Raw genomic sequence first — 221,055 nt, 5'->3', positions numbered from 1 at the left:
GATGACCACGAGCAGTTCAGCATCACCCACAGCCGCGACAGCCTCCGGCAGGACACCCGACGCCGCGGCGGCAGAAGTCACGGTGCCAGGAGGGGACGTGCCGGGGCGCTCCCCGCAGGGCGCCGAACGCAACAAGCCCGAAGGAACAACGCAGTACCCGAACGTTCGGCGTCCGAGGAGACGCCACGGCGCGGCACCGACCCCAGAGCCCCGGGAGCCCCATCCGCCGAAGCTGGGCCGGTTTCTGGCGCGGGCCGCTGCCGTCACCGCCGGCCTGACCGCGGCAGGGGCGCTGCTGGGGCTGGTACGGGACCAGGCCATCGCCCACCTCTTCGGCGCGAGCGTCGACAGCGACGCCTTCCTGATCGCCTGGACCGTGCCCGAGATGGCGTCAACCCTCCTCATCGAGGACGCGATGGCGCTGCTGCTGGTCCCCGCCTTCAGCCACGCCATCGCCCGCCGCGCCGCCCAGCGCGACGCCGTAAGGGCGCTGGTCCTGGCCACCCTGCCCCGGCTGTTCGCCCTGCTCTCCTGCGTAGCCGGAGCCCTGATCCTGGGCGCACCCTGGATCGTCAAGGTCCTCGCACCGGGCTTCAGCAACCCCCAACTGGCCACCGACTGCACCCGCCTCACAGCGGTGACCGTACTGACCTTCGGCGTCACCGGATACTTCAGCGCCGCCCTGCGCGCACACGGCAGGTTCTGGCAACCGGCCGGCGTCTACGCCGCGTACAACCTCGGCATCATCGTCACGATGCTCACGCTGCATTCCCTCTGGGGCGTACGAGCAGCCGCAGCCGGGGTGGCCGCGGGCAGCCTCCTGATGATCCTGACCCAACTCCCCACTTTCCTCAGCCTGGTAAAACCCCACTGGCCCGGCCGCCCCCACCTGCGCCGGCACCCCCACCCCCGCACCACAATCCCCCCACTCCTGGGCACAGCCGTCCTGGCCCCCGTAGTCCTCTTCGCGGTGAGCCGCCAGGCCCAGGTCCTGGTAGAGCGCTTCCTCGCGTCGCCCCTCCCCGGCGGCGCCATCTCGCACCTGAACTACGCGCAGAAGGTCGCGCAGATGCCGATGGTGCTGTCGCTCATGATCTGCACGGTGACGTATCCCGTCGTAGCAAGAGCCATGGCCGAAGGAGACCAACAAGGAGCCCGACGCAGGGTGGAACGAGACCTGGCCCTGGCCGCAATGGTCGTCCTCCTGGGGACAGCGCTGGTCCTCGGCTACGCGCCGCAGATCATCGAAGTGCTCTTCGAACGCGGCGCGTTCGACGCCCAGGACACAGCCACCACGGCAACCGTCATGCGGGTGTACGCGGTCGGCCTCCTGGGCCACTGCCTGGTAGGCGCCCTGAGCAGGCCGTTCTTCTCCACCAGCCGCCCCACCTGGTACCCGGCCGCCGCCATGGCCGCGGGCCTGGTCGTCACCACCGCCACAGGCGCCGCAGCGGTCGGCAGCTTCGGCGTACACGGCATCGCGGCGGCGAACGCCGTCGGCATCAGCACGACGGCGCTGCTCCTGCTCACCGGCCTCGGCTCGCGTGTCGTCCCCGTACGGGTAAAGACCATCACCGCCTCCCTCGGCCGCCTGATGCTCGCGGCGGCAGCGGCGGCCACGGCGGGCGCGGCGGCCGCACCGAGGGTGTCGGACCCGCTCCTGAGCCTGGCCGTCGGCTGCGTCCTCGTCCCGACCGTATTCGTCCTCTGCGGACTCGCGGTAAGAGCTCCGGAGGCCGTTCACCTGCTGACCCAAACCCGACAGAGGTTCCGCCATGGCCACTGACACGTCGACCCACAGCGCCGAACACCGGGCACTGATCCCCCACCCCCACCCATGGATCTGGATGTACCACTCGGTGGCCGACCCGGCGGACGACCCGTACGGCATCACCGTCGCCCGCGACCGCCTCGACCGGCACCTGACCTGGCTGCGCCGCCGAAGACTCAGCGGAGTCGACGTAGGCACACTCCTGCGAGCCCACGCGGCGGGCCGCGCCGGCCGCCTGGTCGGACTGACCTTCGACGACGGATACGCCGACTTCCTGCACGAGGCGCTGCCGGTGCTGCGCCGGCACGAGTTCACGGCGACGGTGTTCGTCCTGCCCCGCCTCTGCGGCGGCTCCAACGAGTGGGACGCGCTGGGCCCGCGCACGCGGCTGCTCACGGCGGAGGAGATCCGGACGGCCGCGGCAGCCGGCATGCGGATCGGCTCGCACGGCCTCTACCACCAGAACCTCACCGCACTGTCCGACACCGACCTGCGCCAGGAAACTCTCCACAGCCGGGAGTTGCTCCGCGAAATCACCGGCACCGCCCCGGACAGCTTCTGCTACCCGTACGGCATCGTCGACGACCGGGTGGCCGACGCGGTACGCGCCGCCGGCTACACCTACGGCTTCGCGATCGCCGCCGACCCACTGCTCGGCCCGTACGCCCTGCCCAGAACGCACATCAGCCACGCCGACCGCGGCCTGCGCCTCCGGGCGAAGCGCCTGCGCCACCGTTTCGCCGTACGGGGTCTCGGCCGATGAAGGCACTGCACATCATCACCGGACTGGGCACCGGAGGCGCCGAACAGCAACTGCGCCTGCTGCTACGGCACCTGCCCGTACCCTGCGACGTCGTTACGCTGACGAACCCGGGCCCGGTGGCCGACGGGCTGCGCGCCGACGGCGTCCGGGTCGCCCACCTGGGGATAAAGGGCAACCGGGACCTCAAGGCCCTGCCCGCGCTGACGAACCTGATCCGACGCGGGAAGTACGACCTGGTCCACACGCACCTGTACCGCGCCTGCGTCTACGGGCGGATCGCCGCACGGCTGGCCCGGGTCAAGGCCACGGTCGCCACGGAACACTCCCTCGGGCAGACGGAGATCGAGGGCCGCCCGCTCACGCGCGGCGCCCGCGCGCTGTACCTCGGCACCGAACGCCTGGGCTCCGCCACCGTAGCCGTCTCCGCCACCGTCGCCGGGCGCCTGCGCGACTGGGGCGTACCGGCCGCGCGCATCCACGTAGTGCCCAACGGCATCGAAGCCGCACACTTCCGCTTCGACGCCGCGCGCCGCCTCGCCACCCGCGCGCAACTGGGCGTCCCCGCAGACGCGTTCGTCGTGGGCGGGGTGGGCAGGTTCGTCCCCGGCAAGCGGTTCGACGTGCTGGTCCGTGCGGTCGCGGCCCTGCCCGGCGCGTGGCTCCTGCTGGCCGGTGACGGCCCCGAGACAGGCGCACTGCGCACGCTGACCGCGCGCCTGGGAGCCACGGACCGCATCCGCTTCCTGGGCGACTGCTCCGGCGACACCGGCGGCGTCGCGAAGACCCGCAGCCGTACGCCCGGCGTTCGAGTCCCCGCGATGCTCTGCGCAGTCGACGTCTTCGTCTCGACGTCGCGCGAGGAGGCCTTCGGCCTGGCCGTGGTGGAGGCCCTGGCCGCAGGCCTGCCCGTACTCCACCGGGCCTGCCCCGCCATCGACGACCTGCCCCCGGGCCACGCACCCGGCGCCCGGCGCATCAGCGGCGACGTCGGCGAGCTGACGGCGGCTCTGCGCCGGCAGCTGGAGGGCGGTGCACGGCGCCTGGTTCCGCCGCCGGCCGTCGGCCACTACGACATCACGCGCAGCAGCGCACGCCTCATGGACGTATACGAACACGCCCTCACCTCCGCTTCCTCCGCCCCCTCAACTCCCTCGACCAGGAGAGAAACACACCAATGACCGAGTCGCCCGACCAGCCGCAGCAGCAGCCGCAGCCCGCCGCCCCCGGACGGATCAGCCGGCTCCTCACGAAGACCGGACAACAAATCAAAGCGCGCTCCCTCCCCGTCTGGTGGCCCGTCCCCGTCTGCGCCCTCCTCGGCACGATGTGCGGAGTGTCGTACGGCGTCCTCAAGACCCCGCAGTACGCCGCCACCAGCTATGCGGTAGCCGTCCCCGCCAAGGGCACCGAGCCCAACGCGGCCCTCGGCTACGCCCAGGCGTACGGCCGGATCACCACCAGCGACTCCACCCTCGCGTACGCGCGCGTGGCCGCCGGAGTGCCGCCGAAGGCCCTGCGTACACAGGTCAGTACCCAGACCTCCCCCGACTCGCCGATGATCGCGATCACCGGCACCGCCGCCAAGCCGGCGGCGGCGGCGGACATCGCCAACGCCGTGGCCGAAGCCGTCCTGGTCAGCAGCAACCACATCTCCAAGAACACCGGCGTGAAGCTGCTCGTCTTCTCCCGGGCGATCGCGCCGGCCGAGCCGGTCTCCCCCTCGGTCCCGCTCAGCGCGGCCGTCGGCGGGAGCACCGGCGGCCTGATCGGCGGACTGGCGCTCCTCGTACGGCCCAGGCGCCCCCGCAGGACGGCATCGGTGCCCGCACCCTCCACGGCCAACGCCAACGCCAACGCCAACGCCAACGCCAACGCCGAGCGGGAGCTGGTGTGATGGCGCCCGGCGACCAGCGGGACAGGGGCCTCACCGTCACGCTGTGCCGCGACCCCGCCCGGTTCGCCGCGCTCCAGCAGGCGTGGGACGGGCTCCACCGCCGCTGCGCCGCCGCCACGCCGTTCCAGAGCCACGCCTGGCTCCATTCGTGGTGGCTCTCGTACGGCACGAACGGCCGGCTCCGCGTCGTACTGGCCCGCCGCGACGGCCGGCTGATCGGCGCGGCGCCGCTGATGCTCGTGCACCGCCCGATGCCGCTGCTCGTCCCCATCGGCGGCGCGATCTCGGACTTCTCCGACGTACTCGTCGACGACAACGAGACAAAGAACGCCATCACCGCACTGGAACGCGGACTCGACCGCGCGGCCCGCCAGGCCGTGATCGACCTCCGGGAGGTACGCCCCGGGGCGGCGGCCGAGCTGCTGTACGAGCGATGGACCGGCGCCCGGGCCCACCTCACGGACTCGACGTGCATGGAGCTGCCCGCCGAGCCGATCGACGACCTCCTCAAGCGGATGCAGACCAGCCGGGCCCAGCGCGTACGGGCAAAGCTGCGCAAGATCGACGCGCTGAAGATCGAGGAGCGCGAGGTACCCGAGCCCGACGTACCTGGAGCCATCGGCCGCCTCCTTCACCTGCACGAACTCCAGTGGCGGGGCCGCGGCGTCAACGTGGAACACCTCAGACCGCGATTCGCCGAGCATCTGGTGCGCGCCTCGCGGCGGATGCTGCGGGACGGTGACGCGGCGGTCACGGAGTTCCGGCTGGACGGCGAGGTGGTGGCGGTGAGCATGACGCTCCAGTCGGGCCTCCTGTCCGGCGGCTACCTGTACGGCGCCGATCCGGCACTCCGGGACAAGAAGGTGGACGTGACGACGATGCTGCTGCGCCACGAGGCGCACCTGGCCTCGGGCCGCGGCGTGCTGAGCCTGCTGCGCGGGTCGGAACCGTACAAGAACCACTGGCGGCCGACGACGGTCACCAACCAGCGGCTGCTGCTGGCCCGGCCCGCCCTGGAACCCCTGCTGCGCGTGCGTGAGTCGCAGGTGACCATGCGGGACCGGGCCGCCGAGACCGTGACCACACGTTTTCCGGCGGCGCGTGACTGGCGTGACCGGGTGAACAGCTGGCGGGCGGACGGGGCCGTCAGGGGTTCCGGTGCTTCCAGTGCTCCGGGGTCCCGGGCTTCACACAGACCGTGAAGTCCTGCACCCACCGGTTGATCCATTCGCCCATTTCGATGGGCACGCACCATTCCTTGTCGGAGTCCGGCTTTCCCGGAGGGTCGGTCGGCGTGGGCCTGACCGGCTTGGTCTCCGCGGGCTTCGGCAGGGGCGGAGTGGGGGCCTGGGGCGGGGTGGGCGCGGGCGTTGGCGTGCCGGGCGTCTCGGTGTCAGGCTGCCTCACGGGCGGCTGCCACCCGAACAGCTTCGAGCGGAAGACTTCCGACGACTGCGGGTTCTCGGCGCACTGCCAGACGCCGTGCGGGCAGTAGTCGGTGATGGTCTGGTACAGCGGTTTGTGCTCGTCCATCCAGTCGAGCATCCGCCTCATGTACTCCGGATTGTCGCCGTTGCGGAAGAGTCCCCACTCCGGATAGGAGATCGCCTTCTTGTGCTCGGCGGCGAAGTCGACCTGCTTCTGCAGCCCGTACGGATCCGACACCTGCTGGTCGAAGGTGTCGCCGGGAGGCTGGTCGTACGCGTCCATGCCGATGATGTCCACGACATCGTCGCCCGGATAGCACTCGGTCCACGGGATCGCGTCGAGGCCGCGGTTCGGGGCGAAGTCGAAGCGGAACTTCTGGCCCGGAACGGACCGCATGGCCGCGACGATCCGATTCCAGTACGTCTTCCAGGCCTCGGGGTCCGGTCCGCAGCGATGCGCGTACGTCGTGCCGTTCATCTCCCAGCCGAGGACGATCACCGTGTCCGGTACGCCCAGTTCCACCAGGCGTGTGGCCAGCTTCTGGTAGTGGTGGTCGAAGCCGCCCCCGGCGCCCTCCTGAAGGAGCTCGCGGACCTCGTCGTCGGAGGGGCGCTCCTCGTTCCGCTCCAGCATGGGCACGTTGAGGACGAATATGCGGTCGTCCGCACCGCGCCGCCAGTCCGCCCAGGAGCGCAGGAAGCCGGGGCGGCCTTCGATGTTCTCCCAGACATCGCCCGGCAGGTAGGTGTGCCCGACCGAGAGTTCCGCACCGCCCAGCCACTGGGACAGTTCAGCCATCCGTGTCACGCCGTCCGGCCCGTAGTCCAGATACGCACCAATGGCGGGCGGGGGATTCTCCGGATTCTCAGAGGTGCTTTCGGTGGGCGGCGCTGCTTCAGCCGCCTTTCCTCCGAGAACGCCACCGGCAACGACGAGACCTATGGCAACCGTCCCGATGCAGGTGCCGGTGAGACGGCGCCTCTTGGACATGACTCCTCCTACGATCGGTCGTTCTTACCGACGCGTCCGACAGTAGGCAGAAAGTTTTACTAATGGGCTGTTTGCATGCCGGTCAGTAGGCCATTGGCGATACGGATTCCCTCGAAGTCGGCCACTCGGGTGAAATTCCTCAGGACAGGTCGAAGGCGAAACGCAGGGCGCGGACCCGGTTGTCGAAATTCGAGTCGACGAGTTCCGGCATTCCCACCGCCCGCAGATCCCGCGGCCGGGTGAGCAACTCGTGGAACAGGGCCTTCATCTCCTGCCGGGCCAGATGTGACCCCAGGCAGTAATGTGGCCCGCCGCCGCCGTATCCCAGATGCGGATTCGGGTCGCGTGTGATGTCGAAGACATCGGGATGTGTGAACACCGCTTCGTCGCGATTGGCCGAAGCGTAGAAGAGCACCACCTTCTCGCCTGGGTGGAATTCCCGTCCACCCAGGGCACATTCAGCAACGACCGTCCGGCGGAACTGGATGATCGGCGTCGAGTGGCGGACGATCTCGTCCACCGCCCCGTCGGCGTACCGGTCGAAGTCGGACACCAACAGGTCGCGCTGCTCGGGGTGTTCGGTCAGCAGCGCCAGCCCGTGGGCGATCGCGTTACGGGTGGTTTCCACCCCGGCGACAAGCAGCAGGGAGAAGAAGGCGCCGAGCTGACGGGAGGAGAGCGACTGGCCGGCCCCGTCGACGTCTGCGCGTACCAGCGCCGAGATCAGGTCGTCCGTGGGCCGGCGGCGGCGCTCACGGGCGAGCTTCGCCATGACGAGCTGCATATGGGCCAGGGCCCGCAGACCGCGCCCCGGCACCCGCAGCCTGGCCCGCAGGCCACGCTTCACGCCGACATTCTCGGACGCGTGGTTCACCCGGTCGGCGATCTCCGGGCGGTAGCGTTCCGGGATGCCCATCAGGTTGCAGATGACCTCGAACGGCATACGGGAAGCCACCGACGTGACGAAGTCGTGCGGCCGCCGGTCGATCATCTCGTCCACCACACGTCTGGCGACGGCGCGGATGTCCTCCTCCGCGGCGGCGAGCAGACGCGGCGTGAAGGCGCGGGAGACGATTTTGCGCATCGTGGCGTGCTCGGAGCCGTCCATGTTGACCATGGAGTTCCCGAAGACGGCCTTCGCCCAGGCGGCCGGCTCCGGAGTGGTGACGCCAGGAGCGCTCGCGAACTGCCGCGGCTGCCGGCTTGCCTCCATCACGTCCGCGTGCTTCACCAGCGCATAGAAACCGTTGCCCGGACTCTCCCCGAAACGCACCGGGGCGTCGAGCCCGCGCAGCAGCGCGAAGGCCTTCAGTCGTTCGGAGCGCGGCAGTTGCCAGAACAACGGATCGGCGAGATCGGCGTTGTGCGCCCGCAGCATGTGCTGCGTGGACGCCTGCGTCGGGATGTTCATACCCACACCCTTCGTGAGCTCGGGCGGCTGTTCTGGCCCGAGTCGGTTGCTGCGGACGGGGGAACTATGCACTGGTTCGGGCGTTTGGCTCGTTCTTGCAGAGCAACCGCGTGTCTGCGAATCAGAGGGGACGTACGTATCAATGAAGTTGACCACCCGAGGCTCTGTCACGGCGGCATTCATGGCTTGCATGGCGACCGCGGCGGCGGCTTCTCCCGCCGCCGCCGGCACGTCGGCGCCGGTCGACCTGCCGCTGGAGCGCCTGGAGCGGGTCCTGCCGGTCGAGGCCCCCGAGCTGCGCACCGGAGTGCCGGTGCCCGTGCCCGGCGTACCCGACGGGCCGCGTTACGTCACCGGCCGGCTCCTGCCGGAGAAGACGCTGCCCGCGGTGCCGTTCACGGCCGAGCTGCCGGAGACGGAGGTCGGGCTCCCCGTAAAGGACCCGCTGGGGGAGGGCAACCTGGGCGCGCTGCGCGCCGTTTCCGAAGCCTCTGAGCTGATGCTGAAGGCGCCGGGCGCCACTGTGGGCGCGCCGCTGTCGGCGCCCGGCGAGCACCTCTCGGGGCTGCCCGAGCCGGTACTGCCCGAGCTCGGGGTGGCCCCGCCGATGCTGCGGGGCACGCCTGCCGCCGTACTGATCATGGGCTGAGGCCGCGCGTCCGGTGGCCGGCGTCCCTCACAGGCGCCGGCCGCCCGCCAGCGAGAACTGTTTCGCCGCGGGGTCGTTGTCAACACCGAGGCATGGGCACATCGAAAGAGTGGACCAAGGCGAGGGACAAGGGGTATTCGGCATGGGCCTGATCACGCGCGGAAGCGCAGCGACCTTGCGAGGGGATTCCCTGACCCGCCGCATTCTGCTGCGCGGCGTCTTCGCGATGGGCGTGATCGCGGGCACCGCGGGGGCGCTCGCCCCGATCCTCACCAAGAGGCCGGGAGGCGCGGCAGGACCGGCGCTGGAGCGATTCGCCGAGACGTACCGCGGCCGGCACATCCAGGGGACCGCCAGGGTCACGCTGCCCGCGGGGGCAGCCGGCCGCGTACGCGCCGTCGGTGACGCCATGACCGTCGCCGCCGTACGGGACGCCGAGGTACGCATCGACGGCCGGCCGCTGCACGTCATGCGGCGCGCCGACGGCAGCTACCTGAGCCTGGTGAACCACTATGAGTCGTTCCCCACACTGCTCGACGCGGCACGTGCGGCGGTGGACGAGCTGGGTGACGCCCAGCTGTCGGCGTCCCCCGTGCACAGCCTCTGAACAGGGGAGGGCCAACAGCGGTGTACACCCGGAAGAACCAGCGCGATCTCACCCGTACGGAGAAGAATCGTCTGGTCGGTGCGCTCCTGGAGCTGAAGCGCTCGGGGCGGTACGACGAGTTCGTGACCCTGCACGGCCAGTACTACGTCACCGACGACGAGCCCGGGCCACGTGTCGGCCATATGACCCCCTCCTTCTTCCCGTGGCACCGCCGCTTCCTCCTGGAGTTCGAACGCGCCTTGCAGGCCGTTGATCCGGGGGTGTCGGTTCCGTACTGGGACTGGACGAAGGACAACACTCCCGCCGCGTCGCTGTGGGCGGAGGATTTCCTCGGGGGCAACGGCCGGGCCGGCGACCAGAAGGTGATGACGGGACCGTTCGCCCACGCCACCGGAAACTGGGAAATTCGCGCATCGGTCAGCGACGGCGCCTACCTCACCCGCAATTTCGGCCGGCCCTCCGCCCCCGTCTCGCTGCCCACCAGGCAGGATGTGGCGAAGGCGCTGAGCGACCCGCTCTACGACGCCGCGCCGTGGAACTCCACCGCGACCAAGGGCTTCCGTAACAAGATCGAGGGATGGGGGCGGCCCGGCGGCACCGCCACGGCGTTCAACCACAACCGGGTCCACCGCTGGGTCGGCGGTGTGATGCTGGGCGCCGCCTCGCCCAACGACCCGGTCTTCTGGCTCCACCACGCCTTCATGGACCTGCTCTGGGACCGCTGGCAGCAGGCGCACCCCAGCTCCGGCTATCTGCCGCGCGAGAAGCTGACCGGGTCCGATCCGCAGCGCGGACGGGTCTTCAGCCTCGACGAACCGATGCCTCCATGGAACGTGCCGCCCGCGCAACTCCTCGACCACAGCCGCATCTACCGCTACACCTAGCACCGGCACAACCGCGGCCTCCCCATACCTGAAGGGAATGGGTTCGCGCAGGTCGACCGCAGGTCTTGCGGCCTTTACCTTCCTTCAACGCGGCAATAGGAGGGCAGTAACGGATCGAAAGGTAAATCTTCGGAATGCGGGTGGTCCGAAGTGATTTCTCCCTTGGCCCCGAATACGCACTTCCCGCTCCTACTCCTTTTCGAGGCGCGGCGGCAGATCGAAGAGCGGGAACCAGCGCTTCGTGTCCAGGAAGGACGTGATCCCGCTGACCTTGCCCTCCACGATCTCGATGACCGTGAGCGCCCACGGCTCGAAGCTGCCGTCGCCCGACTGGCTCGGGTGGTAGTGGGCGAAGGCCGGCGTGCCGTTGGCCACGACCGGGACCAGCTTCGAGCCCCGGCAGACCTCGCCGACGCCCAGCATCCAGCCGACGACGTCGTCGTGTCCCCGCAGCCACAGGTCGTACGGCGGCATGGACAGCGTGGCGTCCTCATGGAGCAGCGCCGTGAGGGCGGTCATGTCGTACCCCTCGAAGGCCGCGACGTACCGCTCCAGCAGCTTCTGCTGCTCCTCGTCCAGCGGATTCGCGGTGTCCGTCTCCTGCGAGCCGTGCTCGGCGATCGTCGCGCGGGCCCGCTGGAGCGCGCTGTTCACCGAGGCGACGGTGGTCTCCAGCAGCTCCGCGACCTCGCTCGCCTTCCAGGCCAGCACCTCGCGCAGGATGAGCACCGCCCGCTGCTTCGGCGGCAGGTGCTGGAGCGCGGCGACGAACGCCAGCCGCACGCTCTCCCGCGCCACGGCGGTCTCCGCCGGGTCGGCCACCGAAGGCAGCACCCGCCCGTCCGGCACCGGCTCCAGCCAGGTGACCTCGGGGCGGGAGTTGAGAGCGGCCTGCGCCACCGGCGTCGCGGCCGTCAGATCCATCGGGCGGGCCCTGCGATTGCCCGCGTTGAGCATGTCGAGGCAGACGTTCGTCGCGATGCGGTACAGCCACGAACGCAGCGACGACCGACCCTCGAACTTGTCGAAATTCCGCCAGGCCCGGACCATCGTGTCCTGCACGGCGTCGTCCGCCTCGAAGGCGGATCCCAGCATCCGGTAGCAGTACCCGGTCAGCTCGGTCCGGTGCTTCTCCAGCCGGGAATCCAGGTCCTGCGTCGTCACGACATCACTCATCGGGTCCACCCCACTCGCCGCCTTTGGCACCAGCACTTCGGAAGTTACCGGACGCCACTGACATTCAGGGCCCACCTGGGGAAACCCGCCCCGCCGGACGTATCAGACGCGCGCGACGCCACCCGTGAGACTCGGCCGGCTCGTCCGCAGCGCCACGAGCTGCCGCTGTTCGACCCGGGCGACCCGGGTGCCGTACAGCGTGATCGATACGACCCCGAGCACCGCGACCAGCCCGAGGAGCACGGTCCCCGCCCAGCCCCCGGCGTGGAAGGCCACCGCGCCGAGCGTGCCGCCGACGCTGCTGCCCAGGTAGTACGCCGACTGGTAGAGCGCGGATGCCTGCGCCCGGCCGGTCTTCGCCGTACGGCTCACCGAGGACGACGCCACCGCGTGCCCCGCGAAGAACCCGGCGGTGATCAGCACCAGGCCCGCCAGGACGGCCGCCAGCGCGTCGGCCACCGACAGCAGCAGACCGGCCGCCGTCGTCGACACCGCCAGGTACAGCGCACCCCGGCGGCCCAGGCGGGCGACCAGCTTTCCGGCCGCCGCAGAGGAGACCGTACCGACGAGATACACCAGGAACACAGACCCGATGACGCCTTGCGGGAGGCTGAAGGGAGCCTCGACCAGCCGGTAGCCGATCACCGTGTAGACCGCGCCGAAGACCGTCATGAAGAGCGCGCCGATCGCGTACAGGCGCAGCAGCAGTGGGTCGGCCAGGTGACCGCGGACCGTCTTCGCCAGCGCCAGGGGGTTCAGCGAACCGGGCGTGAAGTGGCGGGCCTTCGGCAGCATCAGCCAGAACACCACCACGCACACCACGGACATCAGGCCGACGGCGGCCAGCGCCGCGCGCCAGTCCCACAGCTGGGCCGCCCAGCCGGTGACGATGCGGCCGCTCATCCCGCCGATGGAGTTGCCCGCCACGAACAGTCCGATCGCTCCGACCAGCGCCTTCGGCCGTACCTCCTCCGCCAGAAAGGCCATCGCGGAGGCCGGCACACCGGCCAGCGCGGCGCCCTGCACCGCGCGCAGCGCCACCAGCCACTCCAGCGAGGGCGCGAACGGAACCAGCAGGCCGACCGCGACGGCGACCGTCAGCGAGACCGTCATCATCCGGCTGCGCCCGAAGCGCTCCGAGAGCGCGCTCATCGGCAGTACGAACAGGGCCAGCGCACCCGTGGCGGCCGAGACGGTCCAGCTGGCGGCGCTCGCGCTCGCGCCGAAGTCGGCGGAGATCAGCGGCAGCAGCGCCTGGGTGGCGTAGAGGAGGGCGAACGTCGCGACCCCGGCGGCGAAGAGCGCGAAGCTCATCCGGCGGTAGCCGGGCGCGGAGGGGGCGAGACGGGAGTCGGTGTCAATGTCAACAACGGCGTCGGCGTCCACATGGGTGGTGGACGCCTTGGTACTGGCAGGAGGCATGCATCGAACGTAGACACAGCCGCTTCATGCGTCCAATGCACAAACCCGCGATAATCAATCCCATGCTGCATAACCCGAGCTCACGGCCCCGCCTGTCACCCAGCAGTTACGAAGAAGACATTCAGCAGGTACTCGCGCCGCGCCTCGCCCACTTCGCGGCGGTCGCCCGCCACGAGCACGTCACGCGCGCGGCGCACGAGTTGGGCGTCCCGCAGTCGACGCTTTCGCGCGCCATGGTCAGGCTGGAGGAGGACCTGGGCGTCGCCCTGTTCGCCCGCAAGGGCCGCACGGTCGCCCTCACCCCCGCCGGCCGCACCTTCCTCACGACGGTCGAGCGTGCACTGGCGGAGGTCGAGCGGGCGGCGGAGTCGGTACGGGCCGACGCCGACCCCGCGACCGGCAAGGTCGCCTTCGGCTTCCTGCACACCATGGGCTCGGAAACCGTCCCCGGCTTGATCCGCGCCTTCCGCGCCGACCATCCCAAGGTCCGCTTCCAGCTCGTACAGAACTACGGCGAAGCCATGATCGAGCGGCTGCGCGCCGGCGACCTCGACCTCTGCCTGACCTCCCCCGTCCCCGACGCCCCCGACCTGGTCGCCCGCCGCATCGACGAGCAGCGGCTGCGCCTGGTCGTTCCGGACGACCACCGCCTGGCCACACGAAAGCGCGTGCGGCTCGCGGAGGCGGCCGACGAGGCGTTCGTCACGCTTGAACCCGGCTACGGGCTGCGTCGTATCACCGACGACCTGTGTGCCGAGGCGGGCTTCAAGCCGCGGGTCGCCTTCGAGGGCGAGGAGGCGGAGACGCTGCGCGGCCTCGTGGCGGCCGGCCTGGGCGTCGCCCTGCTGCCGCCCCCGGCGGTGGCCCGCCCCGGCGTCAGGGAACTGACGGTGACGGCCCCGCGCGCCGTACGCGAGATCGGAGTCGCGTGGCTGGACGGCCACCCGGACACACCGCCGGTGGCGGCCTTCAAGCACTTCCTGCTGTCGCGCAGGGGCCACTTGCTCCCGGAGTGACGCGTACGGCAGAGGGTCGCGCGGGGCGCGCGTCGTACGGGGCGGACGGCGGGGGGCGGCGCTAGCGTCGACGCCATGCCTACGCCGACCACTCCGCAGCCGCCGTCTCCGCCCGCCCGCTATACGGTCGAGATCAAGCCCCGGGCTGCGGATGCGGACGGTCATCCGGACCATGGGTCCACGTTGCGGACGGCGGTCGTGGAAGCGACTGGCGGTACCGGGGCGTCCGGCTACCCCCGCTACGAGGGCGCCGGCGTCGCGGCCGACATCGATCCGCGCACACGCGCGGTGGAGGCGATCACCCTGGACGGCGCGGAGCTTCCGTACGGGTGGGTCGCGGAGGTGGCCGAGGAAGGGTGACGGGGGTGCCCTGCGGGGCTCTTCCCCACCCGCCCCTTCCCGAACTGGGGCGGGTGCCCCAGGCCCCGGTCCTCAAACGCCGGAGGGGCTGGATGTGAGGGCAGGCGCGGGATTTGCGGCCAGAGCCGCAAGACCGGGCCCTGCGGCAACCCTCCAGCCCGCGTTGCGGTAACCACCCAGCCCCCGTCCGGCGTTTGAGGACACGCCCGCAGGGCGTCCGTGTTGTCTGGGGGCTTGGGGGCTTGCCACCCCACGCGGCGGAGCCGCAAAGTGTCACAGCGGGAAGGGGCGGGGTGGGGGAAAGAGCCCCGCGCAGCGGGAGCCGGTCGGGAGTGCTACCGCCGTAGCGAGTGGCCGAAGCCGGAGGCCAACGGCATGCGCAAGCCCAGCGGTGGCGGTGCGGCCAGGGCGTCGGCTACCGGGCGGGCGAAGCCGCGGCCGAAGAGGGCTCCGAGGACGAAATCCTGCGCCAGCGCCAGGACCTCCGGCCGGTGCTGGCGCAGTGAGTGGCCGTCCGAGTGGACCTCGAAGCGGCACGTGTCGCGGTTGACCTTCTTCGCCCGCTCCGCCAGCCGGTACGACAGCTCCGGATCGGTACGTTCGTCATTCGTGCCGTGCACGATCAGCACATGACGCCCGGCCAGCTGCTTCACCGGCTCCTCCGCCGCCGCCACATCGTCGTCCGGAAGCCACGGCGCGACCGCCAGCACCGAGGTCACGGCCGGGTGGTCCGCCGCGTGCAGCGCCGCCCGCCCGCCCATGTCGATCCCCGCCAGACACACCGGTACGTCGCCGTAGCGCCGTACGACCTCGTCCGCCGCCCACGTCGCATCGGCCGCGAGCCGCGCGTCCGAGCCGTTCCAGCCGCGGCCGCGGTAGCGGACGACGTGGGCGACGAGCCCCTCCGCCCGCCCCGCCGCGGCCAGACTCCGCGCCAGCGGCCGTACGCCGGCGTACGACAGCGGCGACGGTCTGCGCGCCGACATCGGTTCACCGGCGGGGAGGAGCAGGACCACGCCGCCCACCGTGCGGTCACCGCCCCCGGCCACTCGGGCCGCTCCGACCGGCCGGCCCAATCGGGCGGCCCCGGAAACCGGGATTGCTTGCTGTGCCATGACAGAACAGTCTCAGAAGCACAGATGTACTCCACCAGTCCGCACGGTCACTGTTACGTATCGACAGAGGCGATCTACGCGCGTAGGCGCTAGAGTGCGCAGATGACGAGCGAGACCCCCAACACGCCCACCGCGGACCAGATCCGCCGCGCCCCGAAGGTGCTGCTCCACGACCACCTCGACGGTGGTCTGCGGCCCGGCACGATCATCGATCTCGCCCGCGAGGCGGGTTACCAGGCCCTTCCCGAGACGGACGCCGACAAGCTCGGCATCTGGTTCCGCGAGGCCGCCGACTCCGGATCGCTCGAGCGATACCTGGAGACCTTCGCCCACACCTGCGCCGTCATGCAGACGCGTGACGCGCTCTTCCGCGTCGCCGCCGAGTGCGCCGAGGACCTCGCCGAGGACGGCGTCGTCTACGCCGAGGTCCGGTACGCCCCCGAGCAGCACCTGGAGAAGGGGCTGACCCTCGAAGAGGTCGTCGAGGCCGTCACCGACGGCTTCCGCGAGGGCGAGCGCCGTGCGAAGGCGAACGGCCACCGGATCCGCGTCGGCGCCCTGCTGACCGCCATGCGACACGCCGCCCGCGCCCTGGAGATCGCCGAGCTGGCCAACCGCTACCGCGGCAACGGCGTCGTCGGCTTCGACATCGCCGGCGCCGAGGCGGGCTTCCCGCCCACCCGCCACCTCGACGCCTTCGAGTACCTCAAGCGCGAGAACAACCACTTCACGATCCACGCCGGTGAAGCCTTCGGGCTCCCCTCCATCTGGCAGGCGCTCCAGTGGTGCGGCGCCGACCGGCTCGGTCACGGCGTACGCATCATCGACGACATCGAGGTCGCCGCCGACGGCAGCGTCACGCTGGGCCGCCTCGCCGCGTACGTGCGCGACAAGCGCATCCCGCTGGAGATGTGCCCGACGTCCAACCTCCAGACGGGCGCGGCCGACTCGTACGCCGCGCACCCCATCGGCCTGCTGCGCAAGCTGCACTTCCGCACCACGGTCAACACCGACAACAGGCTGATGAGCGGCACCAGCATGAGCCGCGAGTTCGAGCACCTGATCGACGCTTTCGGCTACACGCTCGACGACATGCAGTGGTTCACGGTCAATGCGATGAAATCAGCATTCATTCCTTTCGACGAACGCCTTGCCATGATCAATGACGTGATCAAGCCCGGATACGCCGAGTTGAAATCCGAATGGCTGTTCCGGCAGACCGCCACGACCAGCGGTTCTTCCCCCACCCGAGGTTAAGCGCACCGCACCGAATGCGGCCGGGAACGTCAATTCCCGGCCGCATTCGCGTGTTTGCGGCGGAGTCGGGGCGTGGCTAGCTTGCAGAGCCGCTCCCCATCCCCGTTTGCGAGGACGTTCTCTTCATGAAGCAGTCTGCTGCCAAGACCCTCGGTGTCGCCGCTCTCGGTGCCGCGTTCGCCGCTGCCGCCGCCGGCAGCGCCTCCGCGGCGCCGGCCGTCCCGGCCGTACCCGACCTGGGCGCGCTGAGCTCCGCCACCACGACGCTGCCCGTGCAGGGCGTGGCCACCAAGCTCCCCGGCGGAGCTCCCGAGGCGCTGACCGGTGCGGAGAACGCGCTCACCGGGGCTGCCACCACGGTGCCGAAGACCGCCGGCGACGCCGCGTCCAAGGCCGCGACGGGCGGCGGAAAGGGCGGGGCCCGCAAGGGCGCGGCCCACAAGGGCGCGGCCCACAAGGGCGCGGCCCACAAGGGCGCGGCCCGCAGCGCCGACCCGGTCAAGGGCCTGATCGGCGGGCTGCCGGCGGGCGCGCTGCCCGTCCTCGGCGGCTGACACACCGCATGCGCCAGGGCGCGCACCGGAATCGATTCCGGTGCGCGCCCCTTCGTGGTCGTAAGGTCGTACGCCGAATTACCAGGCGGTCTTCGCGGTGTTCTCGCTGGGCAGGAACACCCACAGCGCCAGGTACACCAGGAACTGCGGCCCGGGCAGCAGACACGAAGCCACGAAGATCACTCGCATCGTGGTCGCCGAGGTACCGAAGCGCCGCGCCAGCGCAGCGCACACTCCGCCGATCACTCGGCCGTTACGGGGGCGGACAAGGGCGGTCATGGCGGGCTCCTCGTGAGCTGGTCCGGGGGTCACTTCCGGTGTGCCTCCCGATACCTCAATACTGCTCGCCGAGACCCGCCCAAAGCGTCGCTCTACGGGGCGATCCCGACCCTGGGAATCGTCGGGGTAGCCCCCTGAGACGCCTCGTCCCGGCGCAGGACACGGTCCGGTACCCGCCGCTGCATGCGGCGCAGCCGAGCCCGCCCCATCGGTACGACCGCCAGATGCGCCAGCGCCACCCCGGCCGTGTTCAGCAGCAGCGAGTCCACATCGACGACCCGGCCCGGCACCCCGGTCTGGAGCAGCTCGATCCCCAGCGAGAACAGTCCCCCGGCCAGGGCCGTACGGGCCAGCGAGGCCACCGGCGACACCTGGAGCCGGCCCCCCGCCATCGGCAGCAGTACGCCCAGCGGCGCCAGCAGCAGAAGTCCCTCGCAGATACGCCGCGCAGCCCGGGCGGGACCGAGTGCCAGGTCCGCCTCGATGCCGGCCAGCGGCTGGAAGTTGGGTGCGGTCACCCAGGGGACGTCCAGGGGGCGCAACGTCAGTAACGCGACGAGCAGCAGATGCGCGGCGAGGAGTAAACCTCCCGCCGCGCGGAAGCGGAGGATGACGGCGCTGCCGTCCGAGCCATGACGCACGCCCCCCAAGACGCGGGGACCGGCAGGATCGGTTCCGCCTGGAGAGACAGTGTGACGAGCCGGGCAGGCGCGCCGACCGGCCCGGTCAGCGTGAAGGACGGATCTCACCCAGCGTAGGCAGCACCGATTCGGGGCGGGCCTTGAGCGCGGCCGTGCACTGGTAACCGCGCACGGCGTCGTCGGAAGGACCGCCGAGCAGCACGGACCGGTCGGGTCCGGCCGCCGCACTGTCCGCGTACGTACAGACGATCTGCGCCAGCGCGTGCGTCGGCAGGTCCTCCGGCTGGCTGCTCAGCCGCAGCGTGTTCCGGGGATCGCCCTTGCGCGCCCCGGAAACGGCCAGTGTCTCCCGTACATCCGTGGAGAAACCTGCCTGCTTCTCCTCGTCCGACGGTTCCTTCTTCAGCTCGTCGAGGAGCGTCTGCGCGACCCGCACCCGGTCGGACAGCTTCTCCTCGGCGATCCGCACCGCCCGGTCCACCGAGACCAGCTGCGCGCCGCAGACCAGATACACCTGGAGCGGTACGCCGGGCGCCGCCTCACCGGCGGAGTCCTGCGGCGGCAGCTCGCACGGCACACGGGACGGCGCGGCGCCCGCGTCGACCGGCACCGAAGTGGTCCTGATCCCGCACCCGGCGAGCGCGACGCACAGCGCGGCGAGGGCCGCGCAACGGGTCAGCCTGCGCTTCACTGGTCCTCGCACTCCTCGCCCTCCCTCAAACCGTCGCCCTCTTGACCTTCGTCGTCCGCCGACCGTGACACGTCGAGCGGCAGCCGCAGTACGAAGACCGCGCCGCCCTCCGGCGAGTTGGCCGCGGTGATGTCCCCGCCGTGAATGTGCGCGTTCTCCATGGCGATGGACAGGCCGAGCCCGCTGCCCTCGGAGCGCGGCCGCGACGCGCTGGCCTTGTAGAAGCGGTCGAAGACATGCGGCAGTACGTCCTCGGGGATGCCGGGGCCGTGGTCCCGTACCTCGATGAGCAGGTCGTGGTCGACGGGCCGCACCGACACCCGCACCGGGGAGCCGCCGTGCTTGAGCGCGTTTCCGATCAGGTTCGCCAGGATGACGTCGAGGCGGCGTGGGTCGAGGCGCGCCATGATGCCGCGCTCGGCGTCGAGATCCACCGCGTCCAGCCACGCGCGGGCGTCGATGCAGGCGGTCACCTGGTCGGCCACGTCGACGTCGTCGAGGACGAGGCGGGCCGTACCCGCGTCAAAGCGGGTCACCTCCATCAGGTTCTCGACGAGGTCGTTGAGCCGGCGCGTCTCGCTCACCACCAGGTGTACGGCGGGCGCGATCATCGGGTCGAGGTTGTCGGCCTCGTCCTCAAGGACCTCCGCCACGGCGGTGATCGCGGTCAGCGGGGTCCGCAGTTCGTGCGACATGTCGGCGACGAAGCGGCGGCTCGACTCCTCCCGCGCGCTCATGTCCGCGACCTTTTTCTCCAGCGACTCCGCGGTCTTGTTGAAGGTCCGTGACAGCTCGGCCAGTTCGTCCGTCCCCGACACTCGCAGCCGGGTGTCGAGCTGGCCCTCGCCGAGACGCCGCGCGGCGTCCCCGAGCCGCTGCACGGGCTTGAGTACGGTCGTCGCCGCCGCCTGCGCGAGCAGCGCCGAGCCCAGCAGGGCGAGCGCGGTGGCGATGGCGAGGGACCAGGCCAGCGAGTTCAGGTCGTCGCGCTCCTGCTCCAGGGAGGTCAGCATGTAACCGGTGGGTCCGCCGCCGATCACCTTCGTGCCCGCGACCAGGGACGGCGGCTTGCCCTTCGGGCTGATGCGCACCCAGTACAGGTGGTACGGAAACTCGTTGGCATCCGTGACCTTCTGCCGCCGGTTCACCGCGTCCTGAAGCTCCTGCGGTACGTCGTCGAGCGTCAGGGCGTCGATGTCCGAAGTGCCCGCGATCGGCTTGCCCGGCTCCCGCTCGTCGACGAGCAGCACGCTGTAGCCGGGGCTGCCGCCGGCCGCCATCTGCGTCGCCGCGGCCTGGAGTTCGGGCTGCGTCGGCCGCAGCGGCAGCGTGGCCGCGCGGTTCTGCATCTCCTGCCGGAAGTTGTTCAGCGCCGCGTCCTGGGTGCGGGTCAGCACCGCCTCGCGGTTGAGCCAGTACGCGATGCCCGACGCGGCGACGGCGGCCGTCAGCGCCACCAGGGCGAAGACGACGACGAGCCGCAGGCGCAGACTGGTCCAGCGTGGCCCCGCCTGCGGGGACTTCTCCCGGGCAGCGCTCACGAAGGCGAGTCCAGGCGGTAGCCGACGCCACGGACCGTACGGATGAGAGTCGGCGACGACGGTACGTCCTCGACCTTGGCCCGCAGCCGCTGCACGCACGCGTCCACCAGCCGGGAGTCACCGAGGTAGTCGTGCTCCCACACCAGCCGCAGCAACTGCTGCCGCGACAGCGCCTGTCCGGGGCGGCGGCTCAGCTCCAGGAGCAGCCGCAGCTCAGTCGGCGTGAGCTGCAGGTCCTCGCCGTTCTTGGTGACCGTCATGGCGGACCGGTCGATGGTCACATTGCCGAAGACGGCGGCGTCGTTGGCCTCCCGCTCGCCCCGCCGCAGTACCGCGCGGATACGGGCGTCAAGGACCCGACCCTGCACCGGCTTGACGACGTAATCGTCGGCGCCCGACTCCAGGCCGACCACCACATCGATGTCGTCGCTGCGCGCGGTCAGCAAAATGATGGGCAGCTGGTCGGTGCGCCTGATGCGCCGGCACACCTCGAATCCGTCGATGCCGGGCAGCATCACGTCCAGCACGATCAGATCCGGCCGCTGCTCGCGCAGCAGTTTCAGGCCGTCCTCTCCCGTCGCCGCGGTGGCCACTCGGTGGCCCTGGCGTGACAGCGAGAGTTCGAGGGCCGTGCGGATGGCGTCGTCGTCCTCGATCAGCAACAGGAAAGGCACAGGGGCCATTCTGGCCCATGGGGGAGGACTAGTTCGACAGTTGGAGCGCTCCCATCCCTGTGACACGCCTGTGACAGTCGGCGGACACCCCGATGAAACAGCCAGGGCAAGCTCAATGGCACACGGACAGCAACGCACCGCAACGCACAGCACCGGACTCCACCGACGGGGGGCGCGAGATGAACGCACTGCACAGCACCACCTCCAGCGCAGTTGTCACGCGGCTCCACGACGTCACGCGGAGCACCGAGTCCGGTGCGGGTGGGCGGGGGTGCGCTCGCACCATCGGGCGTCAGCGCACGCAGACCACCATGCATGTGGCTGCCGTGCCGGCCGCCTCTGCGGGGGGCAACGGGGGATACGGGGGAGCGGCGTACCGGGAGGCCACGGGGGACGGGGCTTCGGCGTCGGAGGCGGAATTCACCGCCTACGTCCAGGAGCGCCGCGCCTCCCTGTACGCGACCGCCTACCACCTGACCGGCGACCGGTACGAGGCCGAGGACCTGCTGCAGAGCGCCCTCTTCTCGACGTACCGCGCCTGGGACCGCATCAGCGACAAGGCGGCGGTCGGCGGCTATCTGCGCCGCACCATGACGAACCTGCACATCAGCGCCTGGCGCAGGCGCAAGCTCAACGAATACCCGACCGAGGAACTGCCGGAGACGGCGAACGACACGGACGCGATGCGCGGCACCGAACTGCGCGCCGTGCTCTGGCAGGCGCTCGCCCGGCTGCCCGAACTCCAGCGGACGATGCTGGTCCTGCGGTACTACGAGGGCCGCACCGACCCGGAGATCGCGGACATCCTCGACATCAGTGTCGGCACGGTCAAGAGCAGCATCTGGCGCTCCCTGCGCCGGCTGCGCGAGGACGAGGTCCTCAGCTTCGGCCGTGACGAGGAAGAGTCCTTCGGCGAGCTGGTGGCCTGAAGGTACGGGGGGTACGGGGGCCGCTGTTTCGGGGGAGACGGCGGAACGTACGGGGGAAAGTGCGGCGGGGTCGTACAGGCGGGGGAGCCTGTACGACCCCGCCGCACTGTGCGTTCTTCAGCCCCTCCGGCGTTTGAGGAGCGGGCTCTGGGGCGGAAGCCCCGGTAAGCCCCGGCAGCGGCTAGCGTGCGGCCGGGGTGCGGTGGCGGCCCGCTGCGGCGGCGGCGAGGCGGCCCAGGGCCTCGCCCTTCGCGCAGGGGTGCGCACCGAGAGCCGTCTGGCGGCCGACGATCGCCCGCTCGGCCCGCATCAGCCGCCACCCCCTGCGCAGCAGGAAGGGAACGGACTTCCGCCCCTCCCGCAAATCCCGCAGCAGCCGCCGCCGGAACGTCGTCCCCGGCCGCCCGCACAGGCAGAGCGCGTCAGCCAGTACGCCCAGCTCCTCGCAGCGCGCCACGATGTCCGCCGCGAAGATCCCCTCGGCCACGAACAAGGGCGTGCGCTCGATGTCCAGCGCTTCCTTGTCCACGATCGAACTGGTGGCGATGGAGTACACCGGGGCCGTCGTACGCCCCGTACGGCACAGCTCCTCGATCGCCGCGACGGCGGCGTCCGCGTCCCAGGACAGCGGCGAGTCCCAGTCGATGTCCGTACTCCCCGTGACCCGCGGAAGCGTGGGGTCGTCGCCCTCTTTGTAGAAGTCGTCGAGGCGCAGCACGGGCAGACCCGTACGGGCGGCGAGCGACGACTTTCCGGAACCGGAGGGGCCGGTCAGCAGGACGACGCGCGTGGGAAGGGGGGATGAACTCACGGGGAACCATTCTGCGGCATTGAGCCGGTCGGGGGACCCCACCGCGGAGTGGTTGGTATCGAGCGTCACACCTCAACTACTCTGCGTGCGCTCACGATTACTCACTCAGGCGGGAATCCCATGGCACGTGAAGCAGGTCCCAAGTCCCAGCGGAGCGCGCTGCTGCGCGCAGGTCTGGCCGTCGCCGCGGCCGGTACGGCCCTTGCCGCCGGCGGTGGTGCGGCGCACGCGGCCCCGCCTCCCGCCCCGCAGCAGGCCGGGATCGACGTACCGCTGGAGAACCTCGATCCGGCGGCCATGCCCGGCGCGCTCGACGCCGCGAGCGCCGGTGCGCTCGCCCCGGTCAAGGACTTCCATCTGAACCCGCTGGCGGGGACGGGCGTGGACCCGCTGGACAACGGACTGGGCACACAGGTCGCCGACTTCCAGCCGCTCAGCACGAAGCCGCTCACCGCCCCGCTCACGCAGGGCAACGCGGTGCGGGAAATGCCGCTGGTGGGTCAGGCGGCGGGGATGCTGCCGGGCTGAACCAGGTGGGCATGCATTAGTGCGGGCATGCGGATGGCCCCGTACCGCCGAAAGCGGGACGGGGCCATCCGCATGGGGATCAGTAGGCGGAGCCGGACGCGCCCAAGGAGCCCGTCGGGTGCCAGACCGTCTTCATTTCGAGGAACGCCGTCAGGCGGTGCGTGCCCTGGTCGGCCGACCAGTCGCCGTCCACAGGCTGTGGACGCAGAACCCGCTTGAGGTTGTCCGCCGCGGCGATCTCCAGATCGCGCGCCAGGTCGGCGTCCGCGCCAGAGAGGTCGATCGCGTTGACGTCCTGGTGCGCGGCGAGCGGCGCCGCGATCTCGCGCGTACGCCCGGTGAGGATGTTGACCACACCGCCCGGCAGGTCGGACGTGGCCAGGACCTCGCCGAGGGAGAGCGCGGGCAGCGGAGACTTCTCCGAGGCGATGACGACGGCCGTGTTGCCCGTCGCGATCACCGGGGCGATCACCGAGACCAGGCCCAGGAAAGACGACTCCTGGGGGGCGACGACGGTGACGACGCCGGTGGGCTCGGGAGTGGAGAGGTTGAAGAACGGGCCCGCTACCGGGTTCGCGCCGCCGACGATCTGGGCGATCTTGTCGGTCCAGCCCGCGTACCAGACCCAGCGGTCGATCGCCGCGTCGACGACCACGGCCGCCTTCGACTTCGACAGGCCCTCCGCGTCCGCCACTTCGCGTACGAACTGGTCCCTGCGGCCCTCCAGCATCTCGGCGATGCGGTAGAGGATCTGGCCCCGGTTGTACGCCGTCGCGCCCGACCAGCCGCCGAACGCCTTGCGCGCCGCGACGACCGCGTCACGGGCGTCCTTGCGGGAGGCCAGAGGGGCGTTCGCCAGCCAGTGGCTCTTGGAGTCCGTCACTTCGTACACCCGGCCGCTCTCGCTCCGGGGGAACTTGCCCCCGACGTACAGCTTGTAGGTCTTGAGGACAGTCAAGCGGTCAGACATCGAGGTACGCCTCCAGGCCGTGACGGCCGCCTTCACGGCCGAAGCCCGACTCCTTGTAGCCGCCGAAGGGCGAGGTCGGGTCGAACTTGTTGAACGTGTTGGCCCAGACCACACCCGCGCGGAGCTTGTTCGCGACCGCGAGGATCCGCGAGCCCTTCTCCGTCCAGATGCCTGCCGACAGGCCGTACTGGCTGTTGTTGGCCTTGGCGACGGCCTCGTCGGGCGTACGGAACGACAGCACCGACAGCACCGGGCCGAAGATCTCGTCGCGCGCGACGGTGTGCGCCTGCGTGACATTCGTGAAGAGCGTCGGCGCGAACCAGTAGCCGGAGGACGGGAGATCGCAGGGCGCGGACCAGCGCTCGGCGCCCTCCGCCTCGCCGGTCTCGGTGAGTGTGGTGATACGGGCGAGCTGTTCGGCGGAGTTGATGGCGCCGATGTCGGTGTTCTTGTCCAGCGGGTCGCCCAGGCGGAGCGTGGAGAGCCTGCGCTTCAGGGAGTCGAGGAGTTCGTCCTGGATCGACTCCTGGACCAGGAGGCGCGAGCCCGCGCAGCAGACCTGGCCCTGGTTGAAGAAGATGCCGGTGACGATGCCCTCGACGGCCTGGTCGATGGGGGCGTCGTCGAAGACGATGTTCGCGCCCTTGCCGCCCAGCTCGAGGGTGACCTTCTTCTTCGTACCCGCGACCTGGCGGGCGATCGCCTTGCCTACGGCCGTGGAGCCCGTGAAGGCGACCTTGTTGACGTCCGGGTGCTCGACGAGCGCGGCGCCCGCCTCCCCGTAACCGGGAAGGATGTTGACGACGCCCCTGGGCAGGCCCGCCTGGCGGCAGATGTCCGCGAAGAAGAGAGCGGAGAGGGGGGTCGTCTCGGCGGGCTTCAGGACGACCGTGTTGCCCGTCGCGAGCGCCGGGGCGATCTTCCACGCCAGCATGAGGAGCGGGAAGTTCCAGGGGATGACCTGGCCCGCCACGCCCAGGGGGCGCGGGTTGGCGCCGTACCCCGCGTGGTCGAGCTTGTCGGCCCAGCCCGCGTAGTAGAAGAAGTGCGCGGCGACCAGGGGGAGGTCCGCGTCGCGCGTCTCCTTGATCGGCTTGCCGTTGTCGAGCGTCTCCAGGACGGCCAGCTCGCGCGAGCGCTCCTGGATGATCCGCGCGATACGGAAGAGGTACTTGGCGCGCTCGGAGCCCGGCAGCGCGGACCACTTCTCGAACGCCTTGCGTGCCGCCTTCACTGCGCGGTCGACGTCCTCGGTGCCTGCGCGTGCTACCTCGGAAAGGACTTCCTCGGTGGACGGCGAGATCGTCTTGAAGACCTTGCCGTCGGCCGCGTCGGTGAACTCGCCGTCGATGAACAGGCCGTACGACGGGGCGATGTCGACTACCGAGCGGGACTCGGGAGCGGGTGCGTACTCGAATACAGATGCCATGGTGATCAGTCCACCGTCACGTAGTCGGGACCGGAGTAACGGCCGGTGCTCAGCTTCTGCCGCTGCATCAGCAGGTCGTTCAGCAGCGAGGACGCGCCGAAGCGGAACCATTCGTTGCTGAGCCAGTCCTCGCCGACCGTCTCGTTGACCAGCACCAGGAACTTGACCGCGTCCTTGGTGGTGCGGATGCCGCCGGCCGGCTTCACGCCGATCTGGATTCCAGTCTGCGCCTTGAAGTCGCGTACGGCCTCAAGCATGAGCAGGGTGTTCGGCGGGGTGGCGTTCACGCCGACCTTGCCGGTGGAGGTCTTGATGAAGTCCGAGCCCGCCAGCATCCCGATCCACGAGGCGCGGCGGATGTTGTCGTACGTCGAGAGCTCACCGGTCTCGAAGATGACCTTGAGGCGGGCCTTGTCGCCGCACTCGGCCTTCACGGCCACGATCTCTTCGTAGACCTTCAGGTAATGACCGGACAGGAAGGCTCCCCGGTCGATCACCATGTCGATCTCGTCGGCCCCGGCTGCCACGGCGTCGCGTACGTCCGCGAGCTTCACGGGGAGCGCTGCGCGGCCGGCCGGGAAGGCGGTGGCGACGGACGCGACCTTGATGCCGGTGCCGGCCAGGGCCTCCTTGGCGGTGGCTGCCATGTCCGGGTAGACGCAGATCGCGGCGACGCGCGGCGTCGTGCGGTCGGTCGGGTCGGGATTGGCGCCCTTGGCGCAGAGCGCCCGGACCTTGCCCGGGGTGTCCGCGCCTTCGAGCGTGGTCAGGTCGATCATGGAGATGGCCAGGTCAATGGCGTACGCCTTGGACGTGGTCTTGATCGAACGGGTACCGAGGGACGCGGCGCGCGCTTCGAGGCCGACGGTGTCTACGCCGGGGAGCCCGTGCAGGAAGCGGCGCAGCGCTGCGTCGGACGCGGTCACGTCGGCGAACGCGGATGCGGGTGCAGTGGTGGGCATGGTCACCACTGCAGCATATCTACGCGCGTAGCGACCTGTACAGCCCCTGGGCGGATGAGCGGGACGGCCACCTCCTGGGACCCCCGTCTCCTGGAGCGGCCGTGCGCACTACGGCGGGGGTACGTTCCCGCTGCTCGACGGCAGCACGGGACCCACAGCGCCTGGGCCCGCTGAGGCGCGGGCGCCGGCGAGCGGCTGGGACCTTGCGGCTGGGACGTTGCCGTAACGCAATCTCCCGGCCGCTCCCGGCCGTCGCCGTTCAGGCAGAATCACCCCATGACAAGCAGCCCCAAACCGCCCTCCGAGCCCACGTACGCCGACCGGGTCTTCCGGTCGCCCTCAGCCCTGGCCGGCGGAGTCCTGGTGCTCGCGCTGGCCGCCTGGGTCGGCGGCGACGCGCTGGTGCGCGGGGAGGGCCGTACGCCGTGGGCGGCCGTGGCGGGGCTGCTGTTCGCCGTGCCGCTGGTGGTGGCGTTCACGCTGCGGCCTGCCGTCTTCGCCAATGACGACCGGCTCCGGATCCGCAATCCCTTCCGTACGATCACGCTGCCGTGGGCGTCGGTCGAGGGCGTACGGGCCGGTTACTCCAGCGAGGTGTTCGCGGGCGGCAAGAAGTACCAGCTGTGGGCGATCCCCGTCTCGCTGCGCCAGCGCAAGCGCGTTGCCCGCCGGCAGGCCAGGCAGGCGTCGGACGACCCGTACGGCAGGACGTCCGCGACCGCCGACGTCACCGACACGGGGGCGCGCAGGGCGCCCACCGACCAGACGGTGGACGACCTGCGGGAGCAGGCGGAGCGGTGCGCGGCGCGGCCGGGCGCGCAGGGCAGCCCGTCTGTGCGCTGGGCGTACGAAATCATCGCGCCGTGCGTGGTGGGGGCGATCGCGCTGGCCGTGCTGCTGGCCACTGGGTGAAGCCGGCGCGGGGGTCTTTTTCCCGGGGCGTTGAAGTCGGTGCCGCGCCGGGGCGTCTCCTCGGGCGTCGAACGTTCGGGTACTGCGTTGTTTCGTGTGGGCTCGTTGCGTTCGACGCCCTGCGGGGAGCGCCCCGGCACGTCCCCTCCTGGCACCGTGGACTGCGAGGGGGAGGCGGGGAGCCCTCCCGGCACCCTTGTTTGCTCGGCGGCGTGGTGGCTCATGGCGGGCCCGGCCAGATCAGCTGCATGTACGCGCCGAACCACATTGAGGCGAGCGCCGTTCCGCCCATCACCAGCGCTCCGGTGAGCCGCCTGGCCCGCGCCACCGCCAGCGCGAGCGGCAGCAGCAGCGGGAAGCCCGGGATCAGGAAGCGGGCGCGCGGGAAGTAGACGCCGCCGCTGCCCAGAACGACCAGCAGCAGTACGCCTGTGAACACCAGCAGCGGCAGCGGCAGTCGCTCGGCGGCGCAGAGCAGGAACAGGGCGACGGACAGGAACAGCACCAGCGTCACCACCACCAGGAACAGCTGCGGCTTCGACTGGTAGAGCAGGAAGCGCCGTATCTCGCGCAGCGTGTCGGCCCCGCCGTCCCACTCGTTGAGCCACAGTTTCTGCACGGCGAGGTAGCCGTCCCAGCGGCCGAGGCGCAGGCCCACCCAGGCGACGTAACCGAACCATCCCAGCGGCGCGATCAGCCCGGCGGCGAGCACGGCGGGCCGCAGCCCTCTTCCGCCCCGCCAGGACCGCCACAGCGCCACCGCCGCCGCCACCGAGACGGCCGCGCCGACCGCGATGCCCGTGGGGCGGGTCAGGCCGGCGAGTGTGGCGAGGGGGCCGGCCCACAGCCAGCGGCCGGCGAGGACGGCGTACAGCGACCAGGCCGTCAGCGCTGTGAACAGCGACTCCGTGTAGCCCATCCACTGGACGACCGCGACGGGCATGCAGCCCCACAGGACGGCCAGCAGGGTGCCGACGCGGCGCCCGTACAGCCGGTCGCCGACGGCGAAGATGCCCCAGGCCGCGACGAGTGAGAAGGCGACGGCGAGCAGTACGCCGACGCTGGCGCGCGAGCCGGGGGTGACGCCCGCCACCGCCTTGACGATCACGGGGTAGAGGGGGAAGAAGGCCAGGTTGTTGCTGTTGCGGGCGGTGCCGAGGGTGGAGTCGTACCCGCTGTCGGCGATCTCCAGGTACCAGCGGGAGTCCCAGGAAGTGGCGAGGGCGGGCCACAGGCCGTGGCCCTTCAGATGGGCCCAGTGCCCGAGAACCAGCACGCCCAGGACGCGTACGGCGACGTACCCGGCCAGGGCGGGCGCGGCACGCCGCAGGGACTTCGTGAGCCGGTCCCGCGTCCCGTCGTACGGGCGCCTGGCGGCTGGCCCGGCCCTGCGGGGCCGGCGGGTCACCGGGGGTGCGGTCGGGGGCAAGGCGGCAGCTCCTGGGACTCGGCGGGGATACCGGGTCACCCTTCCTCGTCCGATCAGGAGAGGGCACGGAGGGCTGCGTCACCTGCCGTACGGAAACCACTCGTCCGGGCGGTCGGTCCCGGGCAGGGAACCGACCGCACGGCGCTTGGTGATTCAGATGCCGGCCGCCGCCGACAGGTCGTGCTTGATGGTGGAGAGGATGGCTTCCGCCCGCTCCTTGGCCGCCGGCAGCTCGTTCGCGCCGGCTACCGGGACCACGGCCTCCAGGTAGCACTTGAGCTTCGGTTCGGTGCCGCTCGGGCGGACGATCACTCGGGCCTTCACCTCACCGTCCAGGTAGTAGCGCAGGCCGTCGGTCGGCGGCAGCTTGTCCGTGCCGCGCGTCAGGTCCTCGGCGGAGGTGACGGTCAGGCCCGCGAGCGTGGCGGGCGGCTGGGCGCGCAGCCGCGCCATCGCGTCGGCGATCACTGTCAGGTCCTCGACGCGGACGGAGAGCTGGTCGGTCGCGTGCAGGCCGTGCTCTACGGCGAGGTCGTCGAGGAGGTCGAGCAGCGTGCGGTTCTCGGACTTCAGGACGGAGGCCAGCTCGGTGACGAGGAGGGCCGCCGTGATGCCGTCCTTGTCGCGTACGCCCTCGGGGTCGACGCAGTAGCCGAGCGCCTCTTCGTAGCCGTAGCGCAGGCCGTCGACGCGGGCGATCCACTTGAAGCCGGTCAGGGTCTCCTCGTACGGCAGACCGGCGGCGGCGGCGATCCGGCCGAGGAGCGACGACGACACGATGGACTCGGCGAAAGTGCGGTTGCTCCCCGATACCCCGTTGCGGACCAGGTGCGCGGCGAGCAGCGCGCCGACTTCGTCGCCGCGCAGCATCCGCCAGTCGTCCGTGCCGGGCAGGGGCACGGCGACGGCGCAGCGGTCCGCGTCCGGGTCGTTCGCGACGATCAGGTCGGGCCGCTCGGGCTGCATGCGGCGGGCGGTGGCGAAGGCCAGGTCCATGGCTCCCGGCTCCTCCGGGTTGGGGAAGGCGACCGTGGGGAAGTCCGGGTCCGGCTCGGCCTGCTCGGCGACGAGTACGGGCTCGGGGAATCCGGCGCGGGCGAAGGCGGCCGTCAGGACCTCCTTGCCGACGCCGTGCATGGCCGTGTAGACGACGCGGGCGGTGCGGGGGGACCCGGCGGTCAGGACCTCGTCCGTACGGGCGAGGTAGGCCTCCAGGACCTCCTCGTTGAGGGTGAACCAGCCGTTGTCGGGGCGCGGTACGTCGGCGAGCGACCGTACGGCGTCGATCTCGGCGGCGATCTCGGCGTCGGCGGGCGGCACGATCTGGGATCCGTCGCCGAGGTAGACCTTGTAGCCGTTGTCGCGGGGCGGGTTGTGGCTGGCGGTGACCTCGACGCCGGCGACGGCGCCCAGGTGCCTTATGGCGAAGGCCAGTACGGGGGTGGGCAGCGGGCGGGGCAGGAGGGCGGCGCGCAGACCGGCGCCGGTCATGACGGCGGCGGTGTCGCGGGCGAAGTCGGCGCTCTTGTGGCGGGCGTCGTAGCCGATGACGACGAGGCCGTCGGTCTGGCCGTTGGCCTTCAGGTACGCGGCGAGGCCGGCGGCGGCGCGGATGACTACGGCGCGGTTCATTCGCATGGGGCCCGCGCCGAGTTCTCCGCGGAGGCCGGCCGTGCCGAACTGGAGGGTGCCGGCGAAGCGCGCGGCGATCTCGTCCAGGGCCTCGGCGTCGATGAGCTTGGCGAGCTCGTCGCGGGTCTCGCTGTCCGGGTCCTCGGCCAGCCAGGCCTGCGCCCGGGCGATGAGCTCCTGCTCCTGCTGCACGATGTGGTCCACCTCTCGTGTGTGGTGCGTTGCGATTCGCCTGCGGCGAGCTTGTTCCCCGGCCCGCCCCTTCCCGAACTGGGGCAAGCCCCAGCCCCCGCAAACACGCAGACCCCTACGGGCGTGTCCTCGAACGCCGGACGGGCTGGTTCTGCCGCGTGCGGCAACCCTCGGCGGACGGGCCGAAGGCAGCCGCACGGGCCTTTCGCGTGCCGCAACTCTCGCGGACGGCCTGAGCTCGCGCGCTCAACCTTCCGCTCCCGGCACACTTCAGCCCCTCCGGCGTTTGAGGACATGCCCGGAGGGAGGGCCTCCGGGGTCCCCGCAGGGCCGGGGCCCGGCCGGGCGAGGGTGTCGGCCGGTGTCGGCCGGTGTCGGCCGGTGTCGGCCGGTGTCGGCCGGTGTCGGCCGGTGTCCAGGGGGTTAGATGCGTTCCAGGACCTGGGCCAGGAGTGCGCCCATCCGGGTCGCCGAGTCGCGGCCGGCCTGGAGGACTTCCTCGTGGTTCAGGGGTTCGCCCGTCAGGCCCGCGGCCAGGTTGGTGACCAGCGAGATGCCGAGCACCTCCGCACCCGCCTCACGCGCGGCGATGGCCTCCAGGACCGTGGACATGCCGACGAGGTCGCCGCCCATCACGCGGACCATGTTGATCTCGGCCGGCGTCTCGTAGTGCGGGCCGGGGAACTGGACGTACACGCCCTCCTCAAGGGTGGCGTCCACCTCCTTGCACAGCGCGCGCAGCCGCGGCGAGTACAGGTCCGTCAGGTCCACGAAGTTCGCCCCGATGATCGGCGAGGTGGCCGTCAGGTTGATGTGGTCGCTGATCAGGACCGGCTGGCCGGGGCGCATGCCCGGACGCAGGCCGCCGCAGCCGTTCGTCAGGACGATGGTCTTGCAGCCGGCCGCGACGGCGGTACGGACGCCGTGGGAGACCGCGGCGACACCGCGGCCCTCGTAGTAGTGCGTACGGCCGAGGAAGACCAGTGCGCGCTTGTCGCCGATCTTGTATGAGCGGACCGTGCCCGCGTGTCCGGCGACGGCCGGCGGCGGGAAGCCGGGCAGCTCGGTGACGGCGAACTCGTGCTCGGGCGCGCCCAGCGCCTCGGCGGCCGGCACCCAGCCCGACCCCATCACGAGGGCGACGTCGTGGGTCTCGGCTCCGGTCAGCTCGCGCAGGCGGGCGGCGGCGGCGTCGGCTGCCGCGTGGGGGTCGGCGAAGCCGTCGGTGGGGGCGGGGGTAACAGATGCGTTCACGCCGACGAGGGTAGCCGGTCTCGCCCTACGCGCGTAGATGTCACTGCCGACGGTGTTGCGATCGTTGCTTTGTCGGATCGGACGAAGGCAGGCTCACACCCCTCAGCAGGGGCGCTTGCGCAGCTCCATGACGTAGTCGTGCGGCGCGCCCGCCGACTCCGCCGCGTCGGCGAGTTCTCCCAGGTAGCGGGCGGAGGGAAGCCCGCCCTCGTACCCGTTCAGGACGTACAGCCAGGTCGGCTCCTCGCCCTCCAGCGTGTGTACGCGCACCCGCATCCGGCGGTAGATGTCGAGTCCGACACCCTCCCACCGGTCCATGGAGTCCTCGTCCATCGGAGCGATGTCGTACAGCGCGACGAAGACCTGCGAACGCGGAGCTTCCACGATGGTGGCGAGCGCGCCCTCCCAGCCCATCGACTCCCCGCCGAAGGTCAGCCGCCAGCCGTTGAGCCAGCCGGTCCCGCGCAGCGGTGAGTGCGGTGCGCGGCGCGTCATCAGCCGCGCGTCGAGGTTGCCGGCGTACGCGGCGTAGAGCGACATGTGATCGAGGGTACGGGAGGGGGTGGAGCGGCGGGGGCCGTGGAGCGTTGCGGCCGGATGGAGGCCCCGGGGCGAAGCACCTTGAAGCGTGCGGGACAATGGAGTACGTACTGCATCCCCCCGGGCGATCCCCGGATCCCCGGCCGAGCGGGCAGGCGGGCCGGGATTGACAATGCGAGGCGGACTTTTTCGTGACCCGGATCGTGATCATCGGTGGCGGACCCGGCGGATACGAGGCGGCCCTGGTGGGCGCCCAGCTCGGCGCGGAGGTGACGGTAGTCGACAGCGACGGTCTGGGCGGGGCGTCGGTACTCACCGACTGCGTACCGTCGAAGACTCTGATCGCAACGGCCGAGGTGATGACGACCTTCGACTCTTCGTACGAGGAGTTGGGCATCATCGTCGCCGACGACACGCCGCACGTGGAGCAGGCGGCCCGGGTGGTCGGCGTGGACCTGGGCAAGGTCAACCGCCGTGTGAAGCGCCTCGCGCTCGCGCAGTCCCACGACATCACCGCTTCCGTCACGCGCGCGGGCGCGCGCGTGCTGCGCGGCCGCGGTCGCATCGAGGGCCAGCAGGGCTCGGACGGCTCACGCACGGTCGTCGTGACGTACAGCGACGGCATTGAGGAGCGTCTCACCGCCGACGCCGTACTGATCGCGACGGGCGGGCACCCGCGCGAGATTCCCGACGCGCTCCCGGACGGCGAGCGGATCCTGAACTGGACGCAGGTGTACGACCTGGACGAGCTCCCCGAGGAGCTCATCGTGGTCGGCTCCGGTGTCACGGGCGCGGAGTTCGCCGGCGCGTACCAGGCGCTCGGCTCGCGCGTCACCCTCGTCTCCTCCCGCGACCGCGTGCTGCCCGGCGAGGACCCGGACGCCGCCGCCGTCCTGGAGGACGTCTTCCGGCGGCGCGGCATGAACGTCATGGCCCGCTCGCGCGCCGAGTCCGCCAAGCGCGTCGGCGACCGCGTGGAAGTGACTCTCTCCGACGGGCGTGTCATCAGCGGTACGCACTGCCTGATGGCCGTCGGCGCCATCCCGAACTCCGCGGACATGGGGCTGGAGGAGGCCGGGGTCCGGCTGAAGGACTCGGGCCACATCCTGACCGACCGGGTTTCGCGCACCAGCGCGCCGGGCGTGTACGCGGCCGGTGACGTCACCGGTGTCTTCGCGCTCGCGTCGGTCGCGGCCATGCAGGGCCGGATCGCGATGTACCACTTCCTGGGCGACGCGGTGACTCCGCTCAACCTCAAGACCGTCTCGGCGAACGTCTTCACCGACCCCGAGATCGCGACGGTCGGCTACAGCCAGTCGGACGTGGACTCGGGCAAGATCGAGGCGCGCGTCGTGAAGCTGCCGCTGCTGCGCAACCCGCGCGCGAAGATGCAGGGCATCCGCGACGGCTTCGTCAAGATCTTCTGCCGTCCCGGTACGGGCATCGTGGTCGGCGGCTGCGTCGTCTCACCGCACGCGAGCGAGCTGATCCACCCGATTTCGATCGCGGTCGACAACAACCTGACCGTGGAACAGATCGCGAACGCGTTCACGGTCTACCCGTCCCTGTCGGGTTCGATCGCCGAGGTCGCACGGCAGTTGCACACGCGCAAGACGTCCGCCGAGGCGTAGGGCCGGGGGACGCGCATGGCGTCGCCCCCCGGCATCCCGTGTCCTCGTGCCCGAGCGGTCAGTCGTCGCTGACCACGAAGAGGTGAAGGTCCTTCGACAGCGTCCGGGCGCTCTTCGCGGCCGTCTGCCACTCGTCGCCGTCCAGGGACTGGTACGGGAGATCCATCAGTTCGCGGTAGTCGTCGAAGCCGGCCCGCGCTTCCGCCAGCCCCATGGCCATGCGCTGCCGGGCCGCCTCCGCCTCGGAAGCCGGAGTGCTCGTCGGCTTCATGAGGACGCGCTGGCGCAGCCAGTCGTTGTTGGCCGCCGGCGTATTGGGCGTACCGCTGTCGTCGGCCGTCCGGCCGTCCTCGTCCAGCCGGGGAAACCCGGGCTTCGGCTGCCGGGAGGCCCGGACGGTGGCCATGAGCTGCTTGATCCCCCACGCGTTGGTGATCATTTTGTCGACCACCGTCGACGCGTGCCCGCGGTAGGCCGCCGATCCCCGGTCCACGCCCAGACCGCCGAGCGCCAGCAGTGGTACGACCGCCCTGGCGGCGACCTCGCAGCAGCGCGGGCCGCTCTCACCGCTGTCCACCTCGGCCAGCGCATCCCGTTCCAGTTGGTCCAGATCCTTGTCCTCCGGACGCGGCACCACGTCCCAGTCCTGTCCCACGCGCGTCCACAGTGCGTGCACCGCCGCGTTACGGGCGCCGCTCAGCAGGTGGCTGTCCTGACCGGAGAAGGAGCGCAGGGCGAGTTCGAATACATAGGGTGAACGCCCCTTCGCGGAGAAGGACTTGGCTCCCAGCACTTCATTGATCACTCGCCGCTTCTCCTTCGACGGGGTGGTCATCAGCCGGATCAGCCAGGCGCACCGTTCGTCCCGGTGCGTGCTGAGACCGATTCTCTTCGCGACGTCGGTGAGATCTTCGCGGCCCAGTGCGAAGACGAGGCTGTCCGGCTCCAGCAGGCCGTAGTCGGCCAGCGTGTTCACCGCGCGCTCCGCCAGGAGAGTCCGCTGCGCCTCCTCCGAGAACGCCTTCGGCTCGATGTTCTGCGCTCCCAGTGCCAGGTTCAGCGTGCTGACGTAGGTCGCCTTTCCGGTGCGTTGTTGCGGTGTGGCCTGTTCGCTCCAGCCCCAGCCGACGATCAGGTCGGCTTCGGCGGTAAGGGCGTTGATCTGCCTCTCGGCGTGGAACAGATCGTCCAGCCGCATCTCCTCGTTCTTGGACAGCTTCTCCGCGACCTTGCTCAGGTCGCGCATCAGCTTGCTGAGCCAGCGCCGCTGAGAGGTGGGGTCCATGGTGAGGATCGTGGATTCCGTCAGCCCGAGGATCTTGTGGGCGGACGCGGTGCGCGAGGTGCCGTCGACGACCCCCACGGCCTGGCGCGGCGTACCGTCCGAGAAGCGGAATTCCACGTGCCCGGCGAGCAAGGGCATGAGCACACCATTGGATCCGATGTCGTCCACCCAGCTGTTGTGCCGGAGGACGAACGCAGCGTTGCTGTCCAGCGCGCCGGCGACGGCAGCGCGCGAGCCCCGGTAGACCAGGGAGGGCAGACCGGGAGGTGACTCAGGGGCAGGCAGCGCGAGATGGGGCGAACCCGCCGCGCCGACCTTGGGGTCGGAGAGGTAGGTCTGGCCGACGACGAACCTGCCGTTCGTCGCGTCGACGAGCAGCAGGGGTGTCCAGACGGTCGTACGGAGCAGATGGAGCGTCCGGTTGCCGCGCACGCGCTGCTGCCTGATGTGGGCCGCTCGTACACCGCGCGGATCGACCACGGTGGCGAGCAGCTCGGCCGCGGTCTCCTCCGTATGCCCGATCTCGGCATCGGCGTCCTGTACCAGGCGCTCGGCCGCGCTCTCGACGGACCTGCGGTCGCGGACGACGAGATGCCCGACACGCTCGCGCAGCACCTCCACCCGGTCCCGGTAGTCGCCTTCCGGAATGTCCCTCTCTATTTCCATTTCACCCATAAGTGGTAAGCCTCCCGCTTGACCGTGTGCCCCTGGGCGGGCAGGCTGAATGAGCCGGACCCACGAGGGCCCGGAAGTGGGGCCAGGTCATCCGCCGGACGACGGACACCTGGCCTTCGCGTTGTCTGGGTCGGCTATGAATCGCCGCGGGCGGCGGCGGGCCCGTGGGACAGGGAACACCGGCCGCAGGTCAGTACGGTCGCCTTGGCGGCGGTGGCCAGGTCGTCCCGGTAATCGGCGCTGCCATCGAGCGCGGCGCCGAAGGCTCCCGCGACGACATCGGCGGCCCACAGGGCGTGCTCCGCGGGGCCGGCGGCGTGCTCTACGCGCAGGTCCCCCGGCAGGACTCCCGCGCGGCGCAGCCCGGTCAGCCCCTTGAGGTCTCCCTTGTCCCGTACGGGTCCCCTGGACTCGAAGACCGCCTCGGTGACGCCGCGCTCGGCCAGTGCGGTCAGCAGCGACTGCATCGCCTTGCCGCGGGCGCGCTCCTGGTGGGCGTTGTCCATCCGGCACCACGTGGCGATCACGATCTCGGGCTCGACCGATGACGTGCGGCGGGTGAGCAGCAGTCGCCGCCGGGCGGACTCGTCGCGCCAGTGCAGTTTGCGCTGCCCCCTGAGCAGCAGGGACGCCATGGTGTCCCGGGCGTGCTGCACCCGATGGGGCGGCAGCAGGACGGCCGCCAGCATGTAGATCCCGGCGCCGTCGGCGCGGCAGCGCAGCGACTCGTCACAGAACGCGCGGGAGCCCGGCTCAGTGGCTCGGGAAGGTAAGGCGCCGTGCATGGTGGTGTGACCTTCGGTGGCACGAGAGCGCGCAGCGCCCGTGCCGGGCAGGTCCTGTCCGACTCGGCACCCCCGGGCGGAGCAACGCGGTCCGGAGTGGAACGCCGGAAGCGCGGTGAGCGCGGGGTGAGTTGCTGGGGGGAGGCGGGGAATGCCTCCGACCGGCAACTCTGTGCACTGGAAGTCCAGGATCATATGAAGTTTCAGGTTGGCGAAGACCGTAGACCTTCACCCGCTGTGCTGCAAACGCAGTTTGATGAAGCATCAGCTGTGCGACGGCCTGCCGAAGCGGCAACTATCACAAACTGTCCTCACCTGTGGGCAACTTCTGTTATTCGGCGCAAACTGCTGAAAACTATCGGTCGCTGGGGTTACTGTCAGTTTCGTGTTCGCTGCAGAACGTCGCCAATTGATCCTCGAAATGGTGCGCGCCAACGGGGCTGTATCGCTCCGTGAGCTCGCCCGCGTCGTCCAGACCTCCGAAGTGACCGTACGGCGGGACGTGCGGGCACTGGAGGCAGAAGGACTCCTCGACCGCCGGCACGGCGGTGCGGTACTGCCGGGCGGTTTTACGCGGGAGTCCGGCTTTCCGCAGAAATCCCATCTCGCGACCGCGGAGAAGACGGCCATCGCCGACCTCGCCGCGGGACTCGTCGAAGAGGGCGAAGCCATCGTCGTCGGCGCCGGGACGACCACACAGGAACTGGCCAGACGGCTGGCCCGGGTCCCCGGGCTCACCGTCGTCACCAACTCCCTGCTGGTGGCCCAGGCGCTGGCGCACGCCAACCGTGTCGAGGTCGTCATGACCGGTGGCACGCTGCGCGGCTCGAACTACGCGCTGGTCGGCAGCGGGGCCGAGCAGTCCCTCCAGGGGCTGCGGGTCTCCCGGGCCTTCCTCTCCGGGAGCGGGCTGACCGCGGAACGCGGCCTGTCCACCTCCAACATGCTGTCGGCGAGCGTCGACCGGGCGCTGGTGCAGGCCGCCGCCGAGGTGGTGGTCCTGGCGGACCACACCAAGCTCGGCACCGACACCATGTTCCAGACGGTGCCCACCGACGTGATCACGCGCCTCGTCACCGACGAGCCGCCGCCCCACGACGACCGCGCGGCCACCGAACTGCAGGCCCTGGCCGATCAGGGAGTGCAGATCGCCGTCGCGGGGCCGGGGGTCGCGGGCGCCGGGGGCGACGGCGTCCCGCCGGGGCGCCAGCCCCGCAGGGACATGCCCCTGCCGGGCCAGCGGCGTACGCACCCGGGCGGGCCCGGTGCGCAATTGCGCAGCGCCGGATCTCTGGCAGAGCAGCCGTCGGGCCCCGCCGAGCGTGAACGGGCGCGCGTCGCCGATCTGCGCCGCCGGTGAAGCGCTGAAGCGGCGAGGTTACGTCGCCGCTTCCTTGTCCGCCCGATCCACCTGATCCGCCCGCAGACCCGTCAGCGTCAGCGTCAGCAGACGGTCGGCCAACTCCGGGTCGTCCGGCGCCTGTTCGGCGGACAGTGCGATCGCGTTGGTCAGCTGCATCAGGTCGCCGATCGACACGTTGGGCCTGACGACGCCGCTCTCCTGAGCCCGTACGAGCAGCCGCTCACCGGCCTCGTTCATCGGCGTACTGCATCGGGCCAGTGCCGAACTCTCGTCGCGCGAGGCCGACATGAGCTCGCGGGCGAGACCTCGGTACTCGCCCGCATGAGTGATGATGTCGCGCAGCCAGGTGACGAGCGCCGAGCAGGGCGCCTCGCTGTCGGCGAGCTCACGGGAGTGCGCGATGAGTTCGTCCACGGCGCCCTGGAAGACGGCGCTCATGAGCGCGTGGCGGGTGGGGAAGTGCCGGTAGAGCGTGCCGATGCCCACACCGGCGCGGCGCGCGATGTCTTCGAGCGAGGCGTCGGTGCCGTGCTCGGCGAAGGCGGTACGGGCCTCGGCCAGCACGCGCTCGTAATTCCGGCGGGCATCGGCACGCATGGGCCGCACAGCCGCTGACGCGGGCGCAGGCGCGGACGCGGGCGGCGACTGTGGTCCCGGCTCGGATGCCGACTTGGGCTGGGACCCTGGCCCGGGTGCCGGGTGGGACGCCGAGGGCGGCGCTGACCGGGGCGACGGCGCCGGCTGGGGCTCCGGCTCTGGCGTCGGTGGTTTCAGCGCCTCCGGCCTCTGTGGTCTGCTCGTCGCCATGGGCTTGCCCTTCTCCTGCTCCGGTCTCCAGGATGCCATTGCGCGCTGAGGGCCCCGCCGGTTTCGTCGGTTTCGGCGGGGCCCTCAGTCACGTACGGCTGGGCGTCAGTCCTTGATCTCGCAGATGACGGCGCCCGACGTTACCGACGCGCCGACTTCGGCGGCCAGGCCCTTGACGGTGCCGGAGCGGTGCGCGTTCAGCGGCTGCTCCATCTTCATGGCCTCGAGTACGACGACGAGGTCGCCCTCCTTGACCTCCTGGCCCTCCTCGACCGCGACCTTGACGATCGTGCCCTGCATGGGCGAGGCGAGGGTGTCGCCGGAGGCGGCCGGGCCGGACTTCTTCGCGGCCCGGCGCTTGGGCTTGGCGCCCGCGGCCAGGCCGGTGCGGGCCAGGGTCATGCCCAGCGAGGACGGAAGCGAGACTTCCAGGCGCTTGCCGCCGACCTCGACGACGATGGTCTCGCGACCGGCCTCGTCCTCGTCCGCGTCCGCGCCCGGCACGGTGAAGGCCGGGATCTCGTTGACGAACTCGGTCTCGATCCACCGAGTGTGGACCGTGAAGGGGTTCGACGTGAACGCGGGGTCGGCTACGACCGCGCGGTGGAACGGGATGGCCGTGGCCATGCCCTCCACGTTGAACTCCGCGAGCGCACGGGCGGCACGCTGGAGCGCCTGCTCACGGGTGGCGCCGGTGACGATCAGCTTGGCCAGGAGCGAGTCCCAGGCCGGGCCGATGACCGCCCCGGTCTCGACGCCCGCGTCCAGGCGGACACCGGGGCCGGACGGCGTCGCGAAGGCGGTAACCGTGCCGGGAGCCGGCAGGAAGCCGCGGCCCGGGTCCTCGCCGTTGATGCGGAACTCGATGGAGTGCCCCCGCACGGCAGGGTCGTCGTAACCGAGCTTCTCGCCGTCGGCGATGCGGAACATCTCGCGGACCAGGTCGATCCCGGTGACCTCTTCGGAGACCGGGTGCTCGACCTGGAGGCGGGTGTTGACCTCCAGGAAGGAGATCGTGCCGTCGACACCGACGAGGAACTCGACGGTGCCGGCGCCGACGTAACCGGCCTCCTTGAGGATGGCCTTGGACGCGCGGTACAGCTCGGCGTTCTGGGCGTCGCTCAGGAACGGCGCGGGGGCCTCCTCCACCAGCTTCTGGTGGCGGCGCTGGAGCGAGCAGTCACGGGTGGAGACGACCACGACGTTGCCGTGGGCGTCGGCCAGGCACTGCGTCTCGACGTGGCGCGGCTTGTCGAGGTAGCGCTCGACGAAGCACTCGCCGCGCCCGAAGGCCGCGACGGCCTCGCGAACGGCGGAGTCGTAAAGCTCCGGGACCTCTTCGAGCGTACGGGCGACCTTCAGGCCGCGGCCGCCGCCGCCGAACGCCGCCTTGATGGCGATCGGCAGACCGTTCTGCTCGGCGAACGCGACGACCTCGTCGGCGCCCGAGACCGGGTCCGGCGTACCGGCGACGAGCGGGGCGCCCGCGCGCTGCGCGATGTGCCGGGCCGCCACCTTGTCGCCGAGGTCACGAATGGCCTGCGGCGGCGGGCCGATCCAGGTCAGACCGGCGTCGAGCACGGCCTGGGCGAACTCGGCGTTCTCGGACAGGAAGCCGTAGCCGGGGTGAACGGCATCCGCCCCCGAATCCTTGGCGGCCTGGAGCACCTTGGCCATGTCCAGGTAACTGGCGGCCGGGGTGTCACCGCCCAGAGCGAACGCCTCGTCGGCCGCGCGGACGTGCAGAGCGTCCCGGTCCGGATCGGCGTAGACGGCTACGCTCGCGATTCCGGCATCCCGGCAGGCCCGAGCAACGCGGACAGCGATTTCGCCTCGGTTGGCGATGAGCACCTTGCGCACGATTGGCTCCCTCCTTGAAACAAGCTGAGTTTAGGGACTGCCGACACGGCCCTACGACCCATCCCCAATAGTGAGCTTGCCCACACGGAGCGTGATGCGAGGCTCGCGCGAGTCGCGAATTCCCTTGTCGCACCACGGTACGACGGGTTTCTCCACCGCACAGTAGCCCTCCGGTGTGGCGCAGGTCTCTGTCCGGGCGCCCAGCGGCGGGTGGGCTTTCTTTGTGGACTCTCTACGAACGGGCGATTGATTCTTTGCCGGGCGAACGGCGGTGTCCGACCCCTTGTACAGAGGATTACCCGTTAGTAGCGTTTGAGACGTCGCGTACGTACTAGGGGTAACAGCCGGAAGAGGGTGGGGCGCCGTGGCGCGCAGACCGATAGCTGCCGTGGCTGCGGCCTTGCTGTTCGTCGAAGCCGTCGGAATCGTGTTCGTCCACTGGATCCTCGGCAGGGTCGTCAACAGCCAGTCGATGTCCCTCGCCGGCCTGGACTCCGACGTGATGTCCACGTCGACGTATCTGATGGGCGGCGGCTTCGGCCTCTACCTCGTGACCTGCGGCGTCTTCCTGCTGCGCGCGGCGGTCTCCGACCGGCCGCCGGGCCGGCTCGGCCGGATCCTGCTGATCACGTGTGCGGTGGTGCACGGGGTACTCGGTGCGTTGTGCGTCGGGCTGGTCGGCTGGGCGGCGTTCGTGGCGATGATGGTGACGTTCGGCCTGGTCGTGCTGTCGGTCATCGCGTACGGGAAGCGGGACGAGGGGCAGGCCGACGTTTCCGGGCCCGTGGACGCTCCGCCGGCCGGGCCGCCGGAGAACGGGACTCCGGCGCCGGCCTGACGGATCGGGGCCACCGTCCTCTCAAAACGCGAACCGCGGCGAGGGCCGGCTCAAGACCGCGGACGACACCGAGGTCGCTGCCCACAGGGTGCGCAGCTCCTCGGCGAGCGCGGCGGTGAGGCGCCGGACGTCCGCGGGAGCCGAATCGTGCATCGCCTCCGCGATGATCAGCACGCTGCTCGTCGAGTCGCGGACGGCGGACGTGGGGAGCCGGTTGCCGGCGACGCGGGTGCTGGCCGCTGACCTGCGCGTATCGCGTGGAGTGGTGACGGAGGCGTATCAGCGCCTGACGGAGGACGGGCATGTCGCGGGGCGGGGGAGGGGCGGCACGGTGGTCGTGGCGGCGCCGGTTGCCGCCGTGTCTGGTCCCGCGCCTGCCGGGGGCGGTGGTGCACGGTGCGGCGGCCGGGCTGCACCTGATGATCACCTTCGGCGGTACGCGATTCCCCGACACCGAGTTGGCGGCGGCGGCGCTCGCGCGCAGCGTCAAGGTGCAGCCGCTGTCGTGGCAAGGCAGCGGGTCGGCCGTCCCGGTCTTGTGCTCGGTTACGCCGCGACCTCGCCGGGAGGGATCGGGGAGGGGCTCGCGACGCTGGGGGAGGTCATGCCAGAGGTCATGCCCAGAGGGCGGTGATCGGCGTACCGAGGTCGGCGAGGAGGCGGCGCAACAGGGGCAGCGAGAGGCCGATGACGTTGCCGGGGTCGCCGTCGATGCCGTCGATGAACGGGGCCGAGCGGCCGTCGAGGGTGAAGGCGCCGGCGACGTAGAGGGGTTCGCCGGTAGCGACGTACGCGGAGATCTCGGCGTCCGTCGGCTCGCCGAAGCGGACCGTGGTGGACGCGGTGGCGGAGGCGCGGCGGCCGGTGGCGGTGTCGATCACGCAGTGGCCGGTCTGGAGGATGCCGGAGCGGCCTCGCATGGACTTCCAGCGGGAGGTGGCGTCCTCGGCGTCGGCGGGCTTGCCGAGGGCCTGGCCGTCCAGCTCCAGCACGGAGTCGCAGCCGATGACGAGGGCGTCGGCGGCCTCGGGGCGGGCGGCGACGGACGCGGCCTTCGCTTCGGCCAGTACGAGCGCGAGCTCGCCCGGGGTGGGCGCGGTGATCGCGTCCTCGTCGACGCCACTGACGACCACCTCGGGAGCGAGCCCGGCCTGGCGGAGGAGCGCGAGGCGGGCGGGGGAGGCGGAAGCGAGAACGAGGCGGCGGCGCGGATCAGTCATGCGGCTCATCGTACGAGGCGCGGGCAGGACTCAGGCGTCGAGAGGCAGGATGCGGAAGGCGCTGAAGCCCTTGGTCAGTGGGGTGATGGCCCTGAAGTCGCGCTGGTCGAGGGTGAAAATGCGGTCGGTCCGGTACCGGTCTGCCAGGACCACTCCGACGGCATCCGCGAGATCGAGCCGCAGGCCTTCGTATTTCTGCCGCACTTCGTGCGCTGCTACAAGGTCCACAGGGTGCAGGGGTGGGAGTTTGTACTGGCCGTCCATGAGGCGACCGTTGAGCGCCTCCATGACGAGGAGGGCATGCGGAAAACCGAAGTCGCGGTGAACGAGGTGGTCGAGTTCGGTGACGACCAGCGGCGAGATGGCAAGAGTCTCACCGTTCATGACCTCAAAGGCCGGGGCGTACAGGGGGTGGTCCATGTCGAAGGCCGCGAAGAGGGCAGACGTGTCTGCCACGACGATCATCGGCGGGCGGACCGCTCTTTGATGTGCTCGTAGATGGCGTCGTCCATCTCTTCCGCTGTCACCAGGCGGCCGCTTCTGAATGCGGGGAGGGGGTGCGTGCTCTTGGGCCGGGACGAGTTGTCGAGCAGCTGCGCGATGCCACGGCGGATGAGCTCGGCTTTGCTGACGCCTGTGGCTGCCGACTCGGCGTCCAGCCGGAGCTCAAGCTCTTCGGGAAGGTACACGGTCGTCTTTATCATGCCCCGCATGGTACCACCCGTATGGTACGGGTGGCAGCTCAGTGAATTCCCAGTACGAACATCGCCAGCACCATCGCCAGCGCCAGCAGCACGCCCATGCGCCGGAGCATCGCCTGCGTCTCGCGCAGCTCTTTCGGAGGCTCGTTCTCCGGGTCGGACCACAGCATGCCTTCGATCCTGCGGGCGGAACCGCTGCGGCGCCTGAGTACCTGTACTCAGGCGGACCAGTACCAAAGGACTAATTCCGCGTGAACGATCCCGCCTTCGCCGCGGCCACCGCCACCGCCGCCGCCCGCACCGCGTCCGCCTCCGCCTCCGCCAGCGGTTCCCTGCTCACCGCGAAGCGGTAGTACAGCGGGGCGGACACCGCCCGGATCACCTCGCCCGCGTCCGTCCCGGCCGGGACCTCCCCCCGCCCCGCCGCCCGCTCCACGCACGGCGACCACTCGCGGATGCGCGTCGCGTAGAAGCCGTTCAGCGCACGCGCGCACTCCTCGTCGCACGCCGCCGCCGCGATGACCGCCTGGAAGAGCGGGCCCATGCGCGGATCCGTGAGGGTCTGTCGTACGAGACGGGCGTTGGCCAGCAGATCCCCCTCCAGCGAGCCGGTGTCGGCGGCGGGCACCGACTGCTCGGCCATGTCGCGCAGCAGATCGGCGACGAGGCCGGCCGCCGAGCCCCAGCGGCGGTACACCGTCGTCTTGCCGACGCCCGCGTGCGCGGCGACGCGGTCCAGGTTCAGGCCGTGGAAGCCGGCTTCGACGAGTGCTTCCTGGGTCGCTTCGAGCACGGCGGCGCGGACCTTGGCGGTCCGTCCGCCGGGGCGCACGGTCCCCGGCGTCAGGGAGGATGCGGTCTCCAAACGGGAATTCTGTTCCATTAGGCACTCCGGTGGTGGTACGGTCCTGACATCTTAACGGAACTTGCTTCCCATTAGGGAAAGGTTGGTTGCTGTCATGAACGCCACGCCCGCCCGCCGCCGAATCGCCGCCCCCGTCGTCGCCTCCGCCCTCGCCCTCGGACTTCTCGGCGCCGCGCAGCCGTCGTCCCCCTCCGCACAGCACGCCGCCACCCGCTGGACCGCCGCCTGGGGCGCGTCCCCTCAGCTGCCCAGTACCGGCTTCACACCCAACTGGTCCCAGGAGGGGTTCTCCCGCCAGACCGTCCGTCAAGTCGTCCGCGTCACCGGCGCCGGGGAGCAGGCCCGTATCCGCCTGTCCAATGCCTACGGGACCTCGCCGCTCACGATCACCGGCGCCACCATCGCCCGTACGGCGAACGGCAAGGGCGCCGCAGTCGAGGCCGGCAGCGTCCGCCACCTCACCTTCTCCGGCAAGCAGTCCGTCGAGATCCCCGCCCGTGGCGAGCTGCGCAGTGACGCAGCCCGATTGCCCCTTGACCGGCTGGAGTCCGTCACCGTGACCCTCTATCTCGCCGGTACGACCGGGCCCGCCACCTTCCACTCCCAGGCCTGGGCCGACACCTACCGCGCCGAGGGCGACCACCGCGCCGACTCCTCCGGTGCCGCCTTCACCGACACCACCCAGTCCTGGTACTACCTGACCGGCGTCGAGGTCGGCGGCTCCGCGCCCCGCAGAAACGACGGCGTCGTCCTCTTCGGGGACTCCATCACCGACAGCTTCGGCTCGACCCCCAACACCAACCGCCGCTACTCCGACGCCCTCGCCGAGCGCACGGGCCGCCCGGTCGTCAACCAGGGCATCGGCGGAAACCTCGTCCTCAACGACTCCGCCTGGTACGGCGAACGCGCCACCGCCCGCTTCGGCCGCGACGCCCTCGACCAGCCCGGTGTCTCCACCGTCGTCGTACTCGAAGGCCTCAACGACATCGGTTTCAGCGAGGCGAAGAACCAGCCCACCTACAAGCCGTCGCCCGTCGTCTCGTCCGCCGAGCTCATCACCGGCTACCGGAAGCTGATCCGCGCCGCTCACGCCAAGGGACTGCGGGCCGTCGGTTCGACCCTGCTGCCGCTCAAGGGGTCCGACCACTGGGGCGAGCACGCGGCGCGGGCCGGCGACGAGGTGAATCACTGGATCCGTACGTCGGGTGAGTTCGACGCCTACGCCGACTTCGACAAGGTGCTCGCCGCCCCGGACGACCCCGACCGCCTGAACCCGGCGTACGACTACGGGGACGCCCTGCACCCCAACGACGCGGGCTACCGGCTGATGGCGAAGACCGTCGCCGAAGTCCTTTGACAGCACTTCGCCCCGCCGGATGGATCCGGCGGGGCGAGCAGCTGTGTGCCGGTCAGCCCGGCCAGTACGTCCGGCCCCACGCCGTCGGCCCCGGCTGCGGCAGCCGGTGGCGGGCGACCCTGGCCGGGTCCGACCAGGCGGTCGGCGGTTCCTCCACGCCGGACGGCGCGCCCGCCGCCGCCGCGGCGCGTGCCTGAACCACCGCGAGAGCGGCGGCCAGCTCCTCCGGGGTCGGGTTGCCCCGTATGACCTTGATCATCGCAAGCGGCCCTTCCTAGAGCGGGATGTTGCCGTGCTTCTTCGGGGGGAGAGATTCCCGCTTCGTACGCAGCTGACGCAGCCCGCGCACGATGTGGCGGCGCGTCTCCGACGGCATGATCACCGCGTCCACGTAACCGCGCTCGGCGGCGACGTAAGGATTCAGCAGCGTGTCCTCGTAGTCGGCGATCAGCTCCGCGCGGGTCGCCTCGGCGGCAGCCTCGTCGACGGATGCGGCGATCGTACGGCGGTGCAGGATGTTCACCGCGCCCTGCGCGCCCATCACCGCGATCTGCGCGGTCGGCCACGCCAGGTTGAGGTCCGCGCCCAGGTGCTTGGAGCCCATGACGTCGTACGCGCCGCCGAAGGCCTTCCGCGTGATGACGGTGATCAGCGGGACCGTCGCCTCCGCGTACGCGTAGATCAGCTTGGCGCCGCGCCGGATGATGCCGCCGTACTCCTGGTCCACGCCAGGCAGGAAGCCCGGCACGTCCACGAACGTCAGCACCGGCACATTGAAGGCGTCACAGGTGCGGACGAAGCGCGCGGCCTTCTCCGAGGCGTTGATGTCCAGGCAGCCCGCGAACTGCATCGGCTGGTTGGCGACGATGCCCACCGGGTGGCCCTCGACCCGCCCGAAGCCGGTGACGACGTTCGGCGCGAAGAGCGCCTGCGTCTCCAGGAACTCGCCGTCGTCCAGCACGTGCTCGATGGCCGTGTGCATGTCGTACGGCTGGTTCGCGCTGTCCGGGATGAGGGTGTCGAGCTCGCGGTCCTCGTCCGACACGTCCAGGTCCGCCTCCTCCGGGAAGGCCGGCGGCTCGCTGAGATTGTTCGAAGGGAGGTACGACAGGAGCGACTTCACGTAGTCGATCGCGTCCTTCTCGTCGCCCGCCATGTGGTGCGCGACACCCGACGTGGTGTTGTGCGTGCGCGCGCCGCCGAGCTCCTCGAAGCCGACGTCCTCACCCGTGACCGTCTTGATGACGTCCGGGCCGGTGATGAACATGTGCGAGGTCTGGTCGACCATCACCGTGAAGTCGGTGATCGCGGGCGAGTAGACCGCGCCGCCCGCGCACGGGCCGACGATGAGGGAAATCTGCGGTACGACGCCCGAGGCGTGCACGTTGCGGCGGAAGATCTCCGCGAACAGGCCGAGCGCGACGACACCCTCCTGGATGCGCGCGCCGCCGCCGTCGTTGATGCCGACGACCGGGCAGCCGGTCTTCAGCGCGAAGTCCATGACCTTGACGATCTTCTCGCCGTAGACCTCGCCCAGCGACCCGCCGAAGATGGTGAAGTCCTGCGAGTACACGCAGACTGGGCGTCCGTCGACCGTGCCGTAGCCGGTGACGACTCCGTCGCCGTACGGGCGGTTCTTGTCGATGCCGAAGTTCGTCGAGCGGTGCCGGGCGAATTCGTCGAGCTCGACGAACGAGCCCTCGTCCATGAGCAGGCCGATCCGCTCACGGGCCGTCAGCTTGCCCTTGGCGTGCTGCTTCTCGACCGCGCGCTCGGAGCCGGCGTGCGTTGCTTCGTCAATACGGCGCTGCAAATCCGCGATCTTGCCCGCGGTGGTGTGACTGTGTGCATCGGAGTTGGCAGTCTCGGGCTCGGACATCGGGGTTGCGGCTCCCTGCCTGGTCAGCGGACGGCTACTGGCACGTAGCGTAGCGGCGCGTGTGCCGCTCGGCAGTGCGTCGTTTGCCACACCTACGCTGGGTTGCATGACGCCTCCCGATGCTTCAGACCACCGCTGGTCCGACCTCGACCGGCCGCCGCTCAGCGCCGTGGCGCTGCGCCGCGCACTGGTGCGACCGGGCGGCCTGTGGACGTCCCTGGACGTCGTCCCCTCCATCGGCTCCACCAATACCGACCTCGTCGGGCGGGCCGAAGACCTGCCCGAAGGCGCAGTGCTCGTCGCCGAGGAGCAGACGGAGGGCCGCGGGCGCCTCGACCGGCGCTGGTCGGCGCCCGCACGCTCCGGGCTCTTCTTCTCCGTACTGCTGAAGCCTACCGAGGTGCCGGTCGAGAAGTGGGGCTGGCTGCCGCTGCTCGTCGGCGTCTCGGTGGCCGGCGCGCTGTCCAAGTCCGCCGGCGTCGATACGGCGCTCAAGTGGCCCAACGACCTCCTGGTGACCGTCGGTGGCGAGGAACGCAAGGCCGGCGGCATCCTCGCCGAGCGGGCTGCGGACGGCGTCGTGGTGGGAATCGGCATCAACGTCACCCTGACCGAGAAGGAACTGCCGATCCCCGGCGCCGGGTCGCTCGCCCTCGCGGGAGCGGTCTCGACGGACCGCGATCCGCTGCTGCGGTCGGTGCTGCGTTCGCTCGGTCAGTGGTACGGCGACTGGCGGGCGGCCGGGGGCGATCCGGCGGCCTGCCGCCTCCAGGAGGCGTACGCGGCGGGCTGCGCGACGCTCGGCCGTACGGTACGGGCCGAGCTGCCCGGCGGCCGGTCGGTGACCGGCGAGGCGGTGGCCATCGACGGCCACGGGAGGCTGGTCCTGGCGACGGCCGAGGGGGTTCAGCAGCCGGTGGGAGCAGGTGACGTCGTACACCTCAGGCCGGGGGCGAGTACAGAGCAGACGCGCGGAACGGGGGAGTGAGCTAGGGCACACCTGCCGTATCGTTGAGGCGATCCGCGACGGATCTGTGCGACAGACGATCGGCAGGACACAGGGCAGTGCGCAGGGAACGGGCAGGAGGCGGTAGGTGACCGTCGACGACGCGGGGTCCTCTGCGGGTGCGCGGCCGGACCCGGGTACGAGCCCGGAGCCGGGTGCGAGCCCGGAGCCGGGTGCGGCCGCACCGTCCGGTTCCGGTGCGGGTGAGGAGTCCTCTGTGGGTGCGGCAGCCCCGTCGGGCCGCGGCGCGGACCCGTCCGCCGCCGGGGAAGGCCCCCACGAGAGCGAAAACGAGACCGAGCACGAGACCGAGCACGAGACCGGCCCCGGCGCGGTCGCGAGGCCGTACTCCGGGCCCGGCGAGCGGTCCGGGCGTGAGGGCTCGCGCGAGGCCGTGGGCGGTTCCGGCACGGGCTCCGCTCCGGGTTCTGGTTCGCGCTCCGGTTCGGGTTCCGGGGAGCCCTCCGGCGAGGCCTCACGCTCCGGTCCGCCCGCTTCATCCGGTTCCAGGACCGGAACCGGCCCCGGGCGCGGGGTCCTCCGGGCGGACGGGAGCGAGAGCGGGGTGCCGGCAGCCGTGGAGCCGTCGCCGTACCCCACCCCCCACCACGCCGTGGACCACACCGCCGAGCCCACCGACGATCCGCTCGCCATCCGCCTCGAACAGCTGATCCTCGGCGCCGAGCGCCGCTACACCGCCTTTCAGGCCGCCCGTACAGCCGGGGTCTCCATGGACCTCGCCTCCCGGTTCTGGCGGGCCATGGGCTTTGCCGACATCGGGCAGGCCAAGGCCCTGACCGAGGCCGACGTCCTCGCCCTGCGGCGGCTCGCGGGTCTCGTCGAGGCCGGGCTGCTCAGCGAGCCGATGGCGGTGCAGGTCGCCCGGTCCACCGGGCAGACCACCGCCCGGCTGGCGGAATGGCAGATCGATTCCTTCCTGGAGGGTCTGACCGAGCCGCCCGAGCCCGGCATGACCCGTACCGAAGTCACGTATCCGCTCGTCGAGCTGCTCCTCCCCGAGCTGGAGGAATTCCTGCGTTACGTCTGGCGGCGCCAGCTCGCCGCCGCGACCGGCCGGGTCGTCCAGGCCGCCGACGACGAGGAAATGGTCGACCGGCGGCTCGCGGTCGGCTTCGCGGATCTGGTCGGGTTCACGCGGCTGACGCGGCGCCTGGAGGAGGAGGAGCTGGGCGAGCTGGTCGAGGCGTTCGAGACGACCTGCGCGGACCTTGTCGCGGCTCACGGTGGCCGGCTCATCAAGACCCTCGGCGACGAAGTCCTCTACGCGGCCGACGACGCGGGCACGGCGGCGGAGATCGCGCTGCGGCTCATCGAGACCATGGCCGCGGACCAGACGATGCCGGCCCTGCGCGTGGGCATCGCCTTCGGCACGGTCACCACACGCATGGGCGATGTCTTCGGTACGACCGTGAACCTGGCCAGCAGGCTCACGTCGATAGCGCCGAAGGACGCGCTCCTGGTGGACGGGGCGCTCGCCGAGGAGCTGTCGCGGACCGGTGACGCGCCGGTCTCCGAGGCGCAGGCGGCGGCCGAGGCGGAGATGGCGGAGAAGGAGGGCGTCGCCCCGCCCTCGTACCGCTTCGCGCTCCAGCCGATGTGGCAGCGGCCGGTACGCGGGCTCGGCACGGTCGAGCCATGGCTTCTGACCCGGCGGCCCACCTAGGATCCTCCCGATAACGATCGTTAACCGGGAGGGTGTGCGGCATGAGTGGGGAACAGCAGCGGTTCGGGGAGTTCGTCGGCGTACAGCGGCACGGGTACGTCGCCGAGCTGGTCCTCGACCGGCCCAAGGCGATGAACGCGGTGTCCACGGACATGGCCCGTTCCATCGCGGCGGCGTGCGACTCGCTGGGCGCGGACCCGCAGGTGCGGGTGACGGTGGTGACGTCCAGCAATGAGCGGGCATTCTGCGTCGGCGCGGATCTCAAGGAGCGGAATTCGTTCACGGACGCCGAGCTGGTACGTCAGCGGCCGGTCGCCCGGGGCGCGTACACCGGCGTACTGGAACTGCCCATGCCGACGATCGCCGCCGTACACGGCTTCGCGCTGGGCGGCGGCTTCGAGCTGGCGCTGGCCTGCGACCTGATCGTGGCGGACCGCACGGCGGTGGTCGGGCTGCCCGAGGTGTCGGTGGGCGTCATTCCGGGTGGCGGCGGTACGCAGCTGCTGCCCCGGCGGGTCGGGGCGGCGCGGGCGGCGGAGCTGGTGTTCACGGCGCGGCGGGTGGAGGCGGCGGAGGCGGCCGAGCTGGGGCTGGTCGACCAGCTGGTGGCCGAGGGGCACGACCGGGAACAGGCGCTGGCGCTGGCTGCCCGGATCGCCGGAAACTCGCCGGTGGGGCTGCGGGCCGCGAAGCGGGCGATGCGGCTCGGGCACGGGCTGGATCTGCGGGCCGGTCTTGAGGTCGAGGACGCGGCGTGGCGGTCGGTGGCCTTCTCGGGCGACCGCGCGGAGGGTGTGGCGGCGTTCAACGAGAAGCGCACGCCCCAGTGGCCGGGCGAATAGGCCGAAGGATCACATTGCTACAAAACTCCGCAAACTCCCTAAGCTGGGGGGATGGCTGAGGATGCGCGGCTGCGGGCCGTGGTGACGCTGGCGCAGGAGATGGCGGCGGCGCACACCCCGCGTGAGTCCTGGCGCGCGGCCGCTCTGGGGGCGAAGCAGGCGCTGGGGGGCAGCTTCGCGGCGGTTTCGGTGTGGGAACGCGAGCTGGGGCAGCTGCGGGTGCTGGTGAACGTGGGGGAGCGCGCGGCGGGGGAGGAGGAGTTCCCCGAGGGCGAGACCTATCCCGTACATCAGTTTCCGGAGATCGCGGAGTTCCTGCACGAGGAGTGGGCGGGCGGGGGCGAGCCGAACGCGTGGGTCGAGACGGCGGAGGGGGTCGCCGGTGGGGCCGCGAGTGCGTCCATCGGTGCTTCCGCCGATGCGTCCGCCGCCGGTTACTGCCATCAGCGGGTGGCGGCGCTGCGGCGGCGCGGGCGCGGGTCCTGCGTGGTCGCGCCGATCGTGCTGCGGGGGCAGGCGTGGGGGGAGCTGTATGTGGCGCGGCCGGCCGGGGCGCCGGTCTTCGACCGGTCCGACGCGGACTTCGCCACGGTGCTGGCGTCGGTGGTGGCGGCCGGTATCGCCCAGACGGAATTGCTGGAGGAGGTCCGCAAGCTCGCTTTCACGGATCCGCTGACGGGGCTGGCGAACCGGCGGGCCGTCGACATGGGGCTCGACGAGGCGGTGGAGCGGCACCGGGAGTCGGGGACGGTCGTCAGCCTTGTGGTCTGCGACCTGAACGGGCTGAAGCGGGTGAACGACTCGCTCGGCCATGCGGTGGGCGACCGGCTGCTAGAACGTTTCGGCTCAGTGTTGTCCGTGTGCGGCGCGATGCTGCCGGGGGCGCTGGCGGCGCGGCTCGGGGGAGATGAGTTCTGCCTGCTCGCGGTCGGGCCGTCGTCGGACGCGGTGGTGAAGGTGGCCGAGGATCTGTGCGTACGGGCGGGTGAAATGGACCTGGGAGAGGGCGTCGCGTGCGGAGTCGCTTCGACAGGTGATCCGATCGGGCCGGTCCGTACCGCGCGCCGGCTCTTCCGGCTGGCCGACGCGGCGCAGTACCGGGCGAAGGCGGCGCGCTCTTTGAAGCCGGTGGTGGCGGGGCGGGACGGAGCGGTGGTCCGGCTCGCGGACGCGCCGCCGCCTGCGGCGCACGACCGGCGGGCTTTCCGGGGGCGGGACCCTGGGGCGGACGGGGGGTGAGGGGGGTGCGGGTGCGGGTGGCGGCTGCTGCGGGTGCTGCGGCGGGTGTCTGCGGCGCTTGGGGCTCCATTGGAGCCCGTCCCGCGTCGGAACAGTGCCGCAGGCAGGTGTAAGGGGTACCACCCGCATCCACTAGTGACAGAGATGGATTCAGTCCGTAGGGTTCTGAATATGGATATGCACACAGTGGTGCTGGGGACGTCCGGGACGACCGCAGCGGACGTCATCGCCGTCGCCCGGGACAACGCCAGGGTCGAGCTCTCCGGCGAGGCAGTCGCCGCGCTCGCCGCCTCCCGCGAGATCGTGGACGCGCTCGCTGCCAAGCCCGAGCCCGTCTACGGTGTCTCGACCGGATTCGGCGCCCTCGCCTCCCGGCACATCAGCCAGGACCTGCGCGCCCAGTTGCAGCGCAACATCGTCCGGTCGCACGCCGCCGGCATGGGCCCGCACGTCGAGCGCGAAGTCGTACGCGCCCTGATGTTCCTGCGGCTCAAGACCCTCGCCTCCGGCCACACCGGCGTACGCCCGCACGTCGCCCAGACCATGGCGGACCTGCTCAACGCCGGGATCACGCCCGTCGTCCACGAGTACGGCTCGCTCGGCTGCTCCGGCGACCTCGCTCCCCTCAGCCACTGCGCCCTCGCGCTGATGGGTGAAGGGGACGCGGAAGGCCCCGACGGAGTCGTCCGGCCCGCCGGCGAGCTGCTCGCCGCGCACGGCATTGTCCCCGTCGAGCTGCGCGAGAAGGAAGGCCTGGCCCTCCTCAACGGCACCGACGGCATGCTCGGCATGCTGATCATGGCCATCGGTGACCTCAAGCGGCTCTACACCTCCGCCGACATCACCGCCGCCCTCAGCCTCGAAGGCCTCCTCGGCACCGACAAGGTCCTCGCCCCCGACCTGCACGCCATACGCCCGCACCCCGGCCAGGGTGAATCGGCCGACAACATGCTCCGCGTCCTTGCCGGCTCCGGCCTCACCGGACATCACCAGGACGACGCCCCGCGCGTCCAGGACGCCTACTCCGTGCGCTGCGCCCCGCAGGTCGCCGGCGCCGGGCGCGACACCATCGCGTACGCGCTGACCGTCGCCGAGCGGGAGCTCGCCTCCGCCGTCGACAACCCCGTCGTCCTGCCCGACGGCCGCGTCGAGTCCAACGGCAACTTCCACGGGGCGCCCGTCGCGTACGTACTCGACTTCCTCGCCATCGCCGCCGCAGACCTCGGCTCCATCTGTGAGCGCCGCACCGACCGGCTCCTCGACAAGAACCGGTCGCACGGGCTGCCGCCCTTCCTCGCCGACGACGCCGGCGTCGACTCGGGCCTGATGATCGCCCAGTACACGCAGGCCGCCCTGGTCAGCGAGATGAAGCGGCTCGCGTCGCCCGCCTCCGTCGACTCGATTCCGTCCTCCGCCATGCAGGAGGACCACGTCTCCATGGGCTGGTCGGCGGCGCGCAAGCTCCGCACCACCATCGACAACCTCACCCGGATCGTCGCCGTCGAGCTGTACGCCGCCACGCGCGGCATCGAGCTGCGCGAGGGGCTCACGCCCGCACCCGCCTCGCAGGCCGTCATCAAGGCCGTGCGGGAAGCGGGAGTCGAGGGTCCCGGTCCCGACCGCTACCTCGCGCCGGACCTCGCCGCCGCCGATGCCTTCGTACGGGCAGGCAGGCTCGTCGAGGCCGTCGAGCCGGTGACCGGGCCGCTCGCGTAGTCGCAATCCCAAGGGCCGTGCGTCAGATGATCTGGCGTGCGGCCCTTCGCATCGAGTACGCCATGAAACCGGCGCCCAGGGTCAGGAAGGTCGTGCCGCCGATCAGGTACGGGGTCGTGTCCACGCTGCCCGTGTCGGCGAGCGCGAGATCCTGCGGGGCGCTCTTCGCGGGCGGCAGCTGCGACTGTGGCTGCGTCGCGGGCTGAGGCTTCGCCTCCTTCTCGGCCGTCGCGTTGGCGGACGGGACGAACCACAGAGCACACAGCAGTGTGCCCGCAGCGGTGGCGGTCAGCAGCGGTCGGCGTGCGGACACGTAATCGATCCCCCTTGAGGCAACCGGGAATTGGCCGTGGGCCGTGTACGCCGATGCTAATGAAAGCAGCGGGTCGCAGGAAAGTCGCGGGAGCCCGGAGGCCTACGCTCCGACGCATGAACGCAACCGACACGTCACGCTTTGTCCGGCTCCAGGTCGAATTGGTGCTGGAAATTTCCGAGCCCGAGACGCTCACCGGCGCCGCCGTCGCGCACGTAACGCAGGACACACACGCGGAGGATGTCGAACGTACGCATGCCGAGGCCGCGGTCAGGGAAGACGTCGCGGAGGCCCTCGCCCACCTCGTGGACCCGTTCGACCTGATCAGCGACGTACCCGGGGTGGAGCTCGCGCAGGCCTCGTGGAGCAGCGAGCGGATCGACTACAACCCCGACGCCCTGGAGTGGGACCTTGATGAGGACGACGAGGAGGGACCCGTGTAGCGCATCGCGTAGCTTCTCCGATGAGCCCGGTGGACCCGGCGAACAAAAGCGCGCCGCTGCCGCAACCGGCGGCGGCGTGGCTGCGTCGGTCACTGTGATCAGTGGTGTTCCCCACATTCCCCCAGATGTGGAACGGACGAATCGGTACAGCTGTTTAGAACATTGGCAGGGTGATGCTGCCCAGCGGCCCTGCCCGGGGATTTTGTGGGGAATCGGCAACGATGGAGAAGCGTGTGATGACGGACAGCAAGCGGCGCAGGGTCCTTATGGCCGCGTCCGCACTGCTCGGCGGCGTTCTGGTGCTTTCTGCCTGCAGCGACGGCGGCGACAAGGGCGGTAGCAGCGCCCAGAGCTCGGACAAGTCGCAGGCCGAGGTCGACGAGGCGGCGGCCAAGGACACTTCCAAGGCCCGAATAGTGATCACCCCCAAGGGCGGCGCCGACAACGTCAGCATCAACCGCGGCACCAAGGTCACCGTCACCGACGGCAAGCTGACCGAGGTCACCATGGCCTCGACGGACGGGACGGAGGTCGCGGGCACCATCGCGGCCGACGGCAAGAGCTGGAAGCCGGACGGGCAGCTGAAGCGCTCGACGACGTACAAGATCTCGGCGACGGCGGCAGACTCGGCAGGCCGCGAGGCGCACGAGAACGTTTCCTTCACCACCGTCTCGCCCGACAACAGCTTCATCGGGAACTTCACGCCCGACGACGGCTCCAAGGTCGGCGTGGGCATGCCGGTGTCGATCAACTTCGACAAGCCGATCACGGACAAGGCCGCCGTCCAGAAGGGCATCACGGTCACGTCGAGCAGCGGCCAGGAAGTCGTCGGCCACTGGTTCAGCTCCCAGCGGCTGGACTTCCGCCCCCAGGAGTACTGGAAGGGCGGCTCCACGGTCACGATGAAGCTGGCTCTCGACGGCGTCGAGGGCGCCGAGGGCATCTACGGCGTACAGGACAAGACCGTCACCTTCACGGTCGGCCGCAACCAGGTCAGCACCGTCGACGCCAAGTCCAAGACCATGACGGTCACGCAGGACGGCAAGACGATCAAGACCATCCCGATCTCCGCGGGCGCGCCCGAGAACCCGACGTACAACGGCCAGATGGTGATCTCCGAGAAGTTCAAGGAGACCCGGATGGACGGCTCGACCGTCGGCTTCACGAAGAAGGACGGCAAGGGCGAGTACGACATCAAGGACGTGCCGCACGCCATGCGGCTGTCCACCTCGGGCACGTTCATCCACGGCAACTACTGGGGCGCCGACTCGATCTTCGGCGGCGCCAACACCAGCCACGGCTGCGTGGGCCTGAACGACGCCAAGGGCGCGAACGACCCGAACCAGCCCGGTGCGTGGTTCTTCAACAACTCGATCGTCGGTGACGTGGTCGTCGTCAAGAACTCCCCGGACAAGACCATCAAGCCGGACAACGGCCTCAACGGCTGGAACATGGACTGGGAGCAGTGGAAGGCCGGCTCCGCGGTCTGATCCGAGCTCTCCTCCGCGTCCCTCCCCCGTAAGCAGTACGGCGGCGGGCGCCACCCCGGCTTCGGGGCGGCGCCCGCCGCCGTTCGCGTTCCCGGCGTTCCCGCCTTCTCATGCGGCTCTCAGACCGGCCTTCCGGCCATTACGAGCCGCCCGTACCTTCGCGCCATCCCTGTCTCGGCAGGGAAACCCGGCCTTCAGGCCGGGCAGGAATGCCGTCCTTGGCCCGAGGCGCGGAGCGCACGAGTGCTTTGCGCCTTCGTGGTGAGGGACAGGCTGGCCGCGTGGTCTCTTCGCATGTTGGGAGCGGAGGAGCCGATTGAGCAAGCGTCGATGGTGGCTTGCCTGGCGTACCTGTCCTGCGTCACACGTTCGGGTGAGGGCAGTGGAAGGCCGGGCGGAGGCATAAGCGGCAGGCATATCTTCGGAATGGCCGGGTCGAACTAGACCTTGAGGAGGTGGGCTGGATGATTCGTGCGTACAAATTCCTCATGCGGCCCACCGTGGGCCAGGCTCAAGCTCTGGGCGAGATGCTGCGGGATCACTGCTCCCTCTACAACGGGGCGTTGCAGGAACGACGCGATGCCTACCGGCACGTCTCGAAGACCACCGTCCGGTACGGCACGCAGTCCGGCCAGCTCAAGGAGATTCGGGCGTTCGACCCGGACCGCCAAGGCCGGTGGTCGTTCTCCTCGCAGCAGGCGACGCTTCGCCGTCTCGACAAGGCGTTCGCGGCGTTCTTCCGCCGGGTCAAGTCCGGTGACGCCCCTGGATACCCGCGCTTTCGCGGGGGGAGCTGGTTCGACACGGTGGACTACCCCAAGGACGGGGACGGCTGCCGGTGGAACTCCACCCCGAACGATCCGGGCACCCGCGTCCGTTTCCAGGGCGTCGGGCATGTGAAGGTCAACCAGCACCGGCCGGTGGTCGGCAGAGTCAAGACCGTCAGCGTCAAGCGCGAAGGCCGTAAGTGGTTCGTCGTGCTGACCACCGAACAGGACCAGCCCGAGCCGCTGCCCGCAACCGGGTCCGTGGTCGGCATCGACCTGGGCATAGCGAACTTCCTCGCCGACTCGGGCGGAGAGTTCGTCCCCAACCCGCGCCACGGCCGAACGGCCTCCACGAAGCTCGAAGCTGCTCAGCAGGCCCTGTCAAGGTTCCCGCGCCGCAAGGCCAAGGACCGCACCGCCAACCACCAGCGTGCCGTGGACAAGGTCGCCGAGCTTCACGGCAAGGTCCGCCGCCAGCGGCTCGACCACGCACACAAGACCGCCCTCGACCTGGTCCGCGCGCACGACTTCATCGCCCACGAAGACCTCAAGATCCGCCACATGATCAAGGCCCCCGCTCCGAAGCCCGACCCCGACCAGCCGGGCACCTTCCTCCCCAACGGGGCCGCCGCCAAGGCCGGACTGAACCGCAGCATCGCCGATGCCGGATGGGGGGTGTTCCTGACGATCCTGCACGCCAAGGCTGAAAGCGCCGGACGGGAAGTGATCGCCGTGGACCCCCGCAACACCTCCCGCCAGTGCCCCCAGTGCGGGCACACAGCGAAGGAGAACCGGCCCACACAGGAAAGGTTCCACTGCGTCGCCTGCGGCCACACCGCGCACGCCGACACAGTGGGAGCACTCAACGCTCTACGGGCCGGGCTGGTCCTTCGCAACGCCAACCTGGCTTAGCGAGAAGCCCCGTCCCTTTAGGGCGGGGAGGAGTCACGTTCTTCACCTACCTCCGGGCGAGCTGCGCCGCCGCGGAAAGGCGGCGCTCGCCGTCCCCTCAGACCGTGCCTTGGGCGTCGCGCCGGTCATTGCTGTCAGTTCGGTCTCGGCCAGCATGGGCCGCGCCCAGGATAAGGTCCTGGAACCGGAGCCCCGGCTGACCAAGGTCCGCGCCGAGAGCATCGGCTTCGTCTTCCAGAGCTTCAACCTCATCCCCACCCTCACCGCCCACGAGAACGTCGAGACGGCGCTCGTACCGCTGGGCCTGAAGGCGGCGGCCCGGCGCGAACGAGCGGCGGAGGCACTGGAGTCCGTCGGCCTCGGCGAGCGCCTCACCCACCTGCCCGGCGAGATGTCGGGAGGCCAGCAACAGCGCGTCGCGATCGCCCGCGCGCTCGTCAAACGCCCCAAGGTGCTGCTCGCCGACGAGCCGACCGGCAACCTCGACGAGTCGATGCGCGACGAGATCATGGAGCTGCTGGAAGGGCTGTGGAAGGAACACGGGCTGACCTTCGTGATGGTCACCCACGACAGCGCCATCGCCCGCCGCGCACCGCGCCTCGCCACGATCCGCAAGGGCCGGGTCACGGTGACGGAGAACGCGGCGGCCGCCTAGCGGCGGCGGGAGTGCGGAACTCGCGTGCGGGCCTCCGGGGCCGCGCGTACGTTCCTGTGCATGCCGATCACAGTGCGAACCCTGGACACGCCTCCCGCCGCCGCCGTGGACGCCTGGCACGACGTCGTCACCGCCGCCCACCAACACGACCTGCCCGCCGAGATCCCACCCCCGGGACGAGCCGAGACCGCCGGCAAGCTCCAAGTACCCTCGGCGCGCGGGCGCGTGGTCAGCTTCACCGCCACCGCGCCCGACGGATCGTACGAAGGCGTCGCCTCGCTGCTCCTCCACACGGACCCCGGCAACGAGCACACCGCGTTCCTCAGCACCCTGGCGGTACGCCCCGACGCCCGGCGGCAGGGAGTCGGCGCCGCCCTGTGGGACGCCGTACGCGCCGAACTGGCCGCCGACGGCCGCACTTCCGTCGCCACCGAGCTCGAAGTCGGCGGTGCGGGCGAGAAGTTCGCAGGTGCGCGCGGCTTCGAGAACGTACTGCCGATCACCTGGTACGTACAGGACACGTCCCTGCCGCGCCCGGACGGCGAGCTCCCCGCCGGCTACACCTTCGCCACCTGGGAGGGCGTCGTCCCCGACCACCTCGCCGACGCGTCCGCCACCGCCCACGGCGCCATGGACGACGCCCCCACCGGTGACGTGGATGAGGCGCCACCGGTCTGGAACGCCGACAAGGTGCGCGCCGCAGCCCAGGTCATCCTCGACCGGGGCGGCGTGATGCTCACCGTGGCGGCCGTCGACTCGCGGGGCGGGGACGACACCGTCGCGGCGTACACCGAACTGGTGCTGCGCGACCCGTCGGACGTACGCGCGCTCCAGTACGACACTGTGGTCGTCCCCGCCCACCGGGGCCGGGGGCTCGGCCGCGCGGTCAAGCTGCGGATGCTGGCTCAACAGCAGCCGCATGTACGGTGGATCGGCACCACGGTCGCCGACGAGAACCGGCCGATGCTCGTCGTCAACGAAGCACTCGGTTACGGGCGCGAGCGCGCCAGCGGAATTTTCCAGACGAAGATCTGACGACGCCCGCCGGATCTGAATGTCTTTCAGGGGGGGAAAAGAGCATGACCGTCGAATACATCCGTTACCGCATCCCCGAGGACCGTGCCGCCGACTTCGAGGCGGCGTACGCCCGCGCCGCCGTGCAGCTCGCGCAGTCGCCGCAGTGCGTCGAGTACGAACTCGCGCGCTGCGAGGAGGAGGCCGCGAGCTACATCCTGCGGATCATCTGGACCTCCACCCGCGACCATCTCGAAGGGTTCCGTGGCAGCGAGCAGTTCAAGGCCTTCTTCGCGGAGATCCGTCCGTACGTCGAGCAGATCGAGGAGATGCGGCACTACACCCCGACCGCCGTGCACGGCGCCGGCGGCTCCGTACCGTCCCTCTACTCGTGGGCGGGCGGCGCCCAAGCCCTGGAACGGCTCACCGAGGCCTTCTACGTGCACGTACGCAAGGACGAACTCCTCGCCCCCGTCTTCGAAGGCATGTCGCCCGACCACCCCGCCCATGTCGCGCTCTGGCTCGGCGAGGTCTTCGGCGGCCCCGCCCGCTACACCGGTGAGCACGGCGGTTACCCCGCCATGCTCGCCCACCACCTCGACAAGGCCATCACCGAGCCGCAGCGCCGCCGCTGGGTGTCGCTGCTGCTGGACGCGGCGGACGAGACGGGGCTGCCGGACGACCCCGAATTCCGGTCCGCCTTCGTCGCGTACGTCGAATGGGGCACCCGGATCGCCCTCACCAACTCCCAGCCGGGGGCCACCCCGCCGCGCCGCGCGCCGGTCCCGCGGTGGGGCTGGGGAGTGGCGCCGCCGTACCAGCCCTGACGGCTTCGTCAGCTCCGCCAGTTTCGCCGGTTTCGTATCAGCTCTGCGTTCGTATCAGCTCTGCGGCACCCACACGTAGCGGACGTCCGGCTCGCGCTCCTTGTTGCGCGAGCCGTCCGTCCGCTCGGCCTCGCGGAAGCCGTGCCGTTCGTAGAAGCGGTGGGCGGGGCTGTTGACCTGGAAGGTCCACAACTCCAGGCCGCCGGGCGACCGTTCCTTCGCGAGCTGTACGAAGCGGTCGCCGATCCCGCGCCCCCGGTGCTCCGGCGCCAGGTACAGCTGCTCGATGCGGCCGGGCTCAAGCGCCATCATCCCGACGACGGCGCCGGCGCTCTCGGCCACCCACGTCTCCTGCTCCGGCACCACGACGTACCGGAAGAAGTCCCGCACCCCGTCGTCGCTGTGTGCCCGCTTCACCGTGGGCAGCGCGGCGTCGTACGACCGCAGCCAGACATCCGCAACGGCGGCCGCGTCGTCGGCACCGGCCGCCCGGCGCAGGGTCACTGGCGCGTCACTCATCCACGTACCTCTACATTCACGTCCGTCCCCCAGCTCGCCAGCAGCCGCAGGGACGCCTCCGACGGCGATCCGGGCTCCGCGTGGAAGGTGACCAGGGACTGTTCCGGGTCGTCGGGCAGCCTCAGCGTCTCGTACGCCAGCGTCAGGTCACCCACCAGGGGGTGGTGCAGACGCTTGGTGCCGTGGCCCTTGTCCTTCACGTGGTGCGCGGCCCACAGGCTCCTGAACACCTCGCTCTTCACCGACAGCTCACCGACCAGCGCGGACAGTAGCGGATCGTCCGGATGGCAGCCGGCGTCGAACCGCAGATAGCTGACGACCTCGCACGCTTTGTGATCCCAGTCGGTGTACACACCCCGGAAGTTGTCGTCCAGGAAGAGGAGGCGGGCGAAATTGCGCTCATCGGCGGGGAGCGCGGCGAAGTCGCCGAGCAGCGCACGGGCGAGGCGGTTCCAGCCGAGGACATCGGTACGCCGCCCCACGACGTACGCGGGCACGCCGTCCATCGCGTCCATCAGCTGCTGGATCCCGGGCCGCAGGCGCTGCGGCCGCATGGAAGAACGCTTTCGCTTCTGCGTCGGCTTGGCGAGGTGGGTGAGGTGGTCACGCTCGGCGTCGGAGAGCCGCAGGGCGCGGGCGATCGCGTCCAGAACCTCCATGGACACGTTGCGGCCGTTGCCCTGCTCAAGGCGCGTGTAGTACGCCACCGAGACCCCCGCCAGCTGCGCCAGCTCCTCGCGGCGCAGACCGGGGACGCGGCGGTGCCTGCCGAAGTCGGGCATGCCCACGTCCTCCGGCTTGAGCCGCGCACGGCGGGAGCGGAGGAACTCACTCAGTTCGGCGCGCTGGTCCATAGCAATCAAGTATTACCTGTCGTACGACGGTGATCCTGTCCCCGCCAGTGGTACGCACAGCAGACGTACGCTCAACAGGGGGCTGGGTGGATCTCCGCAGTTCAGGCAGCCTCTAGGCATGACCACTTCCCTTTCGTCCGCGTCTTCTGACTCCTCTGTCTCCTCTGTCGCCGCATACGCCGCCCCTTCCGCGAAGGCACCGCTGGAGAAGATCTCCGTACCGCGCCGCCCGGTCGGCGAGCACGACGTGCTGATCGAGATCAAGTACGCGGGCATCTGCCACTCCGACATCCACCAGGTCCGTGACGGCTGGGGCGAGGGCATCTACCCGATGGTCCCGGGTCACGAGATCGCCGGCATCGTCACGGAGGCCGGCCCCGGCGTCAGCAAGTACGCCGTCGGTGACCGGGTGGGCGTCGGCTGCTTCGTCGACTCCTGCCGCGCGTGCGAGGCGTGCCTGGCGGGCCAGGAGCAGCACTGCACCAAGGGCATGACCGGTACGTACAACGCACTCGACAAGAACGGTGAGCCGACGTACGGCGGCTACTCCACGCACCTCGTCGTCGACGAGGACTACGCGGTCCGCATCCCGGAGGGCCTCTCCCTGGACGTCGCCGCGCCGCTGCTGTGCGCCGGCATCACCCTCTACTCGCCGCTCAGGCACTGGCAGGCGGGCCCCGGCAAGAAGGTCGCGATCCTGGGCCTGGGCGGCCTCGGGCACATGGGCGTCAAGATCGCGGAGGCGCTGGGCGCCGAGGTGACCGTACTGAGCCAGACCCTCCGCAAGAAGGAGGACGGGCTGAAGCTCGGCGCCGACCACTTCTACGCGACCAGCGACCCGAAGACCTTCGAGGAACTGGCAGGCTCCTTCGACCTGATCGTCTCGACGGTCTCCGCGCCGCTGGACATGGACGCCTATCTCAGCCTGCTCAAGGTGGGCGGGGCCTTCGTGAACGTGGGCGCCCCCGAGGAGCCCAACTCGATCAACATGTTCTCGCTGATCGGCGGCAACAAGACGCTGGCCGGGTCGATGATCGGCGGTATCGCCGAGACGCAGGAAATGCTCGACTTCTGTGCGCGGCACGGGCTGGGCGCGGAGATCGAACTGATCCGCGCGGACGAGATCAACGAGGCGTACGAGCGGGTTCTGGCGAGCGATGTGCGCTACCGCTTCGTGATCGACACGGCGACGATCTGAACTGCGATCCGGTCTGCGAAGGGCTGGGCCGGCGCATTACCTGAGCGGTAATCGACGGTGGTGATGCTCCCCGGAAGGATGTGACTCATCAGCGATTCCCCGGGGAGGAACACCATGAGTGCCTACGCCATCGGTCACCTGCGAGCCGCCGCCCAGCACGAGGACATCTTCACGTACATGGAGCGGATCCAGGCCACCCTCGCCCCCTTCGCGGGACACTTCCTGGTCCACGGGACGGAGGTTGAAGTCCTTGAGGGGGAGTGGCCCGGCTACCTGGTCATCATCGGCTTCCCGGACATCGAGAAGGCGCGCGACTGGTACGACTCCGAGGCCTACCAGGAGATCCTGCCGCTGCGTACGAGGCACATCACCGGGGACGTGATCCTGGCTGAGGGCGTCGCTCCAGGTTACGACGCGGCGGACACGGCGGCGAGGATGCGGCAGCAAGCGGGATGACTGCGGGATGACGGGGGGACCGTCCTCGTCTGCCGCTCCTCACGGGCGGCCGGATCCCAGCGCGGCGAGGCCACGGGCGTGATCGAAGGCCGGCGTGGGGTCGTTGGCGTCGGTCCACGGGGCGGCTCCGCACCAGCCGCCGATCAGCCGGAACTGCGCCAGGGCTTCGGCGTAGCGCCCGGTCTTCACGAGGGTCGCGGCGAGGAGGTGTCGTATCGGGGGCAGCCGGGGATCGTCGGGCTCTGCCTGGGCCAGATCGGCCTGGATCCGGGCGAGCATCGGCTTGGTGACCCAGGTGCGGTAGGCCTGGTCGCCCTCCTGGAGCACGGCCTCGTGGACGGCGTGCAGGCAGATGGCGGAGAGCAGGCTGTTGGCGGGCGCCGACGCGGCCGCCTCCTTGGCGAACTTGAACATCAGCTTGTGGGAGCCGTACCACTTCTGGGACCAGTACTGGAGGGCCTGCCAGTGTGCGTCGTAATGCTGCGGCGCGCGAGCGGTGAGTTCGGCCCACAGCTGCCGGAACTCGTCGTGCGAGAGCCCGAGTCCGCGCGCGGCGGCGACCATCGTGATCCACGGGCAGGGGTCGCGCGGCGCCAGCCTGGCGGCCTCCTGGGCGGCGTACATCGCGGTCGGCAGCAGCTCGGCGAAGAGTGCCATCCGGCCGTCCGAGGTCTGCCCGGCGTACTTCGCACCGCGCGCCGCCCAGGCGCGCAGGAGGAGCGCGTGCGCGTGTACGACCACGGCGTCCGCGTCCCGCGGCCGCTCGGCGCGCCAGGTCCGCAGCCAGCGCTCGTCCTCGACGGCGACGTCCGCGAAGACTTCGACGAGCCGCCAGCGCGTCTCCCATGCCTTGTCGTCCGAGGCTGCGGCCAACAGGCCGGAGGCGGGCTCCCAATCGCCCTGGCAGGCGGCGTCGAGGGCGATTCGAAGCGCGGGCTCGTCGCGGGGCGGGCCGGCGCGCCGGTTGTCGAGTTGATCGCGGGGGACGAGGCCGTAGGCGGTGGCGTCGAAGCGCTTGGCCTGCTGGTTGCGGAGGGCGAGGCGGGCGACATGGACGAGCGCCCAGGCGAGAGCGGCCAGGCCGACGGCGGTGACGAGGTTCGTGAACACGGGACGTAATAATCCCTGGTCAGGGTCACGGTACGTACACGGGCTGGAGAATTACCGGACTCGGTAGGTGGGGTGGCGGGTGTGGGTCGGGCCACCCGTCCACTGGCTGCGTTCCAGCGCGTACGCAACGTCCCCTTGCTCCCAGCCGTCGATGCTGTCGGGCCACTCCCCGAACCAGCGGCGTACGAAGAGGAGGCCCGCCTTCTCCATCACGCGCCGGGAACGGGAGTTGACGTACATGGTGTCCGCAGTCACTCTTTGCACGCCGAGGTCGGTGAACCCCTTCTCGATCAGGGCGCGAGCTCCTTCGGTGGCGTAGCCGCGCCCCCAGGCCGCCCGGCCGAGCCGGTACCCGAGCTCGACGACATCGGCGCTGTCGTCGGCGAGCGGCCGGAACTCGAACCAGCCGAGGAACGCTCCCGTCGCTTTTTCCTCGGCGGCCCAGAAGCCGCGGGTTCCGATGCAGGGATAGTCGTGCGTCAGCTGCGGCAGTACGCGCTCGATGACGAATGCGCGGGAGGTGGGCCGCCCTCCGTTGATGAAGCGCATGACTTCGGGATCACTGTCGAGGGCGACGAGCCGATCGATGTCGCTGTCTTGGTCTTCGTCCTCGGCCTCGGCCTCACCGAACGCACGAAGGACGAGCCGCTCGGTCTCGAGAAATATGCTGCGCATCTTCTGATCGTGGTGTGCGGAGCCGCTCGCCACCACCGAATAAGGGGGTGGGGTTTGGCGGTTAGGGGGAGTCAGGCTCTGGACGCCAGGACCGCTCGGACGAATTCGGCCGGTGGTGCGTAGTTGTGGGCTTCGACGTAATGGGCGATCAGCTCCGGCGCGGCATAGACGACGCCCTCACCGATGACTCGTATCTCGGCGCTGCCGCGAGGGCAGTTGTCTCGCGCGCCGAGGAGGCCGAGGAGCCTTGCGGCGCACCAGGGGCAGAAGTGGTAGCCGCGGGTCTGCTGGACGCGGTGAGTGCGTTGCATCTGCTTGAGCGTTTCCACCAGTTGCGGAGAAGGATCACCTTTGGCGTACGGCCTGACACGCGCGAGCCAGCCCACATTGACCTGCGGAAGCCCACGAAAGTCGCGAGAGTCGTGAGAGCCGCCGACTGGCGCGGCTGCTTCTCGCGTCGCGGATTCGTCGGTGTCATAGGTGTAGGGCGTCAAGTCTGCGTAGTAGGTCATTACCGCTGTCTACCAGTCATATCGCTCAGCGGGGCACAGGATCGTGCGGGGGCGTGAGCGGGGAGGGTGGCTTCGAGCGGCCCCGGGGCGTTGATCGCATCTGCGACGGGGCCGCCTTTTCGGAGGGTGGCGCCGGAGGCCCGCCCGCCCCCGGGGGGGAGCCTACGGGGACGGCTCGGGGAGTGGCTGGCGTGTCGCTGCCGGTGGATCGCCGAGCTGGAGAGAGCCCCCCTCGAAGTCGAGGACCTGCTCCGGCATGCGGCCGCCCTTCGAGCCTCGGGTCGCCACCCCTGACCCACCGGCCGCAGCCGCGGCGGCTGGGCGATGAGGAAGACGACCGGGCAGCCGCACACTCCCACAGCCCTACTCAGCCGTACACCCCGTACACACCCCTGCTCAGCCGTTCGCCTTCGCCACGCCGATCGGGCAGGAAACGCCCGTCCCGCCGATACCGCAGTAGCCCGCCGGGTTCTTGTCGAGGTACTGCTGGTGGTACGGCTCCGCCGGCCAGAAGGGGCGGGTGTCCGCCGGGAGGATCTCCGTCGTGATCGTGCCGTGGCCCGTGGCGGTCAGCACCTTCTGGTACGCCTCGCGGGACGCCTCCGCGGCCGCCGCCTGGGCGGGGGAGTGGGTGTAGATCGCCGAGCGGTACTGCGTGCCCACGTCGTTGCCCTGGCGGAAGCCCTGGGTCGGGTTGTGGTTCTCCCAGAAGACCTTCAGCAGCTGCTCGTACGAGACGACGGAAGGGCCGAAGACGACTCGCGCCGCCTCCGTGTGGCCCGTCAGGCCCGAGCATGCCTCCTCGTACGCCGGGTTCTCGGTGTAGCCGCCCTGGTAGCCGACGAGCGTCGTCCAGACGCCCTCCGTCTGCCAGAACTTGCGTTCCGCGCCCCAGAAACAGCCCATGCCGAAGTCGGCGATCTCCAGGCCCTCGGGGTACGGGCCCAGGAGAGGATTGCCCAGGACCGTGTGCCGGGAAGGGACCTCGAACTCCGGGGTCGGGCGGCCCTTCAGGGCCTGCTCCGGGGTGGGGAGCTGGGGGGTACGGCCGAACATCATGCGGATCTCCTCCTGGACGGTCTGCGCCTAGGGTCAACGCGCGGAGGCGGCCGAGGATTCCGCAAAACCGGGCGCGCTGCCTGCCCCCTCGCCCTCCGCCCCCTCTCAGCGCCGCTTCCGCCGTCGTGCCGCCTGCGCCGCGCCCGCCACCGCCGCAGGGGCAGACCGCCGGCGCTCAGCGCGTCACCCCCTCAACGTCGCCGGGCTGCCGCCGTTCGCCTCGTACCCGGCGACCGCCAGCGCCCGGTACACCGCGTAGTCCGCCGCCGGGTCGGGGCTGTGCGTCCAGGGGAGCGCGCCGACGTGACCGTCCACGTGCCGCAGCTGGTCCATGGCCTCCGACCAGCGTTCGGCGCGTACGAGGAAGAGGATCAGCAGGTGCCGTACGTGCGCCAGCATCGGGTCGTCGGGGCGTGCGGCGTGCACCGCGTAGAGCGCGCCCTCCATCGCCCTCGTCACCACGGCGCTCTGGTAGAAACCGCGCACGAGGTTCACCTCGGGCAGGTGCTCGTACACCGCGAACAGGGGCAGCGCCGCGAGCAGAGAGCCCTGCGGCGCGCGGGCGGCGGCCGCGGTCGCGAAGGCGTCGGCGGCCTCGCGCGAGCCGTGCCAGTTCTCGCTGCGGTAGCTCAGCGCGGCGAGATGCGCGCCCATGTGGGTCGGGGCGCGGTCCAGGATCTTCGCCCACAGCTGGTCGAACTCGGCCTCCGGGTAGGCCAGTCCGCGCGCGACAGCCAGTTCGGTGATGTACGGAACGGGGTCGCCCGGCGCGAGAAGCGCCGCCTCGCCGCACACCGTACGGGCCTCCTCCAGGATGATCCGGAAGTCGTCCGTGCCCGGCGTCGACGTACGCCACGCCTGCTGCACCAGGAACTCGGCGTGCACCTGCGCGCCGCCCGCGTCCTTGGGTGCCTCGGCGCGCCACGACCGCAGCCAGCGCCCGCCCTCGCCGGGCTTCTGCGCCAGCTCCAGCGACGCCGCCCCGGCGAACGCCTGCACGCGCTGCCAGCGCACCTCGCCGTCCTTGGGCGTCCCGGCCAGCAGCTGCGCGGCGGCCCGCCAGTCCTCGGAGCGCTGCACCACTTCCAGTACGTCTTCCAGGTCCTGGTCCGGGCCCGGCATCCGGACGTCGAGCAGCTCCTGGCGTACGAAGCCGTAGTCGGCCGGGTCGGCGGCGTCGGGGGAGCCGGGCGCGACCAGGCGGATGCCGCCGGCGCGCCTGCGCAGCACGACAGGGCCGATGACCGCCGCCAGCATGCACAGAGCGATCAGGAACCAGAGAATCTCCATGGCTCCATTGTCCCGGACGGCGGCGGGACGCTCCGAAGGGCCGGGGAGTGACGGGGGCGCCGACGAACTACGCTCGTTTCCCATGAGCGATGACCACAGCTTCGAGACCCTTGCGATCCACGCCGGTAACACCGCGGACCCCCTCACAGGCGCGGTCGTACCGCCGATCTATCAGGTGTCCACGTACAAGCAGGACGGCGTGGGCGGCCTGCGCGGCGGCTACGAGTACAGCCGCAGCGCCAACCCGACCCGCACCGCCCTGGAGGAGAACCTGGCGGCACTGGAAGGCGGCAGCCTCGGGCTGGCCTTCGCGTCGGGCCTCGCGGCGGAGGACTGCCTGCTGAGGACCCTGCTGAGCCCCGGGGACCACGTGGTCATCCCGAACGACGCGTACGGCGGCACCTTCCGGCTCTTCGCCAAGGTCGTCTCGCGGTGGGGCGTGACCTTCTCGGTCGCCGACACCTCCGACCCGGACGCGGTACGCGCGGCCCTCACCCCGCAGACCAAGGTGATCTGGGTCGAGACCCCCTCGAACCCGCTCCTCGGCATCAGCGACATCCAGGCGCTCGCGGGTATCGCGCGGGCGGCCGGCGTCCGGCTGGTCGTCGACAACACCTTCGCGAGCCCCTACCTCCAGCAGCCGCTCGCGCTCGGCGCGGATGTCGTCGTGCACTCGACGACGAAGTACATGGGCGGGCACTCGGACGTCGTCGGCGGCGCGCTGATCGTCAACGACGCGGCGCTGGGTGAGGAGCTGACGTACCACCAGAACGCGATGGGCGCGGTCGCCGGGCCCTTCGACGCGTGGCTCGTGCTGCGCGGCATCAAGACGCTCGCGGTGCGGATGGACCGCCACAGCGAGAACGCCACGCGCGTCGCGGACATGCTGACGCGGCACGCTCGCGTCACTCAGGTCCTGTACCCGGGGCTGCCGGAGCACCCCGGACACGAGACCGCGGCCAAGCAGATGAAGGCGTTCGGCGGGATGGTGTCGTTCCGCGTCGAGGGCGGCGAGGAGGCGGCGGTCGAGGTCTGCAACCGGGCTCAGCTCTTCACGCTGGGTGAGTCGCTGGGTGGTGTGGAGTCGCTGATCGAGCACCCGGGGCGGATGACGCACGCGTCGGCGGCGGGGTCTGCGCTGGAGGTGCCGGGGGATCTGGTGCGGTTGTCGGTGGGCATCGAGTCGGGCGACGACCTGCTGGCCGACCTGAAGCAGATGCTGGGCTGACCCTGGCCCCGCCGGGTGGGTGCGGGTTGCCTGCGGCGCTTTCCCGACCAGCCCCTTCCCGCTGTGACACTGTGCGGCTCCGCCGCGTGAGGGGCGCTGCCCGGACCCCGCTCCTCAAACGCCGGAGGGGCTGGGTGGTGCCCCCAGCTTCGGCAAGGGGCGGGCAGGGGACAGCGCCGCAGGCAACCCGCACTCGCACCGCACCCCCACCCCACGGCCACTACCAGCCCTCCAGCGGCGGTGCTATCTCCGTCGGCGGCGCCACCCACGGTTGCTCCACCGCCGCCCACACCATGAACGCCACCACCGCCAGCGCGAACAGCACCCACATCAGCCGCCGCGCGAGCGTCCGGCGGCGCAGCAGGCGCGCGCCGCGCTCGGCGGCGTGCGGGCCCAGGTCCGCGGGGACCGGCGGGTGCGCTCCCTCCAGCATCCGCCGCACCTCGTCCTGCTTGCGGTCGGGGAGGCTCACCGCGCCGCCACCTCCGGCGGCTTGCTGCGCATCGTGGCCACCGCGCGCGTACAGATCGCCCTGACCCGCTCCGCCGGCAGCCCGATCTGCGCCGCCACCTGCTCCTCGGCCACACCCTCGTACAGGCGCAGCACCAGCACCAGCCGCTCCTGCGGAGTCAGCCGCTCCAGTACGCCGCCCCCGGCAACGTGCTGCCGATAGCGCCACGCGCTACGCGCGAAACGGGCCGCGAGTTCCTGGCGGGTGCGGTCGTACGGGTCCTCGCCGCGCAGCCGCTCCCAGTCCGCGTACGTGCGGGAAAGAGCGGCGGTCAGCAGTTGCCGCGCACGTGCGTTGTCGTCCGGCGGCTCGGCCGTCAGAAGCGTCGCGGCATGCAGCAGCCGCCCTGCCGCGCCCGCGACGAACGCCTCGAACTCCCGGGCTCTGCGGCGATGCCGATTCGCCTGCCGCTCTCGCACGCCCTCATATCAGGCCAGGAACCGGCCCGGGGTCAAGAGGTCGGAGGCACCTCTGCGCCGGTGTCCGTACCTTCCGCTCCCGCCTCCGCCGCAGCCGCACTCTGGCGGGCCGACAGCGCGGAATTGAAGCGCGTCAGGAGCGTGCAGAAGGAATCACGCTCCTCCTGGCTCCAGCCCTCCGTCACCTGCGCCATCAGTTCGCGCCGTGAAGACCGCACCTCGTCGAGCCGCGCCTGGCCGCGCGGTGACAGCTGGAGCACGACCGCGCGGCCGTCCTCCGGGTGCGACGTGCGCTTCACCAGGCCCGTGTCGACGAGCGGCGCGACCTGCCTGGTCACGGTCGAGGAGTCGATCCCCATGCCCGCGGCGAGCGCCTTGACGCCCATCGGGCCTTCCTGGTCGAGCCGGTTGAGCAGCAGATAGGCCGCGCGGTCCATGGAGTTGCGGACCTGGCCCACGCCGCCGAGCCTGGTCTGCTCGGCGCGGCGGGCGAAGATGGCCACCTGGTGCTGGAGGGCATCGAGGAGGCCGGTGTCCGGATCAGTCGTCATGTCCTGGGAAGTGGGCATGGCTGGGGGCTCTCTTCGTGCGGTGGTCGGTTTGGTGGGGGACAGAGTACGCGGGTGGCAGCGGGTGCGTACCGGCGCTGCGATAAACGGATGGACGGCCTTGGGCCCCGGCGGCCGCCCGACCGCTGAGCTGCCAGACTTGCGGTCATGAGCTTCCGTACGTCTGACCCCTTTCGCCACCTCATCCTCGACGACATCCGCGGGGCGCAGAAGATGCTCTCGGGGGTGGCGAGGACCACGGCGATGGAAGGCAGCCGGCATCTGTCGCAGCTGGTCGGATCCCCTGTCCACCTGAAGTGCGAGAACCTCCAGCGGACCGGTTCGTTCAAGCTGCGCGGCGCGTATGTACGGATCGCCGGCCTGTCCCCGGAGCAGCGCGCGGCCGGCGTCGTCGCCGCCAGCGCCGGCAACCATGCCCAGGGCGTCGCGCTGGCCTCCACCCTCCTCGGCGTACGCTCCACGGTCTTCATGCCGGTCGGGGCGCCCCTGCCGAAGGTCGCGGCGACGCGGGAGTACGGCGCCGAGGTGCGGATGCACGGGCAGGTCGTCGACGAGACGCTGGCCGCCGCGCAGGAGTACTCCGACACCACGGGCGCGGCCTTCATCCACCCCTTCGACCACCCCGACATCGTCGCGGGGCAGGGCACGCTCGGCCTGGAGATCCTGGAGCAGTGCCCGGAGGTACGGACGATCGTCGTCGGGGTGGGTGGTGGCGGGCTGGCCGCGGGTATCGCGATCGCGGTCAAGGCGCTGCGGCCCGACGTGCGGATCATCGGCGTACAGGCGGCGAACGCGGCGTGCTATCCGCCGTCGCTGGCGGCCGGGCGGCCGGTGTCGATCGACACACTGCAGACGATGGCGGACGGCATCAAGGTGGGGCGGCCCGGCGACGTACCTTTCGCCGTCATCAATCAGCTGCTCGACGGTGTCGTCACGGTCACCGAGGACGAGCTGTCCAGCGCGCTGCTGCTGTGCCTGGAGCGGGCCAAGATGGTCGTCGAACCGGCCGGCGCGAGCCCGGTCGCGGCGCTGCTGAGCAAGCCGGAGTCGTTCGAGGGGCCGGTGGTCGCGGTGCTGTCGGGCGGCAATGTCGATCCGCTGCTGATGCAGCGCATCCTGCGGCACGGCATGGCGGCGGCGGGCCGTTATCTGTCGCTGCGACTGCGCCTGGCGGACCGTCCGGGCGCCCTGGCCGGGCTCCTCGGGGTGCTGTCGGTGGTCGACGCCAACGTCCTCGATGTGGGTCATGTACGGACCGACCCGCGACTGGGACTCACCGAAGTCGAGGTGGAGCTGCACCTGGAGACGAAGGGCCCGGAGCACTGCGCGGAGGTCAGGTCGGCGCTGCGGGAAGCGGGATACACCGTGATGTCCTGAAAACTTCGCGCTGCTGCTTGGCGCTTCACCGGGCGGGAAAAGCCCCGCAAAACTAAAATGCGCAGAGGAATTTTCGCCCAAGTACTCATGGGGGACCTCTTATGCCAGGCGCCATCTACGCCGAAGGCCTGGTGAAGACCTTCGGCGACGTAAAGGCCCTCGACGGTGTCGATCTCGACGTACCGGAAGGGACAGTCCTGGGCCTCCTCGGCCCGAACGGCGCCGGCAAGACCACCGCCGTGCGCGTGCTGACGACACTGCTCCAGCCGGACAGCGGAAAAGCCGTCGTCGCCGGCATCGACGTGCTGAAACACCCCAACGAAGTGCGCCGCTCCATAGGCCTGTCCGGCCAGTTCGCCGCCGTCGACGAGTACCTCACCGGGCGCGAGAACCTCCAGATGGTCGGCAGGCTCTACCAGATGTCCGCGAAGGCCGCGAAGGTCCGCGCGGACGAACTTCTGGAGCGCTTCAACCTCGCCGACGCCGCCGACCGTACGGCCAAGACCTACTCCGGCGGCATGCGCCGCCGCCTCGACCTCGCCGCCGCGCTTGTCGTCAGCCCGCCCGTGATGTTCATGGACGAGCCGACCACCGGACTCGACCCGCGAAACCGCCAGCAGCTGTGGGAAGTCATCCAGGAACTGGTCTCGGGAGGTACGACGCTCCTGCTCACCACCCAGTACCTCGAAGAGGCCGACCACCTGGCCCACGACATCTGCGCCATCGACCACGGCCGGGTCATCGCGCGCGGTACCTCCGACCAGCTCAAGGCCCGGACCGGCGGCGAGCGCATCGAGGTCGTCGTGCACGATCCCGAGTACCTCTCCGCCGCCGACGAGGTGCTGCGCGCCTTCGGTAAGGGCGCGAGCAAGACCGAGCAGCACACCCGCAAGATCACGGTCCCGGTCGCCGGCGGCGCCAAGCTGCTTGCCGAGGTCATCCGCGAGCTGGACACCCGCGGGGTCGAGATCGACGACATCGGGCTGCGCAGGCCCACCCTTGACGACGTTTTCATCTCGCTGACCGGCCACGCGGCCGAGGTCGCTGAGGAAGAAGCGGAGGCCGCCGAGTGAGCGCCGTAACGGACACCGTCACCTCCGGCAACCGGGCCCCGAAGCCGCGCGGCGGCCTCTCCCAGTCGGTCACCGACTCGCTGGTCATCGCGAAACGGAACCTGATCCGCATGGCGCGGATCCCCGAGATGATCATCTTCGGGCTGATCCAGCCGGTGATGTTCGTCGTCCTCTTCAGCTACGTCTTCGGCGGCTCCATGAGCATCGGCGGCAGCCTCGACCCCGCCAGGTACCGCGAATTCCTGATGGCGGGCATCTTCGCCCAGACCGTCACTTTCGCCACGGCCGGCGCGGGCGCGGGCATCGCGGACGACATGCACAAAGGCCTCGTCGACCGCTTCCGCTCCCTGCCCATGGCCCGCGGCGCGGTCCTCACCGGCCGTACCCTCGCCGACCTGGTGCAGACGGCGCTGACCGTCGTGGTCCTCGCCGTCGTCGGCCTGCTGGTCGGCTGGCGCATCCACGAGGGCATCCTCAAGGCGCTCGGTGCCTTCGGCCTGCTGCTGTTCCTGGGATACGCGTTCTCCTGGATCGGCGCACTGATCGGCCTCTCGGTCCGGACACCGGAGGCAGCCACCTCGGGCGGCCTGATCTGGCTCTTCCCCGTGACGTTCGTCTCCAACGCGTTCGTGGACCCGACAATGATGGCCTCCTGGATCCGCCCGGTGGCCGAGTGGAACCCCTTCAGCGCCACGGTGCAGGCCTGCCGGGAGCTCTTCGGCAACCCGGGCGTCGTACGGTCCGACGCCTGGCCCATGGAGCACCCGGTGCTGGCCTCGCTGCTCTGGTCGGTCCTGATCATCGTGGTCTTCAGGACGCTGGCGGTCCGCAAGTACCGCTCCGCGACGATCTGACCGTACGGACGATCCGACCGTACGGACGGAGGAAGCCCCCGGCCCGGTAATCCGGCCGGGGGCTTCCTCTTTACCGCCCCTGAGCTGCTCAGCCCTGGTACGGCGTGGCTTCGAGGATCTTCACCGAAGCCTTGTTGCCGTTGGGCATCTCGTACTGCGCGTCCTCGCCGACCTTCTTGCCCATCACGCCGGTGCCGAGCGGCGACTGCGGCGAGTAGGTCTCGACGTCGGCGCTCGCGTACTCGCGCGAGGCGAGCAGGAACGTCATCGTGTCGTCCTCGTCGCCGTCGAAGGCGATCGTGACGACCATGCCGGGTGCCACGACACCACTGATCGTCGGGGCCTCGCCGACCTTCGCGTTCTCCAGGAGCTGGGTCAGCTGGCGCACACGGAGCTCCTGCTTGCCCTGCTCCTCCTTGGCCGCGTGGTACCCGCCGTTCTCGCGCAGGTCCCCCTCCTCGCGGGCAGCCGCGATCTTCGTCGCGATCTCCGTGCGTGCGGGACCCGACAGGTACTCCAGCTCGGCCTTGAGCTGGTCGTACGCCTCCTGGGTCAGCCAGGTGACGCTCTCGCTGGTCTGGGTCACAGGTGCTCCTCGTCGGTACTTGGAATACAAAGCAAGCATCGCCCTCCCCAGAAGGATGTGCCTCCAGGGGCGGGCGAAACCACGAGCCTAACAATTCAGGCGGAAAAGGGGGAGGAGGAAAACTACCGGAGCAGCATCTCCGCAGGTCAGCCTGTCGAACCGCCGTCCGCGGTACAGCCTGTCAGTTCGGTGCTCGTCGCCCTGGACGTTGTACGGACCGTATAGATCTCGTCGATGCGCCCGCCGCCCGACGCGTCGATACGGACGTCCCTGCGGCCCACCTCGGCTCCGTCCTCCGCGAGCGAGCGCAGGGTGCAGGTGCCGGCCGCGTCCGCCTTCTTGCGTACTTCGAGGTGGACCTTGACCTCGGAGTCCGAGACGGTGTCGAACTTGATGAGCTCGGCGCTGATCTGCTGTGCGGTGACGTAGTCGTAACCGAACCAGCCCGTCATCGCCAGGAGCCCGGCGCCGAGCACGGCGCCCACGATCTTGAGCTTGCGGTCCGCGCGCTCGTCCGCCGAGCGGCCGTAGCGGCCTTCGGGAAGGTCCTGACGCACCGCGGTCATGATCGTTCCTCCTGGGTCGGGAGCCGGCCGGATGATGGCTGCTGTCTCCGGAATTTTCCGCCCCCTGATTCGGTCACTATAGAAGCCGCTTATTGCGCCGAATCATTGAGGATCGAGTCTTGACTGAGCAGCTGCGACTGATGGCCGTTCACGCACACCCCGACGACGAGTCGAGCAAGGGTGCGGCGACCATGGCGAAGTATGTGTCCGAGGGGGTGGACGTGCTGGTCGTGACCTGCACGGGGGGCGAGCGCGGTTCCATCCTCAATCCGAAGCTCCAGGGCGACAAGTACATCGAGGAGCACATCCACGAGGTCCGCAAGAAAGAGATGGACGAGGCTCGCGAGATCCTCGGCGTCCGGCAGGAGTGGCTCGGCTTCGTCGACTCCGGGCTGCCGGAGGGCGACCCGCTGCCGCCGCTGCCGCAGGGCTGCTTCGCGCTGGAGGACGTCGATGTGGCGGCGGGCCGGCTGGTGAAGTCCATCCGTACGTTCCGTCCGCAGGTCATCACGACGTACGACGAGAACGGCGGCTACCCGCACCCCGACCACATCATGACCCACAAGATCACGATGGTGGCTTTCGAGGGGGCGGCGGACACCGAGAAGTTCCCGGAGGCGGAGTTCGGCCCGGCGTACCAGCCGCAGAAGCTCTACTACAACCAGGGCTTCAACCGGCCGCGCACCGTCGCGCTCCACGAGGCGCTGATCGAGCGCGGCATGGAGTCTCCGTACGGGGAGTGGCTGGAGCGGTGGAAGGAGTTCCAGCGGGCGGAGCGGACGCTGACCACGTACGTTCCGTGCGCGGACTTCTTCGAGATCCGCGACAAGGCGCTCATCGCGCACGCGACGCAGATCGACCCGGACGGCGGCTGGTTCCGCGTCCCGATGGACATCCAGCGGGACGTCTGGCCGACGGAGGAGTACGAGCTGGCGAAGTCCCTCGTCGATACGTCCCTCCCCGAGAGCGACCTGTTCGCGGGCATCCGCGACAATGCCTGATGTGAACGTAACCCTGGCAATGACGCAGTTCGTGCCGCTCGCCGCGGACAAGTTCGACAAGAACAAGGTGACCCCGGGTGTGCTCGGGTTCCTGGTGTTCGCGGCGCTGGCTGTCGGCGTGTGGATGCTGATGAAGTCGATGAACCGCCACATGGGCAAGGTCAACTTCGAAGAGGCGCCGGATCCGGCGGCGGAGAGCGAGAAGACCGCGGTGTCGGCTTCCGCTGCCGGTCCGGGTTCCGCACCGGCTTCCGGGGACCCTGCGGGGGAGCGCCCGAAGGACGCGTAGGGACGCCCTGCGGGCGTGTCCTCAAACGCCGGACGGGCTGGATGTTGCCGCTTGCGGCAGCCTTTCAGCCCCTCCGGCGATTGAGGAGCGGGGTCTGGGGCGGAGCCCCGGTTCGCTCAGCCCCGCGCCACCCCCACCGGCACCCCCATCACCTCCCGCGCATGCCGATTCGGCACCATGCCCAGGCGCCACGCCTGCCAGCCCTCCGCCAGGTCCACGCCCCGCTCCAGCACCAGCGCGTACGCCTCCGCGCAGTCCTCCAGCTTGCCGTCGCGTGTCGGATGGGGGTCCCGGAGCAGCTGGGAGAGCTCTTCCTGGGCCACCGCCGTGCCGATCTCCGAGCCCCCCGGTGAACCGAACGGCAGCAGCGTGCAGCGCAGGAAGCGGGCCCAGTCCGCGCCTCGATGGTCGCCGTACGAATCGAACAATCGCACCGCCTCGTCGCACAGCTCCAGCGCCTGCGCCGGACGGTTGTTGCCCGCGTCGACGATGGCCAGCTCCAGGCACGTCCACGCCTCGCCGTGCGCGACGCCGATGCGGTGGAAGTCCGCCCGCGCGTCGACCAGGAGCTGGCGCGCGAAGCCGGAATTGCGCAGGTTGCCGGTCTGCGCCGCGCGCTGGTCGCGCGTGACGCGGCCCGAGTGGTGACGGGCGCAGGCCAGCCCGTACACATCCCGCATCCGCGAGAACATCCCCCGCGCCCGCTCCAGCTCACGCACCGCCTGATCGGCGTCGCCGCACTCCTCCAGGGCCTGCCCGAGGTAGTAGAGGGTCCAGGCCTCGCCCCGCGCGTCCTCCGCCTCGCGGTGCCTCGACAGTGCCTGGCGGAGCTGGTCGACGGCCGGGGACGGGTCGCCGTCCACCAGACGCGCACGGGCCAGCTGCGTCAGCGCCCACGCCTCGCCGCGGCCGTCGCGCGTGCGCCCGTACAGATCCAGCGCCTCGCGCAGCTGTCCCTCGGCCCGCGGTACGTCGCCCATGCGCAGGAACACCTGGCCGAGCTGGAAATGCGCCCACGCCTGCCCGTGCAGGCTCTCGCTCTCCCGGTGGAGGACGAGGGCGGTGTCGAGGTGGCTGACGGCGTCGGCGAGATTCGCCCGGTCGCGCACCACCGCGGCCAGCGCGTGCAGCGTCCACGCGCGGTCGGCGGCCAGAGTGTCCGACGCCTGGAGCGCGAGTGCCTCGCCCAGTTTCGCCGCGGCTTCCGTCAGGTTGCCCTGGTGATGGAGCGTGATGCCGAGCGAGCACAGCGCACGGGCGGCGCCCGCCTCGTTCTGGGCCTCGAAGTAGAGATCCACCACCGAGGAGAGGGTCGTACGGGCCTTGTCGAGCTCCCCGAGCTGGCGGGCCGCGATGCCCGTACGCCACTGCACGGACCGGCCCAGCAGGCCCTGGTCGACGGCCTGCGTCAGCTCGCTGATCTCGCCCAGGCGGTAGAGGTCACCGCGCAGCAGGCAGTAGTCGCACAGCGCGCCGAGGAGGTTCAGTACGGCCTGCTGGTCGACCCCCTCCGCCTGGCGCAGAGCCGCCGTGATGAAGCTCGACTCGTCGTCCAGCCAGCGCAGGGCGGCGTCGAGCGAAGTGAAGCCGTGGGCCCCGAAGTGGTCGGCGCGGGTCGACGTCTTGCCGTCCACCAGGCGGATCACCGAGTCGGCCAGTTCGCCGTAATTGCGGATCAGGCGCTCCTGCGCCGCCGCCCGGTCCGCCGGCTCCTCCTCGTCGAGCAGCCGCGCCTGCGCGAACGCCCGTACGAGATCGTGCAGGCGGTAGCGACTGCCCCGCACGTGGTCGATGAGCCCGGCCCGCGACAGCTCCGCCAGCAGCCGCTGCGCCTCGTGCTCGTCGGTGGCCAGCAGCGCCGCGGCCGCCGCCGCGCCCAGGCTCGCCCGGCCCGCGAGCGCGAGCCGGCGCAGCAGGCGGCGGGCGGCGTCCGGCTGGTCGGTGTAGCGCAGCCACAGCGCGCGCTCCACCGGGTCGACCGGACCGTACGCGGCAAGATCCGCCGCCAGCGCACGCGGCGTACGCGCGCCCAGCGAGGAACCCGCGACGCGCAGGGCCAGCGGCAGCCCGCCGCACAGCTCGGCGATCCCGTCCGCCGCCTGGGCGTCGTACGGACCCTCCTTCTCCTCCGCCACCTCCCGCAGCAACTCCTCCGCGCCTACGGAATCCAGCGCCTCCACCGGCAACTGGTGCACCCACGCCGGGATGTCGGCGGGCAGATCGAGCGGCTCGCGGGCCGTCACGAGCACCAGGCTGTCCGAGCGCTCGGGCACGAGTGTGCGCACCTGCGCCGCGTCCGACGCGTCGTCGAGCACCACCGTCACCGGCAGCCCCGTCAGATGCTGGTGGTACAGCTCGGTCAGCCTGCGCAACTGCTGCTCCTGCGAGGACCGCTCCCGGAAGAGCAGCTGCTCCCGCGGCGCGCCGAGCCGGTTGAGCAGATGCAGCAGGGCCTCCCGCGTCGACAGCGGCGACTCGCCCGCCGTGTCGCCGCGCAGATCCACCACACACGCGCCCCGGAACTGGTCCCTGAGGTGATGCGCCGCCCGCACCGCCAGCGTCGTACGCCCCGAACCGGGCGCCCCGTGCAGCACCACGACCGTCGGCCGCGTCTCGGTGCTCGCCCGCGCCGCGTGCACCCACTGCGCGATCTGCCCCATCGCCGCCCGCCGCCCCGCGAACGGCCCGTCGGGCTCGGGCAGATGCCCGAAGGACTGCTCCAGTACGGACCGTCTGCGCGCCGCCTGGCTGCGATCGGCGCCGCGCAACTGCCCGGCGACGGCGGCCTTCGTCGCCGTACCCGCACCCGTACGCCCACGGGTCGCGGCCAGCAGGACGTGCTGCTGGTCCAGGAACGGACGTATCCCCCGCACCTCCAGCGCCGTCAGCCACTGCAGCCTCAGCTGCTCGGGCCCGCCGGGCTGCGCCAGCGCGCCGGCCCGCTGGTGCGCGGCGGGCCAGTGCGAGGCGGTGACCTTGACGACGGTGGCGGCGGCCCCGGCGACCGCGACGACGGTGCCGGCGGCGAGCGCGGTGCCGGCGCCCGTACCGAACGCCAGATCCGCACCGAAGGCGGCCAGAGCGGCAACGGCCGCGACCAGCACGGGCGTTGAGAGATCCGCACTGCTGAATCGATCCGCCAGCGACCGCTGCCCGGCCTGCGCCTCGTCCAGCGCCTTGACGTACGCGGCGTACTCCTCGCCCGCGCCGGCCGCCATCGTCTCCAGCGCGGCCCGCCCGCGCACCAGCAGTGCGTTGGCATCGATCCGTCCGCCCGACCGCCGCGCCTGTTCCTCGACGGCCCGTACCAACAGCCGCTCGGCTTCCGCCCGGTGGCTGTCCCGCATGTGCGTCCCCCTCCGAGAGCAACGATTGCGGGACAAGTGTCCTGCTTGACGCGCGTCAGCGCGAGAGTGACCTGCTCCCGGATCGCACGTTGAAGTGGTTGTCGGACGAGCACTCGATTACTGAATGAGGTCGTCATGCATGTCATGGACAACGCGCCGGAGTCCGCAGGACGGGGGCTGATCCCAATCGCCTCCTACGCCCGTACGTCCGAGGACTTCCGCAAGCGCGATGCCCACGGGGTAAACAACCAGCACCGGATCAACGAGCGGTCGGCCCGTGAACAGGGCTGCGTCATCGTCGCCACGTACACCGACAACGGACGCGGTGCCTCCAAGTCGGGCTCCGAACGGCCGGGCTTCGACCAACTGCTCTCGGACCTCAAGAGAGGGGCCGTCTACGACGGTAAGCCGCTTCGAGGCGTCGTCGCTGTGGCGGACGATCGCCTCTACCGCAGAGCGGAGGACTTCGCACGCTTCATCGAGGCGCTAACTTGCCAGCCGGGGCGTGTCCATGTGGACCAGAACGGGATCCGCGATCCCTATTCGAAGGAAGGTCTGCTAAAGGCCGTGCTTTCGCTCGAAGTGGCTACCGCGGAGACCGAGATCCGTGGCCAACGGGTACGGAACTGGCACTGGTCTCGAGCGGTTGACGGGGTGCCACACAGCGGGCCGCGGCCCTTCGGCTGGCAGGAGGACAGAATCGCGCTCCACCCCGTGGAGGCGGAGCTGGTGCGCAAGGCAGTCGAGGATCGCATCGCCGGCAAACCGGTCCGTGCCATCGCGATCGAGTGGTGCGGGCTGGGCGTCAGAGGGACCCGCGGCGGCGTCCCTAACCCACAAACCGTCACCCAGGTCATGACGGCACCACGGGTCTGCGGCTATAGGGCCAACCGTGGCGCTCTGCTGCTCGATCCTGACACCGGGTTGCCTGTGTTGGGCCAGTGGCAAGCCATCGTGACCCCCGAGCAGTGGCAGGCAGTCTGCACCACGTTCGCAGCCGGCAGCCTCTACATGCATCGGGGCAGTGGTGCGCCGAGACTAACCGGGCGAAAGGCCGGACCGCGGTATCTGGCCAGTGCGTTCCTCCGTTGCGGTGCGGAGTTTGGACCTGGGGGTATCTGCAATCACAGGATGGGCGGATGTAAGCGCAGCAACAGCAAGAAAAGCCCGTACGTATACCTGTGTAGTGGCGGCGGTACCCGGGGCTGCGGCCGTTGTGCCATCAGCGGCCCGCTCGTGGACGACGCGATCGAGAAGCTTCTCTTCCCTGAAGGAGGGGAAGGGCCGGTGCGACTTCCGGAGTCGATCCGGGAACGCTGGATGTCGGGTGCGATGGACTTCGATGAGCGACGGAAGGTGATTGCTTCGGTCTTCAAATGCTTCGTGATCCGACCGGGTGTGAAAGGAAACCGGCCATGGGACTACTCGCGCGTAACGCCGGTCTGGAAGTGGGCGGACCGAGTGCCCGTGCACGCCGCCTGAGGGCGGGGTTGTGGGGCTGATCCGACACCGTGAGGCAGGATGGGAGTATGCCGAATCGCCTGGCTCATGAGACGTCTCCGTACCTGCTCCAGCACGCTGACAACCCGGTCAACTGGTGGCCGTGGTCGCCCGAGGCCTTCGAGGAGGCGCGGGCCCTCGGGGTGCCGATTCTGCTCAGTGTTGGGTACAGCAGTTGCCATTGGTGCCATGTTTTGGCAACCGAAAGTTTCGAAGATGAACAAACCGCGGCCTTCATGAACGACCACTTCGTCAACGTCAAGGTCGACCGCGAGGAGCGGCCGGACGTCGACGCCGTGTACATGGAGGCCGTGCAGGCCGCCACCGGGCAGGGCGGCTGGCCCATGACCGTCTTTCTCACCGCCGACGCCGCGCCCTTCTACTTCGGTACGTACTTCCCGCCCGAGCCCCGGCACGGCATGCCCTCCTTCCGCCAGGTGCTGGAAGGTGTCAGCGCCGCCTGGACCGGCCGCCGGGAGGAAGTCACCGAGGTCGCCGGGAAGATCGTCCGGGATCTGGGTGAGCGCTCGCTCTCGTACGGGGCGCCTGAGCTGCCGGGGGAGGAAGAGCTGGCGCAGGCGCTGCTCGCGTTGACGCGCGATTACGACGCCACGCGCGCCGGATTCGGTGGAGCGCCGAAGTTCCCGCCGTCCATGGTGTTGGAGTTCCTGCTGCGGCATTACGCGCGTACCGGGTCCGAGGGGGCCCTGCAAATGGCCTCGGACACCTGTGAAGCGATGGCGCGCGGCGGAATTTACGACCAGCTCGCCGGTGGGTTCGCGCGCTATTCGGTGGACCGCGAATGGGTCGTACCGCACTTCGAGAAGATGTTGTACGACAATGCGCTGCTGTGCCGGGTGTACGCCCATCTGTGGCGGGCCACCGGATCGGAGCTGGCGCGGCGGGTGGCGCTGGAGACCGCGGACTTCCTGGTGAGCGAACTCCGTACGCAGGAGGGCGGATTCGCGTCTGCGCTCGATGCGGACAGTGACGACGGCACCGGCAGGCATGTCGAGGGCGCGTACTACGTATGGACGCCGGAGCAGCTCCGTGAGGTGCTCGGGGAGCAGGACGCGGAATTCGCCGCCGGGCTTTTCGGTGTGACGGAGGAGGGGACGTTCGAGGAAGGGGCGTCCGTTCTTCAGCTCCCGGTGGGCGAGGGCGTGGCTGACGCGGCGCGGGTCGCCGATGTCCGGGCCCGGCTGCTCGCCGCGCGCGGTGGGCGGGAGCGGCCGGGGCGGGACGACAAGATCGTGGCCGCCTGGAACGGGCTCGCGATCGCCGCGCTGGCCGAGACCGGGGCGTACTTCGACCGGCCGGACCTTGTGGAGCAGGCGACCGGGGCCGCCGATCTGCTGGTGCGGGTGCACATGGACGAAGGGGCGCGGCTCGCTCGTACGTCAAAGGACGGGAAGGCCGGGGCGAACGCGGGCGTGCTGGAGGACTACGCCAATGTGGCGGAAGGATTCCTCGCGCTGGCGGCGGTGACGGGCGAAGGCGTGTGGCTGGAGTTCTCGGGGTTCCTGCTGGACATCGTGCTCGACCAGTTCGTGGGCGAGGGCGGGACGCTGTACGACACGGCTCACGACGCCGAGAAGTTGATCCGGCGGCCCCAGGACCCGACGGACAACGCGACGCCTTCGGGATGGACGGCTGCGGCGGGTGCGTTGCTTTCGTACGCCGCGCACACGGGGTCGGAGCCGCACCGGAGTGCGGCGGAGGGGGCGTTGGGTGTCGTGAAGGCGCTCGGGCCGCGTGCGCCGCGTTTCATCGGGTGGGGTCTCGCGGTCGCCGAGGCGGCGCTGGACGGGCCGCGCGAGGTGGCGGTGGTGGGCCCGGCCGACGATCCGCTGACGAAGGAACTGCACCGGGTGGCGCTGCTGAGCGGGGCGCCGGGGGCGGTGGTCGCGGTGGGCGAGGTGGGGAGTGAGGAGTTTCCGCTGCTGGCGGATCGGGGGGCGGGGGCGTATGTGTGCCGGCACTTCGTGTGCGATGCGCCGACGCTGGAACCGCTGGTTCTGCGGGAACGGCTCGGTGGGTCCGGCCACCACTAGCCCCTGGCCTGGGCGGGGTCGGCCCCGGCTGCCCCCGCCGCCGCCCGCTGCGCGGGGCCTTCCCCTACCCGCCCCTTCCCGAAGCTGGGGCAAGCCCCCAGCCCCCAGACAACACAGACGCCCTGCGGGCGTGTCCTCAAACGCCGGACGGGCTGAGTTTTGCGGCCAGGGCCGCAAAACTCAGCCTCTGCCGGGCACTATCCAGCCCGTCCAGCGTTTGAGACGGCCGCCGCGCCTCAGCCGCCCGTCGGGTCCGGGAGCGGGGTCTCTGCCGGCACCGGGGCCGGGACCGGGGCCGGAACCAGGTTCCGGCGGCCCCGTGTCCGGCGGTAGAGCCAGCGGTCCACCAGCAGGAAGCGGCCCGCGAAGACCACCACCATGCTGATCGCCGTCGCCGGGACAGGGGCAAGACCGCCCCAGGCCATGATCAGCGCGGCCAGCGGCAGCCGGGCGATGAGGTCCGCGTTGCCCACCGCCGCGAAGGTGAGCAGACGTACCGATCTCCGGTGGTGGCCGCGTCGCAGGCGGTACAGGAGCGAGTCGACCAGGACGAAGTTCCAGAGGAGCCCGGCCTGGTTGGCGATGATCTCGGCGGGGGCGTAGTGCATGCCCCCCGGCCCGTTGAGCAGCCACAGCAGCGCCAGGTTCGGCACGAACCCGGACAGGCCGATCAGGCCGAAGACCGCCACCCGCGCCCGGGGATCCGACGTACGCAGCGTCACCAGGTGGCGCAGGAAGCGCATGCCCTCCCTCACCGTCGACTTCGACTCGCCCGCGTGACGTTCTCCGAAGGAGTACGGGACTTCGGCGATCCCGGCCGGCCGGCACCGTACCGTCAGCTCCAGAAGGATCTTGTAGCCGAGTGGCTGGAGACCGTCCTCCCCGGTGGCTGCCCGGCCCACCGCCTCCCGGCGGATCGCGAAGAAGCCGCTCATCGGGTCGCTCAGGCCGCGCAGCGCCCGCGGGAAGAGGGACTTCGTGACGATCGTGGACGCGCCGGACACCAGCATCCGGTAGCCGCCCGCGAGCCCGGACCGGCTGCCGCCCGCCGCGTACCGGCTGGCGACGACGAGCTCCGCGCCCGTCGACCTGCCGCGTGCGACCAGCTCGGGCACGAGCTCCGGCGGGTGCTGGAGGTCGGCGTCGATGACGACGATCCAGGGGGCGGTGGAGCGGGCGATGCCCTCGACGACCGCGCCGCCGAGGCCACCCGTCGCCACGGCCCTGTGGTGCAGGACGACGGGGAGCGGGCTTGAGCCGGCCGCCTCCTCGATGACCTCGCAGGTGTGGTCCGTCGAGTCGTCGGCGAAGATCACCTCAGCGGTGAGGCCGGCCGAGGCGACCGCCGCACTGATCCGGTGCAGCAACTCCCGGATGTTGTCCGCCTCATTGAAGGTGGGTACGACGATGGAAACGTCCAGCGCGCTCAGCTTCAGCCGTTCCGCCGTCACCTTGCCTCCTGCTGGGGCTCCAGGTGAGCGCCTATGTGGGAGGTCAGTTCCCAGTCCCTGCGCCCGGTGTATTCGCGCCAGACGGCGCGCAGCGCGGCCGCGGCGAGTACGACGGCGTACACCGGGCCTCCGATCGTCAGCTTCACGTACTGCCAGGGGCCTATCCGGAAGCCGTACTCGCGGCCGAAGTCGTGCAGTGCGACGGCCTCGAAAACCATCATCGCGGCCATCGGGACCATCGGCAGCCAGGCGACGAGCGCGATGGGCAGGGACACGCCGCCGACCCAGGCCAGCAGCAGGCCCAGCGGGATCATGATGCCGGTGGCGGCCTGGAGGAAGGGCGTGGACAGGGTGTAGCGGGCGAGGAGGCGCTGGCGCCAGCCGGGAAGCCTTCGCCACTCGCCCTTGCGCAGGACCTGCAGGAAGCCCTGGTTCCAGCGGGTGCGCTGCTTGTAGAGCGCGATGAGTGTGTCGGGTGTTTCCTCGCGGGTGACGAGCGCGGCGTGGTACGCCACGACGACCTTGGCGCCGCCCGACGAGAGGCGTACGCCCAGGTCGCAGTCCTCGGCGAGGCAGTCGCCGTCCCAGCCGCCGGTCTCGCGCAGCAGCGCGGCCCGGACGAAGACGGTGTTGCCGCCGAGCGGGATGAAGCCCTTGCGGGCGTGCAGGTGCAGGCGGCTGCGGAACCAGAAGAAGTACTCCAGGCAATTGCGCAGGCTGTACCAGCTGGTGTCGAAGTTGACGAGCTGTACGCCGCCCTGCACGACGTCCGCGTCGTCGCGGCGGAAGGCGAAGTCGACGTGGCTGAGCAGCTCGGGGTGGACGATGTCCTCCGCGTCGAATACGCCGATCACGTCCCCGCGCGCGTACGGCAGCGCGGTGTTGAGGGCGCGCGGCTTGTTCTTGGCCTCGTGGTGGTCCACGACCGTCTGGATCATGTGCGGGTGTTCGGCGGCCAGTTGGTGCGCGATGGCCGCGGTGCCCGGGTCGTCGTGGCCGACGATCAGCACGATCTCGAAGGCGGGATGGTCGATCTTCAGCATGTTCTCGACCGTGTGCCGCAGCACGGTCTCCTCGTGCCGGGCCGGCACGAGCAGCGAGAAGGACACGCCGTGGTGTCCGTCGGGTTCGGCGAAGGCGGTCGCTTCCAGCGTCTCGGGCGTGCGCCAGGCGTGGACCATCCACCAGAGCGTGACGCCGGCGGTGGCCATGAGTATGAGTGAGTCCAATAAAAGGACAGCGGAGACCATGAATTCCCCCCTAGGTCTTCCTTGGTGTTCCGTTCCGTTTTTCTCTCCCCGTCCGGGAAGCTAGCAGGTCATTGTTTTGTGCGGCAACGACGCATCCACAACACACCGCCGCCACAAGCGGAATGTCAGATTCTTCTTATGTGGCGTGCCCGGTGTGTGCCATGCTGCTGCGGCATGCCCGGGTCCGGGGGGTCGGATTCCGGGAGCTGCAGGCCAGGGGGGTCTTCAGGGTGGGGGGATCTGCATGAGCAATGCTGTGCTGCGCGCCGGTACGCAGAACGATCAGAAGAGTCCGGAATTACGACCTCGTCACGCCGCGTCCACATCTCGTAAAGCCCCGGAATCACCGGACAGGCCGACGTTTCTCAGAGATTTCATCTGGGTGGCCCCGCTATTGATTCTGATCGTTTCGGTGCGTGCGTGGAACATTGGCAATTTCCCGTTCCCCAATGACGACGAGGGCACTTATCTCGCCCAGGCGTGGGCGGTGCAGAACGGCGACCTCGCCCACTACACCTACTGGTACGACCATCCGCCGTTCGGCTGGATACAGCTCGCGGGCCTCTCCTGGCTGCCCGCCTGGCTCTTCCCCGAGCTGCCGACGTTCGTCCAGGGCCGCATCGCCATGCTGCCCGTCGTCGCCGCCGGCGCCGCACTCGTCTTCGTCGTGGGCCGCCGCATCGGCCTCGGCCGCCCCGCCGCCGCGTTCGCCATGCTGCTGTACGGGCTCTCGCCGCTCGCCGTGACCCTGCACCGGCAGATATACCTCGACAACTTCGCCGTCGTCTGGGCGCTGGCCGCCTTCGCGCTCGCCCTCTCCCCGCGCCGGCATCTGTGGCACCACATCGGCGCGGGCAGCGCCTTCGCCCTCGCGATCCTCTCCAAGGAGACGATCGCGGTCCTGCTGCCCGTCGTCCTGGTGACACTGTGGCACGGCAGCCACCCCAGGACGCGGAAGTTCTCCTTCGCGGGCTTCGGCTCGGGGCTCGTCCTCACCGGCCTCTTCTATCCGCTGTACGCGACGCTCAAGGGCGAGCTCGTGCCGGGCGCCGGCCACGTCTCGCTCATCGGCACACTCAAGTTCCAGCTCGGCGGTCGCGAAGGCAGCGGCTCCGTCTTCGAGGACGGCACCGACGCCAATACCCTGATCCTGGACTGGTTCTCGCGCGACCCCTATCTGCTGGCCGCCGGCTGCGCGGCCGCGGTGATCGGCCTCGCCGTACGCCGCCTGCGGCCCGTCGCCCTCGCCGTCCTCGTGCTGGCGCTGGTCGCGCTGCGCCCCGGCGGCTACCTGCCGCAGATGTACGTCGCCCAGCTGCTGCCGTTCCTCGCGCTCACCGTGACCGGGCTGGGGTGCGCGGTGATCGCCCTGGTCCCGTCCCGCCACCGCGCGCTGCGCCCGGCGGCGGTCACCGCCCTCCTGGCCGTCGCCGCCGTATTCGTGGCCCCGCACTGGTACCGCGAGGACCGCGACACCGTGCTCGGCGACGACAACGGCGTCTACCACGCGGCCGCCCGGTGGCTGCGCGAGGCGCCGGTCGCGGACCGCGAACGTACACGCGTCGTCACCGACGGCGTGCTGTGGCTGGACGCCGTCGAGGCCGGATACCGGCCGGGCACCGGTGCCATCTGGCACTACAAGCTCGACCAGGACCCCGCGGTCGCCAAGACGCTGCCGCGCGGCTGGAAGGACATCGACTACGTCGTGTCCACGCCCGCACTGCGCGGTGAACAGCACAATCTGCCCACGTTGCGCGACCTGTTCACACACAGCGAGCCGGTCGCCAGCTTCGGCGAGGGGGACGGCCGGATCGACATTCTCCAGGTCGACGGGTCCAAGAGGCTCCAGAAGGGGGAGGGATGACCCCGTACAGACGAGATACGACAAGACCCCGGCGCGGCAGGACGCGCCTGTTCCTCACCGCGTTCGCGCTGCTCGCCGCAGGCTTCGGGCTCGCGCCGCTCGACGCCACGCCCGCCAGCGCCGCACCCAACCTGATATCCAATCCCGGTCTCGAAACGCTCGACGCACAGGGCGAGTTCCCCGAGTGCTTCGAGAAGTCCGGGTGGGGCGACAACGACTTCACCTACACGGTTACGGACGACGCACACGCCGGAGCCCGTGCCCTGCGCATCGACCTCACCCGCCGCACCGACGGCGACCGCAAGGCGATGATGCTGGAGAACGAGTGCGCGCCCAAGGTCACCGAGGGCCATCAGTACGACCTGTCCCTCTGGTACAAGTCGACGTCGCCCGACGTGGCCATGACGCTCTTCCGGCACGACAAGACCGCGGGCTGGGTCTTCTGGGCCGACCTCAACACCCTGCCGCAGAGCGGGACGTACGCCCGTACCGAGGTACGCACACCCGTCGTTCCCGCGAACACCGATCAGATCACCTGGGGCGCGGCCCTCTACGGCGTCGGCTCGCTCACCACCGACGACTACGCGATGACCGACGCGACCGTCGTGCCCGAGCCGCCCGTCGACCCCTGCGAGGGCAAGGGCCCGGAGTGCAAGGGCGAGTGGACCGTGCAGACCGCGCCTTCGCCGGTGCGCGCCATCCACTCCGTACTTCTGCACACGGGCAAGGTGCTGCTGATCGCCGGATCGGGGAACGACCGTGACGCATTCGCCGCCGGTACCTTCAAGTCGTCCGTCTTCGACCCGGTGACCGGCAAGTACACGGACATCCCGACGCCCGAGGACTTCTTCTGCGCCGGACACGTCCAGCTCCCGGACGGGCGTGTGCTGGTGGTCGGCGGAAACAAGGACTACGCGTCGGCGGACGGGACGGTCGGCTACAAGGGGCTGAAGACCAGTTACGTCTTCGAACCCAAGCTCAACAAGTACGTCAAGGTCAACGACATGCTCGCGGGGCACTGGTACCCGTCCGCGACCGCGATGGGCAACGGTGACGTCGTCTCGCTCGGCGGGCTCGGCGAGGACGCCGCCGGGACGGTCGTCAACGAGCACTTCAGTTTCGCCCAGAACAAGTGGCTCCCGATGGGCGAGGCCAAGCAGGCCTGGTCGTTCTGGGGCCTGTACCCGGCGATGATCCTGCTCCAGGACGGCCGCCTGTTCTACAGCGGCAGTCACACCTTCGGGATCGGCCTGCCCGGCACCGGGGCATCCGTCTACGACTACGAGAAGGGCACCATCACCGACGTACCCGGGCTGAGGAAGAAGGACGAGCGCGACCAGTCCGCGTCGCTGCTGCTGCCACCCGCCCAGGACCAGAAGGTACTCACGGCCGGCGGCGGCAATCACACCGTCTCGCCGGACGCGCACCGCCTGGTCGACCTGATCGACATGAAGGCCGCTTCGCCGGAGTACGTCGCCGGGCCCGACCTGCCGCAGGGCAAGTACAAGGACGGCACCTTCCAGAAGGGCGCCGAGGGCAAGGTCTACCTGTCCGCGGTGATCCTGCCGGACGGCAAGGTCCTGGAGACGGGCGGCGCGCTGCACACGTACCGCGAGGACCCGGTCTTCGAGGCGTCGATGTACGACCCTGCGACGAACAAGTTCGAGCCGGGCCTCGCCGCCGATCCGGTGCCGCGTACGTACCACTCCTCATCCACGCTGCTGCCCGACGGCCGGGTGCTGAGCGTCGGCGACAACCCGGGTGACGGGTCGTTCGAGCAGCGCGTGTCCATCTACAAGCCGCCGTACTTCTTCAAGGGCGCCCGCCCGAAGATCACTTCGGTGGCTTCGCAGAACTGGGCGTACGGCTCGGCGCAGCGCATCACGGTCGACAAGCCCGTGGTGAAGGCGTCCCTGATCCGCCCGGCTGCCGTCACCCACTCGTCCGATCCGAACCAGCGCCTCGTAGACCTGCCGATGACGGTCGACGGAAACACCATCGACCTCTCCCTCACCAGCAACCCCAATCTGGCGCCGCCCGGCTGGTACATGCTGTCGGTCGTCGACGCGAAGGGCGTGCCGTCGGTGTCGAAGTGGGTGCGGATCGGCCCGCAGGGGCAGGTCGCGGCGGAGCGCGTGCAGAGTTACGCCGATGAACTGGCGGCCCCGCACCCGCCCGGCCACCAGGGCAAGGGCAACGGCAAGAGCAAGAGCGTAAAGATGCCCGAGGGGTACGACGGCTGCGACCACGCGTACGGCAAGGTCAGCACCTGCGTGCCGTGGAAGTTCCCGAAGAAGGTGCCGGCGGCCGACCGGTGCGAGTGGCTGAAGTCCAAGGGGTACGGCGTGCTGGACGTGCGGCGCGACCGGCACCGCCTGGACCGTAACAAGGACGGCAAGGCCTGCGGGAAGGGAGACTTCCGCGAGCGCCGGTCCTGACAGACCCCGGTGGCCCGGACCTCAGGTGGTCCGGGCCACCGGCTTGTCCGCGGTCATGGCGTCACAGCCGGAAGCCGTCGTTGAGGGTGTCCAGGGTGCGGTCGACGAGGGCGACCAGGTCGTCCTGTCTGCCGTGCTCCGCCCAGTACACGGTGGTTTCCACCAGCGCGGCGACGAAGCTCATTGAGACGACCCGCACTTCCAGTTCGTCCGCGCCGCGCCCCGTCCGCTCGGCCACGGCCTCGCACAGCATGCGGCCGGTCACGGACATGCTCTCCATCATGCGGGCGCGTACGGCGGGTACTTCGGTCAGCAGCTTCGAACGCAGCAGCATCTCCTCGGGCTCATGGGTGAGGGAGTGCCGCAGGGCCTGGGTCACCACGGTCCGCAGGGACTCGACGAGCGGCTCGTCGGCCGGGCGGGCGCGCAGAGCCGATTCCATCAGCGCGTCGTACTCGTCGGTGATGACGATGTCTTCCTTGGCCGGGAAGTAACGGAAGACGGTCGACGGCGAGACCTCGGCGGCCTCGGCGATCTGCTCGACGGTGGTGGCTTCGTACCCCTGCTCGGCGATCAGCCGGTAGGTCGCCGTGCGGATCGCGTTCCGTGTCTTGAGCTTCTTGCGCTCGCGCAGGCCCGGGCGGCGGGGCGGTGCGGCGTCGGCGAGTGGATGTGGAATGTCGGCGGCCATGCCCGCCATTGTCGGGCATCGGCCGGTCGTGGCACGGCACGACAAGTGGCCGTGGCTTCGAAGCCACGGCCACTGCGGGAAGGGGAGCGGGCGGTCAGGCCGAGTACGCCACCAGGGAAATACCGACGTAGTGCGCGATGAAGGCGGCCAGCGTCAGCGAGTGGAACACCTCGTGGAACCCGAACCACCGCGGTGACGGGTTGGGGCGCTTGAGGCCGTAGATCACGCCGCCGGCGCTGTAGAGCAGCCCGCCGACGATCACCAGGACCAGTACGGCGATGCCGCCCGCCCGCATGAAGTCGGGGAGGAAGAAGACCGCCGCCCAGCCCATCGCGATGTAGCAGGGGGTGTACAGCCAGCGCGGGGCGCCGACCCAGAACACCCGGAAGGCGATCCCCGCCAGTGCCGCCGCCCATACCGCCCACAGCAGCGTGCGGCCGGTGGAGGCGGGCAGCAGGAGCACGGTGAGAGGGGTGTAGGTGCCCGCGATGATCAGGAAGATGTTGGCGTGGTCGAGTCTGCGCAGGATGGCTTCGCCGCGCGGACCCCACGTGCCGCGGTGGTAGATCGCGCTGATGCCGAAGAGCAGGCACGCCGTCAGGATGTAGATGCCGCAGGCCACCCGGGCGCGGGTGGAGTCGGCGAGGGTGATGAGCACCAGGCCGGCGACGACCACGGCCGGAAACATTCCGGCGTGCAGCCAGCCGCGCAGTTTCGGTTTGACCGGGCTCGGGAGCTCGATCTCGACGGCCCCCTTGCCGGGGCCGTCTGGGTTCGGCAGCTGATCGGACTCGGCGAAGGTCATGCGGAATATCCTACCTACGCCACCGTAGGTTACGACCAGGTAGGGGTGAAATGAGTGGTGATGCTCACGTGAGGGGCCCCCTGGACATATGGGCGCGCGGCGCGGATGATCAGATGAGTGCGGTCGGCACCGGATGAGCGCCAAGGATTCAATGCCGTAAAGCATCCGGGTCGCAGCCCCCACGGGGCATACATCTACAAACACCCTCACTTAGGAGCAATCGTGGCGCGCGACAACGCGGCTCCCACCACCCTTCCGACGAACCACCAGGAGCTGATCTCCTGGGTCGACGAGATCGCAGCCCTCACCGAGCCGGACCAGGTCGTCTGGTGCGACGGCTCGGAGGCCGAGTACCAGCGGCTGGCTGATGAACTCGTCGCCAAGGGCACGTTCAAGAAGCTGGACCCCGTCAAGCGCCCGAACTCCTACTACGCCGCCTCCGACCCCAGCGACGTCGCCCGCGTGGAGGACCGCACCTTCATCTGCTCCGAGAAGGAAGAGGACGCGGGCCCGACGAACCACTGGAAGGCTCCCGCCGAGATGCGAGAGATCTTCGCGGGTGAGAAGAGTGTCTTCCGCGGGTCGATGCGTGGCCGCACCATGTACGTCGTCCCGTTCTGCATGGGCCCGGTCGGCTCGCCGCTCTCCGCCATCGGCGTCGAGATCACCGACTCGGCGTACGTCGCCGTCTCGATGCGCACCATGACCCGGATGGGCCAGGCCGTCCTCGACGAACTCGGCACCGACGGCTTCTTCGTCAAGGCCGTCCACACCCTCGGCGCACCGCTCGCCGAGGGCGAGGCCGATGTCCCGTGGCCGTGCAACTCCACGAAGTACATCTCGCACTTCCCCGAGGACCGCGAGATCTGGTCCTACGGCTCGGGTTACGGCGGCAACGCCCTGCTCGGCAAGAAGTGCTACGCCCTGCGCATCGCGTCCGTCATGGCGCGCGACGAGGGCTGGCTGGCCGAGCACATGCTGATCCTCAAGCTCACCCCGCCGAAGGGCGCATCGAAGTACGTCGCCGCCGCCTTCCCGTCCGCCTGCGGCAAGACCAACCTCGCCATGCTGGAGCCCACGATCTCCGGCTGGACCGTCGAGACCATCGGCGACGACATCGCCTGGATGCGGTTCGGCGAGGACGGCCAGCTGTACGCGATCAACCCCGAGGCCGGCTTCTTCGGTGTCGCGCCCGGCACCGGTGAGCACACCAACGCCAACGCCATGAAGACCATGTGGGGCAACTCCGTCTTCACGAACGTCGCGCTCACGGACGACGGCGACGTGTGGTGGGAGGGCATGACCGAGGAGGCGCCCGCGCACCTCACGGACTGGAAGGGCAACGACTGGACCCCCGAGTCCGGCACCCCCGCAGCCCACCCCAACGCCCGCTTCACCGTCCCGGCCGGGCAGTGCCCGATCATCGCGCCCGAGTGGGAGGACCCCAAGGGCGTACCGATCTCCGCGATCCTCTTCGGCGGCCGCCGCGCCACTGCCGTTCCGCTGGTGACCGAGTCCTTCAACTGGCAGCACGGCGTCTTCCTCGGCGCGAACGTCGCCTCCGAGAAGACCGCCGCCGCCGAGGGCAAGGTCGGCGAGCTGCGCCGCGACCCGTTCGCCATGCTGCCGTTCTGCGGCTACAACATGGGCGACTACATGGGCCACTGGGTCAAGGTGGGTGCCGACAAGGACCAGTCCAAGCTCCCGACGATCTACTACGTCAACTGGTTCCGCAAGAACGACGCGGGCAAGTTCGTGTGGCCGGGCTTCGGCGAGAACAGCCGCGTCCTGAAGTGGATCGTCGAGCGTCTTGAGGGCAAGGCCGAGGGTGTCGAGACCCCCATCGGCATCCTGCCGGCCAAGGGCTCCCTGGACACCGAGGGCCTGGACCTCTCCGAGGAGGAGCTGGACTTCCTGCTCACGGTCGACAAGGAGGTCTGGCGCGAGGAGGCCGCCCTGGTCCCCGAGCACCTCAACACCTTCGGCGACCACACGCCGAAGGAGCTGTGGGACGAGTACCGCGCACTCGTCGAGCGCCTGGGCTGATCGAGCTCCGCTGATCTCCGCGGCCGGGCCTTCCTGACATCCGCCCTGACCTGTGGGGTCACCGGCCCGCCGCGGCACAGCCCCCGAAGCCCCCTCACGGCTTCGGGGGCTGGTCTTTTCCCTCAGGGGCTGTTTCTGCCCTCCAAGTAGTGGGTGTGCGACTGCTGGCGGCGGGCCTCCGATTCGCGGAGGGCCGCCGCCAGTGCTTCGGCCTCCGTGTGGAGGAGGGACAGCTGCCGCTCCAGGTGCCGCTCCGGCGGCTCGGTGCCGGGTGCGAGCCGCGTCCACCAGCGCGTACGGGCGTACGTGTCCACCGACTCCGGGATGTCCTGGCGCACGGCCCGCGACAGCGTGTGGAACGCCTCCGGATCCGTGGTCCAGTCGTCCTGGGCGAGCAGGGCCGCCAGCAACTCGGACAGTTCGGTGAGGCGGCCGGCGGCCGCCGGGGGCAGATCGACCGACTTCAGGTAGTCCCGCAGGGTCGTGAAGTCGGCGCGCAGTACGTCGAGTTGCTCGGCCGGGTCGGGGAAGTCCGGGGCGGCGGGCCGTTCGGGCGGGGCGATGAGCGCGCCCGCGCCGTACAGGCCCGCGACGACGACCGGCCAGTACGCGCCCGCGAGCCCGGTGAAGGTGAGGGCAAGGCCGACGATGCCGCATGCGCTGCCGGTGAGGTTCTTGCGGGACTCCAGGTACCTCAGGGCTTTATTGGTAGCCACGGATCTCCTCGAATGCCCCGTCCAGTGAATCCTTCGTCGCGTCGAAGAGCCGCCCGCCGGTGAGTTCGGCGATGTGCTCCAGCTCGGAGCGGTCCGAGTCGCCGAACACGATGGGGAAGACGGGAGTGGAGTCCCGGTCCTTCGGCAGGCCGGCGTAGAAGGCGTCGAAGTCGGAGGCGTCGTCGCCGGCGGTGTTCTCGCCGTCGGTCATCAGCACGACGGAGGTGAACGCGTCGTCGCCCTTACGCTCGCCGAGGTGCTCGTACGCCTCTCGCAGACTGCTGTAGATCGCCGTGTCGCCGGACGCGGACAGTGACTTGGCGTCGGCGCGGATGGCGTCGAGGCCGGAGCGTGGATCGGCCGGATCGACGGTGTGCGTACGGACCTGCTTCACGTCCGACCCGAACGGCATCAGCGTGACCTCCTCCCGGTCCCGGAAGTCCCCCGTCAGCTCGGCGAGTGCGTCCTTCAGCCGGTCGAGGCGCTCACCCTTCATCGACCCCGACGTGTCGAGTACGTACACCGTGCGCGACGGGCGGCGCAGCTCGTTCTCGTACGAGGAGAGGAGCCCGTCGGCGACGGACCGGCTGCCGGGGAAGGGCAGTTCGCGGCGCGCGTCGGTTGCGAGGGGTGAGGCGGGGCGTACCGAGGTGACGACGGGCCGGCGGAAGGTGCGCTCGGTCAGCGCGCGCTGGGCGTCCGGTCCGCGGAGGTATTCGGTCAGGGCCCGTACGTCGTCGCGGGCGCCGGCGGGGGCGGAGGTGAGGAGGGTCAGCGGGTAGTCGGCGGTGACGACGCCGTCTTTGGGGCGGATCACGGTGAGTCCGCTACGGCTGCCGCTGTCGCGGTTCATGGAGTGCAGTACGGACTCGTAGTTGATCAGCGCGTCGACGGTGCCGCGCCGGGTGTACGCCGACGCGAGCCAGCCGGAGGACCCCGAGGTGAGCTGCTGTCCCGCGAAGAACTCCTTGAGCTTGGGCGAGGCGGTGCGTACGTCGGCGTCGGTGAGGGCGGACTGGGCGCCGGACAGGGCCGATGCGACGGAAATCAGAGCGGCGAAGCCGGAGTTGGAGCGGGTGGGGTCGGTCATGCCGTACGTCAGTTTCCCGTCGGCCACTGCTCGGTGGACCTGGGCCCAGGTCACGTCCTGCGGCTTCCCCCAGCCGAGCCGGCGGACCGTGTCCTCCTTGACGCCGATCGCCACGGGGGACGTCATGACCGAGGTCTCGGAGGTGATCTTGCGGGCGGCGCCGGGGCGCAGGCGGAGGTAGTCGTTGGAGGCCAGCCAGACGGCGTCGTACGCGCCGTCCGCCTTGCCGGATGCGACCTGTTCCACGGCGTCGCGGGTGCCGGCCCAGGTGGGGGTGACGGTGATGCCGGTGGCTTTGCGGGCGGCTTCCAGTACGGGCGCCATGTCGGCGAGTTCGCTGGAGGCGAGGATGCGTACGGTGCCCTTTTGGTACTTCTGGGGCCCCTGCTCCGGGGCCTGGTCGCCACCGCTGCAAGCGGCGCTCCCGAGGAGCAGCACCGCGAGGGCCAGGGCGGTGGCGCCCTGCGGGGCCTTTCCCCTGCCCGCCCCTTCCCGGCTGTGACATTTACGGCCCCGCCGTGTGGGGGCTCCGCCCCAGACCCCGCTCCTCAAACGCCGGAGGGGCTGAAAGTGCGGCCGAATCACGCCCGTCCGGCGCTTGAGGACACGCCCGGAGGGCGTCCGGGGGAACATCCAGAGGTGCCTCACAGCAGACCGTCCCCCTCCAGCGCCGCCGCCGTCCGCGTTCGCTGCAAATAGCCGCTCGCCAGCGCCAGCTCCCCCGCCAGCGACTCCACCGTCGCCGCCATCGACTCCGTCGCCCGGACCTTGTACGTATCGATCGCGTCCAGCGTCCGGTAGATCGACTGGAACGCCGCGCGCAGCGTCTCCGCGCCCACCGCCGCGATGCGCTGGATCTCGCCGCTCTGGGTGGCGAGCATCTCCGCGTTGCCGCGGATCAGCTCCTCCGTGGTACCCCGCAGCGCGTTGACCTGCTCCGTCACCTTGCGCTGGTTTTCGAGGGCAGATGCCAGCATGACCGCGATCCGCAGCGCCGTCACCGTCGTTGTCGCGGCCCGGTCGACGCCCTTGATGAGTTCCTCATTGTTTCGGCGTACGACGTCCATCGCGAGGTACCCCTGAGCGCACACCGCCAGCTGCGTCAACAGATCCTGGTGCTTCTGGCGCACCGGGAACAGGACGTCCGCCCGCAGCGCGTCCGCCTGCGCCGGGTCGCTCGCCTCGACGGCCGTGAGGCGCTGCTCGATGGCCGCGTCGAGGGCCTCCGTCAGGACGGCGTACTCCTGGAGCTTGCCCATGGTCTCCCACAGGCGCGTGCGCTCCGTGTGCAGTGCCGCGTTGTCGCGGCGCAGTTCGTCCTGGCCGCCGCGCAGCGAGCCGACGATCTTGTTCAGGGTGCCCTGCGCGGAGGCGTACTTCGCGACGTGGGCGCGCAGCCGGTTCCCGCCGGGCAGCTTCGCGAGCAGCCGGCGCGCACCGCGACCCGGCGTGTCGCGCGGGTCCAGGTCCTCGACCGTACGGCGGAGTTCGACGAGTGACGCGCCGACGCGCGACTGCGCGTCCTCGCCGCCCCCGGTCGACAGCGCCCGTACCGTCCGGTCCAGCATCCGGTTGGACTGCTGGGCCGCGCCCCGGATCTCGCCCGAGCCGAGGCCGGCGATCTCGCCGATGCGGGTGGCGAATTCGGGGGAGCGGGCGTCGAGTTGGGCGAGCGTACCGACGTATTCGGCGGCCCGGCGGGCCATTTCCTCCCGTACGGAGTCGTCGACCGGGACCAGACCGGCGGCCTGTTCCTTGCGGACTGCGGCGACGGGCTCGGGCGGCGTAAGGACGAGTGGCGTTTCCGCGGATCCGGTCATGGGGTCCCCTGTTCCTGTCCGGCGGCCCGGGTCGCCATCGCGTGCAGCCACTTCGAGGTGGGCGCGGGCGCCTGCCGGACTCCGGTCAGCTTCCGGTTGAGGTAGGCGGTGTGGGCGCCGGTCGCGGCGGTGAACTCCGCCGGCGCGCCCTGCGGGCGAAAGCCGTGCCGTACGGCCAGCTCGCGCAGCCGCTTGTCGGTGGCGAGCAGTTCCCCGACCGCGCGTCCCTGCTGGGTCAGCGGTACGAGCGTGTGGTCGCTGGAGACGGTCGTGTCCGGGTAGAGGACGACCAGGTCGTCACCCACGTCCTGGCCTTGCAGGAGCAGCGAGGCCACCTGTGACTCGTACACGAGCACCAGCGGATTGCCGACACCGCTGATGAAGTCCCTGAAGGGTGCGTCGCTGCTGGTCTGCTGTGCTCCCTGCAGGGAGATCAGCTTCTTCAGCAGCGGCGCCGTACGGTCCACGGCCGCCTGGTCCGCCGCCACCTTTCCGCCCTCGGCGACGTACGAGGCCGCCGCGAGGTAGAGCGCGCCGGAGTTCGACGCCACCGGGTCGGTGCTGCTGACGAAGAGCGTGCCGGTCAGCTTGCTGTGCCGGGACGCCCCCTTGAGCTGCTGCCACGTCCGATCGCGCTTCGCGGCGTCGAGGTACGGGTCCATCAGCAGCGTCCCGGTGTGCTTGCCGGTCAGCCGGGCGAGGCCGTTGTCCGCCAGGACGCGCGCGGCGCCGCTGTGGGCGACGACGACGAGCGGCGAGTAGAAGGGCCGCAGCGGGCCGCCCGTTACGGACGACTTGCGGCGCAGTTCGTCGGCCGGTGCCTTGCTGCCGGGGAAGGCGAAGTCATAACCCCTGAGCGGGAGTTCTTCCATCGCCCAGGAGCCCGACGTCTCCGTCTTCACGGTGTAGCCCTTGGCAGCGAGGGCCTTCTCCACTTTGGGATCGGCGAAGAACTCCGCCTTCTCCGATCCGATCACGCCACGCACGGTCTTCGTTGCCGTGCCCTTGCCCTGGCTTTCCCTGCCCGCGACGACGGCTGCTGCTACTCCGCCGATCAGCAGGACTGCCAGGACGATTCCGAGGATTCGTCTCACGGGTGCAGCGTGCTCGCGGAACTCCACATTCCAGGCGGAGTTGGGTGAACGGACGGTGTACGTACCATCCCAGTACGCAACCGGAATGACGGACCGTCAACCATAAAGTGGCACCCGGCCCGTGCGCCCCGGGGGCACGCGGGCCGGGGCCGTCAGTGGGCTCCGACGAGGCGGAGTTCTTCGAGCGCGGCCGCGTGTGCGTCCATGCGCTCGGCGGCGAGGATCGCGACCGCCGTGTCGGCGCGCGAGGCGGCGACGACCAGCGCGCGGCCCGCGAGCTCGTGGGCGCGGCGGTGCAAGGTCATCGGGGCCGCATGGCTGAGACCGGCGTGCCTGGCCGGCGGGGCGCCGCGCAGCCGGGCGATCTGGGTGGCGATGCGGTCGGCCGCCGCGGCGAGGCCGAGCTCGTCGGTGACCGCGAGGAGCGCCGCCAGGTGTCCGGCGAGCTGGATGTTCAGCTCTTCCTCGCGGGAACGGTGCGGGAAGTCGGCCCGGTCGACGGCCATGCGGTGGACCGACTTGTTGCGGATCGGCTCGTACATGGGGATGGCCTCCTGCCAGGGTCAGGAGACCAGCCTACATTAGATTCTGTCTAAAGTTGAGTCGAGTCGCGGCGGCGCGGGCTGTCGCCTACGGCTGCCCGTATCCGTCCAGGAAGGTCCCGATCCGCGTCACCGCGTCCGCCAGCTCCTCCGCCGCCGGGAGCGTCACGATGCGGAAGTGATCGGGCTCGGGCCAGTTGAAGCCCGTACCCTGCACGACCATGATCTTCTCGGCGCGCAGCAGGTCGAGGACCATCTCCCGGTCGTCCTTGATCTTGTAGACCTTGGGGTCGAGACGCGGGAAGAGGTACAGCGCGCCCTTCGGCTTCACGCAGGTGATGCCCGGGATCTGGGTCAGCAGGTCGTACGCCGTGTTCCGCTGCTCCAGTATCCGGCCGCCCGGCAGCACCAGGTCCTCGATCGACTGCCGTCCGCCGAGCGCCGTCGCCACCGCGTGCTGCGACGGCATATTGGCGCACAGGCGCATGTTGGCGAGGATCGTGAGCCCCTCGATGTACGAGGAGGCGTGCGCCTTCGGGCCGCAGACCGCCAGCCAGCCGCTGCGGTAACCGGCGACGCGGTAGTTCTTCGAGAGGCCGTTGAAGGTGAGGGTGAGCAGGTCGGGCGCGATGGCGGCGGTCGGGGTGTGCGTGGCGCCGTCGTACAGGATCCGGTCGTAGATCTCGTCGGAGCAGACGATCAGGTTGTGGCGGCGGGCGATCTCGGTCAGGCCGCGCAGCATCTCGTCGTCGTACACCGCACCCGTCGGATTGTTCGGGTTGATGATGACGATGGCCTTGGTGCGGTCGGTGATCTTGCGCTCGATGTCGGCGAGGTCCGGCATCCAGTCGGCCTGCTCGTCGCAGCGGTAGTGCACGGCCGTGCCGCCGGCGAGGGAGACGGAGGCGGTCCACAGCGGGTAGTCCGGCGCGGGGACCAGCACCTCGTCGCCGTCGTCGAGCAGCGCCTGCATCGACATCTGGATCAGCTCGGAGACGCCGTTGCCGAGGTAGATGTCCTCTACATCGAGCTCGATGCCCTTGGTCTGGTAGTGCTGCATGACCGCGCGGCGCGCCGCCAGCAGGCCCTTGGCGTCGCCGTAGCCGTGCGCGCCCGCGAGATTACGGAGGATGTCCTCCAGGATCTCGGGCGGGCACTCGAAACCGAACGCCGCCGGGTTGCCGGTGTTGAGCTTGAGGATGCGGTGACCCGCCGCTTCGAGCCGCATCGCCTCCTCGAGCACGGGGCCGCGGATTTCGTAACAGACGTTTGCGAGCTTCGTCGACTGGATCACCTGCATGACGGCAACCTTACGGGCGCATAACGGAAGACGCTTGGTGTTTTTGGCCACGTGGGGGTCGGTCCTTCCGGTGCGGCGTACGCATGCGACGCCGCAACCGCTGGACCGGCGGCCGGTCGGCGGATAAGTATTGCGCGCGGCGCATGGTCCGATTTTCGACCAAGCGGCAGCCATGGCCCCGCAGTTGACATCCAGCCGGACTCTTGAGGAGAGCGCGTGGCCACAGGCAGTGAACGTTCCCGGATGATCGCCGCGGAGGACGGGCACAGGGTGACGCCTGCCGAGCTCTTCTTCGATTTGGTGTTCGTGTACGCGATCACGCAGGTCACCGCACTGATGGCCGCCGACGCGACTGCGCAGCGGGTGCTCGGCGGAATGATCGTGCTCGCTCTCCTGTGGTGGTGCTGGTGCTGCTTCGCCTGGCTGGGCAATGTGGTCCGGGCCGACTCCGGAGCGCTGTTCGCCGTGCTGGTCGCCGTGATGGCGGTGGTGCTGGTGGTCTCGCTCACCGTCCCGGAGGTCTTCTCCGACCGGCCCGGCGGCTTGCCCGGGCCGCTGGTGTTCGTACTCTGCTACGGCATGGTCCGGCTGCTGCACCTCGTCTCGTACCGGATCGCACACCCCGACGACCTGGCACTGCGCGCCACCCTGCGCCGGACCGCGCTGCTGTCGGTGGGGCCGCCGTTCGTGCTGCTGCTGATAGGCAGCGCTCTCACGGGCGTCACGCAGCTACTGGTGTGGCTCGGCGCGGTGGTGATCGACTACGTCGGCATCTATGTCACCGGGGCGTCGGGCTGGCGCGTCACCTCGCCGGGGCATTTCGCCGAGCGGCACGGCCTGATCGTGATCATCGCCCTCGGGGAGTCGATCGTCGCGATCGGCGTAGGGGTGTCCGGCTACCCCGTCACCGCCGTGGTGCTGACCGCCGCCGTCGCCGGCCTGCTGGTCGTCGCCGGGTTGTGGCGTCTGTACTTCCGGCAGGTCAGCGAGGCCGCGGAGCACCGGCTGGCCCCGTTGGAGGGTGATGCCCGCACCCGCCTGGCCCGCGATGTCTACACGTTCCTGCACCTGCCGCTCGTGGCCGGAGTGGTACTGGCCGCGCTGGGCATGAAGAAGGCCCTCCACCAGGTCGCCGACACCAAGCACTACGCCCTCGCCGAGCCCCTGCACGGGGTGGCGGCCTGGGCGCTGACCGGCGGCGTCGGCGTATTCCTGCTCGGGGCCGCGGCGATCCTGCTGCGCACCGGCGGCCGGCGGCCGGTCACCCTGATCGCGGGCGGCCTGGGCTGCCTCCTGGCGGGCGCCGCGGTCGCCCTGATCCCGGCGCTGGTCGCCGTGGCGCTGCTGGCGGCGGCGGTGACGGCACTGGTGGTGCTGCACGGCCGCTCGGCGGACGTGGGCGGACGGCAGGCGGCGCGGCGCACATGACCGGGTCCTGATCGCGCTCTTGTTCGGTGCGTGGAATCCCCCAACAATGCACATGACAAAACCGAGGTGGTCCAGCTTCGGTCACCCATGTCGTTCAAGAGGGGACCCCCCACATGAAGAAGCCTCTCGTCGGCGCGCTCTTCGCCCTGCTGCTCTTCGGAGCGGCAGCGGCGCCGGCGGCCGCGGAGACTCGCGACAGCCAACGGCCGGTCCAACCGGCCGTCAAAGCAGTCGACTTCGCCGGAACGGTGGCGCTCAGCAACTGTTCCGGCTCTGTTGTGCGTACGCCCGACTCGCAGCCGGGCGATCCGGCCCTCGTCCTGTCCAACGGCCACTGCCTGGAGACCGGCTTCCCGGCCCCGGGCCAGGTCATAGTCGACAAGCCGTCCACCCGTACGTTCAGCCTGCTCAACTCCACGGGCGCCAAGGTCGCGACGCTCCGGGCGAGCAAGATCGCGTACGCGACGATGACCGACACCGATGCCTCGCTGTACGAACTCACCAGCACCTACGCCCAGATACAGACCAACTACGGCATCAAGGCCCTGGAGCTCAGCGCCACGCACCCCGTGCAGGGCACGGCCATCAAGGTCGTCTCCGGCTACTGGAAGCGGATCTACAGCTGCAACATCGACGGCTTCGCCTACCGCCTGAAGGAGGGCGCGTGGACCTGGAAGGACTCCGTCCGCTACACCTCCGCGTGCAAGACCATCGGCGGCACTTCGGGCTCGCCCGTGATCGACACGGTCACCGGCAAGGTCGTGGCCGTGAACAACACCGGTAACGAGGACGGCGCTCGCTGCACGGACAACAACCCGTGCGAGGTCGACGAGAGCGGCAACGTGACCGTGCGCAAGGGCATCAACTACGGCCAGCAGACGTACGGCTTCGTCGCCTGCATAGGCATCGGAAACAAGATCGACCTGACCCGCTCCGGCTGCACCCTCCCCAAGCCGTAAGCGTGCGGTACGCCCCGGGGTGGACCGGCCGCCCCGGGGCGGACTTCATGACCGGTTGCCGACGTACCGGTAATGCGTAGTCAGCCGCCCGTCGTCATCCAGGACGTGAAAGGCGAGGGCGGGTGGCTGGTCGAGATGGACATGGCCCTCCGGGTGGGCAGGGTGCTCCCAGGGCAGCCGGAGCGTGGAGACGACGCCGGGAGCCACCAGGAGCGGCCGCCCGGCGAAGGTGGTCGCCGCGGGCGTGTGGGCATGCCCGCACAGGAACGCGGCGAGATGGGGGTGACGGTCCGCGAGCGCGGCAAGCCGCTCCTCGCCGAACTGGCGGATGCCATCGACGTAAGGGGTGTGCAGGGGGACCGGTGGATGGTGGAAGCCGACCAGCACGGGCACCTCGACCGGAGTCAGGACGAGCACATGGTCCAGCCACCCCAGCGTCTCGTCCTCGATGAAGCCCTCGCCCTTGCCCGGAACCGACGAGTCGCACAGCGCGATGACGAACCCGTCGCCGCGGAGCACCTGGTTGACCGGCGTCGTCGTCGTCGCCGTCGCCGGTGCCGTCGCCGGCTTCGGCCGGCCGAGCAGGATCTGGCGGAACGCGGCGCGATCGTCGTGGTTGCCGGGGCATATCAGCACGGGATGCCGGGACTTCAGCAGAGCGCGGGCCTGCTCGTACTCGGACGGCAGGCCGTGGTCGGCGATGTCTCCGGTGACCAGCACGGCGTCGAGGTCGTGCGGGAGGTCTTCGAGATAGTCCATGACGGCCCGGGTGCGCTCGACGCTGCGCTGTCCGCCGTCGATGTGGATGTCACTGAGGTGAGCGATCACGGTCATTGTCGTGGTCCCTTCGTCGTGGACAAGTCGGTCCAGGCTCAAGTGATCTCGAACGTAGAGGGCCACCGGATCAGAAATAAGATCCAGTTGCATGTCAAATGACTGGTCCAGTTCCCGGCTCGACCTGCACATCGACCTCGACACCACAGGTGGGCGGCGCTCCGGCCTGGAGTCCGCGCTCCGTACGGCGATTCGCCAAGGGCGCCTGCCCGCCGGGACCCTCCTGCCGTCCACCCGCGGGCTGGCTCAGGAACTCGGCTTCTCCCGCGGCACCGTCAGCGCCGCCTACGACCAACTGGTAGCGGAGGGCCACCTGTCGACGCGACCGGGATCGGGCACCGTCGTGGCCGAGGTGGCGCAAACCGCCCCGGCCCCCGCATGTGCCGCAAACGCGCCGGCGACTCCGCTCCACGACCTTCGCCCGGGACTGCCCGACATCAGCGCCTTCCCTGCCCGAGCCTGGCTCGCCTCCACCCGCCGCGTACTCACCGGCGCTCGCCCCGAGGTCTTCGGCGCGGGAGAGGCGCAAGGCCGGATCGAGCTGCGCAACGCGCTCGCCGACTACCTGGGCCGCACTCGCGGCGTTGTCACCACGCCCGACCGCATCGTGATCACGTCCGGCTACTACCAGGGCCTGGGTCTGCTCAGCAACGTGCTGGTCGCGGGCGGCACCGGGGTCGCGGCCCTGGAGGACCCGGGACACAACCTCTTCCGGGAAGTCGTCCGGCGTGCCGGGCTCACTGTCCTCGCCCTGCCCGTCGACGCCCGCGGCGCTCGTGTGGAAGCGCTGACGCAGCGCACGGGAGCTGTGTTCCTCACCCCCTCGCACCAGTACCCGACCGGCGTTCCGCTGCATCCCGGCCGCCGCCGGGCCCTGCGCGCATGGGCGCGCCGTACGGGCGGCCTGATCGTCGAGGACGACTACGACGGCGAATACCGCTACGACCGCCAGCCTGTCGGCGCTCTCCAGGGCATCGCTCCCGACCAGGTCGTCTACTGCGGCACCGTGTCCAAGACCCTCGGCCCCGCCGTCCGACTGGCCTGGATGGTCCTACCGCCCCACCTGGTTCAACCGATGGCGCGGGCCAAACAGGAAGCCGACCTGTACACCGAGACCCTGGGCCAACTCGTTCTGGCGGACCTGATCACCACACACGCCTATGACCGCCACATCCGCGCCTCCCGCCTGCGCTACCGCCGCCGCCGCGAACTGCTCCTCGACCGCGTAGCCGCCGTCCCCGGCCTCACCCCGCACGGAGTCCCCGCCGGCCTGCACGCCCTCGTCACTCTCCCTCCGGACGGCCCCACCGAACAGCAGCTTCTGACCAGATGTGCCCGACGCGGCCTGGCCCTGCGCGGCCTCACCGAACTTCATCACCACCCGGCGGACCACCCTCAAGGCCTGCTGATCGGCTTCGGCGCCCCGTCCGATCGCGCTTACCCAGCCGCACTCGACGCCTTGTTCGCAACCCTGGCCCCGCGCTAGTCCGGTGAGCCACCCGACGGTTCGGGCAACTCGGATAAGTTGATCGGTCATGGGGACGCTGAGTGCTGTCGGGTACCGCCGGCTGGGTGCCATCGGGTCGGCCGGGGTGGCCGTGGGCGGCATCGCCGCCGGGCGGCTGCCGGCGCGCGACCCGTGGGGCATCTGGGTCCCGCACGGGTCCGCGACGACCGTGGCGGCCGCCGTCCTGGCCTACCTGGGCCTGACGCTGCTGGTGGTGTCCTGGTGGCGGTACGGGCGTCTCGTCGGCCGGGGAGCGGCGGGCGGGGTGCGTGAAACCGTCGTCACGCTGCTCTGGTGGGCGGCGCCGCTCGTCGTGGCCCCGCCGCTCCACAGCGCCGACGTCTACAGCTACATAGCCCAGGGCGCGATGGTCGTCGAAGGCCACGACGTCTATACGTCCGGCCCTTCGGTGCTCGGCCCGGACGAACTCGGCGCCGACGCCGCGGCGAGCAGCGGCGCGCACTGGACCGACACCCCGGCCCCGTACGGGCCCGTATTCCTCGTCCTGGCGAAGTGGGTCGTGCTGGCCACCGGCGGTCAGATCGTCCCCGCCGTCTTCGGGATGCGGATCGTCGCCCTGGCCGCACTCGCCCTGATCGTCTGGGCGGCACTGCGCATCGCCCGCGCCCGCGGCGCCAATGAGACCGGCGCGCTCTGGCTGGGAGCCCTCAACCCGCTGCTGCTGATCCATGTCGTGGGCGGCATGCACAACGACGGCCTGATGATCGCCCTCATGCTGGCGGGCGTGGTGTGCGCGCTGCACGGCCGCTGGGTGCTCGGCAGCGCGCTCGTCGCACTCGCGATGATGGTCAAATCACCGGCTGCCGTAGCCCTGCTCTTCATCGGCGCGCTTGTCGTACGCCGGACCTCCGGCCCGCTCCCGTGGCGCGTCGTCAAGGCGTTCGCCGTGCCCGGCCTGGTGGCGGGGGCGGTCGCCGTCGTCACCACCCTGCTCAGCGGCACCGGTTTCGGATGGCTGCGGACACAGGGCGTCGCCGGGACCATCCACACCGCCCTGTCCGCCTCCAGCGACATCGGCCTGGGCATCGGCGAGCTGACCCGCCTGCTGTTCGGCTGGGACCCGGACCCGGTCAAGAGCGCGTTCCAGATGCTCGGCCTGGCGCTGGCGCTCGCCGTGATCGGTTACGCCGCGCTGGCGACCTTCCGCAGTGTGCGCCCGTGGCGCGGCGCGGCGCCCCTGCACCCGGTCCACGCCCTGGGCGTGGCCCTGCTGGCCCTGGTCGCGCTCTCGCCCATGGTCCAGCCGTGGTACCTGCTCTGGGGCTTGACGGCGATCTCCGCCACCGCCTGGGACGGCAGGCTCGGCCGCATCGTCACGGTGCTGTCCGCCGCCCTGGTCTACGAGACCCACCCGACGGGCAGCACCCCTGCGTACGGCTTCGCCATCGCGGCCACCGTGTGCGTGCTGGGAGCGGTGCTGCTGCGCAGGCAGCCCGCGAGCACGTCCGTACGCCGCCCTTCCCCGGCACTCAGCCTGCCGTCGATGAGGAGGTACGGGAACGCCGGGGCGAACGACGTGTCGAGCGACGTGTCCAAGACGACCACGTCGGCGCGATAGCTGGTCCGGACTGTCTGCTCAGGCCGTACGCCGTACCGACCGGCCCGCGAGGACGTCCGTCCGCTTTCCGTCCTCGATCACGAACTTGCCGTCGATGAGCACGTGCGGGATGCCGGTCGGGAGCGTGCGCGGCGACTCGAAGGTGGAGCCCGCCGCGACCGTGTCGGGGTCGAAGAGGACGAGGTCGGCGCGGTAGCCCTCCCGTACGAGACCCCGGTCGGGGAGGCGCAGCCGGGCCGCCGGGCGCGACGTGAGGTGCGCGACGCACTCCTCCAGGGCGAGGACGCCCAGGTCGCGGGCGTAGTGGCCCAGGTAGTGGGGGAAGGTGCCGTACGCGCGCGGATGCGGCTTGCAGCCCTGGAGGATGCCGTCGCTGCCACCGGTGTGGACGCGGTGGCGCATGATCGCGCGGACGTTCCCCTCGTGGCCGACGTGCTGGAGGATCGTCGAGCCGAGGCTGTCGTTGATCAGCAGGCGGCGGGCGGTGACCCAGGGAGCCTCGGCGCGCTGCGCGGCGGACTCGGCGATCGTCTTGCCCACGAAGCTCGCCAGGCCGGGGTCACTGACCCCTGAGATTTCGATCGTGTCCCACTCGATGGGGACTCCGTGGCAGCCGTCCGCACCGATGACTTCGAGGTGGTGACGGATCTCCTCGGCGATCTCGTCGTCCCGGAGGCGGGCGAGGATCGCCTCGGGGCCGCCCTCGCTCGCCCAGCTGGGCAGCATCGCGACGAGTGTCGTGCAGCCGGGGGTGTAGGGGTAGGTGTCGAGGGAGATGTCGGCGCCGCCGTCGAGTGCCTTGTCGAGGAGGCTCAGGAGGTCGGGCGCCTTGCCCTTGTTCACACCGAAGTTCATGGTGGCGTGGGCGAGGTGGAGCGCGCAGCCGGCGTTGCGGGTGAGGGTCACCATCTCCTCGTACGCCGCGAGGGCGCCGGCGCCGTACGAGCGGTGGTGGGGGCAGTAGTAGCCGTCGTACCGCGCCACCACGCGGCACAGTTCGGTGAGTTCGGCGTCGTCGGCGTACATGCCGGGGGTGTAGGTCAGCCCCGACGACATGCCGACGGCGCCCTGCTCCATGCCCTCGGCGACGAGCTGCTTCATGCGGGTGAGCTCGGCGGGGGTGGCGGGGCGGTCGTCCCAGCCGGTCGCGTACATGCGGACCGTGCCTTGCGGGACGAGATACGCGGCGTTGACGGCGATGCCCTGGCGGTCGAGCCGGTCGAGGTACTCGCCCACGGTCCGCCAGTCGAAGTCGATGGTCGTGTCCCCGGGCGCACCGCCGTTCCAGCCCGTGATCGCCCTCCGCACCTCGGCGAGCGTGCGGTCGTCGACCGGGGCGTACGACAATCCGTCCTGGCCGAGGACTTCGAGGGTCACGCCCTGCGCGGCCTTCGCGGAGTGGTCCGGGTCGCGGAGCAGCGCGAGGTCGCTGTGCGCGTGCATGTCGATGAAGCCGGGGGAGAGGGCGAGGCCGGTCGCTTGCAGCGTGCGGGGGGCGCCGGGGCGCGGGCCGGCGTCGCCTTCGCGGTGGATCTCGGTGATGCGGCCCTGGTCGAGGCCGACGTCGGCTTGGTAGGAGGCACCGCCGGTGCCGTCGATGACGCGTACGTCACGAATGACGAGGTCCATGGCTGTTCGCCTCTCTGAGTGGCTGATGGCTGGTGGCGGTGGGGGCTGGTGGCGGGTGGGGGTCTGGTGGGCCGCTGCGCGGGGCCTTTCCCCACCCCGCCCCTTCCCGAACTGGGGCAAGCCCCAGCCCCCGGGACGCCCTGCGGGCGTGTCCTCAAACGCCGGACGGGCTGGAGTGCGCTGAACTGGATCTGCCACGCGCGGCACCTTTCCCGCGGTCCGGCACCTTTCGCGCCACGCGGCACCCTCGCGCCACGCGGTACCTCTCAGCCCCTCCGGCGCTTGAAGAGCGGGGTCTGGGGCAGCGCCCCTCACGCGGCGGAGCCGCAGAAAGTCAGGGGGTCAGAAGAACGTCCGGATGTAGTCCGTCACCGTGCCGTCCGCCTCGACCAGAGGGATCAGCTGCCACTTGTCGAACGACGTGCACGGATGGGACAGCCCAAGCCCGAGCCAGTCACCCACCTCCAGGTCCGCCTCCGGGCCAGTACGTACCCAGCCGTGCTGGTCCGACAGCCCGGTGACCGTGATACCGGCCGCCGGGCGGAACTCGCCCGTCCCGGCGTCCCGTACCGCCTGCGCCACCGGCAGGTCGAGGTCGTACGCCGCATCCCGCTTGCCCGCGTTGAGGAAGGCCTGCTCCGGGCTGGGCCGGGAGACGACCTGCGTCCAGAGGCGGAACGCGGGCTGGAGCGTGCCCTCGTCCGGGACCCGGTTGAACGGGGTGAGGTGGCGGTAGTGGCCGTCGTCGTGCGAGACGTACGCACCGGACCGCAGCAGTTTGAGCACCGGCAGCGAAAGCTCGGGGATCTCCGCGAACACCTCCGCCACCGCGTCGAACCACGCGCTGCCACCCGCGCTGATCACGACCTCCGACGAGTCGGAGAACCGGCCCGCCCCGTCGAAGTCCTCGGCCAGGGAAACCAGTTCGCGCAGCCACGCGCGGACCTTGTCGCCGTCCGCCTGCGGGACTTCGCCCTCGTACCCGGCCACGCCGACCAGCCGCAGTGTCCCGCCCGTGGCCGCCACCGCGTCCGCGACGGCCGCGCAGTCGGCGGCCGTCCGGGCGCCGGTACGGGCCCCCTCGCCCGCGCCGAGCTCGACGACCACGTCCAGCGGGCGCGAGACCCCCCGAAGGGCCTCGTCCATCAGCTCTACGCCGCGTACCGAGTCGACGTAACAGATGAAGCGGAAGTGAGGGTCGGCGTCCAGTTCGGCGGCCAGCCAGCGCAGTGCGGCCGCGTCGACGACCTCGTTGGCGAGGAAGATCCGCTGGATGCCGTGCGCCCGGTACACGCGCGCCTGGTGCGGCATGGCGGCGGTGATGCCCCATGCCCCGCGCTCAAGCTGGCGTGCGAAGAGCTGGGGCGACATGGACGTCTTGCCGTGCGGGGCGAACGCGAGGCCGTGGCGCTCGGCGTACGTCTCCAGGAGCGTGAGGTTGTGCTCCACCGACTCGGCGGAGAGCGCGAGCACGGGGGTGGTGAACCCGCCCGTGAAGAGATTGCGGCGCTCGGCCGCGAGCTCGCCGACCGTCAGGCCTTCGGCGTCCGGCGGGAGCGCCTTGAAGCGGTGGTCCACGCGCTCGTCCGCGAGTGCCGCGAGTGCCGCGAGTCGTCCGACCGGGTTGCCTGCGGCCATGGGAGCCTCCTCTTAAATCCTGTTGCAGCATATGCAACGTGCATTGCGCATATCGCTGAACGCTGTCTAACATCCGAGCCGATGCAGGGTCAATGGTGAGTCAGTGTGAGTCAGTGGTGAGGAGCCCGATCGTGACCGCGCCCCCGGACGAAGCAGCAGCAGTGGTGGATGTGGTCTGCCTCGGTGAGTCCATGGTGACGTTCCTGCCCTCCCGGCCCGGCCGCCTCGCCGACGTACCCTCCTTCGGCCGCGGCATCGGCGGCGCCGAGTCCAACGTCGCCTGCGCCCTCGCCGCCGCCGGGCACCGCGCGCGGTGGGTCGGCAGGGTCGGCGCCGACGGTTTCGGGGACCACCTCGTCGAGGCCGTCGCCGCGTACGGCGTCGACACCTCCGCCGTCCAGCGCGACCCGCACCGCCCCACCGGCATCTACTTCCGTACGGCCACCGACCGCGACGCCGACGGCTTCGAGGTCGTCTACTACCGCGCCGGGTCGGCGGCCTCCGCGATGTCCCACAGGAACATGCCGCTCGACGAGCTGGCCGCCGGCCGTGTACTGCACCTGTCCGGGATCACGGCCGCGCTGTCCGCCGACTGCCTGGCCCTGATGCGTACGCTCACCGCGCGCCGCCCCGGCCGCCCCCTGGTCTCCTTCGACGTCAACCACCGCGCGCACCTGTGGCACGAGGCCGAAGGCCCCCGCGTCCTGCTCGACCTCGCGCGCGGCGCGGACCTGGTCTTCGTCGGCGAGGACGAGGCGCAGGCGGCCTGGGGTGTGCGGGGCGCGGCCGAGATCCGCCGGGCCCTGCCCGAGCCGGACGTCCTGGTCGTCAAGCAGGGCGCGGCAGGCGCGACAGCCTTCACCCGGGAACCGACAGCAACCGACACCGTCACCACCGTCCCCGCCCTCCGCGTCGACGTCGTCGCCCCCGTCGGCGCCGGGGACGCCTTCGCCGCCGGGTTCCTCTCCGCGACCCTGCGCGGTCTGCCCGTACGCGAACGGATCCGGCACGGTCACCTCATGGCCGCCGCCGCCCTCACCGTCCCCGGCGACCTCGGTACGCCGCCGCCCCGCGCCCACGCCGACCGCCTCGCCGCCCTGGACGCGGACGCCTGGGGGACACTTCGTCTCGGCCCCGGCTGGACCGACGTAACGCAGCCGAAGGGCGCCGCCGACCAGGAGGTACGTACGCCATGAGCCAGACCGTCGACCGCGCGCTGAGCATCCTGCCGCTGCTCGCCCAGGGACCCGCCGACCTCGGCCAGGTCGCCGAACGCCTCGGCGTGCACAAGTCCACCGCGCTGCGTCTCCTGCGTACCCTCCACGAGCACGGCCTCGTCTACCGGCAGCAGGACCAGCGCTACCGCCTCGGGGCGCGCCTCTTCGCGCTCGCCCAGGAGGCCGTCGAGAACCTCGACGTACGCGAGATCGCGCACCCGCACCTCGCCGCCCTCAACCACGAGTGCGGGCACACCGTGCACCTCGCGGTGTACGAGGAGAACGAGGTCCTCTACATCGACAAGGTCGAGAGCCGCTACCCGGTACGCATGTACTCGCGCATCGGCAAGCCCGTCGCGATCACCGTCGCCGCCGTCGCGAAACTGCTGCTCGCCGACCTCCCCGAAGCCGAGCGCCGCACCATCGCGGAAAAGCTCGACTACCCCACCTACACGTCCCGTTCGACGCCGAACGCCGCAGCCTTCCTCAAGGAACTGGCGCTCGTACGCGAACAGGGCTGGGCCACCGACCTCGGCGGCCACGAGGAGTCCATCAACTGCATCGGGGCCCCCATCCGCGGTGCGGACGGCCGGGTCGTCGCCGCCATGTCGGTGTCCGCGCCGAACGTCGTCGTGACCGCCGAGGAGCTCCTCACCCTCCTGCCGCTGGTGCGCCGCACCGCCGACGCCATCAGCAGGGAGTACTCAGGAAATACACCCCCGAAGGAAGCAGCAAGCGCATGAGCAGCAGCGTCGAGAAGACCGCGATCACCCCGTCCACCCACACCGCCCCGCCCGCCAAGTTCTCCCACGGGGTGCGCAAGGGCAACATCCTCCAGGTCGCGGGCCAGGTCGGCTTCCTGCCGGCGGTCGAGGGTCAGGCGCCGACCCCCGCCGGCCCGACCCTGCGCGAGCAGACCCTCCAGACCTTCGCCAACGTCCAAGGCGATCCTGGAGGAGGGCGGCGCGAGCTGGGACGACGTGATGATGATGCGCGTCTACCTCACCGACACCGACCACTTCGCCGAGATTAACGCGATCTACAACGAGTGCTTCTCGGGCCTGAAGGCGGTGCCCGCCGCCCGTACGACCGTCTACGTCGGACTACCCAAGGGCCTTCTGATCGAGATCGATGCGCTGGCGGTCCTCGGTTGACCGGTAGGGGAATCGAACCTGTGACCTTTCCCCGGCGGTGTCGTTGATCTGATCAACGAGGTGATGGCCGCAGGAGGCTGACATGGGCGAGACGATGAGGCAACGGCGTGGGTACCGTGCTCGGCTTGCCTTGACGTGTGACCAAGCAGCGCAACTTGACCAACAGGCTCATGCGGCACGGGCGTTGTGGAACCTGTTGCATGAGCTGTTCACGGCATGCAGATCCCGGCGGCCACCCCTGGCGTACATGGACGGTGAGATCCGATGGGCACGCGCTAATGTCGACTGGCTCGGCATGCTTCCGGCGCAAGCCGCCCAAGCTGTGCTGAAGACGTATCACAGAGCATGGGTGAACTGCTGGGAGGGCAGGGCCGACCAACCCATCTACAAGTCCCGCGCCCGGGCACCGCTCGCAGTGGACATCCCACAGGGGCGCGATCTGCAAGTGGCGCGGGTGCATCGCCGGTGGGGGATGGTGAGCATCCCGAAGGTGGGGCGGGTGCGGTTCCGGTGGACGAAAGATCTGCCGGGGTTGACCAAGGGGAGCCCTGCGGGGCGGATCACCGGGGCGCGTTTGGTCAAGGACGCGCTCGGCTGGCACATCGCCTTCCGCATCGAGCACTTGGTGCAGGCAGCAGAGCCACGGGACTGGACCGATTCACACGTCGGCATTGACCGAGGGATCACTGTGCCGCTCGCGCTGTCCGACGGGAGTACCCACGACCACGCCTCGTGGCTGGATGATGAGGAAGAAGCCCGGCTGCTTCGGGCTGAGCAGCGGGCCGCACACCGTAAGCGGTACCGCAAGGCAGGCGAGCGGACCTCAAAGAGGCTGTGCGCCCTGTACGACCAGATCAAGGACCTGCGCGCGAGAGCCAAGCGGCGGGTACTGGACTGGCAGCACAAGACAACCACTGCCATCGCTGACGCCTACGCGCTGGTGTCAGTGGAACAGCTCGACATCACGAACATGCTCAAGTCCGCGAAGGGGAACATTGCCGAGCCGGGCGTCAACGTGGCTCAGAAATCCGGGCTTAACCGCAAGATCGCAGGGGAGGCATGGGGGCGCACCGTCCAGTTGCTGGCCTACAAGGTCCTCGATCGCGGTGGGCTCCTGGTTCATGTGCCAGCGCCGGGTACCTCCCTGCGTTGCTCCATGTGCGAAATTGCCACCCCTGGTAATCGGGAGTCGCAGGCGGAGTTCGTGTGCAAGAACTCGCGGTGCGGCTGGTCTGGCAATGCCGACCACAACGCAGGCCGGAACATCGACCGGGCGGGTTTCGCACTCGCCTCGGCTGCCGGGAGGGCAGTCGTCAGGCAGACCTGAGTGCTGTCGAACTCCCCGGAGCGATCCAGGGGAGAGTCTCCCGCTCACCGGCGGGAGAGAGCTCCAAAACGCGTACTTCGAGGCCCTTCTGGCGCATGGGGCACAGGGGTAGTCATGGCCATCTCGGCCGGTTCGATCTTCGCCTCGCACGTCAACGACGGCGGGTTCTGGATCGCGGCGAAGTGCTTCGGGATCTCCGAGCGGGACACGCTGAAGTCCTGGACGGTCCTGGAGTCGGTCCTCTCGGTCGCGGGCTTCGCGGTCGCGGCGGTCCTGAGCCTGGTGATCTAGCCGTACGGTACGAGTGCAGAGGGCGTCCCGGGACCCGTCCGTCCCGGGGCGCCTTCTCGCCTGTCGGCGATACTGGGCCCCGGAAAACGAGAGCCGAGGAGGCCGACCTCAGTGGACCCCCAGCAGCCGCAGCCGCAGTACCACCCTCAGCCGCAGCAAGGCTTCGGCCCGCCGCCCCCAGCTTTCGCTCCCGCGCCTGTGCAAGCGCCGCCCATGCCCTTCCCCGCGCCCGCGCCCGTGCCGGTGCCCGCCGGCCCCGACTTTCTGGCTGCGGATCGGCGTAACGCTGTCGTGGTCGACGCCGAAGGCGTGTCGCTGGAATGCAACGGCGCCAGTCTGGACTTCCCCTGGCGCGACATCCAGACCGTGCACTACAAGGCCGGCCCCGGGGGTGAGGTCCTCATGGTGGCCGTGGTGCTGCCCGACGGACGGTTCTTCGAGGGCGTGGTCGCTGCCCGCAACCAGGCGAAGCTCCAGGAGTGGTTCGCGGAACTCGCCCCGGTGCTGGGCTTCTACCTCGCGGGCCGAGGCCACTAGGACCTGAGCGCCCACATGACGTTGATGGCGATGAGGAGTCCGACGGTGCCCAGGGTGGTGCCGGCGATGGCGGCCCACAGGCGGCCGGTGCCCTGGCGGGCGTGGTGGATGCCCACTGCGCCGAGGGTGACGGCGAGGGCTGCGACGATCCTGCGGAGCTGTTCCCCTACCCGCCCCTTGCCGTAGTGACAGTTTGCGGGGTGGGGGAACAGCCCCGTGGGGGACTGCGGCTCAGCTACCGGCGCCGCAGTACTGCTGCTCCTTGCCAATGGACCGGTACATACAGTCCGAGTTCTCCAGCAGTTGCAGCACCGCGTCCCGGTTGCGGCTGGTCTCGCGCTCGATCACCTCGTCGGGTGGGTAGAAGCCGCCGCCGGAGGAACTGCGCGGGTACATCTCGAAGGTGTAGCCGAAGATCTTCTGGCTGCCCCAGAGATAGTCGTCGATCGACCCGTCCGTGATGTAGAGGTCGCTCGACTGTTCCGGGGTGTAGCCGTTGCTCGCGGCCATCTTCTGTCCGACGGTGGCGAAGGCGTCGCGGTCGTCCTGGGTCATGCCGGGCGCCGTGTCCGCGTTGGTGTAGCCGAACGGCCAGAGCACCAGCTCGCTGTACGTGTGGAAGTCGATGCCGGCCTTGATCTGCTGCTTCCCGCCGACGATCCGCGAGCGGACGAAGTCGGCGACGACCTTCACCTCGGGGGCGGACTCGGCGGCACGGCCCCGGTACGTCTCGGAACTGAACGATCCCGAAGAGCCGCCGCAGCAGCCCCACTTGTAGTTCCAGTTGCGGTTCATGTCCGTACCGACGTACGAGGAACCGGAGTTGGGCTGCCGGTTCTTGCGCCAGCTGCGGTACGAGCCGGAGGCGATGTCGTACTCGCCACCGTCCGGGTTGAGGTCCGGCACGATCCAGATCTCGCGGTTGTTCAGGATGTTGGTGACCCGGGAGTCCGAGCCGTAGCCCGCGCCCAGCTCGCGCAGCAGGTAGAGCGCCATCTCGACGGTCAGGTGCTCGCGGGCGTGCTGGTGGTGGGTGAAGAGGACCTCGGGCTCGTTCTCGTCGGTCGCGACGTTGTCGCTGATCTTGATGGCGATGAGATCGCGGCCCTGGTACGACTTGCCGATGACGCGCTTGCTCATGAGGTTCGGGTACTGCTGGAGGCGCTGGTTGATCTCCGCGTTCATCTCGGCGTAGTTGTGATAGCGCGAGTCGGCGGGCGGGAAGTCGAACGGCTCGACGGCCGTGCCGTTGGTACGGGCGGGCGGCCCCGGCAGCGCCTTCGGCGCGTATCCGAGCGCCTTGAGCCGCCCCAGCTGCGCCGCGTTGGCGCTGACGACGACCGAGTGGTCGTCGGCCTCGTCCACCGAGACTCCGGTGGCCGCGACGGCGGTACGGGCGGCGGCGGTGGCCGGACCGTGGATCTCGTACTGCCTGATCACTTCTTCCGCTGCGGCGACCGGGGCGTTGTCCGACCCGTTCGTGGTCGCGCTCGCGGTGAGTGGCGCCGCCAGGGCGAGTGCCACGAGGGTCGCGAGGGTGGCTGACCCTCTTCCGCGTATGCGAAGTCGCATGCTGTCTCCTGGGTGGGGAGTGTGGGGGTGTGCGACGCATGTCGTGCGGCGGTGCTGGAGTGCTGGAGTGCTGGGGCACATCGTGGGCGCATGGCATGAACTGGTCAAGAGTGAGGTTCGGCCATACGGCTGGCTTCGCGTTACCCCTTGCGCGAGCACCCCCCGCCCCGCTTTGGTGATCTGGATCACCATCGGGGACAAGCGGGAGGACGCCGGAGATGACAGGCACGACAGAGAGCGGCACGGGAGAGGCCATCTCCCAGCCGCGCAAGTCCAGTTGGAAGTACATCGGCCCCGGCATCGTCGTCGCCGCGACCGGTGTCGGAGCCGGTGACCTCGTCGCGACGCTGATCGCGGGCAGCAAGTTCGGCTACACGCTCATGTGGGCCGCCGTCATCGGCTGCGTCGTCAAGATCTCCCTCGCCGAAGCCGCCGGCCGTTGGCACCTCGCCACCGGCCGCACCCTGTTCGAGGGCTGGCGCAGCCTCGGCCAGTGGACCACCGTCTACTTCGCGATCTACGTCGTCATCTGGGGCTTCATCTACGGCGCGACGGCCATGTCGTCCTCCGCCCTGCCCATCGTCGCGCTCTTCCCCGACGGGCCGGGCCTCAAGACCTGGGCGATCGTCACGGGCCTGATCGGTCTGGCCTTCGTCTGGTTCAACCAGTACGCCGTCTTCGAGAAAGTCATGACGGTGCTGGTCGGCGTGATGTTCGTGGTCGTCGTGTACGTCGCGGCCCGCGTCGGCCCGGACGTCGGCGCCTCCTTCGCCGGCCTGGTCCCGGTCCTCCCCGACGGCTCGCTCCTCTACACCCTCGGCCTGATCGGCGGCGTCGGCGGCACGATCACCATGGCGGCGTACGGCTACTGGGTGAACGCCAAGGGCTGGACCAACTCCGGCTGGATGAAGGTGATGCGCCTCGACAACCGGGTCGCGTACATCACCACCGGCATCTTCGTCGTCGCGATGCTGATCGTCGGCGCCGAGCTGCTGCACTCCTCCCAGCTCGCCCTCACCAAGGGCGACCGCGGCCTGATCGACCTCGGCAAGATCCTGGAGGACCGGTACGGCGCTGTCACCGCCAAGCTCTTCCTCGTCGGCTTCTTCGCGACGTCCTTCTCGTCCCTCATCGGGGTGTGGCACGGCGTGAGCCTGATGTTCGCCGACTTCGTCGAGCGCCTCCAGCGCGACCGCAAGGGCGCGCCGGTCGACGTCGGCACGGTGGAGGAGGTCGCGGCCGGAGTGAAGGAGCGCTCGCTGCCCTTCCGGGCGTACCTGCTGTGGCTGACGTTCCCGCCGATGGCGCTGCTGTGGCTGGACCAGCCGTTCGGCCTGGTCGTGGTGTACGGCGTACTCGGCGCGTTCTTCATGCCGTTCCTGGCGCTGACGCTGGTGTGGCTGCTCAACTCCTCCCGTACGCCGGCGGAATGGCGCAACGGCATGCTGAGCAACGTGATGCTGGTGGCGGCGGGCCTGCTGTTCATCGTGCTGTGCGTGCAGCAGCTGCGGGAGCTGCCCTGGTAGAGGCCGTTGATGCACGTACTCATTCATCGAGAGGAGAGGTGAGGCTAATCGCCCTTGTGTGCCCGGCGATTGGGCTGCTACGGCCGGGAAGCTCATCCCGAGGCTGATCCTCTTCGCAGTTGCGTACGAGGCGCGGCGGTGCGCTAGCGTCGCTCGGGTGACGCGGCGCATCCGCGTTGGGGAGATACACGGGGGGCGCAGCCCATGCCATGGGACGAGTGGGAGCAGCTCAAGGCCGAGGCGGCCGGACGGGCGGAGGCGCGCATGTCGCTGGCCTCGGCTGCACCGGGCGGTACGGGCGGTGAGGGGAAGCTGAAGCACAGCGGTGGGCCGTGGACCAGCGCATCCGGTGCTGCGGGCGGGCTCCGAACCAGCACACAGACGAGCCGCAGCCGCCTTCGCCCCGCGCACGAGGGTGTCGCGTCCGGCGCGGCGGGGCTCTCGTCCGTGGCGATACTGAACGCGGTAATGGAGTCGTGGGAGAAGCGACTGACTGCGGTGCGGGGTGAGTGCGACTACCTGGAGGGTGCGCTGCTGAAGGTCGCCAAGGAGATGGGCGAGTCCGAGACTGCGGTGAAGAGTTCCTTGAATGCCGTGAAGACGGCCATTGCGGGTGAGCGCCCGTGACCGGAATGACGCTGACGTGGCAGCGGCTGCGCGACTTGAAACGGTCGGAGTTCGAAGACGCCGGTGACGGCTGGCACGAGGTCTCCGGCAGGGCCGATGCCGACCGTGGCAAGGTCGACAGGGCCATGACGGCGAAGCTGCGCGAGACCCAGAAGAGCGATGCTGCCGAGGCAGCCCTCAAAAGGCTGGAGCGGCTGAGCCGCAATTTCCAGTACGTCCACACCGAGGCCGGACTGATCCGTACGGCCCTGAACGGCCTCGCCTCCGAACTGGCGGGCCCTCAGCAGCAGCTGAGGCAAGCCCTGGAAGACGCGCGGAACCTGAAGTTCACCGTTCACGAGGATGGCTCGGTCAGCTACCCGGCCGCGGCCGGCGAGACCCTGCTGGGGAAGAAGGAGGAGCCGGGCGGCACGGCCCCGGGAAGCGCACGGCTCCCCCTGGAGGCACCACCGCTGACCGAGAAACCCGGTCTTCCCGGCGGCGGCTTCAACCCCAACCCGAACGCGGCCAAGGCACAGGCCATCGCGGACCGGATCGCGCGGGCGGTGCGGTCCGCCGCCGACATCGACGGCCGGTACGCGCAGGCGCTGAGCAAGCTCAAGGCAGCCGGCGGACTCGATGTCACCAGGGCGACGTTGGAAGACGTCTTCCGCGACACGGATGCGGTACGCACAGTCGCGGGCCGGTACCTGGGCGACGGCATCCCGGAGGACAAGTCCCCCGCCGAGCGCAAGAAGTGGTGGGACGGCCTGACCGACGAACAGCGGCAGGAATACGTGACGGTTGTCCCGGACCTCGTCGGCGGCCTCGACGGAATTCCGTCCGCGGTACGGGACGAAGCGAACCGGAACCACCTGCCGGTGCTCATCGACAAACTGGAGAGCCAGGGCGGCGACGACGCCCAGACCAAGCTGGCCGCACTGCGTGGCATCGAAGCGAAGCTGAACGAGCCCTCCAAGGTGCCGATGTACTTGCTGGGCATCGGGGACGAGGGCAATGGTCGCGCCATTGTGGCGTACGGCAATCCGGACACCTCGCGGAACGTATCGGCGTATGTGCCGGGGCTGGGGACCAAGCTGGACGGGGAATTCGTCGATGACACCTTGAAGCGGGGTCTGGACACCGCGAAGGGTGCACAAAAGTACGACGAGTCCAGTGCGGCGATTGTCTGGCTCGGCTACGACGCTCCGAATTTCGCGACGGTCGTAAGCACGAGCAACGCCGAGGAAGGTGCCCCGGCCTACAACCAGTTCATGGCCGGACTGGGCGCCACCAACGAGCACAAGGACCCGCACCTGACAGCGATCGGCCACTCTTACGGATCGCTCGCGGTCGGTACGGCTGCCCAGCAGGACGGCGGCATTCCGGGAGCTGACGACATCATCCTGCTCGGTAGTCCCGGCACTGGCGTTGACAGGGCAGAGGACCTCGGCGTCGGCAAGGACCACGTCTTCGTCGGAGCGGCCGACAACGATCCGGTGACCAAGCTCCCCTCAGGACAACAAAGTGGCGTTGGGTTGGTGGCTGCGTGGCCACTGGGCGGTTATATCGCCGGCGATATCGCTGACCAGGGTGACGATGACCTCTACTTTGGCAAGGACCCAGCCAGCGTGGCCTTTGGCGCCCGACGTTTCGAGGTGGACGACGGACCCCGCCCCATCCTTGAATTGGGCGGATTTGACGCTCACTCCAATTATTTCAGCCCAGAGAGGGATGCGGTGTCCGCAAGGAACATTGCCAAGATCGTTGCAGGTGCGCCGGAATCAATTCTTACGGCGGAGCGGCGGTGAAGCGGAAGATGGAGAGGGCACTGCCCCTTGTTCTGGCTGGTGCGTTGCTCGCTGGATGTGGAGTTCTGAATGATACGGACAGAGGAGCCTCGACGGCGATGGATATGCAAGAAGCGGCGGAGCGTGCAGATTCCATGCTGGATGCGACACTTGATGCCATCGTGCCGGAAGTCCAGTGGGCCCACGACGACACAACGGCCGGCAGCTGCGACCTGACGCGCCGCCGGACCGTAATGACGGTCATTTCCGAGCAGCGGCGTGGGAGTTTCCTCGGTGTGATTGAGCGGTTCTGGAAGAAGAGCGGCTACGTGATCACTGCTGTGAATAGTGACGCGGACTATCCCGACATCTTCGCCGAGACACCTGACGGGTTCGGGATCGACCTGACGATTGGCGACAAGGGACAGGCGTACTTCGAGGTCAACACCCCGTGCGTGAAGAAGTCCAAGGTCGCCGCTCCCACAGCCAAGCCGAACGGTCCCGACTATGCGGGCGTTCCAATCCCTCGCCCCAATGTGCGCTCCGATTTCTGGTCCGCCGAGACCCCAGCTCCGCCGCGCTCCCCGAGTGCCGGCTGATGACGGGTATCGTGCGCTATGTAGGCGTTGGCCGGGCGGTTCAACGGCGAGGGGAGCGGTCGTGAGCGACCTTGAGCGTGGCGTCGGTGCGCTGAAGCGATTCCAGACGCGGGTGAGCGCGTTGCTGGCAGATTTCGAGGGCGGGGCCGGCAGTAGCACCAAGGTGGGTGAGCAGCGGGTTGCTCGGGCCTCCTTCAGCGGCCTGAACGCGAAATTCGACGAGGCCGAGTCGCTCTTCGGCCAGTACGACCGTGTTCACCAGGAGCTTGTTTCACTTTCCAAGAACCTTGGCGCCCAGATTGAGGCGTTGAGTATCGGCGTGCACGCTGCGGAGGTCGGCTTCGACAACGTGGAGGAGGACGTGCGGCGACGGTACGCGGTGATCCGGGACCGTATCGACCAGGAGCACGCGGCGCAGCAGGAGCGTGCGAAGAGCGGCGAACCCAAGCAGTCGGGTAACGACGACGCGCCTGCTACGAAGGGCCTGGGGCGATAACTGATGAGTCCTACAGCAATGGATTGCGTCGGTACGGCAGGAATGAGCCAGGTCAGGAAAGGCCGTGCGCCGCACGGCTTGCCGCGAGGCATGTTCTGCGCGATGGCTGTGGCCGGCGCTTGGGCGATGGTCGTCGGCGGTATGGCCCCAACCGCCGTCGCCGCGGACGCGCAGTCGAACCAGTGGTATCTGGACGCGATGCGCGCCGAGGAGATGTGGAAGGTCACCATTGGCGAAGGCATCAAGGTCGCCGTTATCGATTCCGGCGTCAATCCGTCCACGCCTTCGCTGAAGGGGCAGGTCCTGAAGGGCGTGAATGCCACTGAGGAAGCAGCGGGTGGATCGACGAACGATTACCATGGGCAAGGGACCACCACTGCCGAGTTGATCGCCGGTACGGGGAAAGGCGGTGGCCTGCGAGGTCTGGCACCAGGCGTAAAGATCATCCCTGTACGGATACCGCTCCTCAAGCACGATGACGTGCCGCGAATCAACGATCCCATGGCCCGTGCAATCCGGGCGGCGGCGGACAGTGACGCCCAGATCATCAATATTTCAGTCGGGAACGAACACACCATTGGCTTGGACACGTTCGGGCAGCACTCAGCATTGGAATACGCGGTGCACAAGGGCAAGCTGCTGATTGCGGGTGTGGGCGACACCGCTGAGAAGGGGAACAAGGCGCAGTACCCGGCCCGGTTCCCGGAAGTCGTCGGTGTTGCTTCGAGCGATCGTGGGGGCCGGGCGACCCGGCAATCCCAACACGGGAAGTATGTGGATATTTCGGCTCCCGGCGAGGACATCCCGCGCTGGTGCGACGCTGAGTTCCAGAGCTATTGCGACGATGGCGGTGGAGCTGTGGCCGCCACCGCACTCGCTTCCGCCTCTGCCGCTCTGGTCTGGTCCGTCCACCCGGAATGGACTGCGAACCAGGTCCTCCGTGTCCTCTTCGACACGGCCGACCGGGAAGGCTGGGTGGAAGGCACCCATAGCTATTACTCGGGCCATGGTGGGATCCGCCCGGGGATGAACGTCCTCGACGGCAAGGGCAACCCAGGTGCCCCGGACGCCAAGCTACTCCCCGACGAGGTGATGCCCAGCCCTTCGAGCCCGCCCACCCCCTCCGCGTCGGCCGCGTCCCAAGCCCCGAAGGCAAAGCCCGGAGGCAATGCCGTCGTGGCAGGGTCCGGCGAGAAGGCCGAGGGCGTAGGTCAGTTGGGCCTGATCATCGGAGCGGCAGCGGCGATCCTCGCGGGCGGCGCCTTTGCCGTAGCCCGCAAGCGGCACCGACGCAGTTGACCCGTGCCGGTGCCCTGCGGCGAGTTAGGCGCGGGCATCTCAGGTCATGGTTTTCGACGCACCGTGATGTGTGTGGAAGACGGTACCTGCCGATGCGTCATCGTCGATGTCGTTACTGGATGGCCGTTGCAGTACTAAAACGGCCCCATCGTCACGAGTGCCCAACGCAACCACATGGCGAACGCCAGCTGCGCCACGAGCGTCACCGTACCGAGCGCGATACCGGCCACGGCCCGCGTCCTGGCACGCGACGGAGCACAGTCGCCAGGGCCGCTGAACCGCTCCGCACGCCGTACCTGCCGCAGGGTGTACACACCGTATCCAACGGCGGCGATGCCCAGCAGGGGAACGACAAGCGAGACGGCACCCACAGCCAACGCCTTCGTGGACAGCCCCTCCACCCACGGGGTGTGCCGGAACATTCTGGTCGTCTGCGCAGCGGAACTCATGACCAAGAGGCTAGGTGGCGCCGCGGCACGCCGCGTGAGGAGGGCTACTCAGACCGGAGTGAGTAGCCGACGTGGCAGGACAGACGAGGGGCTGACGCGATCACGTGATTGCCCCTTCGAGGGAACGTGCGGATGCCAGAGCGCGTCTTTCTGGGCGTGATGGAACTCCTCGACCCTGTCGACCCTTCCGACCCCGTCGGCCCCGACGACGTTGAGACAGTGCGGCCCGGCCCGCTCTGGCACCACGCTCTGTGGGTGGCGGGCATCATCGTCGTCGGGGTGGGCATGGGATGGGCCAGCGCCTTGATCCGTATCGGCCCCGAGTCGCCGGAGCCCGCTTGATCCTCGCGGGGCAGGGGCAGGGGCAGGGGCAGGGGCAGGGGCAGGGCAGACCACGCCCTGGGCTGCATGCTTGCTCTGACTGCCTGTCGTCCCGGCCGGCGCGACCTGTCTGCTACTGGGCGCGCAGCTCACACCAGACGGTCTTGCTGTCGGCCCCCTGCTGAATGCCCCAGCGCAGGGTGAGCGCCGCCAGCAGCGCCATCCCACGCCCGGACTCTGCGTCCTCGGCGGCCCGCAGGTGCACGGGTAGCGCACGCGGATCGGGGTCGGTGACTTCGACGCGGAGGCGGGAGCGGTCGTGGGTTCCGCTCACGCGGAGCGTGACGGGAGCGCCTTCGCCGACGTGCGCGATCACGCAAACGACGGTGGGGGCCCATCCGGGCCCGAAGGGAATCGTCGCGCGAGGGCGAAGCGTCACCAAGGCCGCTCTGCGCGATGGTCTACGGCAGCGCCGCCGGGGGAGCAGCGGCGCTGCACGGGGACTCGCCCGTTACGGCAGGTTGTGTACGTGCGGGCCCACCGCGTTCGACCAGGCGTTGCCCGCCGTCGCGTCCCAGTTCGTGGACCACGTCATGGCGCCGCGCAGGCCGGGGTAGGTCTTCGCGGGCTTGAACGATCCGCAGCCGGTCCCGCGCGTCAGGCAGTCAAGGGCGTTGTTCACGATGGACGGGGAGACGTACCCACTGCCCGCGCCCCGTGTGGACGCCGGTACGCCGATGCCGACCTGGCTCGGGGCCAGGCCGCCCTCCAGCTGGATGCAGGCGAGCGCGGTGAGGAAGTCGACGGACCCCTGCGAGTACACCTTGCCGTCGCAGCCCAGCATGGAACCGCTGTTGTAGTACTGCATGTTGACCACGGTCAGGATGTCCTTCACCGCGAGCGCCGTCTTGAAGTACTCGGTGCCGGTGGACTGCATGTCGATGGTCTGCGGCGCCATCGTGAGGACGAGCCCGGAGCCGGCCTTCGCGGACAGCTGTCGCAGCGCCTTCGTCAGGTACGTCGAGTTGATGCCGTGTTCCAGGTCGATGTCCACGCCGCTGAAGCCGTACTCCTGCATCAGGGCGTACGCGCTGTTGGCGAAGGCCGTCGCGGAGGCGTCACTGTTGATCGTGACGTTGCCCTTCTCGCCACCCACCGAAATGATCACGGACTTCCCGGCCGCCTTCTTGGCCGCTATGTCGGCCTTGAAGTCGGCGGCGTCGGCGTACCCGACGGCCGGGTCGAGGTTGAATACGATCTGGCCGGGCGTGGCGGTCGAGTCGGCGAACGAGACGGCGATGATGTCGTACTGCGCTTGTACGTCGTGCAGTTTCTGCACCGTCGCGCCGTTGTTGAAGTTCTGCCAGTAGCCGGTCAGCGCGTGCTTGGGTACGCCGGGGCCCGGGCCGGGGTCGCCGCTGCCGGGTGCCGTCCTGCCGCTGACGGTCGCGGACTTCGGGGACTCGCCCGCCGAGTTGGTCGCGGCGACCTGGAAGTCGTACGCCGTGTCCGCGGCCAGCCCCGAGACGGTCGCCGAGGTACCGGTGACGGACTGGACCTTCGTACCGCTGCGGTAGACGTTGTAACCGGTGGCGCCACTGACGCCGGACCAGGAGAGCGCGACGGACGACGACGTCGTCGCCCCGACCGTGAGCCCGGCGGGGGCTGCCGGGATGCCCGGCTCGGGGTCGGTGCCACCGCCGCCGTCGGGGCCGAAGACCGAGAGGTCGTCGACGTAATAGGCGCTCTGGCCGTACCAGCCGTGGGTGTAGACCGTCACGGACGTCGTGGACGGCCCCGCCTTGAAGCTCGTGGTGAGCTGCTTCCACCCGGAGGAGTCCGGCGTCCAGGTGGAGACGTCGGTCGTGCCGGTGCCGCTCGCGCCGAGGTAGGCGTACCCGCCCTGCACCCAGGCGCTGAGCGTGTACGTCGCACCCGGCTTCACCGTGACGGTCTGCGAGCAGCGGGCGTTGTCCTGCCCGGCAGGGGTGGCTTTGAGGGCAGCGGCGCCACCGTGGACGGGGGAAGAGACGGTGGCGCCGCTGCCTGCGGAACAGGCCCAGTTGCTGAGCCCGGACTCGAAGCCGGCGTTCTTGGCGACGTTCAGGTCGGCCGCCTGGGCGGCGGGTGCGGCCAGACCTGCGGTGACGACAACGGCCGTGGTCAGGGCGGCCGTGAGGGCGGGGAGTGATGGGCGGTCCACTTGCTGCCTCCGGTGGGGGAGTTTGGGGGAGGAGACGCTGGGACGGTGGCCACCGTTTCTTGTTGGTCGTTAAAATGGTTCAGACCAATTGAGTTGTCAAGACCTCTGGTACAGAAGGGGATTGGCGGGCGGCAAGCAGCGGGAAGTCGTACAGCTCCGGACGGTGCTCGGCGACGACCGCCCGCAGTCGCGAGCTCTGCGACCAGTGGAAGCCCAGCGCCTCGGTGGCGCAGCGGAAGGTGACGTACTCCAGGCCGGGTGGGTGGTTCCGGGCCCGGACCTCGGCGAGCCAGGTGTCGAGGTGGGGCAGGGCGTCTTCGATCCGTTCCGTGACCGGGATCTCCCGCTTGCTGAGCCGGGCCCGCTCACGCTCGCGCTCGACCTCGGAGAAGCCGTACGTGGCAATGCTGACCTTTTCGGCAGCGTCGAGGGTGTCAGGCGAGGCGTCGTACAGCGCGCGGGCGAGGGGGCTGAGCTCCAGGACCCGGTCCAGGGCGATCCGGTACACGCGAGCACTCGCCCCGGTCAGCGGAACCGATGCCCCGGTATCCCTGGTCACGCAGGCGCCCCGCAGTCCCCGGGCCGCCGCCGCCAGCAGGGCGCCGGCCTCGGAGGGATGCCAGTCGAAGAGACCCTCGGCCCATACGGTGTCCCCCGGGCCGAGGGTGAAGCAGTCGTCGCCCAGGCGCGGCAGCAGCTGCTCCTCGGGCACTTCGCCGTCGAGGCCGGGGCCGGCCAGGTACACGGTGGCCGGCACTCCGGCGGCGCGGCATGCGGCGACGGCCATGGCGTCCGGGAGCGGACTGGCGAGGGTGGGCTCGTCACCCCGGGCAACGATGTCACCGCCCACGTCCACGACCCGGACCTCGTCGGCGCCGCAGAAATCGGCCGCCTCGGCAATCTGCAGGGCCAGGCCGGGGATGCCCGCGTACGGGTCGAGCAGCCACAGCCGTACGGGAAGCTGCCCGGCGAGCCGCGGCAGGGTCGATCCGGCGGGCGGGACGGGCGCCGAGTCCGGCTCGACGACGTACACGTGCGGGGTGAGTCCGCGCAGTCCCGTGAAGTGGACGGGCCCCAGGGGGCCGGGCGTGGGATCGACGGTCAGCCGCTCCCAGGCGTAGGTGAGGACGACAGCGTCCTCGTGCGGCGCTATGGCCTTGTGGACGAGTGCGGTGCCGATGGGGTCGCCTCCCCCTCCGGCGGCTATGAGCAGTCGGGTCACCGGGGTGGTGTTTCCTTTCGTGACGGGTCAGCGACGCGCCCCGGCCCGCAGGCCGGGGCGCGACGCACGGAAGTGAAGGACTCAAACGAACTCAGGCCGGCTCAGGCCGGCTTGTCAGCCGTGGCGCGGCTCGTGATGCCGGAGATGCGCAGCGGCTCGCCCATGACCTTCTGGGCTCGCTTGTTCTGCTGGTGCAGGTTCTCGTAGTACTCACGGTCGAGGTCGACGACGTCGTCGGAGAAGAACATCCACGACAGAATGTCCCGGTACTTGAAGCCGTCCGGCGTGAGCTGGACGCGTCCGCCGGGCAGGCGCCGCAGCAGCCCCGTCTCCTCGCTCGCGGAGATGACGGGCTCGAAGAGGTGGGCCTTCTCCCGGTACCCGAATCGGTCGAGCTCGCGCAGATTGAGGTCGAACAGGTCCAGGACCAGCCGCTTGCGGATGTTCTCCTCGGGGGTGAGGACGAAGCCGGTCTGCGGGGTCAGCCGGTGACTGCGCGCCTTGTCGATGTAGTTGCCGATCTCGGCCATGCTCGGCTTGACGCTGCCCACCATGTAGTCCAGCACGCTGGAGTAGCTGCGGGCGCCGACGCCCAGGCCGAGCAGCGGTACCCCGTGGAAGGTGAGGACCTTCTGCGCGTATCCGCCCCGCCCGAGTTTCTTGTAGCGGACGTTGGACTCCTGGACGTAACCGGCCTCGCGGAATACCTGGTTCGCGTAGTCGTACCGCTTGTAGAGGTCGGGATTCCACATGTACTGGTAGGCGCCGGTCTTGGAGAACCAGGCGTCCGGCCGGACCGTCAGGAAGTACGTACTGATCGTTTCCGGGCTCAGTGCCGCGAGTTCGTCGACGGACTGGCACCAGCTTTTGTCGGTCTGCCCGGCGAAGCCCATGATGAGGTCGGTACTCAGGTCCGGGAGATTCTTCTCCCGGGTGATCTCGATGGCGCGCCGGATGACCTGCTCGTTCGCCTGGCCGCGGCCGGCTTCGCGGATCTCCTGGGGTACGAGCGACTGAATACCGACGTTCGCGCGGGTCAGGCCCATGCGAATGAGCCCTTCGAGGGTGTCGGGCTCATTGACGATGGAGTCGGGGGTGGCCTCGATCGCCACATCCTCGACGGTGCTCCGCCAGTTCGGGTAAATCTCGGTGATGGTGGAGAAGAGCTGCTCGAAGTGGCGCAGTGAGAGCAGGCTCGGAGTGCCGCCGCCGATGTAGATGGTCCGCAGCCTGCGGGCCTGGATGACCTCTGTGTGGTCGCGTAACTGCGTGCACAGGGCGTCCATGTAGGCGTCGTAGACGTCCTGGTCCTCGGATATGACGGTGTAGAGGTTGCAGAACCCGCATTTGTAGCGACAGAAGGGGACGTGCAGATAGAGGTTGAGTTCCGGTGTCTGGTGGTTCTCGAGATCCCTCGCCCAGATGTCGTCGACGTTCCACGAACTGTCCAGAGGGCGGTAGGTCGAACGTGACGGATAGGAATAGTTGAATGGCGGAATGACACCCTGCTCGATGTAGCTGCTGAGCACATTGGTGATGTCGTTCACGTAGTTCCCCTCGTCGGTGCCTGAGTGGACCACGTCAGTGAATCCGCGTACCGGCGAGTACCAGAGGGTCGGGAACCACCAATTCTCCACTCTTGTCGGCGCGCAACCCTGTGCGGACCTCCGAAATTGCGGCAAACCGCGAACACCGGGCGGCCCTATCCACTATGTTCCGCCGCCTCCCCCCCCACTTGGGCGTAGCTACAAAACAACTGGGCTGATCGGGCCGCGCTTTGGACTTCGCGCTGATGGCCTCACCGACGAGCGTGCTGTCTACTGTTCGCCACTAACTGAACGGGGGCGGCAGCACGTGAAAAAGGTCCTGCTCATAGAGGCATTGGCCAACTCCGGCTCGTATTTGGTCGAAGCCGCGAACGGTCTGGGGATCGAGGCGTTCGTCGCAACGCACGAGGACGTCTACGGCACTTACCCGCAGGCGCTGCGGCGCGGATTGCGCGGCGCCGTGTTCACCGACCTCGCCGACTCGCAGCGCGCGCTCAAGGACATGGAGGCGTTCTGTCGCGCGGAGGGCATCAACGGTGTGGCGGGGTGCTGGGAGTTCTTCACTCCCCTGGTCGCGCAGTTGGCCGCGCGGTTGGGGCTCCCCGGGAACGTACCGGAGCTGGCGGCCGCCGGCCGGAACAAGGCCGCCATGGCCGAGGCGTTCCGCGCGGGCGGCGTGCCCGCCCCGGCGACGGTGATCGCCCGTACGTGGGCGGAGGCGGTCGACAGGATCGCGTTGGCTGGCATGGGATACCCACTGGTGGTCAAGCCCGCGGAGCAGGGCGGCTCCTGGGGCGTTTCGGTGGTCGGCTCGGCGGCCGGGCTGGCGGAGGCGGTACGGGAGGCCCAGGCCTGGCCGGCGGCCGAGCCGCACCAGGTGAAGCTCGACCAGCGGGTCGTCGTACAGGAGTACGTGAGCGGCGCCGAGTACAGCATCGACACCATCGCCTCGAAGGGCAGCTTCTTCCACATGCCGGTGGTGGAGAAGCACACCACGGGCGGGTCCTTCCGCGCCGAACTGGGGCACACCGCGCCGGCGCCCCTCCACCGTGACCTGCTGCCACGTGTCCATGCCGTGACCGAGCGGGCGTTGACCGCCCTGGGCATACGCGACGGTGTGGCGCACACCGAAGTCAAGATCGCGTCCCATGAATCCGACCCGGTGGTGCTGGAGGTCGGCGCCCGGCTGCCCGGCGACAATCTCGTCGACGTCGTACGCCACGCCTGCGGCGTCGACGAGGCACGCGCGTACCTCCAGGCCGTGCTCGGCGAGCGCCCCGACACCACGGCCACCCGTGAGCGTGCGTGCGCGATTCGCTTTCTGACGCCTCCCCGCGCCGGAATCTTCCGGGGCGTGCGGGTCCGGGGCCCGCAGGAGGAAGGCGTGGAGCGCCACATCTCCGTGGAGCCGGGTACGCCCGTGCGCGACGCCCGCGACAACTCCGCCCGCGTCGGACATCTCCTCGTCACCGCCGAGACTCCGGCACAGGCGAACGCCGCCGCCGCGACCGCCCTCGCCGGCACATCTGTCGAAGTTGAAGTCGAAGTCGAAGAAGAACCCGAAGTCGAAGCCGAAGTGAGCTGATACCAATGCGGCGACGCATCGCCTTTCTGCGGTCCGTGGACATCCAGCGGGCCGACCCCTACATCCACGGCATCGCCGGCGTGCTGCGCGCCCACGGCGCGGAGGCGAGACTGTTCTACACGCACGGCACCTGCGCCCCCGGGGAATTCCCGGGGAGCGCGGAGAAGGTGGACGCTTCGGCGACGCCGGACGAGATCGTCGAGCGGTTACGCCGCTGGGGCGCCGACGGCGCGATCTCCATCTCCCTGCCGGACGAGAACGCGCTCCGGGACTCCGTGATCAAGGACAAGCTGGCGGCGTACGGCATTCCGACGGTGATGACGCCACCGGCTGCCACGCGGGTGCTGTGTGACAAGTGGGAGACCAAGCGCCTCCTCACGGAGCACGGACTGACCACCCCGCCAGGCGTCCTGGTCGACGGGGACCTGCTCAACGGCCGTGGCCTGCCGGTCCCGGCGTACGCGGACAGCATCCGCCTTGCCGCCCGGGACGTCGGCTATCCGCTCGTGTCGAAGCCGCTGTGGGACAGCACCAGCATGGGCATCCGCTTCATCGGCAGCCCCGATGCTCTTGACGACCACCTCCTCGACGCGCCGAGCGGCAACGTGCTGCTCGAACGGTGCGTTGTCGGGGAGCTGTGCACGGTGGACATCGTCGGCGCGGAGGGCGAGTACCGCGTACAGCCTCTGTGCTGGACGGGTACGGCCGGCGGCCCGCCGGCCTTCACCTTCGCCGACCTGCGGTACTGCGGGCCGCGCGAAAGGCCCGACGCCGACTTCCGGCCGGTGGCGGAGCGCCTGAAGAGTATGTGCGCGGCGCTGGGTGTGCAGGGCTCCGTCAACGTCGACATGATCTACAGCGACGGCGTCTATCACGTGCTGGAGGTCAACCCACGGATCGGCGGGGCAACGACACTGTCCGTCGCGGCCTCGGGGCACAACACGTTCGAGTCGCTGGTGCACATGCTTCTGGGTGAGTGGCCACGGCCGGACGCAGTGGGTGAGCGCCCCGGTCGCTGGGCGCTGGAGTGCCTGATCAGCAACCCCACGCCGGAGCTCGTGTCGCAGCTTCGGTCCCGGGTCGACCTGGTGACCGCGCACGACCTGATCATCGACGGCGAGAACCACGGCGGCATCATGACCTTCACATGCCCGCGTGGTGACGAGGCCCGCGTGACGAAGGAACTGGGGGAACTCGCCGCCGCTACCGGCTTCATCGCTCCGGAGATGCTGGAGAAGATCCGCAATCTGCTCGCGCCGGCAGGGTCGGCGGCCTTGGAAGTCCCAACAGCCCCGCCGGCCCGGTGACCGGCGCCACGAAAACGCGCCCGGGCAGCCGTATCAGCAGGGCGGCACACGCCTGGGGGCTCCCCGACGTGTCCGGCGCGGGAAGATTCGTCGCCGCGAACGTCGTGGACAGCCTCGGCACCGGGCTCGTACTCGCCTTCACCGTCGTGTACTTCGTCAGCACCACGCCACTGTCCCTGGCGGTGATCGGCGCCGCGCTGACGACCGGCCATCTGCTGGCGTTACCCGCGCCGGCACTGGCCGGCGTACTGATGGACCGGTACGGGCCCCGCGCCGTCGTCGTATCCGCGAATCTTGTCTCGGCCGCCGGATTCGCCGGGGCCCTGTTCGCGGACAGTGCGTGGCACGTGGGCGCCGTGTACGCGGCGATCCAGACCGGCATCAACCTGTACTGGACGGCGAGCCGTTCGCTCGTGGCGCTGGCCGCCGCGCCCGATCAGCAGCGTCTGTGGTTCGGCTTCCTCGGCGCGCTGCGCAACGTGGGGCTGGGCGCTGGGGCCGCGGTCGCGTCGGTGGTCCTGGCGGCGGCGGGGAGCGGAGGGCTCCGCGTGCTCGTCGCCGTGAACGCGGTGACGTTCGTGTGCGCGGCCTTCCTCTTCGGTACGTGGCGGCCGGCGGGGAGGGGTGGGGACGCGGAGGCGGGGGCGCCGGAGCCCAAGGACTCTCCCAGCACCGGCGGGAGCTGGCGCGACGTACTACGGGACCGCCGCTATCTGCTGCTGGTGGCAACCAACCTCGCCTTCGTCTTCGCGCAGATGGTGCCGTCCGTACTGCTGGCCGTCTACATCACCGAGAGCCTGCACGCAGGAGCGTGGATCGCCGGCGCTCTGCTCGTGGTCAACACCGCCGCAGTTGCCCTGACGTCCACCCTGGTCACCAGGCGCGCGCAGCGGTACGCGCCGCACCGCGTCATCGCCGTGGCGTTCGCGCTGAGCGGCGGGTCCTTCGTGCTGTTCGCCGCGCTGACGGGCGCACCGGGGCGGCTGGTGGCCGCCGGCCTCCTCCTGGCGGTCCTGGTCTTCACCCTGGGCGAGATCCTGTGCTCGCCCGCGCTGAACGAACTCAGCGTCACCCTGGCGCCTGCCCGCCTCCAGGGCCGCCACCAGGCTGCCTTCCAGTTCTCCTGGTCGGCGGGGAGCGCCGTGGCGCCGGTCCTGTTCACCGCGCTGCTGGACTGGCACGTGGCACTGCCGTGGGTGTTCCTGGCGCTGGTGAGCGTGCTGGCCGTACCCGCCGCAGTCACCCTGAAAGGCAGGAAGCCCGCATCGTGAGACTGTCCTTTTCCCCCAGCCTTGCCGCTGTGCCGCGCGAAGAGTGGGACGCCCTCGCCGGCTCGGTGGGGCTCTACCTCAGCCACCGTTGGCTCACCGCGCAGGAGAGCGACCCGACCGCGCAGCCCCGTTACGCGCTCGTTCACGACGACGCGGGCCGCCTGGTCGCGGCGACACCTCTGTACGTCGTCCACTGCGAGCCCAACGCCCTCTACCGCGTGGCCGAACTCGTCCCCGGCGCCGCACCCGAGCGGCGGGTTGTGGTGGCGGGCGCCCGGCGCGGATACCTCAACGCACCACTGCTGCACCCCTCGCTCGCCGCGGGTGAGCGGCGGCGCTGCCTGGAACTCCTGCTGGAAGCCGCGCGTACGCTCGGAGCGCGCCACGAGGCACAACCCTGGTGGCTGTACGTGAAGGACTCCGCCGCCAAGGAACTGGCGGACGTCTGCGGCACGGACCCCGTACACCTCCAGCAGGATGCCGCCATCCCGCTGCCGGGTTCGTCCTTCGACGACTACCTGGGCACCCTGCCTTCGAAGCGCCGCGTAGTCATCCGGCGAGAGCGGCGCGCGTTTCAGGAGGCGGGTTACGAGGTCCGGGAGCTCAGGCTGTCGGAGTGCGCCGACCGGGCGGGCGAACTGCTGGCCGGACTCCAGGACCGGCACGGCCACGGCTCGGAACCTGCGGCCATGGCCGGCCTTCTTCGCCAACAGGCGGACGGAATGGGCGACTCCGGGACGGTGCTCGGCTGCTTCCTGGGGGGCACGATGGTCGGCTTCAGCTTGTTCTACCGCTTCGGCGGCACGGTGTGGGTACGCGCACTCGGCTTCGACTACCCGCGGCTGCGCGGCGCCCAGGAGTACTTCAGCCTCGCCTACTACCTCCCCATCGAACACGCCTACCGGAGCGGTGAGACGGAACTGCACCTGGGGATGGACTCGATCCGCGCCAAGACGCTGCGTGGCGCCGAGGTCTCACCACTCTGGGCGATCGCCAACGGATGACAACTCACACCAGACGGTCTTGCTGTCGGCCCCCTGCCGAATCCCCCAGCGAAGGGCAACGGCGGCCAGCAGAGCCATTCCGCGCCCGGACTCGGCGTCGGCGGCGGCTTTGAGGTGCACGGGCAGGGCACGGGGGTCGGGGTCGGTGACTTCGACGCGGGTGGTGCGGCGGTCGCGGGTCTCGCTCACACGGAGGGTTACGGGAGTGCCTTCGCCGACGTGCGTGATCACGTTGGTGAGCAGCTCACTGACGCAGAGCTGCACGTCGGCACAGGGCGCGCCGAGGTGCTCGCGCACGGCGCGACGCGCTTCGGGAACGGCCTTGGGGAGGGCGAGCAATTCGAGGTGGAGGAGGAGCGCGGGGGTGACCATGGCGGTACGCCTTTCAGTGCTCTGAGTGACGAATTGCTCACACAGTGGCGCGATCCGCCCTATCGTAAAAGGTCCCTGAGTTGCGCTGATCAACTGGCAAATGGCGGTGGTGGGTTGTGCCCCCTCGTAAGGATCCCGACGCTTCGGCGAACGTCCCGTCCTTCTACGGCGCCGAATTGCGCTTCAAGAGGGAGACGGCGGGCCTCACGCTCGAACAGCTGGCGGAAGGCAGCTTCCGTGGCGTCCCGTTCCTGAGTCAGATCGAGCGTGGCGAGCGGCGAATGCCGCTGGACCTGGCCCGGCACGTTGACGAGCGGCTGGCGACGGACGGCTTTTTCGTACGCCGCTGTGAAGACGCGCGGAAGGCGAAGCAGTCGGGGCACGCGGAGTACTTCGCGGATGTGGCGGAGATGGAGCGGCATGCGGAGGCTATTGAGGAGTGGGCCCCGATGCTTCTGCCGGGCTTGCTGCAAACCCCGGTGTACGCGCGGAAGGTCGTACGGACTGGGGCGCCGTGGCTGCCACCGGAAACCGTCGACAGGCAGGTCAGCGCGCGTACGGAACGTGCGGAGATCTGGGGCTGTGAGGACCGGCCTGAGTTCTGGGCGATCGTTCATGAATCGCTGATCTGCAAGCCGCTGCTGCCACTGGAACAGATGGCGGAGCAGCTGGAGCACATCCTGAAGGTGATTCGATCCACACAGGGCGTTCTGCAGATCCTTCCGGAAACGGCCGTATCGCATCCCCTCATGATGGGCACGACCAAGGTCATGGCCTTCCCGGATGCGCCACCGGTGGTCTACATCGAGAGCCAGCACAGCGGCCAACTCATCGACTATCCGGCGCTCGTGAAGAACTATCGGAGGTCGTACGATCTGCTAAGGGCCGCCGCACTGCCACCCGAGGCGTCCCTGGCCATGATCGAAGCTGCGGCAGAGGACTACCGAAATGGTAAGCAACGGCACTGACTTGAGCGACGCGTACTGGCGCAAGAGCAGTTACAGCAACGCCACCGGCGGCGACTGTGTAGAGGTAGCCGAGCGGTTCCCCGGCGCCGCGACCTGGCGCACGAGCAGCTACAGCAACGCCAGCGGCGGGCAGTGCGTCGAGGTCGCGGACGGCCTCACCGGCATCGTGCCGGTACGCGACAGCAAGACCGCCCCCCACGGTCCCGCCCTGGTCGTCCGCGCGAACGCCTGGGCGAGCTTCGTCACGGCGGTCCGGCGGGGCACGCTCACCGCCTAAGACCCGGGGCGTTGGCGGGCCCGGGGCGTTGATCGCGTCTGCTGTGGGGGCCGCCTTTACCAAGGTTGGCGTCGGAGGCCCGCCCCTCAAGGGCGCTCCTGCGTCGCGTCGCCTACGGCGATTGCGCTCCGCTACACCCTTGACCGCCGAACCTCCGCCGCAATGCTTCTGGGGGGCGGCCCCCCGGGGGAAGCCCACGGGGAAACTCCGGCAATTGGCTGCTGTCTCGCTGCCGGGCAACGGGTGTGGGGGTGGGGCGCACCAGGCTTATGGGGTGGTGCGGCCCCAGGCTCAGCGGCTGCGGGAACGGCCGCTGGTGCGACATCCCCATTCCCACGCACACGCTTCACCCACGTAGGCAGGTGGCGGCCGTCCGGGGCGACCTGCGGACCATCCCGCCTGCGGGTGGGGCGCGGCAGTTGAATGGGGGGACTCGGGCCGGTTCGGCGTCCACCCCGACCGGCGGCCGGTTAGGCCTCAAGCACGTTGCTGATGTGGGTGGGTGGCAGGGCGCCGCGCTGCCAGTGGGTCTCGGAGCGCCGCCCCCGGAAACCAGCAGGCGACGCCACGCACAGAGCACCGAGCACAGAGCACCAAGTCCGAAACTCGGCACGCCAACCACACCCCCAGCCTTCCGGCCACACGAGCCCACCGCTCACACCGCCCACGCCCGCCAATCGGCCACGCGGCGAGGTCGAATGCGGGATCAGCCGTCTCAAGAAGGACCCGGGCAGTAGGTATCCGCTACCAGGCGACCGTCCTCGCTGCAGCCACCAACAAGGCTGCGCGCAGCGCATGTGGGCGCACCCCGGAGAAGGAGCCCCCTCGGCATGAGCGTCGAGACGGCGGCGGGGCCCGACGGGCCCCTCTGCCGGCCTCAAGAACTCGCCTCGTGCCGAGTGTGGTGAACCCTGAGCCGATACCGATACCGATGCCGATGCCGATACCGATGCGGAGCCGTTGGCGGGCGTACAGGTTCGCCTTACGGCCGGTTCCCCTCATCCGGCTGGAACGAAATGGAAGACTCGGCCGCCTCGGGGCCGCCGAGTCCCTCTTCTCGTCAGAGAGTCAGCCCGGCCCGCAGGTATCGCGCCTGGGCGGCCGAATCGTGTGTCGGTGGGGGCTGACGTGGCTGGCGGGGCATCGCGTGGACCGAATCCATCACATCACGCCCACTCAAGCCACCCCTATGCGCCGAAAGTGGGGTGAAATGGGCATACGGGTTGGTCCTGTGGTGGATTCGGACCACCGAGCCGCCTCGAGCCCCACCGAGTGCCGCCGAGCCCGTCGTGATCGTCGTGAACGTCGGGCCCACCCCAGCGGCTGAGCGGCCGCGCGGCCGCGTTGTCCGTCCGGCCGGACCATCGGCAGGACCACTGGCTCCCGGGCAACCCTCCACCCACCCACACCAGCCACGTGCTTGAGGCCCAACCGGTCACCGGACGGGGTGGACGCTGTGCTCGCCCGAGTCACCCCATTCAACTGTCGCGCCCCACCCGCGGGCGGGACAGTCCGCAGGTCGACCGGGCAGGCCAGTCGGCCGCCCGGCGTGGGTGGTCGTGTGCGTGGGAATGGGGGTGTCGCACCAGCGGCCGTTCCTGCAGTCGCTGAGTCTGGGGCCGGGCCACCGGCTCAACCCGCCGCGCCCCACCCACCGGGCCGACAGCCACCGAACCGACCTTCGCCCATCTCCCAGCTTGCGTGCAGGGCGTTTTTCTTTGGGCCGTCCCCGTGGAAAGCGTTAGCGGCGGGCCGGGGCGGCGGGTCAAGGGTGGAGCGCAGCGAAATCGCCGCAGGCGACGCGACGCAGGAGCGCCCTTGACGCGCCGGTCCGGCCCACCGACCCTGGAGCGCTCGGGACGACCCGAAACCCCCAGAAGCAAACAGTGGTTCCCCAGCCGCGCCCCCGCTCAACTCACCTGGCCCTGCCACGCAACAGCCCCAACAGCCCCGTACAAGAAAAAGGAAAAGTGTTCTCCGCCACGTAGGCCGTGGATAAAGTGCTGGTGCAGCACGACGGAGCAGTATCGATCTGCGGGCGCCGGGAGCAGCGGCGTACGGAGTGAACGGGGAAACCAACGTGCCGACCGCGATCGCAGTCACCAGCGCCGACTTGGTGTTGCCGCCCACCGATCAGCAGACTCCCACCGCCGCCCTGCTCCAGGCCCCGGACGCCCAGCCGCTCGAAGCCGCGCTCGTCGACATGAACGTCATGCTGGAACGGTACGGGTACGTCGTCGCCCTCTACCCCGCCTCGATTCCCGCCGCCCACGAACGCCGTCTCCACACCATCCGTTCGATGCTGGAAACGGACCGGCTTGCCCTGCTGAAGCTCGACCTGCCGCCCCTCGCGGTAGCCGTACTCGTGCGTCAGCTCCGGCAGTTGTCGATCTGCGACTTCAGCGCGGGCGTCGTCGCGTCGGCGGCCAGGCTGCTGTCGCACTACATCTACGCGGGCGCGCTGCTCAACTCGGTCACGAAACTCGACCGGGTTCCCGTCAGTCTGAAAGCGCACGCGAAGTCGTGGATGCCCGGCACCCAGTTCGGCGTACTGGCCAATCCGAACTCGCAGTTGATCAAAATTGGCACTGCGACGGCCACCCCCGCCCCAGGCGCGAGCGCAGGAACCGGCGCCGGGCTGACCGGACCCGAATTCGCCACCCAGCTACTCGTCGGAAAAGGAACCCTGGCCTCCGACTGGGTCACCGGGACTCTCGCGCCCGCCTGGCAGGTCTCCGGCGTACAGGAGACCGGACTGCCCGCCGACTCCCCCCGCTGGTGGGGCACGGCGAAGATGATCGAGTTCGCCGCCTTTCTGCCGGACATTTCCGTGCTCTACCAACTGGTGGCGTCCGTACGGCGGGAGAAGTGCCACTGGTGCGGTATCGAACTCATCGGTGACCGCTGCGGGTTCTGTTCGGCCCCACTCACACCACCACCCGAGAACCAATCCCGGGCGGTCGGTGTCTTGAACCAGGGGTCGCCCTAGCACCGGGCGGGGCACCATATCCCTCAAGCAGCACAACTGTTCCATGGCTTGCTCACTGTCCGTTGATCCGACGTTCTGATCGAGGTAGCCCGTCTCCATGAACTCACGTCAGCGCCGCGGCGTCATTCTGCTGCTCCTGTCGGTTCTCTGCGCCTTCGGGGCGTTCGCCGGCGTGCTCTCCGTGATCAGCGATGTGAACTCAAAGGTTGGCCCGGAAGTCGCGGCGTACCGGCTCAAGAGCGACGTGGCGCCGTACAAACAGCTCGACGCGGGCCAGTTCGAGAAGATTTCGATGCCGAAGCGGTGGCTTTCCGCCAATGCCGTGACCGACATTTCCGAGGTACGCGGCAAGATCGCGGTGACCCAGCTCCAAAGGGGTTCGCTCCTCCAGAGCGACATGATCGTGAAGAAGCCCGAACTGGGCTCCGGGGAGCAGGAAATCGCGATCATGATTGACGCGGCGACCGGGGTGGCGGGCAAGATCAACCCTGGTTCGAGCGTGAATATCTACGCCACGTTCGAGGGCGAGGATGAAGGGCAGCCGAACAAGTCCCAGGTCATTGTCTCCGGCGCCCGCGTGCTCGACGTAGGCAAGATCACGGCACTTGAGCCGGGCAAGAACGACCGCAGCCGCCGGGCCACCGACGCCGTACCGATCACTTTCGCGCTGAACACGCTCGATGCCCAGCGCGTGGCGTACGCAGAGTCCTTCGCCGAGCATGTGCGCCTGGCCCTCGTGGCCGACGGCAGCGACACCACGATTTCGCCGCGCGACCGTGAGTACACCCTCGACGGGGACAAGTGAGGACCGGCGTATGACGACTCGTATCCTCCCGGCGGTCGGCGACCCTGATGCCGCCCGCGCCATCACGACCCTCCTCAGCCAGCTCCCCGACGCGGAACCGGCCCCTCCCGTCACCGACTCGACGTCGCTCCTCGACACCCTCGCGCGGCTCGCGGGCGAATCGCTCGACGAGCTGCCCGAAGTGGTCCTCGTCCATGAGCGCATCGGTCCTGTGCCCGCGCTGGAGCTGATCCGGGAAGTCGCTCTCCGCTTCCCGGCGGTCGGCGTCGTACTCGTCACCGCCGACACCGGCCCCGCGCTCTTCACGGCCGCCATGGACTCCGGGGCGCGCGGTCTGGTCGGACTGCCGCTCGGTTATGAGGAGTTGGCGGCCCGCGTGCAGGGCGCCGCCTCCTGGTCCACGGGCGTACGCCGCCACCTGGGCACGGGGCCCGACGTCTTCACGGGGCCCGGCGGCACGGTGGTGACGGTGACCGGAGCGAAGGGCGGCACCGGGGCCACGGTCGTCGCCGTACAGCTGGCACTGGCGGCAAAGGCGTCGGGGCGTACGGTCGCGTTGGTGGACCTGGACCTCCAGTCCGGGGACGTGGCGTCGTACCTGGACGTGCAGTTCCGTCGCTCCATCGTCGACCTGGCCGGCATCGCCGACATCTCGCCGCGCGTACTCCAGGACGCGGTCTTCTCCCACCCCACGGGCGTCAGCCTGGTGCTGGCACCGGCCGAGGGCGAGCGGGGCGAGGAGGTCACCGACCGGGTGGCGCGGCAGGTGGTGAGCGCGCTGCGCAACCGCTACGAGGTCGTGGTCGTCGACTGCGGTACGCAGATGAACAGCGCGAACGCGGCCGCCATCGAGATGGCCGACCAGGCACTGCTCGTCGTCACGCCGGACGTGGTGGCGGTACGGGCGGCCAAGCGCATGGTGCGGATGTGGGACCGGCTGCAGATCCGCAAGGCGGAGGAGACGACCACCGTCGTCAACCGGCACAACCGGAACACGGAGATCCAGCCGCCGTTGGTCGAGCGGATCACGGGCACGAAGGTGGCGCGGGCCGCGATTCCGGCCAACTTCAAGGAACTCCAGGCGGCGACGGACGCCGGCCGCATGCAGGACCTGGAGAGCCGGAGCACGGTCAAGCAGGCACTGTGGGCGCTCGCCGGCGAACTGGGGCTGGTGAAGCCGGCGGCGGGCGCAGGCGGCAAGGGCGGCGGGAAGCTGCTGAGGAGCGACCGGGGAGCGATCGGCTTCCGGGGGCGGGGCAAGGACCGGGGAGCCGTGACCGTCGAGCTCGCGGGCATGGCGCCACTGATTCTCTTCGTGATGATCGCGATGTGGCAGGCGGTGCTGTTCGGCTACACCTTCTCGCTGGCGGGCAACGCGGCGGACGAGGGCGCGCGGGCGGCCACGGCGGCCGCGACGAGCGGTGGCGGCACGCAGGCGGCATGCGAAGCCGCGGCCACGGAACACCTGCCGTCGTCCTGGCAGGACGATGCCGGGGACATCAGCTGCGTGCAGGAAGGCAACTTGTGGAAGGCCCGCGTCGAGCTCAATACGCCCATCCTGTTCCCGGGGGCCGGCAGCTTCCCGTGGGACGTGACCGGCAGCGCGGGCGCCGCGCTGGAGGGGGACTAACCAATGAGACCTTTACGCCGCCGGATCAGTGGCCGGATCAGCGGCCACGACCGTGACCGAGGTGCAGCCATCCTCGAATTCGCCGGCTTCCTGCCCATTCTGCTGCTGGTCGCCATGGCCTGCATCCAGCTCGGCATCGTCGGTTACGCCGCCTCCCAGGCGGGCACCGCGGCGCGGGCGGCCGCCCGTACGGAGGCGCAGGAGGAGCTCCGGGGCCAGGGAGAAGTCACGGGCAAGGCGGCCATGAGTGGCTGGCTGGCCGAGGGCACAGACATCGAATTGGGGGGCAACGTCACCGCGACGGCCACGGTGCCGATCCCCTCGGTCGTCCCCGGCATCAAGAACTTCGGCGAGGTCCGGCGCTCAGTGACGATGCCGGCCGACGAGGAGGAGCGGTAGTAGCCCCGCCCCGTACACCGAGATCCGTACACGGAGATCCGTACGCCGAGATCCGCTGGAGCGAGCCGCACGAGCGAGGAGTTACGCACATGAGTCTGCGGGCACGCATCACCGCCCCCGACGAGCACGCGGGCGGACGGGAGGACGGCCACCTGGTCGCCACCTACCGGACCAAGCTGCTCGAAGAGATCGACCTCGCGGAGATGTCCTCCCTCGCGGCGGCCGAGCGGCGGGCCCGGCTGGAGCGCGTACTCGCCCACATCATCAGCCGCGAGGGCCCCGTCCTCTCCACCGCCGAGCGCTCCCAGCTCATCCGCCGGGTCGTCGACGAGGCGCTCGGACTCGGCGTACTCGAACCGCTCCTCGAAGACGCGTCCATCACCGAGATCATGGTGAACGGCCCCGACTCGATCTTCGTCGAGCGGGCCGGCCGGGTCGAGCAGCTCCCCATGCGCTTCGCGTCCAACGAGCAGCTGATGCAGACGATCGAGCGCATCGTCTCGACCGTCAACCGCCGCGTCGACGAGTCGAATCCAATGGTCGACGCCCGCCTGCCGTCCGGCGAGCGTGTCAACGTCATCATCCCGCCGCTGTCCCTGACCGGCCCCACCCTCACGATCCGCCGCTTCCCGCGCGCGTACCGCCTCCAGGAGCTGATCAGCCTCGGGACGCTCGACGAGCAGATGCTGATGCTGCTGTCGGCTCTGGTCCGCGCCCGCTTCAACGTCATCGTGTCCGGCGGTACGGGCTCCGGAAAGACCACGCTTCTCAACGCGCTCTCCGGCCTCATCCCGGACCACGAGCGCATCATCACCGTCGAGGACGCGGCCGAGCTCCAGCTTCAGCAGGCGCACGTCATCCGCCTGGAGACCCGCCCGCCCAACGTCGAGGGCAAGGGCCAGATCACGATCCGCGACCTCGTACGCAACTCCCTGCGCATGCGCCCCGACCGCATCATCGTCGGTGAGGTGCGCGGCGGCGAGACGCTCGACATGCTCCAGGCGATGTCGACCGGCCACGACGGCTCGCTCGCCACCGTTCACTCCAACAGCGCCGAGGACGCGCTGATGCGCCTGCAGACTCTCGGCTCGATGTCGGAGGTCGAGATCCCCTTCGAAGCGCTGAGGGACCAGATCAACAGCGCCATCGACGTCATAGTCCAGCTGTCGCGCATGGCCGACGGCTCGCGCAAGATCAGTGAGATCGCGATCCTGGTGTCCCACGGCCGGGAGCGGTTCCAGATCGCCACCGTCTCGCGCTTCGTCGCCCAGCCGATGAGCGCGGACCGTATCGTCCACGGCCGGTTCGAACACCTCGGTCTGCCCCGCCGCATCGCGGACCGGCTCCACCTCGCGAACGAGCCGATCCCGCCCGGCTTCGGAGTCGGCGTCGTATCGGAACTCGATGACCCGCTCAATTCGGTTGGTCCGCTTTACGTCCGAGAGGTCCAGTAGGTACAGCCATGAACAATCCCGCAATGCTGGCGATCGGCAGCACTCTGCTCTGCGGCGCCCTCAGTATCGCCGGGCTGCACACCTACATCTCGGGCAAGGCCCAGCGTGCCGCCCTCGTCGATCGCCTGGCCATCACGGGTGCGCACGCCGTGGGCCGGCAGCGGCGCTTCATGGGGGTCGACCGGCGGCTGCGGAAGACCGCTCTCGGCAAGAAGATCCACGTACGGCTTTCGGCCACCGGACTCGACCTGACCGCAGGCGAGTTCTTCGTCTACCTGATGGTCGGTGTGGCCGCCCTGTGGCTGATCGCCTCCTCGGTGCTGGCCCCCTTCTTCGGCCCCGTCGCCGCTCTCGTCGCGCTGTGGGGCGGCAGCGCGTTCCTCAACTGGCAGCGGCAGAAGCGCATTGAGGCCTTCATCAACCAGCTCCCCGACCTGTCCCGGATACTCGCCAACGCGACCGCCGCCGGACTCGCCCTCCGTACGGCGCTGAGCATGGCGGCCGAGGAGCTGGAAGCTCCGGCGGGCGAGGAACTGGCGGGCGTAGCGAATCAACTGGCCGTCGGCCGGTCCATCGACGACGCGCTGGGGGAGCTGGCCGAACGCCTGCCGTCGCGCGAGCTCGTCGTCCTCGTCACGACCCTGGTGCTCTCCAACCGGGCCGGCGGCACGGTCGTCGGATCGCTCCGCAACCTCACCGAGACGCTGGAGGAACGCAAGGAGACGCGACGCGAGGTCCGCACCATGCTGTCCGAGGTCAATGCCACGGCATACACGATCCCGCTTCTCGGCCTCGGCGCCATGATCATGCTCAACTCGGTCACCCCGGGTTCCATGGCCCGGATGACCAGCAGCCCGGTCGGCCAGATCATCGTGGTCGTGGCCATAGGTCTCTACGCGCTCGGCTTCATAGTGATGCGCCGCCTCGGCAAGATCGACGTCTGAATCGCCCGTATGACTCGTATGACTCGCATGACTCGCATGACTCGCATGAGCTGAAACAGCCTGGAACAGGAGGTATCCGGCATGGGACTGCTTCTCGCGCTGGTGGTCGGTCTGAGCGTCGCGGGCGTTTTTCAGGGCATCAAGATGTACCGCGCCGAAGCCAAGATCCCCGGGGACCTGGCCGTCGCCCTGGAGATCGGCGCCTCGCGCGTCTCGGGGACGGAGTCGGCCATCGACCGCCTGGGCATGCGCTTCGCCCCGAGCGTGCTCCGCATCATGGGGCCGAGCCTGGTCGACAAGAAGCGCCGCAAGATCGACATGGCCGGAAATCCCGGCGGTCTCACCATTGACCGGTACGCCGCGCGCCGAGCCGTATACGGCCTGTTCGGCGGCTTCTCGGCCCTCGTACTCCTGCTAAAAGATCTGCCGCTCTTCGGTGTCTTCTGCATCGCCTACGGGTGGCTCGCGGCGGACGTCACCATCTGGCAGGCCATTCGCGAACGCAAGGACGTCATCGAGCGGACCCTGCCCGACTTCCTCGACGTCCTCGCCGTCGTCGTCAGCGCGGGCCTCGGCTTCCGGCAGGCGCTGGACCGCGTCTCGGAGAAGTACGAAGGCCCGTGGGCCGACGAACTCCGCATCACGCTCCGCCAGATGGACATGGGAGTGAGCAGGCGCCAGGCCTTCGACGAGCTGCGCAGACGCAACGAATCCGAACAGGTCTCCCAGTTCGTTACGGCGCTCCAACAGGGCGAGGAACTCGGCGCGCCGATCGCCGACACGCTGATCCAGATCGCCAACGACATGCGCCGCACCGACGCCCAGAACTCCCGGCGCCGCGCCGCGAAAGCGATCCCCAAGACGACGGTCGTCACGCTCGCCTTCATGGTCCCGGCCACGCTGCTGCTCATCGTGACCAACATGTTCCTGGGGTCGGAGACCGACTTCGGCTCGGTCTTCGGCGGCTGACGGCCATGGCGACGCTTCCCACGATCCGGCTCCGGCTCGGGCTCGGGCTCAGTGGCGGGACGGTTCACGGGGGCGTGGCCGCTCCGGAGGTGGCCCCCGCGTCCGCCCTCGCCGATGACGTACCGGCACCAAGCATCCCGATCCAGATCAACGCCCTCCAGGCGCTGTGCCGCCAGGTCTTCGGCTTCCGCCTCGCCATGATCGCGCTGGGCGCGCCCTTCGCGCTCGCGAGGGCCGGAGGGCAGTTCGGCGGCTGGCTGGTTGGGGGTGCGGTCGTCTTCAGCTTCGTGGGGTCGTACGCGATGCTCCGGGACTGGGAGGTGTTCGGCCCCCTGCTCATCAAGTACCGCACGCTGATGGGCGTAGACCTGATCTTCGGCTCCGTCCTGCTCCTGACGGCCTCCCCCGACTCGGCCCTCGGCTACGCCACCGTGTGTACGCCGCTCCTCGCGGGCCTGCTGTACGGCTGGCGGGGCGCGGGCATCTTCACGGCGATCCAGATCCTCCTGCTGGCGGCGGCCTACTCGGCGTGGGCGGAACGGATGGCGAGCCCGGCCAGCACGCTGCTGATCAGCGGTTTCTGTGTGGCGGCGGGAATTATCGGCGTGACGTTACGCAACTTGATGTTCCGTTTCGGTGCCGCCACCCAGGCCCTGTCCGAGGCCAACGCCCGGCTCGCGGTCACGGACGCGGTGGAAGGCGAGCGTGCCCGCCTGGCCCGCGAGATGCACGACTCGGTCGCCAAGACCCTGCACGGCGTCGCGATGGCGGCGGAGGGACTGGCGCAGTCCGCCGACCGTATGGACCCGCTGACCGTCAAGCACCAGGCGGGCATGGTCGCGCGCTCGGCGCGGCGGGCGGCGGCGGAGTCCCGCGAGATCCTGTCGGACCTGCGCAGGCAGGCGGACTACGACACCGGGGGAGTGGTGGTCGCCGACGAACTGGCGGCGCGGCTGGCGGACTTCGGGCAGCGAACGGGCATCGAGACGGCCTTCCAGGTCGTGGGCGGCGCTTCGTCGTATCCGCCGTTGCCTGTTCCAACAGTTCCAACTGTTCCAACAGTTCCGACCGTTCCGCACGCCGTCGCGCGCCACCTGCTGACGATCGCCACGGAGGCCATGGAGAACAGCCACCGCCACGCCCACGCCTCTCGCGTCACGGTGGAGTTCGGCCTGGTCGGCGGGGTGCTGCGCATCAGCGTGCTCGACGACGGCCGGGGCCTGCCCGCCGGCATCAGCCTCGACGACCTCCGCAGGGCCGGTCACTTCGGCCTGGTGGGGATGGTCGAGCGAGCGGCCGGTATCGGCGCTCGCATCAGCATCGGACGGGGCCGCAGCGCGGGCACGGAAGTACGCCTGGAACTGCCGGCGGCGGCACTGACCCCTGCGGGCGCCACCGCCCAACCGCTCGCACTCCCGCCCTCGCCTTCGCCCCTGCCGACAACGCCACCGCTGCCACCACCGATGCGGCTCTAGACCTCCACCGTCCCCCGTCCCCGTCCCCCGACTCCCGTCCCGCTCACTCTCCCGAGAGGAGGCCGCACCATGCCGGACGAAAGCTCGTACAGCTCCGGGCCCCGTCAGTCCGTGTCGTCGCCGTCCCACGTGTCCCAGCACACGTCGTCGCACACGGTCGAACCCCGCTCGGAACACACCCCCGCCGGGGTCCGCGTTCCCCCGCCGGCGGCGGCATTCCACGATCCGTCCCCCTTCGACAGTGCCGACCCCTTCGGCCCGCCGGGCGTCCTGCGCGTAGTCATCGCCGACGACAATCCGGTCGTACGGGCAGGCCTCACCGCCCTGCTCGGCAGCCGCGACGACGTCGAGGTCGTCGCGGAGACGGCCGACGGCCGACAGGCCCTGGCAGCAGCCCAGCAATACCGGCCGGATGTCGTGCTGCTGGATGTCCGGATGCCGGGCGTCGACGGCATCTCAGCGCTGCCGTACCTGGTCCAGGTGGCGCCGGTGATGATGCTGACGTACAGCCGCGAGAGCGAGATTGTGCGCGAGGCGTTGCGGCTGGGCGCGGGCGGCTACCTGGTGCACGGCGAGTTCACCGCCGAGCAGTTGGTCGGCGCCGTACGCGACATCAAGGAGGGCCGCGCCCACTTCACGGCCTCGGCCCAGGACGCGCTGCTGGCCCATATGCGGGGCGGGGGCGGCGCTGCCCCGGCCGGGACAGGACAGCTCCCGGAGGGGCTCGGCACGGTGTACGCCACGGGCCGGCCGTACACGGGCGCGGGCCGGATCCCTGGCCACGCGGCGGCACACGATGCGACTGCACACGCTCCGCGAGAGGCCAATGATGGGCCAGACGTCTCGGATTCGGTCCGAGTACGAGAAAACTCTTCGCAGGTGCAATCGGGCATGGCACAGTATTCAACTGACCGGCAGCAGGGTCAGCGGACCCAGCGGCCGCGCAGCGTCCAGGACTTCGGGCTGAGTGCGAGGGAGGTGGAGGTCATGGACCTGATCGCTTCAGGCATGAGCAACCAGCAGATCGCCGCCACCTGCTTCATCAGCGAGAAGACCGTCAAGAACCACATCAACCGCATCTTCGCGAAACTTCACAGCGCGAGCAGGAGCGAAGCGATTGCGCTGTGGCTGGGATCGGCGAGGGGGACGACGAGTCATGGCTGAGCGCACGACGACAGCTGCGCTGCCGAGGGCCCAAGTCGCCCTTTGGGCCCAGGGTTGGGCCCACGGACCCTCTGGCGGGAACCCTGTTCCGACGTACGTTTCTCGTGTCGAAGGCGAGACGCACACGTCGGCCAAACTCGGAGGGGTACCCCATGTCGAAGAACCTCACGCTCAAGACCGCGACGAAGGCCCAGCTCGCGATCAGCAACTGGCGGAACACGGTCGTGTCGCGCATGCAGAAGCGAGCGGACGAGGGCGCGAGCGTCGTGGAGTACGCGGGCTTGGTCGTGGTGATCGCGCTGATCGTGGTGGCGGTTCGGGAACTGGATCTGGACGAGACGATCTCGACGGCCATTGGCGACGCGGTGGACGACATCACCGGCGACTGACGCTTGGCAAGCTTCGGCAGGACCGAGGGCAGACTCTCCCCATGTACGTCGTGGTGGTGGGGGGTCTGCTCTTTCTTGCGTTCGCGTACTTTGCCTTCGCTCAGGCGGCGGCTGCCCGTAACGGGGGCCAGTCTGCTGCTGATGCAGCTGCTCTTGCGGCAGCACAAGACGTACGTGACGAGCTGTCCGACGGCTTCTTCGAGCACCTGGGCGATCCAGAGGCGTGGCCCCAGTGGCTGATGGCTGAAGGGAATTTCGCCGGCGCCGGATATAACGCTGCTGCGGCACAGCTCGCTGATGAGAACGACTCGAAACTCCTCGGTTCGGTAGAGCTGACCGAAGTCAATAATTACCCCGCCTTTACTGCGAGGATCGAGACCCTCTTCACAGTGGGCGACTCAGTCATCCCGGACACGGAGAATACGCACGCCAAGGCCGATGCCACCGCAGTGATCGAGCCTCGCTGCGAGATCACGCCCGACAGCGATCCGTCGAAGGTCATTGAAATTGACTGTGAGGGCAGCGGGCGCTGGAAGATCGACCCAAAGACCCCCATCGACGAGCTGGTCGACCTGCCCATGGCGCATGACCTGTTTTCAGTCCATCTGGCCGAGTGACGAACGAACGACAAGAAAAAGGAAGAGTCACTGATGAGCATGCGGCACACCATGAAGGCCCGAAGGGCACTGACCGCAGTGGCGATCACGACTGGCTTGGTCCTCACGGTGGCCGGTTGCGGCGGTGATGAGGGCGACAAGCCCAATACGAGCTCGTCTTCGACGCCCACTGACAACGGCAAGAAGGGCGAGGAGAAGCCCAAGGACGAGGAGCCTCAGCCCCCTGCTGAGGAGACTGTCCTTGCAGAGGTGACAGGCGGCGGCAACAACACCACTCTCATTGTCAACTCAGCTGTACGGGACGAGGGGGGCTTCCTCACAGTCAGCGGGAAGATGAAGAACGGTAGCGGGAAGTTCTGGAACCCCACTTCTTGGAGGGGAAGCGAGAAGGAGCTCTCCGACAACGCCGCCTCCATGGCTGGTGCTTCCTTGGTGGACAGAATTGGCAAGAAGAAGTACCTCATTCTTCGCGACACCGATGGGCGCTGCCTGTGCACCCAGTTCTCCGGCGGCTTCAAGGAGAACGAGGAGAAGACGTGGTTCGCCCAGTTCCCTGCCCCTCCGGCCGAAACAGTGAGGGTTGACTTCCAGATTGCTGACATGCCCGTGGCCGCCATCGAGATCTCTGATGGCGAGTGACCCCATGTCCTTCACAGTCTCCCGAAGTCGCCCAGCGCACTTCGCCAAGGTCACTCTCGCGACGGCAGTGCTGTTCACCGGCCTGTCCGTGACCGGCGCCCACGCCGAGCCCTCGCCCAGCGCGCCCCCCGGCAGTATGACGACATCCCCGCCCCCAGAGGTGGACGGCAACTCACCCGGGCTCAAACTGGCGGACGGGGGCACCCTGGCCCCCGCCCGCGTGGTCGACATCAAGTCCGTAGTCGAAGACCTCGGCGGCGAGGAGCGGCGCGAGGACACGAACTCCGACGTGAAGTTCGCGCTTCAGGCCGAGGTGCTCTTCGGCAAGGACAGTGCGAAGCTCAACTCCGAGGCCGCGTCCCGTATCAAGGCCATCGCCGACGAGATCATCGCCCAGAAGGCGACCAAGATTCGGGTCTTCGGATTCACCGACGACCTCGGCTCGTACGAGCACGGCAAGGTGCTGTCCAAGAAGCGCGCGGACGCCGTGCAGCAGGAGCTGAACAAGTCGCTCGATTCGACCATCACGTTCGAGATCCGTGGCTACAGCGAGGACTATCCCATCGCGGACAACAACTCCGAAGAGGGCCGCAAGAAGAACCGCCGAGTCGAGGTCTCGTTCCCGCGCGGCGAAGCCTCCGGCAGCCAGAGCTGACGCCCGTCGCCGGCCGGGTCCCAGGGCGCTCAGTCCCCTGCGGCCCGGCCTCCGCTCATACACCATCCCCGCTCAGCCGCCGCCAGTCGCAGACGGCGGCACGACCCACCACCCCGGCGCGGTCGAATCAGAGCAGGTGGTCGGCCTTGCCGGCCTTGATGTCCCGGATCAGGTTCCGCAGAGCGTCTTGGCTGTCGGTGAGGTAACGGTCCTCCTCGCCTAGGACGGCGATGAAGGCATTTCCTTCGTTGTCGGTTCCTATGCGGAAGCAGGAGTTGCCTTCGCCGCAGAACGCGTCTTCCCAGTTGATCTCAGTCATCGGTTCATCCCCTCAGAGTTGGCGCGCGATGTTGTGGATGAAGTCTCGCGAGCCCTCGGGCGACAGCGCGATTCCCTCCATCCAGTCCAGGTGGGCCCGGTACTTCGCCAATTGAGCTTCGGCGTATAGGAAATCCGGGCCGTGCGAGTTGTCGATCTGGACGGTGTCGAGTTGCGGCACCGGCCCTTCCGCGTAGAGCACTGTCTGCCCGGCGCCCGGGAAGGCGCCCGCCTCGAACGGCAGGACAAGCAGGGTTACGTTCTCCTGCTCCGACCTCCGCAGTAGGTGGTGGAGCTGGGTCCGCGCCACGCTCGGGCCGCCGAACTGCATTCGTAGGGCAGCCTCGTGGACGATCGCCACGAACCCGGGCGGATTTTCGCCGTCCAGGACTTGTTGGCGCTCCACGCGATGGGCAAGCCGGAGGGCGATCTCGTGTTCGGGGAGATGAGGGATCACAACTCGGAAGACGGCGAGTGCGTGGTCCGAGGTCTGGAGCAGCCCCGGGATGTGCATCGAGTATGCGGCTCGCATTCCTACTGCGTACGCCTCCAACTCGGCAATGTCCAAGAGGCCTTGTGGGAGCAAACCTCGATACCGTTCCCACCAGCCGCGCCTGCTGGGCTGGGCCATCTCGACCAGGGCGTCGACAAGAGCCTCGTCCGTGCAGTCACAGTTGCAAGCCAATGTGCGCAGGCGGTCGGCGCTGATGGCTCGTACGCCTGACTCGATATTGGAGATCTTGCCCCGGTCGACGCCGAGCAGTCCGGCTGCGAACTCGGCTGAGACGTCCGCTGACGTGCGCATCTTGCGAAGCTCGCTACCCAGTCGCTTCTGGCGTTCCGTTGGGGACGTCCTCGCTGCCATGCCGTTCCCTTCCGCGTGCGGTCGTGTGCAGTCTGCCGCGTGCGCGTGCGAGTGAGCCACGAAAGGGCGCATTTTCCGTGACGAAGGGGCAAATTAACCCTGGCGCGCTCTACATTGAGTAACGCACCGCTCACGCAAATGAGTTGGAAGTGCATCACGCGGTCCTGCCCGCACTCTCCTTCCCTGGGAGGGGCGGTCCCGCGTCAGGGAGACAAGCCACTGCTCACCGCACCCGTGGGCCACTCGTGCGCGCCTCGCCGTCTGGACAAAGGAGTCCACAGTGTCGCCGACCCTTCGCACCGCGCTCTGCCCCGTCGCCCCATCAGCCACCGCCGCGCTCCACCGTGCGCCGCGCCCGCCCCGGCCCTCCAGCCTCGCGTACAGCCTGACCATCCCCGGCGAACCGCACTGCGCGGCCATCGCCCGTACCGCCGTACGGTCCGCCCTGCGCGCGCACCACCTGGCCCCGTACGTCGACATCGCCGTACTCGCCGCCAGTGAACTCATCGCATCAGCAGCGGAGTTGACCCCGGCGGAGGATCTGTACCTCTCCCTCCGCTACCGCAACGCCGCCCTCCGCCTCGTCCTCTGGGACCAGCACCCCCGGCACAAGGACCCGGACGCGATCGCCCTTTGCGCAGAGCGCCGCAGGCGCTCCCTGTGGCTGCTCGCGGCTCTCGTCGACGACTGCGGCGGCGACTGGGGCGGCGACTGGGGCGGCGGCTGGGGCTCCGCCGAGGCCCAACCGCCGCACCGGGGCACCAAGTCCTGGGCCGTACTGCCGTGCAGAGGGCTGGAAGCCCCCGTACCGCGCTGGTGAATGCCCCTCCCCCCGCGACCCGCCAGGCACCGCACCCTTGGCCGGGATGCCTGGGATGCCTGGGATGCCTGGCGGGTCGGTCGGGGTGGGGTGGTGTCAGATGAGCTGCTGACGAATGGTCGCCAGCATGCCCTCGGGCCGATGGAAGACCTCGACGGCAGTGAAACGGAGGATGACACGGACCTCGGGGCAGGCGGCGAGGTCGTTGAAGCGCTGGATGTCCCGCTGGTGGGCATCACGCGTGCCGTGGAACGCGTACCCCTCGATCTCCACGACCACCCCCTCCCGGCGGAAGAGGAAGTCCGGACGGCACAGCCGCCCGCTCGGGGTCCTCAGTTCGACCTGGGACTCCGGGTGCAGCCCCCCGTCATGCATCCGCAGCCGGGCGATGGTCTCGGCCGGCGACCCGCAGCGCCGATCGGCCAACGCCAGCCACCCACGACCCCGCGCCGTCCCGGTCCGCGAACCCCGCAACTCAACGGCGAGTCGGCCCTCGTCCGTCAGGGGCGGGACGCGCCGGCCACGGACCGTCCGCCGGGTGAGCGCGGAGTCCACCGCGACCAGTGCTTCGTCCCGGGGTCCGTCCCGGAGCAGATCGCCGAGCGTGCGGACGACGGTCGTCACCCGCAGCCCCCGCACCGTAACCACCTCGTGAGGCTGGAGCGGGAGGTGGTGGACGCGGGCGGACGCGGGTCGGCTCACCCGTCGCGAAGCGGTCATCTCCACGTCGGTCCGGAGCAGTTCGACGCCGTGCACGGCCGCCGCCGATCGATGGCTGACCACCCGCTCCGGACCGGTCAGCTGGAGGGCCAGGAGTCTCACCCCTTCATCGACCGCCCTGCCTGGCGCGCACCATGCTCCGTTGATGATCCGCGTCCACCCATCGGCTCGCAGCCGCCGGTTGAGCAGCCGTGGCGGCCAGCCCGCGCCCCGAGCCCACGCCGTCAACAGCACCCCACCCCGCGCCAGTGCCTCAAGTTCCCCCATCCCCAAACTCTCCCGTAACGCCCCGCCCCTCGCACCCCCTGTGGAAAACCCAAGATGTGACGCTTTCGGACATTCCAAACCCCCAGGCGTATCGACGTCTTGTCCGAACTCGTCACCTCTGAGGCGCTGGTACGAGACCGTCGGTGACCAGCCCCGCAAGCACCGCCTCGCCCAGGGCGTGCACCGCCGACTGCGGGCGGACCATCACCGTGAACTCCTTGATCAGGCCCTCGTCGTCGAAGTGGAGTAGGTCGATGCCGTGTATCGCCTTTCCGTTCACGGTCGTACGGAAGAGGAGGACGGCCGAGGGGGCCTCGCCGCCGTCCGCGCTCGTCTCCGCCGTGCCGTCGTACTCGCCGACGTAACGGAAGTCCTCGAAGGTGCGCAACAGGACGCCGAAGAGCCCCATCACTATCGGCTTGCCCTCGAACGGCTGGAACTTCACCGGGCTGTAGAGGCGGATGTCGTCGGCGAACAGCTCCTCCAGCGCGCCAAGGTCCTCCCTCTCCACGGCGGCGCGGAAGCGTTCGGCGGTAGCGGTAGCGGTAGCGGTACCGGTAGCCGTAGCGATACCGGGAGCGGTCTCGGTATCGGTCTCGGTCTGCATGTGTCGCTCACTCCCTCATAGTCATCAATCTGACTAGTCACTTTCTTGAGTATGATGAGGGGACGGGTGACGAAATGGAAGGGGTCGCATCGATGGCCTTGCGACATGCCGTACTGGCCGCGCTGCTGGAAGGTGACGGCAGTGACGGTGACGGCCGGGGCGAGTACAGCGGGTATCAGCTGGCCAAGGCGTTCGACATCGGCGTTGCGAACTTCTGGCATGCCCTGCCCCAGCAGCTGTACGCCGAGCTGGCCAAGCTGGAGGGGGAAGGCCTGGTCGAGGGCCGGCAAGTGGTCCAGGAGACGCGGCCCAACAAGCGGCTGTTCCGTGTCACCGAAGCCGGTCTCGCCGAGCTCGAAGCCTTCGCCGCCGCCGCGTCGAAACCCTCCTTCATCCGCGACGACCTGCTGGTCAAGGTCCAGGCCGCCGACTCCGTCGATACCGGCCCGGTGATCGAACAGCTGGAGGAGCGGGCGGCTGCCGCCGAGGCCAAGGTCGAGCTCTTCGGCAAGGTGCTCCGCAAAATGCGCGGCGGGCTGGACGAGGAGGAGTTCCTGCGCCGGGGTGAACGGATCGGCCCGTACCTCACCTGCTTGCGCGGTCTGGCGCTGGAGCAGGAGAACCGGGAGTGGGGTCTGCGCGTCGCAGCCGTCCTGCGGGAGAGGAGGGCGTCTCATGCCGGGTGATGAGCCCGCGCCGTCCGGTACGTCGGTGCCGTACGCGCGTTACGTCGCCCTGGGCGACAGCCAGACCGAAGGCCTCGGCGACGGCGACGACGTCACCGGCCTGCGAGGCTGGGCGGACCGCCTCGCCGAACACCTCGCGGCGGCCAACCCCCGCCTTGAGTACGCCAATCTGGCCGTACGCGGACGCCTCGCAGGCCAGGTCCGCGCCGAGCAGCTGGCGCCCGCACTGGCCATGCGTCCCGACCTCGTGACGGTCGTCGCGGGGGTCAACGACCTGATGCGGCCCAAGTTCGACGTCGTCGAGGTGGTCGGTCATCTGGAGGCGATGTTCGCCGCCTTGGCCGCCACCGGGGCCCGCGTGGTGACGGTCACCTTCCCCGATATTGGGGTGATCGCGCCGCTGGCCCGGCCGCTGAGGCCCCGCGTGTACGCCCTCAATGCGGGCATCCGCGCGGCGGCTGCCCGCCACGGCGCCGCCGTCGTCGAAACCGCCGCGCACGCCTTCGCCGTCGACCCGCGCATCTGGACGGCGGACCGGCTCCACCTGAGCTCGCTCGGCCACGAACGGTTCGCCGCCGCAGCCCACGCCGTCCTGCTCCCCGGCGCCGACGACGCGTGGACGCGCCCCCTGCCCCCGCAAGCCGCCCCCGCCGGGTGGCGGGCGGCGAAGGCCGAACTCCGCTGGGTCGCCGCCCACCTCGGCCCCTGGCTGGGCCGACGCCTGCGCGGCCGTTCCTCCGGCGACGGGCGCACGGCCAAGCGGCCGCAGCTGGTGGCTGTGGGTGCGGTGGGGCTGCCGGTGCGCCCGCCGGTGCGTCCGCCGGTGCGTCCACCGGAATCTCCAGCCGTACGTCCGAGGCCGCCGGCCGGGGAAGCGACGTAATAGCGCAGGGTGGGCGGCGGCGGGGTGGGGTCAGACGATGTCCAGGACCGCCTTGCCGTGGAGCCGGCGTTCGAGCAGGGCGCCGATGGCGTCCGCGGCCTTCTCCCAGCCGCCGCGCCACGAGATCTGCGGGTCGAGCTCACCTGCCGCGACGCGGTGCGCGAGCCACGTCAGGTCCGGGGCGAGATCGGCGCAGGCGGGCAGGGAGAAGGTGGCGATCGTGCGGTCGTGGCGGCCGTTGTCGCCGAAGAGGGCGCCGTACGGGAACGTCTCGCCCTCGTGCGCCGCGTGTCCTACGGCGACCAGCGTGCCGCGCTCGGCCAGCATGCCGTAGGCGTCGATGAGTTGCTGCCCGCCCACCAGGTCGAGGACGCCGTGCACCGGTTCCTTGAGTTCGCCGGGCCCGGTCACCACCTCGTGCGCGCCCTGCGCGCGCAGGCTGTCGCCGTGCCGCTCCGGATTTCCGGTGGATGCGATGACGTACGCGCCGCCGCGGCGGGCAGGGAGCTTGAACGGTCGACGAGCAGAGCACGCATGGGTGTGCACCCTTCCTTCGGTCGAGGAACCATATTTATGCCGCTGAGTGGCACAAGCGTGCAAGTGGCTTTTACCTCTCAGGCGCCCTTTGGTATGCTTGCGCCCATGACGAACGTTCTGCCGCTGCGGGAGCGCAAGAAGCTGCGTACGAGGCAGGCCTTGATCGACAGTGCCCTGGAGCTGTTCAGCGAGAGGGGTTTCGGTGGGGTGACTCTCGACGAGCTCTGCGAATCGGTGGAGGTCTCCAAGCGCACGTTCTTCCGGTATTTCACCAGCAAGGAAGACGTGGCCATGGCGCCCACGCAGGACCTGTGGCTGGCGTTTCTCGACGACTTGGAGACGCGGGAGCCGGGCGATCGGGGAGATCTTCCGGTGCTGGAGATGCTGCGGGACGCGCTGTTGGGGGCGCTGGGGAGTATGGCTGCGGAGGAGGGCTGGACGCGTCGGGTAGTTCTGAGCCGTCAACTGGCAGACAGGACGCCGTCGATGGACGCGCACGGCTTGCACTTCTGCCACCGCACGAGCCGGGCGGCGCTGGACATCCTGCATCGACGGCTGGACTTCGCCGACGCCACGCCGGCCGACCTGCGGCCACGGCTGGCTGTGGACATGCTGGTCGCAGCCTTCCATTGCGCGTTGGAGGCGTGGGTGCCGGAGCCAGGTATGCCCGTACGAGGCGAACTGGCCACCCACGTGCGCGACGCCTGCGCGGCGCTGCCCGGCAGCCTCACGCTCACGGCGGGGCTGCGTCGCACCGCCGACTAGCGGCAATTTGGGTCCGTGGGCCCGGGCGCGTGTGGCCTTTTCGTTGTTACCGTGCGTGCGTTCAGTGGTGTACGCACGGGGAGCGGTGAGGCGTGAAGGCACGTTCAGTACGTTCGATACGTTCGCCACGGCAGGCGGCTACGGCGGCCGCCGCAACGGCAGTTCTCTGCCTCACGGCGGCGTGCGGCGGGGCATCGTCCGATGCCGGCGACAAGAGCGGTGGTCCCGCCGGGGCGAAACCTGCCGCCTCCGCCTCGGGTACCGCCTCGGCCGACGCCGACAAGCCCGTCAGCAGCACCGGCGAGACTCTCGGCGAAGGCGAGTTGAAGAAGGCCGCCCTGGTGAGTGGCGACGTACCGGACTTCGCCGTTACGCCCCTACAGGGCGGCGACGAGACCGGTACCGAGCGCGCCGAGCAGCCCGAGTGCCAGCCGCTCGCCGCCGTCATCAACGGAGCCCCCGAGCCCACCCCGTCCGCCGCCGTCCACCACACGCTCATGGACGAGTCGGAGGAGGGCAACGACGACCAGACGGTCGTCACCGAGATCCTCACCTCGTACCCCGAGGGGCGCGCGATGCAGGTGCTCCGAGGCGTCAAGAACGCCGTCGGAGCATGCGCCGGCGGTTTCAAGACCACGGGTGGCGACGGTTCCTCCACCTACACCGAGGTAAAGGAACTTCCGGCGCCCAAGGCCGGACAGGAAGCCCTCGCCTACCAGGTCACCGGGTCCTTCGAGGGCACAAAGGTGCCGCTCGTCTTCCAGCTCGTACGCACCGGATCGACGGTCGTCATCTTCTACACCGCCAACTTCATCGACGCGAAGACCCCCGAAATCCCCGCAGGGCTCGCCACGGCGCAGGCAGCCAAGCTGCCATGACCCGGATTTGAGCCCGCGTTGGGCCCGTGGGCCCATGCCCCGTGAGCAGAGTCATCCGTACGGTCATGGGCATGGCACTCCACCTCGGTCGGCCCCGCAGACGTCAACCACGCACTGACGCCCGCCTGTTGGGGCTGCGCAAGGCGCAGTCGGGGCAGACGACGCTGGAGTACGCGGGGCTGGTGCTGGTCGTCGCCGCCATCATCGGGGCGCTGGTCGCCACTGGGCTCGGGCAGACGATCTCCGAGCAGGTGGGCGCGGCGGTGTGCCGGGTCACCGGCGGCGACTGCGGGGACGGTGGCGGCGGCAACCCGCAGGCGCGGGACGACGGCGGCGGCCAGGGCGACGACGAGCAGCCAGTGTCCGACGGTGACGCAGACAGCGACGGCACCAAGTCGCCCGAGCAACTTGCGTACGAGAAGGCCCTCAAGGAACTCCAGGACGCCAAGAACGCCGAGCAGAGCGACACCGAGAAGGCCAAGCAAGCGGCAAAGGAACTCGGCAAGATCCTGGCCGAGGAACTCGGCATCACCGACGCCGTCGACTGCGTCACCAAGGGCGACGCCGGAGCCTGCACGGACACCCTCATCAACGTCCTGACCAGCCTCATCGGCGGAGCCGTCGGCAAGCTCGCGGCGAAGTACGGCGCGCCGTGGAAGTGGAAGAAGGCCGTCGAGCTCGTACGCAAGCTGAAGAAGCACGGCGACGACCTGTACGACGGCCTCACCGGCATGGTGAAGAACCGCAAGCGCGTCAAGGAAGCCCAGGACAAACTCGACGACGCCCAGCGCAAGCTCGACGAGAAGAAACCCGAGAAACCAGAGAAGCCCGACAACCGGCCCATCACCTGCGCCGCCGCACACAGCTTCCTGCCCGGCACCCTGGTGCTTCTCGCCGACGGCACCCGCATCCCCATCGAGACCGTACGCATCGGCGACCGCGTCACTGTGACTGATCCCGTCGGCGGGACCACGACCACGACCACGCGCCGCGTCACGAACACCATCACCACGTACGACGACAAGCACTTCACCCGCCTGACCATCCGGACGCCGGCCGGGCTCCGGGCCGTGACCGCCACCGACACGCATCCCTTCTGGCTGACCGGCGGCAGCGACAGCGGCGCGTACCCCCGCTGGGCCGACGCCGGCGACATCAGGCCCGGCGCGCAGCTCCGAGCCCCCGACGGCGCCGCTCTGCCCGTCACCGCAGTCGCGCACGACACCCGGCGGCAGACCACCCACGACCTCACCGTCGACGGAATCCACACCTATTACGTCGGTGTGGGTGACCAGAATGTCCTCGTCCACAACAACGACTGCGTGGACAAGGAACTCCTGGACGAAATGAAGGAGACGGGCGTCAAGTTCGACCCCGAGAAGGTCATCAGGGCCGAGCGCGACGCCGATGGGAAGATTGTGTTCCTGGAGGAAGGCAACTCGCGGGCCGGCCTCAAGCACATCATCGAAGAGCACGCGGATGATTTTGAGCGGAGCGGAATCGCCCGGGAGGACATCCCAGACCTGGTAATGCAGGCCGCGACCAAGGGCAAGAAGGTCGGCACGCAGGGCAAGGGAGACGGGCGGCCCATCTACGAGGTCGAGTTCAAGGGCCAGAAGCGGAGGGTGGCGGTGACGGTCGGAGGCAACGGCTTCGTCGTCGGCGCCAACCCCAAGAGCGCGGGTTAGCGGGACGGACAGGTGACGGTGTGAGCGCAGGAGCAGGAGAAAATGCAGGCGCAGGGGCAGTCGTACGGCAGGTGCGGCTGGCCGCGGACTACGACTGCCACCCGGTGTGGGTTCGCGGCAGCGACGGCGTCAACGACAACGTCGCGCCCGGCGAACTGCCGGTCGATCAGCGCCTCGCGGAGGACTTGGAGCGCTGGGGCGACGCGTATGACGCCACGCTGAACCGTGACGACCCGATGGCGTCCGGCTTCCCGGACCCCCGGGAAGAGGCGGCGTTCGCCGAGCGGGGGGCGGAGCTGGCGCGGGAGCTGGCGCGGCAGTTGGGGGTGGCGTGGCGGGTCACGTACTACGATCCGCGCCTGGCCGAGGATGTCCCGTACGGACCGAGTAGCCGGCCGGGCGAAGCCGCCGGAGGATAGGGCAAGAGGGGCAACAGGGCTGCAGCGCGCGGCACATCACCCCTGCCACCTTCAGGCTTGGTAGGGGACAGCGCCGCAGGCACCCGCACCTCCACCCCCACCCACCCGCACCCGGACCCGCGCCCCCGGCCGCACTCCCCACCCCTCCATCGCGCCCGCCTCCGCCTCCAGCACGTGCCGCGCCCGAAACCGCGGCAGGCTCAGTCGCCCAGGGGGCATCCTCCGTACAGCCATCACCCCCAGCTTGCCATCCAGATAAGCCACATCAATCGCGAACCGCATCCCGAACGTATGCACGCTGCTCGCCGGGCTCAGCAGCATCGCGCCCGTGATCCCGTCCCGGCCCAGCAGCCCGCGCGTCCGTGCCCGCGAGGACGCCGCGATCTCCAGCGGTACGGGCCGCTCCTCGCCGCCCTGCACCGTCAACGTCCCTGCCCCGTCTGCCCATTGCCCCATGTGGCCGACCGTAGCCCCCCACCGCCACCCCGCTGGGCCTCACCCCGTCCCCCTCTGGGCCCACGGACCCATGACCCGGCCGCCCGCCCCGCCCTAGGCTCCGTGCCGTGTACGCCACAGCCACATCCGCAGCCATCGCCACCACCGCCGGCATCACCACCGCCACGCTGATCGCAGCCGCCGCCCTCTGGGGCGCCGCCGCCGGGCTGCTCGTGTCCCGCGCCGCGTACCGGCTCGCCGTCGAGCCGGAGGAGGGGTGGCGCGAGGCCTGCCCCGCCGGGCACCCGTTCACCGGCCCCGCCCGCGGCTGGCTCGGCATCGCGCGTTGCGCGGGGTGTGCGGCGGTGGGTGCGGCCGCGTCGGGGCGTACCCCGGCCGGCGCACCGCACCGGCGTTCCGCCCCCGTGCCGTACGCGCCCACCGTCCGCCACGCCGCCGTCACCGCCCTCGCCTGCGCACTGCTCGCGGCCGCGAGCGGGACCGGGGTCCGGGCCGGGGCCGGGGCGGAGGCCGTGACCGGGGCCAGACCGGAGCTCGTCGTGTGGCTGCTGCTGGCACCGATCGCGGTGCTCCTCGCGGTCGTGGACCGGCGCGTGCACCGCTTGCCGGACGTACTCACCCTGCCCCTCGCCGCCGCGACCGCGGCCCTGCTCGGCCTGGCCTCGCTGCTGCCGGGCCACGGCGGGTCGTGGCCGACCGCGCTGCTCGGCGGCGTCGCGCTCGGCGGCGGTTACTTCCTCCTCTTCCTGATCAACCCGAACGGCATGGGCTTCGGCGACGTCAAACTCGCCGTCGCCCTCGGGACGGCGCTCGGTTGGTACGGATGGACGGTGTTCTTCACCGGAGCGATCGCCGGGTTCCTGCTCGGTGCGGTGTACGGCGTCGGGCTGGTGATCCTGCGGCGCGCCGGGCGCAGGACCGCGATCCCGTTCGGCCCCTTCATGATCACCGGGACGCTGGCGGGGCTGTTGCTGGGCGGACTCGCCGTTTCTGCCGTCTGAGAGCGCGCGCCAACCACGCAATCGTGAGAAGTTGCCATGAGACGCATGTAACGCACGTAGTAACGGATATAAGGCATGCAACGCATGCAATGCACCGCACGTACGGACGGGCGGCACGGGAAGCCGCCTGCCCGCGATCCACAGCCGCAGCCGCAGCCAGGAGTGCCCGAATGACGCAGCCGACCCGCCCCACCCCGGAACTGCTCGCCGAACTGCGCAAGCCACGCCCGTACCCGGCGGTGTCGGTCACACTGCCCACGCACCGGCACTGGCCGGAGAGCCAGCAGGACCACATCCGCCTGCGCAACCTGCTGGCCGAGGCCGAAAAGCGCCTCGCCGACGACGCCGAGGTCACGAAGGTGCAGGCGGCCGAGGTGGCGCAGCAGCTGGCCACCGCCGCGGACAGGCTCGACCCGGAGTACTTCGGTGACGGCCTCGTCGTCTACGCCTCGCCCGAAGAGCACCGGAGCTTCCTCGTCGGCGGGTCCGTTCCCGAGCGCATCGTGATCAATACGACGTACCTCACCCGCAACCTGGTCGCCCTGGAGGCGCGCGAGCGGCCGTACCTGGTCCTCGTGCTCAGTACGGGCGAAGTGCGGCTGTGGCGAGGGCAGGGCGACCAGGTGGCCGAGGACCACGACTCCGGCTTCCCGGTCATCTCGTCGGGTGCGGAGCGCGACAAGGCGCCCAGCCGTGACGGGGGGCAATGGACCACCCAGGACTTCCGGAACATGCTCATGGAAGCCGACAGGAAGCTCACAGCGGTCCTCCAGGCGAGCCCGTTTCCGGTCATTCTGGTCGGGTTGAGCAAGCACATCTCGATCTACCGCGAGGTCACCCGCCACGGGCAGGCGCTCGCCACCGAGCTTGAAGTGGGCGGGCTGGCGAACGCGACGCCGGCCGAGATGTCCGCCCAGCTGGCTCCGGCCCGGCAGGCCCTCGCCGAGGCCGACACGGCGCGCGCGCTGCGCGAACTCGACGAGGCGCGCAGCGGCAAGCGGTACTCGGCGGGCGTGCAGGACATTTGGCAGGCGGCGGGTGAGGGGCGGGTCGCGCTGCTCGTCGTCGAGGAGAGCCTGCGAGTGACGGCCCGGCCGGACACGGTCGAGGGTGCGGAACGCGCGACGCTCACTCTGCTGGAGCCGGAGGAGGCGGGTGTGGTGGCGGGTGCGGAGGAGGACATCATCGACTCGCTGGTGGAGACGGTGCTGTCGGCGGACGGCGAGGTCATCTTCGTCCCGGACGAGTCCCTGGCAGACGCCGGCGGAGTCGCGGCGGCCCTCCGCTACTGACCCCGGGTCGGCCGCTCACAGCGTGGGGCCGGTCCCTCCCGCTGTAACGCTTTGCGGTTCCGCCAGGTGAGCGGCTCCGCCCGCGGCGTCCCCTGCCCGGGCGGAGCCCCGCCGGGCGGGCCGCGTGCCCCCGCCCGGCTGAGCCGTGAATGTCGCTCTCGGGAAAGGTGCGGGTCAGGGGGAAGTTCCTCCGCGCCCCCGGCCTAGGATCCCGGCGTATGCGGACAAATAGTGACAGCCGTGGGGTGGGGGGCGGCGTGACCGGTACGGCGGTGCGTGCGGTCTCCCGGACCACCGCTCCCGCCCGGGAGCGGTTGGCGACGTACCGTCTGCGCCTCCCCCTCTGGTGGGGCTGGGCCGCAGGGCTCTTCGTGCTCTACGCCGTCGTCTCCGGGCGGCGTCACACCCTCCTCAGGACCACCGGCTACGACCTCGGCATCTTCGAACAGGCCGTACGCGCCTACTCCCAATTCCGCGCCCCCGTCGCTCCCTTGAAAGGCGAGGGGTTCAACCTCCTTGGCGACCACTTCCACCCCGCGATCGCCGCCCTCGCACCCCTCTACCGCCTCTGGCCGTCCCCGTACTGCCTCCTCCTCGCCCAGGCCGCCCTCCTCGCCCTCGCCGTCGTCCCCCTCGCCCGCTGGGCCACCCGCGCTCTCGGCTCGGGCGCCGGGCACGCCGTCGCGTTCGGGTACGGCGCGAGCTGGGGCATCGCCTCCGCCGTCGCCTTCGACTTCCACGAGGCCGCCTTCGCCGTCCCTCTCCTCGCCTTCTCCCTCACCGCCCTCGGTAACCAGCGCTGGCGCCTCGCCGTCGCCTGGGGCCTGCCCCTCCTCCTCGTCAAGGAGGACCTGGGGCTGACGCTGGCCGCCGTCGGCGCGTACATCGCGCTCAACGGCCCGCGCCGCCTCGGCATCGCCACCGTCTGCGCCGGTGCGGCCGGCACGCTGCTCACCACCCTGGTGCTGCTGCCCGCCCAGAGCTCCACCGGGACGTACGCCTACGGGGAGTACCTCCAAGTCGACCGCGGTTCCTTGCTCGCCGGCCTTGCCCTCGCGCCCCTCGACGCCCTGCGCCCCGACACCAAGGCCATCACCGTCGTGCTCGTGCTCGCCGTCACCGGGTTCGTCGCGCTGCGCTCGCCGCTCGTCCTGATCGCGGCGCCGACCCTCGGCTGGCGCATGCTGTCGCAGCACGACTACCACTGGGGTACGGCATTCCACTACAGCGCCGTCCTCATGCCCGTCGTCTTCGCGGCCCTGATCGACGCCCTCACGCCGTACGCCCGCACCAGCGACCCCCTCGCCCGCCGCCACCTGCGGGCCTCGCTGGCCGCCACCGTCACGGTCGCGCTCGTACTGCTGCCCTCGTTCCCGTTCGCGCTCGTCGCCCAGCGGGCGACCTGGCGCACCACCGCCCACGTCGAGGCCGCCCGCGACCTGCTGAGCCGCATCCCCGACGGCGCGACCGTCGCCGCCTCCAACCGCCTCGCGCCCCAGCTCACTTCGCGCTGCACCGTGGTGCTGTTCCCCGGCTATCCGATCCCCGGGAAGCTGTACGACGCCTCCGGGCAGCCCCCGCGGCCCACCGCCGACTGGATCGTCCACGACCGCAGGCCCCCGGAGTCCTGGCCGCTGCCGCAGGGCCACTGGCCGTACCCGCTCGGCCGCCAGCTGGCCGAACTGGCCGCCGCCCAGCGGCAGTACGGCTACGAGCTCGTCGCCGCGCGCGACGGACTGACGCTGCTGCGCCAACGCCCGCTCCCGTACAGTCGGTGACAGCTGTTGCAGAGCAGAGGAGTTGGCAGTTGAACAAGGACACAGGGCCCTACGTCTGCGGCCTCGACGCCGCGATGGACGTGGTCGGCGGCAAGTGGAAGGCCCTGATCCTCTGGGCGCTGCACCACAACGGCACCCTCCGCTTCGGGCAGCTCAAGCGCGAGGTGCCCGGTGTCAGCGAGAAGATGCTGATCCAGCAGCTTCGCGAACTGGAGGCGGACGGCATCGTCCATCGCGAGGTCTACCGCGAGGTCCCGCCGCGCGTCGAGTACTCGCTCACCGAGATGGGGGAGGCCCTCAACGCGGCACTCGGCCCGCTCGGCGACTGGGCCTACCGGCACATGGAGCAGATCCTCGCCGCCAAGCAGCGCGAAGTGGCATGAGTACCGTGGCATAAGCGATTGGCGTAAGCGATCGGCGTAAGCGGAGCGTCAAGTCCGCTCCCCTCGCCCCATTAGCTCTTGGGGGGTACGGGCAGCGCTCCGCAGAAGCGTATTTTCCCTAGTGCCGACTGGCCTCACGGCCCCCGCAGCGCCCCGCCCGAAAAAATCCCCGGCGACTTTCGGCACGGCGTGGGCGCGAGCACCCTTTACGAAGGGTTATGGTGGAAACCCCCCCTCGGGCCGGTCCGTATCCCCCCCACGGACCGGCCCGTTTTTTGTGCCCGAGGGCCCAGCCGTCAGACCCCGGCCGTCAGACCCGAGCCGTCACATCCGCTCCGTCAGCCCCGCCCGGCCCAGATGTTCGTGCCCGCGGTGTCGACCGCGAAGGTGTCGATCTCCTTCAGCTCCTCGTCGGTCAGCTCGGGCCCGCCCAGCGCCGCGACGTTCTCCTCCAGCTGCGCCACGCTCGACGCGCCGATCAGCGCCGACGTCATGCGCGGGTCGCGCAGCACCCAGGACAGGGCGAGCTGGGCCAGCGACTGGCCGCGCCGCTGCGCGATGTCGTTCAGGCCGTTGAGGCGGCGTACGACCTCGTCCGACAGCAGGCCCGGGTCGAGCGACTTGCCCTGCGTGGCGCGCGAGCCCTCCGGGATTCCCTTCAGGTACTTCCCGGTGAGCAGGCCCTGCGCGAGCGGCACGAAGGCGATGCAGCCCATGCCCGCCTCCTCCAGGGTGTCCAGCAGGCTGTCGTCCTCCGTCCAGCGGTTGATCATGGAGTAGGAGGGCTGGTGGATCAGGGCCGGTACGCCCATGTCCCGCAGCAGCCCGGCCGCCTCCGCGGTCTGCTCCGCGTTGTACGACGACACGCCGGCGTACAACGCCTTGCCCTGCCGCACCGTCGTCGCCAGCGCGCCCATCGTCTCCTCGAGCGGGGTCTCCGGGTCGAAGCGGTGCGAGTAGAAGATGTCGACGTAGTCGAGGCCCATCCGGGTCAGGGAGGCGTCGAGCGACGACAGCAGGTACTTGCGCGAGCCCCACTCTCCGTACGGGCCCGGGTGCATCAGGTAGCCGGCCTTGGTGGAGATGATCAGCTCGTCCCGGTACGGGGCGAAGTCATGCGCGAAGAGCTTTCCGAAGTTCAGCTCGGCGGAGCCGGCCGGCGGCCCGTAGTTGTTCGCCAGGTCGAAGTGGGTCACACCGAGGTCGAACGCGCGGCGCAGGATCGCGCGCTGCGTGTCCAGCGCGCGGTCGTCGCCGAAGTTGTGCCAGAGGCCGAGCGAGACGGCGGGCAGCTTGAGCCCGCTGTGGCCGGTGCGCCGGTACTCCATGGAGTCGTAGCGGTCACCGGCGGCGAGGTACGAGGGGGAATCAGTCACATTCCTCTCCTTATCACGGACTTGTGACAGGCCGGGTTGGGCCGCCGATACGCCTGCGCAGTAGTGTGGCCGCTTCGGGACTTCACGTGCCCGGCTGGGGGAGCCGCGCGTGCCGGACGGTCCCGGGGGACGTACCCAACCCGCACGACGCCATGAGGTGAGACCCAGTGAACCTGCGCGACCTGGTGTACAGGCTCTACGCACGCCGGGTGGAAGGCCGCCTCGATCACGACCAGGTGCCCAAGCACATCGGCGTGATCCTCGACGGCAACCGGCGCTGGGCCAAGGCATCCGGCGGCACCACCGAGCAGGGGCACAAGGCGGGCGCCAGCAAGATCCAGGAGCTGCTCGGCTGGTGCGCCGAGACGGACGTCGAGGTCGTCACGCTCTGGATGCTCTCCACCGAGAACCTGGACCGGGCGGAGGCGGAGCTGACGCCGCTGCTCGGCATCATCGAGGGCGCGGTCCGCGACCTCGCCGCCGACGGCCGCTGGCGCGTGCACCACGTCGGGACGCTGGACGTGCTGCCCGCCCGTACCCAGTCCGTACTCAAGGAGGCCGAGCAGGCCACGATCGGCAACGACGGGATACTCGTCAACGTCGCCGTGGGCTACGGCGGCCGCCAGGAGATCGCGGACGCGGTCCGCTCGCTCCTGCTGGAGCACGCCGAGAAGGGCACCTCGCTGGAGAAGGTCGCCGAGATCGTCGACGTCGAGCACATCTCGGAGCACCTCTACACGCGCGGCCAGCCGGACCCCGACCTGGTGATCCGTACGAGCGGCGAGCAGCGGCTCTCGGGCTTCATGCTCTGGCAGAGCGCCCACTCGGAGTACTACTTCTGCGAAGTCTTCTGGCCCGCCTTCCGCAAGGTCGACTTCCTGCGCGCCCTGCGTGACTACGCGGCCCGCCACCGGCGTTACGGGTCCTGACCGTCCCCGGTTACGGGTCCTGACCCGACTCGCACCCAACTCCCCGCGGGTCCCCGGAGAAGTTCCGGCTCACGACGTGTCATATGCCATGGCATGGCGGCGGGTGTTCGAGGGAATACCCCTTCCAGGTCGACGTCCGGTCCACGGACGTCGTATCTCAGTGAGCGGCAAGTCCGCTCGCCCGGGAGGCCCTTTGTACCAGGACGACCACGCGCTGAGTGTGGACGAAGCGGAGGGCCGGAGCTCGGCCCGCGCATCGTGGCCTGAGCCCGGTCCCACCGCTCGCGACGCCGTCGCACCCCAACCTCAGGCTCGTCTTCAGAGGGGGTACGTCCTTCCGTGGTGACCAGCACAAAGCGCCGCATGCCCGACAGGCGCACTTACGTTCTCGACACCAGCGTCCTGCTGGCCGACCCCAACGCCATGTCCCGCTTCGACGAGCACGAAGTCGTGCTGCCGATCGTCGTGGTCACGGAGTTGGAGGCCAAGAGGCACCATCCGGAACTCGGCTACTTCGCCCGGCAGGCCCTGCGCCTGCTCGACGACTGCCGCGTGCGGTACGGACGCCTCGACGCCCCCATCCCGATGGGCGACCTGGGCGGAACGCTCCGTGTCGAGCTCAACCACTCCGATCCCGGCGTGCTTCCGGCCGGCTATCGATTGGGGGACAACGACTCACGGATCCTGGCGGTGGCACGCAACCTCCAGGCCGAGGGGTTCGACGTAACAGTCGTGTCGAAAGACCTGCCGCTGAGGATCAAGGCGTCCTCGGTCGGCCTGCTCGCCGAGGAGTACCGCGCCGAGCTCGCCATCACCGACTCCGGCTGGACCGGGATGGCGGACCTGCCGCTGACCGCCGACCAGGTGGATCTGCTCTTCACCGAGGAGACGGTGTACGAACCGGCCGCGGCGGACCTTCCCGTACATACGGGTCTGGTCATCCAGTCCGAGCGCGGCAAAGCGCTCGGCCGGGTCACCGCCGACGGCATGGTCCGGCTCGTACGCGGCGACCGGGAGGCCTTCGGCATCCACGGGCGCAGCGCCGAGCAGCGGATAGCGCTGGACCTGCTGCTCGACCCGGACGTCGGGATCGTCTCGATGGGCGGCCGGGCGGGTACGGGAAAGTCGGCGCTGGCGCTCTGCGCGGGTCTGGAGGCCGTGCTGGAGCGCCGGCAGCACAAGAAGGTGATGGTCTTCCGGCCGCTGTACGCGGTGGGCGGCCAGGAGCTCGGCTACCTGCCGGGCTCCGAGTCCGAGAAGATGAGCCCCTGGGCGCAGGCGGTCTTCGACACGCTGTCGGCCGTGGCGGGCCGCGAGGTGATCGAGGAAGTGCTGGGGCGCGGCATGCTCGAAGTGCTGCCGCTCACGCACATCCGTGGCCGCTCGCTGCACGACGCGTTTGTGATCGTGGACGAGGCCCAGTCGCTGGAACGGAACGTCCTGTTGACCGTTCTGTCCCGGATCGGGGCGAATTCACGGGTGGTTCTGACCCACGATGTCGCCCAGCGCGACAACCTGCGGGTCGGCCGGTACGACGGAGTGGTCGCCGTCGTCGAGAAGTTGAAGGGCCATCCGCTCTTCGCGCACGTCACCCTCACCCGCTCGGAGCGCTCGCAGATCGCCGCGCTGGTGACCGAAATGCTGGAGGACGTGCACCTCTGAACCCTCTGGCCCCTCTGATCCCATAAGGGATGAAAGGCAGTTGGCGCCGCCCGGCCGAACGCAGGATCCTAGCCGGGCGGCGTCCTGCTGCGCTCAAGTTTCCGTAAAACTCCTGGTGTAAACGGCGTGTGAGCTTTCCCACGCAACGGAGAATTGCTTACGGGCGTCTGCTTCCGGCAGAGTCTTGCTTCCGTCAGGCCCCGCATACGGCACACCTGCAACACCCACAACTCAACAGCCGTCGCCGTATGCCGCCCGAGTTACTACGCGGCGCTCCCGCAAAGGAGTTGCCCACCGGGTCCGCGCCTCCCGTGACCTAGCAATAGGGGAGGCCAGTGCCAGGGGCACGATTGCGTCCGCGAGGTCACCCAAGCGGGCACTGCTGGAAGGAAACCGTGTGAGCCGGATTTCGGTCCGGGGATTCGCCGTGGCTTCGGCTACCGCGGTCACCACTGTCGGCGCCGTAGTGGGCGTCGCCTCGGGCGACACTCAGCCCTCGAACGACAACTTCGAGGTGACCGCAGCCGACACGACGCTCCTCGCAGATATCCCTGCCGGCCAGCAGGCCCAGGTGCAGACCGCGTCCCTGACGCAGCAGGCCGACGCACAGGCCTACGCCGCCGACGTGACCGCGAAGAAGTCCGCGGAGGAATCGGCCCGCCTTCAGGCCGCCAAGGACGCCAAGTCCAAGAAGGAAGCCGCCGAGGCGAAGGCCGAAGCGGAGGCTGAGGCGAAGGCCAAGGCTGAAGCCGAGGCCAAGGAGCGCGAGGAGGAGAAGCAGGCCGCCGCCAGCCGCTCCGCGACGCGTGACGCGTCCAGCTTCTCCGCGAAGAGCTCCTACACCGTCGCCGAGGTCCAGGCGATGGCGCGGCAGATGGTCCCCGGCGACCAGTTCCAGTGCTTCAGCAACATCGTGAACCACGAGTCCACGTGGAACTACCAGGCGAGCAACCCCTCGTCCGGTGCCTACGGTCTCGTGCAGGCGCTGCCCGGCTCGAAGATGTCTTCGGCCGGCGCGGACTGGCAGACCAATCCGGCCACGCAGATAAAGTGGGGCCTGAACTACATGGACGAGCGCTACGGCAGCCCCTGTGGCGCCTGGTCCTTCTGGCAGGCCAACCACTGGTACTAGTACCGGTGGTCGCACAACCTCGCAGAGCCCCTCACCGTCCTACGGTGAGGGGCTCTGCGCGTGTACGGTCGGTTCCGGTGTCTCCCCGGGGGGAGCGCGCATGCGACGGGGAGAAGAGAGAGGGACATGTCAACACAGCCACAGCCACAGCCTCAGCCGCGACCACAGCTGGGATGGCTGGGCCGTACGGGCGCCAAACTGACCAGGATGGGGGAGCGGTTGAACGAGCGCCGCGCCCAGGCCGAAGCCGAGGCCGCCGCCCCCGGCGACGCGGCGCCGTACGGATCGGGCACCACGGAGACCGCGGGCGTCGCCACTGTCGACAACGTCCCCGCGCCGCCCGCCTACGCCCCTGCCGTCGCCGCCAGGCCCGACCCCGTCGCCGCCGTCCCGTGGGGGATGCGCGTCGCGGCCGAGGCGGGCTGGCGGCTGCTCGTACTGGCGGGCACGCTCTGGGTGCTGATGAAGATCATCACCGCCGTACAGCTGGTGGTGCTCGCCTTCGTCGCGGCCCTGCTCGTCACCGCGATGCTCCAGCCGACGGTCGCCCGCCTGAAGCGGATCGGGCTGCCGCGCGGTCTGGCCACCGCCGTCACCGCGATCCTCGGCTTCGTCATCATGGGCCTGGTCGGCTGGTTCGTGGTGTGGCAGGTCCTGGAGAACATCGACAACCTCTCCGACCGCGTCAAGGACGGCATCGAGGAACTCAAACGCTGGCTGCTCAACAGCCCGTTCCATGTGACCGAGAAGCAGATCAACGACGTCGCGAAGAACCTCACCGACGCGATCGGCACGAACACCGAGTCAATAACGTCGGCCGGCCTCCAGGGCGTCACCGTCATCGTCGAGGTGCTCACCGGGATACTGCTCGCGATGTTCTCCACGCTCTTCCTGCTGTACGACGGGAAGCGCATCTGGCAGTGGACGCTCAAGCTGGTGCCGTCGGCGGCCCGGCCCGGCGTCGCCGGCGCGGGCCCGCGCGCGTGGCGCACGCTCACCGCGTATGTGCGGGGCACGGTGATAGTCGCCCTGATCGACGCGATCTTCATCGGCCTGGGGATCTGGTTCCTCGACGTACCGATGGCCGTGCCGCTCGCCGTCTTCATCTTCCTGTTCGCCTTCATCCCGCTGGTCGGCGCGGTGATGTCGGGCGCGCTGGCGGTGGTCGTGGCTCTTGTGACGCAGGGCGTGTTCACGGCGCTGATGGTGGTGGTCGTCGTACTGGCCGTACAGCAGATCGAGGGCCACGTGCTCCAGCCGTTCATCCTCGGCCGCGCGGTGCGGGTGCATCCGCTGGCGGTCGTCCTCGGGGTGGCGGCGGGTGGCCTGGTCGCCGGGATCGGCGGGGCGGTGGTGGCGGTGCCGCTGGTGGCGGTGACCAATACGGTGGTCGGCTACTTGCGGGCGTACAGCATGGAGGCGGCGGTACGTACGGTGCCGACGCCCGCGCCGGAGCCGGAGCCGGCTGAGCGAGTGGCGGGCGGCCGGGAATGATCTCCGAGCCGGAGATGGTGGGGGACTTCCCGGCCTGGCCCGAGCCGGAGACCGCGACGAGCGAGGACCGGTCTGCGCCGCCGCGTGGCCGCAGGCGTTGGCTGTGGGCGCTGGGCGGCGCGGCGGTCGCCTCGGCGGTATGGGCGGGTGGGTTGTACGCCTACGGCTCGCCGAAGGCGGTCGATACGCGCGGTTACCGGGTGCAAGGCGCCGGCCTGTGCGAGAAGGTCGAGTTGAACGCCCTGGCACTGAACCTGGGGAAGCGCGGCGACGAGACGGCCGAGGAGCTGTACGAGCATCGGGCCCGGGACAAGGTCACTTGCTATATCGGGTTCGAGCCGAGACGCAAGCCGGCCAAGGATGAGCTCTCTGCGCACTACCAGGTCGAGGTGACGGCCGAGATACACAAGGTGACCGACCCGGGGCCGGAGTTCGAGGCCTACCTGGCCGAGCCTTCCCCGTACAGCGATGGGCTCCCGCCCGAGCCGAAGAAAGTACCCGGCCTCGGCGACAACGCCTACCTGACGGACACGGGGGAGGACAGCCTGCAGCTCATGGTTCTGGACGGCGGAGCCGTGTTGTCGCTCCAGGTCAGTGCCAGCTTCGTCTCCGAGCAGGACGACGTGTACGAGGAGCCGACCGGAGCCGACGCTCCCGAATTGGGCATCTCCGAGCTGCCGCCCCTCATGGTGGAGGACATGCGCGATTTCATGGCCACGCTCAAGAGCCGGCCGGCCAACGACGCGTGAAGGGCCCCGCGGACGCGATGTCCGCGGGGCCCTTCACCAGTACACGTACTGCTGACTATTCGGCCAGGACGGCTTCGGAGTCGATGGTCACGCCGACGGCCTGGATCACCGCGGCGATCTTGACCGCTTCCTGGATGGTCTCGCGCTCGACACCGGCCTTGCGCAGCACCTGCTCGTGCGAGTCGAGGCACTGGCCGCAGCCGTTGATCGCGGAGACCGCGAGCGACCACAGCTCGAAGTCCACCTTCTCGACGCCCGGGTTGCCGATGACGTTCATCCGCAGACCGGCGCGCAGGTTCCCGTACTCCGGGTCGGAGAGCAGGTGGCGCGTGCGGTAGAAGACGTTGTTCATCGCCATGATCGCGGCGGCGGACTTGGCGGCGGTGTACGCCTCGGCGGAGAGGTTGGCCTTCGCCTCCGGCTCCAGCTCACGCAGCACCTTGGGCGAGCGCGAGGCGATCGCGCAGGCCAGGACCGTGCCCCACAGCTGCTGCTGCGGGAGGTCGCTGTTGCCGATGACCGAACCGAGGTTCAGGCGCAGGTCCTTGGCGTAGTCCGGTATGGCGGACTTCAGCTCGTCGAGGGCCATGGGTCACTCACCGGCCAGCAGCGCGACCGGGTCCAGGGTGTTCTCGCCCTTGGTCCAGTTGCACGGGCACAGCTCGTCGGTCTGGAGCGCGTCGAGGACCCGCAGGACCTCCTTGGGGTTACGGCCCACGGAACCGGCGGTCACCATCGTGAACTGGATCTCGTTGTTCGGGTCGACGATGAAGACGGCGCGCTGCGCGAAGCCGTCCTCGCCCTCGATGCCGAGGTCACGCATGAGCTCGTGCTTCGAGTCGGCCAGCATCGGGAAGGGCAGGTCGGTCAGGTCCGGGTGGTCCTTGCGCCAGGCGTGGTGCACGAACTCGGAGTCACCGGAGAAGCCGAGGATCTGCGCGTCGCGGTCGGCGAACTCTTCGTTCAGCTTGCCGAAGGCGGCGATCTCGGTGGGGCAGACGAAGGTGAAGTCCTTGGGCCACGCGAAGACGACGCGCCACTTGCCCTCATAGGACTTGTGGTTGATCTGCTCGAACTCCTTGCCGGTCTCCAGGGAGACACAGGCAGTGAGGTCGTACGTGGGGAACTGGTCACCAACAGTGAGCACGCGCGCTCCTTGCGAACAGGGAAATTCCATTACGGGAGTTTCCTGGGGGGTTGGACGGATCCCCACCCTGACACAGGAAGCATTGATCGCAGAAATAGCTAGACTGGCTTGATTCGATCGGAGGTGGTTATCAGTGGCTGGTAGTACTAATGGAAAGCAGCCCAGCCTGGCGCAGCTGCGCGCGTTCGCCGCCGTAGCGGAGTACCTGCACTTCAGGGACGCGGCCGCAGCGATCGGCATGAGCCAGCCGGCGCTGTCGGGGGCGGTCTCGGCGCTGGAGGACACTCTCGGCGTGCAGCTCGTCGAGCGTACGACGCGCAAGGTGCTGCTGTCTCCGGCGGGGGAGCGGCTCGCGGTCCGGGCGAGGGCCGTGCTGGAGGCGGTGGGTGAGCTGATGGAGGAGGCGGCTGCGGTACGGGCGCCCTTCACCGGGGTGCTCAGGCTGGGGGTGATCCCGACGGTTGCGCCGTATCTGCTGCCGACGGTGCTCACGCTCGTACACGAGCGGTATCCGGAACTGGACCTTCAGGTGCATGAGGAGCAGACGTCGTCGCTGCTGGAGGGCCTGGCGGCGGGCCGCCTCGACCTGCTGCTGCTCGCGGTGCCGCTGGGGGTGCCGGGGGTGGCCGAACTGCCGTTGTTCGACGAGGACTTCGTGCTGGTGACGCCGCGGGAGCACTGGCTGGGCGGGCGCGAGGACATTCCGCGCGAGGCGCTCAAGGAGCTGCATCTGCTGCTGCTCGACGAAGGGCACTGCCTGCGGGACCAGGCGCTCGACATCTGCCGGGAGGCGGGGCGTACGGAGGGTGCGCCGGTCACGACGACGGCCGCCGGGCTCTCCACGCTGGTGCAGCTGGTCGCGGGCGGGCTCGGGGTGACGCTGCTGCCGCGAACGGCGGTGCGGGTGGAGACGGACCGTAACGACCAGTTGGTGACGGGGTACTTCGCCGATCCGGCGCCGTCGCGGCGGGTCGCGCTGGCGGTGCGGGCGGGGGCGGCGCGCCAGAGCGAGTTCGAAACGTTCGCGCAGGCGCTGCGCGAGGCGATGAGGCGGTTGCCGGTGCGGGTGGTGGCGGGCGGGGGGTGAGGGGGGCGCGGCGCCGGGCTCCCCTCCTCATCGCCGGACAGGCCGGACTGCGGCCCGTGTCACGGGCATGCTCCACCGCGTCCGGCACCCGCGAGTCGAGCTTGAGGCGGGTAGGGGAACAGCCCCGCAGGGCCCCGCCCTAGGTCGCCGGGGGTTCCGGATCCGTGTCCGGTGCCTTTGGGGGGCGGCCGCGGCGGGGGATCGGGCCCGCGCCGCCAGGAAGGCGGCCGCTTTCCGACAGCGCCCGCCGCAGCAAGAACTCGATCTGCGCGTTCGCGCTGCGCAGCTCGTCCGACGCCCAGCGCGCCAGCGCCTCGTACACCGCCGGGTCGAGCCGCAGCAGCACCTGTTTGCGCTGCCGCGGCGCCTCGTCCGTCACTGGTAAAGCGTGCCGGTGTTGAGGACGGGCTGCGCGGCCCGGTCACCGCACAGCACCACCATCAGGTTGCTGACCATCGCCGCCCGGCGCTCGGCGTCGAGCTCGACGATGTCCTGCTCGGTGATCCGGGTCAGAGCCATCTCGACCATTCCCACCGCGCCCTCGACGATCAGCTTGCGCGCCGCGACGACCGCGCCGGCCTGCTGCCGCTGAAGCATCGCCGATGCGATCTCGGGGGCGTACGCGAGGTGCGTGAAGCGGGACTCGATGATGTGGACGCCCGCCGCCTCCACCCGCGCGTGCAGCTCCACCGCGAGCTTCTCGGTGATCTCCTCGGCGTTGCCCCGCAGCGACAGGCCGCCCTCGTCGTGCGCGTCGTACGGGTACTCGATGGCGATGTGGCGTACGGCGGCCTCCGTCTGGGTGGAGACGAACTCCAGGAAGTCGTCGACCTCGAACGTCGCCTGCGCCGTGTCCTCGACCTTCCACACCACGACCGCCGCCAGCTCGATCGGGTTTCCGTAGGCGTCGTTGACCTTGAGGACCGCGGTTTCGTGGTTCCTGATCCGGGTCGATATCTTCGAGCGCGTGGTCAGCGGGTTGACCCAGCGCAGTCCGTCGGTGCGGATGGTGCCGCGGTAGCGCCCGAAGAGCTGGACGACGCGGGCCTCGCCCGGCGCGACCATGTTGAGGCCGCACATCGCGAGGAACGCGGCGAAGGCGATCAGGACGCCGACGATGATCAGCGCCACCTTGGGGCCGGTCGAGGCCATGGTGGCGCCGGCGGCGATGAGAGCCGCTCCCCCCAGCAGCCCCAGCAGGCCGAACAGCAGTGCGAGGCCGCCGCCGATGCTGTGCGCGGCCCTCTCGCGTACTCGTGGCGCGGGCATCTCCGGCAGGTCGGTGGGCGTGGGCGTGTTGCTGGTCGCAGGCATGGTGGTCCCCCTGTTTCGTGCGGTGATCGCGGCCGGGACGCCGTACGGGATCGCGGTCCGACTGGTCTAGCAAAGTGATATCACTTTTTCGATGACCGTAAACCCGTGCGAGGACCTTCGCAACCCTGGAGCCCTCTGATGAGTCGGTTCCAGAGAGACAGGTGCTGATTGTCACGTACGGAAAAGAGCGGATCGGCAGCCCTTTGTCCGCAGGTGCGGTGTTAGCTTTCTGAGCTGACATCCGGGGGCTCGATGAGTGGAGTTACGGAGTAATGGGCCGAGCAGAAGCGCGACAGAACCGGAAGCGCGGTGCGCGCCGGGCGAAGAAGCCGGGAGGTATACGCCGCTTCTTCACCTGGAGGAAGATGCTGGGCACCTTCTTCGGGCTTTGCCTGCTCATGATGGGGGCCTTCGTGGCGCTCTACATATGGGTCCCCGTGCCGACGGCCAACGCTCAGGCCGAGATGCAGAGCAACGTCTACAAGTACAGCAACGGCAAGATCATGGCCCGGTCGGGCAAGGTCAACCGCGAGATCGTCCCGCTCGCCAACATCCCCAAGGATGTCCAGACCGCCTTCGTCGCCGCCGAGAACAAGAACTTCTACAGCGATTCCGGCGTCGATCTCAAGGGCACCGCCCGCGGTCTGCTCAACACCGTCACCGGCAAGGGCAAGCAGGGTGGCTCGACCATCACCCAGCAGTACGTCAAGAACTACTACCTCACCCAGGAGCAGACGGTCAGTCGCAAGCTCAAGGAGCTGGTGATCTCGATCAAGGTGGACCGGAAGCAGAAGAAGACGGACATCCTGGCCGGGTACCTCAACACCAGCTACTTCGGACGCGGCGCCTACGGCATCCAGGCCGCGGCCCAGGCGTATTACGGCGTCGACGCCGACGAGCTGACCGTCACGCAGGGCGCGTACCTCGCGGCGCTCCTCCAGGCCCCCAGCCAGTACGACTGGGCGGTGGCGGGTCCGACAAGCAAGAAGCTGGTCACGGAGCGCTGGAACTACGTACTGAACAACATGGTCGAGATGAAGGAGCTGGACCAGGCCAAGCGCGACACCCTGAAGTTCGACATACCGCAGAACCCCAAGGGGGCCGCCGGTATGGAAGGCCAGACCGGTTACATGGTCGACGCCGCGAAGGCCGAGCTGAAGAAGCAGGGTGTCACCGACGCCGAGTTCGACGCGGGCGGGTGGACGATCACGCTCAACATCGACGAGAAGCGCCAGAAGTCGCTGGAGAAGGCGGTCGAACGGCAGCTGGAGTCCAAGCTCGACCGCAAGAAGAACAAGGTCGACGCGACCCTCCAGGCCGGCGCGACCTCGGTGGACCCGAAGACCGGCAAGGTCGTCGCGATGTACGGGGGCGTGGACGCCACCGAGCACTATTTCTCCAACGCCACGCGGTCCGACTACCAGCCGGCCTCGACCTTCAAGCCCGTCGTCCTCGCCGCTGCCCTGGAGAGCAACTCCAAGACGCAGGACGACGAGCCGATCACGCCCAGCACGATCTACGACGGCACGAGCAAGCGCCCCGTCGAGGGCAGCACCACCCCCTTCGCCCCGCAGAACGACCTGGGCAAAAGCTACGGCCCCATCACCGTCCAGCAGGCCATGAACAAGTCGGTCAACTCGGTCTTCGCGCAGATGCTGGTCGATGTCGGCCCGTCGCGCGTGAAGGAAACCGCGCTGCGGATGGGCATGGAGGACAAGGGCGGCTTCGACGAGCGCCCCGCCATGTCCCTCGGCGTGATGGGCGCCAGCACGATGGACATGGCGAGTGTCTACGCGACGCTCGACAACCACGGCAAGAAGGTCACGCCGACCATCGTGAAGTCCGCGGAGCACAAGGACCGCGAGGGCGGCCGGGTCGACCTGCCCGAGCCGGCCACCGAGCAGGTCATCGACCGCTCGACGGCGGACAGCGTGACCAAGGTGCTGACCGGAGTGGTGAACAGCGGTACGGGTTTCCGGGCGAGCAGCCCGAACTACAACGCGGCGGGCAAGACCGGTACGTCGGAGAAGAACCGGTCCGCCTGGTTCGTGGGCTACACCCCCGAACTCTCCACCGCCGTAGCCCTCTTCGGCGAGTCCACGAAGCCGGGCGGCGGGCAGGTCTCCCTGACCGGTACGGCCAACGCCGGCCGCGCCAGCGGTGGCGGCTTCCCCGCCAGCATCTGGGCTGACTACACCCTGGGCGCCCTCGGAGGCGGCTCCGACGCCGACTTCGACCTGGAGATCGACCCGGACGACACCTATTCGCCCCCGCCGACCAACACCCCCGACCCGAGCAACACCCCGAGCACGCCCCCGACGACACCGAGCACGCCTCCGACGTCGCCGTCCACCACGCCCCCGACGTCGCCGTCCACCACACCTCCGACGTCGCCCTCCACCACGCCCCCGACGTCGCCGCCGCCCATCACGCTCGACCCGCCGGACCCCGGCGGTGACACCGAAGGGTCCGACGGCGGCGCGGACGGCGGCGGTGACACCGGAGGCGCCGACGGGGGCGCCGACGGGGGATCCGACGGCGGCGCGGACGGCGGCGCCGACAGTGGCGCCGACGGTGACGCCAACAACGACCTCCGGCCGCCGCGCCCCTGACCGGCGACGGCCTCACGGCAACATACGACTGCGGCGGACACCCTCGGGTGTCCGCCGCAGTCGTATGTTGCCGTGCGTACAGCGCAGTTACGGGCGCGTGGCCAGCTCGAACCAGACCACCTTGCCCGACGACAGCCGCGTAGCGCCCCACCGTCTCGCCAGCCGGTTCACCAGGAACAGCCCGCGCCCGCCCTCGTCCGTGTCCCGCGCCCGCCGCTGCCTGGGCAGCTGCGGCGAGTCGTCGCCGACCTCGCAGCGCAGTACGTCCGTACGCAGCAACCGCAGCGTCACGGGCCGCTCGGCGTACCGCACCGCGTTCGTCACCACCTCGCTGACCAGCAGCTCCACCGAGTCGCTCAGCTCCTCAAGGCCCCAGCGCGCCAGCGCCCGCCGCGCCAGCCTGCGGGCCCGGCCGGGCGCCTGCTCCTCCGGCTCCAGGAACCAGTACGCGACATCGCTCGGCGCGATCCCGTCGAAGCGGGCGGCGAGCAGCGCGATGTCGTCGTCCCGGTCACCGGGCCCGAGCATGTCGAGTACGTCGTCGCACAGGGCTTCCAGCGGCGGCGAGTGGTCCGGCCCCGTCAACTGCGCGGTGGCGGCGAGACGTTCCCGCAGCTGCTCGATGCCCGTCCACACGTCCCGCAGCCGTGACTCGACCAGCCCGTCGGTGTACAGCAGCAGCGTGGCGCCCGCCGGGGCGTCCAGCTCGACGGCCTCGAAGTCGACCCCGCCCACCCCGATGGGCGCGCCCGGCGGCACCCGCAGCACCTCTGCGCGGCCGCCCAGGTGGAGCAGGATGGGCGGCGGGTGGCCCGCGTTGGCGATCGTGATCCGGTGCGAGACCGGGTCGTACACGGCGTACAGGCAGGTCGCCATCCGGTCCTGGCCGAGCCGCTGCGCCTGCTCGTCGAGGTGGTGCAGGACCTCCTGCGGCGGCAGGTCGAGTCCGGCGAGGGTCTGCGCCGTCGTCCGCAGCTGGCCCATGATCGCGGCGGACGTCATGGAGTGGCCCATGACGTCTCCGACGACCAGCGCGACGCGGCTGCCCGGCAGCGGGATCGCGTCGTACCAGTCGCCGCCGACCCGGGCCGTCTCGGCGGCCGGAAGATAGCGGGAGGCCAGCTTGACGCCGGTCGGTTGCGGGAGCGAGTCGGGCAGCATGGTGCGCTGGAGCTCGTCGGCGATGTACGCCTCGCGCCCGTACAGCACGGCCTTGTCGATGCCGAGCGCGGTGTGCGTCGCCAACTGGGCTGCGACCAGCAGGTCATTTGCCTCGAAGGCGGGCCTCTCGGGGCGGCGCAGGAACACCGCGGCGCCGATCACGCGGCGCCGGCCGCGCAGCGGCGCGAGGATCGCGCGGCGCCCGGCGGGCAGGCCCATGGAGTCGCCGAGCAGCTCGTGCAGGGCCACCCGCGCGGACGCGGAGTCGCCGAACACCGGGCGTACGCCTCTGAGGACCTCGGCGAGCGCGCCTCCGCTGCGTACCTCGCACAGCTGGTGGGCGGGCAGCGGCTCGGCCTGGAGGTCGATCTCCTCCGCTCCGTCATCGGCTAAACGCAGCCGGTCGGTGCGGCGCAGGCGCAGCACGAACGGCACGGCGGGACGCTCGTCGCCGACCGGGAGCGGGTCGCGCAGATACACGAGGATCGCGTCGGTGAAGGTCGGCACGGACGCCCGGCACAGGCCGAGCACGATCTCGTCGAGGTCGATGCCACGCGCGATGCGCCGCGTCGCCGCGCCCACGAACCGCAGCCGGTCCCCCTCACTCCTGGCCTCCCCGGCCTGTTCCCGGGCCCCGCCGCCGGTGGCCGGCACAGGAGCGGGCGCGGGACTTGGCACGCCTGGGGGCGCCTCCTCCTGCCGCGGCCGGGTGCGCTCGTGCGGCCTGGCAACCAGGGGCTGCCGGCCTTCGTGCGAGGTGGACTGGTGCTCCGTCACGCGTGGGGTTCCGTCCGTCCGGGGAGCTTGTGCGATGCAATCGCTTTGTGTGGCGATATACCCGCTCTGCGGGCGGCCTCGACAGGTCGGTGGGCCCTGAACTCGGCAGACTTGCTCTCCGGCACGGCTCCACCCCCCTGTGGTGACATACGGTCAGGTTCTGCTCCGGGCCCGCTTGTTGCAGGCGGGATCATTGCGATCAGTGTTGCGGAAGGCGATCCTACGTTTGACCCATGGGGGCGTTTCAAGGGTCTCACGGAGCCATGTGAACAGGAGTGCGGTCCCAGTCATCCGGCAATCGGGGCACGGCCCACCGCGGATCGGGCCGCCAGTTCTCCCAGCCGTCCCGGAACGGAGCACCCCACGCGTTGATCAGCCGGACCGCCGCGCGCCCCGCGTCCCGTACCTGCCGGGCCTGGGCGGCGCTCAGCAGCCCCACCCGGCGGGCCTGCTCGAACTCGTCCTCGTCCAGCCAGCACCAGGCGCGGTCCGGGTGCACGGAGATGTCGAGGAAGTGGTCCTCGGAGTCGACGCCGCCCGACCAGCGGGTGCGCGGCTCCTCCAGGTTCACGTACCAGTTCTTGAACTGCCAGCCCCGTTCCCAGAACAGCCACACCGACCAGGGGTCACCCGGCCGCGCCAGCTTCAGCACGCCGGTGCCCCACCACCGCGAGGTGGTCGTGGTCCGCGGCGCCGTGTACCGCGTGGCGAGCGGCTCCTCGTGTACGGGCGTACCGTCCGCGAGCACCGGCCGGACACACTGGGTGCCCGGCGCCATCCACACCGCGAGCAGTTCGTCGGTGTCGCGGACGACCGTGACGGGACGACAGATGTGGATCCGGTCGGAGGCATTGCCGCGGTAGCGCCAGAGGATGTGGTCCCCCGGCGCCCAACGCGCCCCGCCCGCCCCGCTCACCGTAGCTGTCATGAGCAGATCTTAGGAGTACGTGCCGCCGGTTGCTCCGACCGAGGTCACGGGTGCGTCATACGCAGCACGTCCAACGCCTCGTCGAGCTGTTGCTCGGTGAGGTCCCCCCGCTCGACGTACCCGGATTCCAGGACGACTTCGCGGATGGTCCGGCGTTCGGCGAGCGACTTCTTGACGACCTTCGCGGCCTCTTCGTACCCGATGTACTTGTTGAGCGGGGTGACGACGGACGGCGACGACTCGGCGTACTCGCGGGCGCGCTCGACATGGGCGGTGATGCCGTCGATCGTACGGTCGGCCAGCAGCCGGGAGGCGTTGGCGAGCAGCCGCACCGACTCCAGCAGATTCTTGCCCATCACCGGCAGCATGACATTGAGCTCGAAATTGCCCGCGGCGCCGGCCACCGCGACCGTCGCGTCGTTGCCCATCACCTGTGCCGCGACCATCAGCACGGCCTCGGCAATGACCGGATTCACCTTGCCGGGCATGATCGACGAGCCCGGCTGGAGGTCGGGAAGGCTGATCTCGGCCAATCCGGTGCGCGGTCCCGATGCCATCCAGCGCAGGTCGTTGGAGATCTTGGTGAGGGAGACCGCGATCGTACGGAGCTGACCGGACGTCTCGACGAGTCCGTCCCGCGCGCCCTGCGCCTCGAAGTGGTCGCGGGCCTCGGTGAGCGGCAGCCCGGTGCCGCGGGCGACTTCGGCGATGACGGCGGCCGAGAAGCCGGGCGGGGTGTTGATGCCGGTGCCCACCGCCGTACCGCCGAGGGGGAGTTCTGCCAGGCGGGGGAGGGAGGCGCGCAGGCGCTCGACGCCGTACCTGACGGCAGCGGCGTAGCCGCCGAACTCCTGGCCGAGGGTGACGGGGGTGGCGTCCATCAGGTGCGTACGCCCCGACTTGACGACGTCCGCGAACTCGGCGGACTTGCGCTCCAGGGCGGCCGCGAGGTGGTCGAGGGCGGGGATGAGGTCGCCGGTCACGGCGGCGGTCGCGGCGATGTGGATGGAGGACGGAAACACGTCATTGGACGACTGGGAGGCATTGACATGGTCGTTGGGGTGGACGGGGCTGCCGAGGCGCTCGGTGGCGAGCGTGGCGACGACCTCGTTCATGTTCATGTTGGAGGACGTGCCGGAACCGGTCTGGAAGACGTCGACGGGAAAATGCTCGTCCCAGCGCCCCTCCGCGACCTCCGCCGCCGCGTCCTGGACGGCCCGCGCGATGTCCTTGTCGAGCACGCCGAGTTCGGCGTTGACCTGGGCGGCGGCCGCCTTGATGCGGGCGAGGGCCTCGATGTGGGCGCGCTCCAGGCGCTGTCCGGAGACGGGGAAGTTCTCCACGGCCCGCTGGGTCTGGGCGCGCCACTTGGCGTGGGCCGGAACGCGTACTTCCCCCATCGAGTCGTGCTCGACGCGGTAGTCGTCCCGGTGGTCGTCAGGCGTCATGATCAATCCTTTCCTCGGAAAAAGTTGAGCACTTGTCTTGTTCTGTGTATTCCCAAGTCGCCTACCCACCAGTAAATACCGGGGGTAACAACAAACCGGGGAGGCGCAATGCAGCGCACACGGCTCAGACTTCGCTCTACGGTCGCGGCCGCCGCCGCACTGGCAGCGGCCATCGGCGGCGGCCTGGCGGCAACCACCCCCGCCACCGCCGCCGACACGACCACCACCGCATCCACCCCCCTTCCGGCCGAACTGGAGGTCATCCGCGCCGCCGAGGCGACCAAGCTCTACGGCGACCCGGCCGAACGGCCCATGGACCAGCGTAAGAGCGGGCTGATCTCTCTCGGCGACAGCGAGATCTCGGGTGAGGGCGTCGGCACGTACGAACCGGGCACCAACGGCCCCGACAACTGGTGCCACCGCTCGCCGGACGCCGCCATTCACCGGACCGGCATCCCGGCCGATGTCACGTACAACGTCTCCTGCTCGGGCGCGTACTCCGGCAACATCAGGATCGGCGGAAACAAGCAGTACGCCGACGAACTGGTCCAGAGCGACAGTCTGGCCGTCAAGGCACGCAACACCAGGATCAAGATGGTCCTGCTGGTCGCCGGAGCCAACGACGACCTCCAGTTCGGCCCGGTCATGACGGACTGTGTCACGCGCTGGCTGACCATCCAGGGGCCGTGCGAGCCGAAGTACGCGCCCGGCTGGCAGGGGCGCGTCGACGGACTCGTGCCCAAGGTCGAGCAGACGGTCCGGGATCTGCGGACGGTCATGCGCGGCGCCGGGTACGCCGACGGTGACTACAAGATGGTCGTGATGGGCTACCCGAGCCCGATCGGCCCCGACTTCAAGGACAATCCGAACTTCCCCGGCAAGATCCCGGGTGGGTGCGTGGGGTACGACTCCGACGCGACCTGGGGCCGCAACACCGCGGTCCCGGCCTTCGAGCGCGGCATGCGCACGGCGGCGGCGAACACCGGGTCGGTCTATCTCGACAACTCCCGCCTCTTCCACGGCCACGAGGTGTGCATGGACGACCCCTGGGCGCGCGGCCTGTACATCGACCTGTCCAAGCCGGGCACCCCGGACGAGAACTCGGTCCGCCAGTCCTTCCACCCGAACATCCGCGGCCACGCGGCGTTCGCGTCGTGCGTCACCCAGGTCTACAACTCCTCGCTGCGTGAGGCGAGTTGCGCCGACCCGGCGAGTACGGGAAAGCCTGTGCTGTTCGCGGGGGCGTGGGACGACGCGTACAAGCCGCTGAAGAACGCGGGGACGGGGACGTGCGCGGACGTACCCGGATCGACGACCCGTAACGGGACGGCGGTGGGCGGCTGGGACTGCCACGGCGGCCGGAACCAGGGCTGGTGGTACGACACCGCCCAGAAGTCGCTCCGTACGGAACTGAGCCACGACCGGTGCCTCGACGTGCCCGGCGCGAAGTATCAGGCAGGTGCGGGCCTGGTCCTGTGGAACTGCTCGGGCGCGGCGAACCAGCAGTTCGTACGCGACGGCTCCACGATCCGCCCGGCGGCGGCGACGGGCCTGTGCGTGACGCTGGCGGCGGCGAAGGACCCGCTGAAGCTCCAGCCCTGCACAGGCGCGGCGAACCAGCGCTTCGCGTAACCGCGACGGCGTGGCGCGATGGTGCGGGCCCTTTCACCGGGGCCCGCACGGCGTGGCCAGGGCGGTGAGGACGGTCTCCAGCGCCTGCCGCAGTGTGGCCCGGTCGGTGGTGTCGGGCCCCGGTCGGACCACCCCGTCGTAGGTGAGCCCCTCGGCGAACGCCACGACGATCCGACCGCCTTCCGCGGGGTTCGGGCTGCCGAGCTCGGCCGCCACCAGGCGGGCCTGCTCGACGAAGCGTTCCCTGGCGCGCCGCAGCTCGCCGCCGGTCTCGTCGTCGGGACGGCCGGAGGTCAGCAGGATCTCCAGCCGGGCCCGGGTGCGCTCCCGCTCCGGGCCGAGCCAGTGGGCCAGTACGCCCGCGAACCGGTCGGCCACCTGCCGGACCGGCGGGGCGGACGCGAACTCCCCGGCCACTGCGGCCTGCCCGATGTCGGCCAGCTCCTCCTCGGCGATGAGTGCGACGACGCCGGCCAGCAGCTTCTCCCGGGTGCGGAAGTAGTAACTCGTTGAACCCATCGGCACGTTCGCCCGGGCGTCGACCGCCCGGTGCGTGAGGCCGCGCAGCCCCTCGCAGGCGATGATCGAGACGGCGGCATGCAGCAGGGCCGCCACCCGCGGGCTCCGGCTCACGCTGTCGCCCGCTTCCTCAGCTCCCCGAGCATCAGCCTGCGGGTGAGGCCGCTGAACGGACGGATCACCAGCCAGTAGCGTCCCATCGCCCGCCGCGCCCGGTGATCGGTGCACACGACGCGCGTCTCGGTGACGACCCTGGTGCTCCGGCCGTCCGGTGACTCGGTGAGTTGCAGTACGAACACCGCCTTCGCGTGGTTCGGTTCGGCGAACGCCAGGAACGCCTCGGCGCCGACGACGTCCGTACGGTTCGCGGCGCCTCCCATCGTCCACCACTGACCCACGATGCCGTGCACCACTTCGCGGGGCGGGTCCTCGGCGAGCGGGACGGACATGGTCGGTATGTCGTCGTACGATCCGCCCCGGTTACGGAGCCGGCCGAGGATCCGGCGGACGGCGACCAGTGCGCGGACCGCCCGGACGTTTTTGAATCCGCCGGTCCTGTCGAACTCCTGGACGGCTGCCCACACGGCCTCGGCAGGGGCCGGGATGACGGCCTCGTGCGCCGAGGCGAAGTGGGGGTGGGGAACGAACCGGTCGGCGAGCGTGCTCATCGATGGACCTCTCTGCCCGGACTCTACTTCTGTAGAGGACTCTACAGAAGTAGAGCGCGCTGCGGGCGAGAACGGCGACTGCCCCCGACCGCGATGCGCGGTCGGGGGCAGGGCAGATGCCGGGACGGGGACGCTGTTACGCCAGGCCGGGACCCCGCACCGGGATCGAGGTGAACGTCGGGGCCGGGGCGGGCTCGGTGAAGAAGTCGTTGCCCTTGTCGTCAACCACGATGAACGCGGGGAAGTCCTCCACCTCGATCCGCCAGACCGCCTCCATGCCGAGCTCCTCGTACTCGACGACCTCGACCTTCTTGATGCAGTCCTGCGCGAGACGCGCCGCCGGACCACCGATCGAGCCCAGGTAGAAGCCGCCGTGCGTACCGCACGCGTCCGTCACCTGCTTCGACCGGTTGCCCTTGGCCAGCATGACCTTCGAGCCGCCCGCCGCCTGGAACTGCTCGACGTACGAGTCCATCCGGCCGGCCGTCGTCGGGCCGAAGGAGCCGGACGCGTAACCCTCAGGAGTCTTCGCGGGACCGGCGTAGTACACCGGGTGGTCCTTCAGGTACTGCGGCATCTCCTCGCCCGCGTCCAGCCGCTCCTTGATCTTGGCGTGCGCGATGTCGCGCGCGACGACCAGCGGGCCGGTCAGCGAGAGCCGGGTCTTGACCGGGTACTTGGTGAGCTCGGCGAGCACCTCGTCCATCGGCCGGTTCAGGTCAATCTCGACGACGTCCCCAGCCTCGGCTGCGTCGCTGAGGTGTTCATCCGTCGTCTCCGGCAGGAACCGCGCCGGGTCCTTCTCCAACTGCTCCAGGAAGACGCCCTCGGCGGTGATCTTCGCGACGGCCTGGCGGTCCGCCGAGCACGACACGGCGATCGCGACAGGCAGCGAGGCGCCGTGGCGCGGCAGCCGCACCACGCGCACGTCGTGGCAGAAGTACTTGCCGCCGAACTGCGCGCCGATGCCGATCTTCTGCGTCAGCTCGAAGACCTTCTCCTCCAGCTCCTTGTCCCGGAAGCCGTGGCCGAGGGGCGAGCCCTCGGCCGGCAGCTCGTCGAGGTAGTGCGCGGAGGCGTACTTCGCGGTCTTGAGCGCGAACTCGGCGCTCGTACCACCGACGACGATCGCCAGGTGGTACGGCGGGCACGCGGCCGTACCCAGCGAGCGGATCTTCTCCTCCAGGAATTTCATCATGGAGGCCTCGTTGAGGACCGCCTTCGTCTCCTGGTAGAGGAAGGACTTGTTGGCGGAGCCGCCGCCCTTTGCCATGAAGAGGAACTTGTACGCGCCGCCGTCGGTCGCGTACAGCTCGATCTGCGCGGGCAGGTTCGAGCCGGTGTTCTTCTCCTCCCACATGTTCAGCGGGGCCATCTGCGAGTAGCGCAGGTTGAGCTTGGTATAGGCGTCGTAGATCCCGCGTGAGAGGGCTTCCTCGTCGCGGCCTTCCGTCAGGACGTTCTGGCCGCGCTTGCCCATCACGATCGCCGTGCCCGTGTCCTGGCACATCGGCAGGACACCCGCAGCCGCGATGTTCGCGTTCTTCAGCAGGTCGAGCGCCACGAACTTGTCGTTCGAGGACGCCTCGGGGTCGTCGATGATCCGGCGCAGCTGGGCCAGGTGCGCGGGCCGCAGGTAGTGCGAGATGTCGTGCATCGCCTCGGCGGCAAGAGTGCGCAGCGCCTCGGGGTCGACCTTGAGGAACGTACGGCCGTCGGCCTCGAAGGCGGAAACACCCTCTGCGGTCACCAGGCGATACGGCGTGGTGTCCTCTCCCAGGGGGAGCAGATCGGAGTACGCAAACTCTGGCATTACGGCCATTCCTCACTCGGCAGACGGCAACTGGCCTCCATTGGCGCAGTGCGCCCACCAGCGTAAGACGCCGTCGGGGCGTCCGGTCTGTGAGGTAAGGCTCAGTTGGCGCTCAGTTGGCAGCCGTACGCACTAGTCGCGATCTATCGCGTTTCGGTACGCTGGGGCGGTGGACCTCGACAAGCATCATTCAGCGACCTCTGGTCGCGGGCACCCCCAGCAGCCCGCCGCCATCCGTGCGTCCGACGCGGACCGGGACCGGACCGCGGACATCCTGCGCGACGCCATGGCCGAGGGCAGGCTGACCGCCGAGGAGCACTCCGACCGTATCGACTCGGTCTACCGCGCCAAGACGCTCGCCGAACTGGAGCCGCTGGTCCAGGACTTGCCCACCCCAGGGGGTGACGCCCGGCGCGAGCCGGCCTCGGCGGCGTACGACCCGGTCGATCCCTCACTGCCGGCCGTGGCGGAGAACCTGATCGCCGTCTTCAGCAGCTCGACCCGCAAGGGCCGCTGGCGGATCGGCGGCAGGACGAACGCCTTCGCGCTCTTCGGCAGCGTGGAGATCGACCTCACAGAGGCGCTTTTCGGCCAGCGGCTGACCGTGATCAACGTGACCTCGCTGTTCGGCAACGTCGAGGTGCGGGTCCCCGAGAACATCACGCTGCGCGGCGGCGGCACCGGGATCTTCGGGAACTTCGAGGTCGACACCCTTGAGGCCGACAACCCCGAGGCGCCGGTCGTAGTGATCAACGGGTACTCGGTGTTCGGCAACATCGAGGCCAAGCCCAAGCGCGGAAAGCGCATCACGGACCTGCGCGGTCGCATGCGCAAACACCTCGGGCACTGACGCCCGCTGAGACGGTTCGAAACCCTGTGCATAGGCGCGCGCACAGCGGGTAGGGAACGCTGCATCGCTGCTCGCTCCCGAAGCCGTCGTCAGGAGTAGACCGTGCCGCATCCGCCGCATCAGTCCCTGCAGGTCGCCGCCGTTCCGTCGCAGCGCGCGCCGGCCCGGGATCAGGCCGGCCCATGGCACACGGAGGCGGTGTGCCGCCGGGACGAAGCCGGGCTGTTCTTTGCCCCTTCAAAGGAGCCGACGGCCGCGAGGCTGGCCCGGGAAGAAGCCGCGAAGCGGGTCTGTGCGCGCTGTCCCGTGATGGTCGAGTGCCGGGAGCACGCGCTGCTCCAGCCCGAGCCGTACGGCGTCTGGGGCGGCCTGACCGCGGCCGAGCGCCGGGTGGTGCTGGCCAGGCGCAGGCGGCGCGAGATGGAGCTGGGCCAGGCGGCCCAGGCGGGCAGGATCGCCGCCGCCGGCTGACCGGCTGATCAAGAAGTGAGAAAAAGGGGCGCCCCCCGCTTACAGCCGGGGCCGCCCCTTTCTCGCACCGCTTAGTACCGGTGCTACTTCGCCAGGTGCTACTTCGCGCGGTCGAAGTCGATGGCGCTGTAGGCGCGCAGCTTCGAGAGGCGGTGCGTCGAGTCGATCTGGCGGATCGTGCCCGACTTCGAGCGCATCACCAGGGACTGCGTGGTGGCGGTCTCCGAGCGGTAGCGGACGCCGCGCAGCAGCTCGCCGTCCGTGATGCCGGTGGCGACGAAGAACACGTTGTCGCCGCTGACCAGGTCGTTCGTGTGCAGTACGCGGTCGAGGTCGTGACCCGCGTCGAGGGCGCGCTGGCGCTCGGCCTCGTCCTTGGGCCACAGCTTGCCCTGGATCGTGCCGCCGAGGCACTTGATCGCGCATGCCGAGATGATGCCCTCGGGCGTACCGCCGATGCCCATGAGCATGTCGACGCCCGTGCCTTCGCGCACCGCCATGACCGAGCCCGCGACGTCGCCGTCCGAGATGAACTTGATCCGGGCGCCCGTCTCGCGGATCTCCTTGACGATGCCCTCGTGACGGGGGCGGTCGAGGATCATCACGGTGACGTCTTCGGGGGTCGAGTTCTTGGCCTTGGCGACCCGGCGGATGTTGACCGAGACGGGGGCGTTGATGTCGACGAAGTCGGCGGCCTCCGGACCGGTGACCAGCTTCTCCATGTAGAAGACCGCGGACGGGTCGAACATGGTGCCGCGGTCGGCGGCGGCGAGCACGGCGATGGCGTTCGGCATGCCCTTTGCGTTGAGCGTGGTGCCGTCGATCGGGTCGACCGCGATGTCGACCTCGGCGCCGGTGCCGTCGCCGACACGTTCCCCGTTGAAGAGCATCGGGGCTTCGTCCTTCTCGCCTTCGCCGATGACGACAATGCCGTTCATCGAGACAGTCGAGACCAGGGTCCGCATGGCCTTCACCGCTGCGCCGTCCGCGCCGATCTTGTCACCGCGGCCGACCCACCGCCCGGCGGCCATGGCAGCGGCCTCGGTGACCCGGACGAGCTCCAGGGCCAGGTTGCGGTCGGGGGCCTCGGGCGAGACCTCGAGCTGAGACGGAAGATGGTGCTCGGTCATCGGAGCGCACCTTTCTGTACGGCGACGGCCGGAGTAAAGAGGGTGCTGCCGACTCTATCGGTACGTCGACAAAATGAGCAGAGCGGGGCACGTATGAGCGGCATATCGGGATGAGATGCCCCTCGCGCGGGCGGTGGCAGGGCATGGGGGACCATGGGGGCGTGGCAGGTATGAAAGGCACAGGCAAGCAGACGGTCCGGAGCATGATGCTGTCGATGGCGGCGATCGGTGCCGTCGCCGCGAGCGTCTACGTGTTCATCCCGCATGACGACTCGGCGGACCCCATCAAGCCGGTCGACTACCGGGTCGAGCTCATCACGGCGCGGCGGGCGGCGCCGTACCCGGTGGCGGCCCCCGTCGGGCTCCCGGAGACCTGGAAGCCGACGTCGGTCACGTACGACCGGCAGGACGGCAACTCCTGGCACCTGGGCTTCCTCGACCCGGACCGGGAGTATGTCGCGGTCGAGCAGTCGAACGGGCCGGCGGAGAAGTTCGTCCACAAGGTGAGCCAGCGGGCGACGAAGACCGAGAAGACCCTGCGGGTCGGCGGCGAGACCTGGCAGCGCTGGGAGGGCCCGAAGTACGACGCGCTGGTGTGCGAGGAAAAGGGTGCGACGACGGTGGTCACGGGCACGGCGTCGCAGGAGCGGCTGACGGAGATGGCCGAGGCGCTGGAAGCGAAGAAGTCCTGAAGCGCGACTGACATCTGCTGATGTCGACTGCATCGACTGACACGACGAAGCCGCCGTACCCCTCGGGGTGCGGCGGCTTCGTCACGTCTTGCGTGTCGCGTGCTCAGACGGTGGTGATGACCTCGTCGTAGGTCAGGCGCGGGGAGCGCGGGAACCATGCGTCCTCGCCCGGCTTGCCGATGTTGACGATCATCAGCGGGGTGTGGTCGTCGTCCAGGAACTCCTTCTGGACGGCGGCGAAGTCGAAGCCCGTCATCGGGCCCGCGGCCAGACCGGCGGCGCGGACGCCGACGATGAAGTAGGCGGCCTGGAGTGCGGCGTTGAGGCCGGCGGCCGACTCGCGGGCCGGGCGCTCCGAGAAGAACATGTCCTTGGCCTGCGGGAAGTGCGGAAGCAGCGCCGGGAGCTCCTCGTGGAACTCGTTGTCTGCGGCGAGGATCGCGACCAGCGGGGCGGAGGCGGTCTTCGGCTGGTTGCCCTCGGCCATGAGGGGGACGAGGCGCTCGCGGGCCTCGGCGGAGCGGACCAGGACGACGCGCAGCGGCGACTGGTTGAACGCGGTCGGGCCGAACTTGACCAGGTCGTAGATCGCCTGGACCTGCTCCTCGGTCACCGGCTCGTCGGTGAAGGTGTTCGCAGTGCGGGCCTCACGGAAGAGGAGGTCCTGGGCGGCGGGGTCAAGAACGAGAGACATGCGGCTTACCTTCCGGACGGACAAGGGGATCAGGCTGTGATCTCACCGTAAGCGAAGATGTATTAACTTTCAACTAAAACCGCGCGATGGTGATCCACTTCACAGCGGCCCCTATGTGTCCCCGCCCTCAGCTCTCGTCGGCGAGCGAAGCGTCCAGGCGCGCCCTGGCCCCCTCCAGCCACCGCCGGCAGACCTTCGCCAGCTCCTCGCCGCGCTCCCACAGAGCCAGCGATTCCTCCAGCGTCGTACCGCCCGCTTCCAGGCGCCGTACGACGTCGATCAGCTCGTCCCGGGCCTGCTCGTACCCGAGGGTCGTCGCTGCTTCGTCCGTCTGTGCCATGTGATCCACCCTATGTGTGAGTACGAGGTCACTCCGCGACCCGCACTGTGAACTCGCCCTCCGCCACCCGCGCCCGCAGCTCGTCGCCCGCCGTGACCTCGTCCGGGGAGCGGACCACGCCGCCGTCCCCCCGCTGAAGCACCGCGTACCCCCGTTCCAGCGTGGCCGCGGGAGAAAGGGCCACCACCCGCGCCCGGGTGTGTGACAGCTCCGAGTCGGCGCGGTCCAGCAGGTGCCCCAGCGTGCGCCGGCTGCGCGCCACCAGCGCCTCGACCTCCGCCTCGCGGTCCTCCACCATCCGGTGCGGCCGCTCCATCACCGGGCGGGCCAGCGCGTGCGCCAGCCCCCGCTCCTCGCGGTCCATCAGTCCGCGTACGGTCCGCAGCGCCCGGTCGCGCAGCAGCTGGACGCGGTTCAGCTCCTCGCCGACGTCCGGCACGACCTTCTTCGCCGCGTCAGTCGGCGTCGAAGCCCGGACGTCGGCCACCAGATCCAGCAGCGGCGAGTCCGGCTCGTGCCCGATCGCCGACACCACCGGCGTACGGCACCCGAACACGGTCCGTACGAGCTGCTCGTCCGAGAACGGCAGCAGGTCCTCGACGCTGCCCCCGCCCCGCGCCACGATGATCACGTCGACGTCCGGCAGCTCGTCCAGCTCCTTGACCGCCTGGACGACCTGCGCGACCGCGCTCACCCCCTGCACCGCCACGTTCCGCACTTCGAAGCGGACGGCGGGCCAGCGCCGGCGCGCGTTCTCCAGGACGTCGCGCTCGGCCGCCGACGCCCGGCCCGTGACGAGCCCGATGCGGTGCGGCAGAAACGGCAGGGGCCGCTTGCGGTCCAGCGCGAAGAGCCCCTCGCCCGCCAGCACCTTCTTCAGCTGCTCAAGCCGCGCGAGCAGCTCGCCGATCCCCACCGGCTTTATCGCCGTCGCGCGCAGCGACAGCTGCCCGCGCGGCGCGTACCACTCGGGCTTCGCGTGCACCACGACCCGCGCGCCCTCCGCCACCACGTCCGCGATCGGGTCGAAGACCTGCCTGAAGCACGTCACGCCCACCGAGATGTCGTGCGAAGGGTCCCGCAGCGTCAGAAAGACGACCCCGGCGCCCGGCCTGCGCGAGATCTGCGTGATCTGCCCCTCGACCCACACCGAGCCGAGCCGGTCGATCCACCCGCCGATGAGGCGCGAGACCTGACCGACCGGCAGCGGGGCGTCGGCGGACGTATTCAGAGCCATGTACGAAGGCTAGCCGCCGGGACTGACACCCATGCCGGTCCGACGCCCCGTTGCACGGCCACCACCACCAGCCCCACCACCAGCCACACCGCGCCCACCGCCTGCGCCGTGCCCGACGCCTCCACGATCACCGCGACCGCCACCGCCGCACCCAGCACCGGCAGCAGCACGTGCCGCCACCACACCGGCGGCCCTTCCAGCCTCCGTACGGCGAACCAGCCCACCACCGACGCGTGCAGCAGCACGAACGCCGTCAGCGCCCCGATGTCGACCACCGACACCAGATGGTCCAGGCCGTCGTCGCGCCGGGACGCCCACACCGCCGCCACCAGCGTCACCACGGCCAGCGCGATCCGCGGTACGCCCGAATCGGCATCCACCTTCGCCAGTACGCGCGGCAGCCGCCGCTCCCTGGCCATCGCGAACAGCAGCCGACCGGCCGCCGCCTGCCCCGCCAGCGCCGCGAACGCCGCGCCGATCGCCTTGCTCACCGCCACCAAGTCACCCAGCCAGGTCGCGATCGACGTATCGAGCGCGTCGTAGAACGCGGTCCCCTGCTTCCCCGGATCCGCGGCGAGCTCCGCCGCAGACACCGGCTGGAGCAGCGCCGCGAGATACGTCTGCGCCATGAACAGCGCGCCCGCGAGCCCCAGGCAGAACAGCACCGCCCGTGCCACCTTCGCCGACCCGCCAGTAACCTCCTCCGCGAACGACGCGATCGCGTCGAACCCGAGATACGACAGCACCACAACCGACACCGCACCGAGGACCGCCGCGAGCGAGAGGGCGCCCATGGAACCGTCGCCGGTCAGCGGCGACAGCCAGCCGCGACGCGCCCCGTCATGCATGAGCACCGCGACGGCGGCCACCACGAAGACCCCCAGCACCACGATCTCCATGGCGAGCACCGCGAAGCCCACGCGCGCGGCCGCCCGTACGCCCCACATGTTCAGCCCCGTGGTCACCACCACCGCGAGCGCCGTCCACACCCACTGCGAAACGGCGGCACGAGCGCGTGCATCGCGATCCCCGAGAAGAGATAGGCGACCGCCGGAATGAGCACGTAGTCGAGCATCGCCATCCAGCCGGCGATGAATCCGGGGCCCTCGCCGAGCGCCTTGCGGGCGTACGCGAAGACCGAGCCCGCCTTGCGGGACCACCCGCACCATTTGGGCGTAGCTGAACGCGGTGAACGCCATCGCGACCGTCGCGACGAGATAGACGAGGGCCACCGCTCCGTGCGACTTGGCGTCGAGCGTCCCGAATACGCCGACGGGCGCCAAGGGGGCGATGAAAAGCAGCCCGTAGACGACGAGGTCGCGGAATCCGAGACTCCGCCGCAGCCCCTCGGTCTCCCTCACGGTCACGGCCATCGCGCCTCCGTACGTAGAACCAGGCGTTCAGTCTTGATCACCGAGGCGGTCTGCGGCGTCCCCTGGCCTGCGTGGCGCGGCCTTACGATGGTGGACATGACTGCTACCGCCGCCCGTCGTGTCCTTCTCGCCGCTCCCCGTGGCTACTGCGCGGGCGTGGACCGTGCCGTGATCGCCGTGGAGAAGGCCCTGGAGCAGTACGGGGCGCCGATCTACGTCCGGCACGAGATCGTCCACAACAAGTACGTCGTGCAGACCCTGGAGAAGAAGGGTGCGATCTTCGTCGACGTGACGGCGGAGGTCCCCGAGGGCTCGATCGTCATGTTCTCCGCGCATGGCGTCGCGCCGACCGTGCACGAGGAGGCCGCCGAGCGGAAGCTCGCGACGATCGACGCGACCTGCCCGCTGGTCACCAAGGTCCACAAGGAAGCCGTCCGTTTCGCCAAGGAGGACTACGACATCCTCCTGATCGGCCACGAGGGCCACGAGGAAGTCATCGGCACCTCCGGCGAGGCCCCCGACCACATCACCCTGGTCGACGGCCCCGAGGACGTCGCCAACGTCTCCGTACGCGACGAGTCGAAGGTCGTCTGGCTCTCCCAGACCACGCTGTCGGTCGACGAGACGATGGAGACGGTCGACGCGCTGAAGCAGAAGTTCCCGAACCTGCTCTCGCCTCCCAGCGACGACATCTGCTACGCCACGCAGAACCGCCAGATCGCGGTCAAGAAGCTCGCCGAGGACGCGCAGCTCGTCATCGTCGTGGGCTCCAAGAACTCCTCGAACTCCATCCGCATGGTGGAGGTCGCCCTGGACGCGGGCGCCCCCGCCGCGCACCTGGTGGACTTCGCCGACGAGATCGACGAGGCGTGGCTGGAAGGCGTCACGACGGTCGGTCTGACCTCCGGCGCCTCGGTGCCCGACGTCCTGGTCGACGGCGTACTGGAATGGCTGGCCGAGCGTGGTTACGGCGACGTCGAGACGGTGAAGACCGCCGACGAGTCGATCACCTTCTCGCTGCCCAAGGAGCTGCGCCGCGACCTGCGTGCCGAAGCGGCCCGCCTCTCCGGAAAGTGACTTTCAGCGACACTGTCAGTGCCACACCGTAACGTTGAGTCCATGAACGTCTTCGGAGTGGACATCGGCGGATCCGGCATCAAGGGCGCTCCCGTGGACCTGGAGCGCGGCGACCTGGCGGAGCCGCGGCACAAGGTACTGACCCCGCACCCGGCCACGCCGTCCGGCGTGGCCGGGTGCGTCCATGAGGTCGTCAGCCATTTCGGCTGGAGCGGCCCGGTCGGCGTCACCTTCCCCGGAGTGGTCACGGGCGGCATCACCCGTACCGCCGCGAACGTCGACAAGGGATGGATCGACGTCGACGCCCGCGCCATGCTCAGTGACCGCCTGGGCCTGCCGGTCACGGTCCTCAACGACGCCGACGCGGCCGGCGTCGCCGAGATGACGTTCGGCGCGGGCGCGGGCCGCAAGGGCACGGTCCTGCTGCTCACGTTCGGTACGGGCATCGGCAGCGCACTCTTCCTCGACGGCAACCTCGTGCCCAACACCGAGCTGGGGCACCTGGAGCTGAACGGCCAGGACGCGGAGAAGCACGCCTCCACGAAGGCCAAGGAAGACGAGGACCTGAACTGGGAGCACTGGGCGCGGCGGGTGCAGAAGTACCTGGCGCACGTGGAGATGCTGTTCTCGCCGGAGCTCTTCATCATCGGCGGCGGGGTGAGCCGCAAGGCCGAGAAGTTCCTCCCGCTGATCGAGGGCATCCGTGCGGAGATCGTCCCCGCGCAGCTCCAGAACAACGCGGGCATCGTGGGAGCGGCGATGGCGGCAGGCGCGGCGCCGCGTAGTTAGTCCGCAGGCCCTAGTCCACGGGATCCGGGCTCGGACGCCTGGCGGCGGCGCGCTGGGCGGCGGCCTGGATCGCCCGCCGCCGCGTCATCAGCCGCACTTTGCGTACGGTCGCGATGAGCCCGGCGACGAGCGTTCCGCCGTACAGCCAGCCCGCGTGTACGGCGAGCGCCGTGACCACGGCCATGATCCGGCTGCCGAACCCGCTCGCGCCCCCGGCGATCGGCACGAGGCCGACGGCGAAGGCGATGGGTACGGCGATCGGCGCGGTGACCAGATCGGCGGGTCGCACCCATAGTGCGGTCAGGGCGCTGACCGGCAGGAACAGCAGCCCGTACACGACCGGCGAACCGTCGAACAGCAGCCGGTCGAGACCGCCGAGCACCAGCATCACGGCGGCGGCGAACAGCCCGCTGCCGAGCCCGGTGAGCCGCGGATTGGGCAGCCGTCGCAGCGCCAGCACGACGGGCGGCACCGGTCGCGCCGGTCTCGCTGCCACCCGGTAGACCGCGGCGGCGTCGGCGGATCCGCCCGAGGGGAGCAGGGGGGTCTGCGACCGCTGCTGGGGACGAGGGGGACGTGCCCTGTGTTGCTCCACCTGGACAACGTAGGTCGCAGGGAGGGACGAATCAGGCGCAGGACACGCCCTTTGGCCGACCTTGGCCCTGCGTTCGACGCAACGTGGCCGATCGGCGCCCCCCGAAGCCTCCCGAAGCTCCCGTCGTCGGCCTCCCGCCGCCCGCCCGTAAACTGGGGGATCGGTCCACTCCCGGGCCAGTCCTCACTTCAGGAAGTCGCCAACGTGTCGCTCACGATCGGAATCGTCGGCCTGCCGAATGTCGGCAAGTCGACCCTGTTCAACGCCCTGACCAAGAACGACGTGCTGGCGGCCAACTACCCGTTCGCCACCATCGAGCCGAACGTCGGCGTCGTCGGCGTCCCCGACCCGCGGCTGGCCACGCTCGCCAAGATCTTCGGCTCCCAGAAGATCCTCCCCGCGACGGTGGACTTCGTCGACATCGCCGGCATCGTCCGCGGCGCCTCGGAGGGTGAGGGCCTGGGCAACAAGTTCCTGGCGAACATCCGCGAGTCCGACGCGATCTGCCAGGTCATCCGTGCCTTCAAGGACGAGAACGTCGTACACGTCGACGGCAAGGTCTCGCCGAAGGACGACATCGAGACGATCAACACCGAGCTGATCCTGGCCGACCTCCAGTCCATCGAGAAGGCGGTCCCGCGCCTGACGAAGGAGTCCCGCCTCCAGAAGGAAAAGGTCGCGGTCCTGGCAGCGGTGGAGGAAGCCCAGAAGATCCTCGAAACGGGCACCACGCTCTTCGCGGCAGGCATCACGGCAGGCACCGAAAAGGGCCGGCTCCTCCACGAGCTGCACCTGCTCACCACCAAGCCCTTCCTCTACGTCTTCAACGTCGACGAGGACGAGCTGGTCGACGAGGACTTCAAGAACGAGCAGCGCGCGCTCGTCGCCCCCGCCGAGGCGATCTTCCTCAACGCGAAGATCGAGTCCGAGCTGATCGAGCTCGACGACGACGAGGCCCTGGAGCTGCTCCAGTCCATGGGCCAGGAAGAGCCCGGCCTCGCCACCCTCGGCCGCGTCGGCTTCGACACCCTGGGCCTCCAGACCTACCTGACGGCAGGCCCCAAGGAGACCCGCGCCTGGACGATCAAGAAGGGCGCGACGGCCCCCGAAGCGGCCGGTGTGATCCACACCGACTTCCAGAAGGGCTTCATCAAGGCCGAGGTCATCTCCTTCGCCGACCTGGTCGAGACCGGCTCGGTAGCCGAGGCCCGCGCGAAGGGCAAGGCCCGCATGGAGGGCAAGGAATACGTCATGCAGGACGGCGACGTGGTGGAGTTCCGGCATGGAGGAACCTCTGGGAGTGGCAAGAAGTAGCCGCCGAATCAGTGCCCTCTACGACTTGAGTTCTACAGTTGAGGGTGCTGTCTAGGGTGCGGAAATGTGGGTTGCCCTGCGGAAACGCCTGTGTGCAGGCTGGGATGGCGTGTCACTGGGCCCGTACTTCGCGGGTCGCTGAATCAGATGGTTTGACGGTCTTGCCGGTGCCCATCGAGGGGGTGGCCGCGTTGGTCCGGGTGTGTCGATGACTTCCCGGTCCTCGCGGCCACGGACGGAACGCCCACGCATGGAGGTCGTGATCGAGTCCGTGGTGACCAAGCGTCTGGGCGCTCTGCCTGTCGCTGCCGAGTTTCTGCGCCGGCTGGACGTCGCGGGGATCGTCGACGCTCTGTGTCCACCCGATCCGCGGGCGGACCTGACGCACGGCCAGGTGATCGAGGTACTGGTGGCGAACCGGCTGACCGCTCCCGCGCCGCTGTTCCGCGTCGGGGACTGGGCGCGCGAGTGGGAGGTGGCGGAGGTCTTCGACATCGAGGCCGACCTGCTCAACGGCGACCGCCTCGCGCGTGCCCTGGACGCGATCGCCCCGCACCTGGACAAGTACATGAGCGACGACGAAAGCTTCAACTACCTCTACAAGTACGTCTCCCGGCACACCTACCGGAAGGGCAACAGCCCCGCCGCGCGCCCACAACACGCGCCTGCTCGACGAGGGCACCCTCTACGCCGCCCGGTTCACCGGCGACAGCCCGCTGCCGAGATCGACGGCACTGGCACGCTCCCGTCCGACGGCGCGTTCGGCGGCAACAGCGAGTGGATCCCCCCCCCGCCTCCGGCGACGTCTCCCACGTGCCCGGCAGGAGCGGGGCACCGACGAAACATGCTGGTCAGGACATACGCGGACGCCAGCGGTGATCGTTTCCCGCACTAGTGCGAACCGTTTCCCACCGGGCTGGTCTAAGGGCTCGCTCGCGTCGGCTCGGGGGCGAGGAGCTCACCCACCGGCAGCTCCCGGCTCGCTCGAAGCGCGATGAACGAGGTCGCGAGGCACGCACCGAGAAGCAGGGACCCGACCCCAAGCCACGCCGGGGTGCCGATCGACAGCACCGTGACCGAGAGCAGGCCGGGCGCGACGACGCGGGCGATCCCCTCCCCGAGCGCGAAGGTGCTCTGGTATTCGCCCTGCGCGTCGTCGGGTGCCAGCTCGAAGCTGAGGCAGAACTCCGACGACGCCTGGAGCAGCTCTCCGACGGAGTGGATGACACCCCACAGGGCGAGCAGGAGCACGGCCGTCATGAGGGGCGCGTCAGCCGAGAACCCGATGACGGCGCAGGCGAGCGCCAGGAAGACGCCGGCGAGCCGGGCGGCGCGGGCGGCCCCGGTCAGTGTGGTCGCCAGCTGCCCCGTTCGGACCTGGAAGAGCACGATGAGGACGGTGTTGGCGACGAGGATCCCGGAGATCATCCAGCGTGGGGCGGACGTCCAGTTCGCCACCCAGAGCGGCATGGCGAAAGCCAGGATGTGGTAGTGCAGGGTAGCTATTCCGCTGAGGGCGGTGAGCGTCATGTAACGGCGGTCCCTGAGCGCCCCGCCCCACCGCTTCCTCTTCCCGTGGCCGTGCTGCCGCGACGCTGTCCCGGTCTGCGGGCCGCTCGCCGCGATGGGCAGAGGACACAGCACCGCCGCGGCGGTCAGCAGCATGAGCGCGTTGCCCGCGATCAGGAGGGTGTATCCGACGGCCGTGTCGGCCTGCAGGGCGACACCGGCCAGCAGCGCACCGGCGCTGAGCCCCATGTTGCCGGTCGAGCGGAGGTAGGAACGGACGAGGACCCGATCCGAACCCCCGTTCCCGAGGCCGTGTACGAGGGCGCCGATGGTGCCGGCCGTTCCGCGGTCGGCCACCGCGCTGAGGCAGGCCACCAGCAAGAACGCCCAGAAGGATCCGACCACCACGTAGGCGCCCATCGACAGCGCCTGGACGACCAGGAGCAGCAGGTAGACGGGCTTCCCTCCGAACCGGTCGGCCAGGCGGCCGATCGGAACCATCGTCAGCAGGCCGATGCCCGCCGCGAGCGACAGGCCGAAGCCGACCTGTCCGATGCTCAGCCCCACGACACGGGTGAAGAACAGCGCGCTGCCGGTCATGAAGAGGCCGCTGCCCACGGACCGGAGGAGCACCACCAGGGTGAACCGGCGGACGGGCCCGGGGGGTGGGACGATCGTCGGTCGTCTTGTGACGGACGTTTTCACTGCGATCCGTTTCCTTCGTGTGTCACTCGACCGTCAGGACGACGGCTTCCATGGCGGTCTCGGCGTGCCCGCGGGCCTCGTCCAGGTCGGCGCCGACGGCCATCACGTAGCCGACCCGGTCCAGGGACGAGCGAGGCGGCCGCACCTCGTCGCCCGGCCGGACGGTCAGCTGGAGGTCGGCGACGCCGGGGAGGTAGCGGGCCGCAGCCGCGCCGTAGGCCTCCCGTACCGTTCCGGCGGGGGGCGCGAAGTAGCGGATCACCGCCGCCCTGGCCGGCTCGGGGACGGCCGGCACCTCAGCCGTCAGGCCCGCCCGGATGCGCACCGCGGCGTCGAGCATGTCGAACCCCGTGGCCATCTGTACGAGGTCGGTGATGTGGTCGCCGCCGTTGCGGGTGTGGGTCTCGACGGCCCTGGGCCCTTCACGGGTCAGGATCACCTCGGTGTGGCTGAGCCCGTCCCGCAGGCCGATCCGGTCGAGGAAGTCCCGTACGTAGGTGTGCACGAGGGCACGGTCCACGTCGGACAGCGGGGCCGGGAAGTGGTGGCCCTGTTCGACGAACGAGTCGTCGAACAGCACCTTCTCGGTGATCCCGATGATCGTGTGCGCTCCTCCGACCGAGAGCGCCTCCACCGAGTACTCACGTCCGTCGAGGTACGTCTCCGCCAGCAGCGGGTACGCCAGACCGTCCGGGATCCGGCCGTCGTCGATCAGGCGCACGCCCATGCTGCCGGCGCCGTCGTGCGGCTTGACGACGACGGGCGCCGGGTGCTCCGCGAGGAAGCGGTCGAGCTCGTTCCGGTCGCTCACGAGCGCGGCGGGAACGGAGAACCGGTCGTCGCCGGCGAGCCGTCGCCGCATCAGATCCTTGTCCCTGACCCTCTTGACGACCTCCACGGGGTTGTCGGGAAGGCCGAGCAGTTCGCTGATCCGCGCCACGGGAATCAGGCCGAACTCGGTGAGGGAGAGCGCACCCACGATGTCCAGGTCCCGGCCGAGAGCGGCGATCAGCTCCGCGGTGCGTGTCACGTCCGTGTAGTCGGTGGCGATGACGTGGTCCGCGAGGGCGATCACTTCCGGGGTGAGCCGCCCGGGCGTGTCCACCACGATGACGCCGACGCCGGCTCGCCGGGCGCGCTCGCAGAGCGCCGCGTGGGGACCGATCAGGACAAGGTGACGGTCCCGGCTCACGAGTCGTCCCGGGTGACCTTGATCCGGATCTTCGCCGCCGCGGACAGCGCGTTGAGCATGGCGATCTCCGTCGTCTCACCGGTGGTGAGCACGATCGCGGTGTTGCCCCGCTGATCCGTGACGTCGGCGATCCGGTCGCCCTCCGCCCTGACCGGGTAGAACCGTGGGGCGCCGGGGTGGCCCGTGTGCAGCCCGAGGCCTTCGTGGCCCTCGAAGACGCCGGTTTCCGAGGCGTACAGCAGGACTTGGGCGGCGCCCTGGACCGGGGTGAGGGGCAGATCCATCAGGGAGGGCCGCTTGCCGAGGGCGAGGTCGAGGAAGGCGTCGTAGACGTTGACCCCGAGGGCCTCGCACATGGTCTCGCCGATCAGGCCCCCGCCCAGGCGCGGGTTGATCTCCACGACCTCGAGCCCGTCGTCGGTGACGATGAACTCGGTGTGGGCGAATCCGGTGGTGTAGGAGATCGCGGCGAGTACGCCGGTGATCCATTCGGTGATCTCCGCGGCCCGGTCCTGGGGGAACGCGACGGGGAAGCCGACTCCCACCTCCCGGAATTCGGGAAGCGAGGAGGTGATCCGGCTGTTGACGCCCAGCACCCGGGTCTCGCCTTCCCAGCTGAGTGTCTCGACGCTGTACAGCGGGCCGGAGAAGAAGGGCTCGGCGGTCAGGCCGCCGCGCAGCTCCGCTTCGCGGGCCTGCGCCAGCACCGCCTCGAGCTCGTCGTGAGACGCGGCCGGCCAGACGTTCCGGCTGCCTGTCCCGGCGCGGTCCTTGACGATGACGGGGAACGGGACGCGCTCGGCGAGCTCCGCCGCCGTGATGCCGCCGGCCTCGAAGGCGATGCCCGCGCCGCGGGACAGCCCTTCGCCGTGCAGCCGGTTGCGGAGAGCCGCCTTGTCCCGGGTCAGGCGGACCGCGGCGGGGTTCTGGCCCGGCAGGTCCAGGTCGTCCCAGAGGTCCAGCGCCGTGAGGCTCCAGGTGTCGGTGGTACTGATGAGTCCCTCGAGAGCGGGGACTCCGGCCAGATGCCGCTTGACCTGCTCGGTGTCGAAGGTGTCCAGGTCGACGACGTCGAGTCCGTCGGTCCCGGACCCGCCGAGGTCGTGCCGGTAGACACCGCGGTCACGGGTCAGGAGCTGGACCGCGACCCCGCGCTGCCTGGCTGCCTCCATCAGCCGGTCGAGTCCGAAGGTCAGCCATTCCAGAGCGACGATGATCAACGGGAGTTCTCCGCTTCGTTGATGTCATAGGGACGCCGGTTCCAGTCCAGGACGGACCAGGGGAAGGTGAGGTCCTGGAGGCTTTCCGCGGGCGTGGGGGCGAGTCGGTCCAGCGGGAGGGCTTCGGCGTGCCGGGCGAACACCGCGTCGACATAGCGGTGGCCGGTGTCCGCCGCGATGAAGAGGTGGGGGCGGTCCGGTGCCTGCCGCGCTTCCCAGCGTGCCGCGAGGTAGCCGGCGCCCGTCGAGAGGCCCGCGAAGACCGCGTGCTCCCGGAGCAGTTCGACACTGCCCGACAGCGCGTTCCGGAAGCTGATCCAGTGAATGCGGTCGTACAGCTCGTAGTGCACGTTCCGGAACGGGATCGAGCTGCCGATCCCGGCGATGATGACCTCCGGGTCGTCGATCCCCTCGCTTCCGAAGGAGACGCTGCCGAACGGCTGGATTCCGCAGAGCTCCACGTCGGGCAGGGATTCCCTCAGGTACGTGACCAGGCCACCGGTGGAAGCCCCGGAGCCGGGAAGCCCCGGAGCCGACACCCCCCACGACGGTCAGTTCGTCGCTGTGGATCTCCTTGCGCACGAGATCGGCGAACTCCTGGTACCCGAGGTAGTGGATGTCGTTGTGGTACTGCTGCATCCAGTGGACGTCGGGGCGCTCGTCGAGAATCTCCCGGATCCGTTCGACCCGCTGCTTCTGGTCGAGCTTCAGGCTCGCCGACGGGTCGACCTGCTCGATGGTCGCGCCGAGTATCTCCAGCTGCACCTTGAGGACGCGGTCGACGGTCGTCGAACCGACGATGTGGCACTTCATGCCGTACTGGTGGCAGGCCAGCGCGAGCGCGTAGGCATAGATGCCACTGGAACTGTCCACCAGGGTTCCACCACGGCGCACCGTGCCGGATTCGATCAGGTGCCGCACGGCCGCGAGCGCCGAATAGATCTTCATCGTCTCGAATCTGGCCACATAGAGGTTGTCCTGCAGCCTGATGATCGCCGGTGTCTTGACCGCCTCGGCGATGTGCTCATACCTGACCCCAGCCCCCCTTTGCGAAATAGCATTGCTGTCCGAGCCGCTTGAAGAAGGACGACAGTTCGTCCATCGCGAATCGACTCGGTCGCGCACGGAAGAGATAGCCGATGACCGTCCCCGTGTGCGCCACGAAGATTCCGTCGGCGGAGAACGCCTCCTGGTGCGCCACCATCTCCTCGTAGGACGCCTTGGGTACGACGTGCTGCGAGAGCGCCGCGCTGCGGGAGGAGCACCGCGCCACCCGGAGTGCGTCGCCGACGGCGAACGCACCGTTCAGCTCCGTGAGGCAGGCCGCGTAGTCGGCGGCGTACGCGCGATAGTGGTCGACAAGTCGCGTACCGAGCGCCTCGGTGTCGACCGACCCGCTCTCCACGACGTAGCAGGTGTAGAAGCCCAGATCGCTGCCGAAGTTCCGGACGACCTGGTGCCGCCCGCTCAGGTAGAGGGCGAACTCGTCGATGAACACGCTGTCGGCTCGCTCGATCCGATCGAGGATGTGCGTGACCACCCGCTGGTCGTAGGCGATGTCGTAGAGGTTGAAAAGGCACCTCACCGTGGCCACGATGTCGGCGGTCGAACTCGCCATCCCCTTGCCCACTTCGAGTTCGCTGAAATACTCCCAGCGCCCCGGACGCGGGCTCTCCCCGTAATATTCGAGGAAGAGCTCGATCGCCCTGGCCGACTTCGCTTTCCCCGTCAGGCCGGCGGGATCTCCGGGCGAATCATCCGCACCCTCGGTGAAATGGCACCAGCTGAATTTGTCGACCGGCAGCGAGACAATGGCTATGTGCGGTTCGAGGTCCTGCCAGAAGGGACCTTGATAGAGCTCACCCAAGGTTGCCGTGACTCACACCGCAATAGCTCCTTCTGTCGATCGCCGCAGAGCCGGCGACGGACGGCACGTCGAACATGTTGCTCCCGCCAGTCCTCACGCGATGTCCAGGGAGGCCGTCGCCCGGCTCTGCCGCTCGAAGTGGCGCAGCAGGACCAGGGCCAGGGCCGCGTAGCCGACTGCCAGTGCGCCCTCGGCCGCGAGGTCGGGCCAGATGGCGGAGTAGGAGGCTCCCGCGAAGAGCTCACGGAGGGCTTCGATGCCGTGCGACATGGGTGTCACGGTCGCGACGGCCCGCATCCAGTCCGGCATGGCCTCGTGCGGGAGGTTCGCGCCGCTGAAGAGGATCAGGAGCGTGAAGGCCATGTTCGAGACGACGGACGCGTCCCGCACCCGGAGCGAGAACGCCCCCAGGGACAGACCGAAGAAGGCACAGGAGACCGCCGACACCACAAAGGTCACGACCACACCGCCGACGACGGACAGCGGCAGTTCGACTCCCAGGGCCAGCGATCCCGCCACCAGCATGAAGCACATGACCAGGAAGCCGTTGCCCACGTACGGCAGGACACGCCCGGCCCACAGCGGGACCCGGGCCCGCGGGCTGAGGAGGACCGTCCCGAGGGTTCCGCAGCGGCGTTCCTTGGACACGGCCATGACACCGCCGTATACGCAGGACACGCTCGCCGCGAGCACGGTGTTGCCGATGAGGTAGAAACGGTCGTCCGCCACCCCCAGCGTCCGGCCCACATGGACGAAGAAGAAGATCTGGAAGAGCGGACTGACGATCAGGGTCCCGATGAAGATCGGGGGGCTCGTCCAGTTGAACAGGGCGCGATAGGACATCCCTCCGCCCAGGACCACCAAGCGCACCGTACGGGCGAAGGTACTCATCGGTTGTCTCCACTCATGCCAGTGCCAGGGTCCCTGCTTGACGCGCACGCTTCTCGACCCACTTCAGGCCCCCGAACGCGAGCAGCATGTAGGCGGCGCCCAGTCCGAGGGCCATGGCCGCCGGCAGGGCGACCGCCCCCCCTCCGGTCGCGGCCTGAACGGCTCGCGCCGCCCAGCTCGTGGGAAGGATCCACGTCACCGCATGCGTCCAGCCGGGGAGGGCGGTGGTGGACACGAGCATTCCCGACAGCATCCACACCGGGTAATCCAGCGCGTTTGCAAGCGCGTTGGCGTTCCGGAGGAGGACGAACGTGGAGGCCAGGAACATGCCCAGCATGCCCAGCGCCACCACGCACACGATCAGCGCGGGGGCGAAGAGCGCCGGGGAGGCCGGGGTGAGCGGGACCCCGAAGAGCAGTGCGCCCCAGGCGATCGTCGCGAACATCGAGTACATGCCCACCAGCGACGTGGCGAAGGTGATCGGGAGCACCACCAGAAACAGGCGGGTGGGCGCGATCACCAGCGATTCGAGCGTGCCCAGCCATCTCTGGTCCTGAATCGCCCCGCCGGACCCGAAGAGCACGGAGGACCAGACACCCATGAGGCCGGCCCCGACAGCGGCCTGCAGCAGGCGGTCCGGGTGGCCGCCGGCGCGGAAGAGGTAGACCGCCAGCGTGGCGTAGACGAGAGGCGAGAAGAGTGCCACGACGAGATCGACGCCCGAGCGGGACAGATGCAGCAGGTGCGTGCGGACTCCGACGGCGACGAGCCGCCGGAGCCTGCCGAGGGTCCGCGTCATGCCGGCACCTGCACCGCATCGCCGGTCCGCTCCGCGTCGTCGGTCTGCGCGATGATGGCGACGTAGGCGTCCTCGAGCGTGGGTTCCCGCGTCACGATCCGCCTGGTCCGCACGCCGTCGAGCGCCGCGATCACGGCGGCTTGGACCTCGTCCGACGGCCTCACGTGCACCTGCAGGGTGTCGGCGATGTCTCCGGTCTCCACGCTGAGCTGTTCCACCCCGGGGAGTCTCCGCAGCGCGTCCATACGCGCTTCGTCGAGGCTGTCCCGGACCTCGATCTCCATCACGTCGAGCTTCCGCACCCGCTCCTTCAGCTCGGCAGGGGTTCCCTCGGCCTGGATGACGCCGTGGTCGATGACGGCGATGCGGTCGCAGAGTTCGTCCGCTTCCGCCATGTAGTGCGTCGTCAGAAGGACAGTGATGCCGGAGGCCGCCAGATCGGCGACCAGCGCCCGCAACTCCCGTGCCGCCACCGGGTCGACACCGATGGACGGCTCGTCCAGGAAGAGAACCTCGGGCCGGTGCAGCAGTCCGCGCGCGATGTGCAGCTTCTGCCGCATGCCGCGCGAGTAACCCTCGACGCGTTCCTGCTCCCGGCCCAGAAGCCCCACGATCTCCAGCATCTCGGGGATCCGGGCCTTCTGCTCCCGAGGGTCCACCCCGTAGAGCTCCGCGAAGTAGCGGAGGTTGTCGAGCGCGGAAAGCCGCTCGTACAGCCCCTTGTCGCCGCCGAAGACGTATCCGATCCGTCGGCGGACCTGCACGGGGTCCCGGGCCACGTCGTGTCCGAGCACCGAGGCGCGGCCCGACGTGGGCAGCAGAAGGGTGTTGAGCATCTTGATGGTGGTGGTCTTTCCCGCGCCGTTCGGGCCGAGCAGACCGAACAGCTCCCCTCTGGGCACCTGGAAGGACACACCGCGCACGGCCTCGATCACCAGGCGCCGCGGTCTGAGCCACCCTGTTCTGGTCTCGTAGGAACGGCGCAGTCCGACGGCCTCGATCGCGTATTCGGAGGTGGGCATCGGTCAGGACCGTTCTGTGGGCGTGGGAGAGACGGGCGCGGGAGTCGCGGGGACCAGCAGCCCCAGGTCGAGGCATTCCGTCAGCTGGGAGGAGAGCGCCTCAGGGGTGGTGCCGGTCCGCTCGCAGACCTGGTCCACGGTGCTCGTGCCGTCGAGGCCACGCAGGAAGGCCAGCCACGGTTCCTCGTAGTCCAGGACGTACTCCAGGGAACCGTCGACGGCGACGTACCAGGTCTCGTCGGTGTCCCGCAGCAGGACGGCATCGTCGGCGAGGGCCAGACGGCTGTGGCCGTCCCAGCGCCTCGCCCCCGTCGTCAGCGCGGCGGCGTCATCGACTCCGCTCTCCCCGCCGACGGAATACTCCTCGCGCACCGGAGGAAGCACCGTCGCCGAGGCGATCGGCGGGCTGGGAGGCTCGGCGGCCATCCGGTCGAGCAGACAGAGGTTGATCAGCGGGAGGATCCGCTCCACCTCTCCGGAGAGTGGGGCCTGCTCCAGGCGGCGCAGCACCGCGCGCACCCGGTCGGCGTTCAGGAACTCCTTTCCTCGGGGGCTCTCCAGCGCCTCGTCGAGGAGGGCGCAGCCGTCCTGCGTGAGCATGGAGATGAACGTCCGGTGGGTGTGCTGGACGCCTTCGCCGTAGAAGAAGGGCACCTTGGGGCGGTGGAAGACGTCGTGGGGAAGCAGGTCGGCGACCGCCTCCCGCACGATGGCCTTGTCCCACAGCAGCCGTTCACGGCGGTGCGGAGGAATCGAGGCGACGAGTTCGAACAGGCGTCGGTCGAGGAAGGGAACACGGGCCTCGATACCGCTGCCCGCGGCCGTGCGGTCCTCGTGCCAGCAGTTGTACTGGGTCACGTCGCGCATCTTCGCGGCGACGAAGAGAGCGTAGGGATCCCGTCCCCGCCCGTCGTTGCGGAGGCCCAGGGCCGCCTCGGACAGGAGCCCCGCTTCGGACCCCTCCCACCAGATGTCCAGCGCGCGCGGGCCGCTCTGCAGCCGGCCGCGGCGGTCCATGTCCCCGAGAGCCTGCGTGAAGCCCTCCCAGCCCCGGTCTCCGGAGGTCTGTACGGAGTACCCGCCGCAGAACTCGTCGGCGGCGGCGCCCAGCAGCATGCCCTTGATTCCGGGGTGATGGGCCCGCACATGCCGGTGCAGCTCGTGCTTGTAGTACTGCTCGGGGCCGCAGGTCGGCATCTCGGTCAGCCAGAGCAGGCGCTTCCACTCGGCCGCGGACGGGACGTGGGACGCCTCGAAGAGGATCTGGTGGTTGGGTACGCCGAGCTCGTCGGCCACCTTCCGCGCGAAACGGGCGTCTCCGTTGGCGACCGTGGAGCCGTTGAGGACGGTGAACGTCTCCAGCGAGGCCGTGTCCGCGGCGAGGGCCGCGACGGCCGCGGAGTCGACGCCGCCGCTGAGGAAGAGCCCGATGGACACGTCGGCCGTGGCGCAGTCCCGCACCGAGTCGGCCAGCAGCTCACGGAACTCCGCGATGATGTCGCGGTCGTCGCGCGCGGCGCAGGCCGGATCTCCCATGAAGTCCGGAGCGGTCCAGTAGAGGTGCTCACGGGTCGCGCCGTCGGCGAGATCGATCTCGATGATCGTCGCCGCCGGCACGGATTCCACACCCTCGAACCACGTCGTGGGCGCGGAGATGTCCAGCGCGGGCGATGCCGCTAGCGTCGGGCTGGCCAGCGCCTCGTCCCAGGCGACCCGGCGCGGGCAGTCGGGGTCCGAGAACAGGGCCTTGATCTCCGAGGCGAAGACCACGCGCTCGCGGTTGCGGCTGAAGTAGAGCGGCTTCACACCGAAGTGGTCTCGGGCCATCACCAGAACGTTGCGGCGCCGGTCCCACAGGACCAGCCCGAACATGCCGCGTACGTCGTCGAGGAAGGACAGTCCCTTCTCCTGGTAGAGGTGCACGAGCACCTCGCAGTCGGAGCCTCCGCGCAGCTCCTTGCCGCCGGCGGGCAGTCCGGCGGCGAGCGCGCGGTGGTTGTAGACCTCGCCGTTGGCGATCAGGACGATCGAGCCGTCAGGGCTGATCAGGGGCTGTCCGCCGCCTTCGGGGTCCACCAGCGACAGGCGGGTGAAGGCGAGGCCGACGGGTCCGTCCCGGAGGAGTTCCTCGGCGTCGGGTCCGCGATGTGCCAGGGTCCGCGCCATGGTCGCCAGGACGACATCGGCGCGTCCGTCCAGATCCCGCCCGTCGATACGGGCAAGACCGCCCAGTCCGCACATTCCCCTTCACCTTTCGCTGACAGCAGTGCTCACGCGCTCATGCCGACAGGAGTGCCAATTCCCGGGTAGCGGGTGATTGGCACTCCCGTCTCGCATCACTTGTTGTTCTTCAGAACAGTCGTGATGTCGACCTTCGTGGCCTGCGGCTTCGTGTACTTCTTCATGCGAGAACACCCCCTTTCGCTTTGAATTTCCCAGTCGCCGCGAGAATCGCTCGCGGTGGAATGCGCCGATCATATGCACGGAATTAAAGATCGCGCAAGGATCGAAGTTTTCGGAAAATGAGTCCCGGATCAAAGAATTGCGGGCACCCGAGACAGGCCTACCGGCCACAATCCGGAAAGCCTGACCCTCGTGCGGGCTACACTCAGGAAATAGACGCTCTTTCGAAAGCGTCGCGGACCGCGTGGTCGTCGATCGCCCCGATTTCGTTGAAATACTTCACCGTGGCCCTCGACCCCTGTCTGATGCTGCGCTCCACCCCTGTGTCCGGGTAGGACTCCTCCAGGATCTGCGCCACTTGCTCGGCCGTCAGTCTGCAGTCGAAGAGCCCCCTGGCCAGATGCGCGTAGTCCGGTTCAAGGAAGGCCGCGATGAGGCGCGGTACCAGAATTCCGGCTTTTCGCCGCTGCCGGGCGTCCAGAGGCGCCCAGAAATAGTACAGAAGACTCTTGAAGTACGCGTGGTGGCGCCCCTCGTCCTCGGCGTGATCGGCCACCGCCTCACGGACGGCCGGGGGCAGTCTGCGGTCCTTCGGAAGGTCCGAAAGGAGAGCCGAGATCAGGGTCTCGCTCACCACCGCGAAAAGCAGAGCGCTCATCGCCCGAGTATCGTCGTCCAGATCCTGTTCAATTTCGGCGAGCCGACGAAGGAAGGCCGGCTCAGGGTTCGAAAGGGCCCTCACCGACGTCTCCGACTCGACCTGGACGATGAGATCGTGGGAGAACTGCGCATGCCACGCCTCGTCGGTCGAAATATTGAACGCATCCCTCCGCATCCGAGCAGGGAGATGCAGTCCGCTCCGCCCGAGACTGATGTCGGAGGTGACCGGCACGACCGCCGACATCTCAAGGTCGACAGTGAAGCTCAGATAGGAATAGAGCTGTTGGGTGAGGAACTCGTTCACCCCGGACGGGCCGACCGTTCCCACGAGCAGGGGGTGGGTCGCCGCGGGTACCAACTCCGGCGGGAAGTAGAGCTGCGGACCGTCGGCCCGTTCCTCCTCGACCCGCCTGATCGGCTTGGTACGTACGCTCGCGCGGTCGTCCCACTTGCCGAACGCGCTGCGGTACCCGGGCGGACGCCGGTCATCGTCCCCCGTCGGGCCGGGCAACCGCTCGCGTATCGCGGCCAGTTCGGAGATCGCCCGGTGCCGGTACGTCCCAGGCGGGGTCATGAGCTCGGCGCCTCGACGCCGATGAAACCGGCCTCGGCCAGGTGCGTCAACACGTCGCCGGCGTCGGTGACCGCTTCATCGGCTCCGATCCCGTACTCCGCGGCGAGTTCCTCACCGATCCGCCGGACGGTACGTGTCCCGTCGATCCGGCGGAAGACGAAGGCGGCGGCCTCGGTGAGTTCGAGGGCATCCTCCCCGCGGGCGATCAGTACCTGGCCGCGGATGTTCCTGAAGCGTACGTCCAGCCGGGGCACCGGCACGGAATCGGGCGTCATCACGGGGGTTCAGACCTGCACTTCCATGGCCAGGCGCTTGCAGAGCCAGGCGGTCTCCCGGACCCATGCCTCCGGCGCGGCCGGGTCGAAGGTACGCATCGTCTCCACGTTCCAGTACTCCTCGTACGAGATTTCCTCGGGCCGGACGCTCGAAAGCCGGCGCGCCCGCCACTTGTTCAGCCTCCCGAGGTCCCCGTGCGACGCGAGCACGGCGTCCACCGCATGGCCGAAGGCCGTCCTGGCGCAGAGCACCGCGCTGTCCACGTCACCCGCTTCGAGCTGTCCCACGGCGTCGATGACGTAGTCGTCCGCGAGGTTGAGGCACTCCGTCGTCACGAACGCCCGGAACGCGGACTGCTTGATCTCCCCCTGGCGCCGCAGGACCCAGTCGGCGCCGGCGAGGGGAACACAGGTCAGCATCCGGTCGAGGAACTTCTCCTCCTCGCGGGTAAGACGCTGGCCCACGAGGGTCGAGCCGTTGAAGGCGCTCCAGGCCACCTTCTCGATCATCTGGTCCACCTGGCCGTCGAGCCAGTACTTGAGCTCCCAGGCGAGCTCGCCGGAGTGGAATCCCTCGGTGGTGACGGTGTCCGGGGTGAGCAGTACATGAATGAGACCGTGGTCGTCGCTGGTCCAGGGCTCGCGCGTCACGACGCAGATGTCCACGTCGCTCAGCGCGTTGCCCCACCCTCGCGCCTGGGATCCGACGACGAAGGCGGCCTCGTAGTGCTCGGGTAGCAGCCCCCGGGCCCCCAGCTCATCGAGGCAGCTGGAGAAATCGATGCTCATGCGGCGGTCCGCCTTCCGTTCTCATGGCTGGTGGGGGGGTACGGACACCCGGCGGGTTCACCGGGAGAGGGAGTCCTTCATGTGACGGAGGATCTCGGCGGTGACGTCCTCCCGCGAGGCCGTGCCGTCGATGTGGACCAGTTCCGCGCCGAGTTCCTCGTATGTGCGGGTGATCGACTCGACGCGGTCGGCCGACTTCTCCTCGTGCTGCAGACGGTCGCCGTCCCGCTCCCGCAGACGCTGGAGCAGCTCGTCGGTGGGGAGCTTCAGGTAGAAGGCGTGATCGGGGCGCGGGATGCCCTGGTTGATGGTGGCCAGGAAGCGGAAGTCGACACCGCGATGCACGAAGACGCCGAAGGTGGCGTAGACATAGCGGTCGCAGATCACGACCGCGCCCCGTTCCAGGGCGGGGTTGATCACTTCCATGACGTGGCGGTGGCGGTCGGCCGCGGCCAGCAGCGACAGGATGCGGGCCCTCTCGGCCGAGCCTCCCTGCCCGTGGAAGACCTGGACCTCGGCCAGCTGCCGGTACCAGTCGGAAGGCTGACGGGTCTCGACGACCTCCCGGCCCTGCGCCCGGAAGGCTTCCGCGACACGCTCGATCTGAGTGGTCTTGCCCGAACCGTCGAAGCCGACGATCGAGATGAGCAGCCCCTCGTCGGTCCTCTCCGGCTGGAAGAGCTCCGCCATGGCCGCGTCGTCGACCCTGCGCTCCTGCATGTTCTGTCCTTGTCCTCGTCGGTCCGTCTTCATCGGGCGCCGGCCCCGGCGGTCTCGGTGGTCTCCGCGCCCTGGCTCCGGCGCAACGAACACACCCGGTCCATGAGGGCCGACACACGAGACTCGTCCACGGGGTTCCCAGGCACTCCGTCGACCTTGAAGTAGCTGCCGACGATGAATCCGTCGGCGGGGGCGAAGACCGCCTCCAGGTTCTCCGGGGTGACACCGCTTCCTACCAGCAGCGGTCCGGCGGTCGCCGCACGCGCGGTCAGCAGGTCCTCGGGGCTGGTCTCGAGGCCGGTCAGCTCCCCCGACACGATGATTCCGTCCGACCGCTGGGAGAGGTCCCGGACCTCGGTCGCGAGATCGCCGTAGACGAACGGCTGCGAATGCTTCACCCGTGCGTCGGCGAAGATCGCCACGTCGCTCCCGAGGGCCCGGCGCAGCCGCAGCGTCTCGTGCGCGTTGCCGGCCAGGATGCCCTGCTCCGAGAGCACGGCGCCGATGTGCACGTTGACGCGGATGAAGTCCGCGCCCGTGGCCGTCGCGATGGCGAGCGCCGCCGAGGCGTCGTTCCGCAGCACCGCGACGCCGGTCGGCACGCCGGACATCCGTACGATCTCGCGCGTGACACCGGCGAGCGTGGCCGTGGTCTCGGCGGGGACGGGCCCCGGGTGGAAAGGCGCGTCCCGGAAGTTCTCGACGATCAGGGCGTCGACGCCGTGCCGCAGGAAGATCTCGGCATCGGAGATCGCGGACTCGTAGATGTGGTCGATGCTTCCTCCGTACCTCGGGGACCCGGGGGTGGGAGGGAGGTGCACGCAGGCGACGACGGCCTTCTCCGGCAGTGCGAACATGTCAGGCCGCTCCCTCGATCTCGCCGAGGATCTGCTGGGCCGCCTGCCGCGGGTCCGGCGCGTCGTGGACGGACCTGCCCACGACGAGCAGCGACGAGCCGCCGGCCAGCGCCTCGCTGTGGGTGCCGGTCCGCTTGTGGTCGTTGTCGCTGGTGCCCGGTGAGCGGGTGCCGGGCGTCACGTAGAAGAAGTCGTCCGGCAGCTCCGCGCGGACCCGCTCGATCTCGGACGGGGCGCACACGATGCCGTCGAGACCGGCTTCGGCGGCGAGCAGCGCCCGCCGACGGACCTCGTCCTCGACCGAGCCGCGCACGTTCAGGTCCCCGTTGAGGGTCTCGCGGTCGACGCTGGTGAGGAGCGTGACGCCGACCAGCTTGGGTCGCTCCACGCCCAGTTCGGCGGCCGTCCGGTCGGCAGCGGCGACCGCGGCCCGCATCATCTCCAGCCCACCGCCGGTGTGCAGCGTGACGACGTGGGCACCGAGCCGGGTGACGGCATCGCCGTAGCCGGCGAGGGTGTTGGGGATGTCGTGGAGTTTCAGGTCCATGAAGATCTTGACGTCCCGGTCGAGGATCTCCCGTACGAGCGCCGGGCCATGGAGCGTGAAGGCCGAGTTGACCTTGAAGTACCCGATGAGGTCCTTGAGTTCGTCGACCAGCCGCAGGATCTCGGAGCGGTCCGCGAGATCGAGGGCCAGGCACAGACGATCGCGGTCCCGGTGCGGAGCGCTGCCAGTTGTTGTCACTTCATGTTCCTGTCTTGATGGGTCGCCGCAACTACCGCTGGTCGCCGACCAGGATGCTGCGGAGGATTTCGGTCGCTGTTCCGAGTTCGTCCAGGTCGATGGCCTCGACCTCGGCGTGCGAGTAGCGGGCGTCGCCGGGTCCGAAGACCAGGCTCGACCGGCAGAACTCCGCCAGGACTCCGGTTTCGCTGCCGTAGGAGAAACTGCCCGGCTCGCAGACCCCCGCCGCGTTCTTCACCGCGGCGAAGAACTCGGCGATCAGGGGCGAGGCGGGGGACACCTCGTTGGGAGGTGACACGAAGGCGAGCGGTTCCCGTACGAAGTCCACGTCGGCCGACAGGAGTTCGCGCAGGTCACGCTCGATACGGGCGGTGAACTCCGCGCCGCTCGTCCCGGGCGGGAAGCGTGCGTCGAACCACACTGCCACCTCGGTGGCACCAAGGTTCATCCCCCCGTTGCTCTCCATCGTGGTGACCATGACGGTGGACGGCCCCAGGTCGGGGTGGTGCGGTCCGGTCGCGAGGTCCGCGTTGACCCGGTCCAGGGCGCTCACCAGCTCCGCCGCGGACCTGACCGCCGTCCGGTCGGCCGGGTAGGCGGCGTGGCTCTTCGGTCCCCGCACCCGGAACGAGCCCCGGACGATCCCCTTCTGCGCGACGACGGGGACGAGCCCGGTGGGTTCTCCGGTGATACCGAGGGTGGGGCGCATGCCACGGGCGGCCAGGGCCTTGACCCCGAGGAGCAGGCATTCCTCGTCCACGGTGGCGGCCAGGTAGCACTCGCGCCGGTTCGGAAGAGTCGCCACCCCCAGGAAAGCCGTCATCATGGCGGCAAGTGAGCCCTTGGCGTCCGCACTGCCGCGGCCGTACAGGGTGCGGCCCTCGACGACCGGCTCGTATGCCGCCCGCGGACCACCGGCCGGGTAGGTGTCCATGTGGGCGCTGAGCAGCACCACCTCGTCGTCCGCGTCTCCGACGCGGGGCAGGTGGGCGATCACATTGCCGCGCCCGCCGGCCACCTCCTGCATCTCGACGTCGATGCCGGCGGCCCGGAGGCGGTCGGCCACGAAGGAGGCCAGGTCCCCCTCGTGGGCGATTCCCTCCGAGCCCGGCAGCAACGGGTTCACGCTCGGTATGGCGACCAGTTCGCCGAGGAGTTCCTCCGCGTCGGGGGCGAAGGCGAGGGCACGGGTGTGCGAGCGTTCCGCGCGGTCGTGGGCCTCACGGAACGCGGTGAAGACCTCCTGCCCCAGGGGGCTGAAGATCTCTCCGGCGCGGTCGCCGATCAGACGCAGGTCACGCTGATGACGGCGGGCCACCTCGGCAAGGTGCCGCTCGAAGGCCGGCCGCTCCGCTTCGTCGGCGAGTCCCTTCTCCAGGACGCCGCGGACGATGTGGTACTCCATGTGCTCCGTGAAAAGACCGTGGAAGGCGCCGTACACGTCGCGCGGGTCGTCCTGACCGATCAGCTCCGACAGGGGGGCGTCCGGATCCACCTGGAGGAAATCGCCCCGGCTCAGCGTCGCCTCGCTGAAGAGCACGTGTCCGCCCTGGTGCACGAACTCCTCGACGAAGTAGTCGGCGCCGGCCGTCTCGGGGACGTTCAAGAAGATCATGCCGTGCATGCCCAGGGCCGCGAAGGACTCTGCCGCCGGGTGGCGGAAGAGGAAGACGGCCCGCAGGGATTGGATGAGCGCGGCGTGGTAGGCCGGGCTCACCGACGCGATGAGGTCCAGCGCGCGTGAGATCTGCGGCACGTACGCGTCGACGTCGGTGACGACGGACAGCTCTTCGTAGCGGTCGATCTGGAGCCGGAGGAACCCGTCGAGGATCGGATCCAGGCGGTCGACCAGCTCCATGTCCGTGCCCGCTACGCGGGTGATCGGTTCGAGCGCGGACGTCGACAGCGCGCCGTCCGCGGACTCCGACGTCAGGGTGCGGGCGACCGCGTCGTATCGCGCCTTAAGTTCGGCGGAGGGCTGATCCGTCTTGCACCGGCCGAATCCCGGGAAGGAGACGGTTCCTTCGCTGTCCGTACGTACGAGGAGCGGGGCGCCGTCGCCGGGGACCGCCGCGAGGAGGAGCTGGTCCGCCGTCGTGGACGGGAAGCCGCCGAGCACCAGCTGGCTGTACAGCCGCGGCTCGAAGAACGCCTCGACGGGCGCGCTCGGAATGGTGGCGCAGTCGGGGTCCTGCTGGCCGGACAACAGCCGCATGGTCTCGGCGAGTTCCCTCCGGGCATCATGGCGTCGGGCGCCGAGCAGCCCGTCGAAATCGATGTGTCCAGGTTCCGTCATCGCCGAAGTCCCCTCGTTCTCAAGTCTTCCTCGCGTACCAGTGCACGAGAACCGGTGCGGCGTCTTTCATCTGCTTCCGCGTCTCGGCTACCGCCACCAGGACATTCCCGCGAGGATCAGCTCACGTTCTCGCGGAGTGAGTTCCTGCCATTTCGTGCCGTTGTCACCCGGTGACTGTTCACCGGTCAGCGGCCTTCGCAGCTCCAGCAGGGCGACTTCATCGAGCTCCTCTGGATCTGGCACATGCATGAAGGCTGCCCTTCCGGACTCCCTCCGCCATCGGCGCCATTCATACGCGTGATTGGATTTCGCGCCATCTGGAGAGCCCTTACGTGAGTGACCGTACGCGGCACGAGATCATCCATGTCCGCGCCTCCGAAGATTGTTCTCCATTCAGGAAGTCCGGCGCCACACTTAAGACTGACACGTTCGTGCCACGCTCGCCGGCCTGGTGCACCGGCTTCCGCTCTAGGCGCTTTCTTCACGTCTCCGCATGACAGGAAAATGCCTGAGACACTTCGCCCCGCCGAAAACTGATGACACCGATCGATTCACCGTGCCAGGATGCAGCGCATCGAGACCGGACGGCCCGACCTGACGGCCTCGAAATGTCAATCACATGCCTTTGAGCATGCTCAAATAATGGAGAGATTCATGAACGCGGATGTCATTCGCCAGCTGTCCACCGGTGCCGCCAAGCGTGGCTGCCAGAACTGCGACAGCTGATCCGGTGCGGGTCGCCGGCGTCGATCGTCACAGGATTCCGTGCTCGACCGCTCGCTGCCCCAGCTGGAACCTGCTCCGGGCGTCCAGGACGTCCGAGAGCTTCGTGAGCATACGGCGCTCCGTACGCAGGGAGACCCCGAGCTTCCGGGCGGCCGCCTCGTCCGTCAGCCCCTGCCCGAGCAGTCGCAAGAGCTCGTGCTCCTGAGCCGTGATCGAGGCGTTTTCGAGGTCCGTGCCGCCGAACGGGGTGGCCGATGCCCACATGGCTTCGAAGAACGAGCACAGCACTGCGACCACCGCCGGCTCCTCGGTCGCCATCGCCTCACCGGGAGCTTCATTCCCGTGCAGCTGCATGAGCGCCATCCTGTGGTCCGCGATGTATACGCGGAACGACAGGCGGGGGATGGTCCGCACTTCGGCGCCGCTCCTGACAAGATTCCGTGGACCGACCACGAACCCCGCGTCCTCGCGAATCCGGTTGGAATAGATGGACCTGACGCGGACAGAGCGTTCCAGCATATCCTTCGTCAGCGACTCGATTACCCCCGATCCCATGGTGCGCTCCGGATATCCGGGGGTAATGGCGAGCGCCTCTCTGTCCGTCGATCGCACGACCTCTGCCAAGCGATTGTGAACGGCGCTTTCTCCATGGAGACGTTCTACTCCGTAGCGCCTGTCCTCCGGATTTTCCACGGCATATCTGCCGACCAGGAACTCTACCCTCTCCCAGGCATTCTGAAGTTCCTGCTGCTGCTTCCTTATCTCGTCCTGTTGCTGAGCAAGCAATACAGGAAGTGGATGCTGCGGATTTTCCCGAAACCTTACAGAAGTTTCCATTCTGCCCCCTGGCATCGTTTCGGCACATTGATTTCGCAAGTCCCTGACACCGCGATGCGGCGTCCTAGGATTCGACGCCGCCCGGCTGCCCCCTGTGACCGAGCTCGGCGGAGAGATCACGCGCGGCGGTCAGGACGGTGTGCACGGCGGCGGCACGGTCCACCGGGTCACGCATCCGACTGCAGGCTGCGGCGAGTGTCACGCTCGCCACCACCGCACCGGTGGACGTGAAGATCGGCGCGGACACCGCCCAGACACCGCGGTCCAGTTCGTCGTCGCAGACGTCGTAACCGCGGGCGCGGACCACTGAGAGGTGAACCAGTACGTCGTCGACGGTGACCGGGGTCTCCTCCGTGAACGCAACGAGTTCACGCTGGCCGAGCAGTGCGCGGATCTCCGTCTCGGGACGGTAGGCAAGCAGTGCCCGGCCGGACGCGGCAGCATGCAACGGCATCTCCTGGCCGATGCGGACGAACAGGCGCAGGGGATGGCACCCTTCGGACAGCGCCAAGCACACGGCTCTGCCGCCGATGAGTTCGGTGAGAAACACCGTCTCGCCACTCGTCTCGGCAGCGGCGACCACAGCGCGGTGCGGCGTGACGAGAAGAGCCGACTGGTGCTGATTCTGCTCCGCGAGCTGGCGAGCGATCGGACCGAGGAAGTAGCGCCGATTCACCTCGGAGCGGGTGACGAACTCCTCTCTGGAGAGCGTGACCAGCAGGCGGTGCAGGCTCCCTGTGGGAATTCCCAGTTCGTCGTGGAGCTCCTGGAGCGTGGCCCCTCTGGTCTTCGGCGCGAGCGCACGTAGCACCTGGAGCGCACGGACGACGACCTGCATGCGACATCCCCCCTCGTTCGTCCGGTCCGAGAGTTGGCCGGAAGAGTCGACACCAGTTCATCAGAACGGTCTTGCGCTCGCGCCCGTGCGGCGCGGCGCTCTTGTTGAGAGGGCATGGCTGGCTTCCGGCCATCCCCGTACATCGTGGTGCGGCTATCACGCGAACCATCCCCCTCCGTCTCGCGGTCGGAGTGAATATGCGGGATGGACTTTCGGGCGGTCAAGGGTCTTCACCGGGAGGGGCCCACCCGGCAGCAGAGGCAAGAATCCGCAGTTCAGAGGCGTTCCACCCACTTTTTCCGCCAGGTGGAGCGATCTGGCGCCCCTCCTTCCACGTCGCGGAACCCCCTTCGAGGTGGCGTGACGGGAATCATGCTCCCCGCGCCACGCTGAGAACGCCTCGCAGCCGCCGAACCTGGGCGGGACAGAACAGCACCCTGTCCGATTTGCCTCATACATGCCTACCTCCGAGGCCGAGGCTACGACGCCTGTCTCATAGTCACCCCTGACCTCGGCCACAGCGGCTTACCTCTGCCCGACGGCTCGGCCAGCCCCGATGTCGTCCCTTCCCTGACCGTCGCCTTCTCCCTGGTACGGCACCGCAGGCTGGCAGCGCGTCTACTTCCGGCTCCGCAACGCCATCGAGGGCATGAACGGCTTCGGCAAGGACCCCCTCTACGAGCACCTCGAGTCCGGCGGCGCCCGCCGCATCCGCGGCATCGCCGCCCAGGCCATCCTGCTGGCCTTCCAGCTCGCCCACGCCAACAAACGCAAACTCGCCACCTGGGCCGGCAGCATCGCCCTCCACGGCAACCAGCCCCACCGCCGCCGCAAGACAAAACCCCTGGGCACCTGGACCCCCGAGGGATACCTCACCCAGACGACCACGTAAGAAGCCGTTGTCTTTCCGTACTTGATCGTCAGGTTGTCGCTGGTCAGGCATAGTTTCGTGGCCTCTGTGGCAGGCACCTCGCGTCGTGTCGTTGCGGTCGTGGAGGTTCGGGATGCCGTCGGTGATCGGGTTGCTGGAGGAGCGCGAACGAGCCGCTGCTGGGCGGGTGGAGGTCCTGCGGGAGAAGGCGGACCGGATTCTTGCCGAGTCGCGGGAAGCCGAACTCGACTGGAAGCGGTTCGTGGTCTCGCGGGAGACCGTCGTCGAGGTGCTCGCCGGCCCGGACCCTGCGGAGGGTGACCTCAACCCCGTCGAAGGGATCTGGTCCCACCTGCGACGCGGCTGGCTCTCCAACGTCGCCTTCACCACCCCCGAACACCTCGTCCAGCGCATCCGGCGCGGACTACGGCACATCCAGTACCGCAGCCACCTCATAGGCGGCTGCCTCGCCGAGACCGGCCTGACCATCAGACCCGCCTGACCCGCCACGACATCACGAGTTCAACCTCAGTAGCCACGAGGCGAGTCTCAATGAGCAGCTTCTCGCGCTCTCGAAGTCCATCTCCGTGAGGCGAGTTGGAAGGTCACCGACGCGGGTTAGGTTTCCTCCATGGCTGCTTCTCCGATGCGCGCCGCGATCTACCTGCGCGTCTCGCTCGACCGCGAGATGGACGGACTCGCCATCGACCGGCAGCGCGACGACTGCCTCAGGATCACCGCTGATCGCGGATGGATCGTGGTCGGGACGTACGTCGACCAGTCGAGGTCCGCGACGGACAAGACGAAGAGGCGACCCGACTACGACCGGATGGTGGCCGATTACCTCGCGGGCTCGTTCGACGCGATCATCTGCTGGGACCTCGACCGCCTGACACGGCAGCCACGCCAGCTCGAGGAGTGGATCGACGCCGCCGAGGCGCGTGGGCTGCGGCTGGTCACGGCCAACGGCGAGGCGGACCTGACGACCGACGGGGGGCGGATGTACGCCAGGGTCAAGGCCGCCGTGGCCCGCGGGGAGGTTGAGCGGAGCGCGGCGCGCCGGTCCGCGGCCGAGCTGCAGCGCGCTCGACGCGGTCGGGCCCCGAAGGGCACGCGCCTGCTCGGCTACTCGACCGGCGGCGACGTGATCGAGGAGGAGGCCGCGGCGGTGCGCGAGCTGTTCCGCCTGTGCGCGATCTGCGACGGCCCGTCGATGGCGTCCATGGCCGCTGCGCTCTCGGGCGAGTCGGGGGAGGGCGCGGTGACGTCACTTCCGCGATTGCCCAAGCGCAGCCGCGTGCTGGCGATCGAGCGGAATGAGAAGCGGTTGGCGGCAGGCCTGGAGCCCGCTGAGGTTCCCGACGACGGTCCGTGGGCGCTGAGCACGGTCCTCGGCGTCCTGCGCAACCCCCGCTACGCCGGGTACTCCGTCTATGCCGGCTATGCCGGCGGTGCGGGCCGTGCCGGAGCGAGGACGTCCTCGTCGGGCCGGATCGTGCGCGACGAGGACGGGAACCCCATCTGGGGAGAATGGGAGCCGCTCGTAGACGAGGACACGTGGAACGCCGTGCAGGAACGCCTCGATCACCAGTCCATCGCAGCCCGTCCGGAGCCCGCGATGCGATACCGGTATCTGGGATCGGGCATGTACCGCTGCGGCCACTGCGGCCGGCCGGTGAGCGCGAAGTCCGGCCGTTACAGGTGCGCGGGCACGCCGGGCTGCACCCGGGGCCACTTCACCCGGTCCAGCAACCACATCGACGACTCCGTGCTGCGTGTCGTTCACCAGCTGCTCGTCCGTCCGGACCTGGAGGAGCTCCTCCTGAGCCCGGATGCCCCGCGCGCGGCGGAGATCCGAGGCGAGATCGCGCAGCTCCGCAGGCGCGTGGAGCGCGCCTTGCGCGACCTCGAGCTCGGTGACGTCCACGGCGCAGACGTCGCGCGCATTCGTAGCCGCGAGGCGTCAGGCATCGCCGAGCTGGAGGAAGAGCGCCGTCGTGTGCTCGGGGCTGCCGGGCTGGGATCCTTGATCGACTGCCGTGATCCAAGAGCCGTCTTCGGCGAGGCGGATGTGGGCTTCCAGCGCCGGGTCGTCGAATCGCTCGTCGAAGTGCGGGTCCTTCGGCAGCCTTCTGGTGGGCGCGGAGTCGACCCGGCGACGGTTCGAGTCGTCCCGAGAGCGGAGCGGCTGTGATGCTCAGAGG

General features: G+C 69.6%; 210 protein-coding genes and 7 pseudogenes. 111 read left to right on the top strand and 106 right to left on the bottom strand.

The features are described from left to right. Position 1: 1 nt before the first annotated feature. The 5 genes from J7E89_RS08075 to J7E89_RS08055 are packed head-to-tail and all read left to right on the top strand — an operon-like array spanning position 2 to position 5,630. Positions 2–1,786, top strand: a complete 1,785-nt coding sequence (locus J7E89_RS08075) for a lipid II flippase MurJ (RefSeq protein WP_214970176.1) — start codon at positions 2–4, stop codon at positions 1,784–1,786. Continuing rightward, entirely contained in the window at positions 1,776–2,534 is a 759-nt protein-coding gene (locus J7E89_RS08070; RefSeq protein ID WP_214970174.1) for a polysaccharide deacetylase family protein, read from the top strand. Before J7E89_RS08075 ends, J7E89_RS08070 begins: the two co-directional genes overlap by 11 nt. Further along, positions 2,531–3,712, top strand: a complete 1,182-nt coding sequence (locus tag J7E89_RS08065; RefSeq protein WP_214970172.1) for a glycosyltransferase — start codon at positions 2,531–2,533, stop codon at positions 3,710–3,712. Before J7E89_RS08070 ends, J7E89_RS08065 begins: the two co-directional genes overlap by 4 nt. Continuing rightward, on the top strand, positions 3,709–4,428 hold the full coding sequence (locus tag J7E89_RS08060) for a lipopolysaccharide biosynthesis protein (RefSeq protein WP_214970169.1): 720 nt from the start codon (positions 3,709–3,711) through the stop codon (positions 4,426–4,428). Before J7E89_RS08065 ends, J7E89_RS08060 begins: the two co-directional genes overlap by 4 nt. Beyond that, positions 4,428–5,630: a GNAT family N-acetyltransferase gene (locus J7E89_RS08055; protein ID WP_214970166.1), complete on the top strand. Its 1,203-nt coding sequence runs from the start codon at positions 4,428–4,430 to the stop codon at positions 5,628–5,630. Before J7E89_RS08060 ends, J7E89_RS08055 begins: the two co-directional genes overlap by 1 nt. Here J7E89_RS08055 and J7E89_RS08050 read toward each other — a convergent pair. After that, positions 5,575–6,846: a glycoside hydrolase family 26 protein gene (locus J7E89_RS08050; protein ID WP_214970163.1), complete on the bottom strand. Its 1,272-nt coding sequence runs from the start codon at positions 6,844–6,846 to the stop codon at positions 5,575–5,577. The two genes, J7E89_RS08055 and J7E89_RS08050, sit on opposite strands and share 56 nt — an antisense overlap. A gap of 139 nt (positions 6,847–6,985) precedes the next feature. Further along, the gene (locus tag J7E89_RS08045) at positions 6,986–8,257 is read right to left on the bottom strand and encodes a cytochrome P450 (protein ID WP_214970161.1); all 1,272 of its coding nucleotides are present in this window, start codon (positions 8,255–8,257) and stop codon (positions 6,986–6,988) included. A 190-nt stretch (positions 8,258–8,447) separates the two neighbouring features. Between J7E89_RS08045 and J7E89_RS08040 the strand changes: the two genes are divergently transcribed. The 3 genes from J7E89_RS08040 to J7E89_RS08030 all read left to right on the top strand — a co-directional run bounded on the left by J7E89_RS08040 (position 8,448) and on the right by J7E89_RS08030 (position 10,397). After that, positions 8,448–8,906: a hypothetical protein gene (locus J7E89_RS08040; RefSeq protein ID WP_251060226.1), complete on the top strand. Its 459-nt coding sequence runs from the start codon at positions 8,448–8,450 to the stop codon at positions 8,904–8,906. A gap of 142 nt (positions 8,907–9,048) precedes the next feature. Further along, positions 9,049–9,513, top strand: coding sequence for a tyrosinase cofactor (locus J7E89_RS08035; protein WP_214970156.1), 465 nt, complete (start codon positions 9,049–9,051; stop codon positions 9,511–9,513). A 20-nt stretch (positions 9,514–9,533) separates the two neighbouring features. Continuing rightward, the gene (locus J7E89_RS08030; RefSeq protein WP_214970153.1) at positions 9,534–10,397 is read left to right on the top strand and encodes a tyrosinase family protein; all 864 of its coding nucleotides are present in this window, start codon (positions 9,534–9,536) and stop codon (positions 10,395–10,397) included. A gap of 189 nt (positions 10,398–10,586) precedes the next feature. Here J7E89_RS08030 and J7E89_RS08025 read toward each other — a convergent pair whose 3' ends face one another. Continuing rightward, the gene (locus J7E89_RS08025; protein ID WP_214970150.1) at positions 10,587–11,573 is read right to left on the bottom strand and encodes a sigma-70 family RNA polymerase sigma factor; all 987 of its coding nucleotides are present in this window, start codon (positions 11,571–11,573) and stop codon (positions 10,587–10,589) included. A 102-nt stretch (positions 11,574–11,675) separates the two neighbouring features. Beyond that, positions 11,676–12,995 (bottom strand): MFS transporter, encoded by a 1,320-nt coding sequence (locus J7E89_RS08020; RefSeq protein WP_214970147.1) that lies wholly within the window; start codon positions 12,993–12,995, stop codon positions 11,676–11,678. Positions 12,996–13,057: 62 nt separating this feature from the next. On the opposite strand from J7E89_RS08020, the gene J7E89_RS08015 reads away from it, so the two are divergent. Then, a complete protein-coding gene (locus tag J7E89_RS08015; RefSeq protein WP_214970143.1) occupies positions 13,058–14,011 on the top strand; it encodes a LysR family transcriptional regulator in 954 nt (317 codons plus the stop codon). Between the two features lie 75 nt (positions 14,012–14,086). Beyond that, positions 14,087–14,371, top strand: a complete 285-nt coding sequence (locus J7E89_RS08010) for a hypothetical protein (protein ID WP_214970141.1) — start codon at positions 14,087–14,089, stop codon at positions 14,369–14,371. Positions 14,372–14,706: 335 nt separating this feature from the next. On the opposite strand, the gene J7E89_RS08005 is transcribed toward J7E89_RS08010, so the two are convergent. Beyond that, positions 14,707–15,486 (bottom strand): S9 family peptidase, encoded by a 780-nt coding sequence (locus tag J7E89_RS08005; protein ID WP_214970138.1) that lies wholly within the window; start codon positions 15,484–15,486, stop codon positions 14,707–14,709. A gap of 102 nt (positions 15,487–15,588) precedes the next feature. Between J7E89_RS08005 and J7E89_RS08000 the strand changes: the two genes are divergently transcribed. Both J7E89_RS08000 and J7E89_RS07995 read left to right on the top strand, forming a co-directional pair. Next, a complete protein-coding gene (locus tag J7E89_RS08000; RefSeq protein WP_214970135.1) occupies positions 15,589–16,743 on the top strand; it encodes an adenosine deaminase in 1,155 nt (384 codons plus the stop codon). 125 nt (positions 16,744–16,868) lie between these two features. Then, the gene (locus J7E89_RS07995; protein ID WP_214970132.1) at positions 16,869–17,297 is read left to right on the top strand and encodes an ATP-binding protein; all 429 of its coding nucleotides are present in this window, start codon (positions 16,869–16,871) and stop codon (positions 17,295–17,297) included. A 78-nt stretch (positions 17,298–17,375) separates the two neighbouring features. On the opposite strand, the gene J7E89_RS07990 is transcribed toward J7E89_RS07995, so the two are convergent. The 5 genes from J7E89_RS07990 to afsQ1 all read right to left on the bottom strand — a co-directional run bounded on the left by J7E89_RS07990 (position 17,376) and on the right by afsQ1 (position 21,123). Continuing rightward, the gene (locus J7E89_RS07990) at positions 17,376–17,576 is read right to left on the bottom strand and encodes a PspC domain-containing protein (RefSeq protein ID WP_214970129.1); all 201 of its coding nucleotides are present in this window, start codon (positions 17,574–17,576) and stop codon (positions 17,376–17,378) included. Positions 17,577–17,668: 92 nt separating this feature from the next. Further along, entirely contained in the window at positions 17,669–18,217 is a 549-nt protein-coding gene (locus J7E89_RS07985; RefSeq protein WP_308315379.1) for a VanZ family protein, read from the bottom strand. Positions 18,218–18,302: 85 nt separating this feature from the next. Then, positions 18,303–18,908 (bottom strand): hypothetical protein, encoded by a 606-nt coding sequence (locus J7E89_RS07980; RefSeq protein WP_308315378.1) that lies wholly within the window; start codon positions 18,906–18,908, stop codon positions 18,303–18,305. After that, positions 18,905–20,449 carry a cell wall metabolism sensor histidine kinase WalK gene (locus J7E89_RS07975; protein ID WP_214970118.1) on the bottom strand — a complete coding sequence of 515 codons (1,545 nt, stop codon included), beginning with the start codon at positions 20,447–20,449 and terminating at the stop codon, positions 18,905–18,907. The genes J7E89_RS07980 and J7E89_RS07975 overlap by 4 nt, the downstream gene beginning before the upstream one ends. Beyond that, positions 20,446–21,123, bottom strand: a complete 678-nt coding sequence (gene afsQ1 / locus J7E89_RS07970; RefSeq protein WP_176733210.1) for a two-component system response regulator AfsQ1 — start codon at positions 21,121–21,123, stop codon at positions 20,446–20,448. Before afsQ1 ends, J7E89_RS07975 begins: the two co-directional genes overlap by 4 nt. 179 nt (positions 21,124–21,302) lie before the next feature. Between afsQ1 and J7E89_RS07965 the strand changes: the two genes are divergently transcribed. Beyond that, positions 21,303–22,052: a SigE family RNA polymerase sigma factor gene (locus tag J7E89_RS07965; RefSeq protein WP_214970115.1), complete on the top strand. Its 750-nt coding sequence runs from the start codon at positions 21,303–21,305 to the stop codon at positions 22,050–22,052. A gap of 181 nt (positions 22,053–22,233) precedes the next feature. On the opposite strand, the gene J7E89_RS07960 is transcribed toward J7E89_RS07965, so the two are convergent. Further along, entirely contained in the window at positions 22,234–22,863 is a 630-nt protein-coding gene (locus tag J7E89_RS07960) for an ATP-binding protein (protein ID WP_308315377.1), read from the bottom strand. 120 nt (positions 22,864–22,983) lie between these two features. Between J7E89_RS07960 and J7E89_RS07955 the strand changes: the two genes are divergently transcribed. Beyond that, the gene (locus J7E89_RS07955; RefSeq protein WP_214970111.1) at positions 22,984–23,391 is read left to right on the top strand and encodes a hypothetical protein; all 408 of its coding nucleotides are present in this window, start codon (positions 22,984–22,986) and stop codon (positions 23,389–23,391) included. A gap of 79 nt (positions 23,392–23,470) precedes the next feature. Here the strand turns inward: J7E89_RS07955 and J7E89_RS07950 are convergent, their stop codons facing one another. The 3 genes from J7E89_RS07950 to deoC are packed head-to-tail and all read right to left on the bottom strand — an operon-like array spanning position 23,471 to position 26,752. Continuing rightward, a complete protein-coding gene (locus J7E89_RS07950; protein WP_214970109.1) occupies positions 23,471–24,361 on the bottom strand; it encodes an aldehyde dehydrogenase in 891 nt (296 codons plus the stop codon). Then, positions 24,354–25,790, bottom strand: a complete 1,437-nt coding sequence (locus J7E89_RS07945; RefSeq protein WP_214970108.1) for an aldehyde dehydrogenase family protein — start codon at positions 25,788–25,790, stop codon at positions 24,354–24,356. The genes J7E89_RS07950 and J7E89_RS07945 overlap by 8 nt, the downstream gene beginning before the upstream one ends. A 5-nt stretch (positions 25,791–25,795) precedes the next feature. Then, the gene (deoC, locus tag J7E89_RS07940) at positions 25,796–26,752 is read right to left on the bottom strand and encodes a deoxyribose-phosphate aldolase (RefSeq protein ID WP_214970104.1); all 957 of its coding nucleotides are present in this window, start codon (positions 26,750–26,752) and stop codon (positions 25,796–25,798) included. A gap of 276 nt (positions 26,753–27,028) precedes the next feature. Here deoC and J7E89_RS07935 point away from each other — a divergent pair, with 276 nt between their 5' ends. Beyond that, positions 27,029–27,664, top strand: coding sequence for a PH domain-containing protein (locus J7E89_RS07935; protein ID WP_214970102.1), 636 nt, complete (start codon positions 27,029–27,031; stop codon positions 27,662–27,664). A 220-nt stretch (positions 27,665–27,884) separates the two neighbouring features. Here the strand turns inward: J7E89_RS07935 and J7E89_RS07930 are convergent, their stop codons facing one another. From J7E89_RS07930 to J7E89_RS07915, 4 genes are all read right to left on the bottom strand, one after another. Then, positions 27,885–29,093 carry a glycosyltransferase family 39 protein gene (locus J7E89_RS07930; RefSeq protein WP_251060224.1) on the bottom strand — a complete coding sequence of 403 codons (1,209 nt, stop codon included), beginning with the start codon at positions 29,091–29,093 and terminating at the stop codon, positions 27,885–27,887. A gap of 153 nt (positions 29,094–29,246) precedes the next feature. Next, the gene (locus J7E89_RS07925; protein WP_214970217.1) at positions 29,247–30,917 is read right to left on the bottom strand and encodes a phospho-sugar mutase; all 1,671 of its coding nucleotides are present in this window, start codon (positions 30,915–30,917) and stop codon (positions 29,247–29,249) included. Between the two features lie 423 nt (positions 30,918–31,340). Next, entirely contained in the window at positions 31,341–32,171 is an 831-nt protein-coding gene (locus tag J7E89_RS07920) for a purine-nucleoside phosphorylase (protein WP_214970100.1), read from the bottom strand. Between the two features lie 102 nt (positions 32,172–32,273). Further along, complete coding sequence (locus tag J7E89_RS07915; protein ID WP_214970098.1) at positions 32,274–32,711, bottom strand: gamma-glutamylcyclotransferase; 438 nt, start codon at positions 32,709–32,711, stop codon at positions 32,274–32,276. 191 nt (positions 32,712–32,902) lie between these two features. On the opposite strand from J7E89_RS07915, the gene J7E89_RS07910 reads away from it, so the two are divergent. Next, positions 32,903–34,342, top strand: coding sequence for an NAD(P)H-quinone dehydrogenase (locus tag J7E89_RS07910; RefSeq protein WP_214970095.1), 1,440 nt, complete (start codon positions 32,903–32,905; stop codon positions 34,340–34,342). A gap of 58 nt (positions 34,343–34,400) precedes the next feature. Here J7E89_RS07910 and J7E89_RS07905 read toward each other — a convergent pair whose 3' ends face one another. Both J7E89_RS07905 and J7E89_RS07900 read right to left on the bottom strand, forming a co-directional pair. Beyond that, positions 34,401–36,302 (bottom strand): hypothetical protein, encoded by a 1,902-nt coding sequence (locus tag J7E89_RS07905; protein WP_214970092.1) that lies wholly within the window; start codon positions 36,300–36,302, stop codon positions 34,401–34,403. A gap of 134 nt (positions 36,303–36,436) precedes the next feature. Beyond that, the gene (locus J7E89_RS07900; RefSeq protein WP_214970083.1) at positions 36,437–37,087 is read right to left on the bottom strand and encodes a hypothetical protein; all 651 of its coding nucleotides are present in this window, start codon (positions 37,085–37,087) and stop codon (positions 36,437–36,439) included. A gap of 385 nt (positions 37,088–37,472) precedes the next feature. On the opposite strand from J7E89_RS07900, the gene J7E89_RS07895 reads away from it, so the two are divergent. Then, positions 37,473–38,447, top strand: coding sequence for a DeoR/GlpR family DNA-binding transcription regulator (locus J7E89_RS07895; RefSeq protein WP_214970080.1), 975 nt, complete (start codon positions 37,473–37,475; stop codon positions 38,445–38,447). Positions 38,448–38,465: 18 nt separating this feature from the next. On the opposite strand, the gene J7E89_RS07890 is transcribed toward J7E89_RS07895, so the two are convergent. Together J7E89_RS07890 and J7E89_RS07885 are read right to left on the bottom strand one after the other, a co-directional pair. Beyond that, on the bottom strand, positions 38,466–39,047 hold the full coding sequence (locus J7E89_RS07890) for a TetR/AcrR family transcriptional regulator (RefSeq protein WP_214970076.1): 582 nt from the start codon (positions 39,045–39,047) through the stop codon (positions 38,466–38,468). Positions 39,048–39,362: 315 nt separating this feature from the next. Continuing rightward, positions 39,363–41,117, bottom strand: coding sequence for a biotin carboxylase N-terminal domain-containing protein (locus J7E89_RS07885; protein WP_214970073.1), 1,755 nt, complete (start codon positions 41,115–41,117; stop codon positions 39,363–39,365). A 364-nt stretch (positions 41,118–41,481) separates the two neighbouring features. Between J7E89_RS07885 and J7E89_RS07880 the strand changes: the two genes are divergently transcribed. Continuing rightward, positions 41,482–41,955, top strand: a complete 474-nt coding sequence (locus J7E89_RS07880) for a hypothetical protein (RefSeq protein WP_214970070.1) — start codon at positions 41,482–41,484, stop codon at positions 41,953–41,955. A gap of 21 nt (positions 41,956–41,976) precedes the next feature. On the opposite strand, the gene J7E89_RS07875 is transcribed toward J7E89_RS07880, so the two are convergent. Continuing rightward, complete coding sequence (locus J7E89_RS07875; RefSeq protein ID WP_214970067.1) at positions 41,977–42,129, bottom strand: hypothetical protein; 153 nt, start codon at positions 42,127–42,129, stop codon at positions 41,977–41,979. On the opposite strand from J7E89_RS07875, the pseudogene J7E89_RS07870 reads away from it, so the two are divergent. After that, positions 42,119–42,352: pseudogene (locus J7E89_RS07870) on the top strand (GntR family transcriptional regulator); the annotation flags it as partial. The gene J7E89_RS07875 and the pseudogene J7E89_RS07870 sit on opposite strands and share 11 nt — an antisense overlap. A 217-nt stretch (positions 42,353–42,569) precedes the next feature. Here the strand turns inward: J7E89_RS07870 and J7E89_RS07865 are convergent. The 5 genes from J7E89_RS07865 to J7E89_RS07850 all read right to left on the bottom strand — a co-directional run bounded on the left by J7E89_RS07865 (position 42,570) and on the right by J7E89_RS07850 (position 44,759). Next, complete coding sequence (locus J7E89_RS07865; protein WP_214970064.1) at positions 42,570–43,175, bottom strand: nucleoside triphosphate pyrophosphatase; 606 nt, start codon at positions 43,173–43,175, stop codon at positions 42,570–42,572. 30 nt (positions 43,176–43,205) lie between these two features. After that, a complete protein-coding gene (locus J7E89_RS07860; RefSeq protein ID WP_214970061.1) occupies positions 43,206–43,640 on the bottom strand; it encodes a type II toxin-antitoxin system VapC family toxin in 435 nt (144 codons plus the stop codon). Next, positions 43,637–43,879: a CopG family transcriptional regulator gene (locus J7E89_RS07855; protein WP_214970059.1), complete on the bottom strand. Its 243-nt coding sequence runs from the start codon at positions 43,877–43,879 to the stop codon at positions 43,637–43,639. The genes J7E89_RS07860 and J7E89_RS07855 overlap by 4 nt, the downstream gene beginning before the upstream one ends. Positions 43,880–43,917: 38 nt before the next feature. Continuing rightward, positions 43,918–44,046, bottom strand: a complete 129-nt coding sequence (gene mmpB, locus J7E89_RS41760) for a morphogenic membrane protein MmpB (RefSeq protein WP_256096930.1) — start codon at positions 44,044–44,046, stop codon at positions 43,918–43,920. Between the two features lie 71 nt (positions 44,047–44,117). After that, entirely contained in the window at positions 44,118–44,759 is a 642-nt protein-coding gene (locus J7E89_RS07850) for a TetR/AcrR family transcriptional regulator (protein WP_214970056.1), read from the bottom strand. A gap of 76 nt (positions 44,760–44,835) precedes the next feature. Between J7E89_RS07850 and J7E89_RS07845 the strand changes: the two genes are divergently transcribed. Beyond that, entirely contained in the window at positions 44,836–46,098 is a 1,263-nt protein-coding gene (locus J7E89_RS07845) for an SGNH/GDSL hydrolase family protein (RefSeq protein WP_214970053.1), read from the top strand. A gap of 52 nt (positions 46,099–46,150) precedes the next feature. On the opposite strand, the gene J7E89_RS07840 is transcribed toward J7E89_RS07845, so the two are convergent. Both J7E89_RS07840 and J7E89_RS07835 read right to left on the bottom strand, forming a co-directional pair. Next, positions 46,151–46,357 carry an acyl-CoA carboxylase epsilon subunit gene (locus J7E89_RS07840; RefSeq protein WP_214970050.1) on the bottom strand — a complete coding sequence of 69 codons (207 nt, stop codon included), beginning with the start codon at positions 46,355–46,357 and terminating at the stop codon, positions 46,151–46,153. Between the two features lie 15 nt (positions 46,358–46,372). Next, on the bottom strand, positions 46,373–47,977 hold the full coding sequence (locus J7E89_RS07835) for an acyl-CoA carboxylase subunit beta (protein WP_214970047.1): 1,605 nt from the start codon (positions 47,975–47,977) through the stop codon (positions 46,373–46,375). Between the two features lie 106 nt (positions 47,978–48,083). Here J7E89_RS07835 and J7E89_RS07830 point away from each other — a divergent pair, with 106 nt between their 5' ends. From J7E89_RS07830 to hutH, 5 genes are all read left to right on the top strand, one after another. Then, positions 48,084–48,965 (top strand): biotin--[acetyl-CoA-carboxylase] ligase, encoded by an 882-nt coding sequence (locus tag J7E89_RS07830; protein ID WP_214970032.1) that lies wholly within the window; start codon positions 48,084–48,086, stop codon positions 48,963–48,965. Positions 48,966–49,560: 595 nt separating this feature from the next. Further along, a complete protein-coding gene (locus J7E89_RS07825; protein WP_308315383.1) occupies positions 49,561–50,667 on the top strand; it encodes an adenylate/guanylate cyclase domain-containing protein in 1,107 nt (368 codons plus the stop codon). A gap of 41 nt (positions 50,668–50,708) precedes the next feature. Next, a complete protein-coding gene (locus J7E89_RS07820) occupies positions 50,709–51,509 on the top strand; it encodes an enoyl-CoA hydratase/isomerase family protein (RefSeq protein ID WP_214970029.1) in 801 nt (266 codons plus the stop codon). A gap of 51 nt (positions 51,510–51,560) precedes the next feature. Further along, positions 51,561–52,748: a diguanylate cyclase domain-containing protein gene (locus J7E89_RS07815; protein WP_214970027.1), complete on the top strand. Its 1,188-nt coding sequence runs from the start codon at positions 51,561–51,563 to the stop codon at positions 52,746–52,748. Between the two features lie 171 nt (positions 52,749–52,919). Next, positions 52,920–54,464, top strand: a complete 1,545-nt coding sequence (gene hutH, locus J7E89_RS07810; protein WP_214970008.1) for a histidine ammonia-lyase — start codon at positions 52,920–52,922, stop codon at positions 54,462–54,464. A gap of 22 nt (positions 54,465–54,486) precedes the next feature. Here hutH and J7E89_RS07805 read toward each other — a convergent pair whose 3' ends face one another. Then, positions 54,487–54,777: a hypothetical protein gene (locus tag J7E89_RS07805; RefSeq protein WP_214970005.1), complete on the bottom strand. Its 291-nt coding sequence runs from the start codon at positions 54,775–54,777 to the stop codon at positions 54,487–54,489. A 116-nt stretch (positions 54,778–54,893) separates the two neighbouring features. On the opposite strand from J7E89_RS07805, the gene J7E89_RS07800 reads away from it, so the two are divergent. The 6 genes and pseudogenes from J7E89_RS07800 to J7E89_RS07775 all read left to right on the top strand — a co-directional run bounded on the left by J7E89_RS07800 (position 54,894) and on the right by J7E89_RS07775 (position 60,885). Further along, a complete protein-coding gene (locus tag J7E89_RS07800; RefSeq protein ID WP_214970002.1) occupies positions 54,894–55,220 on the top strand; it encodes a hypothetical protein in 327 nt (108 codons plus the stop codon). A gap of 221 nt (positions 55,221–55,441) precedes the next feature. Then, entirely contained in the window at positions 55,442–56,710 is a 1,269-nt protein-coding gene (locus tag J7E89_RS07795) for an Ig-like domain-containing protein (protein WP_214969999.1), read from the top strand. Positions 56,711–57,174: 464 nt separating this feature from the next. Further along, complete coding sequence (locus tag J7E89_RS07790; protein ID WP_214969996.1) at positions 57,175–58,389, top strand: RNA-guided endonuclease TnpB family protein; 1,215 nt, start codon at positions 57,175–57,177, stop codon at positions 58,387–58,389. 187 nt (positions 58,390–58,576) lie between these two features. Beyond that, positions 58,577–59,044 (top strand): annotated as a pseudogene (locus J7E89_RS07785) (ABC transporter ATP-binding protein); the annotation flags it as partial. Between the two features lie 60 nt (positions 59,045–59,104). Beyond that, positions 59,105–60,079: an N-acetyltransferase gene (locus tag J7E89_RS07780; protein WP_214969993.1), complete on the top strand. Its 975-nt coding sequence runs from the start codon at positions 59,105–59,107 to the stop codon at positions 60,077–60,079. A 44-nt stretch (positions 60,080–60,123) separates the two neighbouring features. Further along, complete coding sequence (locus J7E89_RS07775) at positions 60,124–60,885, top strand: group II truncated hemoglobin (protein WP_214969990.1); 762 nt, start codon at positions 60,124–60,126, stop codon at positions 60,883–60,885. 54 nt (positions 60,886–60,939) lie between these two features. Here J7E89_RS07775 and J7E89_RS07770 read toward each other — a convergent pair whose 3' ends face one another. Both J7E89_RS07770 and J7E89_RS07765 read right to left on the bottom strand, forming a co-directional pair. After that, positions 60,940–61,404: a GNAT family N-acetyltransferase gene (locus tag J7E89_RS07770; RefSeq protein WP_214969987.1), complete on the bottom strand. Its 465-nt coding sequence runs from the start codon at positions 61,402–61,404 to the stop codon at positions 60,940–60,942. Then, positions 61,401–62,258, bottom strand: coding sequence for a helix-turn-helix transcriptional regulator (locus J7E89_RS07765; RefSeq protein ID WP_214969983.1), 858 nt, complete (start codon positions 62,256–62,258; stop codon positions 61,401–61,403). Before J7E89_RS07765 ends, J7E89_RS07770 begins: the two co-directional genes overlap by 4 nt. A gap of 118 nt (positions 62,259–62,376) precedes the next feature. On the opposite strand from J7E89_RS07765, the gene J7E89_RS07760 reads away from it, so the two are divergent. Continuing rightward, complete coding sequence (locus J7E89_RS07760; RefSeq protein WP_214969979.1) at positions 62,377–63,456, top strand: NAD(P)-dependent alcohol dehydrogenase; 1,080 nt, start codon at positions 62,377–62,379, stop codon at positions 63,454–63,456. Positions 63,457–63,570: 114 nt separating this feature from the next. Beyond that, a complete protein-coding gene (locus J7E89_RS07755; protein ID WP_214969975.1) occupies positions 63,571–63,912 on the top strand; it encodes a DUF1330 domain-containing protein in 342 nt (113 codons plus the stop codon). A gap of 39 nt (positions 63,913–63,951) precedes the next feature. On the opposite strand, the gene J7E89_RS07750 is transcribed toward J7E89_RS07755, so the two are convergent. The 5 genes from J7E89_RS07750 to J7E89_RS07730 form a co-directional block, all read right to left on the bottom strand. Next, a complete protein-coding gene (locus J7E89_RS07750; protein ID WP_214969972.1) occupies positions 63,952–65,022 on the bottom strand; it encodes a hypothetical protein in 1,071 nt (356 codons plus the stop codon). A gap of 51 nt (positions 65,023–65,073) precedes the next feature. Further along, entirely contained in the window at positions 65,074–65,697 is a 624-nt protein-coding gene (locus J7E89_RS07745) for a GNAT family N-acetyltransferase (protein ID WP_214969970.1), read from the bottom strand. A 71-nt stretch (positions 65,698–65,768) separates the two neighbouring features. Continuing rightward, positions 65,769–66,008, bottom strand: coding sequence for a hypothetical protein (locus J7E89_RS07740; RefSeq protein WP_214969968.1), 240 nt, complete (start codon positions 66,006–66,008; stop codon positions 65,769–65,771). A 597-nt stretch (positions 66,009–66,605) separates the two neighbouring features. Next, positions 66,606–67,268 (bottom strand): peptide-methionine (S)-S-oxide reductase MsrA, encoded by a 663-nt coding sequence (gene msrA, locus J7E89_RS07735; RefSeq protein ID WP_214969966.1) that lies wholly within the window; start codon positions 67,266–67,268, stop codon positions 66,606–66,608. A 183-nt stretch (positions 67,269–67,451) separates the two neighbouring features. Continuing rightward, positions 67,452–68,558, bottom strand: coding sequence for a hypothetical protein (locus J7E89_RS07730; RefSeq protein ID WP_214969964.1), 1,107 nt, complete (start codon positions 68,556–68,558; stop codon positions 67,452–67,454). Between the two features lie 82 nt (positions 68,559–68,640). Between J7E89_RS07730 and J7E89_RS07725 the strand changes: the two genes are divergently transcribed. Further along, the gene (locus tag J7E89_RS07725) at positions 68,641–69,786 is read left to right on the top strand and encodes a cystathionine gamma-synthase (RefSeq protein ID WP_214969962.1); all 1,146 of its coding nucleotides are present in this window, start codon (positions 68,641–68,643) and stop codon (positions 69,784–69,786) included. 220 nt (positions 69,787–70,006) lie between these two features. On the opposite strand, the gene J7E89_RS07720 is transcribed toward J7E89_RS07725, so the two are convergent. The 3 genes from J7E89_RS07720 to J7E89_RS07710 are packed head-to-tail and all read right to left on the bottom strand — an operon-like array spanning position 70,007 to position 71,285. After that, on the bottom strand, positions 70,007–70,258 hold the full coding sequence (locus tag J7E89_RS07720; RefSeq protein ID WP_214969960.1) for a hypothetical protein: 252 nt from the start codon (positions 70,256–70,258) through the stop codon (positions 70,007–70,009). After that, positions 70,255–70,716, bottom strand: coding sequence for a sigma factor-like helix-turn-helix DNA-binding protein (locus J7E89_RS07715; RefSeq protein ID WP_214969958.1), 462 nt, complete (start codon positions 70,714–70,716; stop codon positions 70,255–70,257). Before J7E89_RS07715 ends, J7E89_RS07720 begins: the two co-directional genes overlap by 4 nt. 32 nt (positions 70,717–70,748) lie before the next feature. Further along, positions 70,749–71,285 carry a MarR family winged helix-turn-helix transcriptional regulator gene (locus tag J7E89_RS07710; protein ID WP_214969956.1) on the bottom strand — a complete coding sequence of 179 codons (537 nt, stop codon included), beginning with the start codon at positions 71,283–71,285 and terminating at the stop codon, positions 70,749–70,751. A gap of 147 nt (positions 71,286–71,432) precedes the next feature. Here J7E89_RS07710 and ilvA point away from each other — a divergent pair, with 147 nt between their 5' ends. The 3 genes from ilvA (at position 71,433) to J7E89_RS07695 (ending at position 74,589) form a co-directional block, all read left to right on the top strand. Then, on the top strand, positions 71,433–72,662 hold the full coding sequence (gene ilvA / locus J7E89_RS07705; protein ID WP_214969954.1) for a threonine ammonia-lyase: 1,230 nt from the start codon (positions 71,433–71,435) through the stop codon (positions 72,660–72,662). Between the two features lie 101 nt (positions 72,663–72,763). After that, positions 72,764–73,735, top strand: coding sequence for an ATP-binding cassette domain-containing protein (locus tag J7E89_RS07700; protein WP_214969951.1), 972 nt, complete (start codon positions 72,764–72,766; stop codon positions 73,733–73,735). After that, positions 73,732–74,589 (top strand): ABC transporter permease, encoded by an 858-nt coding sequence (locus J7E89_RS07695; RefSeq protein ID WP_214969948.1) that lies wholly within the window; start codon positions 73,732–73,734, stop codon positions 74,587–74,589. Before J7E89_RS07700 ends, J7E89_RS07695 begins: the two co-directional genes overlap by 4 nt. 88 nt (positions 74,590–74,677) lie before the next feature. On the opposite strand, the gene greA is transcribed toward J7E89_RS07695, so the two are convergent. Then, the gene (greA, locus tag J7E89_RS07690) at positions 74,678–75,175 is read right to left on the bottom strand and encodes a transcription elongation factor GreA (RefSeq protein ID WP_214969945.1); all 498 of its coding nucleotides are present in this window, start codon (positions 75,173–75,175) and stop codon (positions 74,678–74,680) included. 146 nt (positions 75,176–75,321) lie between these two features. Continuing rightward, complete coding sequence (locus tag J7E89_RS07685) at positions 75,322–75,741, bottom strand: DUF4307 domain-containing protein (protein WP_214969942.1); 420 nt, start codon at positions 75,739–75,741, stop codon at positions 75,322–75,324. A 119-nt stretch (positions 75,742–75,860) separates the two neighbouring features. Between J7E89_RS07685 and mca the strand changes: the two genes are divergently transcribed. Together mca and J7E89_RS07675 are read left to right on the top strand one after the other, a co-directional pair. Further along, positions 75,861–76,742, top strand: a complete 882-nt coding sequence (mca, locus tag J7E89_RS07680; protein ID WP_214969928.1) for a mycothiol conjugate amidase Mca — start codon at positions 75,861–75,863, stop codon at positions 76,740–76,742. Then, positions 76,735–77,031, top strand: a complete 297-nt coding sequence (locus J7E89_RS07675; protein ID WP_251060221.1) for a hypothetical protein — start codon at positions 76,735–76,737, stop codon at positions 77,029–77,031. The genes mca and J7E89_RS07675 overlap by 8 nt, the downstream gene beginning before the upstream one ends. Positions 77,032–77,147: 116 nt before the next feature. On the opposite strand, the gene J7E89_RS07670 is transcribed toward J7E89_RS07675, so the two are convergent. Then, the gene (locus J7E89_RS07670) at positions 77,148–80,378 is read right to left on the bottom strand and encodes a tetratricopeptide repeat protein (RefSeq protein ID WP_214969924.1); all 3,231 of its coding nucleotides are present in this window, start codon (positions 80,376–80,378) and stop codon (positions 77,148–77,150) included. Positions 80,379–80,513: 135 nt separating this feature from the next. Between J7E89_RS07670 and J7E89_RS07665 the strand changes: the two genes are divergently transcribed. Together J7E89_RS07665 and J7E89_RS07660 are read left to right on the top strand one after the other, a co-directional pair. Continuing rightward, positions 80,514–81,860: a recombinase family protein gene (locus J7E89_RS07665; protein WP_214969921.1), complete on the top strand. Its 1,347-nt coding sequence runs from the start codon at positions 80,514–80,516 to the stop codon at positions 81,858–81,860. A gap of 47 nt (positions 81,861–81,907) precedes the next feature. After that, positions 81,908–83,932, top strand: a complete 2,025-nt coding sequence (locus tag J7E89_RS07660; RefSeq protein WP_214969919.1) for a thioredoxin domain-containing protein — start codon at positions 81,908–81,910, stop codon at positions 83,930–83,932. Between the two features lie 236 nt (positions 83,933–84,168). On the opposite strand, the gene J7E89_RS07655 is transcribed toward J7E89_RS07660, so the two are convergent. Both J7E89_RS07655 and J7E89_RS07650 read right to left on the bottom strand, forming a co-directional pair. After that, entirely contained in the window at positions 84,169–85,383 is a 1,215-nt protein-coding gene (locus J7E89_RS07655; protein WP_214969917.1) for a glycosyltransferase family 2 protein, read from the bottom strand. Then, the gene (locus tag J7E89_RS07650; RefSeq protein WP_251060220.1) at positions 85,380–86,594 is read right to left on the bottom strand and encodes a glycosyltransferase; all 1,215 of its coding nucleotides are present in this window, start codon (positions 86,592–86,594) and stop codon (positions 85,380–85,382) included. Before J7E89_RS07650 ends, J7E89_RS07655 begins: the two co-directional genes overlap by 4 nt. A gap of 451 nt (positions 86,595–87,045) precedes the next feature. Between J7E89_RS07650 and J7E89_RS07645 the strand changes: the two genes are divergently transcribed. Together J7E89_RS07645 and J7E89_RS07640 are read left to right on the top strand one after the other, a co-directional pair. Further along, positions 87,046–88,497 (top strand): glycosyltransferase family 39 protein, encoded by a 1,452-nt coding sequence (locus tag J7E89_RS07645; RefSeq protein WP_308315375.1) that lies wholly within the window; start codon positions 87,046–87,048, stop codon positions 88,495–88,497. After that, positions 88,494–90,935, top strand: a complete 2,442-nt coding sequence (locus J7E89_RS07640; protein ID WP_214969910.1) for a galactose oxidase early set domain-containing protein — start codon at positions 88,494–88,496, stop codon at positions 90,933–90,935. The genes J7E89_RS07645 and J7E89_RS07640 overlap by 4 nt, the downstream gene beginning before the upstream one ends. A gap of 61 nt (positions 90,936–90,996) precedes the next feature. Here J7E89_RS07640 and J7E89_RS07635 read toward each other — a convergent pair whose 3' ends face one another. Together J7E89_RS07635 and J7E89_RS07630 are read right to left on the bottom strand one after the other, a co-directional pair. After that, positions 90,997–91,635: a TetR/AcrR family transcriptional regulator gene (locus J7E89_RS07635; RefSeq protein WP_374196797.1), complete on the bottom strand. Its 639-nt coding sequence runs from the start codon at positions 91,633–91,635 to the stop codon at positions 90,997–90,999. A gap of 85 nt (positions 91,636–91,720) precedes the next feature. Beyond that, entirely contained in the window at positions 91,721–92,431 is a 711-nt protein-coding gene (locus J7E89_RS07630) for a hemolysin III family protein (RefSeq protein WP_214969905.1), read from the bottom strand. A 222-nt stretch (positions 92,432–92,653) separates the two neighbouring features. Here J7E89_RS07630 and J7E89_RS07625 point away from each other — a divergent pair, with 222 nt between their 5' ends. Next, a complete protein-coding gene (locus J7E89_RS07625) occupies positions 92,654–94,477 on the top strand; it encodes a phosphoenolpyruvate carboxykinase (GTP) (RefSeq protein WP_214969902.1) in 1,824 nt (607 codons plus the stop codon). 122 nt (positions 94,478–94,599) lie between these two features. Here J7E89_RS07625 and J7E89_RS07620 read toward each other — a convergent pair whose 3' ends face one another. The 6 genes from J7E89_RS07620 to J7E89_RS07595 all read right to left on the bottom strand — a co-directional run bounded on the left by J7E89_RS07620 (position 94,600) and on the right by J7E89_RS07595 (position 101,039). Beyond that, on the bottom strand, positions 94,600–95,193 hold the full coding sequence (locus J7E89_RS07620) for a hypothetical protein (RefSeq protein ID WP_308315374.1): 594 nt from the start codon (positions 95,191–95,193) through the stop codon (positions 94,600–94,602). Beyond that, positions 95,180–96,916 carry a VWA domain-containing protein gene (locus J7E89_RS07615; RefSeq protein ID WP_214969898.1) on the bottom strand — a complete coding sequence of 579 codons (1,737 nt, stop codon included), beginning with the start codon at positions 96,914–96,916 and terminating at the stop codon, positions 95,180–95,182. Before J7E89_RS07615 ends, J7E89_RS07620 begins: the two co-directional genes overlap by 14 nt. 11 nt (positions 96,917–96,927) lie before the next feature. After that, positions 96,928–98,103, bottom strand: coding sequence for a toxic anion resistance protein (locus J7E89_RS07610; RefSeq protein WP_214969895.1), 1,176 nt, complete (start codon positions 98,101–98,103; stop codon positions 96,928–96,930). Then, complete coding sequence (locus J7E89_RS07605; RefSeq protein WP_374196796.1) at positions 98,100–99,197, bottom strand: hypothetical protein; 1,098 nt, start codon at positions 99,195–99,197, stop codon at positions 98,100–98,102. Before J7E89_RS07605 ends, J7E89_RS07610 begins: the two co-directional genes overlap by 4 nt. Before the next feature lie 152 nt (positions 99,198–99,349). Next, a complete protein-coding gene (locus J7E89_RS07600; protein ID WP_214969889.1) occupies positions 99,350–99,739 on the bottom strand; it encodes a hypothetical protein in 390 nt (129 codons plus the stop codon). 88 nt (positions 99,740–99,827) lie between these two features. Beyond that, positions 99,828–101,039 carry a pyridoxal phosphate-dependent aminotransferase gene (locus J7E89_RS07595; protein WP_214969887.1) on the bottom strand — a complete coding sequence of 404 codons (1,212 nt, stop codon included), beginning with the start codon at positions 101,037–101,039 and terminating at the stop codon, positions 99,828–99,830. A gap of 216 nt (positions 101,040–101,255) precedes the next feature. Here J7E89_RS07595 and J7E89_RS07590 point away from each other — a divergent pair, with 216 nt between their 5' ends. Both J7E89_RS07590 and J7E89_RS07585 read left to right on the top strand, forming a co-directional pair. Then, positions 101,256–102,467, top strand: a complete 1,212-nt coding sequence (locus tag J7E89_RS07590; RefSeq protein ID WP_308315373.1) for a low temperature requirement protein A — start codon at positions 101,256–101,258, stop codon at positions 102,465–102,467. A 113-nt stretch (positions 102,468–102,580) separates the two neighbouring features. Continuing rightward, positions 102,581–103,426: a serine protease gene (locus J7E89_RS07585; protein WP_214969885.1), complete on the top strand. Its 846-nt coding sequence runs from the start codon at positions 102,581–102,583 to the stop codon at positions 103,424–103,426. Between the two features lie 45 nt (positions 103,427–103,471). Here J7E89_RS07585 and J7E89_RS07580 read toward each other — a convergent pair whose 3' ends face one another. Continuing rightward, positions 103,472–104,260: a metallophosphoesterase gene (locus J7E89_RS07580; RefSeq protein WP_214969883.1), complete on the bottom strand. Its 789-nt coding sequence runs from the start codon at positions 104,258–104,260 to the stop codon at positions 103,472–103,474. Positions 104,261–104,351: 91 nt separating this feature from the next. Here J7E89_RS07580 and J7E89_RS07575 point away from each other — a divergent pair, with 91 nt between their 5' ends. Together J7E89_RS07575 and mptB are read left to right on the top strand one after the other, a co-directional pair. Further along, the gene (locus J7E89_RS07575) at positions 104,352–105,746 is read left to right on the top strand and encodes a PLP-dependent aminotransferase family protein (protein WP_214969881.1); all 1,395 of its coding nucleotides are present in this window, start codon (positions 104,352–104,354) and stop codon (positions 105,744–105,746) included. A gap of 49 nt (positions 105,747–105,795) precedes the next feature. Further along, complete coding sequence (mptB, locus tag J7E89_RS07570) at positions 105,796–107,346, top strand: polyprenol phosphomannose-dependent alpha 1,6 mannosyltransferase MptB (RefSeq protein ID WP_214969877.1); 1,551 nt, start codon at positions 105,796–105,798, stop codon at positions 107,344–107,346. A gap of 18 nt (positions 107,347–107,364) precedes the next feature. Here the strand turns inward: mptB and J7E89_RS07565 are convergent, their stop codons facing one another. Continuing rightward, the gene (locus J7E89_RS07565; RefSeq protein WP_214969874.1) at positions 107,365–108,975 is read right to left on the bottom strand and encodes an amidohydrolase family protein; all 1,611 of its coding nucleotides are present in this window, start codon (positions 108,973–108,975) and stop codon (positions 107,365–107,367) included. A gap of 342 nt (positions 108,976–109,317) precedes the next feature. Continuing rightward, a complete protein-coding gene (locus J7E89_RS07560; RefSeq protein ID WP_214969871.1) occupies positions 109,318–110,613 on the bottom strand; it encodes an amino acid deaminase in 1,296 nt (431 codons plus the stop codon). Between the two features lie 92 nt (positions 110,614–110,705). Here J7E89_RS07560 and J7E89_RS07555 point away from each other — a divergent pair, with 92 nt between their 5' ends. The 6 genes and pseudogenes from J7E89_RS07555 (at position 110,706) to J7E89_RS07530 (ending at position 115,139) form a co-directional block, all read left to right on the top strand. Continuing rightward, positions 110,706–111,809 (top strand): sugar kinase, encoded by a 1,104-nt coding sequence (locus J7E89_RS07555; protein ID WP_214969869.1) that lies wholly within the window; start codon positions 110,706–110,708, stop codon positions 111,807–111,809. Beyond that, the gene (locus J7E89_RS07550) at positions 111,806–112,573 is read left to right on the top strand and encodes an IclR family transcriptional regulator (RefSeq protein ID WP_214969866.1); all 768 of its coding nucleotides are present in this window, start codon (positions 111,806–111,808) and stop codon (positions 112,571–112,573) included. Before J7E89_RS07555 ends, J7E89_RS07550 begins: the two co-directional genes overlap by 4 nt. Then, a pseudogene (locus J7E89_RS07545) lies at positions 112,570–112,984 on the top strand (RidA family protein). Before J7E89_RS07550 ends, J7E89_RS07545 begins: the two are co-directional and overlap by 4 nt. A gap of 94 nt (positions 112,985–113,078) precedes the next feature. Further along, positions 113,079–114,311, top strand: coding sequence for an RNA-guided endonuclease TnpB family protein (locus tag J7E89_RS07540; RefSeq protein ID WP_214970207.1), 1,233 nt, complete (start codon positions 113,079–113,081; stop codon positions 114,309–114,311). A gap of 108 nt (positions 114,312–114,419) precedes the next feature. Then, positions 114,420–114,602 (top strand): annotated as a pseudogene (locus tag J7E89_RS07535) (GntP family permease); the annotation flags it as partial. A gap of 213 nt (positions 114,603–114,815) precedes the next feature. After that, positions 114,816–115,139 (top strand): hypothetical protein, encoded by a 324-nt coding sequence (locus J7E89_RS07530; RefSeq protein WP_251060219.1) that lies wholly within the window; start codon positions 114,816–114,818, stop codon positions 115,137–115,139. 231 nt (positions 115,140–115,370) lie between these two features. Here J7E89_RS07530 and J7E89_RS07525 read toward each other — a convergent pair whose 3' ends face one another. Next, positions 115,371–116,711 carry a M14 family metallopeptidase gene (locus tag J7E89_RS07525; RefSeq protein WP_214969863.1) on the bottom strand — a complete coding sequence of 447 codons (1,341 nt, stop codon included), beginning with the start codon at positions 116,709–116,711 and terminating at the stop codon, positions 115,371–115,373. Positions 116,712–116,929: 218 nt separating this feature from the next. On the opposite strand from J7E89_RS07525, the gene J7E89_RS07520 reads away from it, so the two are divergent. The 6 genes from J7E89_RS07520 to J7E89_RS07495 all read left to right on the top strand — a co-directional run bounded on the left by J7E89_RS07520 (position 116,930) and on the right by J7E89_RS07495 (position 123,027). Then, positions 116,930–118,237, top strand: a complete 1,308-nt coding sequence (locus J7E89_RS07520) for an Nramp family divalent metal transporter (RefSeq protein WP_214969860.1) — start codon at positions 116,930–116,932, stop codon at positions 118,235–118,237. 204 nt (positions 118,238–118,441) lie between these two features. Further along, positions 118,442–118,864, top strand: a complete 423-nt coding sequence (locus tag J7E89_RS07515) for a hypothetical protein (protein ID WP_214969857.1) — start codon at positions 118,442–118,444, stop codon at positions 118,862–118,864. A 5-nt stretch (positions 118,865–118,869) separates the two neighbouring features. Continuing rightward, positions 118,870–120,654 (top strand): alpha/beta hydrolase, encoded by a 1,785-nt coding sequence (locus tag J7E89_RS07510; protein ID WP_251060251.1) that lies wholly within the window; start codon positions 118,870–118,872, stop codon positions 120,652–120,654. A 98-nt stretch (positions 120,655–120,752) separates the two neighbouring features. Next, entirely contained in the window at positions 120,753–121,232 is a 480-nt protein-coding gene (locus J7E89_RS07505; RefSeq protein ID WP_251060218.1) for a hypothetical protein, read from the top strand. 61 nt (positions 121,233–121,293) lie between these two features. Next, positions 121,294–121,728 carry a hypothetical protein gene (locus J7E89_RS07500; RefSeq protein ID WP_214969841.1) on the top strand — a complete coding sequence of 145 codons (435 nt, stop codon included), beginning with the start codon at positions 121,294–121,296 and terminating at the stop codon, positions 121,726–121,728. A 102-nt stretch (positions 121,729–121,830) separates the two neighbouring features. Continuing rightward, complete coding sequence (locus J7E89_RS07495; protein WP_251060217.1) at positions 121,831–123,027, top strand: S8 family serine peptidase; 1,197 nt, start codon at positions 121,831–121,833, stop codon at positions 123,025–123,027. A 134-nt stretch (positions 123,028–123,161) separates the two neighbouring features. Here J7E89_RS07495 and J7E89_RS07490 read toward each other — a convergent pair whose 3' ends face one another. Further along, entirely contained in the window at positions 123,162–123,476 is a 315-nt protein-coding gene (locus J7E89_RS07490; protein WP_214969839.1) for a hypothetical protein, read from the bottom strand. Between the two features lie 132 nt (positions 123,477–123,608). Between J7E89_RS07490 and J7E89_RS07485 the strand changes: the two genes are divergently transcribed. Beyond that, the gene (locus tag J7E89_RS07485) at positions 123,609–123,818 is read left to right on the top strand and encodes a hypothetical protein (RefSeq protein ID WP_214969836.1); all 210 of its coding nucleotides are present in this window, start codon (positions 123,609–123,611) and stop codon (positions 123,816–123,818) included. 112 nt (positions 123,819–123,930) lie between these two features. Here J7E89_RS07485 and J7E89_RS07480 read toward each other — a convergent pair whose 3' ends face one another. From J7E89_RS07480 to J7E89_RS07465, 4 genes are all read right to left on the bottom strand, one after another. Then, the gene (locus tag J7E89_RS07480; protein WP_374196795.1) at positions 123,931–124,239 is read right to left on the bottom strand and encodes an ATP-binding protein; all 309 of its coding nucleotides are present in this window, start codon (positions 124,237–124,239) and stop codon (positions 123,931–123,933) included. 69 nt (positions 124,240–124,308) lie between these two features. Then, positions 124,309–125,964 (bottom strand): chitinase, encoded by a 1,656-nt coding sequence (locus J7E89_RS07475; RefSeq protein ID WP_251060249.1) that lies wholly within the window; start codon positions 125,962–125,964, stop codon positions 124,309–124,311. A gap of 115 nt (positions 125,965–126,079) precedes the next feature. After that, positions 126,080–127,222 carry a DUF1152 domain-containing protein gene (locus J7E89_RS07470; RefSeq protein ID WP_214969830.1) on the bottom strand — a complete coding sequence of 381 codons (1,143 nt, stop codon included), beginning with the start codon at positions 127,220–127,222 and terminating at the stop codon, positions 126,080–126,082. 101 nt (positions 127,223–127,323) lie between these two features. Beyond that, positions 127,324–128,769 carry a coproporphyrinogen-III oxidase family protein gene (locus tag J7E89_RS07465; RefSeq protein ID WP_214969828.1) on the bottom strand — a complete coding sequence of 482 codons (1,446 nt, stop codon included), beginning with the start codon at positions 128,767–128,769 and terminating at the stop codon, positions 127,324–127,326. A gap of 307 nt (positions 128,770–129,076) precedes the next feature. On the opposite strand from J7E89_RS07465, the gene J7E89_RS07460 reads away from it, so the two are divergent. The 4 genes from J7E89_RS07460 (at position 129,077) to J7E89_RS07445 (ending at position 133,936) form a co-directional block, all read left to right on the top strand. Further along, positions 129,077–130,354 (top strand): ATP-grasp domain-containing protein, encoded by a 1,278-nt coding sequence (locus tag J7E89_RS07460; protein WP_214969811.1) that lies wholly within the window; start codon positions 129,077–129,079, stop codon positions 130,352–130,354. A gap of 5 nt (positions 130,355–130,359) precedes the next feature. Next, positions 130,360–131,661, top strand: a complete 1,302-nt coding sequence (locus J7E89_RS07455) for an acetyl-CoA carboxylase biotin carboxylase subunit family protein (RefSeq protein ID WP_214969797.1) — start codon at positions 130,360–130,362, stop codon at positions 131,659–131,661. A gap of 68 nt (positions 131,662–131,729) precedes the next feature. Next, positions 131,730–132,932 carry an MFS transporter gene (locus tag J7E89_RS07450; protein WP_308315371.1) on the top strand — a complete coding sequence of 401 codons (1,203 nt, stop codon included), beginning with the start codon at positions 131,730–131,732 and terminating at the stop codon, positions 132,930–132,932. After that, entirely contained in the window at positions 132,929–133,936 is a 1,008-nt protein-coding gene (locus tag J7E89_RS07445; RefSeq protein WP_214969793.1) for a GNAT family N-acetyltransferase, read from the top strand. Before J7E89_RS07450 ends, J7E89_RS07445 begins: the two co-directional genes overlap by 4 nt. Here J7E89_RS07445 and J7E89_RS07440 read toward each other — a convergent pair. After that, positions 133,907–134,308, bottom strand: coding sequence for an ATP-binding protein (locus tag J7E89_RS07440; protein WP_214969790.1), 402 nt, complete (start codon positions 134,306–134,308; stop codon positions 133,907–133,909). The genes J7E89_RS07445 and J7E89_RS07440 overlap by 30 nt on opposite strands. 116 nt (positions 134,309–134,424) lie before the next feature. Here J7E89_RS07440 and J7E89_RS07435 point away from each other — a divergent pair, with 116 nt between their 5' ends. The 15 genes from J7E89_RS07435 (at position 134,425) to J7E89_RS07365 (ending at position 149,682) form a co-directional block, all read left to right on the top strand. Beyond that, entirely contained in the window at positions 134,425–135,276 is an 852-nt protein-coding gene (locus J7E89_RS07435) for a helix-turn-helix transcriptional regulator (protein ID WP_214969785.1), read from the top strand. Next, positions 135,257–135,553, top strand: a complete 297-nt coding sequence (locus J7E89_RS07430; RefSeq protein WP_214969768.1) for a DUF397 domain-containing protein — start codon at positions 135,257–135,259, stop codon at positions 135,551–135,553. Before J7E89_RS07435 ends, J7E89_RS07430 begins: the two co-directional genes overlap by 20 nt. Before the next feature lie 2,080 nt (positions 135,554–137,633). After that, positions 137,634–138,542, top strand: coding sequence for a hypothetical protein (locus J7E89_RS07425; RefSeq protein WP_214969766.1), 909 nt, complete (start codon positions 137,634–137,636; stop codon positions 138,540–138,542). Between the two features lie 97 nt (positions 138,543–138,639). Then, complete coding sequence (cpaB, locus tag J7E89_RS07420; RefSeq protein ID WP_214969764.1) at positions 138,640–139,347, top strand: Flp pilus assembly protein CpaB; 708 nt, start codon at positions 138,640–138,642, stop codon at positions 139,345–139,347. Positions 139,348–139,357: 10 nt separating this feature from the next. Then, positions 139,358–140,977, top strand: coding sequence for an AAA family ATPase (locus J7E89_RS07415; protein WP_214969762.1), 1,620 nt, complete (start codon positions 139,358–139,360; stop codon positions 140,975–140,977). A 3-nt stretch (positions 140,978–140,980) separates the two neighbouring features. After that, on the top strand, positions 140,981–141,376 hold the full coding sequence (locus J7E89_RS07410; protein ID WP_214969760.1) for a TadE family protein: 396 nt from the start codon (positions 140,981–140,983) through the stop codon (positions 141,374–141,376). An 89-nt stretch (positions 141,377–141,465) separates the two neighbouring features. Beyond that, positions 141,466–142,830: a CpaF family protein gene (locus tag J7E89_RS07405; RefSeq protein ID WP_214969758.1), complete on the top strand. Its 1,365-nt coding sequence runs from the start codon at positions 141,466–141,468 to the stop codon at positions 142,828–142,830. An 8-nt stretch (positions 142,831–142,838) separates the two neighbouring features. Continuing rightward, positions 142,839–143,774 carry a type II secretion system F family protein gene (locus tag J7E89_RS07400; protein ID WP_214969756.1) on the top strand — a complete coding sequence of 312 codons (936 nt, stop codon included), beginning with the start codon at positions 142,839–142,841 and terminating at the stop codon, positions 143,772–143,774. Between the two features lie 81 nt (positions 143,775–143,855). Then, entirely contained in the window at positions 143,856–144,743 is an 888-nt protein-coding gene (locus tag J7E89_RS07395) for a DUF5936 domain-containing protein (RefSeq protein WP_214969754.1), read from the top strand. Positions 144,744–144,748: 5 nt separating this feature from the next. Further along, positions 144,749–146,218, top strand: a complete 1,470-nt coding sequence (locus tag J7E89_RS07390; RefSeq protein WP_214969746.1) for a sensor histidine kinase — start codon at positions 144,749–144,751, stop codon at positions 146,216–146,218. Positions 146,219–146,287: 69 nt separating this feature from the next. Further along, the gene (locus J7E89_RS07385; protein WP_251060215.1) at positions 146,288–147,382 is read left to right on the top strand and encodes a response regulator transcription factor; all 1,095 of its coding nucleotides are present in this window, start codon (positions 146,288–146,290) and stop codon (positions 147,380–147,382) included. Positions 147,383–147,534: 152 nt separating this feature from the next. Beyond that, positions 147,535–147,771 carry a hypothetical protein gene (locus J7E89_RS07380; protein WP_214969744.1) on the top strand — a complete coding sequence of 79 codons (237 nt, stop codon included), beginning with the start codon at positions 147,535–147,537 and terminating at the stop codon, positions 147,769–147,771. A 41-nt stretch (positions 147,772–147,812) separates the two neighbouring features. After that, positions 147,813–148,388 (top strand): hypothetical protein, encoded by a 576-nt coding sequence (locus J7E89_RS07375; RefSeq protein WP_214969742.1) that lies wholly within the window; start codon positions 147,813–147,815, stop codon positions 148,386–148,388. 33 nt (positions 148,389–148,421) lie between these two features. After that, entirely contained in the window at positions 148,422–149,027 is a 606-nt protein-coding gene (locus tag J7E89_RS07370) for a hypothetical protein (protein ID WP_214969739.1), read from the top strand. 4 nt (positions 149,028–149,031) lie between these two features. Then, positions 149,032–149,682, top strand: a complete 651-nt coding sequence (locus J7E89_RS07365; RefSeq protein ID WP_214969737.1) for an OmpA family protein — start codon at positions 149,032–149,034, stop codon at positions 149,680–149,682. 127 nt (positions 149,683–149,809) lie between these two features. Here the strand turns inward: J7E89_RS07365 and J7E89_RS07360 are convergent, their stop codons facing one another. After that, a complete protein-coding gene (locus J7E89_RS07360; RefSeq protein ID WP_214969734.1) occupies positions 149,810–150,001 on the bottom strand; it encodes a hypothetical protein in 192 nt (63 codons plus the stop codon). Positions 150,002–150,013: 12 nt separating this feature from the next. Further along, positions 150,014–150,865: a helix-turn-helix transcriptional regulator gene (locus J7E89_RS07355; protein ID WP_214969732.1), complete on the bottom strand. Its 852-nt coding sequence runs from the start codon at positions 150,863–150,865 to the stop codon at positions 150,014–150,016. Positions 150,866–151,145: 280 nt separating this feature from the next. Between J7E89_RS07355 and J7E89_RS07350 the strand changes: the two genes are divergently transcribed. Further along, positions 151,146–151,685 carry an ATP-binding protein gene (locus J7E89_RS07350; protein ID WP_214969730.1) on the top strand — a complete coding sequence of 180 codons (540 nt, stop codon included), beginning with the start codon at positions 151,146–151,148 and terminating at the stop codon, positions 151,683–151,685. 96 nt (positions 151,686–151,781) lie between these two features. Here the strand turns inward: J7E89_RS07350 and J7E89_RS07345 are convergent, their stop codons facing one another. Both J7E89_RS07345 and J7E89_RS07340 read right to left on the bottom strand, forming a co-directional pair. Then, positions 151,782–152,672 (bottom strand): hypothetical protein, encoded by an 891-nt coding sequence (locus tag J7E89_RS07345; RefSeq protein ID WP_214969727.1) that lies wholly within the window; start codon positions 152,670–152,672, stop codon positions 151,782–151,784. 112 nt (positions 152,673–152,784) lie between these two features. After that, on the bottom strand, positions 152,785–153,279 hold the full coding sequence (locus J7E89_RS07340; RefSeq protein ID WP_214969724.1) for a nuclear transport factor 2 family protein: 495 nt from the start codon (positions 153,277–153,279) through the stop codon (positions 152,785–152,787). 92 nt (positions 153,280–153,371) lie between these two features. Between J7E89_RS07340 and J7E89_RS07335 the strand changes: the two genes are divergently transcribed. After that, positions 153,372–153,965, top strand: coding sequence for a PadR family transcriptional regulator (locus J7E89_RS07335; RefSeq protein ID WP_214969722.1), 594 nt, complete (start codon positions 153,372–153,374; stop codon positions 153,963–153,965). After that, positions 153,955–154,848, top strand: a complete 894-nt coding sequence (locus J7E89_RS07330; protein WP_214969719.1) for an SGNH/GDSL hydrolase family protein — start codon at positions 153,955–153,957, stop codon at positions 154,846–154,848. The genes J7E89_RS07335 and J7E89_RS07330 overlap by 11 nt, the downstream gene beginning before the upstream one ends. Positions 154,849–154,878: 30 nt before the next feature. On the opposite strand, the gene J7E89_RS07325 is transcribed toward J7E89_RS07330, so the two are convergent. Continuing rightward, positions 154,879–155,394, bottom strand: coding sequence for a zinc-binding dehydrogenase (locus J7E89_RS07325; RefSeq protein WP_308315370.1), 516 nt, complete (start codon positions 155,392–155,394; stop codon positions 154,879–154,881). A 96-nt stretch (positions 155,395–155,490) separates the two neighbouring features. On the opposite strand from J7E89_RS07325, the gene J7E89_RS07320 reads away from it, so the two are divergent. The 4 genes from J7E89_RS07320 to J7E89_RS07305 all read left to right on the top strand — a co-directional run bounded on the left by J7E89_RS07320 (position 155,491) and on the right by J7E89_RS07305 (position 159,135). Beyond that, entirely contained in the window at positions 155,491–156,150 is a 660-nt protein-coding gene (locus J7E89_RS07320; protein ID WP_251060213.1) for a TetR/AcrR family transcriptional regulator, read from the top strand. A 92-nt stretch (positions 156,151–156,242) separates the two neighbouring features. Continuing rightward, complete coding sequence (locus J7E89_RS07315; RefSeq protein ID WP_214969717.1) at positions 156,243–157,028, top strand: hypothetical protein; 786 nt, start codon at positions 156,243–156,245, stop codon at positions 157,026–157,028. 71 nt (positions 157,029–157,099) lie between these two features. Then, complete coding sequence (locus J7E89_RS07310; RefSeq protein WP_214969715.1) at positions 157,100–158,716, top strand: polymorphic toxin-type HINT domain-containing protein; 1,617 nt, start codon at positions 157,100–157,102, stop codon at positions 158,714–158,716. Between the two features lie 20 nt (positions 158,717–158,736). Further along, positions 158,737–159,135, top strand: a complete 399-nt coding sequence (locus J7E89_RS07305; RefSeq protein ID WP_214969713.1) for a hypothetical protein — start codon at positions 158,737–158,739, stop codon at positions 159,133–159,135. 51 nt (positions 159,136–159,186) lie between these two features. On the opposite strand, the gene J7E89_RS07300 is transcribed toward J7E89_RS07305, so the two are convergent. After that, on the bottom strand, positions 159,187–159,591 hold the full coding sequence (locus J7E89_RS07300) for a DUF192 domain-containing protein (RefSeq protein WP_214969711.1): 405 nt from the start codon (positions 159,589–159,591) through the stop codon (positions 159,187–159,189). A gap of 107 nt (positions 159,592–159,698) precedes the next feature. Here J7E89_RS07300 and J7E89_RS07295 point away from each other — a divergent pair, with 107 nt between their 5' ends. The 4 genes from J7E89_RS07295 (at position 159,699) to J7E89_RS07280 (ending at position 164,045) form a co-directional block, all read left to right on the top strand. Then, the gene (locus J7E89_RS07295; protein WP_308315369.1) at positions 159,699–160,592 is read left to right on the top strand and encodes an A24 family peptidase; all 894 of its coding nucleotides are present in this window, start codon (positions 159,699–159,701) and stop codon (positions 160,590–160,592) included. Positions 160,593–160,762: 170 nt separating this feature from the next. Continuing rightward, positions 160,763–161,884 carry a chemotaxis protein gene (locus J7E89_RS07290; RefSeq protein WP_214969709.1) on the top strand — a complete coding sequence of 374 codons (1,122 nt, stop codon included), beginning with the start codon at positions 160,763–160,765 and terminating at the stop codon, positions 161,882–161,884. Positions 161,885–162,141: 257 nt separating this feature from the next. Further along, on the top strand, positions 162,142–163,662 hold the full coding sequence (locus tag J7E89_RS07285; RefSeq protein WP_308315368.1) for a DUF2079 domain-containing protein: 1,521 nt from the start codon (positions 162,142–162,144) through the stop codon (positions 163,660–163,662). A 74-nt stretch (positions 163,663–163,736) separates the two neighbouring features. After that, a complete protein-coding gene (locus J7E89_RS07280; protein WP_214970182.1) occupies positions 163,737–164,045 on the top strand; it encodes a helix-turn-helix domain-containing protein in 309 nt (102 codons plus the stop codon). 338 nt (positions 164,046–164,383) lie between these two features. Here the strand turns inward: J7E89_RS07280 and mgrA are convergent, their stop codons facing one another. Further along, positions 164,384–165,421, bottom strand: a complete 1,038-nt coding sequence (mgrA, locus tag J7E89_RS07275) for an L-glyceraldehyde 3-phosphate reductase (RefSeq protein ID WP_214969706.1) — start codon at positions 165,419–165,421, stop codon at positions 164,384–164,386. A gap of 167 nt (positions 165,422–165,588) precedes the next feature. Between mgrA and J7E89_RS07270 the strand changes: the two genes are divergently transcribed. The 5 genes from J7E89_RS07270 (at position 165,589) to J7E89_RS07250 (ending at position 171,387) form a co-directional block, all read left to right on the top strand. Beyond that, on the top strand, positions 165,589–166,350 hold the full coding sequence (locus tag J7E89_RS07270) for an isoprenyl transferase (RefSeq protein WP_214969703.1): 762 nt from the start codon (positions 165,589–165,591) through the stop codon (positions 166,348–166,350). 339 nt (positions 166,351–166,689) lie between these two features. Next, entirely contained in the window at positions 166,690–168,012 is a 1,323-nt protein-coding gene (locus J7E89_RS07265) for a PhoH family protein (protein WP_214969701.1), read from the top strand. 397 nt (positions 168,013–168,409) lie between these two features. Further along, complete coding sequence (locus J7E89_RS07260; protein WP_214969693.1) at positions 168,410–169,144, top strand: lytic transglycosylase domain-containing protein; 735 nt, start codon at positions 168,410–168,412, stop codon at positions 169,142–169,144. A 207-nt stretch (positions 169,145–169,351) separates the two neighbouring features. Next, positions 169,352–170,638 carry an AI-2E family transporter gene (locus tag J7E89_RS07255; protein WP_251060211.1) on the top strand — a complete coding sequence of 429 codons (1,287 nt, stop codon included), beginning with the start codon at positions 169,352–169,354 and terminating at the stop codon, positions 170,636–170,638. After that, positions 170,635–171,387 carry a hypothetical protein gene (locus J7E89_RS07250; RefSeq protein ID WP_214969688.1) on the top strand — a complete coding sequence of 251 codons (753 nt, stop codon included), beginning with the start codon at positions 170,635–170,637 and terminating at the stop codon, positions 171,385–171,387. Before J7E89_RS07255 ends, J7E89_RS07250 begins: the two co-directional genes overlap by 4 nt. 55 nt (positions 171,388–171,442) lie before the next feature. Here the strand turns inward: J7E89_RS07250 and J7E89_RS07245 are convergent, their stop codons facing one another. Continuing rightward, positions 171,443–171,976, bottom strand: a complete 534-nt coding sequence (locus J7E89_RS07245) for an alkyl hydroperoxide reductase (protein ID WP_214969686.1) — start codon at positions 171,974–171,976, stop codon at positions 171,443–171,445. 3 nt (positions 171,977–171,979) lie between these two features. Beyond that, entirely contained in the window at positions 171,980–172,534 is a 555-nt protein-coding gene (locus J7E89_RS07240) for a peroxiredoxin (RefSeq protein WP_214969683.1), read from the bottom strand. Positions 172,535–172,667: 133 nt separating this feature from the next. Between J7E89_RS07240 and J7E89_RS07235 the strand changes: the two genes are divergently transcribed. After that, positions 172,668–173,621 (top strand): hydrogen peroxide-inducible genes activator, encoded by a 954-nt coding sequence (locus J7E89_RS07235; protein ID WP_214969682.1) that lies wholly within the window; start codon positions 172,668–172,670, stop codon positions 173,619–173,621. Positions 173,622–173,760: 139 nt separating this feature from the next. On the opposite strand, the gene J7E89_RS07230 is transcribed toward J7E89_RS07235, so the two are convergent. Next, positions 173,761–174,000, bottom strand: a complete 240-nt coding sequence (locus J7E89_RS07230) for a hypothetical protein (protein WP_214969680.1) — start codon at positions 173,998–174,000, stop codon at positions 173,761–173,763. Further along, positions 173,997–174,935 carry an SPFH domain-containing protein gene (locus J7E89_RS07225; protein ID WP_214969678.1) on the bottom strand — a complete coding sequence of 313 codons (939 nt, stop codon included), beginning with the start codon at positions 174,933–174,935 and terminating at the stop codon, positions 173,997–173,999. The genes J7E89_RS07230 and J7E89_RS07225 overlap by 4 nt, the downstream gene beginning before the upstream one ends. Before the next feature lie 272 nt (positions 174,936–175,207). Here J7E89_RS07225 and J7E89_RS07220 point away from each other — a divergent pair, with 272 nt between their 5' ends. Then, positions 175,208–177,547, top strand: coding sequence for a transglycosylase domain-containing protein (locus tag J7E89_RS07220; RefSeq protein WP_214969675.1), 2,340 nt, complete (start codon positions 175,208–175,210; stop codon positions 177,545–177,547). 87 nt (positions 177,548–177,634) lie between these two features. On the opposite strand, the gene J7E89_RS07215 is transcribed toward J7E89_RS07220, so the two are convergent. The 3 genes from J7E89_RS07215 to J7E89_RS07205 form a co-directional block, all read right to left on the bottom strand. After that, the gene (locus tag J7E89_RS07215) at positions 177,635–179,485 is read right to left on the bottom strand and encodes an ATP-binding SpoIIE family protein phosphatase (RefSeq protein WP_214969673.1); all 1,851 of its coding nucleotides are present in this window, start codon (positions 179,483–179,485) and stop codon (positions 177,635–177,637) included. A 253-nt stretch (positions 179,486–179,738) separates the two neighbouring features. Continuing rightward, complete coding sequence (locus J7E89_RS07210) at positions 179,739–180,413, bottom strand: DUF402 domain-containing protein (RefSeq protein WP_251060209.1); 675 nt, start codon at positions 180,411–180,413, stop codon at positions 179,739–179,741. A 44-nt stretch (positions 180,414–180,457) separates the two neighbouring features. Continuing rightward, on the bottom strand, positions 180,458–181,861 hold the full coding sequence (locus tag J7E89_RS07205) for an aspartate ammonia-lyase (RefSeq protein WP_214969671.1): 1,404 nt from the start codon (positions 181,859–181,861) through the stop codon (positions 180,458–180,460). 108 nt (positions 181,862–181,969) lie between these two features. Here J7E89_RS07205 and J7E89_RS07200 point away from each other — a divergent pair, with 108 nt between their 5' ends. Continuing rightward, on the top strand, positions 181,970–183,493 hold the full coding sequence (locus J7E89_RS07200) for a ricin-type beta-trefoil lectin domain protein (protein WP_214969669.1): 1,524 nt from the start codon (positions 181,970–181,972) through the stop codon (positions 183,491–183,493). A gap of 33 nt (positions 183,494–183,526) precedes the next feature. Here the strand turns inward: J7E89_RS07200 and J7E89_RS07195 are convergent, their stop codons facing one another. The 3 genes from J7E89_RS07195 to J7E89_RS07185 form a co-directional block, all read right to left on the bottom strand. Beyond that, positions 183,527–184,126: a TetR/AcrR family transcriptional regulator gene (locus J7E89_RS07195; protein ID WP_214969666.1), complete on the bottom strand. Its 600-nt coding sequence runs from the start codon at positions 184,124–184,126 to the stop codon at positions 183,527–183,529. Further along, positions 184,123–184,680: a hypothetical protein gene (locus tag J7E89_RS07190; RefSeq protein ID WP_214969664.1), complete on the bottom strand. Its 558-nt coding sequence runs from the start codon at positions 184,678–184,680 to the stop codon at positions 184,123–184,125. The genes J7E89_RS07195 and J7E89_RS07190 overlap by 4 nt, the downstream gene beginning before the upstream one ends. Positions 184,681–184,816: 136 nt before the next feature. After that, positions 184,817–186,493, bottom strand: coding sequence for a fumarate hydratase (locus J7E89_RS07185; protein WP_214969662.1), 1,677 nt, complete (start codon positions 186,491–186,493; stop codon positions 184,817–184,819). Positions 186,494–186,662: 169 nt separating this feature from the next. Here J7E89_RS07185 and J7E89_RS07180 point away from each other — a divergent pair, with 169 nt between their 5' ends. Together J7E89_RS07180 and J7E89_RS07175 are read left to right on the top strand one after the other, a co-directional pair. Then, positions 186,663–187,343, top strand: a complete 681-nt coding sequence (locus J7E89_RS07180) for a DUF1707 domain-containing protein (RefSeq protein ID WP_214969660.1) — start codon at positions 186,663–186,665, stop codon at positions 187,341–187,343. Between the two features lie 102 nt (positions 187,344–187,445). After that, positions 187,446–187,814 (top strand): WhiB family transcriptional regulator, encoded by a 369-nt coding sequence (locus J7E89_RS07175; RefSeq protein ID WP_214969658.1) that lies wholly within the window; start codon positions 187,446–187,448, stop codon positions 187,812–187,814. Positions 187,815–187,912: 98 nt separating this feature from the next. Here J7E89_RS07175 and glpX read toward each other — a convergent pair whose 3' ends face one another. Next, a complete protein-coding gene (glpX, locus tag J7E89_RS07170; RefSeq protein WP_214969656.1) occupies positions 187,913–188,944 on the bottom strand; it encodes a class II fructose-bisphosphatase in 1,032 nt (343 codons plus the stop codon). A gap of 170 nt (positions 188,945–189,114) precedes the next feature. On the opposite strand from glpX, the gene J7E89_RS07165 reads away from it, so the two are divergent. Then, the gene (locus J7E89_RS07165) at positions 189,115–189,636 is read left to right on the top strand and encodes a DUF4245 domain-containing protein (RefSeq protein WP_251060232.1); all 522 of its coding nucleotides are present in this window, start codon (positions 189,115–189,117) and stop codon (positions 189,634–189,636) included. 103 nt (positions 189,637–189,739) lie between these two features. On the opposite strand, the gene J7E89_RS07160 is transcribed toward J7E89_RS07165, so the two are convergent. The 4 genes from J7E89_RS07160 to J7E89_RS07145 form a co-directional block, all read right to left on the bottom strand. Next, a complete protein-coding gene (locus tag J7E89_RS07160) occupies positions 189,740–190,330 on the bottom strand; it encodes a malonic semialdehyde reductase (protein ID WP_214969646.1) in 591 nt (196 codons plus the stop codon). Between the two features lie 127 nt (positions 190,331–190,457). Further along, entirely contained in the window at positions 190,458–190,670 is a 213-nt protein-coding gene (locus J7E89_RS07155) for an exodeoxyribonuclease VII small subunit (protein ID WP_214969643.1), read from the bottom strand. Between the two features lie 28 nt (positions 190,671–190,698). Continuing rightward, on the bottom strand, positions 190,699–191,907 hold the full coding sequence (gene xseA, locus J7E89_RS07150; RefSeq protein ID WP_214969641.1) for an exodeoxyribonuclease VII large subunit: 1,209 nt from the start codon (positions 191,905–191,907) through the stop codon (positions 190,699–190,701). Further along, on the bottom strand, positions 191,898–193,280 hold the full coding sequence (locus tag J7E89_RS07145) for an APC family permease (protein WP_285439210.1): 1,383 nt from the start codon (positions 193,278–193,280) through the stop codon (positions 191,898–191,900). The genes xseA and J7E89_RS07145 overlap by 10 nt, the downstream gene beginning before the upstream one ends. An 87-nt stretch (positions 193,281–193,367) precedes the next feature. Between J7E89_RS07145 and J7E89_RS07140 the strand changes: the two genes are divergently transcribed. After that, positions 193,368–194,357: a 4-hydroxy-3-methylbut-2-enyl diphosphate reductase gene (locus J7E89_RS07140; protein ID WP_214969638.1), complete on the top strand. Its 990-nt coding sequence runs from the start codon at positions 193,368–193,370 to the stop codon at positions 194,355–194,357. Positions 194,358–194,399: 42 nt separating this feature from the next. Continuing rightward, a complete protein-coding gene (gene ppgK / locus J7E89_RS07135) occupies positions 194,400–195,146 on the top strand; it encodes a polyphosphate--glucose phosphotransferase (RefSeq protein ID WP_214969635.1) in 747 nt (248 codons plus the stop codon). Between the two features lie 10 nt (positions 195,147–195,156). On the opposite strand, the gene J7E89_RS07130 is transcribed toward ppgK, so the two are convergent. Continuing rightward, positions 195,157–195,741, bottom strand: a complete 585-nt coding sequence (locus J7E89_RS07130; protein WP_214969633.1) for a DUF6542 domain-containing protein — start codon at positions 195,739–195,741, stop codon at positions 195,157–195,159. A 204-nt stretch (positions 195,742–195,945) separates the two neighbouring features. On the opposite strand from J7E89_RS07130, the gene ychF reads away from it, so the two are divergent. The 3 genes and pseudogenes from ychF to J7E89_RS40630 form a co-directional block, all read left to right on the top strand. After that, on the top strand, positions 195,946–197,055 hold the full coding sequence (ychF, locus tag J7E89_RS07125; protein ID WP_214969631.1) for a redox-regulated ATPase YchF: 1,110 nt from the start codon (positions 195,946–195,948) through the stop codon (positions 197,053–197,055). Positions 197,056–197,263: 208 nt separating this feature from the next. Beyond that, a pseudogene (locus tag J7E89_RS07120) lies at positions 197,264–197,593 on the top strand (DUF4277 domain-containing protein); the annotation flags it as partial. A 27-nt stretch (positions 197,594–197,620) separates the two neighbouring features. Further along, positions 197,621–197,877: pseudogene (locus J7E89_RS40630) on the top strand (alkaline phosphatase PhoX); the annotation flags it as partial. Between the two features lie 99 nt (positions 197,878–197,976). Here J7E89_RS40630 and J7E89_RS07115 read toward each other — a convergent pair. The 17 genes and pseudogenes from J7E89_RS07115 to J7E89_RS07035 all read right to left on the bottom strand — a co-directional run bounded on the left by J7E89_RS07115 (position 197,977) and on the right by J7E89_RS07035 (position 215,822). After that, positions 197,977–199,269 carry an MFS transporter gene (locus J7E89_RS07115; protein ID WP_214969629.1) on the bottom strand — a complete coding sequence of 431 codons (1,293 nt, stop codon included), beginning with the start codon at positions 199,267–199,269 and terminating at the stop codon, positions 197,977–197,979. Positions 199,270–199,291: 22 nt separating this feature from the next. Then, entirely contained in the window at positions 199,292–200,461 is a 1,170-nt protein-coding gene (locus J7E89_RS07110; protein ID WP_214969627.1) for an ATP-grasp domain-containing protein, read from the bottom strand. Continuing rightward, positions 200,458–201,681 carry an ATP-grasp domain-containing protein gene (locus tag J7E89_RS07105; protein ID WP_214969626.1) on the bottom strand — a complete coding sequence of 408 codons (1,224 nt, stop codon included), beginning with the start codon at positions 201,679–201,681 and terminating at the stop codon, positions 200,458–200,460. The genes J7E89_RS07110 and J7E89_RS07105 overlap by 4 nt, the downstream gene beginning before the upstream one ends. Continuing rightward, positions 201,678–202,737 (bottom strand): annotated as a pseudogene (locus J7E89_RS07100) (pyridoxal-phosphate dependent enzyme). The gene J7E89_RS07105 and the pseudogene J7E89_RS07100 overlap by 4 nt, the downstream one beginning before the upstream one ends. Beyond that, positions 202,706–203,548, bottom strand: coding sequence for a hypothetical protein (locus J7E89_RS07095; protein ID WP_251060208.1), 843 nt, complete (start codon positions 203,546–203,548; stop codon positions 202,706–202,708). Before J7E89_RS07095 ends, J7E89_RS07100 begins: the two are co-directional and overlap by 32 nt. Positions 203,549–203,641: 93 nt before the next feature. Then, positions 203,642–204,439, bottom strand: a complete 798-nt coding sequence (locus tag J7E89_RS07090) for an ABC transporter permease (protein WP_214969624.1) — start codon at positions 204,437–204,439, stop codon at positions 203,642–203,644. Between the two features lie 13 nt (positions 204,440–204,452). After that, positions 204,453–205,238, bottom strand: a complete 786-nt coding sequence (locus tag J7E89_RS07085; protein WP_214969622.1) for an ABC transporter permease — start codon at positions 205,236–205,238, stop codon at positions 204,453–204,455. Continuing rightward, the gene (locus J7E89_RS07080) at positions 205,235–206,260 is read right to left on the bottom strand and encodes an ABC transporter ATP-binding protein (RefSeq protein WP_214969621.1); all 1,026 of its coding nucleotides are present in this window, start codon (positions 206,258–206,260) and stop codon (positions 205,235–205,237) included. Before J7E89_RS07080 ends, J7E89_RS07085 begins: the two co-directional genes overlap by 4 nt. Before the next feature lie 3 nt (positions 206,261–206,263). Then, on the bottom strand, positions 206,264–208,501 hold the full coding sequence (asnB, locus tag J7E89_RS07075) for an asparagine synthase (glutamine-hydrolyzing) (protein ID WP_214969619.1): 2,238 nt from the start codon (positions 208,499–208,501) through the stop codon (positions 206,264–206,266). A 367-nt stretch (positions 208,502–208,868) separates the two neighbouring features. Beyond that, complete coding sequence (locus tag J7E89_RS07070) at positions 208,869–209,897, bottom strand: diiron oxygenase (protein WP_214969617.1); 1,029 nt, start codon at positions 209,895–209,897, stop codon at positions 208,869–208,871. Beyond that, the gene (locus J7E89_RS07065; RefSeq protein WP_214969615.1) at positions 209,894–210,172 is read right to left on the bottom strand and encodes a PqqD family protein; all 279 of its coding nucleotides are present in this window, start codon (positions 210,170–210,172) and stop codon (positions 209,894–209,896) included. Before J7E89_RS07065 ends, J7E89_RS07070 begins: the two co-directional genes overlap by 4 nt. Positions 210,173–210,181: 9 nt before the next feature. Further along, a complete protein-coding gene (locus tag J7E89_RS07060) occupies positions 210,182–210,961 on the bottom strand; it encodes a nucleotidyltransferase domain-containing protein (RefSeq protein ID WP_214969613.1) in 780 nt (259 codons plus the stop codon). 57 nt (positions 210,962–211,018) lie between these two features. Continuing rightward, complete coding sequence (gene tmk, locus J7E89_RS07055; protein WP_214969611.1) at positions 211,019–211,681, bottom strand: dTMP kinase; 663 nt, start codon at positions 211,679–211,681, stop codon at positions 211,019–211,021. Between the two features lie 29 nt (positions 211,682–211,710). Next, complete coding sequence (locus tag J7E89_RS07050; RefSeq protein WP_214969609.1) at positions 211,711–212,538, bottom strand: BtpA/SgcQ family protein; 828 nt, start codon at positions 212,536–212,538, stop codon at positions 211,711–211,713. 1 nt (position 212,539) lies between these two features. Continuing rightward, a complete protein-coding gene (pyrF, locus tag J7E89_RS07045; protein WP_214969607.1) occupies positions 212,540–213,283 on the bottom strand; it encodes an orotidine-5'-phosphate decarboxylase in 744 nt (247 codons plus the stop codon). A gap of 31 nt (positions 213,284–213,314) precedes the next feature. Next, positions 213,315–215,579, bottom strand: coding sequence for a M20 family metallopeptidase (locus J7E89_RS07040; RefSeq protein WP_214969605.1), 2,265 nt, complete (start codon positions 215,577–215,579; stop codon positions 213,315–213,317). Between the two features lie 87 nt (positions 215,580–215,666). Beyond that, on the bottom strand, positions 215,667–215,822 hold the full coding sequence (locus J7E89_RS07035; RefSeq protein WP_214969603.1) for a hypothetical protein: 156 nt from the start codon (positions 215,820–215,822) through the stop codon (positions 215,667–215,669). A gap of 321 nt (positions 215,823–216,143) precedes the next feature. On the opposite strand from J7E89_RS07035, the gene J7E89_RS07030 reads away from it, so the two are divergent. Beyond that, the gene (locus J7E89_RS07030) at positions 216,144–216,305 is read left to right on the top strand and encodes a hypothetical protein (protein ID WP_214969601.1); all 162 of its coding nucleotides are present in this window, start codon (positions 216,144–216,146) and stop codon (positions 216,303–216,305) included. A 27-nt stretch (positions 216,306–216,332) separates the two neighbouring features. On the opposite strand, the gene J7E89_RS07025 is transcribed toward J7E89_RS07030, so the two are convergent. After that, positions 216,333–217,091: a helix-turn-helix transcriptional regulator gene (locus tag J7E89_RS07025; protein WP_214969599.1), complete on the bottom strand. Its 759-nt coding sequence runs from the start codon at positions 217,089–217,091 to the stop codon at positions 216,333–216,335. A 115-nt stretch (positions 217,092–217,206) separates the two neighbouring features. After that, on the bottom strand, positions 217,207–217,980 hold the full coding sequence (locus J7E89_RS07020; protein ID WP_214969597.1) for an IclR family transcriptional regulator: 774 nt from the start codon (positions 217,978–217,980) through the stop codon (positions 217,207–217,209). Positions 217,981–218,629: 649 nt separating this feature from the next. Between J7E89_RS07020 and J7E89_RS07015 the strand changes: the two genes are divergently transcribed. From J7E89_RS07015 to J7E89_RS07005, 3 genes are all read left to right on the top strand, one after another. Then, the gene (locus J7E89_RS07015; RefSeq protein ID WP_214969595.1) at positions 218,630–218,872 is read left to right on the top strand and encodes a hypothetical protein; all 243 of its coding nucleotides are present in this window, start codon (positions 218,630–218,632) and stop codon (positions 218,870–218,872) included. A gap of 112 nt (positions 218,873–218,984) precedes the next feature. Then, positions 218,985–219,353, top strand: coding sequence for a hypothetical protein (locus J7E89_RS42325; protein WP_374196794.1), 369 nt, complete (start codon positions 218,985–218,987; stop codon positions 219,351–219,353). A 129-nt stretch (positions 219,354–219,482) separates the two neighbouring features. Beyond that, complete coding sequence (locus tag J7E89_RS07005; RefSeq protein WP_214969593.1) at positions 219,483–221,045, top strand: recombinase family protein; 1,563 nt, start codon at positions 219,483–219,485, stop codon at positions 221,043–221,045. The last annotated feature ends 10 nt before the right edge of the window (positions 221,046–221,055 follow it).

The sequence above is a fragment of the Streptomyces sp. ISL-100 genome (genome assembly GCF_018614615.1).
In the GTDB taxonomy this organism is placed as follows: domain Bacteria; phylum Actinomycetota; class Actinomycetes; order Streptomycetales; family Streptomycetaceae; genus Streptomyces.
The sequence above is the reverse complement of the archived record's forward strand: the minus strand, read 5'-3'. Positions and strand labels throughout refer to the sequence as shown.

Bases quoted from the DNA above. Each gene is read 5' to 3' on its own strand.
- J7E89_RS08075 (WP_214970176.1), top strand. From the start codon at position 2: ATGACCACGAGCAGTTCAGCATCACCCACAGCCGCGACAGCCTCCGGC.
- J7E89_RS08070 (WP_214970174.1), top strand. From the start codon at position 1,776: ATGGCCACTGACACGTCGACCCACAGCGCCGAACACCGGGCACTGATC.
- J7E89_RS08065 (WP_214970172.1), top strand. From the start codon at position 2,531: ATGAAGGCACTGCACATCATCACCGGACTGGGCACCGGAGGCGCCGAA.
- J7E89_RS08060 (WP_214970169.1), top strand. From the start codon at position 3,709: ATGACCGAGTCGCCCGACCAGCCGCAGCAGCAGCCGCAGCCCGCCGCC.
- J7E89_RS08055 (WP_214970166.1), top strand. From the start codon at position 4,428: ATGGCGCCCGGCGACCAGCGGGACAGGGGCCTCACCGTCACGCTGTGC.
- J7E89_RS08050 (WP_214970163.1), bottom strand. From the start codon at position 6,846: ATGTCCAAGAGGCGCCGTCTCACCGGCACCTGCATCGGGACGGTTGCC.
- J7E89_RS08045 (WP_214970161.1), bottom strand. From the start codon at position 8,257: ATGAACATCCCGACGCAGGCGTCCACGCAGCACATGCTGCGGGCGCAC.
- J7E89_RS08040 (WP_251060226.1), top strand. From the start codon at position 8,448: ATGGCGACCGCGGCGGCGGCTTCTCCCGCCGCCGCCGGCACGTCGGCG.
- J7E89_RS08035 (WP_214970156.1), top strand. From the start codon at position 9,049: ATGGGCCTGATCACGCGCGGAAGCGCAGCGACCTTGCGAGGGGATTCC.
- J7E89_RS08025 (WP_214970150.1), bottom strand. From the start codon at position 11,573: ATGAGTGATGTCGTGACGACGCAGGACCTGGATTCCCGGCTGGAGAAG.
- J7E89_RS08020 (WP_214970147.1), bottom strand. From the start codon at position 12,995: ATGCCTCCTGCCAGTACCAAGGCGTCCACCACCCATGTGGACGCCGAC.
- J7E89_RS08015 (WP_214970143.1), top strand. From the start codon at position 13,058: ATGCTGCATAACCCGAGCTCACGGCCCCGCCTGTCACCCAGCAGTTAC.
- J7E89_RS08010 (WP_214970141.1), top strand. From the start codon at position 14,087: ATGCCTACGCCGACCACTCCGCAGCCGCCGTCTCCGCCCGCCCGCTAT.
- J7E89_RS08005 (WP_214970138.1), bottom strand. From the start codon at position 15,486: ATGGCACAGCAAGCAATCCCGGTTTCCGGGGCCGCCCGATTGGGCCGG.
- J7E89_RS08000 (WP_214970135.1), top strand. From the start codon at position 15,589: ATGACGAGCGAGACCCCCAACACGCCCACCGCGGACCAGATCCGCCGC.
- J7E89_RS07995 (WP_214970132.1), top strand. From the start codon at position 16,869: ATGAAGCAGTCTGCTGCCAAGACCCTCGGTGTCGCCGCTCTCGGTGCC.
- J7E89_RS07990 (WP_214970129.1), bottom strand. From the start codon at position 17,576: ATGACCGCCCTTGTCCGCCCCCGTAACGGCCGAGTGATCGGCGGAGTG.
- J7E89_RS07965 (WP_214970115.1), top strand. From the start codon at position 21,303: ATGAACGCACTGCACAGCACCACCTCCAGCGCAGTTGTCACGCGGCTC.
- J7E89_RS07955 (WP_214970111.1), top strand. From the start codon at position 22,984: ATGGCACGTGAAGCAGGTCCCAAGTCCCAGCGGAGCGCGCTGCTGCGC.
- J7E89_RS07950 (WP_214970109.1), bottom strand. From the start codon at position 24,361: ATGTCTGACCGCTTGACTGTCCTCAAGACCTACAAGCTGTACGTCGGG.
- J7E89_RS07945 (WP_214970108.1), bottom strand. From the start codon at position 25,790: ATGGCATCTGTATTCGAGTACGCACCCGCTCCCGAGTCCCGCTCGGTA.
- deoC (WP_214970104.1), bottom strand. From the start codon at position 26,752: ATGCCCACCACTGCACCCGCATCCGCGTTCGCCGACGTGACCGCGTCC.
- J7E89_RS07935 (WP_214970102.1), top strand. From the start codon at position 27,029: ATGACAAGCAGCCCCAAACCGCCCTCCGAGCCCACGTACGCCGACCGG.
- J7E89_RS07915 (WP_214970098.1), bottom strand. From the start codon at position 32,711: ATGTCGCTCTACGCCGCGTACGCCGGCAACCTCGACGCGCGGCTGATG.
- J7E89_RS07905 (WP_214970092.1), bottom strand. From the start codon at position 36,302: ATGGGTGAAATGGAAATAGAGAGGGACATTCCGGAAGGCGACTACCGG.
- J7E89_RS07900 (WP_214970083.1), bottom strand. From the start codon at position 37,087: ATGCACGGCGCCTTACCTTCCCGAGCCACTGAGCCGGGCTCCCGCGCG.
- J7E89_RS07890 (WP_214970076.1), bottom strand. From the start codon at position 39,047: ATGCGTGCCGATGCCCGCCGGAATTACGAGCGCGTGCTGGCCGAGGCC.
- J7E89_RS07865 (WP_214970064.1), bottom strand. From the start codon at position 43,175: ATGACTGATCCGCGCCGCCGCCTCGTTCTCGCTTCCGCCTCCCCCGCC.
- J7E89_RS07860 (WP_214970061.1), bottom strand. From the start codon at position 43,640: ATGATCGTCGTGGCAGACACGTCTGCCCTCTTCGCGGCCTTCGACATG.
- J7E89_RS07855 (WP_214970059.1), bottom strand. From the start codon at position 43,879: ATGATAAAGACGACCGTGTACCTTCCCGAAGAGCTTGAGCTCCGGCTG.
- mmpB (WP_256096930.1), bottom strand. From the start codon at position 44,046: ATGCTGTGGTCCGACCCGGAGAACGAGCCTCCGAAAGAGCTGCGCGAG.
- J7E89_RS07850 (WP_214970056.1), bottom strand. From the start codon at position 44,759: ATGGAACAGAATTCCCGTTTGGAGACCGCATCCTCCCTGACGCCGGGG.
- J7E89_RS07845 (WP_214970053.1), top strand. From the start codon at position 44,836: ATGAACGCCACGCCCGCCCGCCGCCGAATCGCCGCCCCCGTCGTCGCC.
- J7E89_RS07840 (WP_214970050.1), bottom strand. From the start codon at position 46,357: ATGATCAAGGTCATACGGGGCAACCCGACCCCGGAGGAGCTGGCCGCC.
- J7E89_RS07835 (WP_214970047.1), bottom strand. From the start codon at position 47,977: ATGTCCGAGCCCGAGACTGCCAACTCCGATGCACACAGTCACACCACC.
- J7E89_RS07830 (WP_214970032.1), top strand. From the start codon at position 48,084: ATGACGCCTCCCGATGCTTCAGACCACCGCTGGTCCGACCTCGACCGG.
- J7E89_RS07820 (WP_214970029.1), top strand. From the start codon at position 50,709: ATGAGTGGGGAACAGCAGCGGTTCGGGGAGTTCGTCGGCGTACAGCGG.
- J7E89_RS07815 (WP_214970027.1), top strand. From the start codon at position 51,561: ATGGCTGAGGATGCGCGGCTGCGGGCCGTGGTGACGCTGGCGCAGGAG.
- hutH (WP_214970008.1), top strand. From the start codon at position 52,920: ATGGATATGCACACAGTGGTGCTGGGGACGTCCGGGACGACCGCAGCG.
- J7E89_RS07800 (WP_214970002.1), top strand. From the start codon at position 54,894: ATGAACGCAACCGACACGTCACGCTTTGTCCGGCTCCAGGTCGAATTG.
- J7E89_RS07795 (WP_214969999.1), top strand. From the start codon at position 55,442: ATGGAGAAGCGTGTGATGACGGACAGCAAGCGGCGCAGGGTCCTTATG.
- J7E89_RS07790 (WP_214969996.1), top strand. From the start codon at position 57,175: ATGATTCGTGCGTACAAATTCCTCATGCGGCCCACCGTGGGCCAGGCT.
- J7E89_RS07780 (WP_214969993.1), top strand. From the start codon at position 59,105: ATGCCGATCACAGTGCGAACCCTGGACACGCCTCCCGCCGCCGCCGTG.
- J7E89_RS07775 (WP_214969990.1), top strand. From the start codon at position 60,124: ATGACCGTCGAATACATCCGTTACCGCATCCCCGAGGACCGTGCCGCC.
- J7E89_RS07770 (WP_214969987.1), bottom strand. From the start codon at position 61,404: ATGAGTGACGCGCCAGTGACCCTGCGCCGGGCGGCCGGTGCCGACGAC.
- J7E89_RS07765 (WP_214969983.1), bottom strand. From the start codon at position 62,258: ATGGACCAGCGCGCCGAACTGAGTGAGTTCCTCCGCTCCCGCCGTGCG.
- J7E89_RS07760 (WP_214969979.1), top strand. From the start codon at position 62,377: ATGACCACTTCCCTTTCGTCCGCGTCTTCTGACTCCTCTGTCTCCTCT.
- J7E89_RS07755 (WP_214969975.1), top strand. From the start codon at position 63,571: ATGAGTGCCTACGCCATCGGTCACCTGCGAGCCGCCGCCCAGCACGAG.
- J7E89_RS07745 (WP_214969970.1), bottom strand. From the start codon at position 65,697: ATGCGCAGCATATTTCTCGAGACCGAGCGGCTCGTCCTTCGTGCGTTC.
- J7E89_RS07740 (WP_214969968.1), bottom strand. From the start codon at position 66,008: ATGCAACGCACTCACCGCGTCCAGCAGACCCGCGGCTACCACTTCTGC.
- msrA (WP_214969966.1), bottom strand. From the start codon at position 67,268: ATGATGTTCGGCCGTACCCCCCAGCTCCCCACCCCGGAGCAGGCCCTG.
- J7E89_RS07730 (WP_214969964.1), bottom strand. From the start codon at position 68,558: ATGGAGATTCTCTGGTTCCTGATCGCTCTGTGCATGCTGGCGGCGGTC.
- J7E89_RS07725 (WP_214969962.1), top strand. From the start codon at position 68,641: ATGAGCGATGACCACAGCTTCGAGACCCTTGCGATCCACGCCGGTAAC.
- J7E89_RS07710 (WP_214969956.1), bottom strand. From the start codon at position 71,285: ATGCCCACTTCCCAGGACATGACGACTGATCCGGACACCGGCCTCCTC.
- ilvA (WP_214969954.1), top strand. From the start codon at position 71,433: ATGAGCTTCCGTACGTCTGACCCCTTTCGCCACCTCATCCTCGACGAC.
- J7E89_RS07700 (WP_214969951.1), top strand. From the start codon at position 72,764: ATGCCAGGCGCCATCTACGCCGAAGGCCTGGTGAAGACCTTCGGCGAC.
- J7E89_RS07685 (WP_214969942.1), bottom strand. From the start codon at position 75,741: ATGACCGCGGTGCGTCAGGACCTTCCCGAAGGCCGCTACGGCCGCTCG.
- J7E89_RS07675 (WP_251060221.1), top strand. From the start codon at position 76,735: ATGCCTGATGTGAACGTAACCCTGGCAATGACGCAGTTCGTGCCGCTC.
- J7E89_RS07670 (WP_214969924.1), bottom strand. From the start codon at position 80,378: ATGCGGGACAGCCACCGGGCGGAAGCCGAGCGGCTGTTGGTACGGGCC.
- J7E89_RS07665 (WP_214969921.1), top strand. From the start codon at position 80,514: ATGCATGTCATGGACAACGCGCCGGAGTCCGCAGGACGGGGGCTGATC.
- J7E89_RS07660 (WP_214969919.1), top strand. From the start codon at position 81,908: ATGCCGAATCGCCTGGCTCATGAGACGTCTCCGTACCTGCTCCAGCAC.
- J7E89_RS07650 (WP_251060220.1), bottom strand. From the start codon at position 86,594: ATGGCCACCGCCGGCGTCACGCTCTGGTGGATGGTCCACGCCTGGCGC.
- J7E89_RS07640 (WP_214969910.1), top strand. From the start codon at position 88,494: ATGACCCCGTACAGACGAGATACGACAAGACCCCGGCGCGGCAGGACG.
- J7E89_RS07635 (WP_374196797.1), bottom strand. From the start codon at position 91,635: ATGGCGGGCATGGCCGCCGACATTCCACATCCACTCGCCGACGCCGCA.
- J7E89_RS07630 (WP_214969905.1), bottom strand. From the start codon at position 92,431: ATGACCTTCGCCGAGTCCGATCAGCTGCCGAACCCAGACGGCCCCGGC.
- J7E89_RS07615 (WP_214969898.1), bottom strand. From the start codon at position 96,916: ATGTTCCCCCGGACGCCCTCCGGGCGTGTCCTCAAGCGCCGGACGGGC.
- J7E89_RS07610 (WP_214969895.1), bottom strand. From the start codon at position 98,103: ATGACCGGATCCGCGGAAACGCCACTCGTCCTTACGCCGCCCGAGCCC.
- J7E89_RS07600 (WP_214969889.1), bottom strand. From the start codon at position 99,739: ATGTACGAGCCGATCCGCAACAAGTCGGTCCACCGCATGGCCGTCGAC.
- J7E89_RS07595 (WP_214969887.1), bottom strand. From the start codon at position 101,039: ATGCAGGTGATCCAGTCGACGAAGCTCGCAAACGTCTGTTACGAAATC.
- J7E89_RS07585 (WP_214969885.1), top strand. From the start codon at position 102,581: ATGAAGAAGCCTCTCGTCGGCGCGCTCTTCGCCCTGCTGCTCTTCGGA.
- J7E89_RS07580 (WP_214969883.1), bottom strand. From the start codon at position 104,260: ATGACCGTGATCGCTCACCTCAGTGACATCCACATCGACGGCGGACAG.
- J7E89_RS07575 (WP_214969881.1), top strand. From the start codon at position 104,352: ATGTCAAATGACTGGTCCAGTTCCCGGCTCGACCTGCACATCGACCTC.
- mptB (WP_214969877.1), top strand. From the start codon at position 105,796: ATGGGGACGCTGAGTGCTGTCGGGTACCGCCGGCTGGGTGCCATCGGG.
- J7E89_RS07565 (WP_214969874.1), bottom strand. From the start codon at position 108,975: ATGGACCTCGTCATTCGTGACGTACGCGTCATCGACGGCACCGGCGGT.
- J7E89_RS07560 (WP_214969871.1), bottom strand. From the start codon at position 110,613: ATGGCCGCAGGCAACCCGGTCGGACGACTCGCGGCACTCGCGGCACTC.
- J7E89_RS07555 (WP_214969869.1), top strand. From the start codon at position 110,706: ATGGTGAGTCAGTGTGAGTCAGTGGTGAGGAGCCCGATCGTGACCGCG.
- J7E89_RS07550 (WP_214969866.1), top strand. From the start codon at position 111,806: ATGAGCCAGACCGTCGACCGCGCGCTGAGCATCCTGCCGCTGCTCGCC.
- J7E89_RS07540 (WP_214970207.1), top strand. From the start codon at position 113,079: ATGAGGCAACGGCGTGGGTACCGTGCTCGGCTTGCCTTGACGTGTGAC.
- J7E89_RS07530 (WP_251060219.1), top strand. From the start codon at position 114,816: ATGCCCTTCCCCGCGCCCGCGCCCGTGCCGGTGCCCGCCGGCCCCGAC.
- J7E89_RS07525 (WP_214969863.1), bottom strand. From the start codon at position 116,711: ATGCGACTTCGCATACGCGGAAGAGGGTCAGCCACCCTCGCGACCCTC.
- J7E89_RS07520 (WP_214969860.1), top strand. From the start codon at position 116,930: ATGACAGGCACGACAGAGAGCGGCACGGGAGAGGCCATCTCCCAGCCG.
- J7E89_RS07515 (WP_214969857.1), top strand. From the start codon at position 118,442: ATGCCATGGGACGAGTGGGAGCAGCTCAAGGCCGAGGCGGCCGGACGG.
- J7E89_RS07510 (WP_251060251.1), top strand. From the start codon at position 118,870: ATGACGCTGACGTGGCAGCGGCTGCGCGACTTGAAACGGTCGGAGTTC.
- J7E89_RS07505 (WP_251060218.1), top strand. From the start codon at position 120,753: ATGGATATGCAAGAAGCGGCGGAGCGTGCAGATTCCATGCTGGATGCG.
- J7E89_RS07495 (WP_251060217.1), top strand. From the start codon at position 121,831: ATGGCTGTGGCCGGCGCTTGGGCGATGGTCGTCGGCGGTATGGCCCCA.
- J7E89_RS07490 (WP_214969839.1), bottom strand. From the start codon at position 123,476: ATGAGTTCCGCTGCGCAGACGACCAGAATGTTCCGGCACACCCCGTGG.
- J7E89_RS07485 (WP_214969836.1), top strand. From the start codon at position 123,609: ATGCCAGAGCGCGTCTTTCTGGGCGTGATGGAACTCCTCGACCCTGTC.
- J7E89_RS07455 (WP_214969797.1), top strand. From the start codon at position 130,360: ATGCGGCGACGCATCGCCTTTCTGCGGTCCGTGGACATCCAGCGGGCC.
- J7E89_RS07440 (WP_214969790.1), bottom strand. From the start codon at position 134,308: ATGGTCACCCCCGCGCTCCTCCTCCACCTCGAATTGCTCGCCCTCCCC.
- J7E89_RS07430 (WP_214969768.1), top strand. From the start codon at position 135,257: ATGGTAAGCAACGGCACTGACTTGAGCGACGCGTACTGGCGCAAGAGC.
- cpaB (WP_214969764.1), top strand. From the start codon at position 138,640: ATGAACTCACGTCAGCGCCGCGGCGTCATTCTGCTGCTCCTGTCGGTT.
- J7E89_RS07415 (WP_214969762.1), top strand. From the start codon at position 139,358: ATGACGACTCGTATCCTCCCGGCGGTCGGCGACCCTGATGCCGCCCGC.
- J7E89_RS07410 (WP_214969760.1), top strand. From the start codon at position 140,981: ATGAGACCTTTACGCCGCCGGATCAGTGGCCGGATCAGCGGCCACGAC.
- J7E89_RS07405 (WP_214969758.1), top strand. From the start codon at position 141,466: ATGAGTCTGCGGGCACGCATCACCGCCCCCGACGAGCACGCGGGCGGA.
- J7E89_RS07400 (WP_214969756.1), top strand. From the start codon at position 142,839: ATGAACAATCCCGCAATGCTGGCGATCGGCAGCACTCTGCTCTGCGGC.
- J7E89_RS07395 (WP_214969754.1), top strand. From the start codon at position 143,856: ATGGGACTGCTTCTCGCGCTGGTGGTCGGTCTGAGCGTCGCGGGCGTT.
- J7E89_RS07390 (WP_214969746.1), top strand. From the start codon at position 144,749: ATGGCGACGCTTCCCACGATCCGGCTCCGGCTCGGGCTCGGGCTCAGT.
- J7E89_RS07385 (WP_251060215.1), top strand. From the start codon at position 146,288: ATGCCGGACGAAAGCTCGTACAGCTCCGGGCCCCGTCAGTCCGTGTCG.
- J7E89_RS07380 (WP_214969744.1), top strand. From the start codon at position 147,535: ATGTCGAAGAACCTCACGCTCAAGACCGCGACGAAGGCCCAGCTCGCG.
- J7E89_RS07375 (WP_214969742.1), top strand. From the start codon at position 147,813: ATGTACGTCGTGGTGGTGGGGGGTCTGCTCTTTCTTGCGTTCGCGTAC.
- J7E89_RS07370 (WP_214969739.1), top strand. From the start codon at position 148,422: ATGAGCATGCGGCACACCATGAAGGCCCGAAGGGCACTGACCGCAGTG.
- J7E89_RS07365 (WP_214969737.1), top strand. From the start codon at position 149,032: ATGTCCTTCACAGTCTCCCGAAGTCGCCCAGCGCACTTCGCCAAGGTC.
- J7E89_RS07360 (WP_214969734.1), bottom strand. From the start codon at position 150,001: ATGACTGAGATCAACTGGGAAGACGCGTTCTGCGGCGAAGGCAACTCC.
- J7E89_RS07355 (WP_214969732.1), bottom strand. From the start codon at position 150,865: ATGGCAGCGAGGACGTCCCCAACGGAACGCCAGAAGCGACTGGGTAGC.
- J7E89_RS07345 (WP_214969727.1), bottom strand. From the start codon at position 152,672: ATGGGGGAACTTGAGGCACTGGCGCGGGGTGGGGTGCTGTTGACGGCG.
- J7E89_RS07340 (WP_214969724.1), bottom strand. From the start codon at position 153,279: ATGCAGACCGAGACCGATACCGAGACCGCTCCCGGTATCGCTACGGCT.
- J7E89_RS07335 (WP_214969722.1), top strand. From the start codon at position 153,372: ATGGCCTTGCGACATGCCGTACTGGCCGCGCTGCTGGAAGGTGACGGC.
- J7E89_RS07330 (WP_214969719.1), top strand. From the start codon at position 153,955: ATGCCGGGTGATGAGCCCGCGCCGTCCGGTACGTCGGTGCCGTACGCG.
- J7E89_RS07320 (WP_251060213.1), top strand. From the start codon at position 155,491: ATGACGAACGTTCTGCCGCTGCGGGAGCGCAAGAAGCTGCGTACGAGG.
- J7E89_RS07310 (WP_214969715.1), top strand. From the start codon at position 157,100: ATGGCACTCCACCTCGGTCGGCCCCGCAGACGTCAACCACGCACTGAC.
- J7E89_RS07300 (WP_214969711.1), bottom strand. From the start codon at position 159,591: ATGGGGCAATGGGCAGACGGGGCAGGGACGTTGACGGTGCAGGGCGGC.
- J7E89_RS07290 (WP_214969709.1), top strand. From the start codon at position 160,763: ATGACGCAGCCGACCCGCCCCACCCCGGAACTGCTCGCCGAACTGCGC.
- J7E89_RS07280 (WP_214970182.1), top strand. From the start codon at position 163,737: ATGGACGTGGTCGGCGGCAAGTGGAAGGCCCTGATCCTCTGGGCGCTG.
- J7E89_RS07255 (WP_251060211.1), top strand. From the start codon at position 169,352: ATGGGGGAGCGGTTGAACGAGCGCCGCGCCCAGGCCGAAGCCGAGGCC.
- J7E89_RS07250 (WP_214969688.1), top strand. From the start codon at position 170,635: ATGATCTCCGAGCCGGAGATGGTGGGGGACTTCCCGGCCTGGCCCGAG.
- J7E89_RS07245 (WP_214969686.1), bottom strand. From the start codon at position 171,976: ATGGCCCTCGACGAGCTGAAGTCCGCCATACCGGACTACGCCAAGGAC.
- J7E89_RS07225 (WP_214969678.1), bottom strand. From the start codon at position 174,935: ATGCCTGCGACCAGCAACACGCCCACGCCCACCGACCTGCCGGAGATG.
- J7E89_RS07220 (WP_214969675.1), top strand. From the start codon at position 175,208: ATGGGCCGAGCAGAAGCGCGACAGAACCGGAAGCGCGGTGCGCGCCGG.
- J7E89_RS07210 (WP_251060209.1), bottom strand. From the start codon at position 180,413: ATGACAGCTACGGTGAGCGGGGCGGGCGGGGCGCGTTGGGCGCCGGGG.
- J7E89_RS07205 (WP_214969671.1), bottom strand. From the start codon at position 181,861: ATGACGCCTGACGACCACCGGGACGACTACCGCGTCGAGCACGACTCG.
- J7E89_RS07200 (WP_214969669.1), top strand. From the start codon at position 181,970: ATGCAGCGCACACGGCTCAGACTTCGCTCTACGGTCGCGGCCGCCGCC.
- J7E89_RS07190 (WP_214969664.1), bottom strand. From the start codon at position 184,680: ATGAGCACGCTCGCCGACCGGTTCGTTCCCCACCCCCACTTCGCCTCG.
- J7E89_RS07185 (WP_214969662.1), bottom strand. From the start codon at position 186,493: ATGCCAGAGTTTGCGTACTCCGATCTGCTCCCCCTGGGAGAGGACACC.
- glpX (WP_214969656.1), bottom strand. From the start codon at position 188,944: ATGACCGAGCACCATCTTCCGTCTCAGCTCGAGGTCTCGCCCGAGGCC.
- J7E89_RS07165 (WP_251060232.1), top strand. From the start codon at position 189,115: ATGAAAGGCACAGGCAAGCAGACGGTCCGGAGCATGATGCTGTCGATG.
- J7E89_RS07160 (WP_214969646.1), bottom strand. From the start codon at position 190,330: ATGTCTCTCGTTCTTGACCCCGCCGCCCAGGACCTCCTCTTCCGTGAG.
- J7E89_RS07155 (WP_214969643.1), bottom strand. From the start codon at position 190,670: ATGGCACAGACGGACGAAGCAGCGACGACCCTCGGGTACGAGCAGGCC.
- xseA (WP_214969641.1), bottom strand. From the start codon at position 191,907: ATGGCTCTGAATACGTCCGCCGACGCCCCGCTGCCGGTCGGTCAGGTC.
- J7E89_RS07145 (WP_285439210.1), bottom strand. From the start codon at position 193,280: ATGGCCGTGACCGTGAGGGAGACCGAGGGGCTGCGGCGGAGTCTCGGA.
- J7E89_RS07140 (WP_214969638.1), top strand. From the start codon at position 193,368: ATGGTGGACATGACTGCTACCGCCGCCCGTCGTGTCCTTCTCGCCGCT.
- ppgK (WP_214969635.1), top strand. From the start codon at position 194,400: ATGAACGTCTTCGGAGTGGACATCGGCGGATCCGGCATCAAGGGCGCT.
- J7E89_RS07090 (WP_214969624.1), bottom strand. From the start codon at position 204,439: ATGAGTACCTTCGCCCGTACGGTGCGCTTGGTGGTCCTGGGCGGAGGG.
- J7E89_RS07085 (WP_214969622.1), bottom strand. From the start codon at position 205,238: ATGACGCGGACCCTCGGCAGGCTCCGGCGGCTCGTCGCCGTCGGAGTC.
- J7E89_RS07080 (WP_214969621.1), bottom strand. From the start codon at position 206,260: ATGCCCACCTCCGAATACGCGATCGAGGCCGTCGGACTGCGCCGTTCC.
- asnB (WP_214969619.1), bottom strand. From the start codon at position 208,501: ATGTGCGGACTGGGCGGTCTTGCCCGTATCGACGGGCGGGATCTGGAC.
- J7E89_RS07070 (WP_214969617.1), bottom strand. From the start codon at position 209,897: ATGACCCCGCCTGGGACGTACCGGCACCGGGCGATCTCCGAACTGGCC.
- J7E89_RS07065 (WP_214969615.1), bottom strand. From the start codon at position 210,172: ATGACGCCCGATTCCGTGCCGGTGCCCCGGCTGGACGTACGCTTCAGG.
- J7E89_RS07060 (WP_214969613.1), bottom strand. From the start codon at position 210,961: ATGAGCATCGATTTCTCCAGCTGCCTCGATGAGCTGGGGGCCCGGGGG.
- tmk (WP_214969611.1), bottom strand. From the start codon at position 211,681: ATGCAGGAGCGCAGGGTCGACGACGCGGCCATGGCGGAGCTCTTCCAG.
- J7E89_RS07050 (WP_214969609.1), bottom strand. From the start codon at position 212,538: ATGTTCGCACTGCCGGAGAAGGCCGTCGTCGCCTGCGTGCACCTCCCT.
- J7E89_RS07040 (WP_214969605.1), bottom strand. From the start codon at position 215,579: ATGACGGAACCTGGACACATCGATTTCGACGGGCTGCTCGGCGCCCGA.
- J7E89_RS07030 (WP_214969601.1), top strand. From the start codon at position 216,144: ATGCAGCGCATCGAGACCGGACGGCCCGACCTGACGGCCTCGAAATGT.
- J7E89_RS07020 (WP_214969597.1), bottom strand. From the start codon at position 217,980: ATGCAGGTCGTCGTCCGTGCGCTCCAGGTGCTACGTGCGCTCGCGCCG.
- J7E89_RS07015 (WP_214969595.1), top strand. From the start codon at position 218,630: ATGAACGGCTTCGGCAAGGACCCCCTCTACGAGCACCTCGAGTCCGGC.
- J7E89_RS42325 (WP_374196794.1), top strand. From the start codon at position 218,985: ATGCCGTCGGTGATCGGGTTGCTGGAGGAGCGCGAACGAGCCGCTGCT.
- J7E89_RS07005 (WP_214969593.1), top strand. From the start codon at position 219,483: ATGGCTGCTTCTCCGATGCGCGCCGCGATCTACCTGCGCGTCTCGCTC.